Origin of the sequence: Dokdonia sp. LLG6352-1 (genome assembly GCF_045055815.1) — a bacterium.
In the GTDB taxonomy this organism is placed as follows: Bacteria; Bacteroidota; Bacteroidia; order Flavobacteriales; family Flavobacteriaceae; genus Dokdonia; species Dokdonia donghaensis.
Genome location: NZ_CP159329.1, coordinates 1132057 through 1362742, shown reverse-complemented (window position 1 = coordinate 1362742; position 230686 = coordinate 1132057). Strand labels below are relative to the sequence as shown.

Genomic DNA, 230686 nt, shown 5'->3' with positions numbered 1-230686 from the left:
ATTTGGAAAGACAAGTGAACAGATTAAATAGTACAGCTACTTTTTCAAGAGCAACAGGCAGATGGATTTTTATTTTGGCCCTATTATGTAGCACCTTAGTAAATGCACAAAGAGACACCCCGCTAGATCCAAATATCAAGTATGAAATTGCAGATATTAAGGTTACTGGAACTTCTACATACAATGAGAATACTGTAATTGTATTTACAGGGTTAAGAGTAGGAGAACGTATATCTCTACCCGGCACAAAGGTTTCTAACGTAATTAAGAAATTGTGGTCATTAGAGCTGTTTTCTGATATTAATCTTTATGTGACAGCAATAGATGGTGATAAAGTAGATCTCCAGCTAGATATTAAAGAAGTGCCAGAACTTAATGAAGTGCGCTTTAAAGGTATTAAGCAAAAGAAAGGTTCTACCTTCATCAAAGACAATGGCCTTAACAAAGGAGCAAAAGTCACAGAAAACCTTGAGACCACCACTACAAACTATATTGAGAACTCATATAAGAAAAAAGGATTTTTAAACTCAAAAGTATTTGTAAATACAGTACCTGCATCAGACACGTTAGGTAAAAACAAAGTCAATATGATTGTAAATATTGACAAAGGAGAGCGTGTAAAAATTAAAGACATCAACTTTAATGGCCGCGAAAAATTACAAGAAGCAAAGCTCCTTGGGTCAATGAAAAACACAAAGGAGAAAAAAATCTGGCGTCTTTGGAAAAGGTCAAAATTTATTAAGGCAGACTATGAAGACGACAAAGTAGCCATTATAAATAAGTACAAAGAAAAGGGATATCGTGATGCTAGAATTGTATCAGATTCTATCATTAAGAATAATGACAAAACTATAACTGTAGAAATAAATGTTGAAGAAGGTCGTAGATATTATATAGGTGACATAGACTTCATAGGAAACTCAGTTTATACAGATGAGCAACTAAGTAGACAGTTAGGTCTTAAAAGAGGTGATGTCTACAATGGTGTTTTACTTCAAGAACGTATAAAAGATGATACAGACCCTGATGCAGATAATATCGCAAATCTTTATCAAAACAGTGGTTACTTATTCTCAAATGTAAACCCAGTAGAGACTAGTGTAGAAAATGACACCATAAACTTCGAGGTGCGCATTACCGAAGGTAAACTCGCTTACTTTAATAAAGTAACTGTAAAAGGTAATGACAAGACTAAAGATAAAGTTATTTACAGAGAGCTACTTACCAAGCCTGGACAGCGTTACAGTAAGAAAGCAGTAGTAGGTACAATACGTGAGCTTGGTCAATTAGGTTTCTTTGACGCACAGCAGCTTACTCCTAATTTTAATAATTTTGACCCCGTAGGTGGAACTGTAGATCTAGAGTATAACGTAGTAGAGCAAGGAGCAAGCCAGATAGAACTTCAAGGAGGTTTTGGTGGTGGAGGTTTTGTGGGAACTCTAGGACTCTCATTTAACAACTTCTCTATACAGAACATATTTAATAAAGATGCCTACAACCCATTACCTATGGGTGATGGCCAGAAGTTTTCTTTGAGAGCACAAGCAAGTCAGTTTTTCCAGACGTATAGCGCCTCTCTTACAGATCCTTGGTTTGGAGGGAAACAACCAGTACAATTTTCTACATCATTCTCGCACACTATACAATACCTGTTTACAGGTATTACAACAGGTAGCGCAAGTGATCGTGTAGATAGAAACAGTAAATTCTTAATTACGGGAGGTTCTGTAGGATTATCTAAGCGTCTTAAATGGCCAGATAGAAACTTTAGCTTATCACACGCTATAAGTTTCCAGCACTTTGATTTACAAAACTACAACACAGGTCTATTTACCTTTGGAGATGGAGCTTCAGAAAACTTAGCCTATACTATAGGTTTAAGTAGACGTGAGCTTTATGGAGGATTAATTTTCCCTACAAGTGGATCTGACATAAGTCTTACTGCAAAGTTAACGTTACCATACTCAGCGTGGAACGGGGTTGATTATGAAGGTCTCGCTATAGAACGTGATGAGGCTATCGCAGATGGCCTTAGCAGCACAGGTAAAACTGTAGGAGAGATAGATCAAGAACGTTTTAACTGGCTAGAATACTATAAAGTAAAGTTTACTGGTAAGTGGTATACACCACTTGTAGGTAAGTTTGTACTACAATCTGGAGTAGAATTTGGATGGCTAGGTGCTTATAATCAAGATAGAGGCGTACCACCTTTTGAACGTTTCTTCTTAGGAGGTGATGGTCTAGGAGGTTTCTCTCTTGATGGTAGAGAGATTGTAAGACTTAGAGGATACCCTAACCAGTCTGTAACTCCTATAGATAGAGGCGCTATTTTACAAAGCACAGGGCAGGCTAATGATGGTGCTACCATTTACAATAAATTTAGTCTTGAACTGCGTTACCCTATCACATTTAGCCCTCAGGCGAGCATCTATGCATTAACTTTTGCAGAAGCAGGATCATCTTATGACAATTTTAGAGATTATAACCCGTTTCAATTGAGTAGATCTGCTGGGGCAGGAATTCGTATATTTATGCCGGCCTTTGGATTATTAGGTCTGGATTTTGGATATGGATTTGACCCAATTCCTGGTACAACAGGAGCAAATGGATGGGAAACTCACTTCATTATCGGACAGCAGTTTTAATTTTTGGCACGATTATTTCTAATGCAACTCTGAAATTATGAAGACAAACGTTTTTATCTTATTAATAGCAACTTTCCTTATAAGCCTTAGCGTTCAAGGTCAACGAGCAAGTGGTGTACGTATAGGTTATATTGATATGGAATACATTCTCGAGAATGTACCAGAATATCAAGAAGCTTCCTCACAACTTGATGAAAAAGTTGCAAGATGGAAAGGAGAGATAGAAACAAAGCTCGAAGAGGTATCTGCAATGAAAAAACAGCTAGATAATGAGCGAGCACTATTAACGAAAGAACTTATAGAAGAGCGTGATGAAGAGATTGCTTTTGAGAGAGATCAAATCTTAGAGTATCAACAAAAACGCTTTGGACCTGGAGGAGATCTCGCTATACAGAGAAGACAACTCGTAGAACCCGTACAAGATCAAGTTTTTAATGCGGTGCAAGAGATATCTGCAGCCAAAAAATTTGACTTAGTTTTTGATAAATCTTCAGATCTTATGATGCTTTATACTGCAGACCGTCTTAACATAAGCGATCAAGTATTAAGAAGTATCACTCGTGCTGCAAAGCGCAACCAGATAAACAATAAGAAAGAAGAAAGAGACTTTGATATAGACGAAGCAAAAACTGTAGAGCAAGATAAGGCTACCCAAGAAAGACAACGTGCTATAGAGGCAAAAAAATCTGAGCGTGAGGCAGCACTAGAAGCACGTAATAAAGAACGTAATGCACAAAAGGCAGAGCGTCAAGCAGCTTTTGAAGAAAGAAGAAAGAAACTTCTTGAAGAGCGTAAACGTAAAAAAGACTCTATTACAGCTGTGCGTGAGGCAAAAGCAGCAAGTAGAAATTCTGGAACTCCTACTTTAGATAAAAAAACAGGTGATGCGCTCTCTGCAAAAGAAGCAGCGCTAGAGGCAAGAAAAAGAAGAAAAGATTCTATAATTGCTGTACGTAAAGCAAAAAGAGATTCTATTATAGAAGCTAGAAAAAGAAAAGCAAACCCTTCACAAGCAGATGGCGAAGATGGAGGAGGTATATAACCCTTATTAAATTTTACACTTAACTCAAATTAGATTACAATGAAACAGTTTACAAAAGTATTAGCAGCAATTGCACTTATCGTAGGAATGAGCAGCGCTATGCAAGCACAAAGCAAAGTTGCACACATTAACTCGCAGTCTCTTGTAGAAGCTATGCCTTCATATAAGACAGCTATGGCAGAGCTAGAAAAACTACAGAAATCATATGATGCCGACATCTCAGGAATGGGTAATGAACTTCAAAAAACACTTGAGCGTTACAACCGTGAGGCAGAAACGCAAACAGATGAAGAGAACCAAAGACGTATGAACGAGGTACAAGAAACTCGTACTAACATTGTGAAGTACCAACAGTCTGCAATGCAAAAACTTGAAGTAAAACAACAAGAGCTTATCAAACCTATCTTAGAAGAAGCTAGACTTGCTATCCAGAAAGTAGCACGAGCAAAAGGTTATGAGTTTGTACTTGACTCAACTCCAGGAGCAGGAGGCGTTCTTATGGCAGATGGTTATGATCTAATGGCAGACGCAAAAGCGGCTCTAGGGATATAAATCTAAAGCTTGATAACCACTCACTGAGTACATTATCAATAAGTATATAAAAACTGCCCTTTCTAGGGCAGTTTTTTTTATTTTAGAACTATGAGCAATAAGGATGTTATAGGAGTTTTTGACAGTGGTATAGGAGGCACCTCCATCTGGAAAGAAATAGTGACTAGACTACCTGGCGAAGACACCATCTACCTTGCAGACAGTATAAACGCACCATATGGCGCAAAGTCTAAAGAAGATATCATTGCACTCTCTGTAAAAAACACAGAAAAACTCATTAATCTAGGCGCCAAAATTATTGTAATAGCTTGCAACACCGCAACTACAAATGCCATAAACTATCTTAGAGAAAACTATAAAATTCCATTTATAGGTATAGAACCTGCTATCAAACCTGCAGCTATACAATCACAAAGTAAGGCAATAGGCATACTCGCTACAAAGGGCACGCTTAACAGCGCGCTTTTTCAAACTACCTCAGAGCGATGGACACAAGGCGTAGACGTTATTGAGGTAATAGGAGAAGGTCTTGTACCTCTTATAGAGCAAGGAGATCTCGAGAATCTTGAGCTATACAACTTACTAGAATCCTATATACAGCCTATGGTAGAAAAAAACATAGACTACCTCGTACTAGGTTGCAGCCATTACCCCTACCTCATCCCATTATTAAAAAAGATGCTGCCTCCTCACGTAGCAATTATAGACTCTGGGCTAGCTGTAGCTAGACAAACAGAGGCAGTTTTAAAAGGTTTAAACAATCTTTCGGGGGATGTGTCAAGTGAACACTACCTGTATACTAATGGAGATGTGAAGGTGCTTAAAAAGGTCTTATTACGCTTTCGCGAAAGCGTAAAACCCACCACTACAATTACTATATCACATAAAGATTTTTAGAAACGTTTATTGAAAGTAAGCAAGCAGGTTAGACTTCTGACTAGCCGAAACAAGCACTTCTTTACCCGTACTCATAACTACGCTCCCACCCTTTCCTTTTTTGTAACCAGTGATCTCATTTACATTTACAAGAAAAGACTTGTGCACGCGAGCAAAACCGAAATCTGTAAGAGCCACTTCAAAAAACTTAAGGGTTTTACTTACTAGCTTCTTATCGCCAGATTTCATAAAAATCTGAGTATAATTATCATCTGCCTGGCAGTATAAAATATCTTTTGCCGGGAGCACCTCAAAACCATCTTGTACAGGTATAGTTATCTTACCCTGCTTATCCATATTGTGTGTGGTAAGCACCTTGTTTTCTAGTGCGTTTTCTTTAGATTTTATCTCTGCCACATAGTCTACTGCTTTGATAAGCTCATCTATAGAAACGGGTTTAAGTAAATAATATGAGGCGTGTGTATTAAGCGCATCCATCGCATACTGATTATATGCCGTGACAAAAACCGTCTCAAAAGTACGATTGCCCACTTGCTCAAGCAGGTCAAAGGCATTACCCTTAGGCATCTCCACATCTAAGAAAACAAGATCTAGTTTATGATTGCGTATTAACACAAGTGCTTCGTCTACATTTTCGGCCTCGCCTACTATAGTTACTTTTGGGCAGTATTTTGTAAGGTAGTTGCGCAGTATCTCTCTACTTGTCTCTTCGTCTTCTACTATGATTGTTTTGAGCTCCATAATTATGCTTTTTTAATAAAGAGTTGTACTTGTGTTCCCTCTCCGTTTTCAAAAATATCTGATACCGCAACACTTATTCTATCGCCATACATCTCGTTAAGGATTGCAATACGCTTTTTGATATTACCCATTCCTTTAGATTTCTGTTTCTTTTGATTTTCGGTTTTTAACTCCTTGCTTCGCTTGCGCCCCACTCCATCATCAGACACGGTTATTACCGCAGTTTCTTCATCTTTTTGAGCAAAGGTTATTTGTAGTTTTCCTTTTTCTTCTTTGTACCTCATACCGTGCCATACCGCGTTTTCTACATAAGGCTGGAGCAACATAGGGGGTATCATAAATGCGTCTACATCGAGCTCTTCATCTACTTCTATCTCGTAGTCAAATCTATTTTTAAACCTAAAATGTTCTAGCATTGTATAGCGTTTTATGAGATCTATCTCGCTAGAGAGTGGTATAAAATCCTCCTCACTATTTTCTAAAACGGCACGCATTAGTATAGAGAAGTCAGACAAGTATCTATTTGCAGTGCGCTCATCATTAGTAGCTATAAAGCTATTAACAGAATTAAGGGCATTAAAGATAAAATGTGGATTCATCTGTGAGCGTAGACTTTTAAGAGCAAGTACATTATTTGCATACTGCTGCTTTTTACTACTACGGTACATTGCAAAAGCTGTAAGCATAAGCAAGGCTGTCACTAGAATTAATGACCCTATAATCACCTTTTGTCTAGTATCACGTGCCTTTACAAGCTCTTGCTCTTGAAAAGCTAGCTGATATCTACTCTCATTGAGTTGTCTATCTTTTTCTAGGCTTATGATTCGGTTTTGTTGTTCTGTAATATCTTTTGCAAATCTTGTAGCTTGTGAGATCTCTTGCTCCTTACGATTGTAACTAAGATCTACCACCTCTTTATAAGCCTCGTAAGCTTCTTTAAACTTATCTATGTCACCTTTATCTCTATATACCTCAGAGAGTCTTCTACGTGCATTAGTTTCTACCGTGAGGTCTTCCTTGCGTTTTGCTTCTTCAATGCTTTTGTTAAGAAATGTTATAGACTCGTCGTATTTATTTTGAGCAGCCAGTGCAAACCCTATCTTATAATTTTGCTTTTGAGTGGTAATCACATCATCATTAGAAATAGAGTCTGGTGCAACCACACTCAAGTCTTCTATAGCAGATTTACGTAACTCGATCTCTGCGTCATAAGACTTGTTTCTACTATAATAATCTGCAATGTTTGTTTTTGCTCTTACAGAAGATTCTGTTTTTTCAAGACTAGATAACTGCGCAGCTTTATTATAGTTTGATGCTGCTTCTTGTTGCGCTCCTTGCTGGTCATAAGCATCACCTATTTTTGTGCGCACACGTGCAGCTTCTGAGACTTTATTAAGCTCTGAAACTGTACGCTCTACAGCTTCATAATTTGTAATAGAGGTCACATAGTCACCAGTCGCAACATAGGCATCTCCCAGGCCTTCTTTTACTGTAACAAGCTGTTGGGGTGTGAGCTTTTTGTTTTCTAACCTTTTGTAAAGACGTATACTCTCTTGATAACTTTTGTTATTGTAGTATGCCTTTGCAAGAGCAATCTCTACCGCAGTGCTGGGGGTATTCTTTATACTAAGCTTATAGTTTGTAATGGCAAGGTCATACTGTTTCCAGAAACTATAAATATCACCTAGTAACTTAAAACTCTCTGCTCGCTCTTGTGATGATAAGCCCTCTATGGCAAGTGCTTTTGCAACTTGATCTACGCCAGCAGCGGCATCTCTCCTATATACAGATTGTGCCTCGCTGAGATATGTTTTGTAGCTTACTAACTCCTCTTCTACATCTTGCATTTGCTCGAGTGCTATAGCCTCTTCAAGCGGCCTTACCTCTACCCTAATGCGCTGCTTGTCTTTTACTGTATAATAAACGGTTTCAAAATCTTCACTTTTAACCACAAGTTCATCACCAACTTTTGCCTCTATACGAAACTCCCCATCGCGGCCGGTCTTTGTGTAAGCGCCTCCAGTAACCTCTACATTTACCTTGTTTACAGGCTTCATAGTTTCAGTATCTAGCACACTACCTCTTAAAATGAAGATCTCGTTTGTGCTACGACTTACGGCTCTATTTTTTTGCTGCGCTTGCATTGCTGGTGACAGCAAGGCAATACAGAGTATGCATAATATGTAAATTCTAGTTCTCATTGGTATCAAACATACACTATAAATCTAGCATCCTAAAATCACAAGGCCTCGCAACTTGCTTATAAATGGCATTTTACAGCCATATTTTACCACTTTACTCAAATCACTGGCGCGTTCCCTCACCCGTAGTGCTAGTTTACTCAATAACGATAATTTCTAGACAAAGTCCTAGCTACTTTTGACTTGTAACTAATTCAAAAAGAGACATTAGACATAACTCTCGACATTTTTATTCATCTCAAAAAACAAACTTATGAAAACGCTATTGCTACTTGCTGCTACCCTGGGAACACTCACAAACAGTATCGCAGGAGAACTTAAAGTGGAGAATTACGCTTTCGCGAAAGCGGAAACCTCATCACTACACATCTCTACACCAAAACCTGACGCAAATACCATAAAAGTCGCTTTACTGCTGGACACCTCAAATAGTATGGATGGTCTTATAGACCAGGCAAGGGCTCAACTCTGGGAACTTGTAAACGAGCTTGCACTTGCAAAATGCGGCAATGACTCACAACCAGATCTTAAAATTGCCCTTTATGAATACGGTAATGATCGCCTTAATGCAAGAGAGGGATACATTAGGATGGTGAGCGCCTTTAGCACAGATCTAGATGAGATTTCTAAAAACCTTTTCTCACTCACAACAAATGGTGGTAACGAGTATTGTGGTAATGTGATACAAACCTCTCTCAACCAACTAGACTGGGGTAAAAATGCAAACGACCTTAATTTAATATTTATAGCCGGCAATGAACCCTTTGACCAAGGCCCTATTACTTATGAAAGTGCTGCCAGCAATGCTTGCGGTAAGGATGTAACTATAAACACTATCTTTTGTGGTGATTATAATCAAGGTGTTAAAACACATTGGAAAGATGGTGCTGCGCTTACAAAGGGCGACTACATCGCAATAAATAGCGACCGTACAACGGTACATATCCCGTCTCCTTATGATGATGAGATTTTACATAAAAATGCAGCACTTAACAAAACCTATGTAGGGTATGGAAATCTTGCCTCGAGTAAGATGGCACTACAAAGCAGTCAAGATAGTAATGCAGAGGCATATGGTAGTGCAAATGCCGTAAAAAGAGCCGTAAGCAAGAGCTCAAGGTTATATAAAAATAGTAGCTGGGATCTTGTAGATGCACTAGATGATAATGAGGAAATTGTAGAAGAGCTTGAAGTATCAGAACTTCCCAAGGAATTAAAAGGAAAGAACGAAAAAGAAATAAAAGCGTACATCGCTCAAAAAAAGAAAGAACGTAAAAAAATACAAGAGGAGATTGCCACTCTTAATAAGAAGCGTCAATCGTACGTAGCCGCAAAGACAAATAAGAAAGATAACGAGCTGCGCAACGCCCTTATTGAAGCAATAAAAAAGCAGGGTAAAGTAAAAGATTACCACTGGGAAGAATAAGTTTGATACATCTATATTTCAATTGCCTCTAGCGACAACTAGAGGCAATTATTGTTTTTATGATTCTCTTAACGTCTATACAAATCACTCTAGCCGTATAAGATAGAAGTAAACACTAAACTAAAGATTTATGAGTATTTCAAGAATATCAAAAAACACCCTACTTATTGCACTTACTGCAGGAATGATAACCTCTTGCGTTTCAAAGAAAAAATATACCCAACTACAATCTGAGTATGATACTACAAAGGTGACACTCACCAAAACTAAAGTAGAGAAAGAGGAAATAGAGGCAAAGTATGCTGCTATAGAGCAACGTGTAGATGATTATAATAATAAAATTAACGCTCTTAAAGACACCAACACAGATTTACAGGCCTCAAATGATTCAAAATTTGAGATTACTACAAATGGTACGGTAATGTCTGAAAACACAAAAAAGAAACTTAGAGCAGCACTTGCAAATGTAGACCCAAGTGAGCTTGCACAAGCACAAACACTTGAAGACTCTATGAATCTTGCCGTATCGCACAAGCTCAAACGCAATTTAGATCGTGATGTGTATGGAAACAACGCTAGCCAAGATATTAACATCGACATAGATGATACGGTTGTGCAAATCTCTATCTCAGATAAGATGTTATTTCGCTCAGGAAGCTATAAAGTTAGCAAAGAGGCCGATGATCTTTTAAGACGTATTGCTGCAGTAGTAAATTCTGAGCCAGCAGTAGAAGTTATGGTAGAAGGACACACAGATAGCCGCACCGTTAAGAAGGGTTCTTACCTTAAAGATAACTGGGATTTAAGTGTACAGCGAGCTACAGCAATAGTACGCGAATTACAAAATAAACATAACGTAGATCCTGCAAAGCTTATAGCGTCTGGGAGAAGTAGCTATGTCCCACTTGTAGAAAACAACAGCAAAGAGAATATGTCTAGAAATAGAAGAACACGTATTCTTATTTTACCCAACTTAGATAAGTTTTTAGCACTTATGGCTTCTAATGAGTAAGTCTAGACAAAGTCTTAAAAACGAGAAAGCCTCATCAATTTGATGAGGCTTTTTTATTGTGATTACGCTTTCGCGAAAGCTAGATAACAGTTAATTTATTGCAGGGCAATTACAGTCATAAGGATCTTTATTTACTCCTAAATTAAGACCTAATGTAATCTGGTGGAAACCACCATTAGTGAGCACTACAGAGTTGCTCTGGTAAGAGTATGTGTAACCAAAAATAAAGCGATCATACATTCCTCCTATAAAAGGTGTAACGTATTGTAATTTTTGTACATCTACAGTTTCACCGTTGGTTGTAAACTCTGCTCCGTCAAAACTTCTTCTATATGATAAACCTCCCCAGAGACGTCCCCAGTCAAGTTTATAATATGCTTTTGCATTTACATCTAGTGTAGCTTCACCCGTTTGCTCTGTTGCTTGAAACATTACAGATGGCTCAAAACTCCAGTCTGTATAATTAGGTGTTACCGCATATGCCATTGAGACTATATAGCGACGCTGGTTGTTAGGCTCAAAATTTTCACTGAAAATATCACGCTTTGCAGGTATTGCATTCTTAACTGTAAAATGTGCAGAGAAGTCTAAAAAGTTATAAGACATTCCAAAATCTACATTTAAGTAAGAATCGCTTTGCTCTATTCCGGAAATTACTGGATCAAAATCTGTGAGGTCAAAATTAGTCTCGTCTAGTTTACCCTGTATTATACCAGCGCTTATACCAAAAGAAAGCTGGTTAAGATCTGCAAAGCTACGACCTAACATTAAGTGATAAGCAAATGTTGCATAAGCACCTTGCTGAGAAAAGTATCCATTTCTATCATTAAAAAGGATACCTCCTACACCTATTTTCTCACCTACTCGACCATTCATACTAACCGTTTGTAATGCTGGTGCATCATCTACTCCTGCCCACTGGCCACGAGCAGTTCCTCTTAACTTTGTGGTTTGAGAAGCTCCTGCCATAGATGGGTGTAATAAATACAGGTTATCTTGTAAGTAATCAAGGTATACAGGTATTCCCTCTTGTGCAATAGCATATTGCGCAAAAAACAAGGCTATTAGAAAGTAGGATTTCTTCAAACTCATAGGTTTTTCGTTTTCTATACAACAGTAAATCGCATTGGATATTGCCCCTTGCGACTGCAGTCTATTATTTTTTAAGTAAGGCCTACAAAAGATTTTACTTCCGTAGCTCTCAAATATATGACTTTTTACAATACATATCCTTAAATATGAAGTGAACTCATATCGGGAGATACTATTACAACAGCATATTTACCAAAATATAATACTAGTACAATTAAAACTAATAACATCGTCCCTAGTACTCATTCATATACTATTCTATAACATTTTAAGGCTCATCTTCCCTACCTTTGCAAAAAAAGATCACCTATGGCAACATATAATATATCTGTAGAGGGAACATCAAATCCTGCAATCAAAAAATTTCAAGCAGATCAATTTCTTGTTAATCACAATAGCTACGAATTTAAAAATATAGATGAGGCTGCAAACTCTCCACTTGCACAGCAACTGTTTTACTTACCTTTTGTAAAAACTGTTTACATCGCACAAAACTTTGTCGCGATAGAAAAATATAATATCGTAGAGTGGATAGATGTGCAGCAAGAAGTTGCAAACCAAGTAGAAGATTATCTTAATGATAACGGGCTTGTAATTATAGAAGATGTTGCTGCCAAAAAAATACCAGTAACAGTATATGCAGAGTCTACGCCTAACCCGTCTACTATTAAGTTTGTAGCAAATAAAAAGCTGGTAACAACCTCTTTTGAGTTTAAAAGCATTGATGATACTGCAAATGCACCTATGGCTAAGGCGCTTTTTCACTTTCCATTTGTAAAAGAAGTGTTTTTTGATGAAAATTATATCTCAGTCCAGAAGTATGATATGGCAGAGTGGGATGAGGTTGTAACAGAGACACGTGAATTTATACGTGACTACATTCAAGATGGAAAAGAGATTGTAACTGCTGAGCAGCTCAAAACTCCTCAACAAGTAGACGCCATCGCCGAGGAAAAGTTTGAAACTCTAGATGACGTTTCAAAAGAGATTGTAAATATTATAGAAGAATATGTAAAACCTGCCGTTGCTAGTGATGGAGGTAATATTGTTTTTAAACACTATGATGAGAAGACTCAAAACGTCTCGGTAATTTTACAAGGTGCTTGTAGTGGTTGTCCCTCTAGTACGTTTACACTTAAAAACGGAATAGAAAATATGCTTAAGCAAATGTTACCAGGTAAGATTAATATGGTAGAAGCTATTAATGGCTAGAAAACACTCCTTCTAAATATAATGACCCTAATACTTCACTAAGAAGTGTTAGGGTTTTTTCTTATAATTTTTCTAAAATTATTGGACTCTATTTAAATAACTAGTACTTTGCTAGACAATCATTTAAAAATTAAATTCATCAATCATTATGAAAAAAACATTAGCCTTATCATTAGGCCTTTTGTTAAGTGCTGGCGCGTTGCTAGCTCAAAACAACGGAGACTTAACAACATCTCAATCCATCCCTACATCAAAAATCCCTGTAGATCCTAAGGTAAAAGTAGGAACGCTCTCAAATGGACTTACCTATTACATACGTGATAACGGGAAGCCAGAAGATAAAGTAGAACTTCGTCTGGCAGTAAATGCTGGTTCTATTATGGAAACAGAAAGACAACTGGGACTTGCTCACTTTATGGAGCATATGAACTTCAATGGAACAAAAAATTTCAAAAAAAATGATCTTGTAGATTACCTTCAGAGTATAGGAGTAAAATTTGGTGCAGATCTTAATGCTTACACAAGTTTTGACGAGACTGTTTACATCTTACCTATCCCTAGTGATGATCCAGAAAAGTTAGAAAAAGGCTTTCAGATTATTGAGGATTGGGCACATAACACTACACTATCTGAGGAGGCAATAGATGGAGAACGTGGTGTTGTACTTGAGGAGTTGCGCTTACGTCTAGGTGCAGATGAGCGTATGCAACGTGAGACGCTACCAAAACTTATGTACGGCTCAAAATATGCTGAGCGTCTTCCTATAGGCACAAAAGAAAATCTTGAAAATTTTACATATGACGATGTCCGGGATTATTACAAGACCTGGTACCGTCCAGAACTAATGGCCGTAATTGCTGTGGGCGACCTGGATGTGGCTACAATGGAGCAAAAAATTAAAGAGCATTTTGGTAAAATACCAACTTCAGAAAATGGGCAAGAACGTAAAAGCTATCAACTCCCTAACCATAAAGAAACACTAATAGCAATTGCTTCAGATAAGGAAGCGGCTTTTAGCCGTGTGAATGTGATGTATAAAGATCGTAAAAATGCAGAGCCTTCTTTAACTATATCAGACTTTAGGGAAGGTCTAGTGCGCAATCTTTTTTCTCAGTTAATTAATAATCGTTTAAATGAACTAAGAAACAGCGCTCAACCTCCTTTTGTTTTTGGATTTTCTTATTACGGCGGCACTTATGCACGCACAAAAAATGCATATCAATCTATAGCACAAACCAGTGCAGAAGGACAGCTTAGGGGACTTAGAGCTCTATTACTGGAAAATGAGCGTGTAAAGCGTTATGGCTTTCAGCAAAGCGAGCTTGACCGTGCAAAAAAGAGCATTATTGCTCGTTTAGAAAAATCGTATAACGATAGAGACAAGCTAGAAAGTGGTCGTATAGTAGGGCAATACGTAAGCAATTACCTTAATAATCAACCTATCCCGGGTATCAAGTGGCAATATGAAAACACTAAAGAATTATTAAAAGGAATTACTATTAAAGAAGTGAGTGAGCTTATTACTTACTTTTTACACGATGATAACCGTGTAATCACCCTCACTGGGCCAGAAAAAGAAGGTCTAACTCAAGTAACAGAAGCACAAGTACTCGCCCTTATTAAAGAGGTAGAAAATGCAGAAATCACAGCCTATGAAGATGAGGAGATACGAAGCTCACTTATTGAGAAATTGCCAGCTCCTGGAACAATAGTTTCTACTATAGAAGATAAAGATCTAGGAACTAAGACTATGACACTTTCAAACGGTGCAAAAGTAACGATCAAAAAGACAGACTTTAAGAATGATGAAATTCTATTTTCTGCTTATAGCCCTGGAGGAACAAGCTTATATTCTGATGAAGAAATGATAGCTACAGCCTTTGCAAACCAAGGACTTTCACAAGCTGGAATAGGTGGACTATCACTTACCGATATGAGTAAATTTATGAGTGGCAAAATTGTTAATGTGTCACCTTTCTTAACAAAGGGAGCCGAAAACTTTAGAGGATCTGCTGCACCAAAGGATCTGGAAGTACTTTTCCAGATGGTACATTTATACTTCACAGACCTCAATAAAGATGAGGAAGCATTCAACTCTTTTATTTCAAAACAAAAAAGCTTTTTAGGTAACCTAATGGCAAATCCCAATTTCTATTTCCAGAGTGAAGTAGCAGACAGACGTCAAGAAGGAAATCCGCGTTATTCCGGTTTCCCAACCCCAGAAAAGTATGATGCAGCAGACTATAATCTCGCTTATAAAAAATACCAAGAACGCTATGCAGATGCTGGTGATTTTCACTTCTTCTTTGTGGGTAATGTAGATGAGGAGAAGGTTTCCGCTTTCGCGAAAGCGTACTTAGCACCTCTACCAGGTTTAGGAAGTAACGAAGATTATATTCCAACAAAATTTAGAGAGAAAGATGCTTATGACAAATTTGTTGTAAACCGCGGTAAAGATCCAAAAAGCTCGGTATCTATAGCTTGGAGAGAAGAAATGGACTATGACCCAGATACAGAGATGGCTGTTAAAGCATTAGGAGAGGTTCTCACAATTAAGCTAGTTGAAAAACTACGTGAGGAAGAAGGTGGTGTTTACGGTGTAGGTGCTAGAGGGTCGTTAAGTAAGATTACTTTTTCTGATATGGATTTTAGTATTTCTTTCCCTTGTGGCCCAGAAAATGTAGAAAAACTAACGGCTGCCGCTCTCGCCGAAGTTGAAAAAATTAAAAAAGACGGCGTGACTCCAGAAGATCTTGCAAAGGTAAAAGAGACCTACTTAGTACAGCATAAAGAGCAAGTAAAAACTAATAATTTCTGGCTCACCAGTCTTGTAAAGAAGTATCAAGAAGATCGTGATGACAACTTTATTCTTGGCTTTGAAAATGCGGTAGCAAAACTAACGGCAAAAGATATTCAAGGCGCTGCACAGCGTTTTCTAGATGACAAGTATTTTATATCTATCCTTATGCCTGAGGAAAACTAAGCTCACTAGTTTTAAACTTAAAAACCCAATCGTTTTACACCGATTGGGTTTTTTTATGCTTCTGTTAAAGAGTTTTAAAAGTTACTCTATAGAGTAATACTATTTAAAAGCATTCTCTCCTGTAATATCAAGCCCTGTTATAAGCAAGTGTATGTCGTGCGTACCTTCATACGTGATTACACTTTCTAGGTTCATCATATGGCGCATAATACTATACTCTCCTGTAATACCCATACCACCTAGCATCTGGCGTGCCTCACGAGCAATTTTTATAGCCATCTCGACATTATTACGTTTTGCCATAGATATTTGTGCAGACGTAGCTCTATCTTCATTTTTGAGCTGTCCTAGTCTAAAAGCTAGTAATTGTGCCTTTGTAATCTCTGTAATCATTTCTGCAAGCTTCTTTTGCTGCAATTGGAAAGCGGCAATAGGCTTCCCAAACTGGATACGCTCTTTTGCATAACGCAATGCAGTATCATAACAGTCCATTGCAGCCCCTATCGCTCCCCAAGCAATACCATAACGTGCCGAATCAAGACAACCTAATGGCGCTCCTAATCCAGATTTGTTTGGCAATAAATTTTCTTTAGGCACTTTTACATCTTGAAAGATAAGCTCACCAGTTGCACTTGCTCTAAGTGACCATTTATTGTGAGTCTCTGGAGTAGAAAATCCTTCCATTCCTCTTTCTACTATAAGACCGTGTATACGTCCTTCTTCATTTTTTGCCCACACTACAGCCACATCACAAAAAGGGCTGTTTGAGATCCAAAGTTTTGCCCCGTTTAAAAGATAATGGTCTCCCATATCTTTAAAGCTTGTGACCATTCCACTAGGGTTAGATCCGTGATCTGGTTCTGTAAGTCCAAAAGATCCCATAAACTCACCAGAGGCTAGTTTCGGTAAAAACTTGTTGCGCTGCTCTTCAGAGCCATATTTCCATATAGGATACATCACTAGTGAAGATTGTACAGAGGCAGTAGATCGCACACCAGAGTCACCACGCTCTATCTCTTGCATAATAAGACCATAAGAAATTTGATCTAAGCCAGCTCCGCCATATTGCTCAGGAATATATGGTCCAAAAGCACCTATCTCTGCTAGGCCTGGAATGATCGATTTTGGAAACTTTGCATCTTGCGCTGCTTGTTCTATTATAGGTGATACGTCACGCTTTACCCAAGCGCGGGCAGCATCACGTATTAATTTATGTTCTTCGGTAAGAAGATCGTCTAGATTATAATAATCTGGAGCCTCAAAAAGATCTGGTTTCATAGCTTAGTTTTTTGCATCGTAAAAGTAGCGAAAACGTTTTCAATGCCCAAAACCTAGCTTACATTTTGATATAGAAGTCTTTAACTAGTGAGACATATGCGTCAGTATAATCGTGACGTGACTTTTCGATAATAAGCGTTGTTATCTCTGCGGGACTTTGCTGGGTTACGCTTTCGCGAAAGCGGTCTTCACCATCTACCACTTCTTTATCTTGAAAAGCAAATGAGAAAGACATAAGACTGCGCTTTACGGGTGCGTCTGGGGTTCCTTTTACTCTGGTAATTCTTGTAGGCACAAGTTGCGCTCTTGAACATAGCAAAATGAAATCTTCCTCACGCTCATAAGGGATTATCACGTTAAATGCACCTTCTGGCAAAAGCAGCTTTGCCACCGCTCCCACAAGTAATTCAAAAGGCATCGCAGACTCAAACCTTGCTTGCTCTCTTGCATCTTGGGCTGCACCATCATTTTGCGACTTTTCTTTTAATGCGTCTTGTGAGGCCTGTGTGAGATCTTCTGTATAAAATGGCGGGTTACAAACTATAAGGTCATACTCATCATCTACCTCTGCCGCAAACTCGTATAAATGTGCGTGGTAACAAAATAGACGATCGCCCCAGTCACTGTTTTCAAAATTTTCGGTAGCCTGCTCATAGGCATTATCATCTAGCTCTACAGCATCTATAGTTTGTGCATCGCAGCGCTGTGCAAGCATAAGTGCAATCACACCTGTGCCTGTCCCAATATCGAGTATGCTATCTGGATATGCCTCTGTAGACGTCCAAGCACCTAGCAAGACACCATCTGTGCCTATTTTCATCGCACAGCGATCTTGAGCGATGGTAAACTGTTTGAATTTAAAGGGTTTTGATGACATTATATGTATAAATCTATCAAGCCTTCAGGTAATTCAAAATGCATTTGCTTGTTCTCGCGGTCTACCTTTTTAATAAAATCATCTACCATAGGGATGAGTACTTGAGAGCCATCACGGTCTATTTCAAAAATAGCCTGTGTATTACTGTCATTTACATAAGTGATGGTACCTATCTCACCAAAAGCTTTGTCTACGGCAGTAAAGCCTACTACCTCGTGGAAGTAAAATTGATCTCCGGTTAACTCTGGCAATAGGTCTAGTGGAAGGTATAAACCAGCTCCTATCATATCATCTGCATCTTCTTCTGTATCTATATCCTCAAATTTTACACGGAGCAGTGTAGACTTGTGTAGTTGTGAAGACTCGATAAAATAAGGCACAAGACTAGGCCCAAAATCGATAAAGACAGAGTCCATATCTACATACTGTTCTGGCTCGTCTGTATCTAGTTTTGCGAGTAGTTCTCCTTTAAAACTGTACTTACGTACTATTTTACCTAGGTAAAAACATTCTTCCTTTTTCATAGGTTGTAAAAATACAATGATATCTTATAAAATAAGAAAACGTCCTAATAATTACATTAGGACGTTTCTGTTACATTTATAAAGCCCGTGGGCTTATAATGCTGTTTACTCTTCAGAGTCTGAAGCTGCTGCTTCTCCCTCTGCACCAGGAGCATCCTCAGCATCTGCAACCACTTCTGGTTGTGCTGCTGCGATACGAGCCTCGTTTACAGCTTTCTCAGCTGCAAGAGCGTCTGCTTTTGCTTTTTCTTCTGCTTTAGAAAGGTCACCTTTCTTAGCTGCTACTTTAGAAGCTTTTTCTTCTAACCAAGCGTTGAATTTTTCTTCTGCTTGCTCTTCAGTAAGCGCTCCTTTACGTACACCACCTGCAAGGTGATTTTTGAGCATTGCTCCTTTGTACGATAAAAGACGTTTTGCCGTCTCAGTAGGCTGCGCTCCGTTTTGTAACCACGTTACAGCTCCATCTACATCTAGATCAATCTGTGCTGGGTTAGTGTTTGGATTGTAAGTACCTATTTTTTCTAAGTATTTACCATCTCTCTTTGCGCGTGCATCTGCTGCTACGATCCAGTAAAAAGGTTTTCCTTTTTTACCGTGTCTTTGTAATCTAATTTTAACTGACATAAAAGTTAATTTGTGGGGTACCCGACCCCTGTTTTTATTTAAGTCTGCAAATATACTACAATTTTTAATCCTTTCGACACGTTATGTCTTTAATATAGAGTACTTTTGCAAAATATTTAAGACACCCCTCAATGAAAGTATTATTTCTTACATTTTTGAGTGTAATGCTCTTTACTTCTTGTAGTACCATAGAAGACAATAGTCCAGCTTTACAAGGAATTAAAGATAGCTTACTCTTTAGAGCAAACGACTCAAGAGCCATTTTTAACGTAGATGGCAGTCTAGTAGTCGCTGGAGAACGCGGCCTTGAAGCTGTAAACATTCTCGTTAATAATCAAAGCCAGAGTCCTGTAACCCTAGGAGGCGCAAATAACACAAACATCGCAACCTATACAGATGAGAACGGCATAGAGTACAGCACTCTTAACGCGCTATCTACCGGAAATTTCACCTATACTCTTAACGGAGACAACAGCCTCTCTGGAGAGTTTAACTTTACGGCATATACAGAATCACTGCAAGACTCTGTTTTCTTTTATAGAGGTATTGCATATCAAGTCCCTATTCTCAGTCCTTTAATGAATGAACCAGAAGTAATTGTACTTCAAAACAACTTTACTGCAAAGGTAAATACGATAACGTTTACTCCTACTATCATAAATAGTTCGGTATCTGGTAATCTTATAACCGTAGTGGGACAAACTTCTACGACATCTCTTGCGTTAAACTTTCCGCTCAACACAATGCCAGGCGACTATTTATTAGGTACAAATCCAGACCTTTCGGCTGGTTATACGGTTCCCAATGGAGTGTCTAATGCTACATCTGGAGAGCTTACCATCATTACAAATGACGCAGCAAATGAGCTTATTGTAGGTACTTTTTCTTTTCAAACAGATGATGGGTTTGACGTAACAGAAGGTGCATTTACTATAAATTACTAAATTTTATTACGCTTTCGCGAAAGCGGAACCACGCACAATACGAGCACTCCACAAGGGGTGCTTTTTCTTTTATGTTAAGTATTTTAAGACACTTAACACAGATTTACGTTAATATGCGCCAAAACTAGCGCTATGAGGTTAAAGGTGGTTAAACCTCTATCCCAAAGCCCTGTCTGCCTGTACCTTTACATCATTACTAACAACAAAAAACATATTATGAGCTATACAGAAGAAGTAGGAAATAAGTTAAACAATTTATTAACCAAGTCATATGATGCAGAAGCTGGCTACAAGAAAGCAGCAGAAAAAGTAAGCAACACAGGACTAAAAAACTTTTTTAATAACCGTGCTCAAGATCGATATAACTTTGGACACGAAATTAAGGAAGAGTTACGCAGTTTTGGCCAAGAAGTAGACAAAGGAACAAGCTTTACAGCAGATGCGCACAGAGCGTGGATGGATGTAAAAGCAGCTTTTACAACAGATAATGACGAAGCGGTTTTAGAAGAAGCAATACGAGGAGAAAAGGCCTCTGTAGAAACATATAACGAAGTACTCGCAGAGACTTCATTACCAAACTCAACAAGAACAATACTAGAAAAACAACGTAATAGCATACAGAATGCTCTTAACGAAGTAAAAACTCTTGAAGAGTGGGCATAATTGCGACATTTTAAAAAATTGGATTTGAAAAAGGAGAAAAATCCCAACCAGTAGGTTGGGATTTTTTTTTGCATCAATTTCTCATCATCAGCCACTTATAACGAGTAATATTATTGTGCATAAATCATTAAAATTTGACATCAATTAAGGGTATATTAAAGAGTAAAATTCTGTACATTTCTTATCCACATTTTTTACGCCTATGTACCTCATTTTTGACACCGAAACTACAGGACTTCCAAAAAACTGGAACGCTCCTATTACAGACTCAGACAACTGGCCACGCTGTATACAGATAGCCTGGCAGCTGCACGATGAGATGGGACAAGTCATAGAGCACCAAGATTATCTAGTAAAGCCAGATGGTTTTGACATTCCCTATGATGCAGAGCGTATACACGGAATATCAACAGCGCTGGCAGAAAAAGATGGAGTCGCACTATCTGAGGTTCTTGAGAAGTTTAATATTGCATTATCTCAAGCGAAATATGTGGTGGGTCAAAACGTAGGTTTTGATACAAATATTATGGGGGCAGAGTTTCACAGGCTCAACATTGGTAACGACCTGCAAGAGCTACCCGTACTAGATACGTGTACAGAAAAAACAGCAACACTCTGCCAGTTACCAGGAGGGCGAGGTGGAAAATTTAAACTACCTACACTTACAGAATTACACAAACATCTTTTTGGTGAAGGTTTTGGAGAAGCCCACAATGCTACGGCAGATGTTGAGGCGACTACGCGTTGCTTTTTAGAACTTATACGCCAGCGTGTTTATACAAAAGAGGAGCTAGATGTACAGCCAGACTATTTCGACAGGTTCTCTCAAGCAAACCCGCAGCCCATTGAGTTTATAGGGCTCAAGCACATCAATCTCAAAAAAGCTTCTGAGCGTATTGCCAAAAAACTAGCTGCGCAAAATGAAGCTCCAGAAATATCACAAACAGAACTAGAAGATAATGCTGCAAAGCTCTCTGAGGTTAAGTTTGCTCATCTACATAATCACTCACAGTTTTCTATACTACAGTCTACCGCTAGCGTGCAAGACATTGTAAAAGCCGCTGCGGCTCAAAAAATGCCTGCAGTCGCTATGACAGATATGGGTAATATGATGGGTGCATTTCACTTTACAAAAGCCGTAAAGTCTCATAACGCAGGTGTCAAAAAAGCAAATGCCGCAGCCGTAGAGGCTGGCGAAGAGCCAGAAGAAGTACCTCTTAAAGCCATTATAGGTTGTGAGTTTAACGTCTGTGTAGACCACAAAAACAAAAGCCAGAAGGATAATGGGTATCAAATAGTGATTCTCGCCAAAAATAAAAATGGGTATCAAAACCTCTGTAAAATGGCTTCTATCGCCTACACAGATGGTTTTTATTATGTACCTCGTATAGATCGTAATGTGATAATGCAATATCGCGATGATCTTATTGTACTCACAGGTAACTTATATGGAGAGGTACCTAGCAAAATACTTAACGTAGGTGAAAATCAAGCCGAGGAAGCCCTCATTTGGTGGAAAGAGCAGTTTGGAGATGACTTATATATAGAGTTAATGCGTCACGGGCAAGAAGATGAGGATAGAGTGATGCCTGTTTTAATTGCGCTTTCGCGAAAGCATAATATTAAAACCGTCGCATCAAATAACACGTTTTACATAGATAAATCTGATGCAGATGCGCACGATGTATTGCTTTGTGTAAAAGATGGAGAAAAAGTAGCTACTCCAAAGGGGCGTGGTCGCGGCTATCGTTATGGCCTTCCTAATGATGAGTACTACTTTAAAAGTGGAGAGGAAATGAAAATCCTCTTTGCAGATGTGCCAGAAGCTATTTTAAATGTACAAGAGGTTGTTGATAAAATTGAACCTTATGAACTTGCGAGAGATGTACTGCTTCCAGCTTTTGACATACCTCAAGAATTTGTATCTCCAGAAGATGCAATAGATGGTGGAAAACGTGGTGAAAATGCTTTTTTAAGACATCTGGTTTATGAAGGTGCAAAAAAACGCTATGGTGAAGAACTCTCAGAAGAAGTTACAGAACGTTTAGATTTTGAGCTTGACGTTATAGAAAAAACAGGATACCCGGGTTACTTCTTGATTGTAGAAGATTTTATACGCGAGGCTCGTAATATGGATGTATCTGTTGGACCTGGTCGTGGATCTGCCGCAGGATCTGTTGCAGCATACTGTTTGTGGATTACAAACATAGACCCGATGAAGTACGACCTACTTTTTGAGCGTTTCTTAAATCCGGATCGTGTGAGTATGCCCGATATTGATATTGACTTTGATGATGAAGGACGTGGGCGTGTAATGCAGTATGTAATAGATAAGTATGGAGCAAATCAAGTTGCACAAATTATTACATACGGTACAATGGCTGCAAAGTCTTCTATACGTGATACCTCTAGAGCACTAGATCTATCACTAGGAGATGCAGATCGTATTGCAAAGCTTATACCTACTATGAGTAAGCTGCGCAAGATATTTGGCAAGACAGATGCAGAGTTGCGTAGTTCTTTTAGATCTGATGATTTACCTAAGGTACAAGAACTTATAAATATAGAGACTCAAGACAATCTAGAAGGGCAAATGTTAAGGCAAGCACGCCAGCTAGAAGGGTCTGTACGTAACACGGGGATTCACGCCTGTGGAGTGATTATCACGCCAGATGATATTACAAATTTTGTACCTGTTGCACTAGCAAAGGACTCAGATCTCTATGTAACACAGTTTGACAACTCTGTAGTAGAAGAAGCTGGATTGCTTAAGATGGACTTCTTGGGTCTGAAGACCCTTACTCTTATAAAGGACACTGTTAAGCTTGTAAAGTATCGCCACAATGTTGATCTGGATCCAGAGAACTTCCCTCTGGATGATGAAAAAACATACGAACTTTTCCAGCGTGGAGATACCGTAGGGATTTTTCAATATGAATCACCTGGTATGCAAAAGCATATGCAATCTCTAAAACCTACCGTTTTTGAAGATCTTATTGCGATGAATGCCCTTTATCGTCCAGGTCCTATGGAATATATTCCCTCTTTTGTAAGGAGGAAGCACGGAGAAGAAGAAATTGAGTATGATCTCCCAGCGATGGAAGAGTACTTAAAAGAGACTTACGGTATTACTGTATATCAAGAGCAAGTGATGCTTCTATCTCAAAAACTTGCCGACTTTACAAAGGGTGAGGCAGATGTACTGCGTAAGGCAATGGGTAAAAAGCAAATTGCAGTTCTTGATAAAATGAAGCCTAAGTTTATAGAACAGGCATCTGCAAAAGGACACGATCCAGAAAAGCTGGAAAAAATATGGAAAGACTGGGAGGCTTTTGCCGCGTATGCCTTTAACAAGTCTCACTCTACCTGTTATGCTTGGATTGCTTATCAAACAGCATATCTAAAAGCGCACTACCCAGCAGAGTATCTTGCCGCTGTACTTTCTAACAATATGAATGACATAAAGCAAGTAACATTCTTTATGGAAGAGGCAAAACGTATGGGACTAGAAGTACTAGGCCCAGATGTAAATGAATCTTTTAGAAAATTTACAGTAAATGATAATGGCGCTGTACGTTTTGGTATGGGTGCGGTAAAAGGCGTAGGTACAGGAGCTGTTGCCACTATTGTAGAAAATAGAAAAGATGGTAAGTACAAATCTGTTTTTGACTTTGCACGTCGCGTAGATTTACGTGCAGCAAATAAGAAAGCCTTTGAGAGCCTTGCTCTAGCCGGTGGTTTTGATGAACTAGACGGCGACACCCACCGAGCGCAGTTCTTTAATGATAATGGTGATGGGATTACCTTTTTAGAAAAAGCTGTAAAGTATGGTGCTCGTTATCAAGAAAATGAAAATAGCTCGCAGGTAAGCCTTTTTGGCGAGTCAAGTGAGGTACAGATTCCTGAACCAGAAGTTCCTCCGTGTGAAGAATGGGGTACAATGGAGAAGCTCAAACGTGAGAAAGAAGTGGTAGGTATATATATATCTGGTCACCCACTAGATGATTTTAAAACCGAGATGGAAACCTTTTGTAACGCAACAGTTAGCCACTTTAATCAGATGGAAGCTTTTGTAAATAGGGAGCTCACCTTTGGCGGGGTGATTACAGATGTTCAACATCGCGTATCAAAAAATGGTAAAGGCTGGGCCGCCTTTACAGTAGAGGATTTTACAGATAGTTTTGAGTTTAGAATGTTTGGAGAAGAGTACCTCAAGATGAGGCACTTCTTAATACCTAATAGTTTTATACACGCAAAGGTCTTTATAAAAGACGGCTTTACTAATAGGGAAACTGGTCGAAAAGGAGATCCTCGCACACAGTTTAATAGTATACAGCAACTTCAAGATGTAATGGAGAATAATGCAAAAAAACTCACCATAAATATTGACATTAATGAAGTAGCTGAAGCTCGTGTAGCCGAAATTAAAGAAATATTAGACCAACATATGGGTAGTGCAAAACTGCACTTTCAAGTCTTTGAACCTAAAGAAAAAATCTACGTAAAAATGCCTAGCAAAAAGACCAAGGTCAAAATTTGCCAAGAACTACTAGATTCTCTAGATCAAAATAAAATACACTATAAGTTAAACTAAGCAACATTACGAGAAGGCACTAGCTCTCTACGTACAAGTATTGTAACTTCTTCTTTATAATTCTCCGTCTGTAGCGTATAAGTAAATGCCTGCGGATTTTTGCTACTCTTAACACCCTGCATACTAGCTTGGTGTAAAAGATAAGTGGCATAATTAGGATACCCTAGATACTTACAAAGCATCTCTATCATCTTTGCGTTAGGGCATAGCTCATCTTCATCAACCCCATCTACATAACTATTGTAATAATTGAGAAGCGTTCTTCTTGAAATTTGATACTTACACTCGCACCATAAACTATTTGCTAGGTGATCTGCCCATTGTGTTTTCGTGTTTCCGGGGGTTTCTGTTTCCGCTTTCGCGAAAGCGGACAAAACAATTTTTCTAAACATCATAATGGTATTTTTTTTCTAATTCATTCTTACATACAAGACTATTAAGAACAGGAAAGGATTTTCCATCGGTTTTCCATCTAGCACTCTTGATAAGCTAGATATTTACGTATCTAAAAGATAATCAGTACACAAAGAACGATAATTGGCAATAGGTTTCATAAAGGAAATCCGTAAAATGCAGCATATTTTTTCTTTATGTAGGTTTATTCTTTCAAAAAAATTATAACCCTGAAACATTAAAATTATGAAAACGACAATTTACATCTTAGCATTTTTATTTATGGGAGTAACTTTTACTGCTTGTACTCCAGATACCGTGGTCGAAGAAAGTGATCGCATAGAAAGCACCTGGGGAGAGGATGATAATGGTGGACAAGATGAGAAAGAAGATGAAGAGGATAATTAGACCTTTTGCATCTTAATATTTTTTACTAATTCGTATATTAGAGGGATGAAACAGTTTATTCTGTCATCCCTTTTTTTACTGTATAGTTTTACGGTTTACAGCACCCTCGCACCTCAGAAATATAATGCTGAGGATAGTTTACTGTACTACAAAAAGTTAAGCCGTAAAAAAAAAGAATCCTACAAAGATAGACTGGCAGCAAATGATAAAGCAATTTACTGGTCAAGACAAGTGTCTGACTCTGTATACCTTGAACAACTAATCTATAGGTGTGATTTGTATTATTATGATAAGCAATACGATCAAGCAATTGCCCAGACTAAAACAGTATTAGACGAAGCAACTAGACTAAAAAGCAAGCGATTTATCGCTCAATCTTATGATAATCAAGGAGATATTTATAAGAAAAAGCAGAATACCTCTGAGGCCTTTACAAACTATGTACACGCCATAGAACTCTTTACTGAGTTAAAGGATAGTATACAGATTATAAAAATTTCAAAAAAAGCGAGCTACATACAAACCAGTCTTGGCGATATGGATGGAGCAGAATATACTATTGTAAATGCTCTTGACTATAGTAACACATTAAAGGAACCTTCAGAAATCTCTTGGTTTTACGACATTCTGGGAAGGGTTTATAGAGAGCGTGGCTTGTGGCAAGAGGCAATACGCTACCATCGTAAAGCATTACAACTTGAGAACAACAAGGGAAGTAAGGCCTCTCTAATTAATAATTATGCCATTACACTATTAAAATCTGGTGATAATGATGGAGCTATACAACAACTAGAGGTAGGGCTTGCTTATAAAGATAGCTTATCACTCAATACATTATACCGACTCAAGGATAACTATGCATTTGCAAAATCACGTGCTGGACACAAAGACGCCATACCCTTACTAGAAGAAGCTTTAAACCTACGAACTAGCATAGATGACATACCAGGAAAGTATGCCAGTCATATACACCTTGCAGAGGCTTATATGACATTAGGAAATACTAAAAAGACTGCATATCACGCACAACAAGCTTATAATATATCTTCTAATGCTAAGAATACTGAAGCTGTTGTAAAAGCTCTCGATTACTTGATCCCCGTAACCAAAGAATCTAATGTTCTTTTTAAAGAATATACAAGCTTATCAGATTCTCTAACTAAAGCGCAAAACAAAGCTAAGTTTGAGTTTGCAAAACTGCGGTATGATGTAGAAAAGGCCGAAGAGCGGGAAAACATAGCCTTACAAAAAATTACGGCCTCACAGTTACGAGAAGAAATTGCTATAAGAAAGAGAAACTGGGCACTAGTAGGCATAGGAGGTCTTTTAATCACAGGTTTAATATTTATACTATACCAAAGAGAACGCTCAAAAAAACAGCGAATACTAGATCGCTATGAAACAGAAAAACGCCTTGCCAAAAAACTACACGATGAGCTTGCAAACGAGATTTACTTAGTTATGAATGAGGTAGAAAACGAAATAAGCTCACCTGCAGTAGCAGATAGACTTGAAGACATTTATAAGTTAAGTAGAGACCTCTCTAGAGAGACTAAGCCTATACAAACAGATGAGAACTTCCCGACAGAGCTTGCAATGAACTTACAAACATATACCTCATCAGAAAGAAAACTAATACTAAGAGGTCTGGAGTCTATAAACTGGAATGTAATTAATCCCGAAGTAAAAATCGAGATTTACAGAGTATTACAAGAGTTAATGACTAATATGAGAAAGCATAGTAAAGCTTCTCTTGTAGCACTAGTTTTTAAGAGTGTAGATAAACTTTTAGAAATTAATTACAGTGACAATGGTAAAGGAGTATCACTATCAAGAGATAATCGCGGGAGCGGTTTGTTAAATACGCAAACCCGTCTCAAATCTCTAGGAGGAGAAATAAAATTTGACTCTGCGGTAGATGAAGGTTTTAGAGCAGAATTATCAATCCCTATTTAATTTACAGTACAATGTTTAAAAAAATACTAGCGGCCGAAGACATAGATAACATAAAACTGGGTGTCTCCTCTATTCTTAAACAGCTCAAAATACCAGAAGTTGTACACGTCGAGTACTGTGATGAAGCCTTTTTAGAATTTAAAATGGCCATTCAAGATAACGCTCCTTTTGACCTTTTAATCACAGATCTCTCCTTTAAAGAGTCTCATCGCAAAGAACGCCTTACCTCTGGAGAGCATCTTTTTAAAGCTTTAAAAGAAGTAGACCCATCCATTAAAGTAATCGTTTACTCTATGGAAGATCACCCACAACGTTTTGACAGCCTCTGGAAGTCGGGCTTGCTAGATGGTTATGTTTGTAAAGATAGACGAGGATTAGAAAATCTTAAGGAAGCCATAGAGCAAGTCGCAAAAGGTGAGAAATACATCTCTCAACACCTTGCAGATAATGTAAAACAAAAAAATCTGGTAGAACTTAATAACTACGACATCGAGCTATTAAGTCTTCTCGCAGATGGGGCTACACAAGATGAAATACAGCATTATTTTAAATCCAAAAATATGAAGCCTTACAGTCGCAGTAGTATTGAGAAGCGACTGCGTGAGTTGCGCACTGAGTTTGGTGCAAAAACTACCATACACCTCATACGCTTACTAGCCGACTTGCGCCTGATTTAAAAAAAGTCAAAAAAAATTAAAAAAAACGCCCAAATAAAGGAAATCCGTAAAATTTTACCTCCATACCATCATATCTTTGTGACTCCCCCGTAGCTTTTTTCATAAGAGGGTTATTATTCAAGATTTTGATGATATTTGAAAAAAGCTATTATAAAACTCTCATTTCTTATAATGGGAGTTTTTATTTTTATGATTACGCAAACCTAAGCTTTCCCCCAACTGAAAAGCACTCATTAAATTTTTTTAATGAGTGTTTTTTTTTTACACAACTCTAAAAACTTATATCAAACAACTTAGTTGCTTTGATTATTAACACTATGGAGACCGCTTTCGCGAAAGCGTAAAAAAGAAAAGCCAACTTATTACAAGTTGGCTTTCATATATTATTATATCCTAATGATTTACATCTCTAGGGCTTTCTTGATATCTCCATCCATAAGAATGTTAATAGGATCTTCTAGTGCTTCTTTTACAGCGACTAAGAATCCTACAGACTCTTTACCATCGATAATTCTGTGATCATAAGATAATGCTACAAACATTATAGGTGCGATTACAATCTCGCCATCTTTTACGATAGGGCGCTCTACGATATTGTGCATTCCTAAGATACCAGATTGTGGTGGGTTTATGATAGGTGTAGATAACATAGATCCAAATACACCTCCATTTGAGATTGTAAAGGTTCCTCCTGTCATCTCGTCTACAGTAATTTTACCATCTCTGGCTCTTATTGCAAGACGTTTTACCTCACTCTCAACCCCTCTAAAAGAAAGGTTTTCTGCATTTCTAATAACTGGCACCATAAGTCCTTTAGGACCTGATACGGCAATTGAGATGTCTTTATAATCAAAAGTGAGCATCTCTTTACCATCTATCATACTGTTTACAGCAGGATACATTTCAAGAGCTCTTACCACTGCTAGTGTAAAGAATGACATAAACCCTAAACCTACACCGTGCTTTGCCTTGAAGTCCTCTTTGTATTGCTTACGCAGGTCAAATATAGGCTGCATATTTACCTCGTTAAAGGTAGTAAGCATTGCTGTTGTATTTTTTGCTTCTACGAGACGCTCTGCAACTTTACGACGTAGCATAGATAACTTAGTACGTGAGTCACCTCTAGAACCTGGTCCTGGAGTTCCCATAGAAGGTGTTGCTTTTACAGCATCTTCTTTAGTCACACGGCCAGCTCTACCTGTACCCGTAACCTGGCTAGCGGTCATTCCTTTTTCATCAAGAATTTTTCTTGCTGCTGGGCTTGGAGTTCCAGATGCGTATGTCTTTTCAGTTTCGGCTGGAGCTTTTTCTCCTGTGTTAGGAGTTGCTGCCTGTTCTTTTTTAAGTTTTTCTTCTACTTTACCATCTCCACCACCTTCGTCACCACCTTCATAGGTGTCTGTTGCCGGCGCCTCTGCAGCAGTATCAATAAGGCACACAACTGCACCTACCTCAACAGCATCACCTTCTTCTGCTTTAAGTGTAATGACTCCACTCATCTCTGCTGGAAGCTCGAGCGTTGCTTTATCACTGTCTACCTCGGCAATGGCCTGGTCTTTTTCTACATAATCGCCGTCTTCAACGAGCCATTGTGCGATTTCAACTTCTGTGATGGATTCTCCCGGTGAAGGGACTTTCATTTCTAAAACCATAATGTTTCTGGTTACGCCATTGTTACTCAACTTACTTAGATGAAGGACGCTGGCGGCTATTAATTGTTACTATTTTAAAGGCGCTTCAAAAACGCTATCTATTACTTTTTTGTGTCTTGCTTTTGATCTTGTACTACTTCCCGCAGCTGGAGATGCATATACACGTCGCGATGCTACTCTAAGTTTTACTTGATCAAAATTCATAAGCATATAACCCCAAGCTCCCATATTTCTAGGCTCTTCTTGTGCCCAGACATAATCTATTACATTAGGATAACTTGCAATAATATCTTCTAACTGCTTTTGTGGCAGCGGGAATAATTGCTCTATACGTACAAGGGCTACATCATCACGTCCATTTTCCTTACGACGCTCTAAGAGGTCATAATAAAACTTACCTGTACAGAATACAAGTGATGTAACCTTCTTCTTATCTACCTCAGTATCATCAAGAACTTCTTGAAAAGAGCCTGTGGTAAGCTCCTCTTTAGTACTCACTACAAGAGGGTGTCTTAATAATGATTTAGGTGTAAAAACTACAAGTGGCTTTCTAAAATTCCACTTCATCTGGCGACGTAGTAGGTGAAAGAAGTTTGCTGGCGTTGTTACATCTGCCATTATGAGGTTATCTGTAGCACAAAGCTGTAGGTAACGTTCCATACGTGCACTAGAGTGCTCAGAACCTTGACCTTCATACCCGTGAGGTAATAACATCACGAGTCCATTTTGTGTTTTCCATTTAGACTCTGCAGCACTTATATATTGATCTAGCATTATCTGTGCACCATTTGAAAAATCTCCAAATTGAGCCTCCCAGATAGTAAGTGTTTTAGGAGCAGCCATCGCATACCCGTAGTCAAAACCTACCACTCCATACTCAGAAAGTAGTGAGTTATAGATATCCATCTTACCAGCTACATCTAGACGGTTGTGTAGATTAATCTCTTCTACATCATCTTCTGTTTTGATAATGGCGTGACGGTGAGAGAATGTTCCTCTCTCTACATCTTGTCCAGATATACGTACATTAAATCCTTCTTCCATAAGAGAACCGTAAGCTAGAAGCTCACCCATTCCCCAGTCTAATTGATTCTTTTCTGTATACTGCTTATTTCTATCTGCAACAATACGCTGTATCTTGCGTATGAATTTTTTATCTTCTGGTAACTTAGTAATACCATCTGCTATAACATCTAGCTTACTTATATCATAGGTAGTATCTACAGGAGTAAGAATATCTTCTCTACTTCCTATCTCATACCCTTCCCAGTCATCTGCAAGAATCTCAGTGATTACTGTTTTATCTCTCTTACGAGATTCTTCAAGATCTTCTTCAAGATCATCTTTATATTCTTTTTCGAGCTGCTTTACATATCCCTTTTCTATAACCCCCTCTTTAAGAAGTCTTTCTGCATAGATATCACGAGGATTTGAGTGTTTTGAGATTGCCTTATATAATAAAGGCTGTGTAAATCTAGGCTCATCACCTTCATTATGCCCATACTTTCTATAACCCAGTATGTCTATAAATACATCACGGCCAAATTGCATTCTAAAATCAAGCGCAAAGGCAAATGCGTGACATACAGACTCTACATCATCTGCATTTACATGTAGTACTGGAGACAAGGTAACCTTACCCACATCTGTACTATAGGTAGATGATCTCGCATCGAGATAGTTTGTAGTAAAACCTACTTGGTTATTTGCTACGATATGTATCGTACCACCCGTGCGATATCCTTCTAACTGTGCCATTTGCACAATTTCATATACAATACCTTGACCAGCTACGGCAGCATCTCCGTGTATAGCAATAGGAAGGATTTTCTTCTCATCTCCTCCTAATTGATTATCTATTTTTGCACGAGACATTCCCTCTATCACTGCTCCTACAGTCTCGAGGTGCGATGGGTTAGGTGCTAGGTCCATACGTATTTTGTGTCCTTTATCGCTTTCGCGAAAGCTAGTCCACCCCATATGGTATTTTACATCTCCATCAAAAAGTTCATCCTCATCATACTCTTTTCCGTCAAACTCAGAAAAGATTGCCTCTGGTGATTTTCCGAAGATATTTGCCAGTACATTAAGACGACCGCGGTGTGCCATCCCTACTACAAATTGCTCAACACCCTTATCAGATCCTCTCTCGATAAGTGTATCCAGACCAGGTATCATAGCGTCAAGTCCTTCTACAGAAAAACGTTTTTGCCCTACATACTTAGAGTGCAAGAAACCTTCAAAAGAAGCTGTTTGATTTAATTTTTTGAGAATATGCCTTTTTTCCTCTTTTGAGAAAGAAGGATGGTTATCATTTTTATTGAGCCAGTTCTGTATCCAAGTAATCTCTTTTGGATTACGAATGTACATATACTCAATACCTATGTGGTCACAGTATATGGCCTCAAGGTGGTTTACAATCTCTTGTAACGTCTTCTTCCCAATACCTAAAATTGAACCAGCTTCAAACTCTGTACTAAGATCAGACTTAGAGAGTCCAAAGTTTTCTATCTCTAGTGTAGGTGCATATTTACGACGTGCACGTACAGGGTTAGTCTTTGTAAAGAGGTGACCTCTGTTACGGTATCCGTCTATTAATTTTACTATTTGAAATTCTTTTTGAATTCCTTCAGGAATAACCACAGTCTCTCCTCCTACATCACCAGTAACCTCTTCTGCACTTTCTAGCCCAAAGTCAAAACCTTGAAAAAAAGCGCGCCAGCTAGCTTCTACACTATCTGGGTTAAGTAAATATTGATCGTAAAGCTCAGCAAAGTAAGCGGTATGTGCGGCATTCAGAAATGAAAATCTATCCATTTGATATTTAAGTTCTGCGTCTTGCGACTTTAGAAAAGCAAAAATACGATAATTAACATTTTTGGACATATAATACCTATATTTATAACAGAGAATTAAGACACTACAGCTATGAAATGCAATTTTTTAGGGATTATACTACTTACGGGCCTCTTTTTTACAATGACAACAACAACCCAAGCGCAAGAGATTACTACAAAACCTAAAAGTGAATTTTGGAGCAAGGTGCGTTTTGGCGGTGGATTAGGCTTAAATTTTGGCCGAAACAATACTAACATTACAGTTGCACCAAGTGCATTGTATCAACCCAATCAATATGTCGCATTTGGACCAGGACTTAATTACACCTATCAAAAATTTGGAGATTTTAAAACAACCCTTGTAGGGGCAAGTGCTATTGTCATTTCAAATCCGCTTGATTTCTTACAGCTTTCTGGAGAGTTTGAGCAACTTCGCGTTTTTCAATCTGTTTCTGGACTACCAGACATTCCAAACTCTTGGAATACTGCACTCTTTCTGGGCGCGGGATACCGTCTCAACGTAGGAGGAAATAGTCTAGGCGCAATCGGGATACGTTACAATGTACTCTTTGACGATAATGATTCTGTTTATGCAGATGCGTGGCAGCCTTTTGTACGTGTCTATTTTTAATACACGTTTACTACTATTATAACTTTGAACCTAGCACAACATTCCACTCTTTGATATCGTAAGAAATAACAATACCATTTTTCACATAAGGGTCTTGTGCCGCGAATGTCTCAACTTGTGATTTGTCTTTTACTTGAAAGATTAGCACACCTGTTTCACCAGGACCTTCTGTAGCTCCACCTAGTAGAAGACTGCCCGCAGCTACAGCTGCTTTTGCAACCTCAAAATGATCTTTGCGATAAGGTGTTCTTTTCTCCAAATAATTTTCTACAAAAGTATATGTAAGGATGTAATATTTCATCTAGTCCATCATAATCTCTAGAAGACCTATCGCCGCCTCACTTATTTTTGTTCCAGGCCCAAAAACTGCTGCGGCTCCAGCCTCAAATAAAAATTCATAATCTTGCTGCGGAATCACCCCACCTACAATCACCATAATATCTGGTCTTCCTAGCGCCTTTAGCTCTTCAATTACTTGAGGCACTAATGTTTTGTGACCAGCAGCAAGTGATGAGACTCCTAGTATGTGCACATCATTTTCTACTGCTTGTTTTGCTGCCTCTTTAGGTGTTTGAAATAGCGGCCCTATGTCCACATCAAAACCTATATCTGCATATCCTGTTGCTACTACTTTTGCTCCACGGTCGTGACCGTCTTGTCCCATTTTGGCAATCATAATTCTAGGACGACGCCCGTCTTGCGTTGCAAATTGGTTTGCGAGTTGTTGCGCTTTCGCGAAAGCGGAATCTTCTTTCATCTCTTTGCTATATACACCACTAAAGGATTGTATCTGCGCTTTGTGACGCCCATAAACCTCCTCTAGTGCATCTGAAATTTCTCCTAGGGTTGCTCTTTCTCTAGCTGCCGTAACCGCAAGTGATAATAAATTGCCATTGCCCTCTCTAGCTGCGTTTGTAAGCGCCTCTAAAGCTTGAGAAACTTTAGCTGAGTCTCTGTCATTTTTAATTTGCTCCAGACGCTTAAGCTGGCCATCACGCACCTTTGTATTATCTACATCAAGTATATCTAGGTGCTCATCTTCTGTAGGTCTGTATTTATTAACTCCTACTATAATATCTTGACCACTATCTATGCGGGCTTGCTTTCTAGCAGCTGCCTCTTCAATACGTAGTTTGGGAATACCAGCTTCTATAGCTTTAGTCATTCCTCCTAGCTCCTCTACTTCTTGAATAAGCTCCCAGGCTTTATGAGCAATATCATTTGTGAGAGACTCTACATAATAACTACCCGCCCACGGGTCTACGGTTTTTGTAATATGTGTTTCTTCTTGTAAGAAAATTTGTGTGTTACGAGCGATACGAGCAGAAAAATCTGTAGGCAAGGCAATGGCCTCATCTAGTGCGTTAGTGTGCAAACTCTGCGTCCCTCCAAAAGCCGCTGCAGCAGCCTCAATAGTTGTGCGCGCAACATTATTAAATGGATCTTGCTCTGTAAGACTCCAGCCACTAGTCTGGCAGTGCGTTCTCAAGGCAAGAGACTTAGGATTTTTAGGATTAAATTGTTTTACAATTTTTGCCCATAACATTCTGGCGGCACGCATCTTTGCAATTTCCATAAAGTGGTTCATCCCTATTGCCCAGAAAAACGAAAGCCTTGGCGCAAAGCTGTCTATATCCATCCCGGCAGCAAGCCCAGTTTTTATATACTCCAGTCCATCTGCTAGGGTGTATGCGAGTTCTATATCACAAGTTGCTCCTGCTTCTTGCATATGGTATCCAGAGATCGAGATACTATTAAATTTAGGCATCTCCTTTGCTGTATATTCAAAGATATCTGAGATAATTCTCATAGATGGTGTAGGAGGATATATGTACGTGTTACGTACCATAAATTCCTTAAGAATATCATTTTGGATTGTACCCGAAAGTAGCGCCGTATCTACTCCTTGCTCTTGTGCTGCAACTATATAAAATGCCATAATAGGCAATACAGCACCATTCATAGTCATAGAGACAGACATCTTATCTAGCGGTATCTGGTCAAAAAGGATTTTCATATCCTCTACCGAGTCTATCGCCACACCTGCCTTACCTACGTCTCCTACTACGCGCTCGTGATCACTATCATAACCACGGTGTGTTGCGAGATCAAAAGCTACCGAGAGTCCTTTTTGGCCTGCGGCAAGGTTTCTACGATAGAATGCGTTACTATCCTCTGCAGTAGAAAAACCCGCATACTGGCGTATCGTCCAAGGTCTTCTTACATACATTGTACTATAAGGCCCGCGTAAGTTAGGCGCCATACCGGCCACAAAATCTAAGTGCTCTAGATCTTGAACATCTTCAGGAGTATAGGTAGATTTTACATCTATCTTTTCGGCAGTGGTTTTTAAAACCACATCTTGTTGAGAACTACTTTTTACTTGAGCCCCAAGGGTGATATGTTGTACGTCTCTTCTACTCATTACTTTCTTGCGCTACTTGCGCTACTGGCGCAAGATGTTGATAAAATGCATCTAGTGCCACATAGAGCGCAGTGACTCTTTGGTCTTTTGCTTGTCTCCCAAAATTACGCATACGTGAGTTGAACAACTTTGGGCTCATAGTATTAGTCTCTACAAGGGCATTTATAGTGGTAGACAGATCTTTATCTTCCATATTATCTATAACACACTGCACTGCAGGATGCTTATAGTTGAGATTACTAGCACCTCCATCTTCAAGCAAAATATTGCGAGCCCGTAATTCTTTATAAATAGCAATCGAGTGACTTGTTGCAACTCTATCAAACTCTGCTGTACCCGTAAAACCTACATATAAGTAGCGGCCGTAAGCACTTACAAGACGTTTTGCCTCTGGATCATATGCCTCTGTAATATCTTGCTCAAATTGATATAGTGCCTCGTTGAGCAACGCACTATCTTCACCACCACAGGTAGTTATACTTTCTTTTTCTGAATGTTGTAGTGCAAGTTCTTTCTTGTTGTCACAAGATATTAGGCTTACAGACAAAAGGAGAACCACTACTACTAGTTGATTAATTTTTATCATATCTACTCAGTTTTAAGACGCTCTTTTTCGACAGCTTCTGCGAGACGTCTCATTATTATAGGTGCGATTATTGTTTTGCGTGGATTTATTTTTACAAAAGGATATAACTCAAGATTGTCCTTCATCTTATCATCTTGATTAGGATGCTTGTTAGTTCCTAATAAAGTAATGACTCCCTCATCAAAAAGCTGCTGCTCTCTAGTAGCGCTTTCTTTAATCTTGCGTTGTACGGTTCCATCTTTGAGTTGTTTTAATAGACCCCCATTGCGCTCTATATCCTTAAACAGCGTAAGTGCTTTTTCCGCTAGCTGATGGGTGAGTTCCTCAACATAGTAAGATCCATCTGAAGGATTTTGTACAGCATCAAAATAGCTTTCTTCTTTAAGCACTATTAATTGATTACGAGATATGCGCTGTCCAAAATCATTTGTTTTATGATATAATGCATCGTAAGGCATATTTACCACCCAGTCTGCTCCTCCTAAAACTGCGCTCATACACTCTGTAGTGGTACGCAACATATTAGTATTATAGTCGTAAATAGTTTTATTTCTACGGCTTGGGTGTGCTACGATTTTAATAGCTGTGTCTTGATAAGAAAAAGCACTTAAAACAGTTTGTGCTAATTCTCTTAATGCTCTAAGCTTTGCAATTTCAAAAAAGTAATTTGCACCCACACTTACCTCTACAACTACTTCTTCTAGTTTAAGATTTTCTTGCTCACAAAAGTTTAAATACTCAGCTAGTTGTGCCATACCGTATGCCAGTTGCTGCACCATAGTTGCTCCAGCGTTCTGATAAAGTGTAGTGTCTATTGTAAAGGATGACGCTGCTTCTTGTATAACTTCTTTAAAATCTTGATGATCCTTATTGAGGTTTGTAAACCAGTTACCATCTAAAGCAAGATGGTTAATAATATCTAGCTTTACTACGAGCTCATACTTATCACTATATCGATATAGCTCATTATAAAATTGAGCGTCTAAAAATGATAGATCAAAATACAGTGGCACCGAAGTATCACTAAGCGTTGTAAATAACGCAGCTATATCAAAAGGTTTATTGGCTTGAAAATAAACAGCCTCTACACCATTTGCTATAGCATTATTTGCCGTCTCTGCAGACTGTACTGCTTGATTTATAAAAATTTTCTCTCCTATAAACCAATGCTTAGGTAGTATGATGTTTGCCGTTTTTTTTACCTCATCTTTATGGTAAAAAGGACGTACGTGTATACCCTCTAAGCTCTGCCAGACAAGTGTATCGTTATAATCTGCACCCTTAAGATCAAACTGTATTTTCTGTTTGTATGCTTTTGCAGATACTGGATCAAATTCTGAAAATAAACTAGTCTTCATTTTCCTGTTTTAAACTATCTTGATATTCAATAATGTAAATCTCTTCGTTATCCTTTTTCATAAGATATTCTTCACGAGCAAACCGCTCTAAACCTGCGCTATCTTTGAGCTGTAGTATTTGAGCATTATCCTTTGAAATTTCGTTTTTAAAATAATCACGGTTACCCTTTAACTTATCTCGCTCTTGGTTAAGCTCTCTATGTAATAGGTATGAACTCCCGTCAAAAAACAGCATCCAGATTAAGAAAATGATGGTAATGAGTAAATATTTATTACTCAATACTCTAAACCATTTTTTTTGCCTCAGCTCTTTGACACCCATTGTAGTAAATATAGTAAAACCTTAATTTAAACGTTCGTTTATAATACTTCGTACAATATCTACAGCAACAGTATTATACCTATTGTTTGGTATAATAATATCTGCAAATTCTTTAGTAGGCTCAATAAATTGCTGGTGCATAGGCTTAAGCGTGGTTTGATACCTATTAAGCACTTCATCTAGATCTCTACCGCGCTCTGCAATATCCCTCTTGAGACGACGTATTAATCGCTCATCACTATCTGCGTGTACAAAAACTTTGATATCAAAAAGATTTCTAATAGCAGGATCTGTAAGTATAAGAATACCCTCTACCACCATCACATTAGTAGGCGTGGTAAGCACCGTCTCTTCTGTACGGTTATGTGCAACAAATGAATATACTGGTTGTAATATGTTCCTTCCTTCTTTAAGTTCTTTGAGATGTTGACACAGCAATGGAAAATCTATCGCATTAGGGTGATCAAAGTTTACTTTCTTTCTTTCCTCCATAGAGAGGCTAGAAAGATCTTTATAATATGAGTCTTGGGAGATAACCGTTACCTGTCCTTCTGGAAGGTCTGAAACTATCTGATCTACTACGGTAGTTTTTCCACTACCGGTACCTCCACCTATACCTATTATGAGCATAATTGTAATTGTGTTGTTTTAAGTACGCTTTCGCGAAAGCGTTATTCTTTTTATTCCTCTTCTTGTCCGTATTGATCTATATACTCCGGGTATAAAAACTCATTATATGGAAAACGTGTTACGTGTATCTCTCTCACGCGCTCGTACACTTTCTTTCTAAAGGAATCAAAGTTGTTTTTATTAAGCGCCGAAATGAATATCGCATCACCATTAGTGCGTGACATCCAGGTCTCCTTCCACTCATCTAGTGAGTAGTGAGCACCGGTGCGCTCTACCATAAGGTCATCATCATCATAAGCCTCTGCCTTATATGCATCAATTTTATTAAAGACCATAAGCGTGGGTTTATCCATACTTTTTATCTCATCAAGAATCTTATTCACGGCATTAATATGATCTTCAAACTGTGGGTGTGAGATATCTACCACGTGCAATAATAAATCTGCCTCGCGCACCTCATCTAGTGTACTCTTAAAAGAATCTACGAGTTGTGTAGGTAACTTTCTTATAAACCCAACGGTGTCTGAAAGTAAGAATGGTAAATTACCTATTACCACCTTACGCACAGTAGTATCAAGAGTTGCAAAAAGTTTATTTTCGGCAAACACCTTACTCTTGCTTATCACATTCATAAGGGTACTTTTACCCACATTTGTATATCCTACAAGAGCAACTCTTACCAGTGCACCACGATTACCACGTTGTGTAGACATTTGCTTGTCTATGGTTTTCATCTTCTTTTTGAGCAGGGTGATGCGGTCACGTACGATACGTCTATCTGTCTCAATTTCTGTCTCTCCAGGACCACGCATACCTATACCCCCACGCTGGCGCTCAAGGTGTGTCCATAAACCTACTAGACGAGGTAAGAGATACTCATACTGCGCAAGCTCTACCTGCGTACGCGCATAACTAGTTTGTGCTCGTTGTGCAAAAATATCTAGTATAAGATATGTACGATCTACAATTTTACATTTAAGTAGTGCCTCAATGTTACGCTGCTGTCCCGGTGTAAGCTCGTCGTCAAAAATGACTGTACCTACATCGTGCTGCTCTACATAAGCAGCTACATCTTCCATCTTACCAGTCCCTATAAAAGTTTTAGGGTTAGGACGTTCTAATTTTTGACTAAAACGCTTAAGAACCTCTGCTCCTGCCGTGTAGGCCAGAAACTCGAGTTCATCAAGGTATTCTGTCATTTTTTCGTGCGTTTGTTTTTGGGTTACAAGCCCTACAAGAATGCACTTTTCATATTCTATTTTTTCAACTTCCAGCATAAATACAAAGGTAGCAAATGGATTGCAGTCTTTTTGACTAAATTGTGGGTCTCATAGATACTGTTTAATATGGAGGATACATCCGCTTTCGCGAAAGCGCAAACCAAAAAAATAAAATGTGCTATAGGTTTTTATAATCTTGAAAACCTTTTTGACACAAAAAATGACCCCGCAACACTAGATGACGACTTTACACCAGGTGGTTTTAAGGAGTGGAACTCTTATAAGTTTGACAAAAAAGTTAAAAAACTGGCTAAGGTTATTTCTAAAATAGGAAAAAAAGAGACTACGACATCACCAAGCTTACTAGGCGTGGCAGAGGTAGAAAACAAGGCTGTACTAGAAGCACTAATAAAAACCAGTAAGCTTGATGACGAAAGGTATAGCATTGTGCACTATGACTCTCCAGATGAGCGTGGTATAGATGTAGCACTTCTATACAAGAAGAAAGATTTTACAGTACATAAGAGTGAGGCCGTCACATTATATCTAGAGACAGAAGATGGAGATCGTGATTATACCAGAGATATTTTATATGTGCAAGGTAACTTACTCGGTACAGAGGTACACATACTTGTAAACCACTGGCCATCTCGACGTAAAGGAGCAAATGAAACTTCTCACAAACGAATAAAAGCCGCTCAAAAAAATCGAGAGCTTATAGACAATCTTGTCGCACAAAATCCAGAAGCAAGGGTGATTATAATGGGTGACTTTAATGATGGACCACATAGTGAGAGCATAAAAAAACACCTGGTTAAAACTGACTTTTACAACCCGATGCTTTATCTCGGGACGAGATATGAGGGTAGTCTTAATTATAATTATGAGTGGTTCATCTTTGATCAAATTATCTTTTCAAACAACTTTGTGCGCATTTATAACAATGACCTTCTTTATGAGAAGTCTGACATTTATAATGATTTTTATCTCACAGAGTACGATGGGAAGTTTAAAGGTAATCCCTTTAGAACATATGCTGGCAAAAACTACCTGGGTGGCTATAGTGACCACTTCCCTGTCTATACAATTTTAACGGCAATTGTTAAAAACTAGAATTTACCAAGTAGGAAAGAAGTCGGTTGTCGGGTTTATAAAGTATTATATCCAATATTTTTGTTAATTGTTTGAAGATTGCTTTATTTGTTACACTTTAGCAGTGTATATAATTTAGCTTTATAGCGTATTCATTACATAATTTGCATCGTAATTGTGCAGTTATATGTGATTTAAGAATATTTCTTTATTCAACTATAAGGCTATAACTCACGACAAACCCAATCAAATGAAGAGACTTTTACTTTCCCTACTTTGGCTTATCCCTTCGGCATTATTTTCACAAATTACTGTAGACGAATCACTAACAACACAACAACTCGTAGAAGACATTCTCATAAACGCCTCTTGTGCAGGAACTGAGAACTTTGTACAAAGTACAGGTACAGATTTTGCATCTGTAAATGGCGTGGGTGCTTTTAATGCAAATGGCAGTAACTTCCCCTTTCAAGCGGGAGTAGTACTAAGTTCTGGTAGCGTATCTACAGCACCGGGCCCTAACCTTACTACACAAAGCAACGGTGGGGCAGCCTGGCCAGGAGATACAGACTTAGAAAATTTTACTGGTGCAACGGCAACAAATAACGCTTCATTTATACAGTTTGATTTTACTCCCTTTACTGAGCAATTGAGCTTTGATTTCTTAATGGCATCAGAGGAGTACAATCAAAATTTTGAGTGCACATTTACAGATGCCTTTGCTTTTATACTTACAGATAATGACACAGGAACCTCTGTAAACCTTGCTGTACTACCTGGCACAAACACTCCAATAGAAGTGACAAACATAAGACCTGAAGTACCTAATAATTGTGCTGCAGTAAATGAAGAGTTTTTTGGTCAGTACAACTTCCTCCCTTTTAATGATGAAAACACAGCTGCAACAAACTTTAATGGTCAAACTGTCGAGCTTACCGCATCTACCACAGTAGTACCGGGAAATTCATATACGATTAAACTTGTGGTAGCAGACCAAACAGATAGTCTTTTTGATATTGCAGTATTTATTGAGGCTGGTAGTTTTAACGTTACAAATACAGATCTAGGTGAAGATTTACTCGTTGAAAATGGCCTTGCATCTTGTGAAGGAGACCCTGTTACTCTAGATGCTACAGATCCAGATGCAGAAACTTATACCTGGTTGCTTAACGACGTAGTTATAACTGGAGAAACAGCATCAACACTAGTTGTTACTGAGCCTGGTGAATATAGCGTAGTAGTAACTCTTACAGATTTGCCAGATTGTGAAGTACGAGACGATATAACAGTCGAGTTTATTTCTGAACCTGCAGTAAATATTGATGATGTAGTTTCTTGTATGGGAGAAACCGAAACTTTAGACACAGGCCTACCCGCAAGTACAACAACATTTGTTTGGAGTCTAGATGGAACTGTTATAACAGGGGAAACAGGACCATCTATAAGCGCAACAGCATCAGGAACATATACAGTACAAGCTATTTTTGATGCTGGATGTACCTATACAGATGATGCTATTGCTACTTTTAACGTAGCGCCTATTGTAGACCTTGGGGAAGACATCAATAGTTGTCTTGAAGATGCTGTCACTCTAGATGGATCTCCATCTAATGTAGACCCTGACGGATCAACTTATGAATGGTTTTTAAACGGGACTCTTATAACGGGAGAGACCTCTGCCACACTAGAAGCGACTTCCCCAGGAGTGTATGAAGTTTTTGCAACCTTTGAAGGGTGTGTTGGGACCGATACATTAACAATTAATCAAGCTAACGACGATGGCTCTAGTTGTAATATAAATGATTTATGTCCTGATGCCCTACCACTAGTATGTGGAGACACTATAACAGGAACAACTGTAGGATCTACCTCAACTGGTGAGCCTGGAACTTGTGGAACAGGTCCTGGAGCTCCAGGAAACTACTATACATTTACTGGAACAGGAGAGCTTATACAACTAGCAATGTGTAACTCTACATATGATACAAAACTTCAAGTATTCACAGGTACCTGTGACGCTTTAACTTGTGTAGATGGAAACGATGATTCTTGCGGACTACAATCTGAAGTGGACTTTCTATCTGAAGAAGGTGTAGAATATACAATTTATGTATTTGGCTTTGGAACAAGTGTAGGTGATTATGGGCTTACTGTCACCTGTATTGAAGCTCCTCAAGGTTGCCTTGATGCAGAAGAACTACTTTGTGGTGATACCGCTACTGGAACTATAGTTGGAGCGCCAGCAACAGATGTTCCATTAGAAGATTGTGGAAATATAGGTACAGGAGACTCTCCAGGAGTCTGGTTTACATTTACTGGTACGGGTGATAGCACTGAATTTAGTTTACTTGACTCAACATTTGATACTGGCTTACAGATTTATTCTGGCTCTTGTGAAGAGCTCGTATGTGTAGAGGGTAATGACGATTTTGGTGGCACAGAGCAATCTAAAGTTGAGTTTGTTACAACTGTAGGTACAGAATATTTAATCTATGTGTATGGAGAAAATGGCGCTACTGGTGGTTTTGAATTGTCTATAGAATGTACTCCACCAGCCACTTGTGATGATATTGAACCACTATGTAGTCAAGAGGGCCTCATTTTTGAAAATACTTCTGATGGATCTTCGGCTCAAGATGGCATTGATTATGAGTGTTTATTTTCTCAACCTAACCCTAACTGGTTTTACCTTGAAATAGGTCAAGAAGGTGATATAGACTTAGAAATTGTTCAAAACACAGCTTTTGACGCAGATGGCAACCCTACAGGCACTGAACTAGATGTAGATTTTATAGCTTGGGGACCATTTGACAGTCCAGATAACGCCTGTGAGAACTTAAATCCAAGTACAAGTGTAGATTGTAGCTTCTCTGCAGCCGCTGTTGAGACATTTACAATTCCTGACGCTCAAGTTGGTGAGGTTTACATACTTCTCATTACGAATTTTAATGGATCAAGCGGATTTATAAGTGTAGGTCAAACCGGTGGTGATGGAAATACCAACTGTAGTATTGTATGTCCAGATTTTGATATAGACCTAGGTGATGACCAATCTGTTTGTGACGTAAGTTCTATAGAGCTCACTGCAACGCTTTCTGGAAGCAATACAGCAAACCCTTCTTATGAGTGGAGCACTGGAGAAACGACACCTTCTATTACTGTTACAGAAACTGGTGTTTATGAAGTCATTGTTACTGTAGATGGTTGTTCTGAAAGTCAAATTGTAAATATTGAGTTTGGATCAACACCTGTTATAGAATTAGGAAACGATTTTGACACTTGTTTTGAAGATGCTATTTTCTTAGATGCAAGCCCTTCTAATATAGATCCATCACAAGTAACTTATCAATGGTTTCAAGACGGTATAGAATTACCAGATACCTCCTCATCAATAGAGGTTGTAGAGCTTGGCAATTATGAAGTTGTTGTTTCAGATAATGGTTGTGTTGCTACAGATAGCATACTTATTACAGGTAGCATTCTTGATGTACAGCTTATGGACAACTTCCAAACTTGTCCTAATGAATTACAAACTCTGACTGCCACAACAGATGCGGCTGGAGTTAGTTTCCAGTGGTTTGTAAATGGAACTGTAATAGATGGCGCTACAAGTGCTACCTATGACGTTATATTACCATCTACTACTGTGGGTACTCAAACCTTTACTGTAGAAATAACTAGAGGGGTTTGCTCTGGCACTGCACAGGTAGATGTGACTCTATATGAGGTAGGAAATTGTGTTATTTCCGAAGGTCTTTCTCCATCTGGATCACCTGGCTTCAATGATACACTTGACTTACGCTTCCTTTCTGACAGATCTGGAATAACCAATCTACAAATATATAACCGTCTAGGGACTCTAGTATTTGAACAAGACTCATATACAAATGAGTGGAGAGGACAAACTGATGCAGGTGATGACTTGCCTACAGGAACTTATTTTTATGTAATCTCTCTTGAACGAGAAGACCCAACATATGGAACTCAAGCTACGGGGTGGATTTACTTAAATCAAGAATAATCAAAAATCTAATTGTACCTACGATATAGTTGAATTAACAACGAGACAACAATGAAGAAACTACTATTACTAACGCTAATTTTAAGTCTATTTTACGTAGACGAGTCTGTTGCTCAACAAGACCCACAGTATACACAGTATATGTATAATATGAATGTGGTAAATCCAGCATATGCTGGCCTTAAAGAGGGTCTTGCAATAAACCTATTATATAGAAACCAATGGTCAAGCTTAGATGGGTCTCCAGAGACCTTTACATTTACTGCACACTCACCTGTTTCAGAAAAAGTGGGGCTAGGAATATCACTTATAAGAGATGAGCTAGGCCCAGTAAGAGAGACTAACGCTTATGCAGATTTTTCATACACCATAGATGTAAGTGACGACTTTAAGCTTGCTTTAGGTGTTAAAGCTGGAGCAACTTTTCACGAGGTAGGCCTTGTAGACCTCGAACTTCAAGATCCCGGCGATGCATTTTTCTCGCAAAACATTAATCAAACGTATCCCAACGTAGGGACCGGTGCTTTCTTATACAGCGATAAGTTTTATGTAGGACTCTCTGTACCTAATTTACTTAACTCTGTTCATCTAGATACTAATGAACTAAAAATAGGCTCTGAGACTAATCACTACTTTATAACTTCGGGTTATGTTTTTCAAGTTTCAGATAATGTAAAACTTAAGCCTTCAGTAATGGTAAAATCTGCGTTTGATGCGCCAGTTTCTTTTGATGCAAATGTTAATGCCCTCTTTCTAGAAAAATTTGAACTAGGCGTTTCTTATAGATATGATGATTCTTTTAGTGGAATAGTAGGTTTTCAAGCAACACCAGAGTTTAGAATAGGGTATGCTTATGATGCAGTAACTTCTGAGATAAATAACATAGCCCCATCCTCACACGAGATTATTATAACCTACAACATTCTGCGTAATAAAAAAGCATTACGCTCACCTAGATACTTCTAAACCTAACCATAGCACACTAATATGAAGAAGTTTTACTTATATATATTGCTCCTAATTTTTACAGCAACAGGAGCCGTAGCACAAAACAAAGACACAAAAAAAGCAGATGGTCTGTTTGAGAGACTTGCTTATACCGAAGCTATAACTGAATACACCAAACTTATAGAAAAGGGAAAAGCAGACAAGTATGTATATGCACAACTCGCCGAAAGCTATGCAATACTAGGCGATACAAAAAAAGCAGTTTCTTTTTACAAAAGAGCTACTAAAGGAAAAAGCGCAAAGCTCACACCAGATCTTATGTATAAATATGCACAAGCTCTTAAGGCAGAGGGTAACGCAGCAGACTATAAAACTTGGATGCAAAAATTTACTCAGGCAAAACCCAATGATTCTAGATCTGCTAGTTTTTTAAAGAATTCTAATTATCTAAGCCAGCTTTTAAGTCAAGAGCCTGCTTATACCGTAACAAATGCCGGAGCTTTAAATACAAGTTATGCAGACTATGGGAGTGCGGTAAGTAACAACACACTTTACTTTGCTAGTGCTAGAAATACAAATCGCAAAAAACATAATCTAAATGACGAACCCTTTTTAGATATATATACAGCGACACTAGACGGATCAAAATTAGGAACAGCCTCTTTACTAACAGGTGACGTAAATACAAAGTATCACGAGGCCAAAGTAGCGATCTCTCCAGATGGAAAACGTATGTATTTTGACCGCAATGACTATTATAAAGGAGATCTAGATAAGGACGAGGCTGGCGTAAACCAAATTAATCTTTATACTGCAGAAAAGGTAGGAGGAGAATGGGTAAATGTACAATCTGCTCCATTTAATAGTGATGAGTTCTCAACCGGTCATCCCGCAATTAGTCCTGATGGTAACACGCTCTATTTTTCTAGTGATAGACCTGGAGGAAAAGGAGGGTCAGATTTATATATGGTTGCTGTAAATAAGGATGGAACATTTGGCACACCTACGGCACTTAAAAATCAAATCAATACAGAGGGTACAGAAGTATTCCCTTTTATAGCTCAAGATGGCACTTTATATTTCTCAAGTGATGGTCATATGGGTATGGGAGGCCTTGACGTATTTATGTCAGAGAGTAAGGGGGCAAACACGTATGCTATTCCTCAAAATGCAGGTCCAGGGATAAATAGCCCTGCAGACGACTTTTCAATATATATAAACCAAGATACAGATGCAGGTTTTATCTCTTCAAACCGTGCCGGTGGTAAAGGAGGAGATGACATTTATATATTAGGACAACTGCCTCCTTGTGATGTAGATGTTGCTCTCACGGTAGTAAATCCAGCTGGGGAGGGTATAGATAAAGCTCTTGTGATTGTAAATAATACTACAGATAACACAAGTGAGTCCGACACTGCCACAACAACGGGTAAATATCTCTACCAGTCTAAATGTAATCGCACATACACAATAACTGCGAGTGCAGATGGCTATAAAGAAGCAACTCAAAACATTACAGTAGGTAAATCTGGTATAAACCAGACTATAACGCTAGAACCTATTATAGATCAAGTAGTTGTTACAGAAACAGAGGTTGTTTTAAATCCTATTTACTTTGATTTTGATAAGTCTAACATACGTCCATCTGCGGCAGCAGAGCTAGATAGACTTGTGAACGTTATGAAGCAATACCCTACTATGGTAATAAGTGCAGAGTCGCACACAGATATACGTGGGTCTGAATCTTATAACAAGAACCTATCGCAACGTCGTGCAGACTCTATGCGAGATTATGTAGTAAGCAAAGGTATAAATGCTAGCCGCATCTCAAGTATAGGAAAAGGAGAGTCTGAACCTGCTATAGCTTGCGGTACAAACTGTACAGAAGATGAACATCAACTTAACAGACGCTCTGTCTTTAAGATAGTCACTAGATAAACTGGATAATTATTAACTAACCAACCATCCAGGAAGCCGCAATGCGTAATTGTTGCGGTTTTTTTATACCGTAATATCAAATTAGTATAAAGCACTAGTGGTAACCTGACATTACAAACTAGCCTATGGCCCTCAAGGAAATCGTACAGTTATATACAGCCAATTTTTTTGGCCTCTTGTGTTGCCAACTATCGAGAAGCACATTTATTTCAGAAGTCTAATTAGATTATCTTGATGCTTTAATAAAAAACCCACTGCTAGTAATACTAACAGTGGGTTTTTAAAATGTATTATTCCGCTTTCGCGAAAGCGTATATATAACTACGTTACTTAGTTTGCATTAATCTGTATCTCGTCAAGCTCAAAAGTACCATCAAAATCTGCATCACCAGACCCGCTGTATCTAAAAGCAACATAACCGTTAGACTCAATACAAGAAAGATCTACAATACCAGAGTCTATCCAGTCTCCAAAGAAATCTCCATCATCTACAATCACTCCTGCAGGTAAAACATCCCAAGTGGCTGTTGCAATAGTAGCCTCAGTACCATCCCAATCACTAGAAAAAAGAAGGTCAAGCGTACTACCGTCTGAAAAACTGTTTGAAGTCATAAACTGAAGTGTCTCACCAGTATTAGCTTGAAGGTCTAGCATAGGTGTGATTAACCAAGCGATAGTAGCATCATCTCCAGACTGGAAAGATCCTACTCTTGCAGAAATACCTAAAGAGGCGTTTTGACCTCCACTAGAGTATGCCTCCCAAGTTTCTGACCCTTCTTGCTGGTAGTTAGTCCATCCATTTCCTGATATTGGGCTATTTGTAGCTTGTGTCTCAAAGAAATCTTCAAATAGAATTGTACTTCCTGCCGCATCTGCCACACCACAATCTATCTCAACCGGATCACAACGCTCTGCTTGATCAAAAACTACGTCATTTCTGTCGTTTATAGCAAGATTAAAGTCTTCTCCAAAGAAATTACGAGTAAGTACTCCAGAAATACTTCCGCGTCCCGTAGGAAGCGCTATAGACTTGAAATTTGCAAAGGTACTTGTGCTTAAAATAAGTGTTTGCTCTGTCGCACAACTAAAGATAGTGCGCTCTCCATCAAACTCATCTAGTGGCTCACCCGCATAAGTAAGGCTTTCATCAATTACTTCTTCTTTTGCAAATTGAACATCTGTAAGTTTTATAAATATGTTTTCTAAATCTTCACTTAGGTTTGAGATGGTTGTCTCTACAGGAACAATAGTCTCTACCGTTGCAGATCGCTGTATGTAATCAAATTGTAGTGGAGCTGGTATCTTCTCAAGGTTGTTTGTAACTCCCAGGGTTAACACACCGTTACTTTCACCTAAGTGAAGACCTCCTAATTTTACAAATATCTTACGCCCTATCTCATAATATGTAAATAGAGGGCTCTCGTCTATTAAGATACGTACTCCTGCAGTAGGCGCTGTAGCGTTGTCTTGTATAATGATTTCTTCAAACCAGTTACCAGACTCATCACTACTTATCACAAATCCTTCTACATACTGTGTAGACTCTGTAAGGTCTACCGTTTCTCCTTCTTGAAGAAATAAGTTTCTAAGTGCAGAAACAGAGATTACTTCACCATCAAGAACAGGATCTGTTGCGGTAAGATCTGGTGTGCTAAAATCATCATCTTGCACACAACTAGTTATAGTAAGCAACGCAATAATGGCTGCAAATACGTGGGTTAATTTTATTGTTTTCATATTAAATATATTTCTTAATTGTTTTATTAAAAGCGCACGTATGCGTTTACATAGTATGTTGTTCCTCTACCGAAGAAGAGACGATCACCAAAAACTGGGGTGTCTCTTTGTGCCTCTTCTAGGCTTGACCTATAATTTGCACGTCTACTATCTTCAAAACCTCCTGTAATGTAGGTCTCATCTAGTACATTATTTACAGTTGCAAAAAAGCCTACAAAGTAGTCTCCTACCCTCCAAGATTTACCTCCTATAATATTGACCAAAAAGTAATCATCTATTTCTGTCTGTCTTAGTAAGTCTCTCGCTACATCTGTATCATAATCATTAAATGGCTGCCCATCTATGTCTTGATTAAAGTTTGCTGTTCTAGCTAGGTTACTAAAGTCTAAGTATGAATTTGAGAAGTAGTTTACTGTAAGTCCAAAGTTCCAGAATTCTGGGTCTCTATACTCAAAACCTAGTTGATAGGCTCTTTCTGGTCCTCCTGCAACGTGCAAATCTTTAATAGCAGTTGTCCCATCACCAAAGGTTTGAGGCCCCTCAAAATCGTCTGATGTATAGTATATATTAGGATTATTTGCATACGTATATTGCCCTACAGATGCCGCAGCCTTAAGTTTAAGAGTAGGTAATACCTGCGCTTCTATACCTAGTTCTGCTCCTATATTTCTACGTTCTACATTAGTGAGTACCTCTTGAACAAAAGAAGCTTCTGTACCAGCTATACTATTTTGTGTAAAGAAGAAACCTATGTCTGTTCCTTTTTGAAAACCAGTATAAAACCCAGTAAGACGTCCCTTTACTATAGGTGATCTAAAAATATAACTTGCATCTACACTCTGTATTTGCTCTGACTCTAAGCCTATCACTACGTCATTGTTTTGACGCGCATTACTAAAACTATTTCGTATACCTGGAGCTACAGAATAATATCCTGCATTTACATCTATAAGGTGACGCCCAGATAATTTATAGGTTGCGCCCGCTTTAATTCCTCCGTTTGTAAACGAAAGTTTCTCACTAGGTCCAAAAGAGCGACTACCTGTAAAGTTTCCGTTCTCATAGAGTCCAGTGCGCTGGTATGAAGTATTACTTGCTGTACCAGACACATAAAAATCTACTTTATTATAAGTAAACTGTGCTTGTGCAAAGCCAGAAACTACGGTCGCATCCATATCATAATTATACTTATAGCGATCACCCTCTACTACTACTCTATTAGGGTTACGTACATCACTCTGTGCAAGATCTCCATCTTGCCCATCTTGACTCTCACTTACAGAAAAGTTATCTATATCTAGAAAACCATCTCCCCCTAGTAGGTCGCTTACTTGTGCATAATTTTCGCTCTTTAACCCTCTATAACTCACATTACCATCTATAGTGATAGCGTCTGTTACTTGAGAGTTAATAATCACATTTGCACTAAGCTGGCTATCATCTATCACATCGTCTTGAAGTATGATATTAGAATTGCCTCCATTAGCATTTGCTTGATATAAAGAGTTCCAATCAAATTGACCATCATTTATAAAATCTTGTTCTAGTAGGTATGCATTCTGAAAATCATAAGCCGTAGGATTAGGATCTTGTAAAGCATAACTAGGCAAAAGTTGATAATAGTTTGGCGCTGGATTTCTCAAGCTACCATTATCTACTCTACCACTTTTTATAGAACCAAACTGGTAGCCCAGGTTTGAGTTGATTGTTGTTTTATCGCTTAATGTCCAGTAATGGTTAAGCATTAAAACAGGCTCTTCTATCTCTCGCTCTCTTGTATTACGCTTCTCACCATCTTGATAACCCCAAAAAGGATTATACGTTCTTCCTTTTAGGTCAAACTGCTCTTCTGTAATAGCTGTCGCTCTACCACGTCTGTTAGGCGTATAGAATCCCGTAAAGTTTAAACTATGAGCATCATTTATTTTTTTCTCAACAGAGAGATACATAGAGTTTGCATCATATAATGTTCCATCTTGAAAACCTTCTTCTCCAAAACGTCTTGCTAGTAGCACACTATATGCCCACCCGTTTGCGTTAAGACCAGAATTATAACTTGCCATCACTCTACCTTGATATGAGGCATTTGCAGCAGCATAAGATATTCTACCTCCTTCTCGTTCTTGTGAAGCTCGCATTACGATATTTGTAACCCCTGCGAGACCTCCAAAGCTATATTCACTAGGAGTAAGCCCTTGAGAAAATTCGCGATTGCGCTGTGCGTCATTTAGTCCTCCCCAGTTACCCCATTGTGGTCTACCGTTAAACTGTTTATTCATCTCAATCCCGTTAATGAGCACTTTGCCATTTGCATTATCGAGACCTCTAGGTCTAAAAAAAGTTGCACTCCAGTCAAAAGCGGCTGCGCTTAAAAAAGCATCGCGACCGGCAGATAGAAGTCCTGATACATTAAAGTTACCTAGATCATCATCACCACTGTTAAGATCATTATCAGAAAGTGAGATTAACCCTATTTGCTGCTGCTCTGCAGAGATGTCTACATCTAGTGTAATCACATCAAGATTGAGCGTTTGCCCAGTCGTAAGAATAATAGGAAGCCTCTTGGTGATAAAACCATTTTTTAAAACTAAAAGAATCTGATCTCCTTCCTGGGCCAAGTTGTTAAGTACAAATACTCCCATAGCATTTGTCATTGTTTCTGCAGCGCTCTTTTCGAGACGTAAAGTAACGTCTGGAAGCGGCTCAGAGGTGATGGCATCCATCACCGTTCCTTTTATTTGTGTTTGCGACCACGCTGTGGCTGCTAGAAACACACATAAAAGTGATAAAGTAAATTGCTTCATAAATGATTAATATTTGGTGGGTTTATTAAGAAACCGTTACGATTATCGGCCAAAAGTAGGCAAAATAGAACGTTTCAGTACCTTTGGCACGCTCTCTGCAAAAGAGTTTACAAAAAGATAACACACGACTAATTTATGAAACTAAAAGTACTCGCCTTATTTGGTTTATTGACCGTCACCGCTTTCGCGAAAGCGCAACAAGACAAAACCTATCGTGCACATACCATTGCTTTTTACAATGTAGAAAACCTCTTTGATACAGAAAACGACCCCATCACCTATGATGATGATCGCACACCAGATGGTAAAGACCACTGGACCGAAGAAATCTATCAAGATAAAGTAAGCAAGATGGCGCGCGTCATTTCAGAAATAGGAGCAGATGTAACAAATAATGCTCCAGCACTCATAGGCCTTGCAGAAATTGAAAATAGAAAAACAGTAGAAGCACTAGCAAATGATCCAAAACTACTTGCTAAGGATTACGGCATTGCGCATTTTGACTCGCCAGATAGACGAGGGATTGATGTAGCACTTATGTATCAAAAAGCGCTTTTTAAACCGACTAACATTAGCAAGCACGAGCTCCTTATTTATGATAACGTTGACACAAGTAAAAGGGTGTACACGCGTGACCAGCTCTTGGTTTCTGGGCTGCTGGATGGTGATATGATACACGTGATTGTAAATCACTGGCCATCTCGCTCAGGTGGAGAAGCACGAAGTCGTAAAAAACGTATCGCCGCTGCTGCACTTAATATGAAAATTATAGATAGCCTGCAGAGCAATGATCCTTATGCAAAGATTATTACAATGGGAGATCTCAACGACGACCCTACAAGCCCTAGTGTAAAGAAAACAATGAAAGCGTCTGGAAAGAAAGAAAAAGTCAAAGATGATATGCTTTACAACCCTATGGAGCCTATGTTTAAAAAAGGGATTGGTACACTCGCCTATCGTGATGGATGGAATCTTTTTGACCAGATTATTATAAGTGCACCTTTGCTTGATAAAGATTTTAGCACATACCGCTATTATAAAGCAGGTATTTACAATAAGAACTACTTAAGCAACCCTAAAGGGCGTTATAAAGGATACCCTTACAGAAGCTTTGCAAATGGAGGCTACACAGGAGGATACAGTGACCATTTCCCAGTGTATGTATACCTTATTAAAGAAGACCAATAAAACAACTTATAATAGTTAATAAAATGTCCGCAATCTAATTATTAGATTGCGGACATTTTTTGTTTTAATCACGCTTTCGCGAAAGCGTAACACTACCCATAAAAGGTATAGTCTAAAGGGCTATATTAAAACCACTGCGACCAAGGTATAATAGCAAGTACTGCAATTAAAGCAAGTGTATAAAATATTGCTATCTTCTTGAACTTAGGCGTAGAAAGGCGCTGTTTTTTATGTTTTGAATACCCCACAGTAACAAGTACTACAGCAATAATCATAAGGAAAGGATGCTCTACGGCTAGCTGTCTAGCCTGACTAGATAAACCGCCCATTCCGTTTGCTTTTATGGCTTGTAAGCCATTAGGAGACACAAACCATAACACAAGCCCTATAAGTAACTGTATGTGCATAGTTATAAGTGTAAACAGTGCTAGACTCATATCCTTACCGCCATACTCCTTTTTACCAAAGAATTTAGAAAGGGCATTTACTGTTGCAATAACAAGAACGATAAGAACTAAATACGCCCAATAAGAGTGGACAAACTGAACAACTGAGTACATATGATGTATATTTATTATGGTTGAGTGTCAAAGATAATTCATAAATATAAAAGCCGCTACTGTTTCCAGTAGCGGCTTTTTAAATTGCCTAAGCAAACAATTTATAATAGCTCTTAGTTAAAGATATAACGAAGACCTACTTGCATTTGCCATCTTGATGATTGTAATCCTGAATCATCAATACGATCTACGTTTTTACCTATTACGTTTCCTGCATCATCAAACTCAAGTAAGCTCTCTACAAAGCTAAATACTGGTTGCTCGTCAGATGTTGAAACTGTTTGTAATGGTGATACGTTAGATCCTACAAATTTACGTACTCCCCAATCTTTGTTGATAAGGTTTGTAAAGTTGAAGATATCTAAAGAGATCTGGAATGTGTTTTTCTTGTCTCCAGTTTTTACATATATATCTTGTAAGAACTTAAGATCAACGATGTGGTTCCAAGGTCCTCTTGAACCGTTACGCTCAGCATACTGTCCTCTACGAGTACTTAAGTAATCGTCAGACTCGATAAACTGGTCAAGTAACATCCACTGTCTAGCTTGCTCTGCTGCGTCACCAGAGAAAGTAATTTCTGACTGGTTTGCTGGAACATAAATAAGTGCGTTATCACGTGAATCATCATTTAATAAATCACGACCTTCTCTGTATGTAAAGCTATATGGTGAAGATTGTGACCCTTCATAGAAAAGACCAATTGTAGTTTTACCTCCAAAGTCTCCACCGTACTCAATCTCGTAAGATGCGTTTGCAGAGATACGACTACCTAAAGAGAAGTCAGAACGAGAAACTGGAATATCAGAGTTCTTACCATTTACAGTTTGAATTCCTCTCCACTGTGAGCTGTTTTGAGAAGATGTACCATCAAAGATTTTTTCAGACTCTCCATAAGAGTAAGATACTTGTCCTTGGAAACCGTTCTGGATAGGCTTTCTAAGTGTAAACGTAGCGTTGTAAGAAGATCCTTCGTTTGTGTTAGAAGCAAGGATAATTCTACCATAAGTATCATCTATCTCATCACTACGGTTGTAGAATGGACGGTTATCTGCTCCATCATAGTTTCCTACTGGATCACCTAAGTTAAGGTTCTCATAGTAAACATCTGTAAGTACATCATTATATAAGAAGTCTGCAGATGCGATTAATCCCCATATAGGTAATTTTTGATCGATAGCGATGTTGTATTTACCTACTTGTGGAAGTTTAAAGTTCTTAGCAAAAAGATCGATGTTTCCACCTACTCCTCCAGAACCTGCAGCAACAACTTGTGTTTGCTGGTTTACATCTGCTTGGAAAGGCTCTCCGAAGATAAAGCTAAATCCACCAGTTACACCATTGTTGTTATAAGTACCACCTGGCCATACTAAAGGAAGTCTTGAAGTAAATACTCCTAATCCTCCACGTACTTGTGTTGTATTATTTCCAAAAACATCCCAGTTAAATCCTAAACGTGGTGCGATGTGAGCAGAAGCATCAACTCCTTGACCTACACGTGCTCCTTGTAAATCTTTACCTGCAGCAGTAAGAAGAGATACTGTTCTTGTGTTAAAGTCATCATTTACAGTTCCATCTTCCCAGTAAGGAATATCAACACGGATACCTCCTGTTACTTTGAAGTTTTCTGTTACTTGTACTTCATCTTGCACATAGAAACCTAATTGAGAAGTTCCAAAATCTGCAGATCCAGCAGACTCATCACCTACAGCACCATTACCTACTAAAGAGTAACCGTGTTGAAAAACGTCTGCATCTTGACCAGTTAAGAACTGGTTAAGTCCAGAAGAAACTAAGTTTCCATCATCATCAAATTGATCTTCGAAAGTATAATCTCCGTAGTTAAAAGCAAAGAATAAGTTCTTTGCAGATGCGATCTCAAGGTTTGCACCAAGTGTTACAGCGTGACGACCAGAAAAGATCTGGAAGTTGTTGTTTATTGTAAAGATATCCTGCTCTAGTAAGTTTGCAGTAGAGAATGGCTCAGATCCAAAAGAGATTGTACCTCCTCCATCTTGAATATCTACAGTAGGGAATGGGTTACCAAAAGGATCTCTATCATCATTTACTGAAGTATATCCTATCTTAAGGTTGTTTGCAAACTTAGAACCAAACGTAGAGTTTAACTCAAATGCAGTAGAATATGTCTTTGTTTCAAAAAACTCAGATCCGTTTATGAAACCAATTCCTCTTTCTCCAGAGTTACGAGCTTCAAGGTTAGTCGCCTCAACGATACCTTGACGTATAGATACTTTGTGGTTTTCGTTAATGTTCCAGTCTAAACGTAAGTTTATCTTGTCACTTTCTAAAGTTCTAGTATTGTTATCAAAAATACCAGGATTATAACCGTACTCAGACTGTAAGAAGCTAGCAAGGTTTGCAAGATCTGCCTCAGAAGATCTTCCTTGGTAGTTTGAAAAAGTAAATGGTTGAGGTGTCTCGTCATCCTGACGCTCGTAGTTTGCAAAGAAGAATAATTTATCTTCGATAATTGGACCTCCTATACGGATACCATAAGTCTTAGCAGAAAATTCTGCAAGTTTCTCACGATCGTCACCTTCATTTGTTAAATCTACAGGAGTTTTACCTGCAAGGCTCTCATTTCTTAAGAAACCGTATACACTTCCTTCCCAGTTGTTAGATCCAGAACGTGTAACTGCGTTTACAGAACCTCCAGAGAATCCAGACTGACGTACATCAAAAGGAGCAAGGTTAATTTGGAAAGACTCAATAGCATCTACAGAGAACGGGTTTACACCTGTCTGACCTCCGTTAGTACCTGAACCTGCAAGACCAAAAACGTCATTGTTTACAGCACCATCAATATAGATAGCGTTGTAACGGTTGTTTTGACCACCTAGAGAGATAGAAAAACCATCGTTCCCCTCAGTAATCTGAGCTTGTGGAGTAACACGTGCAAAATCTGCTATACCTCTAGATACAGAAGGAATTGTAGCGATGTCACGCTCTGTAATTGTAGTTTCTGTACCAGTTTTATTTGTGTTAAACACACTGTTATTAGATCCAGTAATTACAATCTCGTCAAGTGCATTTGCATTTTCTTGCATTGTTACACTTACTCTCTTAGTCTCTCCGAGACCTAAGTTAAAACCGTTAAGTGCATAATCTTCAAAACCTACATACGTAATTGTAAGGTTGTAAGGACCACCTGATTTAAGGTTTGGTAAACGGTAAAAACCGTCAAAATCTGTTACTGCTCCATAAACAGAACCTGTAGGTACGTGTGTAGCTACAATGTTTGCCCCAGGTAATGGTCCTTCAGTGTTGTCTAGCACACGTCCAGCAATGGAACTTGTTGTTACCCCTTGCGCAAGTGACGAAGCTGTCACAAGAAACAAAGCGATCAATGATAAAAATGTAATTTTCTTCATGATATTTATTAAATAATTAGCAGTGCAAAATTACTTCAAATTCACAAGTAACAATATTAACTTAAGGTTAACTTATTCTCTTAAAAATTTGAAAAATAGAACAGAACGTAAAACCCCCTGAGATTAAGCTCTCAGGGGGTTTTAGTGCATCATATGTTTTATAAGAAAATTACTACAATTTATAACGTTCTAGCAATGTTCTAGTTGAGCTATCGTGAGACGTCATCTTATCGTTATCTATATCAGATAAAACTTGTTTGGCAAGTTGTTTTCCTAACTCTACACCCCATTGATCAAAAGAGTAGATGTTCCATATAACGCCTTGCACAAAAATTTTATGCTCATACATTGCTACTAATGCTCCAAGACTCTCAGGTGTTAATGCCTCACCAAGTATAGTTGTAGTAGGTTTATTTCCTTCAAAAACTTTAAAAGAAGCTAGCTCTTCTATTGCTTCTGGACTTAAACCTCCGGCTTGCAACTCAGTAATTACTTGATCTTTTGTTTTACCATTCATTAAAGCTTCTGTTTGTGCAAAAAAGTTTGCCATAAGCTTGTCGTGATGACTCTTCTCTCCGTGCAATGATTTTTTAAAACCTATAAAATCTGCCGGTATTAATTTTGTGCCCTGATGAATAAGTTGAAAAAAGGCGTGCTGGCTATTTGTACCCGGCTCTCCCCATATAATATTACCTGTTTCATAAGAAACACGCTCTCCATTGCGATCTACACTTTTACCATTACTCTCCATAATAGCTTGCTGCAAATATGCGGGAAGTCTATGCAAATATTGAGAATAAGGAATTACAGCCTCTGTCTCAACTTTAAAGAAGTTATTATACCACACACTAAGCAGTGCTGTTATTACAGGTAAATTCTTATCAAAAGAGGTGTTTTTAAAATGCTCATCCATTTTAAACGCCCCGTGAAGCAAGCCTTTAAAATTATCATACCCTACAGCAAGTGCAATAGAAAGACCTACAGAGCTCCATAGTGAAAATCTACCTCCTACCCAGTTCCACATAGGGAATACATTATCTGGAGAGATTCCAAAGTTTGCAATAGCTTCTGCATTTGTAGAGACTGCGACAAAATGATTTTTTACAGCATCTTCCCCTACTTTATCCACAAACCATTTACGCACGGTAGTAGCATTGCTAAGTGTCTCTTGTGTAGTAAACGTTTTTGAAACTATGACAAATAATGTGGTCTCTGGATCAAGATCTTTAATGGTTTCCATCACGTGGTCACCATCTACATTTGATATAAAGTGTGTGTTGAGACGTGTCTTATAATATTGTAAAGCCTCTACCACCATTACTGGCCCTAGATCAGAACCTCCTATACCTATATTTACAACATCTGTAATTTCCTTTCCTGTAGCTCCTTTATGCGCTCCAGAAATCACCTTTTCGGTAAAGGTCTGTATTGATTTTTTTACGGCATCTACTTCCGCTTTCGCGAAAGCGTTTTCACTCTCATCACGTAGTGCGGTGTGCATTACAGCACGCCCTTCGGTGGCGTTAATTTTTTTACCCCCAAAAAAACTATCTATAGCCTCTTGTAAACCTACCTCCTGAGCTAGCTTGAGTAGAAGAGTCATTGTCTCTTCTGTAATTCTGTTTTTACTATAATCTACATAAAATATATCCCAAAGAATTGAAAAATCTTCTGCGCGCTTATCATTTTTAAAAAGATCTGTAAGATGTGTATCTTTTATCTCTTCATAATGCGCTTGCAATTCTTTCCAAGCTGCGGTAGTAGTTGGGTTTATATTTTTCATTTTGTTGTATCTAGGTGATTATTGTAAAGCCTCTGTAGCTTCTTGCTCTTCTGTAATATCATCTTCTGCTTCTGTCATAAAAGGAAGATTGTCTAGCTGTAATTGTAATGGTCTCTTTACACTGTCAAAAACTGGTAGCAGCTCCTCTGCCATAGGCTCTGAGGCTGGAAGGTCTTCTGCAAATGGATCTACTTGTCTACCATTTTTCCAGAATCTATAACATACGTGAGGCCCTCCTGAGTTACCAGTCATCCCTATAGTACCTATTACATCGCCCTGTCTTACACTCTGGCCTACTTTTGCTAGACGTTTTTTCATATGCAAGTACTGCGTGTCATACGTACCATTGTGACGTATTTTTACATAGTTACCATTACCGCCACGTCTTTCTGACTTGGTAACCACACCATCTGCCGTAGCTAGAATAGGGGTACCTATGGGAGCGGCAAAGTCTGTTCCTTTGTGAGGTCTTACTCTGTAACCGTAATATTTTATCCTTCTCTTCAAATTATATCTAGATGATAATCTCCCATACTTGAGCGGACTTTTAAGAAAGGCTCTTCTTAAGTTTTCGGCATTTTGATCAAAATAGTCATAACCTCCAGGCAGTGAGTCGTTTTCAAATCTATAAGCATAAATCTCTCTCCCTCTATGTTCAAACACGCAAGCCTTTATATTTCCGACTCCTGCAGGTACGGTGTCATTTACATATCGCTCATCATAAATCACTTTAAAACGGTCACCTACATCTAGTTTATTAAAGTCTATAGTCCACGCATAAATATCTGCCATTTTAATACTTACTAAAACACTAGCTCCTAGATCGTCAAAAGTAGATGAGAGGTTGCTACTTATTACTCCAGAAACTTCGCGCTCTACGATAGTAACCGGGTGCTTTTTTGCAGCAGCAGTAACATCATCTTCAAAATCTACAACCACATAATCCTCTTTATTTTGCTCATAAATAAAGACCTGAGCTGCCTCTAGAGTATCTTTAGATTTAAGCAGCATATACGGCTTTCCTACGCGTATTCGACGTGTGTCAAACACATTTTTTACACTATCAGATATTTCTTGAATAGTGGCATAATCTACATTTGAGTCAAAGAGTATTTTACCAAAACTATCACCAGACTGCACAGTATCTCTCTCTACCACATAATCATCAAGTACGTAACCGTACTCTTTGATCACTTCTGGTTCGGTTTCTAGCGTTTGATCTATAGGTGTTGAAGTAGCATCTTGCTTTTCTCCACAAGAGAATAGGGCAAGGCTTAAAAATAGTGTAATGTAGAGGCGATAATAATTCACTAAAAGTATGTTGTTTTAAACGTCCTTTCCCCAGTTTGCAAGCTCTTCTTCACTCCAGACATCTGGAAAGAAAATGCGACGCTGGTACTTAGGGTGCATATATTTGGTCCATTCACTGCCGCCTGTTGCTTCTACAACTTTTTTACCATTATTGAGGTAATGATTTGCTGCGTGATAGTGTGACATCACCCAGGTTACATTTACTGTATAATCATAATGGCGCATTGCATCCAGCAGCTTCTTATCTTCACGAGCTTCCTTAGGCAAGCTTTTAAAGCGAGCGTACAAATTTATGGTATTATATTCTTTTGTAAAGGCGACAAAGTCATTTTTATATTTTGCCTCAAAGGCAGATAGTAAATATGACTTTTTACCCGTATTGTAATCTTTACCAGCTGCTTGCCAGTACAAGTGTTCTAACGCGTGCTCATAAGGAGTATTGCGATCTATGTTTTCGCGAAAGCGGGCATCTATAAGGTTTATTAAATCTGTACTTGCAAACTCAATCTTTCTGTACTGCGCGCTTTGAAAACCACTTGCTGGTGTAAGTGTTTTTCTAAACTTCATATACTGCTCTATTTCCATTCCTTCTTGCATTATGCTAAAAGAACTGGTGAGCATATCAAAATAACGACTTATACGATCTAAACGAGAGCTAAAAAAATCTACCGTAAGATCTGGATGATGAGCGACCTGCTCTATCTCCCATAGTATCATTTTAAATAAAAGCTCATTAACCTGGTGGTACATCACAAATACATTCTCATCTGGAAAGTTTGTGCGCGGTATCTGTAAACTTAAGAGTGCATCTGTATGGATATAATCCCAGTAAGTAATGGGTTTACTTTGCAACAAGCCCTCAAGATGATCGTCTAGATCTTGATCTATTTTTTCATACTTATCATCAAGCTGATTGATGATTTTTTCAATATCTGGCTGTATGGTTTTCTTCATTTATAATTGCGACTATAGAAGCTTAAGTTCTAACTCAAAAAAAGATTAAAAAGTGTGTAGCTATAGTCTCTATCTTATTAAATGGCAATTTACAAAAATCCCTAGTCAAAGACCATCTCAAAAGGATACTTAAGCCCCTTGTAAGCATCAAGATCTGCCTTAAGAGACCCTACAGATAAGCTTGCCTTAATGCGCAAGGGTATTTTATTATCATCATCACTCACCCATATGGTAAGACTTTCTTGCTCTTTAAAAACTCTACCAGACTGTACCAGTGGTCTAAACACGAGTGTTTTTACTTTTCCGAATTTTGTTCTAATAGTCTCACGCTCTAAAAAACGCATCTTAAAAGGATAATTTTCTCCATCAAAGAACATTGTGAGGTTAATCTCATCATCAGCTTTTAACTCTTCTGTTTCTAGATTATTGCGCAGGTAATACATTGCAGATACCATATCTTGTATACCTGGCTCCGTATCTATAGTGGTCTTTTTGTTATGCTTTAGGTCGTTTATGTGTGCTTTATTTGCTTGCTGGTCAAACTCAATCACCTTATTTTTAGTATGGCCACCTTCATCTATTTTGCGCAAGAATTTATAAGGTAAATCTGTCTTTTTATCTACCCAGCTTTCATAATAATCTTCTACCCCAAAGGCAAGACCCACAATACCCGTAGTCTCTCCAAAACCTTTAATGTGATACACAGGCTTGCCATTAAACATCTCATCCTTGATATCTATAGTTGCATACCCACCCGTGAGCAATCCATAATGCACTCTAAATTTGAGCCACTCACCAGCTTGATACGAGTCATTGTGCGCTTTAGTTACAGGAGGATCTGGCATTTGCACAAAAGCCGTAGTTAAAGCAAAGACTGCCAGCAGGGTACCTATTATTATATGTTTATTTTTTGATTTCATTTTCTGGGGTTATTTGGTGGTTATACCCTTAGAATACAATTGTTATTCCAAAAATAGGATAACAAAAAAACTTCGCCTTATTTCTAAGACGAAGTTTTCGTTAAAATATTGTGATTCTGAGTAATAAAAGGAATTACGCTTTCGCGAAAGCGCACTCAAAACTACAACGTACCACGCTGTGCTTGCTCCCTCTCTATAGACTCAAAAAGCGCTTTAAAGTTACCTGCCCCAAAGCCTTTTGCTCCCATACGCTGTATGATTTCAAAAAACAAGGTAGGTCTATCTTGTAGTGGTTTTGTAAATATTTGTAGTAAATACCCATCCTCATCTGCATCTACAAGAATTGATAATTCTTGTAAACGCTCGATATCTTCTTTCATCACCTTCATATGCTCACCCAGACGCTGTGGGATGTCATCATAATAAGTTTGTGGTGGTGGTGGCAAGAACTCAATACCGCGAGCCTTAAGCTGTGCAACCGTTTTTATAATATCATCTGTTGCTAGTGCGAGGTGTTGCACCCCAGCACCTTCATAAAAATCTAGATATTCTTCTATCTGTGATTTTTTGGCAGCCTCTGCAGGTTCGTTTATTGGGAACTTAATGCGACCATTACCGTTACTCATTACCTTACTCATTAAGGCAGAGTACTCGGTGTGGATTTGCTTATCATCAAAAGTTAAGAAGTTTACAAAGCCCATTACGTCTTCATAAAATTTTACCCATTTATTCATCTGGTTCCACCCTACGTTACCTACCATATGGTCTACATATTTAAGACCTGTAGGTGTCGGGTTGTAATCTGACTCCCACACGCGATAGCCTGGTAAAAAGACACCTTCATAATTTTTGCGTTCTACAAACATATGAACGGTTTCCCCATAGGTATAAATACCTGCTCTTACCGTTTCTCCTTGATCATCCTTTTCTACAAAAGGTTCACAATATGACTTTGCGCCACGCTTTGTTGTTTCTTCATAAGCGCTTCTAGCATCGTCTACCCATAAGGCAACCACCTTAACACCATCTCCGTGTTTTACTATGTGGTCATTTATAGGTGACTTACTGTTAAGTGGCGATGTAAATACAAGACGTATTTTATCTTGCTTTACTACATAACTCACCTCATCTCTAGAGCCTGTCTCTAGACCTTTATAAGCATATGATTGAAATCCAAAAGCGGTTTTATAAAAATGGGCAGCCTGCTTTGCATTGCCCACATAAAACTCTACATAATCTGTACCCAGTAGCGGAAGAAAATCTTGCGCTCCTTCAAAAATTTTTTCCAGTCCGTAGTCTACGGATTTTAAGTCTTTTGCCATATTATATATTTATTTACAAGTCTGTAGCACTAGCTCTTAACTTGTCTTTGTTTTATTAATTTGTTGTTTTTTAATTTTTCGCGAAAGCGTAACCACCCTAGTGATCTAACCACGACTGGTAGTAACTCTCATCTGCAATGCTCATTGCATCTTTACATACTTTAAGAGGCTTAAAAGTATCTACCATAACGGCAAGCTCTTCTGTACCCTCTTTACCTATACTCTTTTCGGCAGTGCCGGGGTGTGGACCGTGAGGGATACCTGCTGGATGTAGTGAGATGTGACCTGCTTCTACATCTGCCCTACTCATAAAATCGCCATCTACATAATACAACACCTCATCACTATCTATATTACTATGATTGTACGGTGCTGGGATACTTAATGGATGGTAGTCATACTTTCTAGGCACAAAACTGCACACTACAAAGGCATCTGTCTCAAAGGTTTGATGAACTGGTGGTGGCTGGTGTATGCGCCCCGTTATGGGCTCAAAATCGTGTATAGAAAATGCATATGGATAGTTGTAACCGTCGTAACCCACCACGTCAAAAGGGTGAGAAGCATATACCATCTCAAAGATATCATCTTGCTTTTTTACTTTAATTACAAAGTCACCTTTCTCATCATTAGTTTCTAGCTCGTAAGGCTGGCGAAGGTCCCGCTCACAAAAAGGAGAGTGCTCCAGCAGCTGGCCAAACCAGTTGCGATAACGCTTAGGCGTATATATAGGCCTGCGTGATTCTACAATAAATAGTCGATTATCTTCTGTATCAAAATCTATTTTATAAATAACACCACGTGGTATTAAAAGATAGTCTCCGTATTTAAAATCAAGATTGCCCAAGTGAGTTCTAAGTTTACCTGTTCCTTTATGAACAAAGATAAGCTCGTCTGCATCTGTGTTCTTATAGAAGTACTCCTGCGTGCGTTCTTGAGGAGCAGCAAGTATAATGGTACAATCACTGTTAGTCAGAACGGGTTTTCTACTCTCCAGATAATCTTTTTCTGGTTTGATTTGAAACCCCTTAAAACGGTATGACTGCATATTATTCTCACGAGCAATTTCTGGTTTTACAGAGTATTGCTTGCGTATCTCCTTAACCTGTGTAGGTCTGTGTACGTGATAACTATTTGTACTCATCCCGTCAAAACCTATCGTGCCAAAGAGTTGCTCTGAGTATAGGGTACCATCTGGTTTACGAAACTGTGTGTGACGTTTATGTGGGATCTCTCCCAGCTTATGATAAAAAGGCATTTTTATAAAATTTAGATTGTCTTAAAGTTACTCAAAATTCAAGTAAGACATCTATTCAGGGTCCCTCTTTATGAGGAAATTAAGAAGTAGTGGTAAGTATATCCAGCCCTGTGCATTCATATGGTGTAAATATATGGGTTTTTTTACGCTTTCGCGAAAGCGTACTCAAAACTACTACAAAGCCTACTACACAAGCGCCTCCAAAACACCTTGAGCAAACTGCCTTGCGCTTGCTGGGTCATTACGTATCCATAATTCTGGCTCCACGATTTCTAGCTCGCCTAAAAGAATGTCTCCGTTCTTACCCCAGAGTATATCTGCTCTTCCATATGCTGGCATTGTACTGCAAGCTTTAAAACAATTTTCGGCAAAGGTGATTTCTTCTTGTGTAGGTGAGTAGGGATGTACCGTACCTCCCCAATCGTCTTGCACACGATAGTCACCTTGCTTAGGTTTTTTAAGAATGGCGTGGGTAAACTTCCCATTAAAAACCATAAGTGAGGCCTCGCCACGAGAGGAAATGGTGGGTACAAATGGCTGGATGAGCATATCTCGCTCTGCTACTAGGTTTTCAAAAACCTCTTCATAGTCTGCTCGCTCAAACTCTAGTACCTTATGCGTGTGAAAGGCGCCGCCAGCAATAGCAGGTTTTATAACCACATCTTGCCAGTCACGTTCTAAACAAACCTCAGCAATTGATCTGTAAGAACCTGTATCTACATACTCAGTAGGCACTATAGCGATACCTTTATTTTGTAAATCTTCAAGGTAGTGCTTATCAATATTCCACTGTATGAGGTCATAGGAGTTAACAAGTTGTGTCTTTGTTTTTACAATCTCTAACCAAGCTGAAAACTCGTCGTAGCGCTCAAAATAATCCCAAATGGTTCTAAAAACCACGGCTCTAGTTTGTGACCAGTCATACTCTGTATCATCCCAAGCAACACAATGTACCTTTAGACCTAAATCCTCTAGTGCTTGAGTAATAAGCTTTCTTTCGTCAAGAATATTTTGCTCATAGGTGGTTATAACTTTTGGGTTAAGGTATTTCTGGCAAGTAAGGATGGTTACATCTATAGTGTGAGCGCTCATCTTGGTCTATTATTGATATATTATTCTTAAAACTTTCTGTCTGGATGGAGCATATCTAAGGCAACACTAGATGTTTTATTATCTATAATTTCTTGTACTAACTTACCTGTACTAGGTCCTAGTGTCCAACCCATCATAGCGTGACCAGTTGCGATTGTAAGGTTATCACACTTAGCACTTTTACCTAGGTACGGCATCCCATCTGCAGATACAGGTCTAAGCCCGCACGCAGCGGCTTCCTTTTCTTGCTCTGTAATGCGTACCTCTGGGAAGTACTTTTTTACTCCCTGGGCTATTGCCTCTACTCGTGTTTTATTAATAGTGTGATTAATACCAGCAATCTCCATTGTTCCGGCAAATCTAGTAAAACCATTCATAGGTGTGATGGCTACTTTTGCTTCGGCAAGTATGGCTGGATAGGTAATTCCGGTGGGAGTTTTAGTCTGTATGCGATACCCTTTTCCGGCTTGTAGCAGGAGGTTAATATTAAGCTTTCGCGAAAGCGTACTCGTCCAGCTACCAGCAGCTAGCACAAACTCATCTGCCGTGAGTACTTCTTTATCTGTATGCAAGCTGGTTATTTTACTGCCAGCAGTTGTCATATCAAGTACTTTTTCTTCTTGCCTAATAACGACTCCCTCACGTAACAAGTATGATTTTATCTCCTTCATAAACTCACCGGGTGTACTATGATGGTCACACTCAAAGTAGGAAGCTCCTACGATATCTAGCGCAGTTTCTGGCATCATTTTCTGTACCTCTTGAGCTGTTATTGTTTTTGCTTTAAGGCCTTCTTTACTTGCGATTTGCACCAACTCATCTTCGTGATGTAGGGCTTTTTCTGTCTGGCAGAGCATTAACAATCCTTTTTTCTCAATATGAAATGAGAAGCGCTCTTCTTTTTTTATCTGGTGATAGAGATCTCTGCCCATAACCGCCATTTCTCTCATTACCGGTATGGAGCGATGTACGTGATTTTGATTACAAGACTTATTAAAAGCAAGAGACCATTTTAAGAAGTCTGCATTAAGTCGTGGCTTTATATACAGCGGACTCTTTTTATTAAACATCCACTTTACTCCTTGCTTCATAACCCCTGGAGCTGCGAGCGGAATTAAGTGACTGGGTGACATATAACCGGCGTTTACATAACTGGCTCCATCACTCATTTTAGATTGATCTATAATAGTAACCTGATGTCCAGCCTTGTGTAGAAAATAAGCACAGCTCACTCCTACAATGCCTCCTCCTATTATGATAATATGCTTTGCCATAGTCAAGACCTTTTGCGTTTTCTAAATTACTGAAAATCCGAAAGCATATGGATCTTCTTCATCTATTGTGATTGTATTATGACCATAAATGCGTGCCCAGCCTTGTATACTAGGGATGATTGCTTTATACCCTCCCACTACTGTCTCTTGCTCGACACGACCTATAAAGGTAGAGCCTATAAAACTCTCGTGCGTGTATGCCTGACCGACCTCTAGCTTTCCTTTTGCATACAGTTGTGCAAGCCTCGCAGAAGTACCAGTACCACACGGACTGCGATCTATAGCTTTATCTCCATAAAAAACAGCGTTACGCCCATCTGAAGCGGGGTTAATAGTATCACCCGTCCATAACATATGAGTGACATCTCTTATGGTGTCATTTTCTGGATGTATAAATGCATTAGAATATTTCTTATTAATACGCTCTCGCACCACCTGGCTCATCTGGATAATCTGGCTAGCTGTAAAATCTTGTACTCCTGTAAAGTTTTTTTGAGGGTCAACAATGGCATAATAATTACCTCCATAGGCTACATCAAAATGTATTATACCCAGCTCTGGACAATCTATCTCAAGATCTGTAGCAGCGAGATATGATGCTACATTAGTAAGACGTACCCAATCTACTTTATTCTTAGTTTTTTGGTAAGCGATTTCTACTAGGCCCGCGGGGGCTTCCATTTTTACTACACCTTCTTTTTTAGGTATAATGAGCCCTTCTTCTATGGCAATTGTTATTGTACCTATCGTACCGTGACCGCACATAGGTAAGCATCCAGATGTCTCAATAAACAAGATAGCAACATCGTTTACAGGGTCGTGAGGAGGGAATAATATACTACCACTCATCATATCGTGTCCTCTAGGCTCAAACATCAAGCCCTTGCGTATCCAGTCATATTCTTTTAAAAAATGCTGGCGTTTCTCGCTCATCGTTTTGCCCGCAAGTTCTGGACCTCCCTGAGCAACGAGTCGCACTGGATTACCACACGTATGTGCATCAATACATTTAAAAATATGTTTCATCACTTATGATTCTGCAATGTTTTGACTCCTGTGAGGTTAACTATTAATTAAATTACATAGGAGTAAAAGACATAAATACTAGCTTAATCTTACACTATCAATTACTTTTTTGTATCCAATCTTTTACTCTTCGGTCTAAAATAGCCAGAGTTACTGTACCCTGTTCTAAAATAACCTCGTGAAAATCTCTTATATCAAAACGACTGCCCAGCTCTTTTTCTGCAAGTGTTCTTAGCTCTCTTATTTTGAGTTCACCCATTTTATAAGCCAGTGCTTGCCCTGGCCAGGATATATATCTATCTGTTTCTGTTTGTATCTCGTGTAGTGACAATGCTGTATTTTGTGACATAAAGGCTACTACCTCTTCACGAGTCCAACCTTTTGCGTGTATACCAGTATCTACAACTAACCTGCACGCACGCCACATCTCATAGGTAAGTTGACCAAAACGCTCATACGGTGTTGTATACATACCCATCTCTGCTGCCAGATACTCACAGTATAAGCCCCAGCCCTCGCCATAGGCATTTACATACATATTACGTCTAAACTGAGGAATACTATCACCCAACTCTTGATTGAGCGCCCCCTGTAAGTGATGGCCGGGCACAGCCTCGTGCACAGTAAGAGATGGCAGTGTGTAAAGGGTCCTACTAGGTAAGTCGTAGGTGTTTACCCAGTAATAACCTGGGCTTGTGCTTCCCTTTGGACTACCTACATATCGTCCTCCAGTATACTTAGGTGCAATTGCATCTGGTACTGGTGCTACACCATAAGGCTTGCGTGGTAATGTTTTAAAAAAACGAGGCAGTTGCGCATCTGCCCGCTTTGCCATATCACGTGCAATCATTAAAAGTTGCTCAGGAGTTTTGGCATAAAACTGCTCATCTTCACGCAGGAATTTTAAAAAATCTGCAAAGCTTCCTCTAAAAGCTACCTCTTTTATAATCTTTTCCATCTCGCTTTTTATGCGAGCAACCTCTTCAAGTCCTTTGTTATGGACAGCATCTGCCGTGATATCTAATGTAGTATAATAACGTATACGGTTTTGATAATAAGCCTCTCCATTAGGGGTTTCAGACACTCCTATGGTAGTACGTGTGTTAGGAAAATACTCATTTTCAAAAAAAGCCTTTACACTTTTAAATGCTGGAACCACACTGTTTTCTATAGCTAGCTTTGCTGCGGTTTCTAAAGAATCCTTCTGCTCCATTGTGATTGACTCTGGAAGATTTAAAAAAGGTGTGTAGTAAAAACTGTCTTTATAATCTGCTACAATTTGCGAGTTATAAGTACTCTCATATCCCTCAAAAATAACCGGCGGCTGCGACACGCCTTTTTTTATTCCTTCTCTTAGTAATGGCACATATTGATTTACCACCTCTGGCAAAGCATTTAACTTGTCAAGATACTTTACAGCTTGCTTGTATGAGGTGATGGGCCGCACCATATAGTTCCAACTGCTATGAAAACCTGAGTCAGACAGTAGCGGATTTAAAAAGCGTTCATACTCATAGTAGTCTACGGTTTCTTGCAGCTTAAATTTTAATAGCTCGAGAGATATCCTTTCGGTTTCTGACAAGGTTTTTGGCGAGATGGTGTTAAGTTTTTTGAGTTGCGCTTTCGCGAAAGCGGACTCCTTCTCAAATCGCTCTTTTGAAAACACCCCCAGTGGATGCACTTCCTTGCTACCCTCGTTCCATTTAAAACTTTGTGACGCCTCAATACATTGCTTGAGCTGCTCTGTGGCAGTTTGTGCAATAGTCGTTGTAGACATAAAAAAGGCTATCACCCACACTAAATATCTCATATTATTTTAAATAATCTGGCAATAAAGCCGTTGGAAAATCTTGAAAACTAAAAGGTCTCACCCATCTCATAATGCTATGGTTACCCACTGCCGTAAATCTACTATCTGTACTTGCAGGATAAGGGCCTCCGTGTGTCATCCCATCTACCACAGCAACACCCGTAGGCACACCGTTATATATAATGCGACCCACTTTATTTTGTAATGCTAGTGTAATGTCTTGTAGGGCTGTAGTCTCATTATCTTCTGCAATAATCGTGGCGGTAAGTTGTCCCTCAAGGCTGTTTATTATTTTAAGAAGCTCATTTTCATCTTCTGCAAGTACAACCATAGAAAATGGTCCAAATACCTCTTTATGTAATGTCTTATTTGCGATAAAAGAAGTTCCATCTACTACGGCTAGTGCTGCTGTGGTATGGTTAGGTTTTGATGAAGACCCTACTACTTTAAGAGATACACTCTCTTGTTCTTTTATCTCATTTTTACTTTTCTCATATCCTTCTTGTATGCGAGTATGAAGCATACAGCCATCGGGAGTGGCCTCGAGATGTTTTGCTAGAATTTCTATAAAATGTGTTGTCTCCTCGCTCTTTACTGTTATAATAAGCCCTGGATTTGTACAAAACTGTCCTACCCCTTGCGTGATAGAAGCGGCATAGGTTTCGGCTATTTGAGCTGCTCTTTTTGAGATTGCCTGTTGTGTTATTACAACTGGATTAATACTTCCCATCTCTGCAAAAACCGGAATAGGTGTCTCTCTAGCTGCAGCAATATTGTATAATGCTCTCCCTGCGCGGTGACTGCCTGTAAAACCTACTGCCGCTATATCCTTGTGTTTTACAAGTTGCTCTCCTACCTCTTTACCACTACTATTAAGGTTAGAAAAAACACCTTCTGGCATTCCCGTCTTTTGTGCTGCTTTTGTAATTGCTGTCGCCACCATCTCACCTGTGCCGGCGTGCATAGGGTGCGATTTTACAATTACTGGGCATCCTGCTGCAAGTGCACTTGCCGTATCTCCCCCAGCGGTAGAAAATGCTAGTGGAAAATTACTAGCACCAAAAACCACTACTGGCCCCAGCGGTATGTATGTCTTTTTTAAATTACCACCTTCATCTTGTAATAGCGGTAGCCTCCAAGTGTCTTTTTTTACAAGCTCTGCAAACATTCTTAGTTGGCCTAGCGTTCTACCCTTTTCGCCTTGAGCGCGCCCTTCTGGAAGACCACTTTCTTGCATATACATAGTTATTAGGTCTGAGCCTAATGCCGCAATCTCATCTGCAATGGCGTTTAAAAAGCTTGCGCGTTTTACACCAGAGAGTTTACTATATGTGCTAAAGGCGCGAGCTGCTAGATTACAAGCCTCATCTATTTCTAACTGGGTGGCTTCATAAAAAACTGTTGGGTTATCGCTATTGGTCACGGGGTTTGCCGTCTTGTAGGTTTTTGCTCCCTCTGCAGATTGTTTATACCCTATTTGATTTTTACCTGTAATCATTATGCTTTTATAGTTTTAAGGTGCGCTACAATAGCTACTGGTTTATGAACCACGGTTGTAGATGCTGGATATTTTATTAATAACTCTTTAGGCCTAACGGGACGTTTTTCAAACCCTCCTCCACAATTAGGACATACTTCTTTTAATAGCTCTGTGACACAAGTGACACAAAAAGTACACTCAAAGCTACAAATCATTGCCTCACCAGATTCTGGCGGTAAGAGCACATTACAATGTTCACAAGAAGGTCTTAGCGCAAGCATTAAAGATTTTTATAGTTAGGTAACGTAGGCCTTGTGGCTATTCCTTCTGTTATAATCCTGAGCACGTGCTCTCTTTCTTCCCCAAAAAGCGGTAACCTAGGGGCTCGCACATTTTCTGTACCTATACCTGTATGTACCTCGGCGAGTTTTATGTTTTGTACTAATTTAGGATTTATATCTAACTCTAGTAAGGGCAAAAACCACCTATAGATAGCAAGTGCTTCTTGTATCATTCCTGCTTTTTGTAACTCGTAAATAGCGACCGTTTCTTCTGGAAAAGCACATACAAGTCCTGCTACCCAACCATCTGCACCCATAAGCAATGACTCTAGAGCAAGTGTGTCTACACCTGTCATTATTTTAAGCCTATCGCCAAAGTTATTTTTAATGCGCGTCACGTTTGATATATCTCTTGTGCTCTCCTTAACTGCTTGTATGTTATCGTGTTTTAGTAACACCTCAAACATCGCTAAGGAAACCTCAATTTTATAGTCTACAGGGTTGTTATAAATCATAATGGGCAGTTTTGTACTACTAGCCACATCACTAAAGTACTGTATCACCTCTTGATCTCCCGCTTTATATCGCATAGGTGGCAACATCATAAGGCCGCTTGCACCGTCATCTTCTGCCTTTTGAGCTGCGGCAATAGCGCCCTTTGTAGACTGCTCTGCTATATTTATCATCACAGGTACTTTACCATCTACATAAGCCACGGTCTCTTTTGTAAGTGTGCGCTTCTCGTGATCTTCTAGCGTACTTGCTTCTCCTAGTGTACCTCCTAGTACTATGCCGTGTACTCCAGCATCAAGTTGTGCTTTTATATTTTTTTTAAATACTGGTATATCCAGCTCATCAGTATCAGTAAACTTGGTTGTAACAGCCGGCATTACACCTTTCCACTCTATCGCCATATTTTAAATTTTTTATCAAAGATAGCCGTACGACTACCTCTAGATTAAATACTGTTTTATCCATTGCTGACTGTATATTATCCAAATATTAAGTTATGATGTCATTATCAAGCAAAAAAGTATCTTAGCTCTATGAAAGTGCTGCCTTTTAAAATACCCAAGCCTACTAATGCTGCTATACTTTTTCAAGTTGATGAAGGTGTGTTATATAACTCGCTTCATAATCACGAAGAGGTGCAAATAAGTTTTATAAAAGAGGGATCTGGGACACTCTTTGCAGGAGATGCGGTCCATTCTTTTGTTAAGGGAGATGTTATTGTTTTGGGTAGTCACCAGCCGCACGTTTTTAACAGCGATGGTAAGCAGGCGTTAATGCATACGGTTTTTTTTAGTCTCGCCTCCTTTGGAAATACATTTCTGGCACTAGATGAGGGCAAAGGGATTGTAGATTTTTACGCTTTCGCGAAAGCGGGATTTAAAACCTCCATAACATCAGATATCGCTGCGCTTTTTAATTACATCGCTACAGCAAAAGGCATCTATAAGCTGGGCTATTTTATTGATATGATAACCGCGCTCAAAGTCGCAAAACACACTCCCCTATCTGAATTTATATACGAACGCGATATCTCTGAAAAAGATGGAAAACGTATGAGCGCCATCTTTGACTACACCTTAAGCAACTACCACCAAGACATCACTCTAGCACAACTTGCCGCTCTTACAGCACTCACGCCACACGGGTTTTGTAAATATTTTAAACAACGCACAAATAAGACGTATTTTACATTTCTTACAGAAGTACGTATCTCAAAAGCCTGTACTTATCTTGCTACAGATAGCGATCTCACCATAGGTACCATAGCAGACCTATGCGGCTATAAAACCCTATCTCATTTTAATAAAAGCTTCAAATCTATAAAAGGAATCACTCCCACAGTTTTTAGAAAAGGAAAATGACAAAACCTCAAACTCGCTAGTTATATTTTTTATAATTATCTTAAGACGATAAAGTGTTAAATACACATATCTTTACCTTAACAACCAAGACCACATACAGATGATAGATACTCCTCTGCGTATACTTATTGTAGAAGACTTAGTGTCTGACGCATTTTTAGTCCAGAAGCAAATAAAGAAGTTTTGCACAAATGTAGAAATAAGTATTTCTGATAAGGAACTCTCGCTTGCGGTGGCTCTTAAGCAGTTTTTACCAGACATCGTGATAAGTGATTTTAACCTCGAGGGTTTTACGGGCTTTGACGTTATAAAACAGGTAAAAGAATTTAATAAAGAGATTCCAGTCATTATCATCACTGGAAATCTTAATAATGAAGAAAAAGCCGCCGAACTTATTATGAGTGGCGCTTCTGGTTTTTTCTTAAAAGAAAATCTCCAGAATTTACAGCAAAAGTTGCGCCCTCTTTTTGAAAAATTTATTTCAGAAAAGCAAGATCTCATTAAACGCCTAGAGAGACAACGCGAGAAAGATGCAAGAGAAAAAGAGCTTACAGATTATCTACGCCACCACGATTTTGAAGCCTATGAGCACAAGGAAGCCATTCTATCACTTAAAGAAAAAGTACTTAAGTTTTTATCCCTAGACTAATGGATAGCTCTCAGTCTAAAAATATCGTAAGGTCCCTATACCTTAGTTTTTTTTCTACCCTAGCAGTCATCTTGCTTATAGGGGCACTTTATCTAGCGTCACAATATTCTCAGAAGTGGATAGTACATACTAATGAAGTTAAGGCGCAAATACACAGCGTATCAGAAACCATACTCAAAGCCGAAACAAAATTGAGAGGCTATCTCATAAGTAAAGACCCAGATTACCGTATAGATTACAAAGTAGAAGTTGCAAAACTTGATGATCGCCTAGAAGTTCTAGAACAAAAAATAGAAGGCGACCCCATACAGGTCAAAAACCTTAAAAAAATGCGCTCTCTACTCAACCAGCGCGTCGAGGGGATGAATGACAACCTAGACAACTACGTCTTACGCACGCCAGATGAAAATAGAAAAAAATCGGGTAGGGCAGAAACACTTCAACTCATAGAAGATATAGAGAGTATGAAGAATGTTATGCTCGTAGAAGAAAATGAAATTTTAAAAGAACGTAAGTCTACTTATGATAATATCTATGTTTTGAGCCTTATCGCTCTGGTAATTGCGCTATTGCTTATGCTTTATAATGTATATGCGGTAAAAAAACGCCTTATGCCACTCTTCTCAAGACTCGCAGAAAATAATGAAAAGTTAATCGAGCTAGTGCACTCTAGAGATGATGAGATTGCCCTTAAGGAAGCACAAATGGCAATGAATGAGGATCTCATACACGAGATGGAAAATAAAAACAAACAACTTAACCAGTTTGCATACATTGCCTCTCACGATTTACAAGAACCACTACGTACAGTAGATAATTTTATAGACCTCTTTGAAGAAGATTATGCAGAGAAGCTAGACGGTGAGGCCGCTACTTATTTTGGGTTTATAAAAGGAGCTACTTCTCGTATGAAAACCCTTATTACTGGTCTCCTTAATTATAGTAGGTTAGGGCGATCTGGATCACGATCTAAAGTAGAGCTCTCTCAACTTATAGAAGAGATTAAGATAGACCTAGGCCCAAAAATAGAAGAAACACAAACTGTAATTACTCACGACACCTTACCCATTGTACCTGGTTACCCTGTAGAACTAAGGCAGCTATTTACAAACCTTATTACTAACGCAATTAAATTTACACCTCCAGAGCGTACCCCAAAAATTCATATAGGACTTAGCGAGACTAAGCTATATTATAGATTTGAAGTTATAGATAATGGTCTAGGTATTAAAAAGGAACACCTTGAAAAGGTGTTTAATATGTTTACCAGACTACACAGTGCAAAAGATTATGAAGGTACTGGTATAGGTCTCGCTTTCTGTCAAAAAATTGTAGAACTCCATAAAGGTAAAATAAGCGTATCATCGACTATAGGTGAAGGGAGTACTTTTACCTTTACATTAAAAAAATAACCATATGCAACCACTAAGAGAGATATTACTTATAGATGACTCTGAGTCTGATAACTTTGTACACTCTAGAGTCATAAAAAAAGCAAAAGTTACCGCAAAAGTGACAATAAAATACTCTGGTGAAGAAGGTCTCGATTACCTTAAAACGTTAATAGATGAGGACTACCCAAAACCTGACCTCATCTTTTTAGACATTAATATGCCGGGTATGGATGGATTTGAGTTTTTAGAACATTATGAAAATCTAGAAATTAACCAGAAAGCAGGTGTTGTTATAGCAATGCTCACGACCTCAACATCACCAGTAGATAAGCAAAAGGCTGAGAAGTATCCTTTACTATGTCATTTTGATAACAAACCACTCACAAAAGAAAGTCTTATGAAGATATTGCGTGAGCAATTTCCAGGCAGATTTGATGATTAATTGCCTTTAAGTCGTTGCCATAAATCTATGAGTAGCTTCTTTCCATTTTCTGGAGTAGGTCGGTCTTCGGTGGCGGTTATGGTACCATCATTTTCTGTAAGAAGGTATCTAAACACAAACTGACTATCATTTTCATCATTTGAAATGAGGCCAAAACGGAGGTCATTATATACCCAGTTCTCTTCCTCTTTTTCTAAGATGTACCATCCTTCAGAAATGGTAATAAGGCGTTGTACCTCATCTGTCTCAATCCACTTTTGGGCTTGCGCTCTTTTTTTAGGAAACGTTTTATAAACTATAGGTTGAGAATCAAAAAACGAGTAATCGCCTATAAGGTAAGTATCCTGGATATCGACATTAATATTCCATAAAACCGTGTTGAGCGGCGCAGGCCTGGTCGAGATTTTAGTATACGTAATTCCTTGCTCTTGCAATGACGCTTCTACTTTATGGTGCACCACAAATTTTATGAGAACCGTAAGTAATAAATAAGCCGTACTAAGATAAATACCTAGGTTGTTAGTACGCTTTCGCGAAAGCGTACCTCTACCCCTTGTAGCCGCCGCAATGACACATATGAGAAATGGCAGTGTGTATAAAGGGTCCACCACAAAGATGCTATTAAAAGCAACTCTCCAGTGAAAGGGCCAAAATATTTGTGTGCCCCAAGTTGTAAAGGCATCTAAAAGCGGATGTGTAAACAGACCCCAAAAGAAAAGTTTTGACCAGCCCATCCAGCCTACGTCTGGTCGCTTTTTTATCTGATGGACAAGCCACCCAAAAAACGGTGCGGCTATGAGTGCAAAAATGATGCTGTGGCTAAAACCTCTGTGCATCTCTGTTGCTGTAATAGTATCTGTAAGATATCTCCACACCACATCTAGATCTGGTATGGTGCCAGCTATGGCTCCCCAGAGCATTGCTCTATTACCCACTTTTTTACCTAAAACAGCTTCTCCTACGGCTGCACCTAGTACTATTTGAGTTAGACTATCCAATATTATATGTGCTGATCTATTAATATCATATTACCGTCTGGATCTTTAAACAACATACTCCCAGGGCCGCTTGTAGAGGTATCTACTTCAGTAATGGGTGTCACATTATGTGCTTTGAGATGTTCTTGTATTACTCGTACATCATCATATTCATCTTGAGGCTGGGCATTTTCATCCCAACCTGGATTAAATGTAAGGATGTTACCCTCAAACATTCCTTGAAAAAGACCTATGAGCGCATTTTGATTTTTCATAATCAAATAGTTTTGCTCCATCGAACCTGCAAAAACGTTAAACCCAAGCGTCTCATAAAAAGTTCTGCTTTCTTTAAGGTTTTTTACATTTAGACTCGTAGAAAAGGCACCAAGTATCATAATAGAAGTTTTAAGTTACTATCGTAAAGTTAGTAATTCATATTAAGTGAAGGCATTAATCTACTATACCCATCTTTTTAAGAAGAAAGCTTGCATTCATATTTTGACAAATGCCTTCCTTAAAGGTGTAATCAAAAAATAGCTCATCATCAATAATCTGTGCATCAAAGTAGTAGTTCTTTACCTCTGCAAGATCGTTTGCAGCCTCACAAAGACTTAAGTCGTGTGTTGCTATAATGCCGGTTGCTCCATTACCTACCAGCTTGTCTATAAACTTACGGGAGCCAGCAGCTTTATCTGTACTATTTGTTCCTTTTAGAATTTCATCTAGTATGATAAAATAGCGCTCATTTACAATCTCATCTACTATAAACTTAAGGCGCTTGAGCTCACTAAAGAAGTAACTCTCATCATCTGTAAGGCTATCTGTAGTGCGCATACTAGTGATGAGTTTTATGGGTTTATAAACTGCCTCACTGGCACAAACAGGCAAGCCTATATTGCTCATTACAATTTGTAAAGCGACGGTGCGTAAAAAAGTACTTTTACCAGCCATATTTGCTCCTGTAACTATAAAAAACTCATCATCTTTTATAGTAATGTCATTAGTCACAGCAATGGCAGGATCTAGCAGCGGGTGTGCCGCTCCTTTTACACGTAAGGTTTCTCCAACTACTACAATTTCTGGAAAGACGTGATGACTATGATTAAAGGTATAATTACCCAAGCTATTATAAGCATCAAAAAATGATATCACCTCAAACCAGTCATTTACCGCCTCGCGGTTTGTAGTAATCCAGTCTTCTATCTTGTACACAACACCTATATCACGCAGAAAAAACCCGTTAGTTATAAGTCCTACTAATATGTTATTACGTTGATCTAGGGCATCAAGGTGTCTTGAGAATTTTTTCAAAATACCAGAACTTGCTTGTGCTTCTGTAATGACTTTTTCTCTTTTATTTTTAAGAAGTGTACTGGTAAACTCTTGAGCTTCTATCTCTGCAAGTAAACTTGCATATTGAGTAAATGTAGTCTGTATAGCACTTGTATGCGCCGATAGTAACCCTATGTTTTTTACATATCGCCCACTTATTAATAAACCTATACCAAAAATGACAAACACCCACCAGCCGGCAATAAACCCTAAGAAATAAGCTCCAACTACTGCCAGTGAAATTACAGAAAAGACCTTTGTAAAAACTTTCATCATACTTGGTACAAAAGTGGTATACTCTTGTAACCAGCTTACAACAGCCTGCGCAGAGACATCAGTTTTTACGAGCGATGCAATAGCTCCATATCTAAGTCTCCAGCTGGCAAGTGTACTAAGCTCCTTTACGGCTTCTTGCTTCTTTTTAATCTCTAGTGTATCATTAGAGAGCATCATCTCTGCAAGTCTTGCAGCCCCGCTCTGTAGCGCTGTACGATTAAAGTATTGATAAAAAGAACCACGGCCAAAAAGATCTATATCTTGACTATATAAATGCTCCGGATTATGAAACTCACTCCCATCTGGTAAATCTGTAAAATCTCGCTCTAGTACTTTAAGTTCTACTTCACTACGCGCTATGAGTGCTTTAAGTAGATCTCGCTCGTGCTGTAACTTACTATGACGCCCCACTAGTATTACAAAAGCAACAATACCCAATAGTATACAACCTATAAGCAATTGTGTATTACCTAGACTTAAGTATATACCAGCTCCAGTGGCTATAAAAACGGCAAGACGCACAGTACTTGACACATTGAGTTTTGTCTTGACTTTAGATAATTCTTGACTGTGTTGTGTTATTTGATCCTTATAAAAGGTAGTAGGTGTATTCATATTATAGCGCCTTTAACTCGGCTTGAAGTTTTTTTGTCATTTTTGAAACCACTAGGTTATATGAGTGGTCTGTAAGCTCAATAAGTAACGAGACGGGTAGCGATTCTAGTACGCAGGTGTTCCAGTGTGTTTTGTTCATATGCCAGCCAGGAGTAATGGCGCCGTCGTGCATCTCACGCAGTTCTACAGAGCGATCTGGGTCGCATTTAAGGTTTACAGCTAGAGGCACGCGCTCTAGTCCACACACGGCAAACATCTTACCCATTACCTTAAAAACGAGCGTATCTGCATCAAAGGGAAACGCTTCTGTTACGCCTTTTTTACTCATACAATATTCTCTAAAGGCCTCTATATTCATCCCTTTTTGATATATGCGATTTTACGCTCTGCACTTGTGAGCGGTTCAAACCAAGTTTCCATAAATTCAAAATCGGCTGGTGAGACGTCAAATTGATATGTCATCCCTTTTTCTAGATTGCGATGCGTCACGCGCTGCTGTCTAACTTCTTTATCTATGTCTAAAAAGTGTAACTGGAAAGGGATTTGTTGCGCTTTCGCGAAAGCGTAAAAACGTGCTCTCCTATCTGCTTTTGCAAATCCTAAATCTAGTATAGCTGGCGTACCTGCCTCGTGTAACTGGATGATAAGTGACTGTATCATCTCATCGCTGCGGTTAATACGTTCTAAAAACCAGTCTACACCATCTGTCTCTTTCTTGTCATCTAGAAAGAGCGTCTTGTTCCAATAATCTATAGAGAATATGACACCTTTTACCTCTTTTTTAAGAGCGAGGGCATAGGTGGTTTTACCCGCGCCAGTGTTACCTGTAATGAGATGTATCACTAGGCTTCTATTTTAGGTTTACTCGTTGTAGTGTCTGATATTTCTAGTGATGAGTAGTCTAGTTTCCAGCCTATGGTTTCTACCAGTTTTTGCATTAATTGCACCGTCTCAAGTGCTTGAGATTTTGCCTCTTCATACAAGCCGCTTTGTGGTATTTTATCGCGTATGTGCTGCTTTGCTTCTCTATTAATCTCGGTAAGATCTGTACTAGTAAAAGGGTTTGCCCAGCCTTCTTTCTTGTCATAATACTTAAAATCTGTCTCTACAGATAGTAACTCAGGATCTGGAAAGCCAAAGAGTTTTATGGTTCTATTCTTATCATCTGCCTCCATCTTTATTTTAGTAAGATCAAAACCTATGTGCGCCTTTGCATCTATGAGTACAATAGCTTTTTTTGAACCTAATAAGAGGTTCATCCATTTATTTTTGAGGCCTTCATAGTGATATATTTCGGCAAAATCGCCTTCTACGGTTATGAACTTACATACCGTGCGTATGCGCTCCATAAGTACTACAGATTGTGCGTGGGCATCTGGTGTTTTTGATTTGCCAGAAAACCAGTTGTATATAAAATATGAGAGTACCGCTCCTATTGCGAGCCCTATAAATACTAATTCCATAAAGTAAAGATACTAAAAGCCCTCTTAGACCTGTATACATAAAAATGCCAGCTACTCTCGATAGTATGCTGGCATTATCTTAATTATGATATGGGAGGTGAATTGTTACTTGCTTTCTGACTTAAAGCTCTGTATGGCCGCATTAGGCTCCATAATAGTGTACCCTTTCCAGAAATTAGGATCATAGTTAGGTAAGTAGGTCGCTTCTAGCTCTTCACTCTCTGTTACATTTTTATAAGCTGGCTCGTCTATTACGACAGAGTTAAACACGACAAGCTCTTTTTTTGAGTAACTCGTAGTTGCAAACTCTATCTCCATCGCTACTTCATTTTGTTTTCTTCGGCCTGCTACGTTTTTATTTTTTTCGATGATTTTAAGTGGTCTATCTATGCCTACTTTATCACCATCTTCTAGCTCCATATATCGCAGTGAGTAGCCTCCATTTTTATCTTTTGCATAGATGCTCTTGCCTCTATACAAGTACTTTTTATAGCTTATCCCGAACATCCCAAAGCTAGAAAGCTTACGCACATTCTCATACTCTAGGCGCATTACCGCATAGTCTTCTGTATTAATGTACAGCGTGCCTTTAAAATCTTTTCTACCCTTAGGTTCAAAATCTACCACATAAACAATAGCATCTCCTATAGATGTAAATTCCTTTTTTGTAAAACGGTAACGGTTGGACTTTGTTAAAAAATCTAGCTTTGTATCTTCTTTATAAAACATCTCCTCAAAAAGATCAGAAAGATCAGACTTTATACTCGCTGTGATGGCCTGTTCTTTATCATTTTCTTCTTGATCTGTATCTACCTCAATTTTGAGTCCGCCGTTTGAGCTCCCCATCTTAGTAGAGTCGTCTACCTCTATGGTTGTACCTATAATTCCAGATTTTATTTTAAAATATGAATCTGCTTTTACATTCTTCTCAACAATCTCTTCCAGTCTTTTACCAAAACTCTCTACACCTACATCCTTCTTACTTTTATCATAGAGCTTTGCCGCTTTATCAATAACAAGTTTTTGTTTATTGTAGTTGCCAGCAAGCGTACCTACAGACTCGCTGTAATAATCACTTTTCTTTTCGACCGCTCCCACCAGGCTGTCCATAAATGCTTGATTAAACTCTGGGATGGTTGTCTTTTCTACCTCAACATCCATTTTATCCATAGTATTAGACGCAGATTGTCTAAAAAATATTTTTTTCTCGGTAAGTGTGTTGGGATAATTTGTGGCAATATTTTCTTTTACACGCGCTATAATATCTTCTACCTCTAGCGGATTATTGGTAAGAAAAACGTTGTCTAGCTCGTTAGTCTTTACCTTTAATTTTATAATTGTATCTCCTACTTTTTTAGGTAAAATAGCTATCTCCTCATATCCCATAGAAGAGATATATACAGAGTCTTTAAGGCTTGCTAGTTTACGTTCTCCTATAGTAAAGATGCCTTCCTCATTTGTAATGGTACCAGTGTTTCTAGACAGCTTTACAGTGGCAAACGGGATAGGTTCATTAGTACGCGCGTCGTGTACTGTTGCGTTAAAAGATTGAGCAACTGCTGTAGCTGCATATGTACCTATAAGGAGTGTTAAGATAAATTTTATAAGTGCCGTCATAAGATTGCTGTTTTATATATAGACGCAACAAAAATTAAAATGGTTGCCTAGGTTTTTACAAAGACGCTGTAAAAGCCTAATTGTTACCTAAACAATTAACTATCAACAAAAAAAACATCCCGTAGGATGTTTTTTATTCTTCTTCATTCTCTTTAAGAGCTTTCATTTTTTCTTTGGCAACTTTAAGTCGCTCTTGGCTCGCTTCTCTTTTTTCGCGCTCTTTCTTTTTCTTGCGATCCATAAGTTTAGAATGCTTTGCCTTATTCTTTGTGTTTTTTGGTGTTCCTCTTTTTGCCATACTGTAAATATACTATAGGTTATGTATTTGCCTCTTTAAAAGCTTCTTGCATTTCTACAAATGCAGCCACAGGGTTTTGTGCATTCCATATACCTCCCAGAGTGCCTACTCCTTTAAAGCCAAGTGCCACTGCCTCTGGCGTGGTTACAGCATTAATACCTCCCATCCCTACAATAAACTTATCGCTTGCTCGCACATCAAACCCACGACCTTGCATATCATTTTTTGAAATAGCGGCAAAAACGGGACTTAGAATTGTGTAATCAAAAGTTACAGACTGAGCTTCTAAATCTTCTAACTCGTGGTATGATGATGATACTTTTTTATTCGCTTTCGCGAAAGCGGAAACATACCCTTCTAACCGAGTTTCTTGAGCTCTCCACTTTGCTTCTTCAAAATGCACACCACGCAAGTCAAACTTCTTACAAAGCTCCTCGTGATAGTTATGAGTCATTATAAGGTTGTGATACTGAGTGTCTACTCGATTGAGGTATGTAATATGTTCATCAAGGCTTGCTTCAGGTTTTCTAAAATGATAATGTGCTAAACCTGCTTCAAATAAATGGTGAAGTGTCTCTATCTCATCTGGGGTAGTTTGCTCTGGAGAAATTAATAAAATCATATTACGATTTTTTAATGATATCAACCAGTGTCGTCTTGTCTAGTACACCAGACTGTCTCCAGACCTGTTTTCCATTTTTGTACAATATCATTGTAGGCACCCCGCGCACTTGATACTTTGCTGCCAGCGGTTGGTTTTTATCTACATCAATCTTTACAATTTTTACACCATCTCCTAGGGTGTCTTTTACTTGTTCTAAAATAGGTCCAAGCGTTTTACACGGCCCACACCAAGTAGCAAAAAAGTCTACTAGCACAGGAGTGTCAGAATTTATGATATCGGAAAATGAAGATTTCATAGCAAATGTTTTTAGTAGTACAAAGTTAATCTAAGTTATTACAACCACACTCACTCACCTACTTTTACACTTATTAACAAGTAGAGGTTAAAGAGTTTTAAAAGTATGGCATACACTATTTTATGAATGTATCTTGAGGTAAACAAAAAAAATAAGAATTATGAGCAAGACAACACCTAACCCCGAGAAAACTAGTAAAAAAGAACAAGCTATTAATCTAGAAGCTACTCACGGTAAAGAAATAAATCACCAAGTAAAAGATAAAAAAGAGTACGTACAACCTAGAGATAACCTTAATGATAACAACTAGAATTTATAAAAAGTCCTAAGTACCACTACTTAGGACTTTTTTTTATAGTAATGCATTATCCTTTATAGTCGCTACAACTTCTGGATTAAGCAGCGTGCTTATATCTCCTAGCTGCTCGCTCTCGCCACTAGCAATCTTACGGAGTATTCTTCTCATAATTTTACCAGACCTTGTTTTTGGCAATCCTGGTGTAAATTGAATTTTATCCAGTTTTGCAATAGGGCCTATACGTTCTGTTATAAGCTGGTTAATCTCCTTACGCACGTTATCTTGATCCCTACTCTCTCCTGTTTCTTTAAGAATCACATACCCGTATAAAGCATTACCCTTTACATCGTGAGGAAAACTTACGATGGCACTCTCTGCAACGGCTGGGTGCTCATTTACGGCATCTTCTATAGGTGCGGTTCCTAGGTTATGTCCAGAGACAATAATAACATCATCTACACGACCAGTTATTCTATAATAACCTGTTGCATCTCTTAAGGCGCCATCACCCGTAAAATACCTGTTCTCATAGGCGGTAAAATAAGTTTCTTGATATCGCTGGTGATTACCCCATATAGTGCGCGCCATCCCTGGCCAAGGAAACTTAATAGTAAGACGGCCGTCTACTTGATTACCTTTGATTTCGGTGCCATTTTCATCCATAAGTGATGGTTGTATCCCTGGTAATGGTAATGTTGCAAAGGTGGGTATAGTAGGTGTAGCATATGGAATAGGACTTATCATAATGCCTCCAGTTTCGGTTTGCCACCAGGTGTCTGCTATTGGGATTCCTTTTTTACCTATATTTTCATCATACCAGTGCCACGCCTCTTCATTAATAGGCTCTCCTACGGTTCCTAAAATTTTAATACTTGATAAGTCATACTTAGTAACATTATCAAGACTCTCTTTGGCCAGCGCACGTATGGCCGTAGGTGCTGTATAAAATTGTGTGACTTTATGTTTTTCTACAATTTGCCAGAATCTACCCCAGTCTGGATAGGTGGGTACACCCTCAAACATTACTGTGGTTGCCCCATTTGCCAGTGGCCCATAAATGATATAGCTATGACCCGTAATCCAACCTATATCTGCCGTACACCAGTATACATCTCCTTGTCTATATTGAAAAACGTTCTTAAACGTATATGCGCTATATACCATATATCCCGCTGTGGTGTGCACCATACCCTTAGGCTTACCAGTAGATCCAGATGTATAAAGTATAAAGAGAGGATCTTCGGCATTCATAAAGACTGCCTCACAGGTTGCACTTGCTTTTTCTAGTAAGGGCTGTAACCAGTGATCACGGCCTTCTTTCATTGCGACTTCTGTATCTATTCTTTTTACAACGAGCACACTGTCTACACAAGGTGTTTCTGCAAGTGCTTCATCTACGATACCTTTTAAATCTATGGTTTTCTTACCTCGATAAGAGCCATCACTCGTGATTACTAGCTTGCAAGAAGCATCATTTATGCGTGTACTAAGTGCTGTACTAGAAAAACCAGCAAACACTACAGAGTGTACCGCACCTATACGAGCACAGGCGAGTACGGCTATAGAGAGTTCTGGTATCATAGGTAGATATATACATACACGATCACCTTTCTCAATGCCCTGATCTTTTAACACGTTTGCAAATTTGCACACGCGCTCGTGCAGTTGTTTATAAGTAATGTGCTGTGCTTGCTCATTTACATCATTAGGCTCAAAAATGATAGCCGTTTGATCTGCCTTAGTATACAGGTGCCTATCTATACAGTTTTCTGTGATGTTGAGCTGCGCCCCTTCAAACCACTTTACCTCTGGCTTTGTAAAATCCCACTGCAGTACAGTATCCCACTTTTTTCTCCAGACAAAGTTCTCTTCGGCTATTTCTTCCCAAAATTTTTCTGGGGTATTTACAGACTTTCGGTATACCTGAAAATACTCCTCTAGGCCTTTTATGTGGTAGTTACTCATAAGCTTTCTAATTACAGATAAAAGATAGGAAGGAATTATTTAATAGAAAAAGATATAAGTACGCTTTCGCGAAAGCGTAATCTCTATACACACAACACTATAAAGGAACAGGATTTACATCTCAATACTCTAAAGCACCCTCCAATAAATAAGTTATTGGTATTGAAATACTTACTAAAAATTACAAAAAAATAAAAAATCCCAAGTTTTATCGATAAAATGTATTATTTTCAAGATATAAATCACAAAATCAATTAATTACGTCTATTTTGGGTATAAAAAATTGATAAGAGCTACTTTAATGTTCCCAAATCATATACTATGGTAAGACAAAGCGTTTTATTTTTACTCTTTTTTTTATTCCTACAGCCAGCCGTTTCTTATAGCCAAGAAAAATTTTCTCAAGAGGATATTTTAATGCTTCAAGAAAAAGAGCTTACAAAAGATGAAATTAACTCATATCTACCTCTCATATTAGAACTATTTAATGAATCTAGTTATGAAAAAATCATTGAGGTTTCTCCCTATCTTATTGAAAACGCACAGCGTCTCGAAGAGCAAGCTCTTGCGGCTAGACTACGAAGCGCTTTAGGTAACGCCTTTATACAAGTTGATAATATACACGGAGCAGAAGAGTTATTTACAAAGAGTCTTGAGGAGCGCAGGCAAGCTAGTGACACCTTTGGTATGGTGAGTGCTTATATCAATCTGGGTAATACTTTTTTTGAGCAAGAACCGCAAAAGGCTATTGAGTATTTTGAAAAGTCACTAGAACTTAGTCAAGAGGTTGCAGACAATACGGTAGCATATTTTGTAGCCTATAATAACCTAGCCGAACTATATGTTACTATAAACAAGCCAGATAGAGCGCAACCGTATCTAAATAAGGCAAAAGACCTGCTCAAGCTTCACGATTTTAATGGCAGAAAACAAAATTTTGAGAGTACCGTTTACTATGTACAAGGTGCCATACACCTATTACAAGATAAACCACGAGAAGCTATTACTGCGATAAAAAAATCTATGGAAATAGGTGGTGAGAAGCAAGATGATAATTATAAGATTAATAACTATAAAAATTTAATGCAGGCTTATGAATCTTTAGGGATGTACAGAGAGATTAATGAGGTGCGTAAAGTTTATGATGCTCTTGTTGAAAAACGATATGAGTCCAATAAAATTAAACAAGAAAAAAATGCTACTTCGCGTTTTAATCTCAACAAATACAAACAAGAACTTAGAGCATCTAAGTTAGAAAATGATCTAGCGGCACAAACGGCTCAAAAAAACAATTTGCTCCTTAAAACCACACTAGCTATAGGGGCTATTCTACTCATACTAATAGCCTCCCTTTTATATGGAAGATCAAAAAGAAATAAGCTTTTACAAAATTTGAGAGCAAAAAACAGACAGTATCTTGAAGCAAAAAAGAGATCACAAAAGCTAGCAAGTAGCAATACTAAATTTCTATCTACAATAAGCCACGAGTTAAGAACACCCCTGTATGGAATCATAGGTCTATCCTCTGTTTTTTTAGAAGATCCTGCGCTTAAATCGCATAATGACGACCTCAAATCATTAAAATTTTCGGCAGATTATTTACTGGCTTTGGTAAATGACATACTGAGTTTAAATAAATATGGCTCTAAGGAAGGGGAGCGCCTACAGATGTCAAATTTTAGCCTAGATAGATTAATACATCACATAGGGCAAAACCTAGAATTTATTAATAAGAAGAATAACAATAGTTTTCATAGCATTATCGATCCAAAGATTCCTAACACATTGTATGGTGATAAAACCAAGATATCACAAGTGCTTATGAACTTAATGAGTAATGCTAGTAAATTTACAGAAGATGGCAGCATTACCATAAAGGCAAGTCTTAAAAAACAAGTAGGCAAAGTAAACAGCATACTGTTTGAAGTAAAAGATACCGGTCAAGGTATACCAGAAGAAGAACAGGCAAATATCTTTAATGAATTTGCCCAAGCAGAAAACTTAACTACTCAAGACGGAACAGGCTTAGGGTTACCCATTGTAAATAAGATTTTAAAAATACTGGGAAGTAAACTCTCATTAGAAAGTAGCCCTAACAAGGGTTCAAACTTTTACTTTGAAATAGATCTCGAAACCGGGAGTGAAGAACACGTAGAAGCTCCATTTGAAATCTCTGGTTATGATAAGCTTAAGGGTAAAAAAATACTGATCGTAGATGATAATAAAATCAATCAAGTAGTTACCAAAAAAGTTCTCGAGCAATATGGTATTGAAAACAATACCGCTAGTAACGGCCTAGAAGCTGTATCTATGGTACAAGAAAACACGTATGACTTTATCCTTATGGATATTAATATGCCCGTGATGAATGGAATAGATGCGAGCGTCGCCATAAGAAAATTTAATACTACAACTCCTATTATAGCATTAACTGCGACAAACTATAATAATGAAAGCAATGAGCTAGGCAAACACGGTATAGATGATAGTATTTTAAAACCTTATAAGACAGAAAGGCTTCTTGCTTTATTATTGCATCACCTATCATAGCATACGCTCTAATTCTACAAAACAGACCTATAATTCACCTAAACAATTGACTATAAGTTATTTGTATTAAAATTTCATAAATAATTTATTCATTTACAAATGCTTACAATCATTTACAAACGACTATAAACGTAAGTAAGCGTTTACCTTATGTATGGAGATTGTTTTATGCTTCATATTTGCACTGTTCACAAGAACGATGATTTTCTTGGGAGTGACTCAAGAAAGAACTGAAACTAATTTGGCAGGCTTAACCTGCTCAAGAAAACAATTTTATTATGAATGCATTACGCAACAAAGTACAACTTATTGGACGTTTAGGTCAAGATCCACAAATCACAACTTTTCCAGACGGAAACAAAATTGCCAACTTCTCTATGGCTACAGATGATTCTTATAAAGACAAGAATGGACAAAAAATAGAGCGCGCTTACTGGCACAACATCGTAGTGCGTGGTGGCCTTGTAAAAGTAGTAGAGAGCTATGTACAAAAAGGGCAAGAAATTGCTATAGAAGGAAAACTTACTAACCGCTCTTGGGAAGATAAAGATGGTGTAAAAAGGTACACTACAGAGATTGTGTGCAATGAGTTATTAATGCTTAGCAAGAATAACTAGTAGCTTATCACTTAGTGTACAGTCAGATATATGCGTCTTCAATTTTATTTATATGTCTGGCTGTAACTTAAGTCTCCATTATAAAATAGAGGTATTAAAATCATACATTGAGTACCTTTGTCCCAATGACAAATTCTGCACTACCCACACAACAAGATTTACATAAATTACTCAAAACTCACTTTGGTTATGATGGCTTTAGACCTAACCAGCAAGAGATTATTGAGTCCATTTGTAATGGGCAAGATGCACTAGTCATAATGCCTACGGGTGGTGGTAAATCTATGTGTTTTCAACTGCCAGCCCTGGCGCTTGACGGGGTTGCCCTCGTGATCTCACCGCTTATTGCTTTAATGAAAGATCAAGTAGATGCTTTGCGAGCAAATGGTATTAAGGCAGCCTATTATAACAGTACTCAACCACCAGAAGAGACGCAAAAGGTACTGTCAGACCTACAGCACAATGCGCTAGATCTTATTTATGTGGCTCCAGAGAGTTTACAACTATTAGACCCCGTACTTTCTACAATAAAGATATCACTCATTGCCATAGATGAGGCGCACTGTATCTCATCTTGGGGACACGATTTTAGACCCGCATACACACAACTAGGCTATTTAAAAAGACGTTACCCAGAAACACCACTTGTAGCACTCACGGCAACTGCAGATAGGTCTACTCAAGATGACATTGCACAACAACTTAGTATCCCACAAGCAAAAAAATACATCTCCTCTTTTGATAGACCTAACCTCTATCTGGACGTGCGACCAGGTCAAAAAAGAAACGAGCAAATTCTTGACTTTCTAGAAGATCACCCTTTTGAGAGTGGTATCATTTACTGTCTATCAAGAAAAAGCACAGAAAATCTCGCGGCCAAACTTAAGAGCAACGGGCACAACGCTGCCGCCTACCACGCAGGTATGAGTGCAGAGCAACGCTCAAAAGTGCAAGAAGATTTTATAAACGACACCACACCTATAATTTGTGCCACAATTGCCTTTGGGATGGGTATTGACAAGAGTAACGTGCGCTGGGTCATACACTATAATATGCCTAAAAATCTTGAAGGATATTATCAAGAAATAGGTAGAGCAGGTCGTGATGGCTTACCCTCACACACCGTGCTTTTTTATAGCTATGCAGACACGATGCAGCTACGCCAGTTTATAGATGGAGCAAAAAATGCCGACTACCAGATGGCTAAGCTTGACCGTATGCAGCAATATGCAGAGGCTCTAAGCTGTAGGCGTAAGGTTCTCATAAATTATTTTGGCGAGTTTTTATCGCAAGACTGTGGCAACTGTGATATTTGTAAAAATGCACCCGCATATTTTGATGGTACCGTACTTACTCAAAAAGTACTTTCCGGGGTGGCGCGTATGCAACAAAAGGAAGCAATGGGTACCGTGATAGACGTTTTACGAGGTTCTCAAAACGCACAGGTTTATGACAAAGGGTACCAAAATATAAAAACTTACGGCGCTGCAAAAGATGTCTCTTGGCGAGATCTTCAGCAGTATGTGATACAAATGATTAATCAAGGATTGTTAGAAATACGCTTTCGCGAAAGCGGAAGACTTCTCCTCACACCGCTTTCTAAAGAAGTTTTATACGACGGTAAAAAGATACAACTTGCAAAACCTAGTAAGGAGAAAGCCAAACCGATTACTAAAGAACGTAAGCCTAAAAAACCAAAAGGTTCTCTTTTTGACAAACTACGAGAGCTAAGAGCCGAACTTGCTAGAGAGGCAAATGTTGCGGCTTATATTGTATTCTCAGATGCGTCTCTTAAAGATATGGAAGACCAAGAGCCTGTGACTCAAAAACAGTTTTTAGACATACAAGGTGTAGGGCAAGCCAAAATGGAAAAATATGGCGCCGACTTTTTAAAACTCATCAAAGAACACCTCAAAAAACCAAAACCTAAAACCGGTAGCAAAACGTATCTTGAGACTAAAAACCTCATCCAGCAAGGCCTCTCACTTGAAGAAATTGCAGAGACTCGCAAGCTCACCATAGGCTCTGTTTACAATCACCTCATAAAGCTGCACGAAGAGGGTATGGAGATAGATTTTTACCAGTTCATACAGCCTGTAGAGGTCAAGCAAGTACACGACGCTATCTTAAAAGTGGCAGATCCAGACAAGCTCAAATCTTTTTATGAATACTTCAAAGAGGAGATGCCGTACTGGAAAATAAGACTTGCGCTATTTTTAAAGGGTAGGTAGTTTTCTTTTTTACCTATTTTTAGGGCTATGAAAGAATTTACGCTTTCGCGAAAAATAGGTTTTATCACAGGCCCGTTACTTTGCATTCTCATACTGGCATTGCCTTTTGATATTATCAACCCAGCGATAGATAAAGTGGTTGCCATTGCCGTATGGATGATTATCTGGTGGATTACAGAAGCTGTTTCTATTTCTGTGACGGCGTTAATCCCGTTAGCACTATTTCCACTACTTGGTATAGGTACTATAAAAGAAGTTGCAAGCAATTATGCAAACCCTATTGTGTATCTATTTTTTGGAGGATTTGTAATCGCCCTAGCGCTAGAAAAAGTACAACTGCACAAGCGTATTGCGTTGTCAATTCTCAAAATCACAGGGACTAAAGCAAACGGTATCATCTTAGGTTTTATGATTGCCACTGGCCTTATGAGTATGTGGATTTCAAACACAGCAAGTACGGTCGTAATGCTCCCCATAGCTGTATCTGTTATACAGCTTCTCATAGATGACGAAGATGGATTTACTAAAAACGACCGCAACTTTGCACTTAGTATTATGCTAGGCATCGCCTTTGGCGCAAATATAGGTGGGATGGCAACCTTGATAGGCACACCGCCTAACTCTGTAATGCTTGCCTTTTTAAACGAAAGTTATAATGTAGATATAGGCTTTTTTCAATGGATGAAAATGGGCGTTCCCTTTTCTATCTTATTGATGACTATCACCTACTTTATGATTACCCGCGTCTTTTATCGCAACGGCTTAGGCACCATAGGGAAGTCTGCAAATATTATACAAACCGAACTCGATAAACTAGGTCCTATCTCAAAGGGTGAGAAAGTGGTTTTAGCCATTTTCCTCATTACCGCAATCTCGTGGATGTTGCGCTCGTATTTAAACAACCTGCTGCCAGATATTACCCTTACAGATACGACCATTTCTGTCATTGCCGCGCTTCTTATGTTTATAGTACCTATTAATTATAAGAAAGGTTCTTTTCCGCTCAGTTGGGAAGATACTTCGCGATTACCTTGGGGGATACTCATTCTCTTTGGTGGTGGTCTTGCACTCGCTTCTGGACTAGCGCAATCTGGCTTTATAGATATGATAGGAGATTACATCTCACAGCAAGAAGACTGGAGTATGTGGGTAGTAACTGCCGTGCTTATTTTCTTAATGCTCTTTATGACCGAGTTAATGAGTAATGTAGCCCTCGTGACCATACTCGTACCTCTTGTGGTAGGTATTGCCATCGGGATGGATGTGCCTATGCTACAGATGGTCATTCCCGTAACCCTTGCTTCTAGTTGTGCTTTTATGCTCCCTATGGCTACACCGCCTAATGCGATTGTTTTTGCAAGTGGTCACGTGCGCGTAGACCAGATGGCACGTGTGGGCGTGGTTTTAAATTTAATTTCGGTGGGCTTACTCTTTGCGCTGGCGTATTATGTGATACCGGTATTGTTTTAAAATCACGCTTTCGCGAAAGCGTACTCACATTACAACTCCGTAGGTTGAATACCACTTACACGTATGCCGAGGTCTGTGAGTGTTTTGGTTTTCTTTTCATTACCAGTAATCATCGTGATGGAATTTACCTCTAGATGTTTCAAAATCTTTGCTGCTGCCGAAAAGTCTCTATTGTCTTTATGAAAACCTACGGCCTCGTACGCATCTGCCTGCGGCATACCTTGTTTTTTAAGGGGTAAGGTATTGAGGAGTGCATAGTGACCATTTCCTTTTCCTTCTTGTTCTAGCCAGATTACAATGCCCTTTCCTGCTCGTTCTATAAGTTGCTGTGATATTTCCATTTGCTCACGGCAATCACACTCTATACTATTAAAATGGTGAGCAAAAATGCACGAGGAATGTACCCTACAAAGCACATCTTCTGCTCCGCTCACATCTCCCATCACTAGCGCGTGAGATTCCTTGATACCGTCATAAAAGAGTATCTCTTTATAAGTGCCATATTTGGTTTTAATAGTTCCTTCGGCGAGTTGTACGATCATTGTTTTGTGGTATTTACTAGTTTACTTTTTTACCATTTTGATAAATAACTCCTTACCTGCACGAGCAGCTACTGAGTTATAAGCAGTCTCCATTTTATGAATGTCAAAGTATTCTGAAAACAAGTTTTCATATGCTGTAGTGCTTCCTCCGTATGGTGGTCCTTTCTCAGTAAGAGGAAAGTTAAAAAGTAAGCCTACAAGCTTTCCTTTAGCCTTAAGCAATGTATGCATATGTGCAACATAAGCAGGTCTCAAATCTGGCTGCAATGCGCAGAAAAACGTTTGCTCTATAATGACATCAAACTGACCGTGATATGTAAAGAAATCTTCTTGTATGAGTTGCAAACTAGGAAAATCTGGCACTCGCTGTTTCAAATTTTCTAATGCAAGTTGAGAAAAGTCTACTACAGACACATTCTTAAACCCCTGCTCCCAGCAGTACTGGGCCTCATAGCTATAACCGCCACCAGGGATTAAAATTTTAAGCTCCTTATTTTCTAATTGATCGAGGTAGGCTTTGATAGGTGGAGAGACCTCTTTTAAATCCCAGCCTGTACTTCCCTCAGCATAGCGATTATTCCAATAGGTTGACGTGAGTTCCATCATTTAGGCTTTAGTTTTAAAACAACATCTAGTGCATAGCAATTTAAGTAAATTACTGGTAGCAGGTTTTAAATGTAGTTTGTGTTGCTTGTGGTTACGCTTTCGCGAAAGCGTAATACAACCCTAATTATATACCGTAGGGTATTGTGAAGTAAAAGGTGGTGCCTTTACCAAGCTCTGAGTCTAGCCAAATGCTTCCCTTATGGATACTTACAATCTTTTTACAGTGTGCAAGACCAATACCGGTTCCCTCATACTCATCATTAGTATGTAGTCGCTGAAAGATGGAGAAAATGCGATCTTGATGTGCTTGATGTATACCTATACCATTATCTGCAAAGGCAAACTGCCACATACCTTGCGATGGGTTATCAACACTACTCACTTTTGTTGTGGTTATATTGAGAACGGGACGTTTATTTTCTGGGCAAAACTTGAGTGCATTTGTGATTAAGTTTTGGAACAATAAGCGCAGCTCCACTTCAGAGCCAGACACCACTGGCAGTTGTGTATAATTTATGGTGGCACCTGTGCGTGATACAAGTGATGTAATGTCTTTCTCTAAATCTTGCAGTACTTTATGAGTGTCAACCTGAGTAAAAACTCTTGTTTTACCTATTCTAGAATACTCAAGAAGCATATTTATAAGCTTAGCCATACGATCGCTTGCTTCTTCTATAAATTCTAGACTTTGCATTCCCACCTCATCAAACTGTTCTCCATAATCTCCTCTTATGAGGCCTATAAAGCTAGAAATAGTATTAAGTGGCTCTTGTAAGTCGTGACTAGCGATATATGCAAACTGTTCCAGGTCTTCATTTTTTTGACTCAATTCTTCTTTTTGCTCAAGTATGGTTGCATTTTGAATAGTGAGTTGCTCTATAAGTTTCTTTTTTGTGCGATAATTCTTGTATAGTACAAAACCAGCAATAAGAAATAATAGCGCTATACCTGTAAGTAACCAGTTTACAGTAGCTCTTAGGTCTAACTCTGAAGACTGCTCGAGCAGCACCTTTTTTTGATCACTTATACTTACTTTTTGTACCTCAATACTGTCTTGCCTAAGCTTGATTTCTCTCTTGCTATTTTGTAAAACAACTTCTTGCTTATCTAGTTCTCTTAATTGATTTTTGATTTTGATCTCAAGCTGCTGTGCAATCTCCCTTTTGTCTTCTATAGTTTTCTTTTGTAGTTTATCTACTTCTCTCAACTCTTGTATAGAGTTGTCTTTATACTTTACAATTTCTTGTATGGTATCTATAATTTCGTTTTGACTTAATAACTCACGTTCTTGACGATTAATTACCTCATCCTTTTCTTTTGCATTTGCAAGAACTGTCTGGAGAGAATCTTGCGCCTCTTCAAAAAGTGCTTGCCATTTTTCTGAATTTGCAATTGCATATGACTGTAGTGACGGGGCTACCTTAAAGCTATTTTGGCTTAATAAGCCTTGATTAATCTGGTGTCTAAAAGTTTCTCCTACCCGCACTATGTTAACCATAGAGGAATTAAATAGGTAGTCTTCTGCAATAACTAGCACTCCCTTATTCTCTAGGGATTGTAAGACATACGGCATCTGGTAATTGTACTTTCTATTTACATAAAGTACATCTACATCTTGAATATCTTTTATGGATAAAAAGTTTACTACAGCAACCTGTCTGTCTTGTACTCTTCTTTGTTGAGCCATTGCTCTGAGGTCAATAAGCGTTCTATCTGGGCCCAGCACGCCTATTACAAACTGCTCTTCTAGCTGTTCTGGCCAGCTTACTTGCTGCGCTATATTAAAGATATAAATAGCTCTTTGTACTCTCGAGACTTGGCTGGGTTGTTGCTGTGCATTTAGAATAATAGATACCCCTATAAAGAGGTAGGTAATAACTATTTTAAAAAATGAAACCGACCTCATCATATACCTATTACAGCTTCACAGCGACTTTAATAAAATAATTTGCTCCCTGTACACCAAACTGACCTACCCTCCTACTATAAATAAAGTTGCCATTACTTGTATTTGAAGAATGGGTATGCTTATCTGGATACACATTTAAGATGTTATTTCCTCCTATCGCTGCTCTTACTCTAGAGCTGAACTGATAATCTATAGAAAGGTCTGTAATGATCTTTGGCGAGAATTTTTGATCTCTTGACTCTATATTGCCAGTAAACTCATTGAGAACCCAATTATTTGAGCTGCCATCTTCTGGATGGAAATACGTTACTGGCCCAAACAATGTGTTATTAAGTTGAACACGGAGTTTTTGAACGTCATAAAAATTTCTAAAACTAAGTTTATAACCCGGTTGTCCTTTTTCAAGGCGTCCTATTTCTTCTCTATTAAAAATAACCTCTTCTGCCCCCTCAAAAGCTTCTGGAACTCTAATATCGCTTCCCACCTTAGTTTTATTAATATTAAAACCTAAGTAGCTTTCTATATTTCCATTTCCCAATGATTTTTTAAATACTACAGAAGCATCAAATCCTGAAGTCTTTGTGTCTATAGCATTTGTAAAGAACTGCGCCGCTCCCACTCCAAAAGGGTCTAATATACTTTCATACCCATCTGCAATTCTACCAGAGAGAACAATTCTATCTTGTATAGAAATATAATAGTAGTCTAGCGAGACAGATAAGTAATCATTAATCTTACTACTTAAGCCTGCGCTATAGTGGTTAGAGAGCTCGGGCCTTAACTTATCTACATTAAAAGCTTGTGCGGTAAGGGCACTCTCATTATTAAATGTACCCACTTGTACAATATCTCCATCTATAAATTGTGTGCTTATATTCTGAAAAAAAACTTGATGTAATGAGGGTGCTCTAAAGCCTGTTGCGATGCCTCCTCTTATACTGGTATTTTCATATATCTTGTAACGTGAGGCGAGTTTCCAGATAATTTGATTCCCGAAGTTATTATAATTTTCATTTCTCGCTGCTCCTTGTACTAGCCATTGGTCTGTAACATTTGCCTCTACATCTACATAAAAAGAGCTATTTGTTCTAAACTTATTAAGCTCATTGTCTGGCTGTATACCAGGAAAAACTTGAGCTCCAGCAATTCTAGGTACTTCTTCTCCATTTTCATTTATAAAGACACTTCCTCCATCTATATATGAGGCTTCTTCTCCCGCTCCTATCTGGTAATTTTCTACTCTAAGCTCACCTCCAAAAGAAAAATTAAGCCCAGAACGCCATTCAAAAGACTTAGATAGATCTAGATTTGATGTGTTCTGACTATATAAAAACCCTCCGGCATAAAAGGTTGTAGGTGAAGCCACACCCATAGATGCATTGTTAGAATTATTAACCGTATAATCGAGAGAATTTGTACCTATAGAATGGCTAAAGTCTATAGTCCACTCACGTTTTACCCCTTTTATGCCTAGCGTAACCGCATCATCTTGAATATCTGTAAGAATTTGAGGCGAAAATCCATTAGGAAATAAATCTGTTATCACACGGTCCTGATCTTTTGGAAATCTATAAAAACCAGCACTCTTTCCTTCTCTATAATTTCTACCACCATTAAGATAAACCTTCGCACTATCTGAGACTTTAATCTCGCCGTTAAAATGAATTGCGAGATTTTGAGTCTCAGCATTTCCTATTTGCATAACCTGTCTGTCTGAGTAACCTGTTTGAGTATAAAAATCATTTTCCTCAATGAGACTAGCGTCTTCTTCTGCGTTATCTACATAAACACTGCCTGTATAATTACCAGCTCGGTTTGTTGCCTCTCTCTTTCTATACTCTCCAGTTAGATTTAAAAATCCTTCTTTACCTATTTTCATCCCAAAATTTGCTCCTGCAAACTGAGTAAGACCATCACCCTCTTGATTAATTTTTACTAAATTATCAAGTGTGATTGCATTGGTCTGTTTCTTTAATACGATATTGATTACACCAGCAATAGCATCAGATCCATACTGAGAAGTTGCCCCATCTCTTAAAATCTCTATTCTTTCAATAGCGCTTACTGGTATCGCATTAAAATCTGTTCCTACAGCTCCTCTACCTATTGTGCCATTTACATTAAGTAATGAGCTATTATGCCTTCTCTTACCATTAATTAATACAAGTACTTGATCTGTACCTAAACCACGAAGTGTTGCAGGGTCTATATGATCTGTACCATCTGCTATGGTTTGATGTGTTGAATAAAATGAAGGAGCGAGATAATGAAGGATCTGGCTAAGCTCTATTTGTGGAGAATTAGAAATTTGCTGTGGCGAAATAATATCTACAGAGGCTGTGTTTTGAAACGAAGAGACCGGGTCTGATCTAGTACCAAGAGAAATAGGCTCATCTGCCGAAAAACCAGTTTCTAGTTTAAAATTAATCTCCTTAATATCCCCCGCTTTTAAAACGACGGTGTTGTACTGTACATTATACATTACAAAACTTGCAGATAAGACATACTCTCCCTCATCTACTTCAAAACTAAAGGCTCCATCTATATCTGTTTGTGTTGATTTATTATAGCCCTCTATTGAGACTAATGCTCCAGGAAGCACGCCATAATTATCTGTAACTACACCAACAATTTTTGCTCTAGTTTGACTATAACTTACTGTTGAAATTATAAAGAAAAGAAATAGTAAGGACTTAGTATACTTAGGCATTATAGCTATAACATTACACATTATTTAAACTAAGATCATTTGATCGATCACCTCTTCAAGCATCTCTGGTGAAAGCATTTTTTTCTTTACCCCTTTTACAAATGGGTAAGTCGCTAGTTTATCTTGTTCTGCCTGTCTGGGCATCGTTGCAAGAAGCAATATAATAGGGATATTATGATTTTCTCGCTGCTGGTAGTGTTCTAAAAATTCCCAGCCATTCATTACTGGCATATTGATATCCAAAAAAATAATATCGGCTAGATAACCAGCATCTAAAGCTTCAATAGCTTCAAGCCCATTGCTCGCTACTTCAATAGAAGAAAATTTACCAGATCTTTCTAATACAACTTTGTTAAAATAGGATACAGGTTTACTGTCATCAATCAATAAGGCTTTATACTCCAAGTTGTGTTATTTATTATTTGCGAGCCTTAGGGAAGCGTCATTTACGGTTTCTAAAACGTCATCTAGTATGCTGAATGAAAGGGGCTTATTTATAAAGTCGAGAACCTCATAATTTACTATAGATTTTTTTACGTGTTCTGGGTTTGAAGAGCTAGAAAGGATAATCACTTGTATGTCACTTCTAAAATCTTCATTAAAAAGTTCATAGTGATCTAAAAACTCCCAGCCATTCATAGCTGGCATATTAATATCTAGAAAAATGATGTCTGGTTTTATCTCATTGCCAGATAGCACTTGTTCTAAAAATAACAGCCCGTCTTTTCCGCTTTGCACTGTTTTAATGTGCTCAAATCCTGAGTGGCCTACGACTACTCGCTTATTAAAGAAATTTACAGCCTTATCGTCATCTATCAAGAGGACTCTCTTCATTATTGAATATTCTAGGGGTTGGGTATAAAGCAAATATCAAAAAAACATTACTCCTAATACAACATAACTGTTAAAAATGAAAAATTATCGATATAACAGCTTTTATGATAGACAAACAACACACTCAATGCTAAGTCATTGTATTGTGTTAGTGATATTTTAAGATTTAGTATACAATACCAAAGAATAAGTCAAGAAGCCCTACTATTTTGAAACGCTCATTGCACGCTCATTTTTTTCGTCTATCCAAGCCTGTCCTTTTCGGCGTCTCATAAAGTTATCATAGTGACGCATATAGAACACATTATACAACGCTTTCCTGAGGTTAGACATTTTTCGCGGAAGCGCACGTAAACTCATACTAAATCCAGGAGTTTCATATTTCATATAGTGCCAGTATCCTTCTGGCATATACAGTGTCTCGCCGTGATTAAGGTGGCAAATAAAACCTTTAGCTTTTTTGAGATTCGGAAACTTGTCATAATCTGGATCATCAAAGTTGATATCCTCGCGGGTAATGAGGGAGTAAGGTACTTTGTAAAGGTGTGGCGTCTCACTAGGAGGAAATAACACACATTGCTTTTTACCCTCAAAGTGAAAGTGTAAGATATTTGCCCAGTCTATATCGTGATGCATAAAGACTTTGCTCCCCTCTCCACCAAAAAACAGCATAGGTATTTGCTTGAGCAATCTTAAACCTATTTTTGGAAACTTAAAATCTTCTTTTAATGAAGGAACTTCTTTCATTAAGTTATACAGAAAAATGCGATAGTTAGTAGGCTGCTTTTTGAGTAAGTCTACATATGCACGCATACTCATTGTAGCGTGCGCCTGGTTAAAACCTTCGTCGTGCTTTACGGGTCTATCATCATAAAGTGGCACCTCCTTATCTCCAGCTATATCTTTTATATAGGCGAGGTTCCATTTATCATAAGCCTTCCAGTCATCTATAAGGTGCTCTATAACCACGGGTTTCTGCAGCTTTACGTAATCACGTAAAAATTCCTTTTTGGTTATAGTATGTACTCTTGTGATTTCTTGTAACTGCATATAAGATGACCTTAAATTATGTAAAGCTATAGTATCACAAAACACTAACTCCCAGAAGGGAGTTAGTGTTTTGTGGTATACTCTCGCGTATATCTACGATATTACTTCAAATATGGTTCTGCCTACTTAAGCGCTTTTCCGGCAAGTTTTGCCTCTTCGTTGCGCTCTATTTTGTGTCCTGGGCGTGACCATTTTGGTTTTTCTCCAAGTGATTCAAACTTAGAATCTACTGCTTCTACAGATTCTGGTTGCGCTTTTTTAACAAAAGGCTTTTGAGGAGTAAGACCTAATAGATCAAACATTTTCATATCCTCATTTACATCTGGATTAGGTGTAGTAAGTAGTTTATCACCAGCAAAGATGGAGTTTGCTCCTGCAAAGAAGCACATAGCCTGTCCTTCTCTACTCATCTCTGTTCTTCCTGCAGATAGTCTCACCTGCGTTTGTGGTAATACTATTCTTGTAGTTGCAACCATACGTATCATCTCCCAGATAGATATAGGATCTATATCTTCCATAGGTGTACCTGGTACTGCCACTAGTGCATTAATAGGTGTAGACTCTGGCTGTGGGTCAAGCTTTGCAAGTGCTGCAAGCATTCCTGCTCTATCTTCTACAGCTTCTCCCATACCTATGATTCCTCCAGAACATACGGTCACATTAGTCTTACGCACGTTAGAAATCGTATCTAGACGATCTTCAAAAGCTCTCGTAGAAATGACATCTTTATAATAATCTTCTGAGGTGTCAAGGTTGTGATTGTATGCATATAATCCAGCCTCTGCTAGACGCTCTGCTTGATTTTCTGTCACCATACCTAGGGTACAGCACACTTCCATATCTAGCTTGTTTATGGTACGCACCATCTCTAGTACGTTATCAAATTCTGGTCCGTCTTTTACATTACGCCAGGCTGCTCCCATACATACTCTTGAACTTCCAGACGCCTTTGCACGTAAAGCCTGTGCTTTTACTTGTTGTACAGACATAAGGTCATTACCTTCTATATCCGTATGGTATCTTGCCGCTTGCGGGCAGTACCCACAGTCTTCTGGACATCCACCAGTTTTTATAGATAAAAGGGTAGAAACTTGTACCGTATTTGGATCGTGATGCTCGCGATGGGTAGTTGCCGCTTCATACAAAAGCGTCATCATAGGTTTATTATAAATAGCGAGTATTTCCTCTTTGGTCCAGTTGTGTCTTATTTCTGTCATAACGTAAAAATATGAAATAGTCTTAAGCAAGTAAATGGCTATTACTAAGTTTTTAAAAAAATGTAGCCAGTACTGGTATAATTTTATGTGTTAAAAGTTCTTTTGGTACGCTTTCGCGAAAGCGTAATACAACCCTAAGCTTTCTCTACTATAATACTCACGGCATTACCTCCAAAACCTACAGCGTTTACAAGAATCTTGTTAAGAGCTTGATCTTTTGTTTTGTCCTTGAGGTATGGTACACCTATAAAACGTTGCTCTTGCAACATATTTATAGCGAGCTCTAAACTTAACAAACCACTTGCGCCAAAGGTGTGGCCTATTTTCCACTTGTTTGTAGTGAGCATAGGTAGCTCTTCACCAAAAACGGCTTTTACAGCCCCCATCTCAGAGGTATCGCCCTTAATTGTACCTGGTGCGTGCATTACAATAGCATCTATCTCAGAAAGGTCTGTTTTGCCCAGTGCCATTTTCATAGATTTCTGGAAGCAAAGACCCTCGTCAGATATAGATACTGCGTGATCTAGCATCTCTGTAGCATACCCTACTGCAGTTACATATGCAAGTGCATTTTTCTTTTTTCCTAACTCAAGACAAGCTACTGCTGCAGCTTCTCCTAGCACCATTGTGTTTTTCTTTTTAAAGAGGTTAAGCGCCATATTAGGATATGCACTCGTACCCTCTTCTGTAGGTGTGAGTTTCATTGCTCTTATTTGTGCAATGGTAAACGGTGTAAGTGCCGCCTCAGAACCACCTACTAAGAATTTTTTTGCCATTCCAGATTGTAACCACGCCACGCCATTTAATAAAGCGTGCAAAGCAGTACTGCACGTTATAGAGTGCGATATGTCTGGTCCAGTAGATTTTAAATCGTTTGCTAGCCAAGATGAAATATTACCTAGCGTAGTAGATGGTGATGCCTGTGTAGGAACGATGTTTCGTTCTTTATACGTTTCAAAAAACTTTTCAAAAAGTTGTGTTGCACCTCTTGAAGAACCTACGTTTATACCAAAATCTCCATCTTTCCACCCTGCTTGCGCTACAGCAATTCTACCCGCATAAAGAGCATATAGTACAGATGGATCTATTCTTAAATAGTTTTTATCTTCTCGACGTATAGCCTGAATAGCTTTTTGGCCCTCTGGTGTTAACCTTGCAGTAAATGCTTCTAGCTCTTCTTCCCAAGCAATTTTTGTAGTTGTTTCTTGGTATGCGTTCCACTGCTCTTCAGCATTTGAACCTAATGGAGAGATAGAACCTAGACCGGTTATAGCTATAGGAGTTTTCAAAGTATAAGTTTGTTTAAAATTGGATTTACAAAAGTACAATTTCGCGAAAGCGTACCCCATCTATTTTTGAGTTTTCTTAAAAAGAAGTGTAACTTTTACCTCATAACTGTTACCTATCTAAAAATCAATCACAATGGATAATCAAAATGAACTTATAGAGAAGCCTAGCTGGTGGAAACGCAACTGGAAATGGGCTGTACCCGTAGGAGGATGCCTCTCTATAGTCGTAATAGGAGTCATATTAATAGTAGGTGGCGTATTTGCTTTTGCAAATAAAATCAAAACAGCTTCTGGAAGTGATGAGGCGCTGGCTCAAGTACAATCTAACCAAGAAGTGATTGCTGTACTAGGAGAACCTATAGAAAGTGACGGTTTTGGGAGTTTTAATATCTCTTTTAATAATGGAGAAAAAAGAACTAATGCGACAACTCCCATAAAAGGCCCTAACGGAACTGGCGTCATACATATCATCACTAGTGGTGAGGATGATGAGAAAGTGTATGAGGTTTATAATGTCACTATAGATGACAGTGACCAAGTAATTGACCTGGCGCCACTACTGCTAGAAGACAACTAGAAATGATCTAGCGCTTCTTGTATTGCGGTATACACTTTGGCCAGCTCTTCGTCTGTAATTACATAAGGCGGTAGCACATAAATGGTATTACCTAGCGGCCTAAGTGCTACGCCTCGTTGCATAAAAAACTGGTAGAGCTCGTCACGCAGATTGCCATAGCGCGCCATCTCTATAGTAAGATCTATGGCGATTACAACACCTTTTACTCGCACATTATTCACTTTATGATGTGCTTTTACAGTTTCTGCAAATGCCATATGAGCAGCGTTAATACGCTCTCTACTTTGTGTGATTTCTTCGGTTTGCAACACTTCAATTCCTGCAATAGCCGCAGCGCAACCTACGGGATGCGCACTAAAGGTATGTGCGTGAAAAAACCCTTTATGTACTTCCTCACTTAAAAAGCCTTCAAAGATTTCTTGAGTACAACTTGTGATACTAAGCGGAAACATTCCCGCAGTAAGTGCCTTACTGAGGCACATTATATCTGGCTTATTATCTAACTGGTCACAGGCAAAGACGGTTCCCGTCTTTCCAAAACCGGTCATAATCTCATCTGCAATGGTGAGTACATTTGCCTCTCGGCATTTTTTTACAAGCGCATCAAGACCCGCGACCGAGTGGAACTTCATCCCAGCAGCACCTTGTACTAATGGCTCAAAAATAAAAGCCGCACATTTATTTGATGCAAGTATCCCCTCTAGCATAGCCATTACTTCGTCAAGGTTATCATCTTGCGGAGTTGGGATACGTTCTACTTTAAGTAAAAAATCTTCAAAAGGACCGTTATACGAACTCAAACCCGAGGCGCTCATCGCCCCAAAGGTATCGCCGTGAAAACCGTCTTCTAAAGCGATAAGCGTATCTCTCTTATCTCCTTTGTTGTGATAATACTGCAGTGACATTTTGATAGCCGCCTCTACTGCTGTCGAGCCGTTATCATTAAAAAAAACCTTCTCTTGGTTACCCGGTAAAATTTCTACCAACTTTTCGGCAAGGGTAACTGCTGGCGGATGCGTAAACCCGCTGAACATTACAAAATCCAACTGCTGCATTTGTTTATGCATCGCGCTAGTGATGTACTCATTACCGTGACCATACATTGCGGTATACCAAGATGCAATACCATCTATATACTCATTACCAGCATCATCATACATCACGGCTCCTTTTGCGCGTGTAATCACAATAGGATTTCTAGCTGTTTGATGCTGCGTGAGTGGGTGCCAGAGGTGCTTGCTGTCTTTTTCTAGTATAGTCACAATTATAAGTTTAGTGCAAAGTTAGTTAAGGCAATAGCCTTCTTAGTTAGAAAGAATTTAAAAATAGTCTAGAGATTTATTACACTTTCGCGAAAGCGCTCTGCATACTCTGCAATAACATTTTCATCAAAGTAGGGTTCTTCATCAATACGACCTATTACGGTTGCACCACTCATTTTCTTAATTATAGCCTCTGTGGTAGGATGCTCATCTCCAGAAAATATAATACCACCTATCTCAAGATTACGTGCCTTGAGTAATTCAATAGTCATCAATGTGTGATTAATACTCCCTAGGTAATGACGCGATACTACAATCACTTTATCTGTAGGGTTTATTACATCTGCAATGGTTTCGGTTTGATTTATAGGGACTAGTAAGCCGCCTGCACCCTCGATTACAAGTGAGTTTGTGGTTTCTGGTCTTTTGATTTTATCTACGGTAACGGTTACATTATCTATAGCAGCAGCCGCGTGTGGACTCATAGGTGTCTGTAAAGCAAAACTGTTATCGTGATATTGCGATATTTCATTTTTAACTAATCGCTTGACTTTGTGAGTATCACTATTATCAAGATCTCCAGCTTGCACAGGCTTCCAGTAATCTGCTTGCAAAGCCTCTGTAACAATGGCTGCAGCAACTGTCTTTCCTACATCTGTAGAAGTCCCTGTAATGAAATATGTAGCTTGTTTATCTTTCATCCTATATTCTTTTGTAGTTCAACAAAGCTCTTTAATGACTGAGCTTGTTTCTCGCTATAATTGGCTTTTTATTAATTCTAGAAGTTCAGTAACTTCATCTTTACTGTTATATGCGTGCAAACAAATACGCAGGCGCTCTTGACCTTGAGGCACTGTGGGCGATAAAATAGGCTTGACGTTAAAGTTGTTTTCTTTTAGCTTTCGCGAAAGCGTCTTTACCGCATCATTACCACGTATCACACCACAATGTATGGCAGAGTCACTATCTATAAAGAGCTCACCTAAAGCTAATCTTTGTACTTCGGCCTTAAAATGATTTATAAGTTTGCGCAAGTTCACAACCTCTGGCGCATCCTCATTTGTACGTTCTAACAATTGCTCATAAGCACTTAAAATAACGGCAAGTGAATGTGGAGGCAGCCCAGTGGTATAAATAAAAGACCGTGCAAAATTTACCAGATAGCTCCTTAAAGCCTCACTACCTAAAATCGCGGCTCCGTGTGCACCCATCCCTTTACCAAAGGTGATAATGCGTGCAAAAACTTTATCTTCTAGATGTAGTTCTTGTACGAGTCCTGCGCCTTGAGGTCCCAACACAGCGGTTGCGTGCGCTTCATCTATAATGAGGTGTATGCCATTTTTTTTACAGATGTCTGCAATAGCAAGAAGGTCTGGCGTATCACCATCCATAGAAAAAACAGACTCGGTCACAAGGTATAGCTCGATGGCACCTTCTTGATCATCTAGGTGATGCATCTCTCGCAACCTAGAGACCAGCTCTTTTATACTGGCGATATCGTTATGCTTAAACTTATAGCCTCTAGCTGAGCTCATCTGTATACCATCTCGTATACTAGCGTGTATATACTCATCATAGAGTATAAGATCCCCGCGCTGCGGCACACTCTGAAAGAAGCCCACGTTTGCATCATACCCACTATTAAAAACAAGTGCGCTCTCTGCTTTGTGAAAATCTGCTAGCATCTCCTCTGTGCGAGCGTATAGCTTGTGATTACCAGATAGTAATCTACTCCCTGTGGCTCCATTTGCACTGAGCTGCTCTTCTTGCAATATAGCCTGAGCGCGTCCTGTAATTTTCTGGGCGATGCTACTATTACTAGAAAACCCTAAATAATCGTTTGACGAGAAGTCAACGAGATTTGCTGAAGGCGTGAGCACTCGTAGTGCTTGCGTAGCTTTTCGAGTATCTAGTTTTTTCTGTAATTTTTTTGGTAACATATGGTAAAGATACTTCACCAATGTGACATTTTGTAGGGATAGAAGTGCCGTTAGTTTCTTACTTTTAAAATCTAAACTTTCCTTTATGAGATTACTTCATATTGCATTACTCTTAAGCTCCTTTTGTATCGCTCAAACTAATGAGTATAGCATCTCCTTTGAGAATGCCGTACATCACGAGGCTAGCATTGCTGTCACCTTCCCAGAACTTAAACAGAAGACCGTTACCGTACGTATGAGTAGATCATCACCGGGACGTTATGCTATACACGAGTTTGCAAAAAATGTATTTGACTTTAAGGCAACAAACAGTAAAGGAGAAACACTAGAGACAACCAGACCAGATCCATACTCTTGGGAAATTAAAAATCACGATGGAGAAATAAACGTATCCTACACACTCTTTGCAAATAGGGCAGATGGTACGTACTCACAAATAGATGAGTCACACGCACACCTCAATATGCCTGCTACATTTATGTTTATGGAGGGAGAAGAGCATCGCCCTATCAAGATAGACTTTAATGTAAGAAGAGACTTAAACTGGAAAGTTGCTAGCCAACTCAAAAATGTCTCACAAACAACATTTACAGCACCAGATTTACAATTTTTTTTTGACAGCCCTACAGAGGTAAGTGATTACCAGTTGCGAGAGTTTATGGTAGATGGTAAAAACATACGCTTTGCATTGCATAGTGATGACAGTGCAGAAGATTTTGACACCTACTGGAAAAAGGTAAAAGCCATTGTTCTTGCTCAAAAAGAAGTGTTTGGAGAGTTGCCTGCCTATGATTTTGGCGAGTACACCTTTCTTGCTTGTTACGCTCCTCACGTATCTGGTGATGGAATGGAACACCGCAATAGTACCATACTTACCGACAGAGAATCACTAGCAGCTGGTGGTATGGAAGGCAATATAGGAACGGTTTCTCACGAGTTTTTTCACTCGTGGAATGTAGAGCGCATACGCCCAGCAGATCTCGAGTCCTTTGACTTTACAGCGGCAAATATGAGTGGATCCCTATGGTTTGCCGAAGGTTTTACAAGCTACTACACTAACTTAATTCTTGCCCGCGCAGGCGTTATCACCAGTGAAGATTATGTAAAAGGACTCAACCGAACATTCAACTATGTATGGAACTCGCCTGCCCGCGATTATTTTAACCCGATTGAGATGAGCTACCAGGCACCTTTTGTAGATGCCGCGACCTCTGTAGATCCTGTAAATAGAAACAACACCTTTATCTCATACTATTCTTATGGAAGTGTGCTGGGTCTAGCGCTTGACCTCTCACTCCGCCAGCAAGGGCTTAATCTAGATGACTATTTTAAAGCGGTGTGGAATCAGTTTGGAAAAAAGGAGGTTTCATACAGTATTCAAGATCTTGAAAATGTACTCTCTGGGTATGCGGGTGACGCTTTCGCGAAAGCGTTCTTCTCTCAATATATCTATGATAGTAAGATGCCAGATTATCAAAACCTACTATCAAATGCGGGACTTACAATCACACAAGATAAAAACAAGCCTTATCTAGGACTACGTGTAAACGCGTCTGAAAGCGGATTACGAATTGCTAGCCCAACTTCAAAAGGCTCGCCTGCATATGTTGCAAAGCTTAATAAAGGGGATTTTATAACTGCAATAGATGATGCAGCGATAACTACTGTAGATGCCTATAATGCGCTAGTTAAAAAGCTCACTGTAGGTCAAACGATTGCAGTGACTTATAAACGTTTTGGTAGCGAGGCAACCACAAACCTAACAGTAAGCGCAGACCCTACCTACACCATCGCCACCGATGAAAATGCAGGTAAAAAAGCTCGTAAGCTCAAAAAATACTGGCTACAAGAAAAGTAAAGGCCCATCCTTAAAGGTTATATCCCCAGCACTAAAAATAGTGCTGGGGATTTTTTATGTGTGATTTTTAAATAAAATTATTGTTTTTCAATAATTTTTATATATTTGTTATTGTAAAACGATAATAAAATGAAAAATTTAGCAATTCTTAGAAAACTAATTTCCCTTTACTACTACCTAATGGTAATACTATTTGCGATAGGGCTTATTACCATCCCATTTCTTCTATATCTAGGAAAGAAAACTGAGGTTTCATTTTTTGGTGATCAAATAAACATAAACTCGCTTTCCTCCACAAAAACTGCTATCGTTCTCTTTCTAATAGGCTCGCTATACTTGCTATACTTTCTATCCATTAGGTTGATTAAAAACACAGTGGATATCCTAGCTACTGGTGTATATTTTACACAAAAGGTTATCTGTAATTTTAAAAAAGCAGGCAACTACTTTATAGCGATTGGAATTGGAGCAACTATTGTCAAGATTATCGTAGACCTCCTTGTCCTGAGTGAATTAAAAATAAACATTGATGGTGGGATGCTTGTATTTATTCTCTTTGGGCTTTTCTTTATGTTTTTGAGTGAAGCATTTGCAAAAGCACAGACTATCAATGAAGAAAATAATCTAACCATATAATTTTCTATTATGAAAAACATAAAACTACTTCTGGGCGTGATTGTAGGTTTACTTATTTTAAATCTAGCTAAGGTCATCTTCAATATCACTTTTTTAAACTACTTAGATGATCTTCTCAATGCAGATGGTGAGGGTCATTTACTCATCACAACTTATGTAGCAACTATCATTATATTATGCGCAGCTCACTTACTTGTCGCTAAGGGACTATGGTTTATGATACAATATGGATACTTTAATTTGAGAAGTATAAAGGTGCTCAATTTTGGAGCTGTAGCCTTTATCGCATACGGTATTATTTCTCTTTGCTGGAGATTATACCTAATGAGCTATTTTAATCAAGCTGAAACTAACCAAGCTCCTCAAATGGTTATTAATGCCTTTGAGAATAGCTACACTGTCATATTGGGACTAGCCATCATAACAATTACTACGGTTTTAAAAGATGCACACATCCTCAAATCTGAAAACGATCTAACCATATAACCTATGCCTATAACGATAAACTTAGACAAGGTGCTTGCAGATCGTGAGATGAAGAGCAAAGAGCTTGCTGAAATCATAGGCATCACCACAGCAAACCTTTCTATACTAAAATCTGGTAAGGCAAAGGCAGTGCGTTTCTCTACGCTTGAGGCTATCTGTAAGGCCTTAGATTGCCAACCCGGCGATATACTGGAGTATTCTACATAAAAACTCTAATATTTATTTCCAAAAGAATAAAAAAGCCCAAATTCTCATAAGAATTTGGGCTTTTAATAATGTATGTTAATGCGCTTTAATCTGCTAGCACAATCACTTTATTGTTGTTCATCTCTACAGTACCACTAGCAATTACAAGTGACCACTTACCGTCTGGTGTTTTGGTAAATTTACCTTCTTGACCATCGGCTATAGTAGGATTTCCTTCAAACTTTACAGTACCTGCTCCTAGTAAAGAAACAGTTGCTGCGTGATTATCTAACATTTGGTATTCACCATTAACACCCGGTACGGTAACCGATGATACTTCACCGCTTACTAGAGATGCCTCTGGAGTTACAATTTCTAAATGCATAGTTTATAATTTATAGTACGCTTTCGCGAAAGCGTAATTAAAAATCTCTTAAGCCTCTTGAAGCATTTTTTCTCCTGCTTCGATCGCCTCTTCGATAGTTCCTTTAAGGTTAAATGCTGCTTCTGGAAGGTGATCTAACTCTCCGTCCATAATCATATTAAATCCTTTGATAGTTTCTTTAATATCTACCAGTACTCCTGGGATACCTGTAAACTGCTCTGCTACGTGGAAAGGCTGAGAAAGGAAACGTTGTACACGACGTGCACGTCCTACGGCCATTTTATCTTCTTCAGATAATTCTTCCATACCTAAGATGGCAATAATATCTTGAAGTTCTTTATAACGCTGTAAAAGCTCTTTTACGTTTTGTGCACACTCATAGTGCTCATTACCTAAGATATCTGCAGTAAGGATACGTGATGTAGAGTCTAGTGGATCTACCGCTGGGTAAATACCAAGCTCTGCAATCTTACGTGAAAGTACTGTAGTTGCATCAAGGTGAGCAAAGGTTGTTGCTGGTGCTGGATCGGTAAGGTCATCTGCAGGTACGTAAACCGCTTGTACAGATGTAATAGATCCTCTCTTTGTAGAAGTAATACGCTCTTGCATCGCACCCATCTCTGTTGCTAGTGTAGGCTGGTATCCTACGGCAGATGGCATACGTCCAAGAAGTGCAGATACTTCTGATCCTGCTTGAGTAAAACGGAAGATGTTATCTACGAAGAAAAGTACATCTTTTCCTTGTCCTTCTCCTGCTCCATCACGGAAGTACTCAGCTATAGTAAGTCCAGAAAGTGCCACACGTGCACGTGCTCCTGGTGGTTCGTTCATTTGTCCGAATACGAAAGTTGCTTTTGAGTCTCTCATCGCAGTTTTATCTACTTTAGAAAGATCCCATCCACCTTCTTCCATAGAGTGCATAAAGTCATCTCCGTATTTGATAATACCAGACTCAAGCATCTCTCTTAAAAGGTCATTTCCTTCACGCGTACGCTCTCCTACTCCTGCAAATACAGAAAGACCACCGTGACCTTTTGCAATATTGTTAATCAACTCCTGTATAAGTACTGTTTTACCTACTCCTGCTCCTCCAAATAATCCAATCTTTCCTCCTTTTGCATAAGGCTCAATAAGGTCGATTACTTTAATACCTGTAAAAAGTACTTCTGTAGATGTTGATAGGTCTTCAAATTTTGGTGCGCTACGGTGTATAGGTAAACCTGCATCTCCAGTTTTAGGAAGATCATCCATACCATCAATAGCATCACCTATTACATTAAATAGACGACCATAAATATCTGCCCCAATAGGCATTTGTATAGCAGATCCTGTTGCAACAGCATCCACTCCACGGCTTAATCCGTCTGTAGAGTCCATTGAGATTGTACGTACTGTATTCTCTCCAATGTGTGACTGTACTTCAAGAACTAATTTTGTTCCGTTTGAGTTTGTAACTTCTAGTGAATCGTAAATTTTAGGTAATTCAGTTCCGCTCTCAAAAGCGACATCTACTACTGGGCCTATAATTTGTGCAACTTTACCTGTAACTTGTGACATTAGTCTCTATATTAATGTTTAGCAAAATAATAGCGAAAAACTTGTTGTTTTTCGTCGTGCAAAGATACTGTTTAATTTTTTATGCAAAAGTGTAAAGTGTAAGTTTTTGAAGTGCTTTTTTTAGTGATCATTACGCTTTCGCGAAAGCGTACTAAAAACTAGGGGTTACGGTTATTACCCGTGATAATTTCTATGCCAAAAACTTTTTAGCTCGGCCAAAAAGTAACACATAAAAAAAGGATATTTTAAACTTGAGTTTAAAATATCCTTCTAAAAAATTCTAATTATTTACTACCTACTCTACCGTAACGGACTTTGCAAGATTACGTGGCTGATCTACGTTTTTATCAAGCATCAAAGCGATGTGATAAGACAGTAATTGCAGCGGTATGGTTGCAAGTATAGGTGTGAGTGGCTCAAGTGTTTCTGGTATTTCGATAATGTGATCTGCAAGGCGTTTTACCTCTGTATCACCTTCTGTAACAATACCTATTATTTTACCACTACGTGCTTTAATCTCTTCAATATTACTTACCACTTTCTCATAATGGCCTTTTCTCATAGCGATTACAAAAACTGGCATCATCTCGTCAATAAGAGCTATAGGCCCGTGCTTCATCTCTGCAGCTGGGTATCCCTCTGCGTGTATGTATGAGATTTCTTTGAGCTTTAATGCTCCCTCTAGCGCTACTGGGAAGTTGTACCCACGACCTAGGTAAAGTGCATTAGGCGCATCTTTATATTGTGCTGCTACGAGCTCTGCTTGATCATTACACTTAAGAGCTTTCTCTACCTTTCCAGGTATTCTCTCTAGTTCTTGAAGGTAACTTCTAAACTCTGAGTCTGCCATTTTACCTGTAGCTTGCGCTAGCCTAAGTGCGATAAGCGTAAGTATGGTAATCTGTGTTGTAAACGCCTTTGTAGATGCAACCCCAATTTCTGGACCTGCGTGTGTGTATGCTCCAGCATCTGTAATTCTAGATATAGATGAACCTACTACATTACAAATTCCAAATACAAATGCTCCTTGTTTTTTGGCAAGTTTAATAGCCGCCATCGTATCTGCTGTTTCACCACTTTGTGAGATAGCAATTACCACATCATCTTTAAAGACAACCGGGTTACGATATCTAAACTCTGATGCATACTCAACCTCTACAGGAACGCGAGCAAATTCTTCAAAAATATACTCTGCCACAAGACCTGCGTGCCAAGAAGTACCACAGGCAATAATGATAATACGGCGAGCGTTTTTAAACTTCTCGATATTATCATCAATACCTGCCATTTTAATTATACCTTCTTTCACAAGCATACGCCCACGGAAGGTATCTTTAATAGCTTGAGGCTGCTCATAAATTTCCTTAAGCATAAAGTGATCATAACCACCTTTCTCTATTTGCTCAAGATTAAGCTGAAGCTCCTCTATATACGGATCAACTAAAGAGTCATCTTTAATCTTACGTACTTTTAATTTTTTATGATTGCGTATTACCGCCATCTCACCATCTTTAAGATAGATGGTTTTCTTTGTGTACTCAATAAAAGGAGTCGCATCTGATGCAATGAAGAACTCATCTTCTCCCACACCAATTGCAAGCGGACTTCCTAATCTTGCCACAACAATCTCGTCTGGCTTCGTTTTATCAAACACAGCGATTGCATAGGCACCTATAGTTTGATTAAGCGCTATCTGCACAGCTTTACCAAGCTTTACACCTTCGTTTTTCTTGACATCCTCTATTAAGTTAACGAGAACCTCTGTATCTGTATCAGACTCAAAAGTATAGCCACGCTTAATAAGCTCTTGACGTAGTGGATCGTAATTTTCAATAATACCATTATGTATTATTACTAAATCTCCAGAATTTGAAAAGTGAGGGTGAGAGTTAACGTCGTTAGGCACTCCGTGAGTGGCCCATCTTGTATGACCTATCCCTATACCACCAGTTGTAGTGATATCTGACTCGAGCTTAGCTCGTAAATCTGCGACTTTTCCTTTTGTTTTAGAAAACTTAACGTCCGTTCCATCATATAGTGCTATACCTGCACTATCATAACCTCTGTACTCAAGCCTTTCTAGACCTTGAACAACTACAGGATAAGCATCTCTATGACCTATGTAACCTACAATTCCGCACATATGTATTATTTTTTAAAGTCCTAATGCTATACCGCAAGGGCTAGTAGGATCTATTTCTTCTGTTAGTGTGTAAAAAATTCTTAACCTCAAACGCTTTTCTTCGTTTGGACTCGCACTACCGTGCAATATCGTTCCTTCTGGAGAGATAACAGAAGACAATGGAATTCTTTGTCCATCTTCTGAATCACCCGTACCTCCAATAAGCGCAGTGTTCTCAACAGTTACATTTTGAGAAACCGCTAGCGCGAGACGTACATTTGTAGAATCATTTTGGATAATATTATTGATATGCTGAGTCACTCTAACTTTATAACTTACACCATCACTATCTAAATCATCTTCAACTTCTCTAGTAAGTCTTCCCAAATGATTTATGCGCGTATCAACTGGGCCATTTGTTCCTGTAGTTACATCTATGGCAGCATCTAAAAGCGTACTATTATTATCATAGTCATAAATAAAAACACGTTCTGGCTCTAACTGACCTGCTCCTGCATCATTAAGATCTTCTTGATCTACATAAAAAGTTAAGTTTGCCTCATTTATTAGGATATTACAAGAACGCAAAGCTTCGAGTTGGTCTGCAACACCATCTGCATCTGCATCTGCTCCAAATAAATCTATAAGCGCGATAGAACCATCACCACCTTTAAGGTATAGATTTTCTTCTCCATCTACCGTATTCTGGCTATCATTAAAGGTTGTTGTGCCTATTGGGCTAATTCCAAAATCGTTTGTATACCCTATAGCACGTACACCACTTAAAGAGAGCGATATATCTCCTACACCATCATCTGTAGATTCTCCTGGTTCGCCTGAGTCATCATCTCCTTCAAAGCTATAATATATGGTTACATCTACCCCTGTTAGGTTAAATAGAATAGTACTTCCCTTATCATCTATAGGCTCTGCTTTAAAATAAAGACCTCTAAAATAATCGTTGAATGTATTGCTATTAAGTAGAACTCCTGTGTCTTCTTGATTAATAATAGCTTCTTGCCAGTAAGCAATAACCTCTGCACCTGTTGTTGTGGTATTATCATAAGCCATTCTAATTCTTGGGCTCAACCTGTCAGAAACTTCAAACTCTGGATCTTCTGGTATGTTTCCATCATCGTCAAGAACTGGCTCTGTAAGAACAAGCTCCTCTGCACTTGGCACAAAACCTTCTTCCAGCTCCCCAGCACTGTTAATATCTCTTACTTCAAATAGCAAATCTCCCTCTACACCAGCAAAATCTCCAATCTCATTAGAAAAATATAATGCGGCATCTTCAAAATCTGAATTTGGATCTAAGCTATTTAAAAAGAAGTTAGACCTATAAACAGATAATTTCATCTGTCCTGGTGTATTTCCAAAAATAGAATCTAGTGTATATGTAGAAGCTCCATCATCATCCGTACCTTCATTAGTCGCAAAATATGCTAGTGAAAAGACAACAGAGTCGATAACTGTAGGGTTATCTTCTGTATTATCTCCAAAGTCAGGATTGGTTCTTGACAAAGCCACTTGTGAAAGAAAATTACTCGTAGTAGATCCATAAGTAGGGTCATTGTAATAACCTACAACACCAATTTGAGAACCATTAGTCTGCACTCCATTAAAACCAGAAGCATCTGCATAATTGCGGCTATATGCTGCAACCTCAAAATCTTGAGCTACCTCTGTTTCAAAATTTACTTGCCCTACAATGTCTGTCCCTATAGAACCAAACTCATCCTCACAAGATATAATCAATAACGCAAGGCCCACTACTGCAAGTGCTTGCTTAAATAATTTGTTCAACTTCATAGCAACTATCTATTCTTCTAAAACTTGGGTAGTGTAAAAATCTTCGTATGCCTGAGGAAACTCCTCTTTCTTCTTATACGGCAGAACAGGGATTTTGGTCGTATTTAAAATTTTAAGCAAGTTTTCGTTTAAGTCTTGAGAGCCCACAATGGCTGCATCACTATTTCTAATGGTCACCTTCATTAAGTTTTCATAAGTTGGATCTTCAAGCTCTTTTATAGTCTCTGGATCAACTCCATCAAAAGCAACTTTGTTGAGCAACTCACTATTTAATGAACCTTCAAAACCTTGATTATACACAGATGTAACAATCTTACTTTGTGTAAAAAGTGGCTCGCTGGCATAATATTGCTTTAAGTATAAAGGCAAAAGTGATGCTAGCCACCCTTGAACGTGTATAATATCTGGCGCCCAGTTTAATTTCTTAACCGTCTCCACCACTCCTTTTGCAAAGAAAATAGCACGCTCGTCATTATCAGGAAAAAGATTTCCATCCTCGTCTGTAAAGGTCGCTTTGCGCTTAAAATATTCTTCGTTATCTATAAAATAAACCTGAATACGTTCTTTAGGTATAGATGCAACTTTGATGATAAGTGGCATATCAAAATCATTGATCACAAGATTCATTCCTGATAGCCTAATCACTTCGTGTAGTTGGTGCCTGCGCTCATTAATATTGCCGTAGCGAGGCATAAATATGCGTATTTGCCCTCCCTTGGAATTAACCATTTGAGGAGCTTCAAACGACATAGAGGCAATCTCGGTCTCTGGTAGATAAGGAATCACTTCAGATGACACGTACAATATCCTCTTATCTTTCATATATGTAAAATTAGGTTGTTATTCTATTCAAAAAACACGCAAAAGTACGAATTTTTACGCACTTAGGGTTAATATTAGTAAGTTTGCACCCCGTTAAATTTTTGGTAAAGTGCAAGCAATCACAGCTCATAATCAGATTTCTAAAATCGTCAGTCAAGCAAAAGCGCAAGGTAAAACCGTAGGTTTTGTACCCACAATGGGTGCATTGCACAAGGGTCACGCCTCACTAATAGACTATGCACTCAAAGACTGTGCCCTTATTGTGGTAAGTATTTTTGTAAACCCTACGCAGTTTAATAACGCTACAGATTTAGAAAAGTATCCTAGAACCATAGAAAAGGATCTCGCTTTTTTATCTCACTATGGGTCTAAGGTCACTGTTTACAACCCGTCTCCAGAAGAAATCTATGGGAATAATGTGTCTTCAAAAGGCTATGATTTTGGCCATTTAGAAACCGTAATGGAAGGAGAGCATCGCCCAGGACATTTTGATGGTGTAGGTACCGTTTTAAATATTCTTTTTAGACAAGTTAATCCTCATAAGGCATATTTTGGCGAAAAAGATTTCCAGCAACTCACTATTGTGCGCAAGCTCGTTGATATAGAAAATCTTGATTTAGAAATTATAGGTTGCCCTATACATCGCCAAGAGAATGGTCTCGCGATGAGTAGCCGCAATGCGAGACTTACAGCACATCAACTTGATATCGCTCCTTTCATATACGAGTCGCTATTGTATGTAAAAGATAATTTTGACACACTTTCGGCACGAGAATTGAAAGCATATATCGAGTCTATCTACAAAGAAAAAGATGGACTAGAGCTGGAGTATTTTGAGATTGTAAATATCAAAAATCTTCGTACGCTTTCGCGAAAGCGTAAAAATCAACAATATCGCGCTTTCCTTGCCGTTTATGCTGGCGAGGTGAGACTTATAGATAACATCGCCTTAAATTAAACACCTTATTATTACCTTTGCACTATGCTAGTAAATGTTGTAAAATCAAAAATACACCGCGTTAAAGTAACGGGTGCAGAACTACACTATATAGGAAGTATCACTATAGATGAAGATCTTATGGATGCCTCAAAAATTATAGAAGGAGAACGAGTTCAAATCGTAAATGTAACTAACGGTGAACGCCTTGAAACGTATGCAATACCGGGACCACGTAACAGCGGTGAGATCACTCTTAATGGCGCAGCTGCTCGTAAAGTGGCAAAGGGAGACATCCTTATCCTTATTACATACGCCTTTATGGAGCTAGACGAAGCTAAGGAGTTTAAACCTACGCTTTGTTTTCCTAACGAAGAGACTAACTTACTTAAGTAAGCTTGTTTACAAAAAAACATACAAGCCTTGCGCTTAAAATTATACTCCCACTCGTGGGAGTTTTTTTGGTTTGGTATCAACTCAACGAAATGACTGTGACAGAGCGCAGTGATATGTGGGAAGCTATCAAAACGGTAGACCCTATATGGATAATTATCTCTTTACTTTTTGGGTTGTTTAGTCATTTTTCAAGGGCTTATCGCTGGAAATTTTTGCTAGAACCTCTGGGCTACAAACCTAGATTTCGCTCGAGCTTTATGGCAATTCTCATAGGCTACTTTGCAAATACATTTATTATACGATCTGGAGAAGTACTACGAGGAGTGTCACTGTCACGCACAGATAATATACCCTTTGAAAAAGCTTTTGGAACTATTGTAGCAGAGCGCATTGCAGACTTAATTGTACTCCTCTTGGTTATGGCTACAGCAATCGCATTACAGTCTACTGCTCTTGTTTCTTATTTTAGAGATAATGCAAATCCTATGGGTTTTATTATACTTCTCATTGTCGGGATTGCGACGGGTATCGTAGGGTTAAGATTACTTAAAACTTCCTCTCACTCATTTATTAAAAAGATAAGAGATTTTGGTCTTGGGCTTTTAGATGGCATCAAAAGCATACTTAAGATGAAGCATAATGGTGCTTTTATTTTTCACACGCTCTTCATATGGTTTATGTATATAGGAATGTTTTGGGTAATGAAATTTACAGTACCCGGCATTGCAAGCGCACCACTAGGAGTAATTCTTGCATCTTTTGTAATAGGAGCTTTTGCTATGAGCGCGACTAATGCTGGTATGGGTGTTTACCCTATAGCAATGGGTGCAATTTTTAGCTTCTTTGGTTATGAAGGAGGTATCATTTTTGGATGGTTACTCTGGGGTACTCAAACTATTTTTAACGTGGTAGTAGGAGGTATTTGTGCCTTAATAGTACTCATATTTAATAAAGGCTGATTTTTTTACTACTTTAGGGCTTAGTAATCTAAAACAAGCCCCAAATGAAATTACGTTTTTTCACACTCATTATCAGTTTTTTAAGCCTACCGCTATTTGCACAAATAGACTATAAAGAGCTTTCCTCAGATATTCTAGGAGAGACGAGGCAGCTTAAAATACAACTACCTCGTAATTATGAGGGTAATGTAGATAAAACCTACCCTATTATTATTGTTATGGATGGTGATTACCTTTTTGAGCCTGTCGCTGGTAATGTAGATTACTATAGCTACTGGGAAGAAATGCCTCAAGTAATAGTTGTGGGCATTAATCAAGTAGAAAGTCGCAATGATGACACCTATTATGACGAGGTAAGCAACTTACCATCAGACACAGGTGCTTCGTTTTTTGAATTTATAGGGCTAGAGTTAATGCCTTACCTAGATAAAAATTATAGAACAAGTACTTTTAGAATTGCAGTAGGCCACGATCTCACAGCAAATTTTATGAACTATTACCTTATGAAAGACCCTGCACTCTTTCAAGGATATATATCTCTTAGCCCAGACATTGCTCCTCAAATGGAAGAACGACTTACTGCTAGATTAGGAGCCATCGATCAAAAACTCTTTTATTACCTCGCTACTGGAACCGAAGATATAGGAGCCCTACGCAACTCTATTATCCAGCTAGACAGCCAGATTAAACAAGTTAAGAATGAAAGCTTGCAATACAATTTTGATAATTTTGAAGGAGCAACTCACTACTCACTCGTGGGAAGAGCTATACCAAAGGCATTAGAGCAAATGTTTTCTGTATATAGACCTATAAGCAAGACAGAATACAAAGAACACTTGCTCAAAAGTGACGCTCCGTATGACTATTTAATAGATAAATACGCTACTGTAAAAGACCTCTTTGGCCTAGATGACCCTATACGAATCAATGATTATGTTGCGACTGCAACAGCCTTAGAAAAGAAAGGAGACTGGACGGGGCTTGCAAACCTGGGGCAACTAGCTAGAAAACAATATCCAGAGACTATGCTAGGTAATTACTACCTAGCTTTATCTCTTGAAAAGGCTGGGGAACCTAAGAAAGCGATGCGCACTTATCAAAATGCTTTTCTACTAGAAGAAGTTTCTTTTCTTACTAAAGATCTTATGCTCGATAGAGCAGATAAAATAAAAGAGGATTTTGGCTACTAACCTTGTGTAAAAAACAATAACGCTTACGCGAAAAAATAAAAAGCTACCCACTATTAATGAATAGCTTTTTTTTACACATACATTTCAGTCCCTCAAATGAAATGTATACCACAAAAATCTCAAAAGATTGATGGTTTTGACCTATACCCTAGGTATAGTTTTCACCTAAACCACCGTATTTATTACCAAAAGCACCATTATTCTAAAAAAACTTCATCTTTAACAACCCATTTAGATTTGACAATCCTACTACGCTACATATTACTATTAACCCTTCTCTTGACCACTAGCTTCACTACTCACAGTCAAAAAGTAGCAGATGCTCTAGAGGTAACTTCTTTTGAGTACATAAGAGATGTAAATAATAGTATCACAAAGTCCACCCTTCTAACAGAAAACTTCAAACCAATAGATCAAAAAGATTTAAACTGGGGAAGCCAGAATGGATGGTACTGGTTTAAAATCACGCTAGATCTTAAAAAAAGTAAAGAAGGCGTTTACCACTTTAAAGTTCCCTCCATTCACATTAAGAATTTCTCTCTTTATCAAGTATCAAATGACACTTTAAAACACCTAGGCACCTCTGGAAATAATATTGACATTAAAAAAAAGCCAGAGCTTGAGAGACTCACAAGTGTACCTGCAACAATGCAGCAAGGAAAAAACACATTTTATATACAGACTTTTTTCTGGCACGAGGCTTACTTTCCACTTACCATTGTAGATAATATTACTTACCAGCGCAATAACTTTACATCGCTTGCATTTTTTGGCAGCTATTTTGGTTTTGCCTTATTAGTAATCATCCTTAACTTATTTATGTATTTCACCTTTAATGAAAAGGTGTATTTATACTACGTATACTTCCTGTTTGCCACCTCTGTAAGTATCTTTTATGATGATGGCTTTTTCTCATACTTCTTTCCAAGTCTCATAGATTACTATGATTTCCTAGAGATGTTATTACACTGGATTTGTGGGCTTACAGCACTATTATTCTGCTTTACATTCTTGAGAATCGAAAAGGTGCTTCCTGGCATTAAAAAATGGTTTTATATAGCCCTATTCATATCTGCTGGATTTTATGCTGGGAGTTTGCTGCTAGATAACTTCTATCTATTTAGATACGCAGGGTATATGATGTCTTCATTACTTGTTGGTTGCTGGCTACTTTGCTGGTATATAGCTAGAAGATATAATTATGCATACATACTCGTAGTCGCATACCTCATATTGCTCTTTTCTTCTATAGGTCACTTTGCTGTGCGAGTAACTGGTTACCAATTTATTGAGATTACTTCAAATCAAGTAAAATTTGGTGGTATTATAGAAATGCTCATTCTAGGCACAGCACTACTATATCGCTTTAAATTTATAAAAAGAGAAAACCACGACATACGTAACCAGTTAGAACACTATGTAAAAGAGTTACAAAACGTAGCAAACACAAAAGAGCAAACACTCCAAGAGAGTGTAGATCAAATCAGTATAAGTCACAATCTTTCTAAGCGCGAGACCGAAGTACTCTTAGAGCTCTCTAAAGGTTTCACAAATAAACAAATAGGAGAGGCCTTACACATCTCTATAGCTACGGTAAAATTTCACACTAGTAATATTTATGCAAAACTAGATGTGTCTAATAGGTCAGAAGTAATAAAGAAGGTAACCTAATATGCTTACGCTTTCGCGAAAGCGTACTCATACCCCCTACAACCTTACTCACCATCTTGTGCATATCTTACTGCCGTATCACCAGTATTACATCATATGATTTCCTAATTTAGCCAAAAGCTTTTCTCTCAATGGCCAAAATTAAAACCACCTTTTTCTGTCAAAACTGCGGGACCCAGTATGCCAAATGGCAGGGGCAATGCAACGCCTGTAAACAATGGAACACCATCGTAGAGGAAGTAGTACAAAAAGCCGATAAGAAAGATTGGAAAAGCAGCACTACCAAAGTTTCAGGACTCACAAGAACAAGCAAGCCACTTAAAGTAGCAGACATCTCTACCGCCTCTGAGGCGCGTATGAATACAAAAAATGGCGAGCTTAACCGTGTGCTGGGTGGTGGGCTTGTACCAGGATCACTTACACTCTTAGGTGGAGAACCAGGTATAGGGAAAAGTACACTGCTGTTACAAATAAGTCTTGCTCTACCTTATAAAACACTATATGTTTCTGGTGAAGAAAGCCAGCAACAAATAAAAATGCGAGCAGAGCGCATACATCCAGAAAGCGACCAGTGCTACATTCTCACTGAGACAAAAACCCAAAACATCTTTAGACACGTAGAGGAGGTACAGCCAGATATCGTGATTATAGACTCTATACAAACACTACACTCAGATCATATAGAGAGTACAGCAGGCAGTATTTCTCAAATACGAGAAACCACATCAGAGCTTATACGCTTTGCAAAGGAGACAGCAACGCCAGTGATTCTTATAGGTCACATCACAAAAGATGGTAATATAGCTGGCCCTAAGATACTGGAGCATATGGTAGATACCGTACTACAGTTTGAAGGAGATCGCAACCACGTATATCGCATACTTAGGGCACACAAAAATAGATTTGGGAGTACCAGCGAGCTTGGTATTTATGAGATGCAAGGCTCCGGTCTGAGGGAGGTAAGTAACCCTAGCGAGATACTCATATCAAAAAATGATGAGGAATTAAGCGGTACAGCCATTGCCACTACAATGGAAGGAATGCGACCACTAATGATAGAGATACAAGCACTTGTGAGCACCGCAGTATATGGAACACCACAACGTAGCTCTACGGGTTATAATGTAAAGAGGCTCAATATGCTTCTAGCCGTGCTTGAAAAACGAGCTGGATTTAAACTAGGTGCAAAAGATGTGTTTCTTAACGTGACAGGAGGTATCTCTGTAGATGACCCTGCGATAGATCTTGCCGTGGTAGCAGCCGTATTATCAAGTAATGTAGATATCCCTGTAGATAAAGCAATGTGCTTTGCTGCAGAGATTGGGCTTGCAGGAGAGGTAAGACCCGTAAACCGCATAGAACAACGCATTCTGGAAGCAGAGAAGCTAGGTTTTACCAGTATTATTATTTCAAAATACTGTAAAATACCAGATAACACCTATCATATAAATGTGATAAAAGTGGCCAAGGTGCACGATGTCGTGAGACACTTATTTGGGTAATTACGCTTTCGCGAAGGCGTAAAAAAAACGCCACCCTAGGGTAGCGCTTCTTAATAAGATGTACAGTATATTTATGGTGCAGGGTTTGGTATCGCCTCGTGTACCTCATCTATAGCCTTAAGAACCTCTTCAGAAAGGGAAACAGATGCACTGCCTATGTTTTCTTTAAGCTGTTTCATACTGGTAGCTCCTATAATATTTGCCGTAACAAATGGCCTATCATTTACAAAGGCAAGCGCCATTTGTGTAAGGATTAAACCGTGACTATCTGCAATTACTTTATAACGTCTTGTAGCCTCAAATGAGTTATCACTATGATAGCGACTGTAGTTAGGAAACAAAGTAACACGCGCATCTTCTGGATAACCATCAAGGTATTTACCTGTAAGTTGCCCAAAACCAAGAGGTGAGTATGGCAGTAAGCCTAACCCTTCTCTATGTAACACCTCTGTAAGACCTACCTCGTCTGTGCGATTAAGTAAGCTATATGGGTTTTGTACCGTTACGGCTCTAGGAGCTCCTTTACGAGCTTCTTCCATAAATCGCATTGTCCCAAAAGGTCCTTCGTTTGATAAACCTATATGCCTAATTTTACCCTGCTTTACATAGGTGTCGAGACTTTCTAAAATGGTTGCAATATTATCTTCCCACTGCTCGCTACTGTCGTGCTTGTAACCTCGTTGCCCAAAGTAGTTTGTATTGCGCTCTGGCCAGTGTAGTTGATAAATATCTAGGTAATCTGTTTGTAGTCTTTTTAAACTCTTGTGTAAAGCATCTTCTAGTGCTTCTTTTGAAAAACCTAGGTTATCTCTTATAGGTTTAAAAGTAGGACTAGGACCCGTAATTTTTGACGCCAGCACAATCTTATCACGATTCTTATTTTTTGCAAGCCAAGTCCCAATAATAGCCTCTGTAGATCCTTGATTTTCGGGTTTAAAAGGGACACTATACATCTCTGCAGTATCAATGAAGTTTACTCCATTATCAAGCGCATAGCTCATTTGCTCGTGTCCTTCTGCCTCAGTATTTTGACGTCCCCACGTCATAGAGCCTAGACATATTTTTGATACTTCTATATCTGTATGCGGTATTTTATTGTATTGCATTTGTTGTGTCTTAAAACTAGCTTACTATTAATCTATCTCTTGTAACAAAGCCTTTACCTCATCAAGTTTTGGTGTAAGGATTACTTCTATTCTTCTGTTTTTGGCTTTATTTTCTGGCGTGTCATTTTCGGCTACGGGAGCATATTCTCCTCTACCTGCTGCTGTAAGATTTTTGGGATCTATTCCTTTATTCTGGCGCAGTATGTTTACAATAGATGTTGCTCTCTTTGCACTAAGGTCCCAGTTACCTTGTAGGTTACCACTTCCTCCATAAGGCACATTATCTGTGTGTCCTTCTATAAGTACGGCAATCTCTGGGTTATCTGCAAGCACACTACCTAGTTGCTTTACTGCCTTGGTTCCATTTGTACCCACGGTCCAGCTACCAGAATCAAAAAGAAGCTTGTTTTCAAGTGAGACATATACCTTTCCATCTCGTTGCTCTACAGTAAGGCCTTTACCTTCAAAATCTGTGAGCGCTTTAGATATCGCATCTTTAAGACCTCTCATTTTTGCATCTTTTGCCGCAATAAGACCTTCTAGCTCATCTACTCTGGCAGACCTATCTGCTAGATCTTTTTGTAATCGCTCTAGTCGCTTACGCTCTGCTTCAAGCGCTGCTGTTTTTTCGGCAAGGTCATTTTGTTTTGATTCTAGCTCTGCAAGCAGTTGTCTGTTCTTCTTTGAGTTTTCTGCTATTGAGGCACTGCTGTTAGTCTCTAGTGCATTATAGCTGTCTTGTAATTGTGCAAGATTTGCCTTTGCAGCATCATACTCTCCACTTACTTCATTGTATTTATTAGATAATGCATCAAGATCTACTAGAGCAAGATCACGCTCTTCTTTAGTTTTTTCTAGAGCAGCTTTTGCTTCGGCAAGCTCATTAGACATATTGCGGTTATCTTTTCTAAGGCGGCTATATTTTGCCTCAAGATCTTTAAACTTTTTTGCAGGTACACAAGATGCTAGCGCACTCACAGCCAGAAGGCATATCAGTATTTTTTTCATTTTATAACTTTATTTTATGTGTAAAATTTAGTGATCTTTATGATAAGTCAAGCTCTACCATATGAGGGCAGTGATCACTATGCTTTGCATCAGAGAGTATAATTGCTCGTGATATTTTATCTTTAAGAGGTTCACTCACCATATTATAATCTATACGCCAGCCCTTATTGTTTGCTCTAGCATTTGCTCTATAACTCCACCAGGTATAGTTATCTGGTTCTTTATTAAGATGGCGAAAAGAATCTATAAAGCCGCTCTCCATAAAATTACCTATCCACTCGCGCTCTACAGGTAAAAAGCCACTTACCTTTTTATTACGCACAGGGTCGTGTATATCTATAGCCTCGTGACATATATTATAATCTCCACCTATCACAAGATTAGGTTTATCTTGCTTGAGCTCATTTACGTAATCTTGTAATAAATCCATATACTCCAGCTTGTGCTCAAGGCGGGCACTATTAGTACCAGAAGGTAGATACATACTCATCACAGACACGTCATCAAAATCTACACGTATGTTGCGCCCCTCAAAATCCATAGAGGCGATACCAGTACCATAGTCTATGTGCTTTGGTGTCTTTTTAGTAAGTACGGCTACTCCACTATATCCTTTCTTTTGTGCACTAAACCAGTAGTGCTCGTATCCCAGTTCTTCAAAAACGGCAACATCTACCTGGTCTGGTGTAGCTTTAGTTTCTTGTAACAAGACCACATCTGGATCTGTTTGCTTAAGCCAGAGTGCAAAATCTTTGCGCAATGCAGCACGAATTCCGTTTACATTATAAGATACTATTTTCATACGTTGCTTTATTAAAGTGCTAAGTTATAAATTAGGTTTTTTCACTCCTCTTAAAAACCTTATAAAGTTTACCTTTACGAGTAGGTACTATTAAGCCTAGTATGGAGTTTTACTATAAATGCGGTTATTTTACGTCATCATATGTTTTCTATTTACCAGCACGCTACTGGCTCAACAAACTCGTACAGTAAAGGTTGCGACTAGAGATACTATTGTGATAGACTCTGTAAGTATTAATCCATCCCTTTTTAGTATAAAATCACTCACGGGTAAGACAGTAGACAGTTCTTCTTACAGTGTAGATTATGCAAAGAGTATTCTTTCGCTTAAAGCGAAAAAAACCACACTCCCAGACAGTCTAGAGATTACATACAAACTGTATCCAGATTTTCTCACTCGCAGCTACTCAAAATTTGATAAAAGTCAAATCGTAGAAAGCACTGGCGCTCTAGATAAACTTGTAAGCCTTGGTGTTGATAAAAGAAAAAATAGCGCCCAGCCCTTTTCTGGTCTTAACGTGAGCGGTAGCATTTTAAGAGGAGTCGCCGTGGGTAATAGTCAAAACAGCACGCTCAACTCCGAACTAGATTTACAAATAAGTGGTAAGCTTAGTGAGAAAGTCACCTTACGGGCTTCTTTACAAGATGCTAACATCCCAAGCCAGCAAGGAGGGTACTCTCAAAATCTGGACGAATTTGATCAAATATTTATAGAACTCTTTTCAGACAACTGGAATATAAGAGCAGGAGATATAAATCTTCAAAACACAGATTCCTACTTTGGCCAGTTTACAAAAAAGATTCAAGGGCTTTCATTATCAGGCACTATTAATCACTCAGACACAAAAAGCACAGACCTCTTTGGCTCCGGGGCGCTCGTGCGTGGGGTATTTACACAAAGTACATTTACAGGTCAAGAAGGTAATCAAGGACCTTATAAACTCACAGGACCTAATGGCGAACTTTTTGTGCTTGTGGTCTCTGGTAGCGAGACAGTATACGTAAATGGCATCCCGCTGCAACGAGGAGAAAATGAAGATTATGTAATAGATTACAATGCTGGAGAAATACGTTTTAACGCTACATATCCCATCACAAGCGAGATGCGTATTAATGTAGAGTATCAATTTTCTGAGCGAAGATATACTCGCGTGCTGGCCTATGCGGGGGGAAGCTTTCGCGAAAGCGATAACCTAAAAATTGCTGCTCACGTATATTCTGAAAGTGACGTAAAGAACCAACCTTTACAACAAAACCTAACCACCGAACAAGTTGCCATTCTAGAAGCCGCAGGAGATAACACTGCCGAAATGGTAGCACCCAGTGCCGTACCCGATACCTTTGACACTAATAAAATACTATACCGGCAGATTATAGTAAATGGTGTAGAGGTCTTTGAGTTTAGCACAGACCCAGATGAGTCTCTGTTTCAAGTGCGATTTACTAATGTAGGTGTTAACCAGGGTGACTATGTTTTGAGTACAACAAACACATTACAACGCACTTTTGAGTACGTAGCTCCAGTAAATGGTGTGCCACAGGGGTCTTTTGCGCCAGAGGTACAATTGTTTTCACCCACGTTACTGCAACTAGGTGTTGTGAATGGTAGTTATACACCATCTGAGAAGACCTCTATAAATTTTGAAGCTGCAGGGAGTAAAAATGACACTAACACATTTTCTACTCAAGATGATGGTGATAATAACGGTTATGCTTTACACCTTGATGTAAATCAACACCTTATCAAGAAAGATAGCACCAAGCTTCTCAAAGCATTTGTAAATTGGGATTATATCCAAGAAGACTTTGTAAATGTAGAGGGGCTTTATAATGTGGAGTTCAATCGTGATTGGAATTTGGAAAATTCGCTGGCAAACGCAAATGGACTCTTGCTAGGTACACAAAATTACAGCACGCTAGGCCTTGACTATACAGATCTGCAAAATGGCGCACTTACGTATACTTTTCAAAATCTACATTTTGATGGATACTATAACGGTTTGCGACATCGTCTTTTAGGTAGATGGCAATTAGGAAATCTAAAAACTATCGCAAACGCAAGTATACTGTCTACAGATGATTTACTGCTCAGTACGAACTTTACACGAGTAAATGCACGAGCGATTTATGACTTAAAAAATGCGTGGGTGGGCAGCTCTCTGCAACTAGAAGATAACTTACGTATTGCAAAAAGTAATGACTCTATCACACCAGATAGCCAGCGCTTTAATGAGTATGCCCTTTACACAGGGATAGGTGACAGCACAAATATTTATGTAGAAGCAGGTTTTAAATACCGTACTAATGACAGCTTACGACTTAACACAATAGAGCGGGTTAATACTTCAAATACGTATTACCTAAAGTCACAGCTTCTTAAAAATGAAAAGACAAACTTGTCCATCTTTGTAAACTACAGAAACCTGGTATACACAGACCAGCGAGAGAGTGAGAACTCACTTAACTCACGATTACTTTATGACCAGCGGTTTGCAAATGATATTGTTAGGTTAAATACTGTTTATGAAACAAATAGTGGCACACAACCTCAACAAGAATTTACCTATATACAGGTAGATGAGGGGCAAGGAACACACACCTGGAATGATTATAATGGCGATGGTGTGCAAGAGCTAGATGAATTTGAGATTGCACAGTTTCAAGATGAGGCAGATTATGTACGAGTTTTGTTACCCAATCAAGTTTTTGTACGGACGCATCAAAACAGATTAAGCCAGCAACTCACCTTGCAGCCGGGCCAGTGGTCTGGACAGAAGGGTATTAAAAAATTCTTGTCACATTTTTATAACCAGACGAGTTATATACTTGACAAAAAGGTGTTGCGTCTTTCTAACGATTTTAGTCTGAACCCATTTAACGAAGATGAAAACGAAATAGGTGCCACCATAAACTTGAGGAACACACTATTCTTTAACAGAGGTAAACAGCGGTATACCACCTCATATAGTTTTTTATCTAACACCTCAAAAACATTACTTTCTACCGGGTTGCAAGAAGGAAAATTACTCACACATCAACTTAACTTTTTACATAAGACTAAGGAGAGCTGGCTTTTTAATTTTAAAACTAGCGTGGGAAGTACACAGAGTATCGCCGAAAATTTTGTCTCTCGTAACTTTGATATTGATAATAGTGGCTTTAATCCTAAGGTGTCATACCTTTTTGGAAAGCAATCTAGGGTATCATTGTTTTATGAATTTCAAAACAAAGAAAACCAGAGCGAGGGACAAGAAAGATTAGATCAACAAAATCTTGGCATCTCCTTTGCACTAGCAGATTTTGAAAAGATATCTGTTTCGGGTGAGATGAAGTTTATAAATAATGATTTTCGCGGAAGCGCATTCAGCCCAGTCGCTTATCAAATCTTAGAAGGACTACAGCCAGGATCAAATTTTACGTGGAATGTAATCGCACAAAAAAGAATTACAAAGTTCTTAGATCTTAATGTCTCCTACTTTGGAAGAAAGAGCGAAGAAACTAGAACAATTCATACTGGTAACATACAGATTAAAGCGTTCTTCTAATTTTTTACGATATTTAAAGCACTAAAAATAACCTATTTATGAAAACAAAGCTATTTATTACCGGTATCACCTTAGTGACAGGGCTTGTGCTCGCAAGCTGCGGTCAAAAAGCTACTACTGAGGAAAAAGCAAAAGAAGAAACTACTATGTCATTTGATACTACGGGATACACATCTGGAACAATTGTACAATCTAAGGCAGAAGGTGATTGTGAGTGGACGATAAAGCTTAAAGACGGTCGTTTTTTAGACCCTATGATTATAGATAAAGATTTTATGAAAGACGGTGCTACCGTATGGATCAAGTTTTTACCACAAAGACGTATGCAACGTTGTGACAAGGCAAATCCTGTTGACCTTACAGAAATTAAAATGGCTGAGTAATAGTATCACCTATGTAAAATAAAAGAGCCGTTGCAAATGCAACGGCTCTTTATCTTTATAATAAGATGTTGTTTTTATTTTACAACTAATTTTTGAGTTCTCATAGATGTTCCATCTAGCGTTCCTACTTGCACGATATAAACACCTTTTGAAACATAGTTCATATCAAGACTGTAAGTGTAGCGATCACCCTCCTTCGTCATATTATAGTAAAGAACTTCCTGTCCTAACATATTATAAACTCTAAGGCCAGTTAAATCTTCATAGCTCGTTATAAAATTGATATCAAAATTATTTTTTGATGATTCAACGATTGAAAAATCTGCTTCGGCAAATTCTTCATCTTGGAGACCTAACAGCATACCAGTGATATTTGCCGTAAAGTCATTAGTTCTTCCAAAGGCTAAATCCCCACAAGGGTCCAAAACATCACCAGCAGTACTCTCATCTTCTCCGCGTAAACGCATTCTATGCATTCCAGTAGTTAGGCCTGGAAAGTCGTTAAAATCAATTGTAAATTCAAAATCTGAATTTGCACTTGCAACTTGCTCACTCGAAACAAGCTCATCATCTTCAAAAGCATTATTATCATTAAAGTCTATCCAAAGCGCATAAATAGAATCATCAAATCCCATCTGTAAAGTACCTACAAATGGATTTTCTTCTAAAATAAAATTGAAAACAACATCAGAATTATCGCTATACCCCTCTGACGTAGTACTACACGATACAGAAATATCTTGATCTGCTAACTGAAACTCTGTTACTCCATCATCAAACCCAGCACAATTTGATACTGGCTGGCATATGAAATTACTTACTTCAAATGTAAAATCATCATTACTCTCATCTGCATCACCAGTAATCTCGGTTCCCGCAACTATCGTGTAATCTCCAAGTTCTGAAAGGTCTATGGTAGCAGTAAAAGTATATGTCGCTGTTTCTCCACTAGCAATAGATCCTGTAAAGGCCTCTTGTACAGGAGCTCCACCATCTAAGGTATAGAATACAGGTATTGACGTTTGTGTCTCTCCGCCAAAGTTTTGAATAGTTACGGTTACAACTTCTGCATCAGATAATCCTGAACCTGACTCTGGCGTTGTAATAGTCACAACTCCAGTGTCTATAGGGTTTAGATGAGTTACTTCCTTAGTAGTAGAATCATTTGAGTTATCTTCATCTTCTGCAAATGATGTAGAAGCTACGATAGAATACGTTTGACCTACTGCAGATAAATCTGCTTGGGTTGCAAAAGTAAATGTAGCAGAAGTAGCAGATGGAATTGTTCCGATAAATGCTTCCGTCACTAAAGCTCCTCCATCTATTTGATAAGTTACATCAAACCCTGATTTATCATTTTCGCCAAAGTTAAAAATAGTTACAGTTACATCTTCAGTTGCTGTTAGTGTACCCGTTACCGGTGTATCAATACTAGTTACACCTAGATCATTTGGAAAGTTAGGTGCAATTTGAAAAACACCCAATACATTAGCACGACCACTCGCTCCTACATATTCATTTAAGAACCAAAATTCTTTACCGTTTACTGGATCTACATCCATCTTTCCGTAATCTCCATAACGTTCAGATCCAGGTATATTTCCTGATCCTTTTGCTATTAGTGTTTCTTCAACACTCATTGTACCTGGAGCATCTGCAGCATACCTTCCTGTATAATATGAACTTAATACTAAGTCCACACTTCCATCTGTAGGTGTGTCTGGCCCTGCCATAGCTGTATACCCTAAGCCTATATTTCCTTGAGAGTCCATAGCCATACTACCGTGCCAAGCGTGTTTTCCGTCTGGAGCTGTATATGTTCCTTCTTGGAATAAAGACCAAGCACCTCCATCACTATCTTGTCTAAGCTCGACCCATCTTATTCCTGCTAGCTCTGCAGCACTACCGTCTGTATCTACAACAAAGTTAAATACCGCTGAATTGTGGTCTCCAAATTTTCTAAATTGCGCTTGATTCATAATTGTAGCTTGTAAAGCATCAATATCTTGACCTCCAGGCTGTGTTAGGTTTGCAAATGACCCATTATCAAATACAGATACAAAAGGTGCTGTTGATATTTCTAATGGAGCAGAAACTGTAGAATTTGCTGGCGTATCCCAATCCATTGTTGCTTCCCATAATTTAATATGGTCTGCTGTTACACCTCCCCAAGCATCGTCTTGAAGATAGACAATAGGACATCCTCCTGTTGTTGGGTGATTATCGTCTGTAATATTTAAAGCTTGTGGACTGTGGAAACCACTAGTTACAATACCTGGTAATTCAAAACCTGCCATTTGTGCTGCTGGATCTGGAGTTCCATCTCCAAGAAATGCTCTTTCAAGAACCCATAACTTAGTAGAACCTCCAGTATTTTCAGTCACATAGTACCCATCTCTCCAAACTGACAGTTTATTGTAGTCAGATATACTTGGGAAATTATATACTGTCCACTCAGAGGTTACAGGGTCTGGGCCATTAGATATTGCCACTTGTACGCCTCCCCCTAAGAATGAAACCACCCATCGGTCGGCAAGGTTATCATATGATACGGTAAGATCACAACATCCAGACGCAGGAAAAATATTTCCAGTTCCTAATTGGGCTGTTAACGGGGTACCATCTTTATCAAAAATTCTAAATCCTGTATTAAATACAGCAAAATAGTGGTTTGGACCAACTGCTCCAGAAGGGTCTGTAGGTTGTGAGTTAGAAAGTGCTGTTTCTAAAACAAGACTAGGCGTTCTTCCTTGTATGGTATTAGTACTTCTATGCTGGCTATGAGCAAGAATATCATCTCCAGTTGATCCCTTTCCAGGTACAATCTCATACTTAGAGGCACGACCATCTTGCATAGGCACTGGCTTATCTACAGAAGGGATAAGTTCTGAGCGTGAAGCTATAGATGGCATTTGTGTTACTGTAGCTGCTGTTGTTACAGTAAAGGGACCCACTGGCTCCACTTGCTGTGCAGAAACTCCAAAGCCAAAGGCTAAGAGTGCAATGCACAACAGAAGGTTAATTTTTTTCATTTTGTAGTTTTTGGTTATATAAATAATTTGTTAAAAAGTTCCTAAAAATAACAAAAACACACCTTAAAGCATAAAAAAACGCCCACTAAATGGGCGTTTTAACAGTGTATGCATAATAAATACTATGCTATCCAGTGCTTAAAATTTACTTCCTTATCAATTATTGCTGCGAGGTCTGTGATAAGAACACGCTTTTGTTCCATCGTATCTCTGTGGCGTATGGTCACCATTTTATCTTCTAGCGTATCGTGGTCTACAGTAATACAAAAAGGAGTTCCGTTTGCGTCTTGTCTTCTGTAACGCTTACCTACAGCATCTTTTTCGTCATAAAACACATTAAAGTCATACTTAAGATCATCTATAATTTGCTTTGCTACCTCTGGTAAGCCATCTTTCTTTACAAGCGGAAAAACAGCTGCTTTTACAGGCGCAAGTACAGCAGGTAATTTAAGTACTGTTCTTGTTGTGTTGTTTTCTAACTCTTCTTCAACCAGCGAATTAGAAAATACTGCAAGAAACATACGATCAAGACCTATTGATGTTTCTAGAACATAAGGTGTATAACTCGCATTATCTTCGTGATCAAAATATTGTAGCTTTTTACCAGAGTGCTCTTCGTGTGCCTTAAGGTCAAAATCTGTGCGAGAGTGTATACCCTCTAGCTCTTTAAACCCAAAAGGGAATTTAAACTCAATATCTGCCGCAGCATCTGCATAGTGAGCAAGCTTCTCGTGATCGTGAAAACGGTAATTATCCTCTCCCATACCTAGAGATAAGTGCCACTTCATTCTGGCTTCTTTCCAGTGTTTGTACCACTCCCCTTGTGTTCCAGGTTTTATAAAAAATTGCATCTCCATTTGCTCAAACTCACGCATTCTAAAGATAAACTGTCTTGCAACAATCTCATTTCTAAAAGCCTTACCCGTTTGTGCAATTCCAAAAGGAATCTTCATACGTCCCGTTTTCTGAACGTTTAAGAAGTTTACAAAAATACCTTGAGCAGTTTCAGGTCGCAAGTAAAGATCCATAGCACTCTCTGCACTAGCACCTAGCTTAGTTCCAAACATAAGGTTAAACTGTTTTACATCAGTCCAGTTCTTACTACCGCTTAGTGGGCAACCTATGCCTAACTCTTCTATGAGTAGTTTTACATCTGCCAGGTCTTCTTTTTCTAGTGACTTACCTAGGCGAGATAAAATGGTATCTATCTTTTCTTGATATCCAAGTACACGTGGGTTTGTGCTTAAAAACTCTTCTTTATTAAACGCATCCCCAAAACGCTTTTGAGCCTTCTTTACTTCCTTTTCGATTTTTGTTTCAATTTTAAGGCAGTAATCTTCTACTAGCACATCTGCTCTGTAACGTTTTTTTGAATCCTTATTATCTATTAACGGATCACTAAAAGCATCTACGTGACCAGAGGCCTTCCAGGTAGTAGGATGCATAAAGATTGCCGCGTCAAGACCCACTATATTATCGTGCATTTGCACCATAGATTTCCACCAGTAATCACGTATATTTTTCTTTAACTCTACACCGTTTTGACCGTAATCATACACAGCGCTTAGTCCGTCATATATTTCGCTACTTTGAAAAACGTAGCCATATTCCTTTGCGTGGGAGATTACTTTTTTAAATTGATCGTCTTGTTGAGCCATAGTATGTAGATGGTTATAATACTGATGATTTATGTGGAGCTGTTTCCGCTTTCGCGAAAGCGTAATAAAAACCCCTTTAAACCTCAATAATTGAGAGTAATATTTACTTATTTAACTAGGGGTAAAAATAGTAATCCATCTGTAGTTATGGAAATTGCAAGCAACCTATTTTAAGGTAAGGGTTGTAGAGAGCAACATTGCTTGATCGTGGAAAACGCGCACAGTATATGCACCTCTATCTATTTGCTGTACGGGAAGCACTAGCTCACATATGGTATAGGCCTTATTTGAGTACGGGATTTTAGTTTTTGTATTGTACACAATCTCTTCTCCACTAGGCCACTTTTCTGATCGCTCTACACCTAGCATTTTACCCTGCTCGTTAAGAACTTGCACATAAAAGATTTTATCACCTGCTACTGCCAGTTGATTATCATTTACCGTAAAACATACTTGTATCATCTCTACTCGACTGGCACGAGAGGTGATCACAAATTTGCCACTGTTGCGTTGTATAACGCCGCGTGCAGCGAGGTTACTCACGGTGAGCTTTGCTCCTTGTGTGAGCCTGTTTGCAAGCTCTCTATTAGATTTTTGAATACTGTCTTGAGACTTCTTTGCATCATCTAGTGCTTTTTGTGTCTCTTGCTGGAGTGTTGCCAGCCTTTTAGTTTCTAGCGTAAGGCTGTCATTTTCGGTAATAAAATACTCACGCTCCCTACGTAGTTTTTGTATCTCGAGCTGAAATTGTCGCATCTTTGACCTAGTAACATCTTCTCCTTGAAGTGTCTTTTTGAGCTCTATAAGTCTTACTTGTGCTTGTTTAAGGTTTGTTTTTAACGCATCACGTTCTTCTAGCAGTGTGCTATATTTTGATATTTCTTGCTCAAGTTGCGTAGCTATTTGTGCTTTCTCTGTGAGTAATTGTGCTTCTCTCTTTTGCACCTCACTTTGAAAATCGTACGTATAATACCCTAACCCAGCGACAACTAGACATAGCAGTATAACAAGAATTAGTAAAGTATTATTGGTACTTTTAGTACGCATAGATGGTCTATTATTCGCTCAAAGGCGTTAAATTAGAAAAAAAAAGTAAAACCTTGCTACAATCTTTACGATCTCTGTTTTTTCCTGAAAGTTGTAAATCTTGCGACAATGAGCTTCTTGAGGCAGAAATCATGATTTGCACACAGTGTAGACATACACTCCCTCTTACAGATTTTCATAGGTACAACGACCCTGCAATAAAAAAAGTATTTTACGGGCGTCTCAATCTTGAAGAAGCGACAGCCTTATTTTATTTTGAGAAAAAAGGTCCCGTACAAGAACTCTTACATAACTTAAAGTATAGAGGTCACAAAAACATAAGCGACTTTTTAGGCAACTGGCTAGGTGCAGACCTTGCTACTCTTGATAACTATAAAGAAATAGATTGTATTGTGCCCGTACCCATACACCCTAAAAAGAAGAAAACAAGAGGTTACAATCAAGTATCCGGTTTTGGTAAAGCGCTTGCAAAGTCACTTAATGCAACATATAGAGATGATGTGCTTATAAAGTCTAAGAATACGAAGACTCAAGTTTTTAAAGGCCGTTTTACTCGTAGTGACGAGGTGCTCGATGCTTTTACCGTAGCGGTAGACAACTCGCTAGAAGGAAAGCATATTTTATTATGTGATGACATACTCACTACGGGAGCCACGCTGGAGGCCTGCGCATTGCAGCTGCTTAAAATCCCTAATATTAAGTTAAGTATTGCTGTTATGGCAATAGCGCAATAGGTATTTCGTTTTGGGTAAATTAATTGTTTCTTTGCAAATAGATGAGAGATAACCCTTGGTACTTTATGAACTTAAAAAGAGCAACCGTTTTTGCTCTTGTAATCGTGGGTATGGCACTCACTCTGGTAAATTGTGCAAAACGCGGCTCACCAGATGGAGGGCCTATGGATAGTCTACCTCCCGTGTTTGTAAAAGCGACACCGCCTAACTTTACAACCAACTTTGATGGAGATGAGATACGCATTTACTTTGATGAATATGTAAAGCTCAAAGACTTGCGCAAGCAGCTTATCATCTCGCCTCCTATTGTAAACAGAGTCATCTCTCCACAGGGATCTGCTTCAAAATATATCAAAATTGACATTCAAGATACGCTAGCTCCTAACACTACTTATGTATTTAACTTTGGACTAAGTATTGTGGATAATAATGAAGGAAACCCTTTCCCATCATTTAAATATGTGATGTCTACTGGAGACTACATAGATAGCCTTAAAGTATCTGGAAAAATTATAGATGCTGTGGCAGAAAAGCCAGACAACTTTGTTACTGTAATGCTTTACGAAGCAGATAGTACTTATACAGACTCAACGGTTTATAACAAACCTCCTCTATATGTTACTAATACGCTAGATAGTTTAGACACTTTTACACTAGACTACCTCAAGCCTGGAAAGTATGCGCTTATAGGCCTCAAAGATGAGGATGCAAACTATACCTTCCAGCCTAAAAAGGATAAAATTGCCTTTGTAGAAGAGTTTATTAACGTTCCTACAGACTCTTCTTATACTTTAAAGTTATTTACAGAGGCTCCTGCTTATAAAGCCTCAAGACCTAAGCACGCAGCAGAAGGCAGAATAGCCTTTGGAACCACGGGATATAGAGATAGTATTGTTATTAACCTTCTAACAGATGCAGGAGACAAGCACACCTCAACAATTACTAAAAAAGGTGAAGACACCCTTTACTACTGGTACAAGCCTAAGCTGGCAATAGACTCTCTTATATTTAACGCTACTGCTCCCGGATACTCAGACACCTTACAAGCACGTATAAGAAAACCAAGATTAGACTCGCTCTCATTTTCATCTAAGTACCGAAATGTAGTTTTATTTAATAAGGCTTATCGTATACAGAGTAATATCCCCATAGATAGTATAAACAAAGAGCTTATTACTGTAATAAAAGACTCTACAGAAATAGAGTTTGACTACGCCCTTGTAGAGAATAGTACAGCTATTGATTTTGACTTCAAGAAGGAAGAAAAAACGAGATATAGTATTACGGTCTTACCAAATGCGATTACAGATTACTTTGGACAAAAGAATGACACCTTGCGCTACAAAGCCCAAACTAAGGAAATAGGTGATTACGGTGATATAGAGCTCACACTAGTAAATGCACAAGCATTCCCATATATCGTACAGTTGCTCGATAGTCAAGAAAAGGTGGTAGAAGAGCGCTTTAGTTCAAAAGAAACGGTATTTGAGTTTAAGCTTCTCAAGCCTGGTAAGTATAAAGTGCGCCTTGTAGAAGATGCAAATAAGAATAAAGTCTTTGACTCTGGTAACTTCTTACTAAAGAGACAGCCAGAAATTATAATAAACTACCCTGGTGAGATAGAAGTGCGACCTAGCTGGTTTGCAAAGGAGCGATTTGAGCTACTCCCTAAAGAACAGCCACAGGAAGCTCCTACCCCAGAGTAAATACATCTTTGTCTTGAAGAAACGGCAACTTTGCTCTTGTTTCTTTAATGTGGTTTTTTGAAAGTGTAGCAAGCACTACCTTTTCTTCAACTCTTGCAATAGCCATAGTTTTACCCAGCACATCATATGCAGCGGTATGACCTACATAATTAAGGTTATTTGCATCTGTACCTACTCGATTTACACCTATGGCATAGGCCATATTTTCTATAGCGCGCGCTTGTAATAAAGTATCCCACGCTCCTACTCTTGCCTCTGGCCAGTTTGCCACATATAAGACCACATCATAGCCTGATGTATTTCTTGCAAAAACAGGAAATCTCAAATCGTAACAAACTTGCAATAGTATTTCCCACCCTAGGTAGGTGACAGTGATGGGCGCATCACCAGCTTGATATTTTTTACCCTCACCGGCCATATTAAAGGTGTGCCTTTTATTGTAATAATCTACCGTACCCTCTGGAGTTACAAATACAAAACGATTATAGTACAAATCATTTTCCTCTATAATGAGACTACCACAAATAGCCGTTTTATATTTTTTTGCCTGTGCTTTCATCCACTGCACTGTGATGCCATCCATAGTCTCTGCTAGAGGTTCTGGATTCATAGAGAAACCGGTTGTAAACATTTCTGGCAAGATGGCGAGATCACAGTTTTCTGGTAATTGTGTAAAGTGCTTTTCAAAGGCTAAGCGATTTTGGGCGGGTTGCTCCCAGATTAAATCGCTTTGTATCATTGCTACATTAAGTTGATCTCTTTCCATAGCCTAAAGATAAAACGTATGCCTATATAAAACCACTGTACTATTATAAAAGCTAGCAACTCATTATTATCTTTACGTACCGTCGCACTGTCTATGCAAAACACAATCGCAACACGTATATATGATTTTTTAAAACAATTCCCGCCCTTTCAGTTTATGGCGAGTGACGATCTCTTTAATATATCTACACTTGCAAATGTGCTCTATCTAGATAAAGATCAGATTCTTTTCTCTCGAGACGAGCTTTATAGTGATCGCTTTTATATCGTTCAGCAAGGAGCCATAAAACTCACCAGACCTTCTGGTAATAAGACAAAGGTGGTAGACATTTGTGATGAGGGCGATTTATTTGGCCTTAAAGTAACAAGTGAGAACACCTACCGTACCACAGCAACGGCAAATGAGGAAACTATTATCTACACGATACCGGTAGAAGCGTTTTCCGCTTTCGCGAAAGCGAACAAAGCCATCTCAAATTACCTCATCGCCAGCTTTGCTTCAAACATAAAGGATCCTTACACCTTACAACAAAACGGATCTTTACTCAACATCTATGAGCCCGATCGCAATCAAGACTTGCTAGGCTTGCAGCAAGCAAACTATAGTAAGAATGTAGTAAGTTGTGTCCCAAGTGCTACTGTGCAAGAGGCAGCACAACTTATGCAATCTAGCAGGATAGGTAGCCTGGTTGTAACTAGCAACGAGCTTCCTGTTGGGATTTTGACTAATAGAGAACTGCGCAACGCCATTGCAAGTGGTACAGACACTAAAAGCACACTTACAAAGGATATAATGATTCATCCCGTGGTGTGCGCTCCTGGAGATATAACAGTGGGCCAGGCGCAGCTTATGCTTATAAAGTACGGAGTAAACCATCTCGTAATTACAAAAGATGGAACAGATAGAAGCGCTATAATAGGGATACTAAGCAAGCACGACATTGTAGTCTCATTTGGTAATAGTCCCGCAGAGCTTATTAAAGAAATCAAAAGAGCAGAAAAGACTAAACTCCTACGTATGTCTTGGGAGAAAGCAACAGTGATACTTACCAACTACCTTGACCAAGGCTTACCACTATCGCACATACTCAATATCTTCTCTGAGCTTAAAGGTGCTCTCATATATCGCACGATGGAACTCTCACTAGCCAAAATGAGCGAACCCCCTCCAGTGCCTTTTACTTGGCTAGCTTTAGGGAGTCAAGGCAGGGAAGAGCAGCTGTTATATACAGATCAAGATAATGCCCTTGTTTATGAAAATGTCCCCGCAGAAAAAGAAGAAGCCACAAAAACTTATTTCTTAAGACTGGCAAACCGTATGAACAAACGCCTGCATAAAATAGGCTATGATTATTGTCCTGCAGATATGATGGGGAGCAACCCTTTGTATTGTTTACCCATAAGTGAGTGGAAAGAAAAATTTAAAGGCTGGATATATGACCCCTCACCAGAGAGTATGCTACTCTCGGGTATCTTTTTTGATTACAGGCGTACCTTTGGAAGCCAGCAACTCGTTGACGAGCTCACTACTCATATTTACAGTTTACTAGGCGATAGCTCCATTTTTTATCGATTTATGGCAAAAGATGCGCTTAAAAATCCGCCGCCGGTGAGTTTTTTCAGAAACTTTCTGGTAGAAAGTGATGGGGCTCATAAAGATGAATTTGATATAAAAAACAGAGCAATGGCACCTCTTATAGGTGCAGCAAGAGTGCTTTCTCTATATCACGGTCTCAAAAATGTAAATAGAACTTCTACTAGATACGAGCAACTTGCAATGCTAGAATCAGAAAACCGAGAGTTATATGAAAGTTGTGCTTATGCATTTAAAGCACTACTTAAATTTAGAGTACAACAAGGTTTAAAAAACGGAGATAGCGGCCGCTTTATACAACTAGAGTCATTATCAAAATCTGATAAACTTAAACTCAAGAGATGTTTTAAACCCTTACGGGATGTGCAAGAAGTACTACGTGTGCGATTTCAAACTCAAAACTTAAGCTAAATGTCCTTATTCTTAAAAAATAATGACTCACAACCAGAGTTTTGGATAAAGTATCTTGACGCTTTCGCGAAAGAAAAAAAGGAAAAAAGCTTCTTTAAAAAAACCGCAGATAGCAAGGGTTTACAAAACACAAGATTTGTAGTTTTTGATACAGAGACCACGGGTCTAGATTATAAAAAAGATCGCATTCTTTCCCTAGGTGGTGTTGCCGTGGTAGGTAATCAAGTTATTGCGGCAGACACGCTCGAGCTGTTTTTAAAACAAGACTTTTACAATCCAGCCAGCGCACAAATACACGGAATCTTAAAACAAGGCAATTACCTCAAGGTAAATGAAAAAGAAGCCATTGCCCAGTGTCTAGATTTTATAGGCACAGATATTCTGGTAGGGCATCACGTAGGCTTTGACGTAGCAGTGGTAAATCAATCACTTAAAAGAGCTGGGCTAGGCAGGCTAAAAAATAGACAACTCGACACAGAGATTTTATACAAGAGACTAGTACACCCAGTAAATAGACCTCTACAAGACAAGCGCTACACCCTAGATGAGCTTGCCGAAGCTCTTAAAATACCACTACACGACAGGCATACCGCAGTAGGAGACTCTTTAATCACGGCGCTTGCTTTTATAAAAATTGTTCATAAGCTCAACAGCGATGGCGAGATGAAATTAAAACACCTTTTTAGATGATTAATCAAGACACACTTATTGTATTTGACATAGACGGTACACTTACAGACAGCATACCCACCTATTTACCTGTAATAACCAAAGTACTTGCAGATATAGGTCTTAAAGATATAGATACAGACTATGACAACTACCTGCATCATACAGACCGCTATGCACTAGAGTATAATTATGAGCGTAATTTTGGCAAGAAAGCACCACAAGATTTACGGTACACACTAGACACACTCTTGGGAGAAGAGCTCATAAAACACCCTTCTGTGCCAGAGATAAAAGGTGCTACAACATTACTTGAGGTTCTCATAAACGAAAAGATTCCTTTTGCATATGGTACGGGAGCTTTCCCAAAAGCAACAGTGGTAAAGATGGAAGGGTCTGGTGTGCCATTTATACCAGAAGTACTCGCTACCTCACTAGAAAATGTATCTCGAGTAGGTTTTGTAAAAGAAGCCATATAGAAGTCTAAGGCACATTATGGTCACTCTAGTTTTGAGCGCATCATTGCTGTGGGCGATGGTCTTTGGGATCTCAAAGCTGCACAAGATCTTGAGATAGACTTTTTAGGAATAGGCACAAAAAACAAAGACGCAATGTTTAAAAATGGATGCACGCATTGGGTAAAAGACTATGCAAATTTTGACCTCTCGCAATTTGGATAGATTAAAAATGAGTGCGTAAAGATGGAGAATTACGCTTTCGCGAAAGCGTAAATTTACTACTTACTTTCTAAAATAGCCATTAGCTTTTCTGCTCCTTGCATTTTTGCGTGATCGTAAGCGGTGTTTCCTTTCTCGTCTACGTGGCTTGTGTCTGCACCATTATCTATAAGTAGCTGTGCAATTTCTGACTGTGCAAAAGTTGCTGCATAAATCAAAGCGGTTGCACTATTTAAATTTCTAGCATTTACATCTGCTCCGTGATCTATAAGGAGCTTTGCGATGGCCGCATAACCCTTAAAACAAACACCCATAAGGGCCGTGTTACCAGAAGCATCTTTTGCATTAAGATCTGGTTTGTGCTTAAGCATAGCCTCTGCCATATCTTGATTACCGTAATAAGTCGCAAGTAAGAGTGGCGTTGAACCACGTTGATCTTTTATATTAATAAGCTCTGGGTGTGCCGTTATAATTGCTTTTACCATCTCTACATCTCCGTTGCGTATGGCATCAAAAAGTTTGTCATTCATAATATGTTGTGCTATCGGTCTCGTATGACCGTCAGTTACGGGTTAATATACGTTAATTTTCGGTTTAGAACTGGCGTGAACAATTCCAAGTGGATTCGGACGTAGTCGAATCCGCCGTAATTGCGGTTATACATTGTTGCCTGCAGTATTTTTTTCATTCTGAGTATAATATTTTTACTGCTTCATCGAATTTTATTGGAAAATTATATTTCGAAGCAATTTTTATTCGTTCAGGACCTAATTCAGCCGGACTCCATTCGTTTGGGATTAATTCAGCCAATCTTAGAGCTTCCGAGTTTAATTTTTCATTTTCACTTTTCATTATTTTCGGTTTCTCAAGATTTCCGATACTATCTATTTTAATTGAAATCCAAACTGTTCCTTTTTCGTCAGTCAGATTCATATTCGAGTATATTATTTTCGGAATACTGTCAAGTCCGTATTTAAACTTCGCAGGGTATTCAATCGGGTCGATAATTACGTCCGTCTGATTTTCAATTGAAAGATTATTCAATTCCGTTTTTTGTTTTTCAGTTTTACAACTAAAAATCAGAATCGAAATTATTATGAATAGTAGTTTTTTCATATTGCAGGCAACTAACTTAATGTATAAATATAATCACAAAACAAATATCGCGCTCACAAGCAATCATAATATTTGCCTATAATATGATTTAAGTAATCATTGTAAAAACCTTTGTTCATCTAGTAGCCTCGCTAAAATCTTGTTAATTACAATTCTCTTAAGACGCTAAGCTCAAGTTCTAAACTATATTTAAAAACACGAACCAAAACTATATTACAATGAGTAACTCTGCATTATCAAACTGGCTAGAAAAAGATACAATGGCATCTACCGCTTCGAGAGGAGTTATCTCTGGTGTACTAGGTGGACTTGCAGGTACTATTGTAAAATCTGCAATCGAACGTTTTTTACCAGTAAGACAGCCTAACACAGAAAGCGCGCAACTTAAACTAGTAGATAATATTTCTGAAAAACTCACGGGTGAACCCGTAAGCGCTTCAAACCGGGATCTAGCAGAACAACTGGTAAACATCCCAATAGGAGTAACACTAGGCGCGAGTCTAGGTTATGCAAAACGTGACAGGCCAGAGACTAATGTGGTGGAGGGCGCCCTCTTTGGAACGACAGCATATCTTGCTACACACGAGACATCATTACCACTTATGGGTCTAGAAGAAGCTCCAGAAGACATCCCAGTAAAGTTACAAGCAAATGAGTTTCTGGCTCACGTAGCCTTTGGTATAACTGCAGAGCTTGTGAGAGGCTGGGTGGCTAGAAGACTAGATGATTAAATCTCACATAAAATAGTTGCTGCTTTTTTAAGGGTCTCATTATCTTTTGCAAAGCAAAAACGAAGCATTTTAAAATCTTCTTGATGAAGATTAAAGACTGAGGTTGGTATTGATGCTACTTTATGGTCTTTTGTGAGCCTCTTTGCAAATTCTACATCTTCCTCCTGCGTTATCTCGCTATAATCTAGCATTTGAAAATAAGTTCCAGCAGCGGGTGTTACTTTAAAACGTGAGTCTTTAATTAGGTCTAAAAATAAATCCCTCTTTTGCTGAAAGAAATCATTGAGTCTCAAGTAATGTTCTGGTTCTTTAAGATATGTCGCAAAGGCTTTTTGTGATGGGTGATGTACAGAAAAAACATTAAACTGGTGTACTTTCTGAAACTCCTCCATTAATGCCTTAGGTGCTACTGTATATCCCATTTTCCACCCTGTATTGTGAAAGGTTTTTCCAAAAGATGCAGTAATAAAGCTACGTGCTCGTAGCTCTGGATACCTAGCTACACTCTCGTGTTTTTTACCATCAAAAACAATATGCTCATACACCTCATCACTAAGCAAGATAATATCTGTGCCTTTTAGTATTCTAGACAACTCCATCATATCCTCCTTATCAAGTATAGTACCAGTAGGGTTATGCGGCGTGTTTATAAAAAGCATCTTAGTCTTAGGCGTTATAGCACGCTCTACCGCACTCCAGTTTACTTTATACAACGGCGCCTTGAGTTGTATAGGGACTATAGTTCCTCCATTTACCGTTACTGCTGGCTCATAACAATCATATGCTGGTTTAAGAACAATTACCTCATCTCCTGGTCTTATAAAAGCAGATACAATGGTATAAATAGCTTGTGTGGCCCCAGCGGTCACAGTCACCTCACTTTCTGGGTGATAATAACTATCGTATAATGTATTTATCTTATTTGCTATTTGCTCGCGTAGGCCATATACTCCAGGCATAGGTGCATACTGGTTATACCCATCACTCATAGCCTTAGTTACCAGTTGTTGTAACTTGGGATCACTATTAAATCCAGGAAAGCCTTGAGCAAGATTAATAGCTCCTTCTTGATGAGCAAGCTTACTCATCACTGTAAAAATGGTGGTACCTACATCTGGTAGTTTTGAAGTAAAGTACATCGCAGTTTCTTTTTCTTATGATGACTAAAGATAAGACAACTATACTACAGATAAGACTACAGTAACCTTACTCTTATTTACCCATTTCTGCAGCAGTAGTTTCTAGCTCTGCATACCATTCTTCACCAAATTTACGGACGAGCGCATCCTTAGTAAACTTGTAAACGGGTACTTTAAGTTCTTGCCCCAGTGTACAGGCGTCGTCACAAATAGGCCAGCGGTGATAATTTACTGCCGAAAATGAGCTATACTTTTGTACCCTCACAGGGTATAAATGACAAGAAATAGGTTTTTTCCAGTCTACTTTACCAGCGTTATATGCATCTTCTATACCGCAACTTGCCCAGCCTTTATCATTAAAAGTCACATATACACACTCTGCACCATTTACAAGTGGGGTCTCAAGCTCACCATCACGCACGATTGATGTACCCTGTGCTTCAATAGCGGCGATACCTTCTGGGCGTAAAAATGGTTTTACCTCCTCATAGATGTCTGCCATAATCTTCACCTCATCTTCCTCCAGTGGTGCGCCAGCCTCTCCAGCTATACAGCACTCACCCTTGCAGGCATTAAGATTACAGACAAAATCTTTTTCGATGATGTCTTCAGATACGATGGTTTTTTTGAGTTGAAACATAGATGGCAAAGATACTGCCTTGTGCTTAAAACTATAAGACATTTTTCAACCCACCTTTGGCATTTGTCATAAGGTTTAATTTGCACTTAGTTTTAGAAACCACACTTTTTACACATAGTCCTATTGTGTATCTTTCTAGAGTGATAAGTACGCTTTCGCGAAAGCGTAAACCTAATGTCAACATATAATTTAAGCCTATGAAAAAGCTCTTGTACATATTATGTCTAACCCCACTTTTTGCACTATCCCAAAGTAATTATGATGCGGTTATAGATGAACGTCTTAAAGCAACCTTATTACAGCACAAAGATTTTGTGAGCATTCCTAATCTCCCAGAAAGTCCAGAGCTTATGCTCGAAAACATTGCTTGGGTAGAAAAAAAATATGAGGCACTAGGCTTTACAACTACGCGTCTTAAAAGCGAGACATTGCCTATACTACTTGCAGAAAAAGTATATGACCCTGCGCTTAAAACAATTCTTTTTTATGTACACATAGATGGGCAACCGGTAAATCCCGCAGTCTGGGATCAAGAAGATCCTTTTACCCCTGTGTTAAAAAAACAAGACCCATCTGGAACTTGGACATCAATGGGCTGGGATGCATTAAGCCAAAAAATAAATGATGAATGGCGCATATATGGAAGAGCCGCAGCAGATGATAAAGCACCTATCCTTATGTTCATAACCGCATTAAAAATATTACAGGAGCAAGGCAAAACACCAAATTTTAATATCAAAGTAATTTTTGACCCTCAAGAAGAGTATGGCTCTACTGCTCTACTAGGCACTCTTGACACCTATAAAAGCCGCTATACTGCAGACTATTTTATAGTGATGGATGGCCCTGCGCATAGTTCTAATAAGCCTACACTTACCTTTGGGTGTCGTGGTATAGCCACTTGTGAGATTACAACCTATGGCGCAGCTTTACCACAGCATAGTGGTCACTATGGTAATTATGTACCTAACCCAGCTTTTAGACTATCCCATTTACTCTCAAGTATGAAAGATGATGAAGGCAAGGTACTTATAGATGGTTATTATGATGGTATTACTATAAGCCCAGAAGAAGCAATTGTTATGCAGTCTGTGCCATTTACCGCTGCTAGCTTTAATAAAAAACTAGGCTTACACAGCGCCGAAAGTGTGGGTAAAAATTATCAAGAAGCGCTACAATATCCTACACTTAATGTGAGACAGCTCAACACCTCTTGGACAGGTAAAGGGCTCAAGACCGTAGTGCCTAGCACCGCAACTGCACACCTTGATGTGCGCCTTGTACCAGAAATAAGTGGAGATGACCAGCTAGATAAAATTAAAAAGCACATAAGCAATGAGGGGTATTTTGTACTAGACAGACTCCCTACTGCGCAAGAACGCCTTGCTTACAAGCGCATAGCAACTGTTAAGACTAAAACCCTTGTAAATGCTTTTAGAACAAGTCCGCAGGGAGATTTTGGTGTAAAAATGAGGCAGCGATTAACACAAGTTTTTAATGAAGAGCCCGTAACGATACGTATGATGGGTGGCACGGTGCCTATTGTACCGCTTATTAATACCTTAAATCTTCCTACCGTTATCTTGCCTCTTGTTAATATGGACAACAACCAGCATAATCCTAATGAGAATATACGCATAGGTAATATGAGACAAGGTATTAAAGTGTGTCTTGGACTTTTTGAAACCAATTTCTAGCTTGTAAAAAATTCAATAAAAAAGCCGACTTATGATAAGTCGGCTTTTGTTTTTTGTTTCGCTTTCGCGAAAGCGTAATTATATTACTTCACGTCAAAACGATCTGCATCCATCACTTTTACAAATGCTTTTACAAAGTCATTTACAAAACGATCTTCGCCGTCGCTTGCTCCATAAACCTCTGCAACAGCTCTTAACTCGGTATTTGATCCAAAAATAAGATCTGCACGTGAGCCTGTAAATTTCATCTCACCAGTACGTCTATCAGTACCAGAAAACAACGTATCGTCTGATGATAATGCCTTCCAAGTGTATGTAAAATCAAGAAGGTTTACAAAGAAGTCATTTGTAAGTTCTCCAGGTCTATCTGTAAAAACTCCTACTTTTGACCCATCATAGTTTGCACCTAGAACTCTTAATCCACCCACAAGTACTGTCATCTCTGGAATTGAAAGTCCTAACAATTGTGCTCTATCTACAAGCATAGTCTCGGCAGCTTGTGCTTTCTGAGAGCTTTGTACATAGTTTCTAAAACCATCTGCTTTTGGCTCTAGATATCCAAAACTATCTATATCTGTATCTTCTTGAGTAGCATCTACTCTTCCAGGAGTAAAAGGCACCGTAATCTCTCTTCCAGCTTTCATTGCTGCAAGCTCTATACCTACACTACCTGCAAGTACAATTAAATCTGCTAGAGAAACCTCTCCATCAAAAGTGTTTTGTATATCCTTAAGAAAGATAAGTACTTTGTTGAGCTGCTCTGGATTATTTACTTCCCAGTGGCTCTGTGGTGCTAGTGCAATACGTGCGCCATTTGCTCCTCCTCTTTTATCTGAATCTCTATATGTAGAGGCACTTGCCCAAGCTGTTGTTACCATTTCTGCTATGGTAAGGTCACTATCTGCAATAGCGCTCTTAAGGATCTCAACTTGTGCATCACTTAATGTATAACCATTTGCTTCTGGAAGTGGATCTTGCCATAATAACTTCTCCCCAGGCATTTCTGGACCTAAGTATCTAGATAATGGTCCCATATCACGGTGTGTAAGTTTATACCAAGCACGTGCAAAAGCATCTTCAAAAGCTTTATGATCTTCGTGAAACTTTTTAGAAATTTTAAGGTATTCTGGATCTACTTTAAGTGCAATATCTGCCGTGGTCATCATAAGGCGTTGCTTTTTTGAAGCATCTCCTGCTGTAGGAGCCATTCTAGCGTTGCTTTCTTCTGTAGGAGTCCACTGGTATGCTCCTGCAGGACTTTTTGTAAGTTCCCAGTCATAGTTAAGCAGTACGTCAAAATAATCTGCATCCCACTGTGTTGGATTAGGAGTCCAAGCACCTTCAATACCTGAGGTAATTGTGTCATCTAGCACTCCACTTTTGTAACTGTTTTTCCATCCAGTACTCATTTCTTCTATAGAAGCTCCGTGAGGCTCTGTACCTACGTACTTATCTGGATCTGCCGCACCGTGTGCTTTACCAAAAGTGTGTCCTCCAGCAACAAGTGCTACTGTTTCCTCATCATTCATCGCCATACGGCCAAAGGTCTCTCTCACATTTGCCGCAGAACCCATAGGGTCTGGATTTCCGTTAGGGCCTTCTGGGTTTACGTAAATCCACCCCATCATTACTGCTGCAAGTGGTGCTTCTAGATCACCATCTTTATAACGGGCATCGTTTGCTCCCCACTCTACTTCACTACCCCAGTAAATATCTTGCTCTGGCTCCCAGACATCTTCACGTCCTCCTGAGAAACCAAATGTTGGGAATCCCATAGACTCTAGCGCACAGTTACCTGCTAAAATCATAAGGTCTGCCCAAGATATTTTGTTTCCATATTTCTTTTTAATAGGCCATAAAAGTAAACGAGCCTTATCTAGGTTACCATTATCTGGCCAGCTATTAAGCGGAGCAAAACGCTGCGATCCAGAACCTGATCCACCGCGACCATCACCTATACGATATGTACCGGCACTGTGCCAAGCCATACGTATCATAAATCCTCCGTAGTGACCATAATCTGCAGGCCACCAGTCTTGAGAGTCTGTCATTAGATCTATAACATCTTTTTTAAGGGATGTAAAATCTAAACTTTTAAAAGCAGCTGCATAGTCAAAATCTTCACCCATAGGGTCAGATTTTGTAGCATTCTGGCGTAGCACATTAAGTCTAAGCTCATTAGGCCACCAGTCTCTATTTGTTGTTCCTCCTCCAGCAAATTGTTTATGGGCTCCTCCTAAAAAAGGACATTTTGCTATAGCAGATGGGTCGTTAAGGTCAAAGGTCTCTGTGTTTTTCATTTTTTTTATTTTCTAGGTGAATTATAAAAGTATTTTAAAAGGCGCTCTCTAACTATAGTTTATCATTTAAATAATTTTGATTCAAATAGATTTTATCTATATCCATAGAGGAGCGACCTGCTATTCTAACACTAAGGTGATTAAGATTCTCACATAAGTTAACATTTAAGATACTCATTTTAAATATCTTGTATAAAGATAATTAAGAATTACGCTTTCGCGAAAGCGTTAATAAAACTTTACAATTTATTCACACCAAAAGTGAAAGATGTAGCGTGTAATATGAGGTATCTTTGCGCCGTCTTAAAAAAAGCACTAATGAAAATAGATATAAAGGAGATTCTAACCGCTACAATGGTTCTTTTTGCAGTTATCGACATTGTAGGAAGTATCCCTATTGTTTTAAAACTACGTAAGAAAGCAGGTCACATACAGAGTGAGAAAGCGGCGCTAGTTGCTCTTATTGTGATGACCTTATTTGTTTTTGTAGGTGAGAGTATACTAGGTGTTATAGGTATTAATGTATTTGAGTTTGCTGTTGCGGGTTCATTTATTCTCTTTTTTATTGCACTAGAGATGATACTAGGTGTGAGCCTTTTTAAAGATGACGATACGCTTAGTAAAAAGACGGTTTCTGTTTTTCCGCTAGCATTCCCGCTTATTGCTGGTCCTGGTACTCTTACTTCTCTTCTAGCACTAAGAGCAGAGTATGACCTTATGAATATTCTCATAGCTGTCGTTCTTAACATCTTGCTTGTTTATCTAGTACTTAAAACGTCAAGACACATTGAACGATTTTTAGGAAAGAACGGTATTGCTATCATACATAAAGTTTTTGGTGTAATTTTGTTAGCCATTGCTGTAAAGTTATTTACTGCAAACATTCAAGAACTTTTCAAATAGACGTATGAAATTTATTATCCCTATAGGTATTTTACTAGCACTAGGTCTTCTTATTTACAATCTCACTTTGCTTGATTTTTCTAACCCTTTACAGGGAGATAGTAGCATTGCACTTATAGGTATCATAGCCTGTGCTTGTGCAATTTTATTACTCTTAATATTACGTACTTCTCGTAAGATAGCCGAAAAGCACGGTAAGTAATTACATTAGGTAAATGATGTATGGGTTATATATCTCATATATAATGCCAACTATTAAAGTTAATATAGCTAAGACCGTAAAAGCTATGTGCAACTTTTGATACCATAAGTTACGATGTAATTTACGTATGAGTTTTTTATCTTCTAGCTGCTCTATTTGCTCTAAGATGACTGGTGGTTTTAAATAAAAAGGACTTACAGATATGCCGTGACGTATGAGTAGCCCAGCACTATTATCCATCAACCTAAAGATGATGGCAATTATATATACAAAAACGGCTACTACCATTAACATAGTTTATTCTTCTTTTGAAAGAGCAATGACCTTTTTGATCACATCGTCTTCTTGATTAACCATCATCTCAAAAGCATTGTTACCAAAGAGTTGTCCAGCCATAGTAGCTTTGAGATATCTTCTATACAATTCTTTATAATTACTAGCCTTTAACGTAATTTTTCTAAAACGAGCGAAAGATATAAAATCTTCTATTACAGCATCTGTAATGGTAACTTCATTTTTAAACTGCTCCATAGATAGTGAGTTATAGTAAGGCCTATCTTTTTCTAATTGTTCAAAAATAAAGAGGCGCATATAACCAGACCTCAGTACGTAGTTAAGATGTTCAACTTCATAGTCTGTGTTTTTAGGCACAAATACATCTGGAATAATACCACCGCCACCATAAACTATCTTACCCTTTGGGGTTCTAAATTTTAATGAGTCTGCCACTTTAATACTATCTGCACTGCGCAACTCTCCGTTTTCATACCTGTTAAGATAATCTTCATAATAATCTTTATCTCCTAGCTCATACGGTTTTTGTATTGATCTACCTGTAGGTGTATAATAACGAGCTATTGTAAGCCTTACCGCACTTCCATCACCCAAATCCATCTCACGCTGCACAAGGCCTTTTCCAAAGGACCTGCGCCCCACTATAATGCCTTTGTCATTATCTTGAAGTGCTCCCGCAACGATTTCACTCGCACTTGCCGAATTTTCATTAATAAGTACGAAAACTTCACCGTCTTCAAAAAGACCACCGTTATCTGTATAACTATTAGATATCTTACCCGATTTATTTTTAGTAAATAATATGAGCTTATCTTCTTCTAAAAATTCATCTACTACCCCCTCTGCGCTCGAGATATAGCCTCCTGGATTATCTCTTAAATCTAGAGCAATACTAGTTGCACCTTGATTTTTTAAAACCGTAAGTGCATCTACAAACTCTTTATGAGTAGACTCTGCAAAGCGATTAATTTTTACATATCCTAAATCATCAGTAAGCATATAACTACCTATAACGCTAGAGATAGGTACACGGTCTCTGTTAAAATTAAAGGTAAGCAAGTCTTCTTCTCCTGGTCTTTTTATCTTAATCTCAATAGGTGTGCGTACTTTTCCTTTAAGAATACGAGATAATGAATCATCTGTAATAGTGTTTTGAGATAAATCTATTCCATCTGCATATACAATGCGATCACCTCCTTTTACTCCAGCTCTAGCACTTGGACCTCCTTTTATAGCTTGTATGACCGCAATAGAGTCATTATATGGATAAAAACTAACCCCTATACCCACAAAATCGCCTTTCATATTTTCTTCTACAGCCCGGTACTCATCTGGTGGTATATAACTTGAGTGAGGATCTAGATTATCTAAAATACCGTTTACTGTAACATCTACTATACTATCTGTATTTATGGCATCTACATACTCATAGTCTATGTAATCAATAAGTTTATTGAGTTTTTCCTTTTTTGAGTTTGATGCAAAGAGCGCAGTATCGTTATAACCAAAGTCTAACATACTCCCTAGTAAAATCCCTAGGGCGATGCCTAAACCAAATAGTATGGGTATGTACTTGCGCTTTATTTTCATTATGAGTCTATATCTTGAAGGTGCACTATCTCAACGCCAGCTTTTTCTAAAAATTTTACTCCTGTAAGATCTTTATAAGCGCTATGGTAAACCACACGTTTTATACCTGCTTGATGGACTAATTTACTACAATCTTTACAAGGGCTCAGTGTGATATATAAAGTTGCACCGTGGCAAGATTGAGTTGAGCTTGCAACCTTTAGTATAGCATTTGCCTCAGCGTGTAAAACGTACCATTTTGTATTATTTTCTTCATCTTCACATACATTTTCAAACCCTGTGGGTGTGCCATTATAACCGTCTGAGATAATCATCTTATCCTTAACGATTATTGCCCCCACCTGCTTGCGATTACAATACGATAGTTTTCCCCACTCCCGAGCCATTCTTAGGTATGCTATATCGTATTTATGCTGTTTTGACCCCATTGTGTATTTTGTAATTATGAGTGCGCTTTCGCGAAAGCGTACTAAAAACCCTTTACGCTCCTAAAGTACTATTTTTACTAGAAATTAATACTTGATAATGCATTTTGAAATACCGGTATGGCAACCCCTATTACAATAGAAGATATAACCATCACCCAGTCACGTAGTGAAAACCTAAAAATAGATTGTCCTATAAAACTTACTATTAATACAACGAGTACTATAATAATCTGAGCACTCTCTATACCCAAAGTGTACTCTAGTAACGGAAGTAACTTGCTATCTGAACTTGCGGTCATCATCTTAAAATAGGTAGAAAACCCGAGGCCGTGTATAAGCCCAAAGAATAACGCTGCAAAGAGATGTATCCCTAATTTTAGATTTCTATTTTTCTTACCAGCTGTAAAAATATTATATAACGCAGTAATGAGTATAGTTACGGGTATGAGAACCTCTACCAGAGAGCTATTTACACGTATAATCCCATAGGCAGACATTGCTAGTGTGAGCGTATGCCCTATAGTAAATATGGTGACTAGGGTAAAGAGTTTTTTCCAGTTTGAAATGAGGTAGGGTACAGTGAGTACAATTAAAAAGAGAATGTGGTCGTAAGCTTTCCAATCTAATACGTGGAAGAGGCCTTCTTTAAAATAAAACAAGAATGAATCCATCTAAAAAAATTAGGGGGTTTTTATCAAATGTACAAATTATAAATCTTGATTAAATAGCTATCTTTGAGTCTTACTTTTAATACATAAGAAATATGTCTTTTGCAGATTTATATGATAGCGGTTTCCGCCAAAGAAATGAGGATCACTTTGCAGCTATAGTGCGTGTCGCTATGGATGACGGTGTGATCTCCGATAAAGAAAAAGCGTTTTTAGATAGACTTGCTCGTAACCTCTCTATTTCTGCAGAGGATTATGAAATTATTCTTAAAGATTATATGTCTCACCCTATCAATCCCCCTACAACTTATGATAGAAGATTAGAGCGCTTATATGATCTTACTCGTATGGTACATATAGATCACGAGTTTGAAGAAGAAGAGCCTTTACTGGAGCGTCTTGCTATAGGTTTAGGATTTTCTACAAATAATGCTAGCTACGTTGTACATAAAGCACTTACTCTTGTTAAGGAACAAGCAGATCTTGAAACTTTTCAAGAAGAGATTAAAAATATGAATCGCTAACACTAGCTTTTCCAAATTAAAAAAGGTCAAGATGTAAATTATCTTGACCTTTTTTAATTTATTGCTTACTGTAATTCTACTCCTCTTCTTCAGAGAGTTCTAGTACTTTATCCTTACGCTTGTACCTACTCAAAAGTCGTTCTATCGTAGAGAATAGTAAATCTGCATCTATAGGCTTAGTGAGATAGGCATTCATACCAGCTTCTTTTGCCGCGTCTTGCTCTTCTTGAGATGTTCTCGCTGTGAGCGCTATAATAGGTAGTTTACTTATTTTTTTATTACTACTACTTCTTATTTGTACTGCTGCATCAAGACCATCCATAATAGGCATAGTTAAATCCAATATGACTAAATCATATGGAAATCTGTCTAGATACTCTATTACTCTTTCTCCATTTTTTGCAATATCTAAACTGTAGGCACCATAATCTGAGAAAAGCCTCATCATAAGGAGTTGATTTACCTCAACATCTTCACCTAGCAGGATACGTGGTCTTTTAGCCCCTTTAAGATCTTTCTTTACTCTTTTTTTCTTTGCGCCTTTATCCTTTTTCTGATTATGAGAAACTCCCATATATACAGTAAAGCTAAAGGTTGACCCTTCTCCTTCTACACTCTTAACTTCTAGATCACTCTCTAACAAGTCTGTGAGTTGTTTTACAATACTCAGACCCAAACCAGACCCTCCAAAAAGACCTCGCTTTTCTAACTGCGTAAAGCTGTCAAAAATACTATCTAGCTTTTCTTTGGGTATACCTATACCTGTATCTGTAACCTCAAATGTCACTGGAATACGGCGTGCATTTAATGATGACGTAGTAACCCTAAACTTAATTCCACCTTGATGCGTGTATTTTAACGCATTCTCTAAAAGGTTTACAATAACTTGGTTTATACGTAAATGATCTCCCACTAAGAAACGTGGTATCTTAGAACTCAATTCAAAATCAAATGACAGTCTTTTATCATCTGTACGTATTTGATACGTTTTTGCTAGCTTTTCTACAAACTCTCTAAAATCAAAACGTCGCTTTTTAATATCTAACTTTCCAGCTTCAATTTTTGAGATATCCATTAGGTCATCTAGTATAGTCACAAGATTTTTTGAACTATCTTTTATAATATGTAATACATCAAGTTGCTCTCTTGTGATCTCGGTATTTTCTAATACAGATATAAAGCCCACAATACTATTAAGAGGCGTACGTATCTCGTGGCTTACATTTGCCAAGAATTTATTTTTAAAACTGCGCTGTATCTCTAGTTGCTGGTTAAGTTCTTGAGATATATTAAAGTTTATGATAGACTCATTGCGCACCTGCTTTATTTGATGCACCGTCTTATAATGATCTGTAAGATCGTTTAAGATGAGAACAAGACTCTCATCATCTTCTTGTAGATAGGTTTTTATATCTATAAAGTAATGGCGACTTAACACTTCCATCTGTACACAGAAGAAAGTTTCTTCTTGAAGGTTTTCTTCAAAAACAGTACTTAATGCATAAAAGAACGGATGGAAATCCGTGATATTAGAATTTTTTTTTAAGTCAAAAAGATTATTGTCAGAGTCTATAACCTCTAGTTCCTTATTGACTACGACTACTTGCGTAGTTCTATTTATAAAATCTTGTCTGAGGTTATCAAGCATTTTCTAACAATTGGGCTGCCACGTCCTTAAACAGCTGTTCAACATTTTCGCCAGTTTTGGCACTTGAAAGATAACTATGTTGAACTTCTTGCTCCTTTAGAGCTTGCTTTATTTCTTCAGCATCGACTAAATCCACTTTATTCCCGATTATGTGCACAGGAACATTAGGGTGCTTTTCTTTTAGGTGGCCTAGATTATATTTTAAGTCACTGTAAGTAACTGGCCTTGACGCATCAAAAACATATACAAAGCTAGAAGCTCCCATAAGGTATGATGGCCTGTACTTAGTAAAATCATCTGTACCCTCAACATCCCATATAATAAGGGTAACCTTATTACTTGTATCAACAACTACTTCCTTTTTCATTATGTGAACACCTATAGTCACGACATAATTATCTGAGAAAGTATTTTCTACAAACCTGCGAAGAAGTGACGATTTACCCACACCAAAATGGCCTAACAATACAATTTTTTTAGATACGCTCATCAGTAAAAAATTCTTTTATTTTTTTTGCAAATATAATATTATCATCAAGGTCTTCCTTATTTACTACGTATTGAGCAAAGTCTAGCAAGACATCTTCCAGTTTATCTTTAAACTTATCATCATATATACCACTTATAATCACGGCAATATAATAGTTTGAAAAATTTTGAAGGTGTATAGTAAATAGTTGGTAATCTATACGCTCTAGCTCCATCTCACCTTTTTCAAAAGCATCTTCTGCAAAGCTTTTTATTGCTGTGAGCATACCAGCCATCATATCTTCATCCATAGTCTGGCTCTTAGCATAATTTGCTTTGAGTATTCCAGAACCTTTTTCAACTACAAGTACCTGTTCAATATACGCTTTATATTCTTCTTTAAGCATCATTGCAGCCGTTGGCCTTTCTTTTGACTTAGACTTAAAAATATTTTTGAAAGAAAATGTTGCGTTTATTTTTTCATTTATGGAGTCACTTAATTTTGCGACCTCAGCTTGAACGTACTTCTTAATCATTTTTCCCATAATAGGAAAAAGAGCCTCAGCCACGGCGTCTTGAGATTTTTTAATCTCAGTCTTTAAGGTTTCAGTAATTACAGGCCCGAGAGTCTCTGGCATTGTGGTAACAAATTGCTGCAAACGTTCATCCAGTAAAGGATCTATACGGTCAGATAAGTTTTTCTGACTATTTTCTAATGCTTTAATCTTCTTATAAACGTCTTTTTCAGGCTCTTTCTCATTTGTGAGTAAAAGTTCCTTTAAAATTTCGAGACGTTCATCTGTTGTCATTTAAAGATGTTACCTATTCTATTACTCTTTAATATTTTCGCCTAAGCGAATAAGAAGATCTCCTAGACTAGCACGGCTCACCTTTTTATTATCTAGATCTTCTGTTTTATCATTAAGTGACTGTTCAAGATCAGATATGCGTATGTTAACATCAGTACTGAGGTTATCTACAGCTGTCATAATCTCCTTACGAGCCTCATCTACATATGCAAGCATCTCTTCTCGCTTTTGTGCGATATCAGATTTTAATGCTTCAAACTCGTGATTATACTCTTGTATATTCTCTCCAAAAATAAGGTTCTTAATTGCCTCAATTTTTGAGTTTGCTACATCTTCTGTTTGCTGGTTTTCTGCTTTTGTATTTTTAGCCATAATAGGGTTAAGCCTTATTGTTGTATATCAAATATAAAAAAAATACACTTTGATTAACCCTTTATAATGCCTTATGTTAAATTTTAGTCGTTATTCATAAAACTTTCGGCTTTTTCAACCATTAATCTGCTCCCACAAAAGAAGGGAACACGCTCGTGTAGCTCTGTAGGTTTTAAGTCTAAAATACGTGTGTAACCATCACTGGCTTTACCTCCTGCCTGCTCTGCTATAAAAGCCATAGGATTGCACTCATAAAGAAGGCGCAATTTTCCATTTGTAGCTTTTGAACTTTTTGGGTACATATATATACCACCTTTTATCATATTTCTATGTATATCAGACACTAACGACCCTATATATCGTGATGTATAGGGGCGTCCCTCGGCTTCTTCTTGACAGTATTTTATATACTTCTTCACACCATCCGGAAAGTGTACATAGTTACCCTCATTTACAGAATAGATATTACCCATCTCTGGAAACTGCATATTAGGGTGTGATAAGTAAAAAGTACCTATTGCAGGGTTGAGAGTAAATCCATTTACTCCGTGACCTGTTGTGTAGACAATCATAGTAGAGGTACCATATACAATATAACCAGCAGCTACTTGCTCTCTCCCTGGTTGTAAAAAATCTTCTATAGTCACAGGAGTACCTGGTGGCGTCACCCTTCTATATATTGAAAAAATAGTTCCTACAGACACATTTACATCTATGTTTGAAGATCCGTCTAGGGGATCCATAAGTAAGATATATTTATTGTTATTGTCACCATTTTGACCTTCTAGGGAGATAAAATCATCATTTTCTTCGCTGGCGATACCACATAAAATATTACGATTAGTAAGCGTTCTTATGAAGGTGTCATTTGCCATTACATCCAGCTTTTGCTGGTCTTCACCCTGTATGTTAGTCTCTCCAGCGGCACCTACTATATCTACTAGTCCTGCCTTATTCACCTCGTGGTTTACAACCTTTGCTGCCAGCCTTATAGAGTTTATTAAGCGAGATAGCTCTCCAGATGAGTACTGGAATTCTGCTTGGTTTTCAATTATAAATTCGCCTAGCGTTTGATTTTTACGTGACACTTTAGTGTTTTTAAAATTTATGTAAATGTAATTCTAAAATGCACTTACGACAACGTTTTCGCACAAGAATAGTTACGGTAATTATATACCTTAGCTTTTTAAGAATAACAAGAAGCTTATGAACCTCGCTATCAAAAAGGCAACTCCAGAAGATATGCCAGCTGTATTATCTCTCATTAACGAACTGGCAGTTTTTGAGAAAGAACCAGATGCTGTAAAAATTAACGAAGACATTTTAATAGAAAATGGATTTGGTGACAACCCCCTTTTTTATTGTTTTGTAGCCAAAGAAAATGACACCGTTATCGGTATGGCGCTATGTTATTATCGCTTTTCTACCTGGGACGGAAAATCACTACACCTAGAAGATCTTGTGGTAAGAGAGGAATATCGAGGCAAAGGAGTAGGTAAAAAATTATATGACCAAGTAATGACTTTTGGTAAAGAAAATAGAGTTAAAAGAGTTGAATGGGTCGTACTAGACTGGAATAAAAACGCTATTGACTTTTATGAAAAAAGTGGTGCTCAATTCCTCAAAGACTGGTATCTAGTACAGATGGACGAAGGGCGTTTACATAAATATATTAAAACCATAACGCCATCTTAGTAATGTAATGTGGTAATCACGCTTTCGCGAAAGCGCACTTAAACACAACACAACACTTTTTAATATGCAGGTATTTAAATTTGGGGGAGCCTCTGTAAAGGATGCAGCTGGCATAAAGAATATTGCCACCGTTCTTAATGAAACTGGAGTGACAGAAAAACTTGTGGTCATCTCTGCAATGGGGAAAACCACAAATGCGATGGAGGCAATTGTAAATGCCTATTTTAACGATAAAACATTACTGCCAGAACATCTCAAAGCCACAGTAGACTATCACACGCAGATAGCCAGCGACCTATTTACACCTGGGCATACTATTTTTACATCTATAAAAGCATTATTTGAAGAGTTAAAAGGCTTTCTCGCGTGGAACAAATCTCCAAAATATGATTTTGTATACGACCAGATTGTTCCTTATGGTGAATTACTGTCTACCACAATTGTAAGTGCATATCTCACAGATCAAGGAGTAAGAAACACTTGGCTAGATGCTAGAACTATTTTAAAAACAGATAATAGTTACCGAGACGGGCGCATAGACTGGGACAAAACGCAACTTGCCATAAAAGAATCTGTAGACCCCACAGCGCTATCCATCACTCAGGGGTTTATAGCCTCAGACAGTAATAACTTCACCACCACTTTAGGCAGGGAAGGGTCTGACTACACGGGAGGTATTTTTGCCTACTGCCTCAATGCTCGTAGTCTTACCATTTGGAAAGATGTCCCTGGAGTTTTAAATGGTGATCCTCGTGTGTTTAACAATACAGAGCTTTTGCACCAGATACCTTATGAAGAAGCGATAGAGCTTGCTTTTTATGGCGCATCAGTTATTCACCCTAAAACCCTACAACCACTACAGCGCAAAGAGATACCATTATATGTGAAGTCTTTTTTAAATCCAAAAAACCCAGGCACAATGGTAAGCGCAGTCGCATCGCTAGTGCCAGAAGTACCCTGCTATATTGTAAAGAAAAGCCAGGTATTAATATCATTATCATCTCTTGACTTTTCATTTATGGTAGAAGATAATATTGCAGAGATATTTCAACTATTAGCATTATACAAGCTTAAAGTAGATCTTATACAGAACTCTGCCATAAGCTTCTCTCTTTGTGTGGATAATAAGTTTAACGGCTTAGAAAAGCTTGTAAATCAACTCAAAGGAAAATTTAAAGTAACCGTTACGCGTAACGTTCATCTTTACACTATTAGACATTTTAACCAGAACGCTTTAGATAACTTTCAAGAAGGTAAAGAGGTACTTCTCAAGCAAGTGACACAAAATACAGTGCAACTTGTGACACAAAACTAATGTGGTCTTGTTCATTGGTTAAACAAAATTTAATTACAGCACCCCTATTTGTTATATTTGCCTTCTTAATAAACTACCAATAATTGTATGGGTCTAGTCACCGCAAAAGAAGTTGCTCGCGCTATCAATGTCGATAAATTCGGTTTTGTAGGCACTTTTATTGGGTGGTCATTAATGAAGATTTTAAAAATCTCTACGGCAAATAAAATCTATGATCGCAATAAGCACCTAGGCGATCTCGAGTTTCTCAATGCACTACTAGACGAGTTTAAGATCAAATTTGAAATCCCAGAAGAAGACCTCAAGAGACTCCCAAAGAGTGGCGCTTACATTACGATATCAAATCACCCACTAGGAGGCATAGACGGAATATTACTGCTCAAACTTATGCTCGAGCAGCGTCCAGATTTTAAAATCATAGCAAATTTTTTATTACACCGTATTGAGCCACTTAAGCCTTATGTGATGCCTGTAAATCCTTTTGAAAATAAAAAGGACGTTAAATCTAGTATTGCAGGTTTTAAAAGCGCCATCTCACACCTGCGAGACGGTCACCCTCTAGGTGTATTTCCTGCTGGAGAGGTATCTACCTATAAAGATGACAAGCTCATTATAGATAAGCCGTGGGAAGAAGCAGCAATGAAGCTTATTAAAAAAGCAGAGGTTCCTGTTGTCCCTATCTATTTTCACGCAAAAAATAGCAGGCTTTTTTATCAACTATCACGACTAAGCGACACGCTACGTACCGCAAAGTTGCCTAGCGAACTTCTAACTCAAAAGCATAGAGTCATAAAGGTACGTATAGGTAATCCTATTAAAGTTGCTGCACAAAAGGAGCACGAGTCACTTGCAGATTTTACAGAGTTCTTACGCAAGAAAACATATATGCTTGCAAACTCTTTTGAAAAAAACAGCTTACTTAAAGATATCCCGCAAAAGCTTAAGGTCACAAAAGAACCTAAAAAGATCGTAACCGAAATAAGTAGTGATCTCATAGAAAATGAAATTTTACGCTTGCGCGAAAAAGACCGTCGTTTACTACAAAGTAAAAACTACGAAGTCTACCTAGCACCTGCTCAAGAAATGCCTAACATCTTACGAGAGATAGGCCGCTTAAGAGAGATCACATTTAGAGCCATTGGGGAAGGAACAAATGAAGCCATAGACCTTGATAAATTTGACAGGTATTATTACCATATGTTTTTATGGGATAATAAAGAAAACACCCTTGCCGGAGCATACAGAATGGGGTTAGGGTCAAAAATTTATAAGGAATATGGAATTGACGGTTTTTACCTTCAAGATCTTTTTCGTTTTGAACCAGAGCTTCACAAAATGATGAGCGAGAGTATAGAGATGGGACGCGCTTTTATCACAAAAGAGTATCAACAAAAGCCTATGCCACTTTTTCTATTGTGGAAAGGTATTGTACATACCACACTTCGCTTTCCAGAACACAAATATCTCATAGGTGGTGTAAGTATCTCAAACCAGTTTTCTAACTTCTCAAAATCTCTTATGATAGAGTTTATGAAGTCCCATTATTATGATCCGTACGTGGCACAGTATATACGCCCAAAAAAGGAGTGGAAGGTAAAACTTAAAGATGCAGACAAAGAATTTGTTTTTGATGAAAGTAAAGCAGATCTCAACAAGTTTGACAAGCTTATAGAGGAGGTAGAACCAGGTTCTTTACGTCTCCCTGTACTGATAAAAAAGTACATAAAACAAAATGCAAAGGTTATAGCCTTTAATGTAGACCCCCTCTTTAACAATGCTATAGATGGCTTGATGTATATACGCATATCAGATCTTCCAGAAAGCACTGTAAAACCTGTTATGGAAGAGTTTCAAGCAGAGCTAGAAAAAAAGTACGGGCAACGCACCCCAGAAGAGGAGTAGGCCCGTACAAGAGTCTCTATCTATATTCTGGATTTTCAAAATTCCATCTTGTCCCATCATCCCAATCACCTCTAGAATTACCATAAGCAGGGTACCCACCCTGATCCTTTAGCATTTTTGCAAGATGCAGTAAGTTATACGTCATAAAGGTGGTATTACGATTTGTAAAGTCATTATTCTTTGCACCACTTTCCTCATCATTATAGCTAGCACCTGGTCCTGCCTCACCTATCCACCCACAATCTGCTTGAGGAGGAATACTGTAACCTATATGTTGCAAAGCATAGAGTGTTCCCATAGCAACGTGCTTTATACCATCCTCATTACCAGTAATAATACAACCACCTACTTTACCGTAAAAATAGTATTGCCCTTTTTCATTACGGTTACCACTCTCTCCATACAAGCGTTCAATCAGTTTTGTCGCTACAGAAGATTTTTCTCCCAGCCATATAGGGCTACCTATTACAAGAATATCTGCTTCTTCTATTTTTTTAAAAATAGCTGGCCACTCATCTTTATGCTCACCGTGTTCTGTCATATCGTGATATACACCATAAGCAACGTCGTGATCTACAAAGCGTAGATGCTCTACCGCGACCCCTTCAGATTTCATAATATCCATTGATACCTCCATAAGAGCTCGAGTATGGCTCATACGTGGTGTCTTTTTAAGAGTACAGTTAATGTACAAAGCTTTTAATGCCGAGAGGTCGTTTGTATTTTTCATATGGTAGATTTTGCCCTATAAGTTACTCATTACTTACAAATCCATTGATAATGAATTCTTAACCCCTAACTAAAATACCATTCTAGAGAGTCTCCTATTCCCTTATACTACCTAAAACAGCTCACTCCTCTTCTCAAGAAGCACATTGTCGTGCCATGTACCATCTCTCATCCCTAACTTCTCACGTAGACCCACTATTCTAAAACCACATTTTTGAAATAAAGCGATACTAGCTTCATTTTGAGCAAAAATTTTGGCTTGTAAAGTCCAGAATCCCACTCGCTCACTTTCCTTTATTACGGCCATAAGTAATGCTCGTCCTATTCCTTTGCCTCTGGCGGTTTTAGAAATATATAAGGTAACCTCTGCTACACCTTTATAAACTTTACGGGTAGAAAATGGAGTGAGTGCTACCCAACCAAGTATAACCTCTTCTTTAATTGCAACAAATCTACACTGCTTTAAAAACTTAGCATCCCAACTCATCCAGTCTGGGACTATTGTCTCAAAAGTTGCCATACCTGTATCTAACCCATTTTGATAAATCTGAGCGCAATGGGTGTAATCCTCTTTTAATAATGGTCTAATGATCACTGTATAAAACTTTTCAACACCTCAATCTCTTATAAAGATGCTCTTAAAAACTGGCACCTGCAATAGTTGGTATTTTTCTAATAATCAGGCACGTATGCGCTTTTGTACTGGAAGGATTCATAAATGTAGTGCTTTCCACTTAGCGTGGTTACAAAAAATAGAAAGTATATAATCTTTGATATCGGCTCTAAAACAATTTGAAAATATTGCTAAACTACAATTAGGTCGCTAGCTTTCGCGAAAGCATAAAATCTAGTCCGGCATTTGTGACATCAAGTCGTTGAGCTTATCTTGAGTAATAGGTTTAACAATAAAGTTTTTTACATTACTGTAGGTTTCGGCTTTTTCTTTATCTCTAGGATCTATTGAGCTTGTTACAATAAAAATAGTAATCTCCTTGACAACCTCTATTGTAATTATACCATCAAGAAATTGCCACCCATCTAAAATAGGCATATTTATGTCTAACAATATTACATCTGGAATTGCAGATTTTACTGTTCCTCGAAGTACAGGTACAAGATGATTAAGCGCCTGTTCACCGTCGTGAAAAATTAAAAACCCTTTACAAAAATTACTCATTTTCATTAAACGCTGCGCTCCAAAAACAAAAATCGGATCATCATCTATTATACAAGCTATATCTATTTGCTTCATTTTTTTAAATAAATTTTAAATGTCGATCCTTGACCTACTTTACTTTCTACTTGAACACAACCTCCTAATGCTTCTACTTGACTTTTTACAATATACAAGCCAAGACCTCTCGAGTTATCCTTACGATGGAAAGTCTTATATAAACCAAAAATTTTACTACCGTGTAAATCTAAATCTATACCTAGACCATTATCTACAAAATGAATGATTAAATAATCATCATCTTGTGTAATGTTAATTATGACTTTAAGTAACTCGTTGTCTCGTCTATATGATATGGTATTAGACAAAATATTTAGAAAAATACTTCTTAAATATTCTGGGACGGCCATAACACTAAGGTCTTTAGGCACATTTACTACTACTTCACCTCCCACTTCATCAAATAATGTATTTAAACCTACAAGTGTTTTGTTTATAATTTCAAGAAGGTTAATCTCTACAAAATCATCTTCAGTAACGTTTTCAAACGAAGATACTTCGCTTAAATTATCAATTGTTTCCTCAAGATTACTAAATGCATCTTCAAGCATTTTAAACACAGAGAGCTCCTTTATACTAGGTATATCCTGTTTTAAAAATTTTAATAACATTTCTAAATTACTGGTGTGTGATCTCAAATTATGTGAGACAATATGCTTGAAGTTTAATAATTTCTCGTTTTGACCCTCTGTCTTATTTAAAAGATCTTCTATTCTTTGGTTTGCATTTTTTTGAGACGTTATGTCTGTAATCTGACATATGAAATACCCTGGAGTGGATAGCTCAGATTTTACTAATGATACAGAAAGATCTACCCATATAGTTTTACCTGTTTTATGAATAAAACGTCTTTCTGCTTGATAGTTTTCAATGTCTCTTGATAATAATTTTTCTATAAGGGTAAATTCAATTGGGTTTTCTGCAGGGTGACATAAATCACTAAGACTTGTTGTTTTTATTTCATCCTCTGAATAACCAAATATTTTAGAAACCTGATGATTAACTTGTATCCAGTTTCCTTCAAGAGAAATAAGACCCATACCATTAGGAGCGTTTGTAAACGTCTTCCTAAATTTTTGCTCTTTTTGCTTAAGCTCTATCTGCGCCTTTTTTTGAAAGTCAATATCTTGAAAGACCCCATATATCTTAACACATTTTCCACTTTTAACAACAGGTACACCTACAGACCTAAACCACTTTTCTTCGCCAGATGCAGTGATAATAACATAATGTCCATCAAATTTCTTTAAGTTAGAAATAGCATTATTAAAGTCTCTCTCTATATTTTCTCTATGATAACCCTCTTTATAAAAGAGTATCCCCTCTGTAACAGTGGGCTCATAATCTTCCGGTACGCCGTGTAGTCTTTTTGTACCGACACTCCAATACACCTTATCTTCACTTACACTATACTCCCATATACCTATTGATGCCGCTTCTTGTAATAATAAAGATGCGTTTTCATCAAATGATGGAAATAACGACGTTGGGGAACTAAAAAATTTCATTTACACAGTTAACATAATACTCTAAGAAACATTGTATTATGAGACTAAAGTAAGAAATTTTATTTTAAACCTAAGACCAACTTAATCCTTAACCTTTTGGTAACAAGATTTCACCTATTAGTCTATTAAATAAGAGCGCACGGAAGACAGGTAATTATACTTGATACAATCACAAGGATGTTATTTATTTGTAAGTACTATATTTTTAACGATGTATAGCTGCTACTTTTCTTATAATAGTTATCAAGCGTTCAGTATGTTTTTGTGTAGTAAAAGGATTCATAAACGTAGTGCGTAAGTAATACTCACCGGCCAGTGTGGTAGCTACTATATAAAACTCTCCATCTTCTAGAAGAACTCTTCTTATACGCTTATTTACTTCATTTACATCCTCTTGATTAGAAGGTTTATATCTAAAGCATACTATATTTGACACCGGCTCAAGAGCAATTTCAAAATCTGGCTGAGCAGCTATGAGATTGCTAAATTGCTGTGCAGCATCATAAAGTGTCGTTACAAAATCGTCAAAAAACTGTAAACCATATGCATTTATAATAGCATAAAAGCGCACACTCATCATACTCTTTGTGCACTCAAAGGTTCTCTTTGCCATATTAAACCAGTCTGCATCGTCATTTTTCTCCCATAGATATTGTGCTTTTTGCTCAAAGGTAGCATAGCTATCTGTGCTATTTTTAAAAATAACGGCTGTAGTGATGGCGCTAGTTCCCATCATTTTGTGACCATCTATAATTATAGAATCTGCATTATGGGCTCCATTAAGAAGGTGCTTATACTTTTTAGAAAATATGGCTGCACCGCCGTGTGCAGCATCTATATGAAACCATATTTTTTTTGCTTTCGCGAAAGCGTAAACCTCCTCCAAATCATCATAAACTCCCGTACTCGTACTTGGCGCACTGCCTATAATTGCAATTACCTCAAAACCATTTTTTATCGCCGAAGTATAATGCAACTCTAAAGCATCTGTTTGCATCTGGTAATTATCGCCTGCTGGTACTTTTATGATTCCGTCACTTCCTAGTCCCATTATACGAGCGGCTCTATCTACACAATAATGTGCCTCTTCTGAAACCATAATGGCTAGTTTATTACTGTGACCTTCATTCCACACATCATCTGTAGCCTTAGCCCTGCGTGCTGCAAGAAGCGCTGTGAGGTTTGCAAGGGTACCTCCAGAGGTGAGAAATCCATCTCCGTTTGTGTACCCTATAGCCTTACAAAAGGTGTTTATAACAAGGCGCTCTATTGCCGTGGCAGCAGCTCCCATCTCATACACTGCCATCCCATTATTAAGTTGTGCGCTCAATAATGTTGCAAGAGCAGACACTGGTACAGTGGGTGCAACTTGATGGCCAATATATTTAGGGTGATGGGTGTGTATAGATCGCTCTAGTACTTCTTTAAAAAAGTCTGAAGTACTATGTGATGTTGAGAGGTACTGTTGCCAAAATGTGTACTCATCTTCTGGCTCAGTCCATCTAAGCACTTTATCTGAACCACCCGTTGTTGTAGTATGTAGATAGTTTGCCAGCAAACTAACAAGTTGCTCTCCTTCACTTTTAAAAAGCGCACTATCATAAGCTTTATGCAATAGTGAAGTGCTCATTACTTATCTGCCATTTTTGATTTTGTAAGCTCAAAAAAGTCATTAAACAAGGTCTGTAGTTGTCCCCATTTACGAGCATCTATACTGTAGTATTGCGCCTTCCCTTTAAACTGACTCTTTAAAACTCCGGTTCTCTTTATAACCTGCAGGTGTTGAGAGGTTGTAGGCTGTGATAATCGTATCTTATCTGATATATCTTGACACAAACAGCCATCACAATCTCCTATGTATTCTATAATAGCCACTCTAGCAGGATTAGAAAGAATCTTTGCAACATCTGCAATTTGATTTGCTCTCATAGAGTGTATATGTCTCTTTGTAACTCCCATAATACGTTTTATTTGAATATGTAATATCGCAATATTACATTAAAATAGAAAATAAAAAAAGCTCAGTTTTAAACTGAGCTTTTAAATTATACTAGAACCAAGGTTTTCTACCCGCTTGGTAAGTGTTATAAAATTCTTCGTCAGATTTTGTGAGATAAATAATCCCCTCTATAAGTCCTACTAGGCCTACAGCCCAAACTAAAAGCACACCTATACCTACACAAGAAAGTACTATTCCCACAACACTTAGTACAAGCATTATGATACCCTCTTTCTGGTATCCTAAGATAAATTTATGTACTCCAAATGCTCCAAGAAAAATTGCTAAAATTCCTGCAAGTATTTTTTTACTTTCTGTACTTCCTGTCACTTTATCCCACTCTTCTTTTGCGCTTTGGCCAAATTCTTTTGCAGTCTCCTTAGCATCTTCTGCAAAGTCATTTACAGCATCTTTTGCATCGTCTGCCATTCGTTTGCCATCATTTTCGGGCTTGTCGCCTGGTATTTTGTTGTCTTCTGTACTCATATTATTGGTTGTTAGTTTGTTGTCCTTAAAACTACAAAAAAGATGTACGTGATTATCGTGCTAATTATCTTTTTCAAAAACGCTGTCTATAGGCTCCCAGAGTTCGATTTTATTTCCTTCTGGATCTAGTATCCAGCCAAATTTACCGTAGCTATACTCCTCTACCTCTCCTACTATAGTGACACCTTCTTCCTTAAGTACTTTAAGTAACTCTATGAGATTATCTACCCTAAAATTAAACATAAACTGTTTCTTGCTGGGAGAGAAGTATTTTGTATCCGCATTCATAGGGCTCCATTGAGTAGAGCACTTATTACCATTTTCATCACGCCACCAGAATGTCCAGCCGTATTGATCTGTAGGAATCCCTAAATGCTTTTTATACCAACTCTTTTGAGCATCTGGATCTTCACTCTTAAAAAACATCCCGCCTATGCCTGTTACTCTTTTCATAATTAAAGTATTATCGTATGATGAACTATTTTTTCTTTAAAATCACAGCGGCAAGTAAACTCACCACAAAACCTAGCATAAACGTCATTACAAACATCATTAATCCAGCTATAAATGACATTTGAGTATCACTATAATCCTCATACATCTCTCGCTGGCGAGCAAGTTGATCTATCGCAGCTTGATTATTAGACTGCTCTGCTAGATCTCTAGCATAATCATTGTATTCAAGAAAAAAAGATGGATTTACAAATAAGGTATACACTATATCTGCAAGTGCTACACCTAAAGCGCCTAAAGCAGCAATAATAATTCCCGTTTTTAAAGCGCTACCAAAAGAGATTTTACCCGCATTAACCGTGTCACGCTGGTAAGCCACCCCAAAGTACACCATCGCTGCCGTCATACCCATAACTCCCCAACCTACGAGTTCTTGCGTACCGTAATCTAGGCTCTTACCCAAATAAAGCGCGAGTGTAAACCCTAGAAGACCTAAAAAGAATGCAATCGCACCAAATTTCTTTATCACTAAACTCATATACTTATCTTTTAAAACATCAATTTAAGAAAAACGCTGCAGTATCTTATCCACTATGGTTTGCGCTAGCTTTATTTTACTCTCAACCGTCCACCCCGCAATGTGTGGCGTGAGGAGTACATTATCTTGCTCTATAAGATATTGTAAGGGTTCTGGTAGGTTTGAATTTCCGTCTGTGGTAAATAAATTCTCAAAAGAAAGCTTTTCATACTCAAGTACATCCAGTCCAGCTCCTAGTACTTTTTTTGCTTTCATAGCTGCTACAAGATCTTTTGTCACAACAGATTTCCCTCTTGCGGTATTTATGAGATAAAATGGTTTTGTAAAAGCATTTATAAAAGCAGCATCTAACATTTTATCTGTTTGTGGAGTCCAAGGCGTGTGTAAACTCACAACATCAACCTCTTTTTGAAATTGGCTCAGTGACACCTGCGTAGCATTACTATCACCCACCTTTTCTTTTATATCATAACAAAGCACTTTACAGTCAAAACCCTGTAATTTTCTAGCAAAGGCTTTCCCCATATTACCATAGCCTATGATCCCCACGGTTTTTCCTTCTAGCTCAACACCGCGATTAGGCTCCCGGTTCCAGTGACCAGCTTTTACCTGTGCATCTGCTCTATTTAAATTGTTAAAAAGACTAAGCAGCATCCCTAGTGATTGCTCGCCTACGGCATTGCGGTTACCCTCTGGCGCACTGATGAGATAAATGCCCTTACTCTCAGCATAAGGGATATCTATACTCTCTAGGCCTGCGCCTACTCGAGCAATAAATTTAAGGTGAGGAGCAGCATCTATAAACTGCTTATCTATTTTAAAACGACTGCGTATTACAATACCCTCATAATCTGCTATGATCGCCTCTGTCTCTTCTTTTGAGATAGTAACATTTTCAACATTAGTATGGCCTGCTTCTTCAAGTTGCTTTACCAGTAGCGGGTGGTTATTATCTAGATGGAGTATTTTCATTACTTAGTTTTATTTTTTCTCACAGGAATCCAACCTAAAAAGAGACCTAATCCTATTGCCATCATTGCACCAGTTACAAAGCCTATGCCTCCAGATGTGTTATCAAATGCGTATAATAATATCCCCGCAATGGCCATAACAATAATTCCTGCTATCTTGTTCTTATTCATATTTCTCTTTTAAATTTTAGGATAATCTGTTTGAGTTTTGGCGTCTATTACTTCTCCTGTGTGAGCCGTACTTAATTTTTCAAAAAGCAGTAGGTGTACTTCTTCTCCATCTTTGGTAGTTGGGCAATGTTCTACGCCTTTAGGCACAACAATGATTCCACCTTGATGTACAATTTCAGACCACTCTTTTTCTGGGTTTCCACTTTCGCGAAAGCGCATTTCTAATACTCCTTTTTGCACAAAAAACAACTCGTCTTCATCCTTATGACTGTGCCATACAAACTCACCCGAAACCTTTGCTAGAAGTACTTGCATATCATCTACCGTAGCAATCTGATGTGGATGCCATTGCTTATCAAATTTGGTGAATTTCTCGTGGATGTTAATGGGTTTCATATGCGTTTCTTATGATATAAAGATACACATAAGGTCCTCTTTATACTACGCAAATAATTGGGCTACCTCCACCGGTACTCGCATAGGTCGTCCTTGGGGCATTTTGAGCAAGCACCAGTTTGTAACTGCACTCACCAGTACTTTTTCTTCTCCCTTACGTTTTATAGTGGTATGTCTCTGCGAGGTTGCGCCAGAGATTTGAACCACCGTAGTTGTTACGACAATCTCGTCATCTTTAAATGCCTGGCCGTGATACTTTATATGGTGATCCATCACCACCCAAGCCATTTTATTGATGCCTAGTCGCTCTTCGGCTGGGTCTTCGTCTTTAAAATAGTCTCTCGTTACGTGGTTCCAATGTTTTGATGCAGCAATTTGCACCCAGTCTAAGTACACTACATTGTTTACGTGGTTGAGCACATCTATAGCAGATGCTGGTACGGTGAGGTGATATTCATAGCTTTTCTGGCTCAAATACCTAGTATAAGTTTTGCGATATAGAGGTAAATAAGTATTCCAAATATATCATTACTTGTAGTAATAAACGGCCCAGTTGCAATCGCAGGATCAATACCTCTTTTATGTAAAAACAACGGAATAAACGTACCTATAATCCCGGCAACAATGATTACAACAAATAGCGAAATTGAGATAGACGTCGCATAGTCTACCGCACTTTCTGATATCCATACGTAAAAGAACAATACAATGGCGAGCGCAGCACCGTTAAGCATTGCGAGCAGCATTTCCTTAATTAATCTGTTACCTATGCTTCCTTTTACATCATCATTTGCAAGACCTTGTACAATAATCGCACTAGATTGCACACCTACATTTCCAGCCATTGCAGCAATAAGCGGTGTAAATAGTAAAAGAATCACGTGATCATTTAACACCTCTTCAAAACCGCCCATAATAGCCGCAGCTCCTACACCACCTAGTAATCCTAAAAATAGCCAAGGTAATCTCGCACGAGTGAGTTGTAGTATACTATCATCTGCCTCGACATCTTGAGAGATACCTGCTGCCATCTGGTAATCTTTTTCGGCCTCTTCTTTTATAAAATCTACAATATCATCTATTGTAATGCGGCCTTGCAGCACACGCTTATCATCTACAACGGGTATAGCCTCTAGGTCATACTTTTGCATCACCTTTGCAACATCTTCTGCCGGGTCATTTACATTTACAGAGTCTACTTTAGGTATATAGATTTCAGATATTTTTGTTCTCGTATCTGAGGTGAGAAGGTCTTTGAGCGACAGTCTCCCTATGAGTTCATTTTCTTTTGTAACTACGTAAATAGAGTGCACTCGAGTCACCTCTTCTGCCTGGCGGCGCATCTCACGCACACACCCTGCCACTGTCCAGGTTTCTTTTACCTTGATAAGCTCCTTTGCCATAAGACCACCAGCACTATTCTCATCATATTGCAGCATCTCACGTATGTCTGCCTTATGCTCTTCGTCTTCTATCTGGTTTATTACAGCTAGCTGTATATCATCATCTAGCTCACCTATCATATCTACCGCATCATCGGTATCCATTTCTTCTACCTCATCTGCAATTTCGGCAGGAGTTAGGTTTTCTAGAAGTTTTTCTCGCACATCTTCATCTAGCTCCATAAGAGCTTCAGAAGTTTGCTCACTATCTAAGAGAAGTACTAGGTAGGCAGCCTCATCTGCATCTACCTCATCAAGAATCTCTGCAATATCTGCGTGGTGAAGATCTGTAAGCAATTCTTTGAGGGCTACCTCATCTTGAACAGCTACGTGTGCTTGTATCTGGTCTATGAGATTGCTTGTGAGTTGAAATTGCATAGGTTTGTTTTTACTAGTAGTACAAATATAGGAAAACCCCTTGCGCAGAGTAATTACAATGCCTAGAGATTTTACTGCTCTTGTATATCTTTTGTGATTGCTGCTGTAAGTTCTATAAAGCCTTGTACAGAGATTTGCTCTGGACGTTTATTGAGAATTTCGCTTTCGCGAAAGCGGTCACTTAACCCCATACCCTTAAGACTGTTTCTCAACGTCTTTCGGCGCTGCTGAAATGCCATTTTCACAACCTTAAATAACATCTCTTCTGTGCAACCTATGTCTTTAAAGTTTTCTTTTCGCTTTAAGCGTAAAACTCCACTATCTACTTTAGGTGGCGGAATAAAAACAGTGGGAGGTACCGTAAATAAGTATTCTGCATCATAAAATGCTTGTGCTAGCACAGATAAAATGCCGTAGGTCTTGCTCCCGTGATCTGCACAAATGCGTGCGGCAACCTCTTTTTGAAACATTCCCGTAAACTCAGGGATGCGCTCTTTATGCTCAATAGTTTTAAAAACTATTTGTGTACTAATGTTATATGGAAAGTTTCCCGTAATTGCCAATGGCTCTCCAGGGTAAATAGTGTCTAGGTCGTACTTTAAAAAATCGGCTTCTAGTACGGTAAATTTCTCATCATTGAGCTTATGCTCTAGTGTGAAGGAGCTTCTTAAATACTCAATAGACTCGGTATCTAGATCCATCACCGTGAGTTGTGCTGGTTTTGCTAGAATATACTTGGTGAGTACTCCTGTCCCAGGCCCTATCTCTAAGATGTGTTTATACCCTTCTAATGTGAGCGTGTCCCCAATATCTCTTGCCACAGACTCGTCACCTAAGAAGTGTTGCCCCAAGTGCTTTTTTGCCTTCACCCCTTGATCGCGATGACCACGGTTTGCGTGCGGCTTTTCAAATTTTCTCTTCTTTTGTTGTTTTGACATCGTAGTGGGGCTAGTGAGTAAGCGTTACTTGTATTTCCTTGCCTGAGAACTAGTGCTGTGAGATTACCTCAAGCTCTGTTCTAAAAGCGACAAATTTACCCGCAAACTTGTTAATAGACGCTTGCATTCTTTCTTGATCTTCGGCATAGTAGGCATCAAGGTGCTGCTGGCTAGGGCAACCATATTGTACAGAGTAGGTTACTCCGCCCATCTCTTCTTCGGCGCGCACTTTTGTCATAAGTGCTTTTTCAAACTTTCCGGTTGCAATCACTTCTGGTATGTGTACTTCTTGCATCCAGGTAAGCCATTCTTTCTCAACAGACTCTTCTATGTTTATGGTAACGTTATATATAAGCATTAGTTCTTTTTATATTTTTCTAAAAATTCTTGAATTACATTATCAAGATCCTCTTGTTTTTTAATTCGTTCTCTTAAAGCGTATCCATATGAAGCTAGAATATTCTTAAACTTCTGAGTCTCATAAGGAGCTGGGTTTTCCAGTGTATCCGAAGTCATATTTGAATAATCTATCAGATAAGGATAATAATATTCTGTCATTGTACTCCGGCTCTGTTCATCTACTCCCTCTGCCCAGCCATAATATTCATAAATGCCTACAATATCATTTTGAAGTACTGGATTTTCTATAAATCTAACGTCGCCAGTAGCCATAAGTGTATTGTAAGCATTCTTTTTAATATAAAGATAATCTGCCGCAAGTAACTTAAAACTTAGCCAGTACTCACCTTTAAGACGTTCTTTATCATTTACAACTACAGCTAGAGTATCTACTAGCGCTAGCATATCATTAGAAGACTTTAAACTCCTCTTTACGTTATTCTGATTGTAAACAGTTTCATCGATTATACTCTCAATGTGTCTATCAACAAGTTCCCCCTCTTTCCTTGCTTGAGAACACGTATTGAGTTGAAAAGCAAGTAAAATACCAATGACAACCACAATAAATTCCAGAAAGTGGTTGAGCCAGTCTATTTTTTTCTTCTTTGCCATGTCAATTAATTGCGTCTCCTCTCAAATTCCTAAATCGTTTCTGCGCCTCTACATAATAGATGCTGTCTGCAAGGTCAAAAATGATGCGCTCGTAATTATTTTTTGCCTTTTCTGGCTGATTAAGCGGTCCTTCGTATAATCTTGCTAGGCGATAATAAGCATCATCTGCCAGTACGCCATCGCTATAATATTCTATGATTGTGAGGTAATTTTTTTCGGCTTTTTTGAAGTCTTTTTTAGCTTCAAGAAGTTTTGCTTGAGATAGTAGTGCCTCATCTTCTATCTTTTCTCCCTTATGAACCTCTAGTATATCATCATATAGCGTGATTGCCTCTTCGGTCTTGTTCTGATAAGCTCTTAAGCTTGCCGTAGCATACTTTTTGAGCGCCGTTTGCAAGCTATCATCCATAGAGTTATCGCGTATCACGAGTAGCAACTCTAGGGCATCATTTGCAATGAGTTGTGTGGCTCCCGCTTTAAGCACATTGAGCTGCGCCTCTGCCCAGTCAAAATCTGCCTTGTAGTAACTCGTCTGTGCCACTTTAAATCGTGCCTCTTGTGAGATGACATTATTTTTAATCTTGTTCTGGATCTGTGAGTAATAGATAAGTGCCTGGTTAAACTTTTCTTTAAGCACGAGTACGTCTGCAAGCTCCATCTTGAGTCGCGCTTCGTCAAATCTTCTCAACGGTGACTTAAGTGATTTTTTAAGATACGTAATCGAGGCATCTGGCTGCTCCATATTAAAAGCTAAATAATGCGCATAATCTATCTGTAGTGGTATGGTAAATGGTGTTTGACCATACTCATCAAGAATTGCTTCATACCTGTTTTTTATAGCCTCTTGCGCATCTACAGTGCTAGCACTAGCAATGTCTATCTTTATAAGTTTCTGTTCGGCTTCTAGCTTTACATCTTCATTTGCGATGTTTTCTTTTAAAAATAGTAAGATCTCTCTAGCATCTTCTAGCTCGCCTTCTTCTATCGCAATATCTGCAAGGTTTTCTAAACCTTCATACCTACCGTCTGTACGGCGGTAAATAGCTTTTTCTTGGGCAAAGGCTTTGTTATACTGTTTTTGCTGGATAAATAGCCAACTAAGCAAATCATTATAAAGTACGTTTTGCTCAGACTGTAATCGCTTGAGTAATGTTTTTCTAAAAATGATATTTGCATCATTAAGCGGGTCATCATTTATATAAATTGAGAAATTGCGTTGTGCCACCTGCACATACTTCCCGCTTCTATTTATAAGATCTAGATACGCATCAAACATCTTTTGCACTTCGCCTAGCTCCCCATATAGTTTTGCTAGCTGTATATTAAAATTTGCACTAGGGTTACTCTCCATACCCACCTCATAAGTACGCACGGCTTCTTCTAGCAAGCTATGCTGTTGCAAGGTGCGAGCGGCGCGATAAGGATTCATTGTACCTTGTGCCACACCTTCAATTACCTGATCATAATAACTTCTGGCTATAGAGTCTTGCTCTTGCAGCTGGTGGTTATACCCTAACTCTACAAGCAAAAACCCTTTATCTCTCGTGGTTTTAAGATTTTGACTTATCACCTCTTCAGCTTTATTATACTGCTCTAGTTGCTGGTAACTTTTTATAAGCCCAGCGAGTAGTACGCTGTTTCCGCGTTGTTTTACTAGGGCTTTTTTATAAGAGATAATGGCTTTTTGATACTCTCCTTGGTCTGCATAATTGCGCGCTAGCTGTTCTGATTGCGCTTTCGCGAAAGCGGAAACCAGCAACACCATAACAACTTGTAGTAACAAACTCTTCTTCATAGCCTAAAGATAACGAAAAACGTGCCATAGCATTGCTGCAGCACGTTTCTATATTATAATAGTGTTCCATTACAAAGGGTACACTCCTTCTCAATAAGGAAATGGCTTTGCGTGGGAAGTGATTTTTTTAATCTATCATATCAAAACCACAGTACGGCACAAGTGCCTTAGGGATTTTTATCCCTTCTGGAGTTTGGCAATTTTCTAAAATCCCTGCGAGTACACGTGGCAATGCAAGCGCACTACCGTTAAGTGTGTGTGCAAGCTTGTTTTGTCCATCTTGGTCTTTAAAACGAAGTTTTAAACGATTTGCCTGAAAGGTCAAAAAGTTAGACACAGAGCTTATCTCTAGCCAGCGATCTTGTGCTGTACTAAAGAGTTCAAAATCATACGTAAGGTGACTGGTAAACCCAAGATCACCACCACAGAGACGCAAGATTCTGTATGGCAATTCTAGTTCTTGCAAGATTGTCTTTACGTGATCTACCATCCCGTCTAGCGCAGCAGCACTCTTATCTGGGTGCTCGATACGCACAATCTCTACTTTATCAAACTGGTGCAACCTGTTAAGCCCACGTACGTGCGCTCCATAAGATCCTGCCTCTCTTCTAAAACAAGGTGTATATCCCGTACAAGTAATAGGCAACTCACTATGACTGCGCAAATCACCGCGGAACATATTAGTCACCGGCACCTCTGCCGTAGGGATTAAATATAAGTCGTCTTCTGTCACGTGATACATTTGCCCTTCCTTATCTGGAAGTTGCCCTGTACCAAAACCAGAAGTCTCATTTACAAGGTGTGGCACCTGGTACTCTGTATAGCCTGCGGCTGTATTTTTATCTAAAAAATAAGAGATAAGCGCGCGCTGTAAGCGAGCTCCTTTACCCTTATATACCGGAAAACCTGCTCCCGTAATTTTTGTACCTAGCTCAAAGTCTATAATGTCATACTTTTTTGCAAGCTCCCAGTGTGGTAGTGCCGCATCGTGTAGTACTGGGATGTCTCCTTCTCTAAAGATCTCCTCATTATCCTCATCACTATTACCTTCTGGTACGCTATCGTGAGGCACGTTAGGTAGTTGATATAGTAAATTTTGAAGCTCTTCTGTAGCCGCATTAAGCTGCTCCTGTAGGGTTTTAGACTGCTCTTTGAGACCGGCTGTTTTCTCCTTTAAGAGATTTGCCTTTTGAGCTTCTCCGCTTTTAAAAAGCATCCCGATTTCCTTAGAAAACTTATTACTATCTGCAAGTACTTCATCTAACTGTGACTGGGAATTACGACGTAACTCATCTGCAGCAATTACTTGATCTAGCAAGGTTGCGGCGTCTATGTTTCTTTTAGATAACGCTTTCGCGAAAGCTTCTTTGTTTTCTCTAATGTGTGCTACTTCTAGCATAGTAAATGGGTTTTAAAAACGAAAGGGTAAATTTAAGGAAATGCCCGCAAGTAAAAGGAAAGCCACCACCTAGTTTTTACAAGCAGCTAGAGAAATTTTAAAAAATATCGCCCGTTTTACGGAAATCCGTAAAATTGTAACCGCGAGTGGTTGTAATTTTACAGTCATTCATCAATCAAAAAACTAATCTTATGGATTTAAAAAAAATTCACTTAGCTGAAAACTATGTGTCTATGGCACTAGCGTTCCTTATACTCATCTTATTTTTTTCTTGCCAAGAAGATGATGGTTTTAATAGCACACCTGCTACTATTGTAGCAACTGCAAGCAGCACGGTAACCACAGTAATCTCTGCAGACATCCCTGATATTATGGGATATGTAAATAGCCTACCAAAAAGCCGTGATGGGAGGTTTTCTATTCTTAAGGAAGATGGAGCTACGAGGTCTAGTGAGCCAGATTTGGTGCTTGGAGAGTTGCAGACAAATGAGATAAAAGTTGCTACAAACTCCTATGGCAGAAGTAATTATACGTTTCTTTTGCGGACTTTAGAATCTCAAGCTATTGATAGCATTTCTATTTTCAATCTTGTACTAAAGGACACACGTACTGGTTTACATTCATATATTGTTGAATACAGGATAGCCTCAGATAATAATAATCTGACGAATGGTATTGAATCTTCTAGCTATTCTGGCAAAATTATTTATTACAATATAGATGGTTATCACGCTGTAAGCTTAAATTTACAAAATGGATTATTAATAAACTCCTTTACTAGAAATCCCTGTCCTGTTGGTGAAGATGGTGGATCTGGTGGGCCTGGTGGACCTGGACCTGGCGGAAATGGACCTGGTGGCGATGATGGGCCTGGAGGAGGCGGTAATTGTGAGCTTATACCTTATCCTTGTGCTTGTGTGGGTCATTGGCCTTGGGAAATATGTCCAGATTGTGACGCGCCAGGGGGATGGATTACGGCATGTGGTGGAGATAAAATAATGGAAAATGGTGTGTTAAAGCTTGATTTTATTAAAAACACAAGGAGATGCCCAAACGAAACCCAAAATTGTAATCTAGATTGTATATATGATATCAATTATGATGATTGCAGTTGTGCAGATGAACCTAGTGATGATCCAGAAGAAGATGAGAATACGGATGTGGTAATCTTACTTGATGTTGAATTTCTATCAGATTGTAATTTGTTAGGCAACCTAAGCGATAGTCCCAGTTATCAACAAAGAATACAAGAGCTAATAGACAACAACACGGGTAATACTGAAATTGCCTATTGGGGTAATAATGATAACAATGGCGTAACTAATTTTTCAGATGATGACAGATTTGAAAGTATTGAGGGACAAAACGGAATTCAAAACCCTCCAATACCGCAAGATCCTATTGAATCTTTTATTCATAATCATTTCAATAACGGCACTAATGGAGTTATACCGGTATTCTCTCCTGCGGACTTAGGAACCTTATATAATCTAATGATTAACGGAAGGATCTCAGACACAGACGACTTTACGATGGTGATGACATCCCCAGGGCAAAGTATAAGTGATCCTAGTGATGATACTTTATATGCTATTACTATTACAAACTCAGAAGATTTTTTGAATTTTGGAGCCTCAGTTTTTTCTAATATTGACTTTACAGATGCCTATTTTTATGGTAAGGGCTTAAGACAAAATGCTGATACTGCAGCGATAGAAAGACAGATGCTCGAAATATTTAAAGAAAATGATATTGGACTAAGAATGCATCGAGGAGATACCAACGACTTATCCTCTTGGACCAGACTTAAAATAAAAAATAACGGCGATCTAAGCGAAAGAGATTGTAACTAAATCATACATAATGAAAAAACTTTTATACATTATCGCATTAGGTTGCACAATATCGGCCTGTAAAGCTCAAGAAATATTCCCATTAGGAACTAGTGTTCTTGATTGGCCTGACAACAATTACTACGTAAAAGATATTAGTAATGAACTAACTCAACTCGAAGGAGAATGGCTATGGACTGATGGATCAAGCTCATTTGAAGTAACTTTGGAGAAATTTGAAATGGTTGTAGATCCTATTCATAATGATGTTTTTCACGATGCATTAAATGGAAAATATAAGTATACTGTAAATGGAGTTACTATTTCAGAGAAAACAACAATTTTACCTGGATTAGGCAATGGTTTTAGTTTGCATTATACCAATCCCACTACTTACGAAGTTGTTATAAAAGACGTCGCTAGTAACAGAAGTAGGATAGGTAAGTTTATACTAACATCCCCTACAGAAGCAGAGGTATCTTTTTATACTAGTGAAGGTGTCAAAATTTATACAAATTACACAGGTGAGTGGTCATTACCAACAGAGATGACATTGACTAAGCAGTAAAAAATAATTTAAAATGTATTTTTCATCTAGCGACCACCACAGAGATAGAATAAATCACTATTAATGAGAGTGCTAATAACAGAAAATGGACTGGGTAAAGGCTGCTAAAGTAATTATTCTATTTTCAATTAGTAGTTCAAGAATTTTTACACAGACGGAGAGTAATTAATTAATAGATTTAAAATGACATTCTATTCTATAAGGAGTTCTGGAAATAAGAAAATTATTGGTCACTACCCGCAGATAGAAAAGGTAACTCATAATTGTCACGTTTGGGATGACCCAAAATTTATTGATCGCATTCAATTTGAGAAAGCAGATTTCGATCCCATTGTATCCATACCCTCATTATTTAAATCATCAAAAACTACAGATTTAATTCATACCGTAGGGATTGGTTTTGTTGGAAAGTTGCTGGTAAGCGGTAAACTGAAAAAACTATTTGAAAATCATAGAAAAACTGGATTTCAATTTTTTAAATGCCCTGTAATTCATCGCGACAAACAATTTGACGACTATTGGTGCTTAAACATATTTGAATTTGATATGGATTTTATAGACTTCCGCAAATCTCAGTTTTTGGGAAAAATGAATAAAGCAAAAGGAGGAAACTATGTTCAAAATCTATCCTTCAAATCGAATGAAATTTTCAAAGAAAATTTGAAAAAAAAAAGAGAGTTAGGTTTTAGCCAGTTATTTATATCAAAAGTAAAATTAAACCCTTCAATCTCTGAAGATTTTTTTGCCCTACAACACGTCGAGGGAACTGTAAAGTATATTGTTTCCGAAAAACTCACAAAGCTTATAGAAGAAACTTGTACAGGAATTGAATTTATGCCATTAGAAATGACCTTGTCCCAATGGCTACAAGGAGGTGAAAGGAAAAAAGTTTACGGTTAACTATTCTAATTATTGCGTATTTTCTTCTTCTAAAAACATCTTGTAGATGATAACGGATAAATCTCCAATATTAGCAATGCTATAAACAACAGGTCAAATTGGAATATTGTTCAAGAAGTATTAGAAGGAATGACAACCTTAAAAGAATTATTCTAAGGTTACTTTTCACAATAACTATCATAATTCTAGTTTTTCTCTATTGGAAATATAAAAGTTAAACAACTGATAATCAAAACCGTTCCCCCAGAGCGGTTTTGATTATTTTTATAAAAAAGACTCAAATGAAATTAATACTAGCACTACTCCTCCTTACCACTACGTTTACAACGGCTCAAAACCAACCTGTAAAAATAGAAGCAACAGAGCAGGATCAAAAGCTAGTGTTTATTTGCACCAATAACTCTGCTATAACACAAGAGGTAACACTTACACTCACGCAGCGAAAAGGGTTGCGTGGCTATACCAGACCAATCACAAAAAAGGTTGCTCCTAGCAGTACAACTACACTTGCATCATTTACCATCGCAGGCGCTTACAATTATAAATATAGCACGAGCTGGAAGGAAGTGCCTAACATCAAAGAACAACAGGTAAGAAAAGAGGTCATTGCTGCCAGAACTAAAGGCAAAGTATTAAGAGATCTCTCAAAGATTAATACAGGTATTGTCATTTTTGATAATACAGATTGCCCTCGCTGCCAGCGATCTACCGCATATTTGCTAGATAATAATGTGCCATTTAAGCTTCTCAATATAACAGATAATAAAAAGAACCATAAATTAATGTGGGACCTACTAGAGGCACAAGGTGTAACTGGTACGATTAATACTCCTGTTATCTTAGTGGAGGGCGAACTCTCGTGGAGTCACGAAGATCTTCCTGCTTTTCTAAAGAGCCTACATTAGGAAAAAATGGTTTGTCGTTGAGATAATCCTCACTTTCTAGTACCCAACTATTATGCTCAAACCATTGCCAGCTCACGCTCGCAATATCTACCTTAGGGTCAATCAATAATTTAGAACGGCGCCCATTAATGCGTACTCTACAGCGCACATAGATAGCCACATCTTCTCCTTGAGCAGCCTTAAGACGTTTTATATGCTGTGCAAATTGCCAAATCACATCTGGCTTAGAGCGTATGTTGCGCTGTTGGTTTTTAGTAAGATATTCTTTGTGGTCTAGCGGAGTACGTTTTCCTGTTGCCTTATCTTCTATCGTAAACTTTACGGTACCGCTTTTAGAACGCAACATCATACGCCAGCTCAAGCGATGTCCTTCTTCACTCCACAACACATTATCTGGTATAAAATGCTGGCGTAGTGGCAAACCTATTTGAAAGATGAAATACACGGCAAACATCGCTAGAAGAGCTCCTTTATATTTAGGTAGTATGACCTCGTCACTTGTGCTTTCATAATAGGGTTTCCACCTTTTTAAGAAAATACGGTGTATGGTTTTTGGCTCAAAAAAGAACACGGTAAACGCCAATGACATATAAGGAAAAATCCCAATTTGAAACACAAACGAATTAAAGAGATGAAAGAAAATAGAGATAAAAAATGCCCACTTGCGCGTCTTTTTCCAAAGCAATGCTGGGATGATTAATCCGTCAAAAAGGATTCCTACGTAGGCAATCACCCAGTGTGTCCACTTTTGTTGCAATACACCACCCACGAGCCAGTAATCTTTCTTACCGCGCATTAATATTTCTGGCACCGTAGCATCTAGCCAGTCTGGATATATTTTTGCAATAGAGGCGTAAGTATACACAATCCACAACTGTAATATTATAAATAGTGTGACCCATCGTGGCATAGAGAGGTCTCTTACGCTTTCGCGAAAGCGTGCATCTAGTGAGAAAGATCTGTGCGAAGGCAGTATTGCCATAATCCAGAGCAATAACATCAAGAGATAATAGTGATTATTATATGCGGTTTTTTGCATAAAATATACCGTACTCCACATAATCGCATAGCCTACAATCGCCACACGATACTTAAAGCCTAGCATTACCATCACCCCAAAAACACCCATTAACCCAAACCAAGCATACATTTGTGGTCCAGGGCCAGGGAAGGTTTGTAAAAAGTCAAAGCCTATGAAGTTAAAGGTAAAATCTGGCGTAACAAGTATGCGACGTACCCATCCCGTAATGAGTGCTCCCCAAGCCTCACACGTAATAAGAAAACCAAAAAACACTCTAAAAACGATGAGTGCGCTGTTATCTATCCTTGTAAAGAGTAGCTTGTTAATTCCCATTTGTTAAGCGTTTTGAGAATTTGATTTTTCTAGGTTTGCTATGTAGTTACGAGAAAACGCTTCGTCAGTTTTCATCGCTGCGACAAGTTCATCTATGGTATCAAAAGTTTTTTCTTCTCTTATACGTTCTAGTAGTTGTATCTCCAGCTGTTGCCCATAAAGATCTTCATCAAAATCAAAGAAGTAGGTCTCTATAGTTTGCTTCTCTCCTCCTACCGTAGGGTTTGTACCTATATTCATCATCCCGAATACTGGCTTACCGTTTATGATTGCTTTTGCTACGTAAACGCCTTGTGCAGGGATGAGTTTATAATCTTCGGCTATTTCTAGGTTTGCAGTGGGGTAGCCTATGGTTCTACCTAGGCTTTTACCTTTTACCACAACTCCATTAAGCATAAAAGGCGCACTGAGGTAACTATTTGCTAGTGCCACATTACCACTTACTAGTGCCTTGCGCACTTTGGTAGAGCTTATGGCTACATCTTCTAGTTCTTGTTTTGAGATTTCCTCTACTTCAAAGCCCAGCGTTTTTCCAAAACGCTTTAGATCTTCAATATTTGCATCACGATTACGGCCAAAACGGTGGTCATACCCTATAATCACTTTTTTTGCATTAAGGCTGTTTACCAGTATTTCTTCTACAAAAGTCTCTGCGTGATAACGAGAGAAATCTAGTGTAAAAGGGTGTATTACCAGGTGATCAAGGTCTAAACTCTCAAGCAGTTGCTCGCGCTCCGCAATGGTATTTATAAGCTTGAGCGAGGTGTCTTTTTGTAACACCATACGCGGGTGCGGAAAAAAAGTAAGTACGCACGACTCCCAGCCATTTGCGCGGGCGCTCTCATTTATTCTGTTTATAATCTTTCTGTGACCTAGATGCAAGCCATCAAAGGTGCCTATGGTCACCACGGTTCCTTTTTGAGAGGTAAATGTATGTGCGCTGTTATGAGTTTTCACTACTATTTTCCGTTGTAGGCGTTCATTGTATTATTTATCCCAGCTTTTACAAACGAGGCTATTACCTCGCTGGCTTTATCTAGTCGTTCTGGTAGTGCTGCGTTCTCATCTGCCGTCCACTCACCTAGCACATAATCTACCTGCCTCCCTTTTGAAAACTGATCACTTATCCCAAAACGGAATCTGTTATACTTAGTGGTATTGAGCTGTGCTTGAGTATCCTTAAGGCCGTTGTGTCCTCCGTCTGAGCCTTTGGTTTTTACACGTATGGTCCCAAACTCTAGGTTAAGATCATCTGTGATAACTAGTAGGTTTTCTACAGGGACTTTTTCTTGTTGTAGCCAGTATCGTATGGCTTTACCGCTTAGGTTCATAAAGGTATTAGGCTTCAGCAGTATTACTGTTTTACCTTTTACTCTAGTGCGTGCGATGTCACCTAGCTTTTCGGTTTCAAAGGTGGTTTCTTGCGCTTTCGCGAAAGCGTCTACTACTTTAAAACCTATATTGTGACGTGTGTTTTCATATTTGGGACCAATGTTACCCAAACCAACGATGAGAAATTTTTTCATAGGGTCTACTGCTGCTTCATCTTCTTTAGATTTATTAAAAAGTCTACCAAAAAAAGCGAGCATAGTTAGGAGTTTTAATGGGTGTATCGTAGAGATTGTTACACAAAGTACCACTCATTTTAATACTGTATAAAAATAAAAAAAGCATCTCGAAGAACGAGATGCTTTTGTATTTATAATTTATGAGATAAATTAATCTTCCTTAACAGCAGCTACATCGCTAGTCTCTGTTGCAGGAACATCATCCTCATCCTCATCCTCATCGTCAACAACGGCAGTACGTGAAGTTCTCACTTGACATACAACTGTGTTGTCTGGGTGCATTATTGTAATGTTTTCTTGTGGAAGCTCTCCTATGTAAAGCTTATTTCCAATCTTAAGGTTTGTAATATCTGCCTCAAGAAAATCTGGAAGATCTTTAGGAAGTGCTTTCACACGTAGTACACGGTTTGTTTTACGTAAAACACCACCATTACGAACACCTTTAGAGTTACCTGTAAAGTGTACTGGGATGTTCATAGTTACTTCTTTACCTTCAAAAATCTGGTAGAAGTCTATGTGTAAGATACGATCAGTTACCGGGTGAAACTGTATGTCTTGTAAGATAGCTTGTACGGTTACACCGTCTAGCTCTATCTCTACAGTGTGCGCGTCTGGAGTGTAAACCAAATTTTTAAACGCTAGTTCTGGTGCGCTGAAATGTATTGGCTCGTCCCCTCCGTATACTACGCAAGGTACCAGTCCAGCATTACGTAAGGCTTTTGTAGCTTTCTTGCCTACGCTTTCTCTTTTAGATCCTTGGATCGAAACTGATTTCATTGTTAAATAATTATAGTTAAAAAAAAATATTACATAATAAACTTAGATGCGATACTTGTGTTACTGTTAACACGGTGCATTACATCTGCAAAAAGTGGGGCGCAAGTTAATACCTTTACCTTATCACTTTTATGGTCTCTAGGGATTGAATCTGTAACGATCAATTCTGCCAGTTGACTATTTTCTATTTTATCATAAGCGTTACCACTTAAAATGGCGTGTGTACATATTGCACGTACGCTTAATGCTCCTTTTTCCATCATTAGGTCTGCAGCTTTTGTAAGTGTTCCGGCAGTATCTACCATATCATCTACAAGTACTACGTGCTGTCCTTCTACACTACCTATGAGCTCCATATGTGAGATAACATTTGCCTTTGCACGTTGCTTGTAACAAATAACTACGTCACTTTCCATTGCTTTACTATATGCATAAGCTCTCTTACTACCTCCCATATCTGGAGATGCGATGGTAAGATTTTCTAATCCTAATCCCTTTAAATAAGGAAGGAAAATTGTACTTGCAAATAGATGATCTACTGGCTTCTCAAAAAATCCTTGTATTTGATCTGCGTGTAAATCCATTGTGATAATACGAGTAGCACCTGCTGTCTCTAGTAGGCTTGCCATAAGCTTTGCAGCAATAGGCACACGTGGCTTATCCTTACGATCTTGTCGCGCCCACCCAAAATAAGGTATCACGGCAGTAATGTGTCTTGCACTTGCACGCTTTGCAGCATCTAGCATCAATAACATTTCCATCATATTATCTGATGATGGCATCGTACTCCCTATAATAAAAACACGTGATCCACGTACAGACTCTTCAAAAGAAGGCTGAAACTCACCGTCGCTATATGTTGATGTGATTACGTTTCCTAATGGTTGCCCAAAAGCTTTTGCAATCTTTTCAGCCAGTGGCTTGCTTTGTTGACAAGCAAAAATCTTCGGTTGCGGTGCGGTAGCAGTCATTTATAATGAGTTACGGTTGTTATGTTTCCTCTAAGGAGGTGCAAAAATAGTAATTAAAAATGAGTGCAGCAGTACAAAAAGCGTGCTTTTGTGGTGGGTAGATAAAAATATTCTTTAATTTTGTGCTCTCTAAACAACTCAAGCGGTTGTTTCCACTAGCCGAAATGGCGGAATTGGTAGACGCGCGCGACTCAAACTCGCGTTCCTTTGGAGTGTGGGTTCGATTCCCACTTTCGGTACAAGAAAGCCTTTATCTCACAGATAAGGGCTTTTTTATTGCTCCATATCTTTAAGTTGTATACTCAACGCCTTTGTAGACAACTGCACCTCTACAAGTGACAAAATAAGGGAGGTCATAAGAGCAACCAGACTTACAGCAAACACTAAGTTTGCCCAGAAGGTGATATCTATATAAATAAGAAACATCGTTATCACTGCTAGTAAAAAGCTTACAATCGCCACCGCCTGCATATTTTTAATGATAGATAGACGCTTTCTTAGCTTAGTTACTTGAAGCCGCACATCTTCAGAGCCTGTCTCTTGAAATGAGGCGTGCAAGTTTCTAATAAGTGCAGCAATAGCGAGATAGCGAGCGTTATATGCAAGCATTGTTAAAGAGATTGCAGGAAACAAAAGAGCCGGTATACTTAAGGTAAGATTCATATAGTAGTTGCTTATCGTAAAGCTACGAGATTGCACTACAACATAAAAACCCTAGACTTCTTAAAATCTAGGGCTTTTAAAGCTAATTCAAATAATATATATCTAGTGACGGTCTGCAAATGTGAAAGCAGGATTTCTGAACTTTTTCATATGCAGTAATCTACCGTATCTTTCAAGATTGCGTTTTATATTTTCGGTTGCCTGGTCATAATTAGACGGGCGATTTTTTACTGATGTGTTCATACTGTTTTGCTTTTTGATTTACATAAGAGACACGTTCTTTTTTTGAATGTTACAAATCTGATGCCAAAAGTTATTTATGTAATTAAAAAGAAGCATATACAGTCACTTGCCTTTCACAAACCATTAACTAGCAGTCACAAAACCAGGTTAATAAATAAAATAAAAGCCACGCACCTCCCTATCTTTATGATAGAAGAAGAGCAACTTCTTCAAAACAATTGATAAAGAAAAGCTTATAACATAACACTACTATTATGAAAACCATCATATTATTACTTACGACAGTCATCTCTTTTACAATGCTCTCACCAGAGATTAGTTCGACCAAAAAAGAAGTACTTACAGAAACGCTCACTTTTGATGCTTATGAGGGAGGTTACTTCTTTTTTACAAACGAGCAACAAGAACCTCTCATTCTTGTGAGCGATTCACAAGCAAGCATCTCACTTAAGAAGTTGCAAGCAAATGAAGTAACAGGCGAGAAGTTTAAAGTTAAGTACAAGAGCACTGCGACAGAAGGTGAGACCTCAAACCAAGGACTGCTTCTACACGTGATACTTGACTAATACATCATCTCCCTTATCTTTACTAAAAACCCAACAAACTGTTGAAAAAGCCACTTCTAGAATTTACAGATAAGGGCATCTATTGCCCGCCCGCAAAGGTCTATCTCGACCCGTGGAAACCTGTAGATAAAGCCCTCATCACGCACGGCCACGCAGACCATAGTCGGTGGGGACATAAGCAGTACATCACACACGAGAGTAATGTGCCTATCATTTCTCATAGATTGGGAGATATCAATGTTTCTGGGGTACGCTTTCGCGAAAGCGTAAACATCAACAATGTAAAATTTACCTTTCATCCCGCTGGTCACATTCCTGGGTCTAGTCAGATACGTGTAGAACACAAGGGCGAAGTGTGGGTATTTACAGGTGATTATAAGACTGAAGTAGATGGTATCTCTCAACCGTACGAACCCGTAAAATGCAACACTTTTATTACAGAATGCACCTTTGGACTCCCAGCATTCAAGTGGACTCCACAAGCCGAAGTAATGCACGACATAAATACTTGGTGGGCGCAAAACAAAGCCGAAGGGAAGTGCTCTGTCCTTTTTGCTTACAGTTTAGGTAAAGCACAACGATTATTGAAACACCTTGACCCGAGTATAGGCAAGATACTCACACACGGCGCTATCGAAAAAATGACCGAAGTATTGCGCCCTATGATCGATATGCCGGCAACAGAATTAATCACTAGAGATACAAAAAAAGAGGATTTTAAAGGAAGTATCGTCCTAGCACCACCAGCCACTCACGGCAGTACGTGGATACGCAAGATGGTGCCATATGTAACTGCAAGCGCTAGCGGCTGGATGGCTTTTAGAGGAGCAAGAAGACGCAGAGCGATTGATAAAGGCTTTGTGCTAAGCGATCACTGTGACTGGCCTAGTTTACTACAAAGTATAGAAGCTACAGGTGCAGAAAGAATTATCTGCACACACGGCTATACAGATATATTCTCGCGCTATTTACGGGGTCTGGGTTATGATGCTCGTACAGAAGAAACGCAATATGAAGGCGAACTAGCAGAAGGAGATGCAAAAAAAGAGGAGGAAGAAACTAGCGTATGAAACTATTTGCAGCACTCATAAAGACCCTAGATTCGACAAACAAGACTAACGAAAGGGTCAAGGCACTTGCGCATTATTTTAAAGAAGCGCCAGATAAAGACAAGGTCTGGACGATTGCCATCTTATCGCACCGTCGCCCTCCAAGACCCGTAAACACAACCTTACTTAGAGAGTGGGCGAGCGAACTATCAAATATTCCCCTATGGCTATTTGAAGAGAGCTATCACATTGTGGGCGACCTTGCAGAAACGATAGCACTTGTGGTTCCCGCAGCAACAGCATCTTCTGAGAAGTCGCTTACTCAGTTTCTGGAAGAGATGATTTCGCTTAAGCGAAAAACGGATGAAGAGAAAAAGGAATACCTTTTTGATAACTGGGCAAATCTCAACTATTATGAACGTTTTGTATTTACAAAGCTTATTACCGGAGGCTTTAGAATAGGCGTGAGTCAAAAGTTAATGACACGTGCATTATCACAAGCAACAGATATAGAAGAAGACGTGCTTGCTTATAAATTAATGGGCGACTGGAAACCGCAGACGGTCACCTTTCACGATCTGGTTATCGAGGAAGATGCAAGCCAAGAGTTTTCAAGACCGTATCCATTTTACCTTGCCTATGCAGTTGAAGATGAACCTTCGGCGCTGGGTGATGTGACAGACTTTCTTACCGAACATAAGTGGGATGGTATACGCTCACAAACCATCTTTCGTAATGGAGAGATTTATATCTGGAGTCGCGGTGAAGAACTAGTTACAGATAAGTACCCAGAACTACAGATTCTCAAAGAACACATACCAGACGGAACGGTCATAGATGGTGAGTTACTGCCTTTTTATGATGGGCAGATTGGCACATTTAACGACTTACAAGCGCGTATAGGACGTAAGACGGTGAGCAAGAAAATGCTCAAAGAAGTGCCTGTAATTATCAAGGCTTATGACATTTTAGAATGGGAAGGAAAAGACTTGCGTGAGATCGCTTTCGCGAAAAGAAGAAAAATCCTCGAATCGTTATATTGCAATATCGCAGATAAGGGTCTGCCTATAGGTATTTCTAAAACAATGGAGTTTGATAGTTGGGAAGCAATGGCGCAAGAAAGAGACCGCAGTAGAGAGATGCGCTCTGAAGGATTAATGATTAAGCGTAAAGACAGCCCCTATCGCGTAGGTAGAAAAAAAGGTGACTGGTGGAAATGGAAAGTAGATCCGCTCACCATTGATGCTGTGCTCACCTATGCAATGCGTGGTCACGGTAGACGAAGTAATTTATTTACAGATTACACCTTTGGCTTATGGAATGAAGATAAAACCGAGCTCGTTACTTTTGCAAAAGCCTACTCGGGTCTCACAGATGCCGAGTTTAGAAAAGTAGATAACTGGATTAAAAAAAACACGTTAGAACGTTTTGGCCCAGTGAGATCTGTAACGCCTCATCACGTGTTTGAGATTGCCTTTGAAGGCATAGCGTTATCCAAAAGACATAAGAGTGGAATAGCCACGCGTTTTCCAAGGATGCTACGCTGGCGACACGATAAGAAGATAGAAGATGCAAATACACTGGAGGATTTGAAAGGGATGATTCCGAGCAACGAGGCCGAAGGGCAAGTTGTGAAGGAATCTCTCCCGCCCACAAAATAATGGTGCAAGAAAGCAATGTCCGAATCTCCACAGATTATGAATGGAAAGCTTCTAAAGATTAAAGAGTTAAACAAAAGCTCCTTCCCCAGAAAGGGGAAGGTGACCTAGAATATCTAGGTCGGATGGGGTAAAAGCCATAATAAAAATGAAAAAGCAAAAGCTTCACAATCCAGAAGAAACTTTGAAATTCAGAAAAGAATTGAGAAGCAATTTGACTCCTGCAGAGGCATTTTTGTGGTCACACTTAAAACGCAAACAGCTTTATGGTAAAAAATTTAGAAGACAACACGGCATAGGTCCCTTCATTGTGGATTTTTACTGTGCATCAGAGCAGTTAATTATTGAGCTAGATGGTCAAGTACATATGAATGAGCTGGCGCAACAGTACGATGAAATGAGAACAAAATACTTGAAAAATCAAGGACTAAGAGTAATTCGTTTTGAAAACAAAATGGTTTTCGATCTTTTACCAAGTGTTTTAAAAGATATTAGTGATAATTTTAAGTAATACCCACCCCGTCCACGCTTAAGGCGTGGCCACCCCTCCCTTTCAAGGAGGGGAACTTTATGAATATGACCCAAAAAGAACTACTCGATATCGCAAATAACTGGTTCCAGTTACAAGACTGGAAACCTTTTCCGTTTCAAAAACAAACGTGGAAGGCATTTCTTGCGGGTAAAAATGGATTGCTTAATGCGCCTACGGGGAGTGGTAAGACGTATGCACTTTGGTTTCCGGTAGTTCTTAATTACATCAAGAAAAATCCTGATTACAAAACCAAACATAAAAAAGGACTAAAGGCCATTTGGATCACTCCGCTGCGCTCGCTTTCTAATGAGATTGAGCTTTCGGCTTCTCGTATCACACAAGATCTCGGCACACAGATGACGGTAGGAATACGCAATGGAGATACTTCTCAGTCTGAACGTGCCAAGCAGAAACGTTCTATGCCAGACTTGCTCATCACCACGCCCGAGAGCTTGATGCTTTTGATTGCTTCCAAAGGATATCAAAAGGTTTTTAAAAATTGCTCGGCTATAATTATTGATGAGTGGCACGAATTACTAGGCACAAAAAGAGGCGTCCAGATGGAACTCGCCTTGAGCCGATTGAAAACTGTCGCTTCAGATATGCGTATCTGGGGAATTTCGGCAACGATTGGGAATCTAGAGCAAGCCCGAGAAGTATTGCTGGGTTATGAGAGTGACGCTTTTCGCGAAAGCGTAATTATCAAAGCAAACATCAACAAAAAAATTACTGTCAAGTCTATCATTCCAGACGAGATGGAAACCTTTCCTTGGCGTGGTCATTTGGGATTGCACTTGCTAGAGTACGTCGTGCCCATTATCAACAACAGCAAGACAACTTTACTGTTTACGAACACGCGCAGCCAGTGTGAAATCTGGTTTCAGCGTATTCTTGCGGCACATCCTGAGTATGCTGGAGAGATTGCAATGCACCACGGGAGTATCAATAAAGAGACGCGTACGTGGGTTGAGGGCGCCATTCGGAATGGCTCTCTCAAGGCGGTAGTTTGTACTTCTAGCCTTGATCTCGGAGTAGACTTTGCGCCTGTTGAAACCATTATCCAAATAGGCGGCCCAAAGGGCGTCGCTCGCTTTTTACAACGTGCTGGGCGATCTGGTCACAGCCCTGGCAAGGAGAGTGTGATTTACTTTTTGCCTACACACGCCATTGAGCTGGTAGAAGCCTCTGCGTTGCAGCGCGCCGTTAAAGAAAACACTGTAGAAGATAGAATTCCGTATCTCAATAGTTTTGACGTACTGATTCAATATCTCGTGACGCTAGCCGTGTCTGACGGATTTTTACCCGAAGATATATGGCCCGAGATACAGACTACGTTTTGCTTTCAAGCAATGACAAAAGAGCAATGGGAATGGTGCCTTAATTTTATGACGATGGGTGCGCAATCCCTGCAAGCTTATGATGAGTATAAGAAGGTGGAGATTCTTGAGGACGGCAGATTTAAAGTGAATTCTCGTATGGTGGCAATGCGCCATCGCCTGCAAATAGGGACGATTGTGAGCGATGCAAATCTTGTAGTAAAATATCAAAAAGGTGGTTACATAGGCACTATTGAGGAGTTTTTCATCAGTAAGTTAACGCGTGGTGATGTGTTTACTTTTGCAGGTCGCAACCTAGAATTTATCCGTATTAAAAATATGGAAGTGCACGTACGCAACAGCTCAAAGAAAACTAACAAAGTCCCCTCGTGGATGGGCGGTAGGCTCACTTTAAGCAGCCAGATGTCGCAGCTGCTACGAGAGGAACTTTATACTGGGAATTCGCTTTCGCGAAAGCGGTCTCTAGAGATTAATGCGCTAGAGCACATTTTTAGACAGCAAAAGGTAGAGAGCATCATTCCGAGTGATGAGCAACTGCTCATTGAGACATTTAAAACGCGCGATGGTTATCATCACGTTTTTTACCCTTTTGAAGGTCGTTTTGTACACGAGGCTATGGGAAGTTTACTTGGGTATCGCCTTAGCCTGCTAGACCCTATCACCTTCTCTCTCGCCTTTAACGACTACGGTTTTGAGCTACTTTCAGACCAACCTATAGACATACAGCAGCTACTAGATAACGACCTATTTACGACGGCATATATGCACGACGACTTGCAGAATAGTCTTAATGCTACGGAGATGGCCAGGCGAAAATTTAGAGATATTGCCGTGATTTCTGGGCTTGTTTTTACTGGCTTCCCAAACAAACAGATTAAACAAAAACACCTGCAAAGTAGTAGTCAGCTGTTTTTTGATGTGTTCCGTGATTATGAGGCAGATAATTTATTATTTCAACAAGCATTTACAGAGACTTTTGAGCATCAACTAGAAGAAGGTCGATTGCAACAAGCACTTGAGCGTATAGAGACGCAAGAAATTGTATGGATGGATTGCGAGCAACCTACCCCTTTATCTTTTCCAATAATTACAGACCGCTTACGCGAAAAATTGAGCAGCGAAAAACTAGCCGATAGAATCAAGAAAATGACTGCGAAGTTGATGCGAAAAAAGAAATAATAGCCTTACGAAAGATTGAACTAAAAGTAAATATCTTGTGCCGTTCTAAAGGTATTTGCGTGTGCGTCAATTATCACTTTTATATCTGGAGAATAGCCACCGCCCATACTACATTGTACAGGGATTTTTAAATCGTAACAGATTTGTAACACAAACCGATCGCGCTCTTTACAACCTTCTATGCTACACCCCAATTTACCCAATTTGTCACTCGCTAAAATATCAACTCCGCATAGGTAGAAGATGAAATCTGGTTGTTGTTCTTTAATGAGATTTGGCAATGTTTTTTTAAGAATAGTCAGGTACTCCGCATCGCCTGTATCGGTCTCTAATGCAATATCAAGATCTGAGATTTCTTTTCTAAAAGGATAGTTTGCCTTACCGTGCATTGAAAACGTAAATACCGAATCATCACCCGTAAAAATCTCTGCCGTTCCATTACCTTGATGAACATCGAGGTCTACAATGAGAATTTTTTTTGCAAGCTCGCTTGCTTGTAAATATCGCGCAGCAATCGCTTGGTCGTTGAGCAGACAAAACGCCTCTCCGTGATCTGTATAAGCGTGGTGTGTGCCGCCAGCAATATTCATTGCAATACCATTTTCTAGCGCGTAGTGACACCCATCAATGGTGCCTTGAGTGATGATTAATTCGCGATCAACAAGTTCTTGTGAGAGTGGAAAACCCGTTTTTCGCTGTGCTCTTGGGTCAATAGTAAGTGCTTTTAGATTATCTACATACTCTGTAGTATGACATCTCAAAATATGCTCGTGAGCTACCTGTACCGGCTCAAAAAAGTTATCCTCTGTACACGTACCTTCATATACTAACTGCTTAGGAAGCAAATCATACTTCTCCATAGGGAAGCGATGCCCCTCTGGAAGTGGGTGTTTATAAATGGGGTGGAATGCGATTTTGAGCAAGACTAGAATTTTCTAATTACATACATATCTGCCTCTTTATAATACATTCCCAAAAAATAGTCGTCTTCTATATTGAAAAATGTCTCTGCTACATTTTTTATATCAGGACTAAGGAAGTCTCTTCTCTTCAACATAAGTGAAGAAGCTTCTACATCTGGCAAATGATTAAATGACTTATCAAACACACACTCTACACTAGTGTAATGTGTTACAGAATTTGTATCCATCATCAAGAAAGAAGGATTAAATGCAAAAGTAAATGCTCCTACTGAGGCAATTGGTATTCCTGCCGCAGGGTTCATCATTGCTACTCCTCCGCCGCCGTTCATAAGCTGTTTTCCTCCTAAGGTGATTTGGTAATTTCCATTTACAGATGAGACAGCAATACCATTACGATCACTACTTATTTTTCTAAGAAATTGAGATGTTTTTTCAATTAATTTATCATCTTCTGTTTTTGCTAATATAATTGAGGAATTAGTAAAATCCATTTTATTATCTTTTTCCACACCAAATTGTTTAACTAGCGTGCTATCCCTTCTATTTGTAACAGTCACAATCATTTCCTTTTTAGAAGAAACAATTTGAAACAAATAATGATCTTTTAAAAATGAATTTGCCTTCCATCCATATTCTTGAATTTTTGGCCTTGGCCTAAAAAAGGTTTGTTCCCTTACTTCAAAAGTCTTCAAAGAGATGTCAAAAATATTGACTACAGTATTACTATAGTCCACGGTAAATACAAGATGATTATCATTAATTAAATAAAATTTAAGCAGTTCTGCCGCTTGCTTCATTGTCGTTTTATCATCGGGCAAAACTTTTGAAGTATACTTATTTCTAAGGATCTTCTTTAAATTCATCTCAAAACCCTTAGAGCTATAAAAAGTATTTTCTATTACAATCTCATTACGTGTCACCACACCTTGATCATCAACACTGTAGTGTATTAAATTAGAAGAATCCCTATCTATGGTTAACAAGTACATTTTATCCCCTAAATTAAAAAACTCTATAAATGTTTGTTTCTTGAGATTTAGGTCTAAGGTTTTTGTTGTCACTTTATGATTTTCAAAATCAAAAACCGTACTTGTGAGTGAACCCGTATCAAACCCTTTAGAAATTAGTTGATACTGGTTATTGCTTATCGTATAACCCATTACTGCAACATCCTTTTTCAGGACTTTATCTCCTTTTATGGTAGAAACTTTCTTATAATCCTTATCATATAAAATTGCTTCAGTAGACCTTGACCCTAAAAGAAAAAGGACAAAAGAACCATCTTCCTTATTGACTACTGTCATTGATTCTTTTAATTTACCTTTTCCATCGCCTATTACATCTTTAATTTGCACAACGGCCTTCTGTGCTGAAACTAGTGAAACAATTAGTACAAATAGAATGGTGAAAAATGATTTCATAAATGATTTGATTGATTGATGTCTTAAAACTCAAATATAAACTGCAAAGGAGATATTTCACAACCTAAATCTAAAAACATCGTTTCTATAAGGTCAGATAAAATATTATTACAAAATTTGGTATGCCATCAACTATTGTTTGGTAAGTTTCAAAATGGATCTTACATTTTACTTCTCCAACTTCAATTGTATCCTCTTTCTTGCGATATCTACTTCTAGTACTTTTACAATAACTTGCTGCTGTAAACTTACGTGAGCACTTACATCACTCACGAAACCATCTGCAAGGTTTGAAATATGTATGAGACCGCTTTCTTTAATACCTATGTCTACAAAGGCTCCAAAAGCGGTTACATTATTTACAATCCCTGGTAGCAATTGGCCTGACTGGACATCTTCTATAGTGCGTATGTTTTGATTAAAAGTAAAAACCTTTGCTTTTTCTCTAATGTCTAGCCCGGGCTTTTCTAGTTCGCTTATAATATCGGTGAGTGTAGGAAGTCCCACCTCATCCGTTACATACTTTTGAAGGTCTATTGATTTAAGAAGGCTTGTGTTTCCTATCATTTCGGCAACAGATACTTTTTGATCTTTGGCTATGCTTGCAACCAACTTATATCTTTCTGGATGTACCGACGAGTTATCTAACGGATTTTCGGCACCCGTGATTCTTAAAAAGCCTGCGGCTTGTACGAATGCTTTTCCTCCCAGACGTGGTACCTTTTTAATCTCTTGACGTGTTTTAAAGGGTCCTTCGCTTTCGCGAAAGCGTACTACACCTTCAGCCAGTTTTGGTCCAATACCTGACACATAACTCAACAGCGGAGCACTTGCTGTATTTATATTTACACCCACGGCATTTACACAGTTTTCTACCGTTTGATCTAGTGATTTTTGAAGTGCGGTCTGATCTACATCGTGCTGATATTGCCCTACGCCAATTGACTTTGCATCTATCTTCACCAGCTCTGCCAGCGGGTCTTGCAACCTACGACCTATAGAAACTGCACCACGAACTGTCACATCATAATTAGGGAACTCATCACGTGCAATCTTGCTTGCACTGTAAATAGAAGCCCCTGCCTCACTCACTACAAAAACCTCCATCGCATTCTTAAAATGGATGCGCTTTACGAGTCTTTCGGTCTCGCGGGAAGCCGTACCATTACCAATGGCGATTGCTTCAATTTTATAAGCATCTGTAAGACTTGAGATCTTTTTTATCGCGCCTTTGTCATCGTTTTTTGGTGCGTGTGGGTAGATGGTTTCATTATGTAACAACTGTCCCTGTGCATCTAGGCACACCAGTTTACAACCTGTTCTAAAACCTGGGTCTAGCGCAAGAATACGCTTCTCACCTAGCGGCGAACCAAGGAGTAATTGTTTTAAATTTTTTGCAAAAACCTGAATAGCAGTTTCATCTGCTGTTTTCTTTGCTTCTGAGAGACGCTCATTGCTCAATGCAGGAAATAATAGTCGCTTGTAAGCATCTTTTATGGCAAGTTCAATCTGTGTGGCGCTGTCGCCACGAGAGCGTATGAGTTTGCGCTCTATTTTGTCAAGCGCTCGCTCATCATCAATGACAACTTTGACACGGATGTAACCTTCATTTTCGGCTCTTAAAATGGCAAGTAGTCTGTGTGACGGACAGCGGCTTAGTGACTCAGACCAGTCAAAATAATCACGGAATTTCTGCGCTTTTTCCTCATCTGCCATTTTCTTAACCACCTTCGTCTCTATGGTGGCAAAACGTTTTAACTGCTCACGTATATTGTTACGTATATCTGCACGCTCGTTAATCCACTCGGCTATAATGTGACGTGCTCCTTCTAGTGCACTTTGTGCATCTAGTACTTCGCTATTGGTATATCGATGCGCTAGTCCTTCTGGGTCTTGCGCATTTTGAGACATAATGATTTTGGCTAGTGGTTCTAGTCCGTTTACACGTGCTGTCTCGGCCTTCGTTTTACGCTTTTTCTTGTAAGGCAAATACAAGTCTTCTAGGGTAGCAAGATCTTGCGTTTTTTCAATCTTATCTTGGAGTTCGCTGCTAAGGACGTCTTGCTCTTCTAGTGATTTAAGAATTGATTTTTTACGTTTTTCTAAAGTCTCAAACTGCTCTTTAAGCTCGATAATTTTTCCAATCTCCACCTCATCTAGTCCACCTGTGGCTTCCTTGCGGTAGCGCGCTATAAATGGGAGTGTGCAGTCTTCGTTGAGGAGATCTAGTGTGTTTTTTACACCTTTTTCTGATAAGCCTGAGCTTTTGATTACGTATTGTAAAACCTCCACACGCTTAACTTATCATATTCCCATTCCCCACACCATCAGTATCAGGATTCACAAAAACCAACTTACCGCTAGCATCCTCTGTCATTAAGATCATTCCTTCACTCTCTACACCACGTAGTGCTCTAGGAGCCAGGTTTACAAGTACCGTTACTTGTTTCCCTATTACTTCTTCTGGAGTAAAGCTCTCTGCTATACCAGAAACGATGGTACGCACATCAATACCTGTATCTACTTTTAAGATGAGGAGTTTCTTTGTTTTCTTCATCTTTTCTGCTTCGATAATCGTACCTACTCGCATATCGAGTTTTGTAAAATCGTCAAAGGTAATTGTGTTCTTTTGTGGCTCTACAACTGCATTTTCGGCAGCGGCTTCTGCTTCATTTGCAGCTTTGCTTGCTTCTAGCTTATCTAGCTGCACTTGTATCTGACTGTCTTCTATTTTTGAGAAGAGTAATTGAGATTTATTAATGGTATGACCAGCTGGAACTAAGACCTCCTTAGATGATATATCACTCCATTGTAAAGCGTTCTCATCTGCACTTAAACTTACATTAAGAATATCTTTCAGTTTTCCGCTTGTATGCGGTAATAACGGCTCGCTTAAAACAGAAAGTGCAGCTGCAATTTGTAAGGCTACATACATTACTGTTTTAGTGCGTTCTTCATCTGTTTTGATCGTCTTCCACGGCTCTTCGTCTGCTAGGTATTTGTTTCCTAGACGAGCGAGGTTCATAAATTCTGTTTGGCTTTCGCGAAAGCGGTATTTTTCTATACTGCTACCTATCACTGCGGGGTATGCTTTTATAGCATCTAGCACCTCTGTATCTAAACCATTAAACGCACCCGGCTCTGGTATCGTACCATCATAATACTTATGTGTAAGCACGGTAACTCTGTTAATGAAGTTTCCGAAAATGGCTACGAGTTCGCTATTATTTCTAGTTTGGAAATCCTTCCAAGTAAAATCATTATCCTTAGATTCTGGTGCGTTTGCAGTAAGCACATAACGCAACACATCCTGCTGATCTGGAAATTCTTCAAGGTACTCGTGTAACCATACCGCCCAGTTTTTTGAAGTAGAAAGCTTGCGCCCTTCAAGATTTAAAAACTCGTTTGCAGGCACGTTATCTGGTAAAATATACTCACCGTGACCTTTGAGCATCGCAGGGAAAATTAAACAGTGAAAAACGATATTATCCTTCCCAATAAAGTGAAGTAGCTTTGTGTTTTCATCTTTCCAGTACGGCTCCCAGTCTTTGCCTTCACGTGCTGCCCACTCCTTTGTAGAAGAGATGTAACCTATAGGCGCGTCAAACCAAACGTACAGCACTTTTCCATCTGCTCCCTCTACCGGTACTGGGATTCCCCAGTCTAGATCACGAGTTACGGCACGAGGTCGCAGTCCATCATCTATCCAAGATTTGCACTGCCCGTACACATTAGTTTTCCAGTCTTTTTTATGCCCTTTTATGATCCACTCTTTAAAGAAGTCATTGTATTGATCTAGTGGCAAAAACCAGTGTTTTGTTTCCTTAAGTGTAGGTACAGCTCCTGTTATGGCACTCTTTGGGTTGATAAGGTCTGTTGCGTTGTGCGAAGTACCACAGTTTTCACACTGGTCTCCATAAGCCTCCTCATAACCACACTTAGGGCACGTTCCCGTCACAAAACGGTCTGCAAGAAACTGATTTGCCTCGGCATCATACAGCTGCTCGTTAGTTTCTTCTATAAACTTACCTTGGTCGTACATATTCTTAAAAAACTCAGACGCTGTATCGTGGTGAATTTTTGCAGAGGTACGTGAGTAGTTATCAAAAGTGATCCCAAAATCTTCAAAAGATTTTTTGATTATCGCATTGTACTTATCTACCACATCTTGAGGGGTAACGCCCTCTTTTTTTGCTTTGATTGTGATGGGCACACCGTGCTCATCACTTCCACATATAAAAGCAACATCTGCTCCTTGCATACGCTGGTAACGCGCATAAATATCTGCCGGAACATACACTCCTGCAAGGTGGCCTATGTGTATAGGTCCGTTAGTATACGGCAGTGCCGCTGTAATTGTATATCGTTGTGGATTCTGAGACATATTGTGTTCTTTAAGAAGCGACAAAAATAAAGAAAAACAAGCTAGTACCTACAGCTTTTACAAGCCAGGTCACAATAGCTGCAACTTGAGATGATGCAAAGTAAGGAGGGATTTATTACGCTTTCGCGAAAGCGGACTCACAACTACATAAAACTGCTTATTTTACAAGAATACTCTTACTGTATTTTTTACCCGAAAACTGAATCTGATAGATGTATTGTCCCGTAAACAATCGCTTATTAATGCGTTCTTTAACATTAAACTTTTGTGGTCCTTCGTACATAAAGTCATTTACCACTGTACCCACTTCTTGCCCTAATAGATTGTATAAGGTAACGGTCACCTTTGCCGTGCTATTCATCGTAAACTCTATAAAAGTGTCATTACCCTGAACACTGCTCCAGTGCTGAAAAGTATCTGCTCTATCAAAACTTCCAGAAGAGAGAGACTCACAGTCAAAACCTAGGTCTACACTCTCAAAAGATTGCCCGAGCAACACCTCATCTACCAGCCCGCTATCTATACATAGCCATTGCTTAAGCATTGTAGCATACACTTGTCTAAAATCTGTACCGTACTTTAAATTTCCTACTTGATCTGGATCTTGTAAATCTGGATGCGTACCCACAAAACCGTTGCCCTGCATCGCTGGGCCAAAAACCATAACAGGCGATGCCGCCCCGTGGTCTGTTCCATTTGATCCATTTTCTTCTATACGACGCCCAAATTCTGAAAAAGTCATTGCCATCACATTAGTATGCATACCGCTTGCCTCAAGATCTGTAAAAAAGTCTTTCATACCACGAGCTACTTGCTCCATTCTATTATCGTGCGTTTCTTGCTGGTTTGCGTGCGTATCAAAACCGCCTAGCGTCACTAGATATACCTTTGTACCTAGACCTCCCTTGATCATTCTTGAGATAATAGCGAGTTGTCTCCCTAAGCTTTGCGTATCATACTCAACGGCATTTGTAGCATTTTCATAAGCTTCGTTTATGGTATTCGCGTAGGTAAATGTGGTGTTAGTCATACCACGCATAAATTCTAACTGCTCACCAAAGGTGCATCCCGGTACATCTAGCACATCGTGTAGCAGCCCATTTTCGGCAATGCTAGAAAGTTGCGCAGGATTTGCTACAGAAAATGCATAGCTATTATCTACCCCATCAAAAATGAGATTACCTTGACTCCCTATCTGTATAGCCGCAGGAATCTCTGGCGGATTAATAAGAAAATCTGGATATAAATTTTCAAAATAACGCCCCAGCACGCCCGTCTCCTCATAATTTACAGCATCTCCAGATGCCCAGATATCTGAACTTCTAAAGTGTGACAGATTTTGATCTGGATAGCCTACACCGTGTACCACACGCATTGCACCATCTCCCCATAATGACTGTAAGTCTGCCATAGATTGTGGTATCCCAAAATCTGCATTGAGGTTGTACAAACTGTTTTCTGTATGTCTTATAGATGGTCTATTATTGGCATAAAAATCATAATCATAAACCGGCACAATTGTATTGAGACCATCATTACCTCCTTTAAGACGTACTAGAACGAGTACGCGGTCTTCATTTTCGGCAGTGGTGAGGGCTGTTGTTAATCTTGAGGGTGCAGATGCTGTAAGATTTGTACCTCCTAGCATAATGCTTCCACCACCTACTAAACCCAGAGCCTGCATAAAACTTCTTCTATTCCAAGTGCTGTGCTCATCATCGTGATGTGCGTCTTTAAGACTTGCTGTAGGTCCCGTTGCTGTTCTTTTTTTTGCTTTCGCGAAAGCGTGATTCTTATCGTGAGTACACATAGGGCAGGGTTATTTGAGTTGAAATTCCGGCATTCTAAAAATATGGTGAATAAGCAAGATGGTTTGATATGCCGCCGAATCAAAATTCCAGTTCCATATACCATCTTCCCAGTAATTTTCTGGTGTTTCCCATTTAAAAATAGCCTCTGCTATCTCATAATCTGCCTCTGTGTACAGTGGTCGTGATAAAAAGTAGTCTACTATTGTTTTTGTAATTACTACTGGGTCTGTGCTTGAGTTTGTAAGGGCTTGCGCAAAATCTCGATATTGATACCCGGTCTCTAGCCAGAAATTCCAACTTAGGTTCTCAAGGCTTAGCCATCTCCCGGTAAGAGTGCTAGAGTTTATCCAGTCGTGGTTGCGCTGCCAGCCAGCTACATCTATAGGTTGAAATAAATTTTGACCCAGCATATCTGAGATATAATTTGCATAACTCGCAAAACCATCATCTGTATCATTATAGGTAAAATCTAGCTCGTTATAAAAGGTCATTATGAGATCATACGGACTTTTTACAATCATCCCTATCGCATTTTGATCAAAAAAATGCTCGCTCTTAAAAAGCATCTCTAGTACTGGCTCAATCTCCCAGTTTTGGTCCATAAATAGCGTTGCCATTTCTGCTACGATAGTATCATTTATGTCTGGACTTACAAAGTATGTATATAGTTTAGTACAAATTGTAGTGGCTATAATGCTCGCTTTTTGCTCAAAGAGAATATCTATCACATCATCATATCCCCAGGGTCCTGTCTGTCCAAAAATTGTTTTTTCTGAACTATCAAAGGTGCTCTCATCAAATGTAATGGCGGCCCCGTACTCTACCCAGTGGTTATACCCCGTGAGCGCTCTGGAGGTCTCTTCTATATCTTGCTGTGTGTAGCCATTACCTTCACCTAATGTAAACAGCTCATAAAGTTCACGCGCATAATTTTCGTTTGGGTTTTGGCTAGAGTTTTCAAAACCGTTGAGAAAAAGAAGCATCGCAGGGTTGAGCCCCATCTCTCTTACGAAGGTTTTAAAATTACCTAAGCAATGCGTTTGCAGTATATCCCAGTATTGAAAAGTATAAGGTGCGTAGAAGTAGGTTTCTATTTGCGTCACAAAATGATTGAGCCAGAAAAATGTGAGACGCCCTTTTAAGTTTTTATCTCTTATATCTTTTGCCGCTTGTCTATACCACTCGCTTATAAACTCATTATTTTCTGTATCATAATCATTAAAGTCACTCAAATCCCAATAAGCCCAAGCAGGTGCAGGGGTGTTGGGTGTGGTTTGAGCTTCTAGTAACAGTGTGTCTACAACTTCTTGAGGCGTTTGTGACAAGGCCGCATCTAGCACTGTAGTCGTGGCACCATATGCGAGTCTTTTATACAAGTGTTTTACCTTCATAACATCCCAAGGGTTACCTGTGCTAGGTACATATGGGGTTATGGAAGCTGTGTTGCAAGAGGAGATAATTTCCATAAGGGGTTGATTTAGAGCACCTCAATATAACTAAAAGTGGGGACTTAGGTAAATGATCATTATAAACCCAAAAAGTTTAAATGTTAGTATATTGAGGTGTGAAAAATAAATCAATGGTTACACCTCCATATCTTAGATACGGCGATAAAGTCGGAATAGTTGCCACGGCACGTAAAATTTCTAAAAAAGAACTTGAAGAGGGCATCGCGCTTCTTGAAAGTTGGGGCTTAGTTCCCGTGTTGGGTAACACCATAGGCCTAGAAGACAATCAGTATGCTGGGACAGATTTTCAGAGAGCACAAGACTTTCAGCAAATGATGGATAACACGGAGATTAAAGCCATCTGGTGCGCTCGCGGCGGCTACGGGACAGTGCGCATAGTAGATGATCTAGATTTTTACAAGTTTGTCAAATACCCAAAGTGGATAGTGGGCTACTCAGATGTGACGGTTTTACACAGTCACATTCATAAAATAGGCTTCAAAACGATACACGCCACAATGCCGGTTTCTCTTGAAGATAATACCGCTTTCGCGAAAGCGTCATTAAAACAATCCCTTTTTGGCGAGCAACCTAACTTTAGTTACAACACCACAAATAAACTTAATAGACTAGGCACTGCAAAAGGCACGCTCGTAGGCGGAAACCTCTCTATACTTTACAGTCTATGTGGTAGTTGCTCCGATTTAGATACAGCGGGTAAAATCTTATTTATAGAAGACCTAGATGAGTACCTCTATCACATAGATAGAATGGTAGTCAATCTAAAACGCAACGGGATGCTGGATCACTGTGCGGGTATGGTTGTGGGTGGTATGACGAAGATGCACGATAACAGAATCCCTTTTGGAAAAACGGCTCAAGAGATTGTACTAGATGCAGTAAAAGAATGTGACTTCCCAGTATCGTTTGACTTCCCAGCAGGTCACGTAGATAATAATAATGCGTTGAAGTTGGGGAGTGAGATTGAACTTGTTGTTACTCAAAATAACACTAAAATAACTTACCTCTAAACAACTGATGACCCCAAAAGAACTAGGCGAATACGGCGAAGAACTAGCAACCCTGCATTTAATAAAGCAGGGTTACACGATTCTTGAACGTAATTGGTTTTTTGGAAAAAATGAAGTCGACATTATCTGCCAGAAGGAAGAAGGCGTCCTCGTTGTGGTAGAAGTAAAGGCGCGTAACTCAGATTTCTTTGGCGATCCGCAAAGTTTTGTGAGTACTGGTAAGCAAAAGTCTATCGTAAAAGTGTCAAATGAATACGTACTAGAAAATGACCTAGATGTAAAAGTACGATTTGACATTATCGCAGTACTCAAAAACTCAAAGCAAGAATGCCTTGAGCATTTTGAGGATGCGTTTTATTTCTTTTAAAATGATAGTTCTTATTAGCCTAATTGTTTTTTGATCATATCAATCGCTTTTAAAATAATAAGGATATTAAATACCTGTGCCACGATACTTAATGGCAGCGCTACAATGGCCAAAATTATGGTGCAAAAGAAAACACCTAGTACAATATACCCGATACCGGTGCCTTGAGATAAGGCCCCTAACCCTTTGAGCTTATACAACGCATATCCAAAAACGAGAAAAGCTACACCATACAAAACTGAGGTTATAATACCATAAGCGATATCTGAGATATACGTGCCGTGCACATCTATAATGGTAATTAAGTTTGCAATAATCTCTACCGTGATAAAAACTAGTGCAGCCGCTTTTAATATACTCGCCTTAAAGAGGTTTCCTATTAAAATGAAAGCCCTCATATGAAATATAAAAAATACGATTGCAAAAAGAGCTAGCAGTCTAAAACCTATATCTCCAGCAAAATATACATTTTCAGTCTCGTAGTGATAAGTGTCAAAAATCTGAAGTATAAACACAATCATACTCAAAATAGCAGCAATCCAGCCTATGTGAAGTTGTTTAAATAGATATGATACATCCTTACTTTCATCTATTTCAAAAAGCATTGCTTTTTTTACTTTAGCCTCAAAAATGGTGTCTTCTTGCAAGTCATCTAGATCTCTATCTAGCGCAGAGAGTATGGTTTTAATCGTGTAAACACGTGGCATTGTTTCTCCAGCTTCTATGCGCTGTATTGTGCGCACAGAGATATTACATTGCGCTACAAGTTCTTCCTGCGTTAATCCCTTTTGCTGGCGCAGTTCTAAAATCTTTTGTCCTAATTCTGGTTGTTTCATCATAAATGTTTTGCCTTGTAATGATGCGCATCAAATGTACAAGAAGTTCTACACTGCAATAGTATGGCTCATTTATGATTTGTTTCGTTTTTTGAACAGTATTTAACCCGACATTTGCACGTCACTTCAGTAAAGACAACGTTTTGCACGTATTACGCTTTCGCGAAAGCGTACCCTTTAATATGTATCTAACCACCCAAAATGCTTCTCATTAAGCGCTGTTTTATGCTCCTCGAGGTAACTCACAAAGGCTTGTGCGGTGGGAGAAAGCTGCTTGCTTTTTTGCCAGATGAGATTCCAGTGTGTGGTGATAGGCAATCCTTTGCTCGGGATGATTTGAGCATCACCGCTCGTAAGTGCATTTTTAAGCCCCACTAACGGAAGTATAGAAATACCTATTCCAGAAATCACTGCTTGCTTTACCGCCTCGTTTGAGGTAAGCTCTATTTTTTTACGAGTAGGAAGTTGTCTGTCTGCAATATAATTTTCCATAGCTGCCCGTGTTGCAGATCCTTTTTCTCTATACACCACGGGTAGCTTATCAAAATCCTTTTTTGAAATGGTTTTACCTGAGTACGTGTGCTGCCTACCTCCTACTAAAAATAGTTTGTTAGGGATGAGTCTCACTTTATCTATCGCGATATGATCTGGAACTACAGATACTAGGGCAAAATCTGTTTCGTTTTTTTCAAGATGACGTACCACTCTGGTCTTGTTTGTCACATCCATCTCTAGATCGACACCAGGATGCATATTCATAAAATCTGTGATGTAATAGGGCATCAAATATTTACCCGTGGAGACGATTGATATCTTTAATTTACCCGAGAGCTGACCTTGATAAGCCATCGTTTTGTAATTAATTGCATCTACTTCGGCAATTATTTTACGTGCTGCAGCTGCAATTTCTTCACCAAAATCTGTTACAAATAATTGTCTCCCCACAACTTCCGTAAGCGGAATAGGAAACTGATTTTGAAAATTTTTAATCTGTATCGAGACCGCTGGCTGCGTGAGATGTAGCTCATCTGCAGCTTTTGTAATGCTCTTAAATTCTGTAACCTTCAAGAAGACTTGAAGCTGGTGCAATGTATAATGCATTAAAATTATTTATGTAATTCATTATAAATATAAATAAAAATATATGAACTCTAGCCCACATCTTTGCACCATCAAAACAATGAGAACCTATGTTACAAAAATTAAAAATTGACTCGTTTAGAAATGACAGGTACACACCTCAAGAGATCAAGACCAGTATAACCATAAACTGGACGGCTCTATTTTTTGTCTTAAAAAATTTGATGCTACTTGCTATCCCTATGGTAGCCATTACACTCTCCATTTTTTCAGACTACCTGTTCCTTAAAGAAATTCTATCTGCTAGTTTTTTAATAACCCTTCTAGTGTTTATAAACATTGCTAGTAGAGCATCTTAATCTCTTATTCATTTAAAAAAATCATTTACTATGAAAACATTACAAACAGAAACTGCAACAATGACAGATCAAAAAATCAACCTCATAGATGGAGTATTTACAGCAACCGAAGCTGGAGATATCTTACACGCAATGCTTGATAAGAAGATCAACTTTCACAAATTACAACGCTTAAGCCGCACCGAAGGTAACATAGATGATGCCTGTGAGTATGATAGTGGACGTATTATAGAGCTACTAGATGAGAAAGGAAAATTAAAAAGCTTTTTAAGTGACGTGCGTGCAGATGGAGGTAAACTAGAAATAAAAAGCACTGTAGAGATACGCATCAAAAAGTAATTACCACACTAAGACACCTAATCCTCTTTTATGGACTTACATCTACTGGTTGATAACTTGACCAACCCTGCACTCTTATTTTTCTTTTTAGGATTACTAGCGGTACAACTCAAAAGTGACTTAGCCATACCGCCTAGTTCTTCAAAGTTTATTTCTCTTTACCTCCTACTTTCTATAGGATTTAAGGGAGGACAAGAGCTCGCTCACTCAGCGTTTAATATGGAGATTGTCTGGTCATTAATTTTTGGAGTAGTCCTTGCTCTTTCAGTTCCCCTGTATGCATTTTTTACACTTAAAAAGCGCGTCGGAGTTCAAAATGCCGCGGCTATCGCCGCGGCATATGGCTCTGTAAGTGCTGTAACCTTTGTTACTACAGTCGCTTATCTAGATATGGAGCAAATTGCATATAGCGGGTATATGGTTGCGGTTATGGCCATTATGGAAGCGCCGTCTATTATAATAGGAGTGCTTCTTATGATGCTATTTACGGCAAACAGAGACAAGACTATCTCTATGGGTAGTATTATCAAGCACTCTGTGACTAATGGGAGTGTACTATTAATTATAGGAAGTCTCGTCATAGGTTTTATGGCAAGCGATGCACAAGCACAAGGCATTGCTCCTTTTACCACAGATATTTTTAAAGGTTTTCTAGCTGTCTTTTTACTAGATATGGGAATCTCAAGTGGTAAAAAGATAGGAAGCCTCAAAGAGTATGGCGTTTTTCCTTATGTATTTGCAATTGCCGTCCCTATTGTAAATGGTATTATCGTGAGTTTACTAAGTGGTTTTATAACAGAATCTGTAGGTAACAGATTACTCTTTGCCATACTTGCAGCAAGTGCCTCTTATATTGCAGTCCCTGCCGCTATGAAACTCGCTGCGCCTAAAGCAAACGAAGGCCTATACTTACCTATGGCACTTGCTATTACCTTTCCCTTTAATATCACACTGGGAATGCCGCTTTACCTCTGCATTATAAACTGGAGCTAATATATTTTTAATCACGCTTTCGCGAAAGCGTACTCAAAACCTTACTTTATGATTCTCTCACAAAGCAATACCCTAACAGAAGATATAACAGCAGCGAGAGTAGCAGGTTTTACCTCAGATTTTATGTATAGAGAGGGGCGTTTATTGTGTAGAACTAATAATCGCTGGTATCAAATAGAAGACCTCACACTTATAGAATATTGCAGGCACGAGGGAATGAATGACCCAGGGGATAGTTCGATTTTATTTTTGATAGAGACTAATGATTCTATAAAAGGTTGCCTTACGAGTGCCTATGGTAAAGATGCAGATACAGACCTCATAAGTTTTGTAATGAGCTTAGAAAAGAAAGAGAAATAACTATCTTAACATAAAACCAAAAGGTATGGCAAAGATATTAAAATCACTTTCTGAGTATGTACAAATTGCTATAGGTATTGCCCTCTCGAGTATAGGCCTCAAGGCCTTCTTACTACCTAATGGGTTTCTGGATGGTGGAGCAACGGGTATCGCTATTTTATTAAGTAAAAAGTTAGATCTAGACATCTCCTTACTGCTTTTTATTGTGAGTATTCCGTTTCTAGTGTTGGGATTTTATAAGCTTTCGCGAAATATTCTTTTAAAAAGTACAATGTCCATCTTGATACTAGCAGTCCTTATAGGTGTTGAATCATTTCCTATTATCACTGAAGATAAGTTACTCATTGCGATTTTTGGTGGTATGTTTTTAGGAGCTGGTATTGGCATCAGTATACGCAACGGTGCGGTACTTGACGGATCTGAAATTCTAGGAATTTATGTCTTTGACCTTTTTGGTATAAGCATAGGTAAGACCATTCTGGCATTCAATATTGTTCTATTTATTATCACTGCATTAGTACTTAGTGTAGAGGTTGCTCTGTATTCCATACTTACCTACATCGTGACCGCAAAGTTTATCGATTTTTTTATAGAAGGGTTTGAAGATTTTATCGGCATTACTATCATATCACCGTCATCTGAAGAAATAGAACAAAAGATTCTTAAAGAACTAGGCACTGGTATCACCGTCTATAAAGCGGCGGCAGGTTACGGCAGTACGGGTCAAAATAGTGAACGCCGTGTGATACAAACCGTGATAAACCGTATACACCTGCGCAAAATACACAAGCTCATAGACTCCTGCGATCCCGATGCTTTTATTGTAGAGTTTGACGTGAATAACGTAAAAGGAGGAGTTTTAAAAAGGTATCTGAATCCTCAAAGTTCAAAAAAGCTGGCTAGTCTTTAGCGCTATTTAATAAATCACTACTTACGCTTTCGCGAAAGCGCAACCCTACAAACTCAAGTAGTATCCCAGATTTATCCAGAATCGATGATTTGCAGTAGCTTTAAGAAATGAATCCATACGGTAGTCTATGCCAATCTCTAGTTTATTTGCATCGTTTACATAATACCCCAAAGTAGGCACAAACCTGACCTCGAGATCTGTTGCATCTCCTTGAATTGAATATACATACTCGTTCCCTAGTTTTAAATACACTTCTCCCGGGTCTATAAACTCACCATTGAGCGATATATCTGAAGATAGTCTGTATCGCACTCTAAACTCAACTTTTTGCCTAGCATTAAATGTTTGATCTGTACGGAAGCGATGCCCCAAGCGAAAACCAAAATAAGGTACGGTAAATGAGTACTGTTGTATCGCACGGTGTATAAGGTCCTTATCACGAAAACGAGCTAAATATCCTATTCCCACTTTTGCATCTACTCCCACAGTGCGCGTGGCAACGGTGGTGACATCTAGCAAGGAGTAAAATACATCTGTATCATTAGTACCCTTAAAATCGCCTTCACTTACTTCAAAACGTGGCGCAAATTCTACATTGATGTTCCACAGCGCATTGATTTTTGTGCCAATATTTACTTCTGGAAGTATACCCACTTCATAAAGCGATTGACCGTAAAGCAAAGCGCTCGTAAAAAATATGAGTATAAAGGATGAGAATTTAAACATACTCAAAAGCGTAGAATATTATCACGTCGTATGCTTACCTGAGACCTACTTATGAAGGTTCCTTTCTCGTTAAAAAGAACTTCATAACGCTTTGATTTTTTACCAGAATTACGTGTTTTTACAACGACCTCATAATGCGGAATGAGTGATGAAGCTACGAGCTTTTTTGCAGTCCTATTTATTATTTCTTTTACCGTATTATTATACTGCGCTTGTATTTTTTCTACCTTAAAATAATCAAATTCTTGCGCAAAATAGCTGGTTATCTCTTGTTTAGTATCTTCTGGTAAATCTCCTAAGCCAATGACAATTTCTACATCTTGTAGCACACCATCTTTTGTAAACTCTACACTGTGACGTTGTCCTTTGTATTTAAACTTTGCTTCAATACTAGCGCCATCATCACCTACTTCTTGTAGCCATTTTACTGAACGATTTATATTGAAAGTTGCTATGAAATCTTTTGCTTTTTGCGGTACAAGCTCGGGTTTAATTCGGTATTCTCTTTCCGTTTTTACGGCATCTTGTGCTTGTGCACGACTCACTGATGTCAGTAGCAAGACACAGATACACATTGAGAAAAAAGAATACTTAGTCCACCCGGTCTTCCTTTTTTGAGTTAAATAGCCATCCCAAGGGTAACCAAATCACAAAGAACAGAAACTTCCCAGTTACTAAACCTATAATGGTAATAATTGCAGCGATTACCGCAAGCGAAGTTTTCCAAGATTTACTCATCACCTACTGAGGTCTTTTCGGTTACTTTTTGAGTACTCGCTGGCATTAATGGTCTTAATAATGCAACTACGTCATTTACAGTTTTTGCATCGTCAGATTTTAAGAGAAGTCTAAGCCCTTTCGACAGTTTCTTTTCTTTGATGCTCACGCGGTATGCATTTTCTTGTACAAACTTAAGCACACGACCAAAGGTAGGACTCTGGTAAAAAGAGCTTTGCTGGTCTGCTATAAAGAAGCCTGTGAGTTTGCCGTTTTTCATTACTACCTTCTCTAGACCTATCTTAGTTGCTACCCACTTAATGCGCACAGAGTCTAGCAAGTCTTCGGCCTCATCTGGTAAGGGGCCAAAACGATCTACAAGTTTTGCCTCAAAGGCATCTAGCTGTTCTTCGGTTTTTACATTATTCAGGTCAGTGTATAGACTAAGGCGCTCTGTAATGCTATTTACATAATCATCTGGGAAGAGAAGACTAAAGTCGGTATCAAGTACGGTGTCTTTTACGTATTCTCTTTCTTCTTTCGCGAAAGCGGGATCATCTTTATAAAGCTCTGCAAACTCATCTTCTTTGAGTTCATCTATGGCCTCGTTAAGGATTTTTTGATAGGTGTCAAAACCTATTTCATTAATAAAGCCACTCTGTTCTCCTCCTAATAAATCTCCTGCCCCACGTATCTCAAGATCTTTCATCGCGATATTAAAACCGCTTCCTAGTACAGAAAACTGCTCTAGCGCCTGGATACGTTTTCTAGCATCCTCGGTCATTACAGAGTATGGCGGTGTGATAAAATAACAGAAGGCCTTTTTATTACTTCGTCCCACACGACCACGCATCTGGTGTAGGTCTGAGAGTCCAAAGTTATTTGCATTGTTTATAAAAATGGTATTTGCATTAGGTACATCAAGACCACTCTCAATTATAGTGGTTGAGACCAGTACATCAAACTCCCCATTCATAAACGAGAGCATTTTTGCCTCTAGGGCTTTACCTTCCATCTGGCCGTGACCTACGCCTACTTTTGCATCTGGCACAAGGCGCTGTATGAGGCCAGCGACTTCCTTTATATTCTCTATACGATTATGAATAAAAAATACCTGACCACCACGTTGTATCTCATACGAAACGGCATCTCGTATCACCTCTTCTGAGAAGCGCACAACATTACTTTCTATAGGGTAACGGTTAGGTGGTGGCGTGGTGATGGTACTAAGATCACGAGCCGCCATAAGTGAGAATTGTAAGGTACGAGGTATAGGTGTTGCTGTGAGTGTGAGCGTGTCTACCGTTTCTGAGATAGTCTTGAGTTTATCTTTTACGGCTACACCAAACTTCTGCTCTTCGTCAATTACTAGGAGACCTAGGTCTTTAAAAATGACATTTTTACTTGTGAGCTGGTGCGTACCTATCACAATATCTACCGCACCACTCTCGAGGCCAGCGAGCACTTCTCTTTTTTCTTTGGCTGTACGGAAACGGTTGAGATACTCTACGGTCACTGGGAAACCTTTAAGGCGTTCTTTAAACGTACGCGCGTGTTGGTAGGCAAGTATTGTGGTAGGAACTAGTATTGCTACCTGCTTACCGTTATCTACCGCCTTAAACGCGGCACGTATGGCAACCTCTGTTTTACCAAAACCTACATCACCACACACGAGTCTATCCATAGGGCGATCACTCTCCATATCGCGTTTTACATCTTCTGTAACGCTGCTTTGATCTGGAGTGTCTTCATATATAAAACTCGCTTCTAGCTCGTGCTGCATATGGGTGTCTGGCCCAAAGGCATATCCCTTTTGCAAGCGGCGTTTTGCATAGAGTTTTATAAGGTTAAAGGCTATGTGTTTTACCTTAGATTTTGTTTTTGCTTTAAGCTTTTTCCAGGCTTGGCTTCCTAGTTTATATACTTGTGGCGGCTTACCATCCTTACCGTTGTACTTGGTGATTTTATGTAATGAGTGTATACTCAGGTATAAGATGTCACGCTCACCATAAATGAGCTTGATGGCTTCTTGCATTTTACCCTCAACGTCTATCTTTTTGAGTCCGCCAAATTTTCCTATACCGTGATCTATGTGCGTGACATAATCACCCACACTTAGGTTAGTAAGCTCCTTGAGCGTGATGGCTTGCTTTTTTGCATAGCCATTTTTGATATTAAACTTATGGTAGCGTTCAAAGATCTGGTGATCTGTATACACCACCATTTTTGTGTCATTATCTACAAAACCTTGATAAAGTGATAGCACAATGGTCTCATAGGACGATACAATAGCATCTGCATCATCAAAAATGTCTTGAAAACGCTTTGCTTGTTGCTCACTACTACAGGTGATTATATTCTTATAACCACGAGCGTGGTTATCATTTAAGTTTTCTATAAGAAGGTTAAACTGCTTATTAAAAGATGGCTGTGGCGCCACATCAAAGGTGATGCTATGTTCTATCTCACCTACCTCTGCACTACTGCCTAAATCTATAGTGATAAATGAATCTAGTTGCTCTTTTAGATTTTTACCGTGACAAAAAAGCTCTTCTGGCGAGTTGCGTTTTACCTCTTGTGAGAGGTTTTCAAAAGCTTCTTCGGCTTTAGAAAAGTTCTGATCTGTACGATCATATAGTAAGGACCTGTTTTTAATAAAAACAACTGTCTTTGCAGAGATATATTTTAAGAAACTAGCTCTTGTTTCTTCTAATGCCTTGTTCTCCACATTAGGCATTATTGATATTTTCTTTACTTGGTCTAAAGACAGCTGACTCTCAACATCAAAGGTTCTAATACTATCTACCTCATCGCCAAAAAATTCTATACGGTACGGCCTGTCGTGCGAAAATGAAAATACATCTACAATACCTCCACGCACCGAAAATTCACCCGGCTCTGTTACAAAATCTACTCTTTTAAAACGATACTCAAAGAGCATCTCATTTATAAAATCTAGCGATAACTTATCATTTACAGTCACCTTGAGCGTTTGTCTATCTAGCTCCTTACGTGTCACTACTTTTTCAAATAACGCATCTGGATACGTCACGATAAGAGCTGGCTTTTTACGTGAGTTTACACGATTAAGCACCTCTGCACGCAACAAGATATTTGCATTATCTGTCTCCTCAATTTGGTAAGGACGCCTATAACTGCCAGGGTAAAACAGTACGTTTTCTTCCTTGCGCAAGGCTTCAAGATCATTGAGATAGTAAGCCGCTTCTTCCTTATCATTAAGGATTAATAATACGGGGCGCTCTTGGCCTTCAAAAAGCTGACTTACAGCAAAAGATAAGGACGATCCCGTGAGACCTTTTGCTTGTATACGTTGAGAATGGGCAATAGCTTCCCCTAGTTTCTGCAGTGGCAGAGACTGTGCAAAGTGCTGTGAGAGTTCTGATTTACTCAAGAAATAAGATTTTTTACAAAGATAGTCTTGAGTACGCTTTCGCGAAAGCGCTATTTACTTTTTACCATTTTCATAACATTACACCTCTTTTCTATTTTCTACTTTTAAAGTATGAAACATTGGACAGATCATCAGCTAGCATTTATAATTGCACGTATTACCATAGGTATCAACTTCTTATTGCACGGGGTAGTGCGACTTCCTAAAATGGAAGGCTTTGCTAGCGGACTATCAAAAGGTTTTGAGGGAACAATGTTACCACCCGCTCTGGTAGAGCCTATCGCTTTTGGACTACCTATTGTTGAGCTTGTACTTGGCATCTTATTAATTATAGGATTTAAAACACGTCTTGCCGCAGCATTAAGTTTTGTATTAATCACATTATTAATGGCGGGAACTTCTTTTAAGGAAGACTGGGATCTGGTAGGTTCGCAAATGATTTATGTGATTTTCTTCTTCATTTTTATTAAAAATTTACGTCACAATACGTTTGCCATAGACGGCACTTCTAAAACGGTAGTAGACGGGTTTTCAAACCAGCAGTAATATTATTTTTTACAGATTTTATAAGAGTTGTGAGTACGCTTTCGCGAAAGCGTGATTAAGATTTTACAATTTTCATAACACCCAAATGCAGATTACCGTACTACCTTTATAAAAAAAAGAAGGTATGGGATTTGAACATTATGATGTTTTTGTAATAGGATCGGGCAGCGCAGGTAGACAGGTGGCAACACGTTGTGCCAAAGAAGGAATGAAAGTAGCCATTGCAGATAATCGTGAGTATGGTGGCACCTGCGCAAATAGAGGTTGTGACCCAAAAAAAGTACTCCTTAACGCCAGTGAAATCATTGCTAGAACGAGCGATATGGCAGCGGTAGGCGTGACCGAAATTCCAAAAATAAACTGGCAAGCGCTTCAAAAATTTAAAGAAAAGTTTGTCTCTGCAATGCCCATAAAAACGGAAGAATCACTAGATAAACTAGGGATTACAATGTACCACCAGTCGCCTCAATTTATAGAGGAAGGTCTTCTAAGCGTGGAGGGTAAAAAAGTAACGGTAGACAAGGTGGTTATTGCCTCTGGTCTTATCCCTAGACCGCTACACTTTGAAGGTGCTGAGTTGTTTAAAACCTCAGACGATTTTCTTGAATTACCAGCCCTGCCAGAGAGCATTATCTTTGTAGGTGGAGGTTATATCGCTATGGAATTTGCTCATATCGCGGCACGCTGCGGTGTAGATGTAACAATTATAGAACGTGGGGAGCGTGTTTTAAAAATGTTTGATGCTAGTATCACGGGGCTCTTAGAAGAAGAGTCAAAAAAAATAGGAATCAACTTTATTTTTAATGCAGATGTTATCCGCGCCGAAATGCTTCAAAAAAATACACGCGTTTTTTACACACGTGATGGCAAAGAGCAGAGCGTAAAAGCCGAAATGGTTTTTAACACCTCTGGACGTGTGCCCTCTGTAGATATGCTTGCGCTTGATAAAGGAAATGTAGCAACTACACCTAGAGGCATTAAGGTAAATGAGTATTTACAAAGCACTACTAACTCTAATGTATATGCCTGTGGCGATGTAGCAGACTCTGGTTCTCTGCCACTCACACCACTGTCTAGTAAGGAAGGTAGACACGTAGGTGTACAACTGGCTACTGGAACACATACCAAATATGATTTTCCGGCAATACCTACAGCAGTCTATACCACACCACAGCTAGCAATGGTAGGCCTCACAGAAGACGAAGCAAAAGAGCAAGGCATTTCTTATAAAGTACTAAGTGAGCACGTGCCAGACTGGTTTAGTGTAAAGAGATTAAACTCAAAGAACTATTGCTACAAAACGCTTAAAGGTGAAAATGATGAGATACTTGGCGCTGAGATTCTTGCGCCAGAGGCTAGTGAGATGATTAACTTATTTGCAATGGCAATACAGCAGAAGTTAACCTGTACACAGTTTAGAGAAACGATTTTTGCATATCCTACATTTGCAAGTGATATGCAGAGTATGGTTTAATTATCAAGAAACCGTTCCTTGAATTTTAAATGAGGAGCGGTTTCCTTATTCTTAAAAGCGTGTAGCATTGTAATTATTACTAATATTACTGCTCCTAGTAAAGCGTAGTAAGCGATGCTCTCATATTGATCTTTATGTCTTATAAATATTGCAACAAGTGCCCACACAGCAACCAGCGCAAATTCTCGCATATTACGCATCCACACCATAAGTACATTTATAAGTACGACCACAGTAATCATTACCATAGTCCACACAATCTCGTTAAGCTCTGTACCCTTTAGATCTATACTAGAAAAGAAGGCAGAGAAGTTTGCAATAGTAGCAACGGCTATCCACCCAGCGTAAATACAAATAGGCCACCAAACAAAGGCAATCACCTCAATAGGAGCATCCCAACGTTCCATATTAGTACGCCAGATTACGAGTAATAAGCTCGACAAAATTCCTAGCATAATGAGAACGGATAATCCTATGTAGTCATACGTAAATGCTACTACCCAAGCTGCGTTAAGCACATTTGCAATGGCAAACCACCAGCCGGTCTGTGTAATAAACGATGATTCTTTCTTGCTAAAAAAGGCACGACGTATTTGAAAAAGCGAATATCCAATGAGCATTAGGAAAATCACACCCCAGATAGAAAATGCATATCCTGCTGGAGTAAACAAATTCTCATACTTATCTGAAGCTTCACCTATAGTCGTATCGTTCCAGCGCTGGGCTTGTGAGAGTCCGTTTACTGCGAGTACAAGCAATACAGATAGTGTATTTACAATTGCGTATATTTTCTTCATAGCCATTATTTTAAGTAAAGTTACAGCCGTGCAAAGACTTGCTGTATTAACATAATCACAAATCTACTCCACAAGGATTACCTCTTCTGGAGTTACAACAAACACCTCATCACCAGCTTCTGGCTCAAGTATGTAGTTACCTGTAAACTCTCCAAAGGCAGGTAAAATAAGTTGGTTCTCCTTTTTAAAGAAACAAGGCAACTTCATTACTTGCCTTCCTAAACCCTTAAGTCTAACCCCAGGGTGTATGTGGCCACAAAAATTAAAATAGCCATCACGCTCCTCAGGGATGTGCGTGAGCAAAAATGTATCTATCACTCGCTCATCAAACATTTTTATACCTAATTGCTCAAAGCGCTCAGGATTTATGATGTCGTGATTACCGGTAACGAGTGTAATCTGAGCTGCTTGAGCATTGACCCATTTTTCAAAATAAAGCCATTCTATATTTAATGCAGAATGAAAAAGATCTCCCAAAAAACAAACCTCCTTAGGGTCACAACAAGAAATAGCCTCGTCTAGTAATTCAAAATTCTTGAGTATTGCCTCTTGTGGTACCGCGCTACCGTGTTTTCTAAAATGAGCCACCTTGCCTAAGTGTACATCTGCAATAAAAAGAATCTCTCGCTCCTCCCAGAACATTGTGCCCGTAGGTAAGAGTGTAAATGTGTTGTTATGAATGCTCGTTTTTGTCACCTTACAAAGATACAGCACTCCATCTTTTACACGTATCTTTATCACGTGCAAACTCACTACGATTATATCATTCTGGGCGCTGGTCTTTCTGGACTTACTACTGCCTTGCGTATGGCAAGAGATCCCTTTTTTGCAAAAAAAAGTATTGCCATCATAGACCAAGACCTTAATAAAAGCAATGACCGCACTTGGTGCTTCTGGGAGATAAAACCTTCTATGTATGAAGCGATTGTTTCATATACCTGGCCTTCAGTTTTAATAAAAGGTGAGGGAGTGCATAGTCATATCGACATTGCGCCTTACACGTATAAAAAGATAGAAAGTGCTGGTTTGTACGCTTTCGCGAAAGCGGAATTATCGCAACATAGCAATATCACGTTTATAGAAGCATCTGTTAGCACTACAACCACACTAGATGGGAAAGCAACAGTAACTACGGACATAGGTATATTTGAGAGTCCTGCGGTACTTAATAGCATTTATAAACCCAGCCTGCTCAAGGAGCAAACGCAAGCTGTTGTGCTACAACAACATTTTATAGGATGGTTTGTGAAGGCCGAAAAACCTGTTTTTGACCCAAAACAGGCTACATATATGGATTTTAGCATTCCGCAGAAGGGAAATTGTAGGTTTATGTACGTCTTACCTACATCTAACACAGAGGCGCTTTTAGAGTACACCCTGTTTTCTGAAAAACTCCTCTCTAAAGCCGAATATGAATATGCTATCAAAACATATCTCAAAAATCTAGGTGTAGACAACTATGAGATTATAGATCGTGAGCAAGGAAGCATCCCTATGACTACCTATGATTTTACACAGTACAACACACCACACGTACTACATATAGGAACTGCAGGAGGCTGGACTAAAGCAAGTACTGGTTATACATTTACGCATACACTTAAGAAGTCTAAAGATCTCATCGATTTTTTAAAATCTGACACTCCATTTACATCCTACAATATTAAAAACAGGTGGACTTTTTATGATGCGGTATTACTAGAGGTGCTTACAAAGCATAACGAGCAAGGCGCCTCAATTTTTACCAGAATGTTTAAAAAGGGAAAAGCTTCTCATATTTTTAGATTTCTGGATGAAGAGTCGTCCCTCGCAGATGAATTAAAAGTGGTGTTAAGCGCACCAAAAATTCCCTTTCTCAAAGCCGCCTTGAAAGTTATTTTTAAATAGCGAGTTACTTGAGTACACTTGCTAGTTGGCTCAAATCATCTACCACATAATCTGCCTCTGGCACAAGTGGGTATTGCTGCTTACCAGGTCTATTAATAAAAGCTGTTTGCATACCTACGCTTTGCGCTCCGGCAATATCCCATCCGTGTGCAGCAATCATCATTGCATTTTCGGGTAGTACACCCATAGTAGTCATTGCCCAATTATATACTTCTGGGGCCGGTTTGAATTTTTGAACAGGCTCACAACTAAGCAAGGTGTCAAAACAATCTGCAATACCCGCAAATTCTAGTTTTTCTTCAAGGCCTTTTTGTGAAGAGTTAGTGAGCGCTACAAGTCTAAAACCTTGTTCTCTTAATGCTAGCAGCGATGTTCTTACCTCGCTATAAGGCTTTAGGGTTTTAAAGGGTTTTATTACAGCAGCTTCTGCTTGCTGTTTTGTGAGTGTGATATCATTACCTGCAGCTACCATCTGTAGTGCAGCTACGCCTATCTCGCCAAAATCTTTATAAGCCTCAATCGTATTTGCCACGAGTGAGTAATGCAATAAGGTGCTAAACCATAGCGAGACGAGCTCTCCTCTATCATCTAGTGCAGTGGTGATTTTTTCTTTTAAGAAACTAAGATCAAGAAGCGTCTCATTTACATCAAAAAATAGGGTAGATGGCTTTTTCATTATGTCTTTTTAAACAAAGTTAAGCAGCCACAACGCAAAGAACTCTTAAAGAAATAGTAAGATTACATACCGCGTTCCTTCTGGATTTGCTCGTAAGCCTCTTGTACATTACGGAATTTCTCTTCGGCGCCGGCTCTGTAGGCTTCGTCCATATCCATAAGTTTATCTGGATGGTACTTTTTAACCATTGTTCTAAAGGCTTTCTTTACCTCATCATTACTAGCAGATTTATCTATCTCTAAGATTTTATAGGCACTGTCTGCTTTCTTAACAAACATATTTTTTATACTCTCAAAATCTTGATGATTTATTCTAAAATATCCTGCTATAGTACCTAGCACATTTACCTCTGGCTGGCTCACTTGACCATCTGCCTGTGCAATGCCAAATAAAAAGTGTAAAATTTGTAATCGCACCTCATAACGAGTACGACTATTGAGGTAGGTACATATACGTGTGGCAGAAATCTCTCTATCTTTAATTACAGTATTAAAGGTTCTAAAAGTCGCATTTGCACGCTCTTTACCATAAGCTCTCACAAAATACTGTCTGGCATAGTCTAGCTCGTTCTGACTTACCTTCCCATCTGCCTTAATGACTATAGAAGCAAGTGATAGCAAGTTGAGCTCAAAATCTCCTGGAGAAACACTTTGCTGTGTAGCTTGTTCAAAAACGGTTTTAAAACGCTGGCCTGTACTACCGCCTTGACCCGTTTTTTTACCCTGGTCCATAAACATATCTACAGCACTACCTAGAAAGTATCCTATTACAGCTCCAAAAAATCCACGTCCCAAAAAGTAACCTACTACAGCACCTATATATTTAATCATACTTACATTCTATTCTTATCCCGCAAATTTACGGGTTCTAACCATTAGACGTGAGGACTTTTTAATTGTTACGCCATCCCGCCATACTTACCGCCTCCCTCATAGAAATACGATTTGTTTGTATAATAATCTGCCATTTTTTCCGTCTTAGTATCAAGGTATGCTTTTTGTATATTTGTACTCAAAATAAATTGATTATGTATCCACCAGATTTAGTAAAACCAATGCGTGAAGACCTTACCAGAAATGGCTTCACAGAATTACATACAAAAGAAGACGTAGAAGCTGCAATGAAAAAAGAAGGTACAACCCTTATGGTTGTAAACTCTGTTTGTGGTTGTGCTGCTCGTAACGCGCGTCCAGCTGCTGTACACGCAGTTGTTAACGGTAAGAAGCCAGATAACATCTATACTGTATTTGCAGGAGTAGATGGAGAGGCTACAGATCTTGCTCGTTCTTATATGGTACCATTTCCTCCATCTAGCCCATCTATGGCACTTTTTAAAGACGGAGAGCTAGTACATATGATAGAGCGTCACCACATTGAAGGAAGACCTGCAGAGATGATTGCAGAAAACCTTATGGATGCTTTTAAAGAGCACGCAAGCTAGGACAACACTTCTTGTAACAATATGAAGACCGCTTTTATAGAGCGGTCTTTTTTATACACGCTTTCGCGAAAGCGTACTTGTTACTCTCCATAAATCTCACGAACTTTAATCCATCTTTATAGCATTATTAAATTATAGTATGAGCCAACAGCAAACTCTTATAGAAAACACCATCATCTTTGTAAAAGCAACCCTAGCAAATGCCGAAGGTGGTCACGACTGGTTTCATATAGAACGTGTTTATAACAATGCAATGCACATTGCAAAAGGTGAGCCGGTAGATGAGCTCGTAGTTGCATTAGGAGCCTTGCTACACGATATTGCAGATTCAAAATTTTTTAACGGAGATGAAACCGTTGCGCCAAAAATGGCAACCGAGTTTCTCATAAGTCAAAACTGTGACAGCGCCGTTATAGAGCACGTGGTACAGATTATAAAAAATATTTCTTTTAAGGGCGGTAATAAGGCCCAAGAGTTTACCTCGCCAGAGCTAGATGTTGTACAAGATGCAGACAGGCTAGACGCTATAGGTGCCATAGGCATTGCTCGTACGTTTAACTATGGCGGTTTTAAAAACCGCAAACTGTATGACCCAGAGGTCAAACCACAGTTAGATATGACTGTGGATGAGTATAAAAAGAGTACCGCTCCTACTATCAATCATTTTTATGAGAAACTACTCTTACTTAAAGACCGTATGAACACAAAGACCGGAAAAAAAATTGCCGAAAAACGTCACACTTATATGGAAGGTTTTCTGGAGCAATTCTACCGTGAGTGGGAAGGCTCAAAATAAACCTAGCAATCATTTAATAAAAAAGCCCTAAGCATTATAAGTGCTTAGGGCTTTTTAACTCTTACTAAAATATTTATTTAAGATGCGTTGCAAAGAAGCCCATCATCGCTTTATACAGCTCTAGGGTATTTTCTTCTTTACCAAAGCCGTGGCCTTCATCATACTTTACCATATACGGCACCTCAACCCCTCGTGCTCGTAGCTGTGCTACTATTTGATCTGCCTCATCTATATTAACCCTAGGGTCATTTGCTCCCTGTACCACAAAAAGAGGTTTTACAATTTTATCTACGTGTAGTGCAGGAGATACCTCATCCATTATTTTTTTCTCTTCTGGCTTGTTGGGGTTATACCAGATGGTATGTAGCATATCACGATACTTCTCCCAGTAAGCCGGTATCGTACCCATAAAGGTGTGCAAATTACTCACCCCTACATAGTCTACACCGCAGGCATATTTTTCGGGTGTTTTTGTCATACCACGCAGCACGGCATAGCCACCGTGACTTGCGCCATAAATGGCTACTTTATCTTTATCTATTGCTCCTAGGCTTACCACATAATCTACACCATCTTCTACATCATCCATCGCTTTGCGGCCTATCTGGCCAAAACCAGAGGTATAAAACTCCTTACCATATCCTCCAGAAATTCTAAAGTTTACGTGCAACGTCGCATAGCCACGACTAGCAAAAAGTTGTGCCTCTGCATTAAAACCCCAACTATCACGTATACCCTGAGGCCCACCGTGGGGATTTACGATCATAGGCACTTTTTCTCCCTTTGCGATATCATTTGGCAAGGTGAGATACCCGTGTAAGGTCACACCATCTCTACTGGTAAAAGTGATAGGCTCCATAGCAGCCATATCTTCCTCCTCCAGTTGTGGGAGTATTTTATAAAGCAAGGTAACTGTATCCTTTTCTACATCATATAAATGGTACTCACCTATAATGCGGTCACTAGTTACTACGACCATCATTTTATGCTCATCGTCTGTTCTTCCTACTACATAAAAATCTTTGTCGCCAAAATCTTTTTGTAACCGTGCCTGCACTTTTTTATAAGTTTCACTTACGGGTACAATGACTGCCTTCTCACCGTTATGCGAGTAGTAATCAATCTCGTAATTGCGCTTTCGCGAAAGCGTAATCCCGCTCACATCATACGTATCATCTCTATATATTGTCTCGAGCACCTTATTTGCCTTTAAGTCGTAACGTTGTATTTCTATCTTATCTGTCTCGAGATTTGAGATTACATATGCCGCATCTGGATTATCTGAAGCATAATCAAACCGAATAATACCAAAGGACTCTCCAAAGGGAACTTCCATTATTTTTTTGAACTCGCCATCTACATTATAGAAGAGCTCCATATCGACACCGTTTATGATTTTTGAGATAGCTCTTAGGTTTCCGTCTTTGTCAAAATCGTATCCAGCCACAGGGTTGTCTCCTTCCTTTACGGTATACAGCTTCTCTATAGCGCCCGTTTTAATGTTGAGTTTATAAGGCTCTTCTTGCGCAGGGTTGTCCTTATTCATTTGTACGATTACGTGGTTTTCGTCTTCTTTGAGCGTGGCAAGTACACCTACGCGCACATTATCAAAAGGCGTGAGCTCCTCATTACCACTACCATCTAAGTTTACGCCAAAGAGGTGGTAATTTTCATCACCGCCCTTATCTTGGGAGTAGACTATTCTATCTGGGCTCGCCCAGAAGTAGCTACGTATTAGATCTTTTTGCTGCTCTACAAGCAATAGCTCCTCTTGAGTGGTTGTATTTTTTAAAAACAAATCACGTTTACCGCCCTCACGACGCTTCATATACGAGAGAAAATTTCCGTCTGGAGAGAGTTTAAAAGCGTACGCCTCTGGTGTCTGAAAGTAATCTTCTACTTTGTATTTAAAATCACCATCTTCCTGAGCGATAAGTTTTGCAAGATTTGCTGCGGTAGATGGGAGTGCTGTATTACCTGGTAGTGTTTTTTCTGTCTTCATTAAATCTGTTTGGTACAAGGTGTCAAGATATGTAGACACCTAAGATTTGTTCTTCTTTAAGAACAACAAGATACTAGATTTTAAAATGCTTAGCTGTTATAGAAATCTTATTTTCTAGAATTGAAAGGTGTGCTGTTATAAGCACACAAAAAGCCCTCAAAAGAGGGCTTTACAATATAAAATTATGACTTAGAGTCTACATCGTCACTTTACCAAGTGTTACTTTATCCACCTGCTTAAATAGTTTTATAACACGTACCTCCTTTGTTTCTTTTGGAGTCCCATAATTGCGGTATACGGTGTATTTTAAAAATGGAGGCAATACATAATCACCCTCATTGCCTAGATACTGTACATTAATTAACCACTCTCCAGCAGGAGCATCATCTATAATAAACTCCTCGGTCTGAAAACCTTCCTTTTGTTCGGCTTTAAGGCGGTCTCTGGTTTCTTCTAGCGTGTGTGTCCACTTAAAGAACTTCTTTTGTGGGTTTACAAACTGAAATTCAAAAGGAACCGACTTATCAGACCAATCTATGGTCATACGCATATCTACCTTAAAGTCTGTGCGTAGCCACTCATTAGGCAATCTACTATAGTCTATTTTATCTTTATATAATGCAACTAGACGGCTCAACTCACTGCGCAGTGGCTTCTCTAAGCCATTAAAGTTTACACCCATTATTTGCTCTCCCAGCATATTTATGTACAACTCAAGTGCCTTATCATACTGCGCATCATTTTGATAAGCCAGTGCTAGATCTCGGTATGACTGTGACTCACTAGGAGCAATTTTTGCAATGCGCTCGTTTACAAGCACGATATTTCCCGTATCATTTACTAGTTCATATAGATATGACAGTGTGCGTAGTGCCTTTGTATTATTACGAGCGATGTAGGCTAGGTCTGAGCGCACCTCATCTGCAAGTTTTGGTTCTATGGTTTGAAAATACTGTGCGGCATCTACATAATACTCCAGTGGTGACTCTTGGGTACGAGACAACTTCTTGTAAAGTGCAAATTGCTGTTGCGGGGTTCCGCTTTCGCGAAAGCGTAAAATATACGAAGGCAATGCGGTGTCTATACTACCAGTAACATCACCCGTATACTCGTTACCAGAAACTAGAGCGCTCTGTTTATTTTGGGCAGCCTTTGCTTCAAAATTTGCTTCTTTAGTTTTTATAAGAAAAGCCCCTCCTGCTGCAAGCGACCCATAACGAGAGGTTGCGACCACAGATTTAAGTACCGAGATATTGTCTATCTGGTTTACATCCAAAAATGATGGAGGATCTTGATATGGAGTTCCATTTACAATCCATATAGGAGGTACATCGTTTGCAATAGATTGTGAGCCGCCACGTATTTTATAAGTAGTTGCTTGACCTGTGAGTAAACCACTGTTTACCGTCACACCACTTACCTTACCCTTTATGAGCTGGTCTAGACTGGTGTACCCAGCACTATAATCTCTTGTACTAATCTCTCCCGTGGCATAACCTATTTTATCACCACTGGTTTTACCATAAGCTGTCTCTACCGTGTTATCTACACGCTCACGCCCTTCAAGCACGACCTCATCTAGATCATTGCTTTTTGAAGTTAAGGTAATAGCACCCATATCTTGAGTTTCTATCAACACCTCTTTTGTAAACATAGTCGGTGCACTCACTACAAGGACATCATCTATAGCTGCGGTGATGGTAAAACGGCCATTTACATCTGTATATACCTCGTTAAAGGTGCCTTTTTTTGTGATTGCAGCTCCCTTTAAAGGTTTTGCTCCTGAGGTTATTACTCCCGTCACTTGTGCCGTAGTAACAGAGCGGTCCTCTACCTCTTCTGTATAATCGTTACCGGTTATAAGGGCAGATTTAGGTTTTTTATCTCTATTCTTAAAATCTGCTAAGCTCTGAGTTGTAACATCTATTAATCCGTTAGGAGTTGTTATGCCATACTTTGTTCCAGCGGCTACTGATTTTGTTATCTGTATCATTGCTATACTAGAGGGAGGTATCTCTTCTAAAATAGTAGGCTCCCGTTGAACACCATCAATGATAACAGCGTATGCTCGTCCACCTCGTGTATTATCAAAATATCGCCCAGGATATCTCCCTCTCAATACCATTCCAGCAAACTTTCCATTCATCACATCTATAAGATTTGAATACCCTTTATTTTCAAACTCCTCTTTAAATAATACATTAGACGCAAAACTACTATTGTTCCTTATCGCATCCTTTTTCTTGAAGAGTTTCTCCCTTGCGGTTTTAGCTCCATTTAAGACTACCTCGTCTAGTAAATCACTATTAGGTAACAACGCTACAGCATACTCCTTCTCATCTGTAACCGCAATCTCCTTTGTAAACATCCCTAGGCTTGAGATAATGAGGTCATCTCCTTTTTTTGCTGCGAGATTAAAGGTTCCATCTGCCTTGGTGTAAGCAATTTCTAGTGAACCCTTACGTACAACCTCTGCTCCCTGTAATGGCCCTTTGGGACTTGTAACCACTCCCGTCACTTGTGCTGCAGTAGTAGAGCGGTCTTCTACCTCTTCTGTATAATCATTACCGGTTACAAGGGCTGTGTTTTTAATGGCATCTTTTCTATAACTCTTTGTAGTTACCAGTACTTGTAAGCCTCGGTCTCCTTCTCCACCATATTTAATATTTGTAGAAAGTGGGTTGTCTTTTATAATTACAGAGAGAATCTCATTATCTGGAATATATAATGGTATAGGTTGTCCTTGTCTCACCATTACCCCATTTACAATCCAATTAGGTCTCTTACCAAAAATGGTGACTACCTCACCCTTTTCTGTATAACTAACCTGTACACCTTTAAAATTCTTTCTTAATACACGTTCTAAACTTTGTCCATCTGGTGTGATGTCTTTATCTGTAATATAAAAATCCCCTAAGCTCGTTATGCCTCCTGGCATATTAGGCTCATTTGTACCTTCTATAATTTTATCACCTGCAAAAATTTTCTCACGCCTTGCAGTAAGCACCACCTCCTCTAGTTGATCACTACTAGGTAGCATTTTTATATCATAATTATTTTGCTCTTGTACCGCTACTGCCTTAGGAAACATCCCTAGCGCTTGTACAAGTAGTATATCTCCAGCTGCTGCTTCTACTTGAAAAGCACCATTTGCATCTGTAGTATATTCTTTTAAATCTCCTTTTACAACAATGGTTGCTCCTTGTAATGGTTTCCCCAGGCTTTTTACGGTTCCAGATATTTTTTGAGTAAGTGACGTTATCTCACCAGAGTATATGCGTTTTTTGCGATTCACAGTTGGGGTTACATTCTCAACAACTGGTGCCTGAGCAACTGTATATTTTACAGTGCCAGAAGTATACCTAGCCAAGGCATCGAGGTATTGCTGGCCTTCGGTAGTTTGTACTGTGGTAAATGGTACAACTGGAATATCTTGATCTGCATTAAGTTTACCATAGTTAGGCACTCCATTTGAGAGTAATAAAACGGCATCTGCACCTCCTAGACTGAGTACACTATAATTAGACGGGGCATTATAGGTTTGCTGGGTTACGCTTTCGCGAAAGCGGTCCATATCTCCATCCCACTTTTTCCAAACCTCCGTTCTTATGATATCCTTATTAAACACCTCAAGGGTAACCTTAGGCTCATTAAGAGCTGCCAAATATTGTTTTACAAAGGCAAGTTCTTTATTGAGGTTGCGATCTTGCATACCCTCAGAGATATCCCAAAATATCTTGAGATGTGTGATTGCTGGGGTTTCTTGTGGTGAACCCTTTTCTAGAACAATAGCGCTAGATCTATTGAGCAAGGCTCTCACATCTGTCGCGTTTAATTGTATGGTTTCAAAACCTGGTGCAGATACGATGAGCTGGTCTGTGTCTGACAAGGTCTCGTGGTATTTCTTATAAGAAAATGCTCCTTGAGCATTGCTCGTGACCCCCACGCCTTGATTTGTGACACCTATTTTTGCATTTGCAATAGGCGTTTTTGACCCCGCGGCGACCACGGTTCCTCTAAAAATGGTTTGTGCATTGAGCGATAAGCTTGCCAGCAATAGGCAGACAATGATGTATACATTAGTTCTCATAGTTTGATGAATTGATGATGAAATTATCTATAGTTACTTTGCTAGTGATTTGTGCTAGCGGGATGATTTTTACTTTTTTCTTTTCTGTGTCTGTCGCATAGTCCTCATAGCTGGTGTAGGTAAGGAAAGGTGTGGTCTTAGTAATCGCTGAGTCTGCCACGTAATTAAGGTTAATTATCCAATTGCCTTGTGATAGATCATCTAGCTCAAACTCTTTTACAAGAGTTCCCGTCTTGAGTTGTGAAGCCATTACTTCTTGATTTTTATACATTGTATGATCCCAAGTAAAAAATTTACCTTCTGGATTTACAAATTGTATTTCAAACTGAGCAGATGGATCTGACCACTCAAACACGAGACGTCTCTTTTTTGTAAAAGACACATCAAGAAGTGACTGTGGCAAATCTGTAAATGACACCTTAGACTTATGCATTTTTACAAGTCTTCTTAGTTCATTTTCGGCAGTTTCTTGAATGCTTTCAAAGTTGACTCCATCAAGTTGATTTGCTAGAATAGTTTTATACTCTTCAAAAGCAGCTTGATAATCACCGTTACTATCATATGCTTGTGCAAGATCAAGATATGACTGCACATCACGAGGTGCTGTGCTTTTTATATGCTTTACTACAGACACTACTTTATCATCTAGTCCTAACTCTTGAAGTGCAAAAGTAGCCGTACGTAATGCTTGTTTATTTTC

The 230686-nt window shown here is 38.7% G+C and carries 205 protein-coding genes and 1 tRNA gene (3 of these 206 only partly in view); 79 read left to right on the top strand and 127 right to left on the bottom strand.

Going from position 1 to position 230686, the window contains the following annotated elements:
* Positions 1-31, top strand: partial view of an isoprenyl transferase gene (locus ABVM49_RS06190; protein WP_035325783.1) — the end only. 710 nt of this gene lie to the left of the window's left edge; 31 of the gene's 741 nt are visible here — the last part of the coding sequence; its start codon lies beyond the left edge, outside the window; its stop codon occupies positions 29-31.
* A protein-coding gene (locus tag ABVM49_RS06185) for an outer membrane protein assembly factor (protein ID WP_405203483.1) crosses the window boundary here: on the top strand, positions 1-2645 show its 3' portion. The gene continues 37 nt to the left of window position 1, outside the view; only the last 2645 of its 2682 coding nucleotides appear in the window; its start codon lies beyond the left edge, outside the window; its stop codon occupies positions 2643-2645. Before ABVM49_RS06190 ends, ABVM49_RS06185 begins: the two co-directional genes overlap by 68 nt.
* Positions 2646-2682: 37 nt before the next feature.
* Positions 2683-3687, top strand: coding sequence for an OmpH family outer membrane protein (locus ABVM49_RS06180; RefSeq protein ID WP_405203482.1), 1005 nt, complete (start codon positions 2683-2685; stop codon positions 3685-3687).
* A 39-nt stretch (positions 3688-3726) separates the two neighbouring features.
* Positions 3727-4239, top strand: coding sequence for an OmpH family outer membrane protein (locus ABVM49_RS06175; RefSeq protein WP_380032134.1), 513 nt, complete (start codon positions 3727-3729; stop codon positions 4237-4239).
* Positions 4240-4329: 90 nt separating this feature from the next.
* Positions 4330-5136, top strand: a complete 807-nt coding sequence (murI, locus tag ABVM49_RS06170) for a glutamate racemase (RefSeq protein ID WP_405203481.1) — start codon at positions 4330-4332, stop codon at positions 5134-5136.
* A gap of 6 nt (positions 5137-5142) precedes the next feature.
* Here murI and ABVM49_RS06165 read toward each other — a convergent pair whose 3' ends face one another.
* Together ABVM49_RS06165 and ABVM49_RS06160 are read right to left on the bottom strand one after the other, a co-directional pair.
* The gene (locus ABVM49_RS06165; RefSeq protein WP_405203480.1) at positions 5143-5877 is read right to left on the bottom strand and encodes a LytR/AlgR family response regulator transcription factor; all 735 of its coding nucleotides are present in this window, start codon (positions 5875-5877) and stop codon (positions 5143-5145) included.
* 2 nt (positions 5878-5879) lie between these two features.
* Positions 5880-8078 (bottom strand): histidine kinase, encoded by a 2199-nt coding sequence (locus tag ABVM49_RS06160; RefSeq protein WP_405203478.1) that lies wholly within the window; start codon positions 8076-8078, stop codon positions 5880-5882.
* Positions 8079-8331: 253 nt separating this feature from the next.
* Here ABVM49_RS06160 and ABVM49_RS06155 point away from each other — a divergent pair, with 253 nt between their 5' ends.
* Both ABVM49_RS06155 and ABVM49_RS06150 read left to right on the top strand, forming a co-directional pair.
* Positions 8332-9504, top strand: coding sequence for a hypothetical protein (locus tag ABVM49_RS06155; protein WP_405203477.1), 1173 nt, complete (start codon positions 8332-8334; stop codon positions 9502-9504).
* 130 nt (positions 9505-9634) lie between these two features.
* Positions 9635-10516, top strand: coding sequence for a flagellar motor protein MotB (locus tag ABVM49_RS06150; protein ID WP_405203476.1), 882 nt, complete (start codon positions 9635-9637; stop codon positions 10514-10516).
* Between the two features lie 90 nt (positions 10517-10606).
* Here ABVM49_RS06150 and ABVM49_RS06145 read toward each other — a convergent pair whose 3' ends face one another.
* Positions 10607-11608, bottom strand: coding sequence for a type IX secretion system membrane protein PorP/SprF (locus tag ABVM49_RS06145; protein WP_035325795.1), 1002 nt, complete (start codon positions 11606-11608; stop codon positions 10607-10609).
* 309 nt (positions 11609-11917) lie between these two features.
* On the opposite strand from ABVM49_RS06145, the gene ABVM49_RS06140 reads away from it, so the two are divergent.
* Both ABVM49_RS06140 and ABVM49_RS06135 read left to right on the top strand, forming a co-directional pair.
* Positions 11918-12820, top strand: coding sequence for an iron-sulfur cluster biogenesis protein NfuA (locus ABVM49_RS06140; RefSeq protein ID WP_038597548.1), 903 nt, complete (start codon positions 11918-11920; stop codon positions 12818-12820).
* A gap of 148 nt (positions 12821-12968) precedes the next feature.
* Positions 12969-15803, top strand: coding sequence for a M16 family metallopeptidase (locus ABVM49_RS06135; RefSeq protein WP_405203475.1), 2835 nt, complete (start codon positions 12969-12971; stop codon positions 15801-15803).
* 99 nt (positions 15804-15902) lie between these two features.
* Here the strand turns inward: ABVM49_RS06135 and ABVM49_RS06130 are convergent, their stop codons facing one another.
* From ABVM49_RS06130 to ABVM49_RS06115, 4 genes are all read right to left on the bottom strand, one after another.
* Complete coding sequence (locus ABVM49_RS06130; RefSeq protein WP_405203474.1) at positions 15903-17081, bottom strand: acyl-CoA dehydrogenase family protein; 1179 nt, start codon at positions 17079-17081, stop codon at positions 15903-15905.
* Between the two features lie 58 nt (positions 17082-17139).
* On the bottom strand, positions 17140-17958 hold the full coding sequence (locus ABVM49_RS06125) for a tRNA1(Val) (adenine(37)-N6)-methyltransferase (RefSeq protein WP_405203473.1): 819 nt from the start codon (positions 17956-17958) through the stop codon (positions 17140-17142).
* Positions 17958-18482 (bottom strand): ribosome maturation factor RimM, encoded by a 525-nt coding sequence (gene rimM / locus ABVM49_RS06120; protein WP_038597557.1) that lies wholly within the window; start codon positions 18480-18482, stop codon positions 17958-17960. The genes ABVM49_RS06125 and rimM overlap by 1 nt, the downstream gene beginning before the upstream one ends.
* A 105-nt stretch (positions 18483-18587) precedes the next feature.
* Positions 18588-19106 carry a 30S ribosomal protein S16 gene (locus ABVM49_RS06115; protein WP_035325802.1) on the bottom strand — a complete coding sequence of 173 codons (519 nt, stop codon included), beginning with the start codon at positions 19104-19106 and terminating at the stop codon, positions 18588-18590.
* A gap of 131 nt (positions 19107-19237) precedes the next feature.
* On the opposite strand from ABVM49_RS06115, the gene ABVM49_RS06110 reads away from it, so the two are divergent.
* From ABVM49_RS06110 to dnaE, 3 genes are all read left to right on the top strand, one after another.
* Positions 19238-20050 carry a DUF6252 family protein gene (locus ABVM49_RS06110; RefSeq protein WP_405203471.1) on the top strand — a complete coding sequence of 271 codons (813 nt, stop codon included), beginning with the start codon at positions 19238-19240 and terminating at the stop codon, positions 20048-20050.
* A 216-nt stretch (positions 20051-20266) separates the two neighbouring features.
* Positions 20267-20713, top strand: a complete 447-nt coding sequence (locus ABVM49_RS06105; protein ID WP_405203470.1) for a PA2169 family four-helix-bundle protein — start codon at positions 20267-20269, stop codon at positions 20711-20713.
* A gap of 202 nt (positions 20714-20915) precedes the next feature.
* A complete protein-coding gene (dnaE, locus tag ABVM49_RS06100) occupies positions 20916-25307 on the top strand; it encodes a DNA polymerase III subunit alpha (protein ID WP_405203469.1) in 4392 nt (1463 codons plus the stop codon).
* Here dnaE and ABVM49_RS06095 read toward each other — a convergent pair.
* The gene (locus tag ABVM49_RS06095; RefSeq protein WP_035325807.1) at positions 25304-25702 is read right to left on the bottom strand and encodes a hypothetical protein; all 399 of its coding nucleotides are present in this window, start codon (positions 25700-25702) and stop codon (positions 25304-25306) included. The genes dnaE and ABVM49_RS06095 overlap by 4 nt on opposite strands.
* 244 nt (positions 25703-25946) lie before the next feature.
* Between ABVM49_RS06095 and ABVM49_RS06090 the strand changes: the two genes are divergently transcribed.
* The 3 genes from ABVM49_RS06090 to ABVM49_RS06080 are packed head-to-tail and all read left to right on the top strand — an operon-like array spanning position 25947 to position 28741.
* Positions 25947-26108 (top strand): hypothetical protein, encoded by a 162-nt coding sequence (locus ABVM49_RS06090; protein ID WP_375252135.1) that lies wholly within the window; start codon positions 25947-25949, stop codon positions 26106-26108.
* A 45-nt stretch (positions 26109-26153) separates the two neighbouring features.
* Positions 26154-28064, top strand: a complete 1911-nt coding sequence (locus ABVM49_RS06085; protein ID WP_405203468.1) for an ATP-binding protein — start codon at positions 26154-26156, stop codon at positions 28062-28064.
* An 11-nt stretch (positions 28065-28075) separates the two neighbouring features.
* Positions 28076-28741 (top strand): response regulator transcription factor, encoded by a 666-nt coding sequence (locus ABVM49_RS06080; protein WP_035325810.1) that lies wholly within the window; start codon positions 28076-28078, stop codon positions 28739-28741.
* A 401-nt stretch (positions 28742-29142) separates the two neighbouring features.
* Here ABVM49_RS06080 and odhB read toward each other — a convergent pair whose 3' ends face one another.
* Positions 29143-30393, bottom strand: coding sequence for a 2-oxoglutarate dehydrogenase complex dihydrolipoyllysine-residue succinyltransferase (gene odhB / locus ABVM49_RS06075; protein WP_405203466.1), 1251 nt, complete (start codon positions 30391-30393; stop codon positions 29143-29145).
* A 69-nt stretch (positions 30394-30462) separates the two neighbouring features.
* Complete coding sequence (locus ABVM49_RS06070; RefSeq protein WP_405203465.1) at positions 30463-33210, bottom strand: 2-oxoglutarate dehydrogenase E1 component; 2748 nt, start codon at positions 33208-33210, stop codon at positions 30463-30465.
* Between the two features lie 111 nt (positions 33211-33321).
* Between ABVM49_RS06070 and ABVM49_RS06065 the strand changes: the two genes are divergently transcribed.
* Positions 33322-33861, top strand: a complete 540-nt coding sequence (locus tag ABVM49_RS06065; RefSeq protein WP_035325813.1) for a hypothetical protein — start codon at positions 33322-33324, stop codon at positions 33859-33861.
* 16 nt (positions 33862-33877) lie between these two features.
* Here ABVM49_RS06065 and ABVM49_RS06060 read toward each other — a convergent pair whose 3' ends face one another.
* From ABVM49_RS06060 to hflX, 7 genes are all read right to left on the bottom strand, one after another.
* Positions 33878-34162, bottom strand: coding sequence for a YciI family protein (locus ABVM49_RS06060; RefSeq protein WP_405203464.1), 285 nt, complete (start codon positions 34160-34162; stop codon positions 33878-33880).
* On the bottom strand, positions 34163-36286 hold the full coding sequence (gene scpA, locus ABVM49_RS06055; protein WP_405203463.1) for a methylmalonyl-CoA mutase: 2124 nt from the start codon (positions 36284-36286) through the stop codon (positions 34163-34165). It abuts the gene before it with no gap.
* Entirely contained in the window at positions 36279-36872 is a 594-nt protein-coding gene (locus ABVM49_RS06050; RefSeq protein ID WP_405203462.1) for a hypothetical protein, read from the bottom strand. The genes scpA and ABVM49_RS06050 overlap by 8 nt, the downstream gene beginning before the upstream one ends.
* 2 nt (positions 36873-36874) lie before the next feature.
* On the bottom strand, positions 36875-38230 hold the full coding sequence (locus tag ABVM49_RS06045; protein WP_405203461.1) for a methylmalonyl-CoA mutase subunit beta: 1356 nt from the start codon (positions 38228-38230) through the stop codon (positions 36875-36877).
* Positions 38220-38510, bottom strand: a complete 291-nt coding sequence (locus tag ABVM49_RS06040) for a septum formation initiator family protein (RefSeq protein WP_316930951.1) — start codon at positions 38508-38510, stop codon at positions 38220-38222. Before ABVM49_RS06040 ends, ABVM49_RS06045 begins: the two co-directional genes overlap by 11 nt.
* Positions 38511-38573: 63 nt before the next feature.
* Positions 38574-39182: a uridine kinase gene (gene udk, locus ABVM49_RS06035; RefSeq protein ID WP_035325822.1), complete on the bottom strand. Its 609-nt coding sequence runs from the start codon at positions 39180-39182 to the stop codon at positions 38574-38576.
* Between the two features lie 50 nt (positions 39183-39232).
* Positions 39233-40459 carry a GTPase HflX gene (gene hflX, locus ABVM49_RS06030; protein WP_035325824.1) on the bottom strand — a complete coding sequence of 409 codons (1227 nt, stop codon included), beginning with the start codon at positions 40457-40459 and terminating at the stop codon, positions 39233-39235.
* A 69-nt stretch (positions 40460-40528) separates the two neighbouring features.
* Here hflX and ABVM49_RS06025 point away from each other — a divergent pair, with 69 nt between their 5' ends.
* From ABVM49_RS06025 to ABVM49_RS06010, 4 genes are all read left to right on the top strand, one after another.
* Positions 40529-41515, top strand: a complete 987-nt coding sequence (locus ABVM49_RS06025) for an endonuclease (protein ID WP_405203459.1) — start codon at positions 40529-40531, stop codon at positions 41513-41515.
* A gap of 229 nt (positions 41516-41744) precedes the next feature.
* Positions 41745-45515 carry a choice-of-anchor L domain-containing protein gene (locus ABVM49_RS06020; protein WP_405203458.1) on the top strand — a complete coding sequence of 1257 codons (3771 nt, stop codon included), beginning with the start codon at positions 41745-41747 and terminating at the stop codon, positions 45513-45515.
* A 51-nt stretch (positions 45516-45566) separates the two neighbouring features.
* Positions 45567-46481, top strand: coding sequence for a type IX secretion system membrane protein PorP/SprF (locus tag ABVM49_RS06015; RefSeq protein ID WP_405203457.1), 915 nt, complete (start codon positions 45567-45569; stop codon positions 46479-46481).
* 21 nt (positions 46482-46502) lie between these two features.
* On the top strand, positions 46503-48401 hold the full coding sequence (locus ABVM49_RS06010) for an OmpA family protein (RefSeq protein WP_405203456.1): 1899 nt from the start codon (positions 46503-46505) through the stop codon (positions 48399-48401).
* 330 nt (positions 48402-48731) lie between these two features.
* Here ABVM49_RS06010 and ABVM49_RS06005 read toward each other — a convergent pair whose 3' ends face one another.
* Both ABVM49_RS06005 and ABVM49_RS06000 read right to left on the bottom strand, forming a co-directional pair.
* Positions 48732-50138: a DUF5689 domain-containing protein gene (locus tag ABVM49_RS06005; RefSeq protein WP_405203455.1), complete on the bottom strand. Its 1407-nt coding sequence runs from the start codon at positions 50136-50138 to the stop codon at positions 48732-48734.
* 26 nt (positions 50139-50164) lie between these two features.
* On the bottom strand, positions 50165-52942 hold the full coding sequence (locus ABVM49_RS06000; protein ID WP_405203454.1) for a carboxypeptidase regulatory-like domain-containing protein: 2778 nt from the start codon (positions 52940-52942) through the stop codon (positions 50165-50167).
* A gap of 135 nt (positions 52943-53077) precedes the next feature.
* On the opposite strand from ABVM49_RS06000, the gene ABVM49_RS05995 reads away from it, so the two are divergent.
* Entirely contained in the window at positions 53078-54130 is a 1053-nt protein-coding gene (locus ABVM49_RS05995) for an endonuclease/exonuclease/phosphatase family protein (RefSeq protein ID WP_405203453.1), read from the top strand.
* Between the two features lie 125 nt (positions 54131-54255).
* On the opposite strand, the gene ABVM49_RS05990 is transcribed toward ABVM49_RS05995, so the two are convergent.
* From ABVM49_RS05990 to ABVM49_RS05920, 15 genes are all read right to left on the bottom strand, one after another.
* A complete protein-coding gene (locus ABVM49_RS05990) occupies positions 54256-54690 on the bottom strand; it encodes a hypothetical protein (protein ID WP_035325832.1) in 435 nt (144 codons plus the stop codon).
* A gap of 113 nt (positions 54691-54803) precedes the next feature.
* A complete protein-coding gene (locus ABVM49_RS05985; protein ID WP_405203452.1) occupies positions 54804-58079 on the bottom strand; it encodes a carboxypeptidase regulatory-like domain-containing protein in 3276 nt (1091 codons plus the stop codon).
* Positions 58080-58251: 172 nt separating this feature from the next.
* The gene (gene pgi, locus ABVM49_RS05980) at positions 58252-59862 is read right to left on the bottom strand and encodes a glucose-6-phosphate isomerase (RefSeq protein ID WP_405203450.1); all 1611 of its coding nucleotides are present in this window, start codon (positions 59860-59862) and stop codon (positions 58252-58254) included.
* A gap of 18 nt (positions 59863-59880) precedes the next feature.
* On the bottom strand, positions 59881-61173 hold the full coding sequence (locus tag ABVM49_RS05975) for a peptidoglycan DD-metalloendopeptidase family protein (RefSeq protein WP_405203449.1): 1293 nt from the start codon (positions 61171-61173) through the stop codon (positions 59881-59883).
* 15 nt (positions 61174-61188) lie between these two features.
* Complete coding sequence (locus ABVM49_RS05970) at positions 61189-62127, bottom strand: tryptophan 2,3-dioxygenase family protein (RefSeq protein ID WP_405203448.1); 939 nt, start codon at positions 62125-62127, stop codon at positions 61189-61191.
* A gap of 101 nt (positions 62128-62228) precedes the next feature.
* Entirely contained in the window at positions 62229-63047 is an 819-nt protein-coding gene (locus ABVM49_RS05965; protein WP_405203447.1) for a DUF3108 domain-containing protein, read from the bottom strand.
* Positions 63048-63208: 161 nt separating this feature from the next.
* Complete coding sequence (gene hppD, locus ABVM49_RS05960) at positions 63209-64369, bottom strand: 4-hydroxyphenylpyruvate dioxygenase (RefSeq protein ID WP_405203446.1); 1161 nt, start codon at positions 64367-64369, stop codon at positions 63209-63211.
* A gap of 97 nt (positions 64370-64466) precedes the next feature.
* Positions 64467-65627: a homogentisate 1,2-dioxygenase gene (locus ABVM49_RS05955; RefSeq protein WP_038597624.1), complete on the bottom strand. Its 1161-nt coding sequence runs from the start codon at positions 65625-65627 to the stop codon at positions 64467-64469.
* Positions 65628-65813: 186 nt separating this feature from the next.
* On the bottom strand, positions 65814-66719 hold the full coding sequence (locus tag ABVM49_RS05950) for a RimK family alpha-L-glutamate ligase (RefSeq protein ID WP_405203445.1): 906 nt from the start codon (positions 66717-66719) through the stop codon (positions 65814-65816).
* A 26-nt stretch (positions 66720-66745) separates the two neighbouring features.
* Positions 66746-67993, bottom strand: a complete 1248-nt coding sequence (locus tag ABVM49_RS05945; protein WP_405203444.1) for an NAD(P)/FAD-dependent oxidoreductase — start codon at positions 67991-67993, stop codon at positions 66746-66748.
* Positions 67994-68014: 21 nt separating this feature from the next.
* A complete protein-coding gene (locus ABVM49_RS05940) occupies positions 68015-69019 on the bottom strand; it encodes a 4-hydroxyproline epimerase (RefSeq protein WP_405203443.1) in 1005 nt (334 codons plus the stop codon).
* 97 nt (positions 69020-69116) lie between these two features.
* Positions 69117-70829: a DUF885 domain-containing protein gene (locus tag ABVM49_RS05935; protein ID WP_405203442.1), complete on the bottom strand. Its 1713-nt coding sequence runs from the start codon at positions 70827-70829 to the stop codon at positions 69117-69119.
* A gap of 1 nt (position 70830) precedes the next feature.
* Positions 70831-72327 (bottom strand): aldehyde dehydrogenase (NADP(+)), encoded by a 1497-nt coding sequence (locus tag ABVM49_RS05930; RefSeq protein ID WP_405203441.1) that lies wholly within the window; start codon positions 72325-72327, stop codon positions 70831-70833.
* A complete protein-coding gene (locus ABVM49_RS05925; protein WP_405203439.1) occupies positions 72327-72590 on the bottom strand; it encodes a DUF1272 domain-containing protein in 264 nt (87 codons plus the stop codon). Before ABVM49_RS05925 ends, ABVM49_RS05930 begins: the two co-directional genes overlap by 1 nt.
* The gene (locus ABVM49_RS05920; RefSeq protein ID WP_405203438.1) at positions 72590-73504 is read right to left on the bottom strand and encodes a dihydrodipicolinate synthase family protein; all 915 of its coding nucleotides are present in this window, start codon (positions 73502-73504) and stop codon (positions 72590-72592) included. The genes ABVM49_RS05925 and ABVM49_RS05920 overlap by 1 nt, the downstream gene beginning before the upstream one ends.
* 132 nt (positions 73505-73636) lie before the next feature.
* Here ABVM49_RS05920 and ABVM49_RS05915 point away from each other — a divergent pair, with 132 nt between their 5' ends.
* The 4 genes from ABVM49_RS05915 to ABVM49_RS05900 all read left to right on the top strand — a co-directional run bounded on the left by ABVM49_RS05915 (position 73637) and on the right by ABVM49_RS05900 (position 76949).
* Positions 73637-74464 (top strand): AraC family transcriptional regulator, encoded by an 828-nt coding sequence (locus tag ABVM49_RS05915; protein WP_405203437.1) that lies wholly within the window; start codon positions 73637-73639, stop codon positions 74462-74464.
* A gap of 100 nt (positions 74465-74564) precedes the next feature.
* Positions 74565-75113: a response regulator gene (locus tag ABVM49_RS05910; RefSeq protein WP_405203436.1), complete on the top strand. Its 549-nt coding sequence runs from the start codon at positions 74565-74567 to the stop codon at positions 75111-75113.
* Positions 75113-76525: an ATP-binding protein gene (locus tag ABVM49_RS05905; protein WP_405203434.1), complete on the top strand. Its 1413-nt coding sequence runs from the start codon at positions 75113-75115 to the stop codon at positions 76523-76525. Before ABVM49_RS05910 ends, ABVM49_RS05905 begins: the two co-directional genes overlap by 1 nt.
* A gap of 4 nt (positions 76526-76529) precedes the next feature.
* Entirely contained in the window at positions 76530-76949 is a 420-nt protein-coding gene (locus ABVM49_RS05900) for a response regulator (protein ID WP_375252761.1), read from the top strand.
* On the opposite strand, the gene ABVM49_RS05895 is transcribed toward ABVM49_RS05900, so the two are convergent.
* The 10 genes from ABVM49_RS05895 to trxA all read right to left on the bottom strand — a co-directional run bounded on the left by ABVM49_RS05895 (position 76946) and on the right by trxA (position 84447).
* Entirely contained in the window at positions 76946-77947 is a 1002-nt protein-coding gene (locus ABVM49_RS05895) for a metal-dependent hydrolase (protein WP_405203432.1), read from the bottom strand. The two genes, ABVM49_RS05900 and ABVM49_RS05895, sit on opposite strands and share 4 nt — an antisense overlap.
* Positions 77948-77949: 2 nt before the next feature.
* A complete protein-coding gene (locus ABVM49_RS05890; RefSeq protein WP_405203431.1) occupies positions 77950-78321 on the bottom strand; it encodes a VOC family protein in 372 nt (123 codons plus the stop codon).
* A gap of 55 nt (positions 78322-78376) precedes the next feature.
* Entirely contained in the window at positions 78377-80149 is a 1773-nt protein-coding gene (locus tag ABVM49_RS05885; protein ID WP_405203430.1) for a MutS-related protein, read from the bottom strand.
* A gap of 1 nt (position 80150) precedes the next feature.
* Positions 80151-80507, bottom strand: coding sequence for an MmcQ/YjbR family DNA-binding protein (locus tag ABVM49_RS05880; RefSeq protein ID WP_380032031.1), 357 nt, complete (start codon positions 80505-80507; stop codon positions 80151-80153).
* Positions 80504-80992, bottom strand: a complete 489-nt coding sequence (locus tag ABVM49_RS05875; RefSeq protein WP_405203428.1) for an AAA family ATPase — start codon at positions 80990-80992, stop codon at positions 80504-80506. The genes ABVM49_RS05880 and ABVM49_RS05875 overlap by 4 nt, the downstream gene beginning before the upstream one ends.
* A complete protein-coding gene (locus tag ABVM49_RS05870) occupies positions 80992-81612 on the bottom strand; it encodes a DUF4230 domain-containing protein (protein WP_038597668.1) in 621 nt (206 codons plus the stop codon). Before ABVM49_RS05870 ends, ABVM49_RS05875 begins: the two co-directional genes overlap by 1 nt.
* A 105-nt stretch (positions 81613-81717) precedes the next feature.
* Positions 81718-83229 carry a carboxypeptidase-like regulatory domain-containing protein gene (locus tag ABVM49_RS05865; protein ID WP_405203427.1) on the bottom strand — a complete coding sequence of 504 codons (1512 nt, stop codon included), beginning with the start codon at positions 83227-83229 and terminating at the stop codon, positions 81718-81720.
* A gap of 133 nt (positions 83230-83362) precedes the next feature.
* On the bottom strand, positions 83363-83527 hold the full coding sequence (locus tag ABVM49_RS05860; RefSeq protein ID WP_375252756.1) for a hypothetical protein: 165 nt from the start codon (positions 83525-83527) through the stop codon (positions 83363-83365).
* A gap of 19 nt (positions 83528-83546) precedes the next feature.
* On the bottom strand, positions 83547-84149 hold the full coding sequence (locus ABVM49_RS05855; protein WP_405203426.1) for a thiamine phosphate synthase: 603 nt from the start codon (positions 84147-84149) through the stop codon (positions 83547-83549).
* 1 nt (position 84150) lies between these two features.
* Positions 84151-84447 carry a thioredoxin gene (gene trxA / locus ABVM49_RS05850; RefSeq protein WP_405203425.1) on the bottom strand — a complete coding sequence of 99 codons (297 nt, stop codon included), beginning with the start codon at positions 84445-84447 and terminating at the stop codon, positions 84151-84153.
* 160 nt (positions 84448-84607) lie between these two features.
* Here trxA and ABVM49_RS05845 point away from each other — a divergent pair, with 160 nt between their 5' ends.
* The gene (locus ABVM49_RS05845) at positions 84608-84757 is read left to right on the top strand and encodes a hypothetical protein (protein ID WP_375252753.1); all 150 of its coding nucleotides are present in this window, start codon (positions 84608-84610) and stop codon (positions 84755-84757) included.
* A 42-nt stretch (positions 84758-84799) separates the two neighbouring features.
* Here ABVM49_RS05845 and acs read toward each other — a convergent pair whose 3' ends face one another.
* On the bottom strand, positions 84800-86710 hold the full coding sequence (gene acs, locus ABVM49_RS05840) for an acetate--CoA ligase (protein WP_405203423.1): 1911 nt from the start codon (positions 86708-86710) through the stop codon (positions 84800-84802).
* A gap of 321 nt (positions 86711-87031) precedes the next feature.
* Between acs and ABVM49_RS05835 the strand changes: the two genes are divergently transcribed.
* The 4 genes from ABVM49_RS05835 to ABVM49_RS05820 all read left to right on the top strand — a co-directional run bounded on the left by ABVM49_RS05835 (position 87032) and on the right by ABVM49_RS05820 (position 93578).
* Positions 87032-89260 (top strand): response regulator, encoded by a 2229-nt coding sequence (locus ABVM49_RS05835; protein WP_405203422.1) that lies wholly within the window; start codon positions 87032-87034, stop codon positions 89258-89260.
* Positions 89261-89538: 278 nt separating this feature from the next.
* Positions 89539-89877, top strand: coding sequence for a single-stranded DNA-binding protein (locus ABVM49_RS05830; protein WP_405203421.1), 339 nt, complete (start codon positions 89539-89541; stop codon positions 89875-89877).
* A gap of 125 nt (positions 89878-90002) precedes the next feature.
* Entirely contained in the window at positions 90003-92108 is a 2106-nt protein-coding gene (recQ, locus tag ABVM49_RS05825) for a DNA helicase RecQ (protein ID WP_405203420.1), read from the top strand.
* 27 nt (positions 92109-92135) lie between these two features.
* Positions 92136-93578, top strand: a complete 1443-nt coding sequence (locus ABVM49_RS05820) for an SLC13 family permease (RefSeq protein ID WP_405203419.1) — start codon at positions 92136-92138, stop codon at positions 93576-93578.
* A 29-nt stretch (positions 93579-93607) separates the two neighbouring features.
* Here ABVM49_RS05820 and ABVM49_RS05815 read toward each other — a convergent pair whose 3' ends face one another.
* The 9 genes from ABVM49_RS05815 to ABVM49_RS05775 form a co-directional block, all read right to left on the bottom strand.
* Positions 93608-94120: a GTP cyclohydrolase gene (locus ABVM49_RS05815; protein WP_035334799.1), complete on the bottom strand. Its 513-nt coding sequence runs from the start codon at positions 94118-94120 to the stop codon at positions 93608-93610.
* 21 nt (positions 94121-94141) lie between these two features.
* Positions 94142-94723 (bottom strand): methyltransferase domain-containing protein, encoded by a 582-nt coding sequence (locus tag ABVM49_RS05810; RefSeq protein ID WP_405203659.1) that lies wholly within the window; start codon positions 94721-94723, stop codon positions 94142-94144.
* A 127-nt stretch (positions 94724-94850) separates the two neighbouring features.
* Positions 94851-96635 (bottom strand): YfiR/HmsC family protein, encoded by a 1785-nt coding sequence (locus tag ABVM49_RS05805; protein WP_405203417.1) that lies wholly within the window; start codon positions 96633-96635, stop codon positions 94851-94853.
* A gap of 7 nt (positions 96636-96642) precedes the next feature.
* Positions 96643-99366, bottom strand: a complete 2724-nt coding sequence (locus ABVM49_RS05800; RefSeq protein ID WP_405203416.1) for a TonB-dependent receptor domain-containing protein — start codon at positions 99364-99366, stop codon at positions 96643-96645.
* A 3-nt stretch (positions 99367-99369) separates the two neighbouring features.
* A complete protein-coding gene (locus tag ABVM49_RS05795; protein WP_405203415.1) occupies positions 99370-99750 on the bottom strand; it encodes a response regulator in 381 nt (126 codons plus the stop codon).
* Between the two features lie 6 nt (positions 99751-99756).
* Positions 99757-100179: a response regulator gene (locus tag ABVM49_RS05790; protein WP_405203414.1), complete on the bottom strand. Its 423-nt coding sequence runs from the start codon at positions 100177-100179 to the stop codon at positions 99757-99759.
* A gap of 204 nt (positions 100180-100383) precedes the next feature.
* On the bottom strand, positions 100384-101229 hold the full coding sequence (locus tag ABVM49_RS05785; protein ID WP_405203413.1) for a cupin-like domain-containing protein: 846 nt from the start codon (positions 101227-101229) through the stop codon (positions 100384-100386).
* A 122-nt stretch (positions 101230-101351) separates the two neighbouring features.
* A complete protein-coding gene (gene bioB, locus ABVM49_RS05780; protein ID WP_035334803.1) occupies positions 101352-102446 on the bottom strand; it encodes a biotin synthase BioB in 1095 nt (364 codons plus the stop codon).
* 134 nt (positions 102447-102580) lie between these two features.
* Positions 102581-103735, bottom strand: coding sequence for a beta-ketoacyl synthase N-terminal-like domain-containing protein (locus ABVM49_RS05775; RefSeq protein WP_405203412.1), 1155 nt, complete (start codon positions 103733-103735; stop codon positions 102581-102583).
* Positions 103736-103868: 133 nt separating this feature from the next.
* Between ABVM49_RS05775 and ABVM49_RS05770 the strand changes: the two genes are divergently transcribed.
* The gene (locus tag ABVM49_RS05770; RefSeq protein WP_035334805.1) at positions 103869-104312 is read left to right on the top strand and encodes a cytochrome c oxidase assembly factor Coa1 family protein; all 444 of its coding nucleotides are present in this window, start codon (positions 103869-103871) and stop codon (positions 104310-104312) included.
* On the opposite strand, the gene bioA is transcribed toward ABVM49_RS05770, so the two are convergent.
* The 3 genes from bioA to ABVM49_RS05755 all read right to left on the bottom strand — a co-directional run bounded on the left by bioA (position 104309) and on the right by ABVM49_RS05755 (position 107454).
* The gene (bioA, locus tag ABVM49_RS05765; protein ID WP_405203411.1) at positions 104309-105574 is read right to left on the bottom strand and encodes an adenosylmethionine--8-amino-7-oxononanoate transaminase; all 1266 of its coding nucleotides are present in this window, start codon (positions 105572-105574) and stop codon (positions 104309-104311) included. The genes ABVM49_RS05770 and bioA overlap by 4 nt on opposite strands.
* 68 nt (positions 105575-105642) lie before the next feature.
* Entirely contained in the window at positions 105643-106275 is a 633-nt protein-coding gene (gene bioD / locus ABVM49_RS05760; protein ID WP_405203410.1) for a dethiobiotin synthase, read from the bottom strand.
* A 54-nt stretch (positions 106276-106329) separates the two neighbouring features.
* Entirely contained in the window at positions 106330-107454 is a 1125-nt protein-coding gene (locus ABVM49_RS05755) for an aminotransferase class I/II-fold pyridoxal phosphate-dependent enzyme (protein ID WP_405203409.1), read from the bottom strand.
* 145 nt (positions 107455-107599) lie between these two features.
* Here ABVM49_RS05755 and ABVM49_RS05750 point away from each other — a divergent pair, with 145 nt between their 5' ends.
* The 4 genes from ABVM49_RS05750 to ABVM49_RS05735 all read left to right on the top strand — a co-directional run bounded on the left by ABVM49_RS05750 (position 107600) and on the right by ABVM49_RS05735 (position 110701).
* Positions 107600-109372 carry a M61 family metallopeptidase gene (locus ABVM49_RS05750; RefSeq protein ID WP_405203408.1) on the top strand — a complete coding sequence of 591 codons (1773 nt, stop codon included), beginning with the start codon at positions 107600-107602 and terminating at the stop codon, positions 109370-109372.
* Between the two features lie 129 nt (positions 109373-109501).
* Complete coding sequence (locus tag ABVM49_RS05745; protein ID WP_405203407.1) at positions 109502-110008, top strand: hypothetical protein; 507 nt, start codon at positions 109502-109504, stop codon at positions 110006-110008.
* A 9-nt stretch (positions 110009-110017) separates the two neighbouring features.
* A complete protein-coding gene (locus ABVM49_RS05740) occupies positions 110018-110494 on the top strand; it encodes a hypothetical protein (protein WP_405203406.1) in 477 nt (158 codons plus the stop codon).
* A gap of 3 nt (positions 110495-110497) precedes the next feature.
* Positions 110498-110701: a helix-turn-helix transcriptional regulator gene (locus ABVM49_RS05735; protein WP_035334814.1), complete on the top strand. Its 204-nt coding sequence runs from the start codon at positions 110498-110500 to the stop codon at positions 110699-110701.
* An 85-nt stretch (positions 110702-110786) separates the two neighbouring features.
* Here the strand turns inward: ABVM49_RS05735 and ABVM49_RS05730 are convergent, their stop codons facing one another.
* From ABVM49_RS05730 to ABVM49_RS05710, 5 genes are all read right to left on the bottom strand, one after another.
* A complete protein-coding gene (locus ABVM49_RS05730) occupies positions 110787-111065 on the bottom strand; it encodes a F0F1 ATP synthase subunit epsilon (RefSeq protein ID WP_405203405.1) in 279 nt (92 codons plus the stop codon).
* Positions 111066-111113: 48 nt separating this feature from the next.
* Positions 111114-112622: a F0F1 ATP synthase subunit beta gene (gene atpD / locus ABVM49_RS05725; RefSeq protein WP_035334816.1), complete on the bottom strand. Its 1509-nt coding sequence runs from the start codon at positions 112620-112622 to the stop codon at positions 111114-111116.
* A 295-nt stretch (positions 112623-112917) separates the two neighbouring features.
* The gene (gene glmS, locus ABVM49_RS05720) at positions 112918-114765 is read right to left on the bottom strand and encodes a glutamine--fructose-6-phosphate transaminase (isomerizing) (RefSeq protein WP_405203404.1); all 1848 of its coding nucleotides are present in this window, start codon (positions 114763-114765) and stop codon (positions 112918-112920) included.
* A 12-nt stretch (positions 114766-114777) separates the two neighbouring features.
* A complete protein-coding gene (locus tag ABVM49_RS05715) occupies positions 114778-116556 on the bottom strand; it encodes a DUF4270 domain-containing protein (RefSeq protein ID WP_038597730.1) in 1779 nt (592 codons plus the stop codon).
* Positions 116557-116565: 9 nt separating this feature from the next.
* Positions 116566-117378, bottom strand: coding sequence for a glycogen/starch synthase (locus ABVM49_RS05710; protein ID WP_035325905.1), 813 nt, complete (start codon positions 117376-117378; stop codon positions 116566-116568).
* A 109-nt stretch (positions 117379-117487) separates the two neighbouring features.
* On the opposite strand from ABVM49_RS05710, the gene panC reads away from it, so the two are divergent.
* The 6 genes from panC (at position 117488) to radA (ending at position 124033) form a co-directional block, all read left to right on the top strand.
* The gene (gene panC, locus ABVM49_RS05705) at positions 117488-118336 is read left to right on the top strand and encodes a pantoate--beta-alanine ligase (protein ID WP_405203403.1); all 849 of its coding nucleotides are present in this window, start codon (positions 117488-117490) and stop codon (positions 118334-118336) included.
* A gap of 24 nt (positions 118337-118360) precedes the next feature.
* Complete coding sequence (gene panD, locus ABVM49_RS05700; RefSeq protein WP_035325908.1) at positions 118361-118711, top strand: aspartate 1-decarboxylase; 351 nt, start codon at positions 118361-118363, stop codon at positions 118709-118711.
* 53 nt (positions 118712-118764) lie between these two features.
* Positions 118765-119670: a YbhN family protein gene (locus ABVM49_RS05695; RefSeq protein WP_405203402.1), complete on the top strand. Its 906-nt coding sequence runs from the start codon at positions 118765-118767 to the stop codon at positions 119668-119670.
* A 44-nt stretch (positions 119671-119714) separates the two neighbouring features.
* Entirely contained in the window at positions 119715-120860 is a 1146-nt protein-coding gene (locus tag ABVM49_RS05690; RefSeq protein ID WP_375252574.1) for an alpha/beta hydrolase, read from the top strand.
* A 237-nt stretch (positions 120861-121097) separates the two neighbouring features.
* Complete coding sequence (locus tag ABVM49_RS05685) at positions 121098-122531, top strand: LuxR C-terminal-related transcriptional regulator (RefSeq protein WP_405203400.1); 1434 nt, start codon at positions 121098-121100, stop codon at positions 122529-122531.
* Between the two features lie 131 nt (positions 122532-122662).
* A complete protein-coding gene (gene radA, locus ABVM49_RS05680; RefSeq protein WP_298349204.1) occupies positions 122663-124033 on the top strand; it encodes a DNA repair protein RadA in 1371 nt (456 codons plus the stop codon).
* 71 nt (positions 124034-124104) lie between these two features.
* Here the strand turns inward: radA and ABVM49_RS05675 are convergent, their stop codons facing one another.
* Genes ABVM49_RS05675 through ABVM49_RS05665 form a run of 3 tightly spaced genes read right to left on the bottom strand, consistent with a single transcriptional unit; the run spans position 124105 to position 126949 of the window.
* On the bottom strand, positions 124105-125139 hold the full coding sequence (locus ABVM49_RS05675) for an aldo/keto reductase (protein ID WP_405203399.1): 1035 nt from the start codon (positions 125137-125139) through the stop codon (positions 124105-124107).
* 27 nt (positions 125140-125166) lie between these two features.
* Positions 125167-126147 carry an OmpA family protein gene (locus ABVM49_RS05670; protein WP_405203398.1) on the bottom strand — a complete coding sequence of 327 codons (981 nt, stop codon included), beginning with the start codon at positions 126145-126147 and terminating at the stop codon, positions 125167-125169.
* A 37-nt stretch (positions 126148-126184) separates the two neighbouring features.
* Entirely contained in the window at positions 126185-126949 is a 765-nt protein-coding gene (locus tag ABVM49_RS05665; protein WP_375252570.1) for an exodeoxyribonuclease III, read from the bottom strand.
* Positions 126950-127067: 118 nt separating this feature from the next.
* Between ABVM49_RS05665 and ABVM49_RS05660 the strand changes: the two genes are divergently transcribed.
* A complete protein-coding gene (locus ABVM49_RS05660) occupies positions 127068-130493 on the top strand; it encodes a hypothetical protein (RefSeq protein WP_405203397.1) in 3426 nt (1141 codons plus the stop codon).
* A gap of 38 nt (positions 130494-130531) precedes the next feature.
* Positions 130532-130876, top strand: a complete 345-nt coding sequence (locus ABVM49_RS05655) for a hypothetical protein (protein ID WP_405203396.1) — start codon at positions 130532-130534, stop codon at positions 130874-130876.
* Between the two features lie 74 nt (positions 130877-130950).
* Here ABVM49_RS05655 and ABVM49_RS05650 read toward each other — a convergent pair whose 3' ends face one another.
* The 3 genes from ABVM49_RS05650 to ABVM49_RS05640 all read right to left on the bottom strand — a co-directional run bounded on the left by ABVM49_RS05650 (position 130951) and on the right by ABVM49_RS05640 (position 136613).
* Entirely contained in the window at positions 130951-133908 is a 2958-nt protein-coding gene (locus ABVM49_RS05650) for a GEVED domain-containing protein (RefSeq protein WP_405203395.1), read from the bottom strand.
* Positions 133909-134030: 122 nt separating this feature from the next.
* Positions 134031-135566, bottom strand: coding sequence for a glycine--tRNA ligase (locus ABVM49_RS05645; protein WP_380031956.1), 1536 nt, complete (start codon positions 135564-135566; stop codon positions 134031-134033).
* 165 nt (positions 135567-135731) lie between these two features.
* The gene (locus ABVM49_RS05640; protein WP_405203393.1) at positions 135732-136613 is read right to left on the bottom strand and encodes a hypothetical protein; all 882 of its coding nucleotides are present in this window, start codon (positions 136611-136613) and stop codon (positions 135732-135734) included.
* Between the two features lie 131 nt (positions 136614-136744).
* Here ABVM49_RS05640 and ABVM49_RS05635 point away from each other — a divergent pair, with 131 nt between their 5' ends.
* Both ABVM49_RS05635 and ABVM49_RS05630 read left to right on the top strand, forming a co-directional pair.
* The gene (locus tag ABVM49_RS05635; RefSeq protein ID WP_405203392.1) at positions 136745-137347 is read left to right on the top strand and encodes a ComF family protein; all 603 of its coding nucleotides are present in this window, start codon (positions 136745-136747) and stop codon (positions 137345-137347) included.
* 65 nt (positions 137348-137412) lie between these two features.
* Entirely contained in the window at positions 137413-139053 is a 1641-nt protein-coding gene (locus tag ABVM49_RS05630; protein WP_405203391.1) for an Ig-like domain-containing protein, read from the top strand.
* Here ABVM49_RS05630 and ABVM49_RS05625 read toward each other — a convergent pair.
* Positions 139040-139819 (bottom strand): nitrilase family protein, encoded by a 780-nt coding sequence (locus ABVM49_RS05625; RefSeq protein WP_405203390.1) that lies wholly within the window; start codon positions 139817-139819, stop codon positions 139040-139042. The two genes, ABVM49_RS05630 and ABVM49_RS05625, sit on opposite strands and share 14 nt — an antisense overlap.
* Before the next feature lie 93 nt (positions 139820-139912).
* Here ABVM49_RS05625 and ABVM49_RS05620 point away from each other — a divergent pair, with 93 nt between their 5' ends.
* The 4 genes from ABVM49_RS05620 to ABVM49_RS05605 are packed head-to-tail and all read left to right on the top strand — an operon-like array spanning position 139913 to position 143172.
* Complete coding sequence (locus ABVM49_RS05620; protein WP_405203389.1) at positions 139913-141823, top strand: DUF294 nucleotidyltransferase-like domain-containing protein; 1911 nt, start codon at positions 139913-139915, stop codon at positions 141821-141823.
* Positions 141824-142513: a PolC-type DNA polymerase III gene (locus tag ABVM49_RS05615; protein ID WP_405203388.1), complete on the top strand. Its 690-nt coding sequence runs from the start codon at positions 141824-141826 to the stop codon at positions 142511-142513. It abuts the gene before it with no gap.
* Positions 142510-142971, top strand: coding sequence for an HAD family hydrolase (locus tag ABVM49_RS05610; protein WP_405203387.1), 462 nt, complete (start codon positions 142510-142512; stop codon positions 142969-142971). The genes ABVM49_RS05615 and ABVM49_RS05610 overlap by 4 nt, the downstream gene beginning before the upstream one ends.
* A gap of 48 nt (positions 142972-143019) precedes the next feature.
* On the top strand, positions 143020-143172 hold the full coding sequence (locus ABVM49_RS05605; RefSeq protein WP_405203386.1) for a hypothetical protein: 153 nt from the start codon (positions 143020-143022) through the stop codon (positions 143170-143172).
* 56 nt (positions 143173-143228) lie between these two features.
* Here ABVM49_RS05605 and ABVM49_RS05600 read toward each other — a convergent pair whose 3' ends face one another.
* Positions 143229-143699 (bottom strand): ankyrin repeat domain-containing protein, encoded by a 471-nt coding sequence (locus ABVM49_RS05600; protein ID WP_405203385.1) that lies wholly within the window; start codon positions 143697-143699, stop codon positions 143229-143231.
* 154 nt (positions 143700-143853) lie between these two features.
* Positions 143854-144285 (bottom strand): energy transducer TonB, encoded by a 432-nt coding sequence (locus ABVM49_RS05595; RefSeq protein WP_380031938.1) that lies wholly within the window; start codon positions 144283-144285, stop codon positions 143854-143856.
* 218 nt (positions 144286-144503) lie between these two features.
* Between ABVM49_RS05595 and ABVM49_RS05590 the strand changes: the two genes are divergently transcribed.
* Complete coding sequence (locus ABVM49_RS05590) at positions 144504-145016, top strand: DUF1440 domain-containing protein (RefSeq protein ID WP_405203384.1); 513 nt, start codon at positions 144504-144506, stop codon at positions 145014-145016.
* Here the strand turns inward: ABVM49_RS05590 and ABVM49_RS05585 are convergent.
* Together ABVM49_RS05585 and ABVM49_RS05580 are read right to left on the bottom strand one after the other, a co-directional pair.
* Positions 145013-146155 carry a methionine aminotransferase gene (locus ABVM49_RS05585; protein WP_405203383.1) on the bottom strand — a complete coding sequence of 381 codons (1143 nt, stop codon included), beginning with the start codon at positions 146153-146155 and terminating at the stop codon, positions 145013-145015. The genes ABVM49_RS05590 and ABVM49_RS05585 overlap by 4 nt on opposite strands.
* A gap of 73 nt (positions 146156-146228) precedes the next feature.
* Positions 146229-146795: a DUF3109 family protein gene (locus ABVM49_RS05580; protein WP_405203658.1), complete on the bottom strand. Its 567-nt coding sequence runs from the start codon at positions 146793-146795 to the stop codon at positions 146229-146231.
* A gap of 197 nt (positions 146796-146992) precedes the next feature.
* On the opposite strand from ABVM49_RS05580, the gene ABVM49_RS05575 reads away from it, so the two are divergent.
* Positions 146993-148492, top strand: a complete 1500-nt coding sequence (locus ABVM49_RS05575) for a M20/M25/M40 family metallo-hydrolase (protein ID WP_405203382.1) — start codon at positions 146993-146995, stop codon at positions 148490-148492.
* Between the two features lie 83 nt (positions 148493-148575).
* Here the strand turns inward: ABVM49_RS05575 and katG are convergent, their stop codons facing one another.
* Positions 148576-150792, bottom strand: a complete 2217-nt coding sequence (gene katG / locus ABVM49_RS05570; RefSeq protein WP_405203381.1) for a catalase/peroxidase HPI — start codon at positions 150790-150792, stop codon at positions 148576-148578.
* Between the two features lie 318 nt (positions 150793-151110).
* On the opposite strand from katG, the gene ABVM49_RS05565 reads away from it, so the two are divergent.
* Together ABVM49_RS05565 and ABVM49_RS05560 are read left to right on the top strand one after the other, a co-directional pair.
* Positions 151111-151695: a MarC family protein gene (locus ABVM49_RS05565; RefSeq protein ID WP_405203380.1), complete on the top strand. Its 585-nt coding sequence runs from the start codon at positions 151111-151113 to the stop codon at positions 151693-151695.
* A 4-nt stretch (positions 151696-151699) separates the two neighbouring features.
* Positions 151700-151897, top strand: coding sequence for a hypothetical protein (locus tag ABVM49_RS05560; protein ID WP_375252737.1), 198 nt, complete (start codon positions 151700-151702; stop codon positions 151895-151897).
* Here the strand turns inward: ABVM49_RS05560 and ABVM49_RS05555 are convergent, their stop codons facing one another.
* The 4 genes from ABVM49_RS05555 to ABVM49_RS05540 all read right to left on the bottom strand — a co-directional run bounded on the left by ABVM49_RS05555 (position 151898) and on the right by ABVM49_RS05540 (position 154880).
* On the bottom strand, positions 151898-152185 hold the full coding sequence (locus ABVM49_RS05555) for a hypothetical protein (protein ID WP_237747094.1): 288 nt from the start codon (positions 152183-152185) through the stop codon (positions 151898-151900).
* A gap of 9 nt (positions 152186-152194) precedes the next feature.
* Positions 152195-153781: a S41 family peptidase gene (locus ABVM49_RS05550; protein ID WP_405203379.1), complete on the bottom strand. Its 1587-nt coding sequence runs from the start codon at positions 153779-153781 to the stop codon at positions 152195-152197.
* Positions 153781-154209, bottom strand: a complete 429-nt coding sequence (locus tag ABVM49_RS05545; protein ID WP_035325946.1) for a dCMP deaminase family protein — start codon at positions 154207-154209, stop codon at positions 153781-153783. The genes ABVM49_RS05550 and ABVM49_RS05545 overlap by 1 nt, the downstream gene beginning before the upstream one ends.
* Before the next feature lie 77 nt (positions 154210-154286).
* Positions 154287-154880 carry a HupE/UreJ family protein gene (locus tag ABVM49_RS05540; RefSeq protein ID WP_038597804.1) on the bottom strand — a complete coding sequence of 198 codons (594 nt, stop codon included), beginning with the start codon at positions 154878-154880 and terminating at the stop codon, positions 154287-154289.
* 92 nt (positions 154881-154972) lie between these two features.
* Here ABVM49_RS05540 and ABVM49_RS05535 point away from each other — a divergent pair, with 92 nt between their 5' ends.
* A complete protein-coding gene (locus ABVM49_RS05535) occupies positions 154973-155401 on the top strand; it encodes a TerB family tellurite resistance protein (RefSeq protein WP_375252739.1) in 429 nt (142 codons plus the stop codon).
* 76 nt (positions 155402-155477) lie between these two features.
* Here the strand turns inward: ABVM49_RS05535 and ABVM49_RS05530 are convergent, their stop codons facing one another.
* The 5 genes from ABVM49_RS05530 to fbp form a co-directional block, all read right to left on the bottom strand.
* Positions 155478-157049, bottom strand: a complete 1572-nt coding sequence (locus ABVM49_RS05530) for an ATP-binding protein (RefSeq protein ID WP_405203378.1) — start codon at positions 157047-157049, stop codon at positions 155478-155480.
* Positions 157042-157539 (bottom strand): Rab family GTPase, encoded by a 498-nt coding sequence (locus ABVM49_RS05525; protein WP_405203377.1) that lies wholly within the window; start codon positions 157537-157539, stop codon positions 157042-157044. The genes ABVM49_RS05530 and ABVM49_RS05525 overlap by 8 nt, the downstream gene beginning before the upstream one ends.
* The gene (locus ABVM49_RS05520; protein WP_405203376.1) at positions 157526-158326 is read right to left on the bottom strand and encodes a cell envelope biogenesis protein OmpA; all 801 of its coding nucleotides are present in this window, start codon (positions 158324-158326) and stop codon (positions 157526-157528) included. The genes ABVM49_RS05525 and ABVM49_RS05520 overlap by 14 nt, the downstream gene beginning before the upstream one ends.
* Positions 158327-158347: 21 nt before the next feature.
* The gene (locus ABVM49_RS05515) at positions 158348-158698 is read right to left on the bottom strand and encodes a fructose 1,6-bisphosphatase (RefSeq protein ID WP_375252743.1); all 351 of its coding nucleotides are present in this window, start codon (positions 158696-158698) and stop codon (positions 158348-158350) included.
* Between the two features lie 83 nt (positions 158699-158781).
* Complete coding sequence (fbp, locus tag ABVM49_RS05510; RefSeq protein WP_038597816.1) at positions 158782-159786, bottom strand: class 1 fructose-bisphosphatase; 1005 nt, start codon at positions 159784-159786, stop codon at positions 158782-158784.
* Between the two features lie 118 nt (positions 159787-159904).
* Between fbp and ABVM49_RS05505 the strand changes: the two genes are divergently transcribed.
* The 3 genes from ABVM49_RS05505 (at position 159905) to ABVM49_RS05495 (ending at position 163610) form a co-directional block, all read left to right on the top strand.
* Positions 159905-160393, top strand: a complete 489-nt coding sequence (locus tag ABVM49_RS05505; protein WP_405203375.1) for a GNAT family N-acetyltransferase — start codon at positions 159905-159907, stop codon at positions 160391-160393.
* A 64-nt stretch (positions 160394-160457) separates the two neighbouring features.
* Complete coding sequence (locus tag ABVM49_RS05500; protein ID WP_405203374.1) at positions 160458-161708, top strand: aspartate kinase; 1251 nt, start codon at positions 160458-160460, stop codon at positions 161706-161708.
* 87 nt (positions 161709-161795) lie between these two features.
* Positions 161796-163610 (top strand): GNAT family N-acyltransferase, encoded by a 1815-nt coding sequence (locus ABVM49_RS05495; protein WP_405203373.1) that lies wholly within the window; start codon positions 161796-161798, stop codon positions 163608-163610.
* 16 nt (positions 163611-163626) lie between these two features.
* Here the strand turns inward: ABVM49_RS05495 and ABVM49_RS05490 are convergent, their stop codons facing one another.
* The 19 genes from ABVM49_RS05490 to serS all read right to left on the bottom strand — a co-directional run bounded on the left by ABVM49_RS05490 (position 163627) and on the right by serS (position 179058).
* Positions 163627-164340, bottom strand: a complete 714-nt coding sequence (locus ABVM49_RS05490) for a flavodoxin family protein (protein ID WP_405203372.1) — start codon at positions 164338-164340, stop codon at positions 163627-163629.
* 111 nt (positions 164341-164451) lie between these two features.
* A complete protein-coding gene (locus ABVM49_RS05485) occupies positions 164452-164934 on the bottom strand; it encodes a GNAT family N-acetyltransferase (RefSeq protein ID WP_405203371.1) in 483 nt (160 codons plus the stop codon).
* A gap of 252 nt (positions 164935-165186) precedes the next feature.
* Positions 165187-165591, bottom strand: coding sequence for a response regulator (locus ABVM49_RS05480; RefSeq protein ID WP_405203370.1), 405 nt, complete (start codon positions 165589-165591; stop codon positions 165187-165189).
* Positions 165588-167081 carry a PAS domain S-box protein gene (locus tag ABVM49_RS05475; RefSeq protein WP_405203369.1) on the bottom strand — a complete coding sequence of 498 codons (1494 nt, stop codon included), beginning with the start codon at positions 167079-167081 and terminating at the stop codon, positions 165588-165590. Before ABVM49_RS05475 ends, ABVM49_RS05480 begins: the two co-directional genes overlap by 4 nt.
* 205 nt (positions 167082-167286) lie before the next feature.
* On the bottom strand, positions 167287-168711 hold the full coding sequence (locus ABVM49_RS05470) for a pyridoxal phosphate-dependent decarboxylase family protein (protein ID WP_405203368.1): 1425 nt from the start codon (positions 168709-168711) through the stop codon (positions 167287-167289).
* Positions 168711-169040 (bottom strand): helix-turn-helix transcriptional regulator, encoded by a 330-nt coding sequence (locus ABVM49_RS05465; RefSeq protein ID WP_035325968.1) that lies wholly within the window; start codon positions 169038-169040, stop codon positions 168711-168713. Before ABVM49_RS05465 ends, ABVM49_RS05470 begins: the two co-directional genes overlap by 1 nt.
* Before the next feature lie 91 nt (positions 169041-169131).
* Positions 169132-169566: a TM2 domain-containing protein gene (locus ABVM49_RS05460; protein ID WP_038597833.1), complete on the bottom strand. Its 435-nt coding sequence runs from the start codon at positions 169564-169566 to the stop codon at positions 169132-169134.
* Between the two features lie 60 nt (positions 169567-169626).
* Positions 169627-170022: a VOC family protein gene (locus tag ABVM49_RS05455; protein WP_038597835.1), complete on the bottom strand. Its 396-nt coding sequence runs from the start codon at positions 170020-170022 to the stop codon at positions 169627-169629.
* Between the two features lie 22 nt (positions 170023-170044).
* A complete protein-coding gene (locus ABVM49_RS05450; RefSeq protein ID WP_405203367.1) occupies positions 170045-170557 on the bottom strand; it encodes a DUF4199 domain-containing protein in 513 nt (170 codons plus the stop codon).
* Positions 170558-170581: 24 nt separating this feature from the next.
* Positions 170582-171529 carry a 2-hydroxyacid dehydrogenase gene (locus tag ABVM49_RS05445; protein ID WP_405203366.1) on the bottom strand — a complete coding sequence of 316 codons (948 nt, stop codon included), beginning with the start codon at positions 171527-171529 and terminating at the stop codon, positions 170582-170584.
* The gene (locus tag ABVM49_RS05440) at positions 171529-171699 is read right to left on the bottom strand and encodes a hypothetical protein (protein WP_405203365.1); all 171 of its coding nucleotides are present in this window, start codon (positions 171697-171699) and stop codon (positions 171529-171531) included. The genes ABVM49_RS05445 and ABVM49_RS05440 overlap by 1 nt, the downstream gene beginning before the upstream one ends.
* Before the next feature lie 9 nt (positions 171700-171708).
* Positions 171709-172095: a cupin domain-containing protein gene (locus ABVM49_RS05435; protein WP_405203364.1), complete on the bottom strand. Its 387-nt coding sequence runs from the start codon at positions 172093-172095 to the stop codon at positions 171709-171711.
* 45 nt (positions 172096-172140) lie between these two features.
* Complete coding sequence (locus ABVM49_RS05430) at positions 172141-172569, bottom strand: acyl-CoA thioesterase (protein ID WP_405203363.1); 429 nt, start codon at positions 172567-172569, stop codon at positions 172141-172143.
* Entirely contained in the window at positions 172566-173915 is a 1350-nt protein-coding gene (gene mgtE / locus ABVM49_RS05425; protein ID WP_035334905.1) for a magnesium transporter, read from the bottom strand. Before mgtE ends, ABVM49_RS05430 begins: the two co-directional genes overlap by 4 nt.
* 71 nt (positions 173916-173986) lie before the next feature.
* Positions 173987-174853: a 16S rRNA (adenine(1518)-N(6)/adenine(1519)-N(6))-dimethyltransferase RsmA gene (gene rsmA / locus ABVM49_RS05420; protein ID WP_298349329.1), complete on the bottom strand. Its 867-nt coding sequence runs from the start codon at positions 174851-174853 to the stop codon at positions 173987-173989.
* A 49-nt stretch (positions 174854-174902) separates the two neighbouring features.
* Positions 174903-175211, bottom strand: a complete 309-nt coding sequence (locus tag ABVM49_RS05415; RefSeq protein WP_298349332.1) for a DUF4286 family protein — start codon at positions 175209-175211, stop codon at positions 174903-174905.
* The gene (locus tag ABVM49_RS05410) at positions 175211-175864 is read right to left on the bottom strand and encodes a hypothetical protein (protein ID WP_405203362.1); all 654 of its coding nucleotides are present in this window, start codon (positions 175862-175864) and stop codon (positions 175211-175213) included. Before ABVM49_RS05410 ends, ABVM49_RS05415 begins: the two co-directional genes overlap by 1 nt.
* 1 nt (position 175865) lies before the next feature.
* The gene (locus ABVM49_RS05405) at positions 175866-177659 is read right to left on the bottom strand and encodes a tetratricopeptide repeat protein (RefSeq protein ID WP_405203361.1); all 1794 of its coding nucleotides are present in this window, start codon (positions 177657-177659) and stop codon (positions 175866-175868) included.
* A gap of 127 nt (positions 177660-177786) precedes the next feature.
* On the bottom strand, positions 177787-179058 hold the full coding sequence (serS, locus tag ABVM49_RS05400; RefSeq protein WP_405203360.1) for a serine--tRNA ligase: 1272 nt from the start codon (positions 179056-179058) through the stop codon (positions 177787-177789).
* Positions 179059-179291: 233 nt separating this feature from the next.
* On the opposite strand from serS, the gene ABVM49_RS05395 reads away from it, so the two are divergent.
* The 4 genes from ABVM49_RS05395 to ABVM49_RS05380 all read left to right on the top strand — a co-directional run bounded on the left by ABVM49_RS05395 (position 179292) and on the right by ABVM49_RS05380 (position 183263).
* Positions 179292-180911, top strand: a complete 1620-nt coding sequence (locus tag ABVM49_RS05395) for a hypothetical protein (protein WP_405203359.1) — start codon at positions 179292-179294, stop codon at positions 180909-180911.
* Between the two features lie 10 nt (positions 180912-180921).
* A complete protein-coding gene (locus ABVM49_RS05390) occupies positions 180922-181458 on the top strand; it encodes a DUF6705 family protein (RefSeq protein WP_405203358.1) in 537 nt (178 codons plus the stop codon).
* Between the two features lie 183 nt (positions 181459-181641).
* Positions 181642-182358 (top strand): imm11 family protein, encoded by a 717-nt coding sequence (locus tag ABVM49_RS05385; RefSeq protein WP_405203357.1) that lies wholly within the window; start codon positions 181642-181644, stop codon positions 182356-182358.
* Positions 182359-182639: 281 nt separating this feature from the next.
* Positions 182640-183263: a glutaredoxin family protein gene (locus ABVM49_RS05380; RefSeq protein WP_375252618.1), complete on the top strand. Its 624-nt coding sequence runs from the start codon at positions 182640-182642 to the stop codon at positions 183261-183263.
* Here the strand turns inward: ABVM49_RS05380 and ABVM49_RS05375 are convergent.
* From ABVM49_RS05375 to ABVM49_RS05355, 5 genes are all read right to left on the bottom strand, one after another.
* Entirely contained in the window at positions 183193-184617 is a 1425-nt protein-coding gene (locus ABVM49_RS05375) for an HTTM domain-containing protein (RefSeq protein ID WP_405203356.1), read from the bottom strand. The two genes, ABVM49_RS05380 and ABVM49_RS05375, sit on opposite strands and share 71 nt — an antisense overlap.
* Positions 184618-184620: 3 nt before the next feature.
* On the bottom strand, positions 184621-185574 hold the full coding sequence (locus ABVM49_RS05370) for a bifunctional riboflavin kinase/FAD synthetase (protein WP_405203355.1): 954 nt from the start codon (positions 185572-185574) through the stop codon (positions 184621-184623).
* Between the two features lie 2 nt (positions 185575-185576).
* Entirely contained in the window at positions 185577-186206 is a 630-nt protein-coding gene (gene pth, locus ABVM49_RS05365; RefSeq protein ID WP_298349358.1) for an aminoacyl-tRNA hydrolase, read from the bottom strand.
* A 129-nt stretch (positions 186207-186335) separates the two neighbouring features.
* A complete protein-coding gene (locus tag ABVM49_RS05360; RefSeq protein ID WP_038597859.1) occupies positions 186336-186962 on the bottom strand; it encodes a 50S ribosomal protein L25/general stress protein Ctc in 627 nt (208 codons plus the stop codon).
* 29 nt (positions 186963-186991) lie between these two features.
* Positions 186992-187933 carry a ribose-phosphate pyrophosphokinase gene (locus ABVM49_RS05355; protein ID WP_038597861.1) on the bottom strand — a complete coding sequence of 314 codons (942 nt, stop codon included), beginning with the start codon at positions 187931-187933 and terminating at the stop codon, positions 186992-186994.
* A gap of 158 nt (positions 187934-188091) precedes the next feature.
* On the opposite strand from ABVM49_RS05355, the gene ABVM49_RS05350 reads away from it, so the two are divergent.
* Positions 188092-188172 (top strand) — tRNA-Leu (locus ABVM49_RS05350).
* A 34-nt stretch (positions 188173-188206) separates the two neighbouring features.
* Here the strand turns inward: ABVM49_RS05350 and ABVM49_RS05345 are convergent.
* Entirely contained in the window at positions 188207-188596 is a 390-nt protein-coding gene (locus ABVM49_RS05345) for a DUF2721 domain-containing protein (RefSeq protein WP_405203354.1), read from the bottom strand.
* Between the two features lie 102 nt (positions 188597-188698).
* Entirely contained in the window at positions 188699-188839 is a 141-nt protein-coding gene (locus ABVM49_RS05340) for a hypothetical protein (RefSeq protein WP_157496174.1), read from the bottom strand.
* 254 nt (positions 188840-189093) lie between these two features.
* Between ABVM49_RS05340 and ABVM49_RS05335 the strand changes: the two genes are divergently transcribed.
* From ABVM49_RS05335 to ABVM49_RS05315, 5 genes are all read left to right on the top strand, one after another.
* Positions 189094-189405, top strand: coding sequence for a hypothetical protein (locus ABVM49_RS05335; protein WP_405203353.1), 312 nt, complete (start codon positions 189094-189096; stop codon positions 189403-189405).
* A 41-nt stretch (positions 189406-189446) separates the two neighbouring features.
* Complete coding sequence (locus tag ABVM49_RS05330; RefSeq protein ID WP_405203352.1) at positions 189447-190475, top strand: ligase-associated DNA damage response exonuclease; 1029 nt, start codon at positions 189447-189449, stop codon at positions 190473-190475.
* Positions 190472-192115, top strand: a complete 1644-nt coding sequence (locus ABVM49_RS05325; protein WP_405203351.1) for an ATP-dependent DNA ligase — start codon at positions 190472-190474, stop codon at positions 192113-192115. Before ABVM49_RS05330 ends, ABVM49_RS05325 begins: the two co-directional genes overlap by 4 nt.
* A 145-nt stretch (positions 192116-192260) precedes the next feature.
* Positions 192261-192623, top strand: a complete 363-nt coding sequence (locus ABVM49_RS05320; RefSeq protein ID WP_405203350.1) for an endonuclease domain-containing protein — start codon at positions 192261-192263, stop codon at positions 192621-192623.
* 65 nt (positions 192624-192688) lie between these two features.
* The gene (locus ABVM49_RS05315) at positions 192689-195160 is read left to right on the top strand and encodes a ligase-associated DNA damage response DEXH box helicase (RefSeq protein ID WP_405203349.1); all 2472 of its coding nucleotides are present in this window, start codon (positions 192689-192691) and stop codon (positions 195158-195160) included.
* A gap of 20 nt (positions 195161-195180) precedes the next feature.
* Here ABVM49_RS05315 and ABVM49_RS05310 read toward each other — a convergent pair whose 3' ends face one another.
* From ABVM49_RS05310 to ABVM49_RS05285, 6 genes are all read right to left on the bottom strand, one after another.
* The gene (locus ABVM49_RS05310; RefSeq protein WP_405203348.1) at positions 195181-196083 is read right to left on the bottom strand and encodes a histone deacetylase; all 903 of its coding nucleotides are present in this window, start codon (positions 196081-196083) and stop codon (positions 195181-195183) included.
* 2 nt (positions 196084-196085) lie between these two features.
* Positions 196086-197504 (bottom strand): hypothetical protein, encoded by a 1419-nt coding sequence (locus tag ABVM49_RS05305; RefSeq protein ID WP_405203347.1) that lies wholly within the window; start codon positions 197502-197504, stop codon positions 196086-196088.
* Positions 197505-197672: 168 nt separating this feature from the next.
* Positions 197673-199796 (bottom strand): Tex family protein, encoded by a 2124-nt coding sequence (locus ABVM49_RS05300; RefSeq protein WP_405203346.1) that lies wholly within the window; start codon positions 199794-199796, stop codon positions 197673-197675.
* A 4-nt stretch (positions 199797-199800) separates the two neighbouring features.
* Positions 199801-201888, bottom strand: a complete 2088-nt coding sequence (gene metG, locus ABVM49_RS05295; RefSeq protein WP_405203345.1) for a methionine--tRNA ligase — start codon at positions 201886-201888, stop codon at positions 199801-199803.
* Positions 201889-202045: 157 nt separating this feature from the next.
* Positions 202046-203698 carry a DUF1501 domain-containing protein gene (locus ABVM49_RS05290; protein WP_405203344.1) on the bottom strand — a complete coding sequence of 551 codons (1653 nt, stop codon included), beginning with the start codon at positions 203696-203698 and terminating at the stop codon, positions 202046-202048.
* 9 nt (positions 203699-203707) lie between these two features.
* Positions 203708-205165: a DUF1800 family protein gene (locus ABVM49_RS05285; RefSeq protein ID WP_405203343.1), complete on the bottom strand. Its 1458-nt coding sequence runs from the start codon at positions 205163-205165 to the stop codon at positions 203708-203710.
* Between the two features lie 113 nt (positions 205166-205278).
* On the opposite strand from ABVM49_RS05285, the gene ABVM49_RS05280 reads away from it, so the two are divergent.
* Both ABVM49_RS05280 and ABVM49_RS05275 read left to right on the top strand, forming a co-directional pair.
* On the top strand, positions 205279-206178 hold the full coding sequence (locus tag ABVM49_RS05280) for an LD-carboxypeptidase (protein WP_405203657.1): 900 nt from the start codon (positions 205279-205281) through the stop codon (positions 206176-206178).
* A 7-nt stretch (positions 206179-206185) separates the two neighbouring features.
* On the top strand, positions 206186-206545 hold the full coding sequence (locus tag ABVM49_RS05275) for a YraN family protein (RefSeq protein WP_405203342.1): 360 nt from the start codon (positions 206186-206188) through the stop codon (positions 206543-206545).
* Positions 206546-206559: 14 nt separating this feature from the next.
* Here the strand turns inward: ABVM49_RS05275 and ABVM49_RS05270 are convergent, their stop codons facing one another.
* Positions 206560-207384: a helix-turn-helix domain-containing protein gene (locus ABVM49_RS05270; RefSeq protein WP_405203341.1), complete on the bottom strand. Its 825-nt coding sequence runs from the start codon at positions 207382-207384 to the stop codon at positions 206560-206562.
* A 174-nt stretch (positions 207385-207558) separates the two neighbouring features.
* Positions 207559-208482 carry a LysR family transcriptional regulator gene (locus tag ABVM49_RS05265; protein WP_405203340.1) on the bottom strand — a complete coding sequence of 308 codons (924 nt, stop codon included), beginning with the start codon at positions 208480-208482 and terminating at the stop codon, positions 207559-207561.
* 89 nt (positions 208483-208571) lie between these two features.
* On the opposite strand from ABVM49_RS05265, the gene ABVM49_RS05260 reads away from it, so the two are divergent.
* From ABVM49_RS05260 to ABVM49_RS05240, 5 genes are read left to right on the top strand one after another with little or no spacing between them, the layout of a single operon-like run.
* Positions 208572-208820 carry a hypothetical protein gene (locus tag ABVM49_RS05260; protein WP_380031843.1) on the top strand — a complete coding sequence of 83 codons (249 nt, stop codon included), beginning with the start codon at positions 208572-208574 and terminating at the stop codon, positions 208818-208820.
* Between the two features lie 30 nt (positions 208821-208850).
* A complete protein-coding gene (locus ABVM49_RS05255) occupies positions 208851-209159 on the top strand; it encodes a hypothetical protein (protein ID WP_013750507.1) in 309 nt (102 codons plus the stop codon).
* A gap of 30 nt (positions 209160-209189) precedes the next feature.
* Positions 209190-210152, top strand: a complete 963-nt coding sequence (locus tag ABVM49_RS05250; protein WP_405203339.1) for a sodium-dependent bicarbonate transport family permease — start codon at positions 209190-209192, stop codon at positions 210150-210152.
* A 48-nt stretch (positions 210153-210200) separates the two neighbouring features.
* Positions 210201-210512, top strand: coding sequence for a hypothetical protein (locus ABVM49_RS05245; protein WP_405203338.1), 312 nt, complete (start codon positions 210201-210203; stop codon positions 210510-210512).
* Between the two features lie 25 nt (positions 210513-210537).
* A complete protein-coding gene (locus ABVM49_RS05240) occupies positions 210538-211422 on the top strand; it encodes a YitT family protein (protein WP_405203336.1) in 885 nt (294 codons plus the stop codon).
* 45 nt (positions 211423-211467) lie between these two features.
* Here ABVM49_RS05240 and ABVM49_RS05235 read toward each other — a convergent pair whose 3' ends face one another.
* The 3 genes from ABVM49_RS05235 to mfd form a co-directional block, all read right to left on the bottom strand.
* Positions 211468-212148: a DUF2490 domain-containing protein gene (locus ABVM49_RS05235; RefSeq protein WP_405203335.1), complete on the bottom strand. Its 681-nt coding sequence runs from the start codon at positions 212146-212148 to the stop codon at positions 211468-211470.
* 2 nt (positions 212149-212150) lie between these two features.
* Positions 212151-212693 carry a hypothetical protein gene (locus ABVM49_RS05230; RefSeq protein WP_405203334.1) on the bottom strand — a complete coding sequence of 181 codons (543 nt, stop codon included), beginning with the start codon at positions 212691-212693 and terminating at the stop codon, positions 212151-212153.
* Between the two features lie 185 nt (positions 212694-212878).
* The gene (gene mfd / locus ABVM49_RS05225; protein ID WP_405203333.1) at positions 212879-216277 is read right to left on the bottom strand and encodes a transcription-repair coupling factor; all 3399 of its coding nucleotides are present in this window, start codon (positions 216275-216277) and stop codon (positions 212879-212881) included.
* 111 nt (positions 216278-216388) lie between these two features.
* On the opposite strand from mfd, the gene ABVM49_RS05220 reads away from it, so the two are divergent.
* Both ABVM49_RS05220 and ABVM49_RS05215 read left to right on the top strand, forming a co-directional pair.
* Entirely contained in the window at positions 216389-216823 is a 435-nt protein-coding gene (locus ABVM49_RS05220; RefSeq protein WP_405203332.1) for a DoxX family protein, read from the top strand.
* Positions 216824-216947: 124 nt separating this feature from the next.
* Positions 216948-218297 carry a dihydrolipoyl dehydrogenase family protein gene (locus ABVM49_RS05215; protein WP_405203331.1) on the top strand — a complete coding sequence of 450 codons (1350 nt, stop codon included), beginning with the start codon at positions 216948-216950 and terminating at the stop codon, positions 218295-218297.
* Here the strand turns inward: ABVM49_RS05215 and ABVM49_RS05210 are convergent.
* Together ABVM49_RS05210 and pdeM are read right to left on the bottom strand one after the other, a co-directional pair.
* Positions 218294-219094, bottom strand: coding sequence for a TspO/MBR family protein (locus ABVM49_RS05210; RefSeq protein WP_405203329.1), 801 nt, complete (start codon positions 219092-219094; stop codon positions 218294-218296). The two genes, ABVM49_RS05215 and ABVM49_RS05210, sit on opposite strands and share 4 nt — an antisense overlap.
* 63 nt (positions 219095-219157) lie before the next feature.
* Positions 219158-219790 (bottom strand): ligase-associated DNA damage response endonuclease PdeM, encoded by a 633-nt coding sequence (gene pdeM, locus ABVM49_RS05205; RefSeq protein ID WP_405203328.1) that lies wholly within the window; start codon positions 219788-219790, stop codon positions 219158-219160.
* On the opposite strand from pdeM, the gene ABVM49_RS05200 reads away from it, so the two are divergent.
* Positions 219770-220981, top strand: coding sequence for a lycopene cyclase family protein (locus tag ABVM49_RS05200; protein WP_405203327.1), 1212 nt, complete (start codon positions 219770-219772; stop codon positions 220979-220981). The genes pdeM and ABVM49_RS05200 overlap by 21 nt on opposite strands.
* Before the next feature lie 4 nt (positions 220982-220985).
* On the opposite strand, the gene ABVM49_RS05195 is transcribed toward ABVM49_RS05200, so the two are convergent.
* Positions 220986-221657 (bottom strand): haloacid dehalogenase type II, encoded by a 672-nt coding sequence (locus ABVM49_RS05195; protein WP_405203326.1) that lies wholly within the window; start codon positions 221655-221657, stop codon positions 220986-220988.
* Between the two features lie 62 nt (positions 221658-221719).
* A complete protein-coding gene (locus ABVM49_RS05190; protein WP_375252977.1) occupies positions 221720-222487 on the bottom strand; it encodes a TerB family tellurite resistance protein in 768 nt (255 codons plus the stop codon).
* A 197-nt stretch (positions 222488-222684) separates the two neighbouring features.
* Here ABVM49_RS05190 and ABVM49_RS05185 point away from each other — a divergent pair, with 197 nt between their 5' ends.
* Positions 222685-223098, top strand: a complete 414-nt coding sequence (locus ABVM49_RS05185) for a BrxA/BrxB family bacilliredoxin (protein ID WP_405203325.1) — start codon at positions 222685-222687, stop codon at positions 223096-223098.
* A 139-nt stretch (positions 223099-223237) separates the two neighbouring features.
* Complete coding sequence (locus ABVM49_RS05180) at positions 223238-223894, top strand: HD domain-containing protein (RefSeq protein WP_405203324.1); 657 nt, start codon at positions 223238-223240, stop codon at positions 223892-223894.
* Between the two features lie 73 nt (positions 223895-223967).
* Here ABVM49_RS05180 and ABVM49_RS05175 read toward each other — a convergent pair whose 3' ends face one another.
* From ABVM49_RS05175 to ABVM49_RS05165, 3 genes are all read right to left on the bottom strand, one after another.
* A complete protein-coding gene (locus ABVM49_RS05175; RefSeq protein ID WP_405203322.1) occupies positions 223968-225896 on the bottom strand; it encodes a prolyl oligopeptidase family serine peptidase in 1929 nt (642 codons plus the stop codon).
* Positions 225897-226092: 196 nt separating this feature from the next.
* Positions 226093-229986 carry a carboxypeptidase-like regulatory domain-containing protein gene (locus ABVM49_RS05170; protein ID WP_405203321.1) on the bottom strand — a complete coding sequence of 1298 codons (3894 nt, stop codon included), beginning with the start codon at positions 229984-229986 and terminating at the stop codon, positions 226093-226095.
* Positions 229976-230686: the 3' portion of a carboxypeptidase-like regulatory domain-containing protein gene (locus ABVM49_RS05165; RefSeq protein WP_405203319.1), read on the bottom strand. Its footprint extends 2343 nt past the window's final position; 711 of the gene's 3054 nt are visible here — the last part of the coding sequence; its start codon lies beyond the right edge, outside the window; the stop codon is at positions 229976-229978. Before ABVM49_RS05165 ends, ABVM49_RS05170 begins: the two co-directional genes overlap by 11 nt.

Bases quoted from the DNA above. Each gene is read 5' to 3' on its own strand.
- ABVM49_RS06180 (WP_405203482.1), top strand. From the start codon at position 2,683: ATGAAGACAAACGTTTTTATCTTATTAATAGCAACTTTCCTTATAAGC.
- ABVM49_RS06175 (WP_380032134.1), top strand. From the start codon at position 3,727: ATGAAACAGTTTACAAAAGTATTAGCAGCAATTGCACTTATCGTAGGA.
- murI (WP_405203481.1), top strand. From the start codon at position 4,330: ATGAGCAATAAGGATGTTATAGGAGTTTTTGACAGTGGTATAGGAGGC.
- ABVM49_RS06165 (WP_405203480.1), bottom strand. From the start codon at position 5,877: ATGGAGCTCAAAACAATCATAGTAGAAGACGAAGAGACAAGTAGAGAG.
- ABVM49_RS06160 (WP_405203478.1), bottom strand. From the start codon at position 8,078: ATGAGAACTAGAATTTACATATTATGCATACTCTGTATTGCCTTGCTG.
- ABVM49_RS06155 (WP_405203477.1), top strand. From the start codon at position 8,332: ATGAAAACGCTATTGCTACTTGCTGCTACCCTGGGAACACTCACAAAC.
- ABVM49_RS06150 (WP_405203476.1), top strand. From the start codon at position 9,635: ATGAGTATTTCAAGAATATCAAAAAACACCCTACTTATTGCACTTACT.
- ABVM49_RS06145 (WP_035325795.1), bottom strand. From the start codon at position 11,608: ATGAGTTTGAAGAAATCCTACTTTCTAATAGCCTTGTTTTTTGCGCAA.
- ABVM49_RS06140 (WP_038597548.1), top strand. From the start codon at position 11,918: ATGGCAACATATAATATATCTGTAGAGGGAACATCAAATCCTGCAATC.
- ABVM49_RS06135 (WP_405203475.1), top strand. From the start codon at position 12,969: ATGAAAAAAACATTAGCCTTATCATTAGGCCTTTTGTTAAGTGCTGGC.
- ABVM49_RS06130 (WP_405203474.1), bottom strand. From the start codon at position 17,081: ATGAAACCAGATCTTTTTGAGGCTCCAGATTATTATAATCTAGACGAT.
- ABVM49_RS06125 (WP_405203473.1), bottom strand. From the start codon at position 17,958: ATGTCATCAAAACCCTTTAAATTCAAACAGTTTACCATCGCTCAAGAT.
- rimM (WP_038597557.1), bottom strand. From the start codon at position 18,482: ATGAAAAAGGAAGAATGTTTTTACCTAGGTAAAATAGTACGTAAGTAC.
- ABVM49_RS06115 (WP_035325802.1), bottom strand. From the start codon at position 19,106: ATGTCAGTTAAAATTAGATTACAAAGACACGGTAAAAAAGGAAAACCT.
- ABVM49_RS06110 (WP_405203471.1), top strand. From the start codon at position 19,238: ATGAAAGTATTATTTCTTACATTTTTGAGTGTAATGCTCTTTACTTCT.
- ABVM49_RS06105 (WP_405203470.1), top strand. From the start codon at position 20,267: ATGAGCTATACAGAAGAAGTAGGAAATAAGTTAAACAATTTATTAACC.
- dnaE (WP_405203469.1), top strand. From the start codon at position 20,916: ATGTACCTCATTTTTGACACCGAAACTACAGGACTTCCAAAAAACTGG.
- ABVM49_RS06095 (WP_035325807.1), bottom strand. From the start codon at position 25,702: ATGATGTTTAGAAAAATTGTTTTGTCCGCTTTCGCGAAAGCGGAAACA.
- ABVM49_RS06090 (WP_375252135.1), top strand. From the start codon at position 25,947: ATGAAAACGACAATTTACATCTTAGCATTTTTATTTATGGGAGTAACT.
- ABVM49_RS06085 (WP_405203468.1), top strand. From the start codon at position 26,154: ATGAAACAGTTTATTCTGTCATCCCTTTTTTTACTGTATAGTTTTACG.
- ABVM49_RS06080 (WP_035325810.1), top strand. From the start codon at position 28,076: ATGTTTAAAAAAATACTAGCGGCCGAAGACATAGATAACATAAAACTG.
- odhB (WP_405203466.1), bottom strand. From the start codon at position 30,393: ATGGTTTTAGAAATGAAAGTCCCTTCACCGGGAGAATCCATCACAGAA.
- ABVM49_RS06070 (WP_405203465.1), bottom strand. From the start codon at position 33,210: ATGGATAGATTTTCATTTCTGAATGCCGCACATACCGCTTACTTTGCT.
- ABVM49_RS06065 (WP_035325813.1), top strand. From the start codon at position 33,322: ATGAAATGCAATTTTTTAGGGATTATACTACTTACGGGCCTCTTTTTT.
- ABVM49_RS06060 (WP_405203464.1), bottom strand. From the start codon at position 34,162: ATGAAATATTACATCCTTACATATACTTTTGTAGAAAATTATTTGGAG.
- scpA (WP_405203463.1), bottom strand. From the start codon at position 36,286: ATGAGTAGAAGAGACGTACAACATATCACCCTTGGGGCTCAAGTAAAA.
- ABVM49_RS06050 (WP_405203462.1), bottom strand. From the start codon at position 36,872: ATGATAAAAATTAATCAACTAGTAGTAGTGGTTCTCCTTTTGTCTGTA.
- ABVM49_RS06045 (WP_405203461.1), bottom strand. From the start codon at position 38,230: ATGAAGACTAGTTTATTTTCAGAATTTGATCCAGTATCTGCAAAAGCA.
- udk (WP_035325822.1), bottom strand. From the start codon at position 39,182: ATGCTCATAATAGGTATAGGTGGAGGTACCGGTAGTGGAAAAACTACC.
- hflX (WP_035325824.1), bottom strand. From the start codon at position 40,459: ATGCTGGAAGTTGAAAAAATAGAATATGAAAAGTGCATTCTTGTAGGG.
- ABVM49_RS06025 (WP_405203459.1), top strand. From the start codon at position 40,529: ATGGAGGATACATCCGCTTTCGCGAAAGCGCAAACCAAAAAAATAAAA.
- ABVM49_RS06020 (WP_405203458.1), top strand. From the start codon at position 41,745: ATGAAGAGACTTTTACTTTCCCTACTTTGGCTTATCCCTTCGGCATTA.
- ABVM49_RS06015 (WP_405203457.1), top strand. From the start codon at position 45,567: ATGAAGAAACTACTATTACTAACGCTAATTTTAAGTCTATTTTACGTA.
- ABVM49_RS06010 (WP_405203456.1), top strand. From the start codon at position 46,503: ATGAAGAAGTTTTACTTATATATATTGCTCCTAATTTTTACAGCAACA.
- ABVM49_RS06005 (WP_405203455.1), bottom strand. From the start codon at position 50,138: ATGAAAACAATAAAATTAACCCACGTATTTGCAGCCATTATTGCGTTG.
- ABVM49_RS06000 (WP_405203454.1), bottom strand. From the start codon at position 52,942: ATGAAGCAATTTACTTTATCACTTTTATGTGTGTTTCTAGCAGCCACA.
- ABVM49_RS05995 (WP_405203453.1), top strand. From the start codon at position 53,078: ATGAAACTAAAAGTACTCGCCTTATTTGGTTTATTGACCGTCACCGCT.
- ABVM49_RS05990 (WP_035325832.1), bottom strand. From the start codon at position 54,690: ATGTACTCAGTTGTTCAGTTTGTCCACTCTTATTGGGCGTATTTAGTT.
- ABVM49_RS05985 (WP_405203452.1), bottom strand. From the start codon at position 58,079: ATGAAGAAAATTACATTTTTATCATTGATCGCTTTGTTTCTTGTGACA.
- pgi (WP_405203450.1), bottom strand. From the start codon at position 59,862: ATGAAAAATATAAACCCAACTACTACCGCAGCTTGGAAAGAATTGCAA.
- ABVM49_RS05970 (WP_405203448.1), bottom strand. From the start codon at position 62,127: ATGAAGAAAACCATACAGCCAGATATTGAAAAAATCATCAATCAGCTT.
- ABVM49_RS05965 (WP_405203447.1), bottom strand. From the start codon at position 63,047: ATGAAATCAAAAAATAAACATATAATAATAGGTACCCTGCTGGCAGTC.
- hppD (WP_405203446.1), bottom strand. From the start codon at position 64,369: ATGGCAAAAGACTTAAAATCCGTAGACTACGGACTGGAAAAAATTTTT.
- ABVM49_RS05955 (WP_038597624.1), bottom strand. From the start codon at position 65,627: ATGCCTTTTTATCATAAGCTGGGAGAGATCCCACATAAACGTCACACA.
- ABVM49_RS05950 (WP_405203445.1), bottom strand. From the start codon at position 66,719: ATGAGCGCTCACACTATAGATGTAACCATCCTTACTTGCCAGAAATAC.
- ABVM49_RS05945 (WP_405203444.1), bottom strand. From the start codon at position 67,993: ATGGCAAAGCATATTATCATAATAGGAGGAGGCATTGTAGGAGTGAGC.
- ABVM49_RS05940 (WP_405203443.1), bottom strand. From the start codon at position 69,019: ATGAAACATATTTTTAAATGTATTGATGCACATACGTGTGGTAATCCA.
- ABVM49_RS05935 (WP_405203442.1), bottom strand. From the start codon at position 70,829: ATGAGATATTTAGTGTGGGTGATAGCCTTTTTTATGTCTACAACGACT.
- ABVM49_RS05930 (WP_405203441.1), bottom strand. From the start codon at position 72,327: ATGATTACAGGTAAAAATCAAATAGGGTATAAACAATCTGCAGAGGGA.
- ABVM49_RS05925 (WP_405203439.1), bottom strand. From the start codon at position 72,590: ATGCTTGCGCTAAGACCTTCTTGTGAACATTGTAATGTGCTCTTACCG.
- ABVM49_RS05920 (WP_405203438.1), bottom strand. From the start codon at position 73,504: ATGGCGATAGAGTGGAAAGGTGTAATGCCGGCTGTTACAACCAAGTTT.
- ABVM49_RS05915 (WP_405203437.1), top strand. From the start codon at position 73,637: ATGAAAGTGCTGCCTTTTAAAATACCCAAGCCTACTAATGCTGCTATA.
- ABVM49_RS05910 (WP_405203436.1), top strand. From the start codon at position 74,565: ATGATAGATACTCCTCTGCGTATACTTATTGTAGAAGACTTAGTGTCT.
- ABVM49_RS05905 (WP_405203434.1), top strand. From the start codon at position 75,113: ATGGATAGCTCTCAGTCTAAAAATATCGTAAGGTCCCTATACCTTAGT.
- ABVM49_RS05900 (WP_375252761.1), top strand. From the start codon at position 76,530: ATGCAACCACTAAGAGAGATATTACTTATAGATGACTCTGAGTCTGAT.
- ABVM49_RS05890 (WP_405203431.1), bottom strand. From the start codon at position 78,321: ATGATACTTGGTGCCTTTTCTACGAGTCTAAATGTAAAAAACCTTAAA.
- ABVM49_RS05885 (WP_405203430.1), bottom strand. From the start codon at position 80,149: ATGAATACACCTACTACCTTTTATAAGGATCAAATAACACAACACAGT.
- ABVM49_RS05880 (WP_380032031.1), bottom strand. From the start codon at position 80,507: ATGAATATAGAGGCCTTTAGAGAATATTGTATGAGTAAAAAAGGCGTA.
- ABVM49_RS05870 (WP_038597668.1), bottom strand. From the start codon at position 81,612: ATGGAATTAGTATTTATAGGGCTCGCAATAGGAGCGGTACTCTCATAT.
- ABVM49_RS05865 (WP_405203427.1), bottom strand. From the start codon at position 83,229: ATGACGGCACTTATAAAATTTATCTTAACACTCCTTATAGGTACATAT.
- ABVM49_RS05860 (WP_375252756.1), bottom strand. From the start codon at position 83,527: ATGGCAAAAAGAGGAACACCAAAAAACACAAAGAATAAGGCAAAGCAT.
- ABVM49_RS05855 (WP_405203426.1), bottom strand. From the start codon at position 84,149: ATGATTTTATTAATTTCTCCAGAGCAAACTACCCCAGATGAGATAGAG.
- trxA (WP_405203425.1), bottom strand. From the start codon at position 84,447: ATGAAATCTTCATTTTCCGATATCATAAATTCTGACACTCCTGTGCTA.
- ABVM49_RS05845 (WP_375252753.1), top strand. From the start codon at position 84,608: ATGAGCAAGACAACACCTAACCCCGAGAAAACTAGTAAAAAAGAACAA.
- acs (WP_405203423.1), bottom strand. From the start codon at position 86,710: ATGAGTAACTACCACATAAAAGGCCTAGAGGAGTATTTTCAGGTATAC.
- ABVM49_RS05835 (WP_405203422.1), top strand. From the start codon at position 87,032: ATGGTAAGACAAAGCGTTTTATTTTTACTCTTTTTTTTATTCCTACAG.
- ABVM49_RS05830 (WP_405203421.1), top strand. From the start codon at position 89,539: ATGAATGCATTACGCAACAAAGTACAACTTATTGGACGTTTAGGTCAA.
- recQ (WP_405203420.1), top strand. From the start codon at position 90,003: ATGACAAATTCTGCACTACCCACACAACAAGATTTACATAAATTACTC.
- ABVM49_RS05820 (WP_405203419.1), top strand. From the start codon at position 92,136: ATGAAAGAATTTACGCTTTCGCGAAAAATAGGTTTTATCACAGGCCCG.
- ABVM49_RS05815 (WP_035334799.1), bottom strand. From the start codon at position 94,120: ATGATCGTACAACTCGCCGAAGGAACTATTAAAACCAAATATGGCACT.
- ABVM49_RS05810 (WP_405203659.1), bottom strand. From the start codon at position 94,723: ATGGAACTCACGTCAACCTATTGGAATAATCGCTATGCTGAGGGAAGT.
- ABVM49_RS05805 (WP_405203417.1), bottom strand. From the start codon at position 96,635: ATGATGAGGTCGGTTTCATTTTTTAAAATAGTTATTACCTACCTCTTT.
- ABVM49_RS05800 (WP_405203416.1), bottom strand. From the start codon at position 99,366: ATGTGTAATGTTATAGCTATAATGCCTAAGTATACTAAGTCCTTACTA.
- ABVM49_RS05790 (WP_405203414.1), bottom strand. From the start codon at position 100,179: ATGAAGAGAGTCCTCTTGATAGATGACGATAAGGCTGTAAATTTCTTT.
- ABVM49_RS05785 (WP_405203413.1), bottom strand. From the start codon at position 101,229: ATGCAGTTACAAGAAATCACAAGAGTACATACTATAACCAAAAAGGAA.
- bioB (WP_035334803.1), bottom strand. From the start codon at position 102,446: ATGACAGAAATAAGACACAACTGGACCAAAGAGGAAATACTCGCTATT.
- ABVM49_RS05770 (WP_035334805.1), top strand. From the start codon at position 103,869: ATGGATAATCAAAATGAACTTATAGAGAAGCCTAGCTGGTGGAAACGC.
- bioD (WP_405203410.1), bottom strand. From the start codon at position 106,275: ATGAAAGATAAACAAGCTACATATTTCATTACAGGGACTTCTACAGAT.
- ABVM49_RS05750 (WP_405203408.1), top strand. From the start codon at position 107,600: ATGAGATTACTTCATATTGCATTACTCTTAAGCTCCTTTTGTATCGCT.
- ABVM49_RS05745 (WP_405203407.1), top strand. From the start codon at position 109,502: ATGAAAAATTTAGCAATTCTTAGAAAACTAATTTCCCTTTACTACTAC.
- ABVM49_RS05740 (WP_405203406.1), top strand. From the start codon at position 110,018: ATGAAAAACATAAAACTACTTCTGGGCGTGATTGTAGGTTTACTTATT.
- ABVM49_RS05735 (WP_035334814.1), top strand. From the start codon at position 110,498: ATGCCTATAACGATAAACTTAGACAAGGTGCTTGCAGATCGTGAGATG.
- ABVM49_RS05730 (WP_405203405.1), bottom strand. From the start codon at position 111,065: ATGCATTTAGAAATTGTAACTCCAGAGGCATCTCTAGTAAGCGGTGAA.
- atpD (WP_035334816.1), bottom strand. From the start codon at position 112,622: ATGTCACAAGTTACAGGTAAAGTTGCACAAATTATAGGCCCAGTAGTA.
- glmS (WP_405203404.1), bottom strand. From the start codon at position 114,765: ATGTGCGGAATTGTAGGTTACATAGGTCATAGAGATGCTTATCCTGTA.
- ABVM49_RS05715 (WP_038597730.1), bottom strand. From the start codon at position 116,556: ATGAAGTTGAACAAATTATTTAAGCAAGCACTTGCAGTAGTGGGCCTT.
- ABVM49_RS05710 (WP_035325905.1), bottom strand. From the start codon at position 117,378: ATGAAAGATAAGAGGATATTGTACGTGTCATCTGAAGTGATTCCTTAT.
- panD (WP_035325908.1), top strand. From the start codon at position 118,361: ATGCTAGTAAATGTTGTAAAATCAAAAATACACCGCGTTAAAGTAACG.
- ABVM49_RS05690 (WP_375252574.1), top strand. From the start codon at position 119,715: ATGAAATTACGTTTTTTCACACTCATTATCAGTTTTTTAAGCCTACCG.
- radA (WP_298349204.1), top strand. From the start codon at position 122,663: ATGGCCAAAATTAAAACCACCTTTTTCTGTCAAAACTGCGGGACCCAG.
- ABVM49_RS05675 (WP_405203399.1), bottom strand. From the start codon at position 125,139: ATGCAATACAATAAAATACCGCATACAGATATAGAAGTATCAAAAATA.
- ABVM49_RS05670 (WP_405203398.1), bottom strand. From the start codon at position 126,147: ATGAAAAAAATACTGATATGCCTTCTGGCTGTGAGTGCGCTAGCATCT.
- ABVM49_RS05665 (WP_375252570.1), bottom strand. From the start codon at position 126,949: ATGAAAATAGTATCTTATAATGTAAACGGAATTCGTGCTGCATTGCGC.
- ABVM49_RS05660 (WP_405203397.1), top strand. From the start codon at position 127,068: ATGCGGTTATTTTACGTCATCATATGTTTTCTATTTACCAGCACGCTA.
- ABVM49_RS05655 (WP_405203396.1), top strand. From the start codon at position 130,532: ATGAAAACAAAGCTATTTATTACCGGTATCACCTTAGTGACAGGGCTT.
- ABVM49_RS05650 (WP_405203395.1), bottom strand. From the start codon at position 133,908: ATGAAAAAAATTAACCTTCTGTTGTGCATTGCACTCTTAGCCTTTGGC.
- ABVM49_RS05645 (WP_380031956.1), bottom strand. From the start codon at position 135,566: ATGGCTCAACAAGACGATCAATTTAAAAAAGTAATCTCCCACGCAAAG.
- ABVM49_RS05640 (WP_405203393.1), bottom strand. From the start codon at position 136,613: ATGCGTACTAAAAGTACCAATAATACTTTACTAATTCTTGTTATACTG.
- ABVM49_RS05635 (WP_405203392.1), top strand. From the start codon at position 136,745: ATGATTTGCACACAGTGTAGACATACACTCCCTCTTACAGATTTTCAT.
- ABVM49_RS05630 (WP_405203391.1), top strand. From the start codon at position 137,413: ATGAACTTAAAAAGAGCAACCGTTTTTGCTCTTGTAATCGTGGGTATG.
- ABVM49_RS05625 (WP_405203390.1), bottom strand. From the start codon at position 139,819: ATGGAAAGAGATCAACTTAATGTAGCAATGATACAAAGCGATTTAATC.
- ABVM49_RS05620 (WP_405203389.1), top strand. From the start codon at position 139,913: ATGCAAAACACAATCGCAACACGTATATATGATTTTTTAAAACAATTC.
- ABVM49_RS05615 (WP_405203388.1), top strand. From the start codon at position 141,824: ATGTCCTTATTCTTAAAAAATAATGACTCACAACCAGAGTTTTGGATA.
- ABVM49_RS05610 (WP_405203387.1), top strand. From the start codon at position 142,510: ATGATTAATCAAGACACACTTATTGTATTTGACATAGACGGTACACTT.
- ABVM49_RS05600 (WP_405203385.1), bottom strand. From the start codon at position 143,699: ATGAATGACAAACTTTTTGATGCCATACGCAACGGAGATGTAGAGATG.
- ABVM49_RS05595 (WP_380031938.1), bottom strand. From the start codon at position 144,285: ATGAAAAAACTACTATTCATAATAATTTCGATTCTGATTTTTAGTTGT.
- ABVM49_RS05590 (WP_405203384.1), top strand. From the start codon at position 144,504: ATGAGTAACTCTGCATTATCAAACTGGCTAGAAAAAGATACAATGGCA.
- ABVM49_RS05585 (WP_405203383.1), bottom strand. From the start codon at position 146,155: ATGTACTTTACTTCAAAACTACCAGATGTAGGTACCACCATTTTTACA.
- ABVM49_RS05580 (WP_405203658.1), bottom strand. From the start codon at position 146,795: ATGTTTCAACTCAAAAAAACCATCGTATCTGAAGACATCATCGAAAAA.
- ABVM49_RS05575 (WP_405203382.1), top strand. From the start codon at position 146,993: ATGAAAAAGCTCTTGTACATATTATGTCTAACCCCACTTTTTGCACTA.
- katG (WP_405203381.1), bottom strand. From the start codon at position 150,792: ATGAAAAACACAGAGACCTTTGACCTTAACGACCCATCTGCTATAGCA.
- ABVM49_RS05565 (WP_405203380.1), top strand. From the start codon at position 151,111: ATGAAAATAGATATAAAGGAGATTCTAACCGCTACAATGGTTCTTTTT.
- ABVM49_RS05560 (WP_375252737.1), top strand. From the start codon at position 151,700: ATGAAATTTATTATCCCTATAGGTATTTTACTAGCACTAGGTCTTCTT.
- ABVM49_RS05555 (WP_237747094.1), bottom strand. From the start codon at position 152,185: ATGGTAGTAGCCGTTTTTGTATATATAATTGCCATCATCTTTAGGTTG.
- ABVM49_RS05550 (WP_405203379.1), bottom strand. From the start codon at position 153,781: ATGAAAATAAAGCGCAAGTACATACCCATACTATTTGGTTTAGGCATC.
- ABVM49_RS05545 (WP_035325946.1), bottom strand. From the start codon at position 154,209: ATGGGGTCAAAACAGCATAAATACGATATAGCATACCTAAGAATGGCT.
- ABVM49_RS05540 (WP_038597804.1), bottom strand. From the start codon at position 154,880: ATGGATTCATTCTTGTTTTATTTTAAAGAAGGCCTCTTCCACGTATTA.
- ABVM49_RS05535 (WP_375252739.1), top strand. From the start codon at position 154,973: ATGTCTTTTGCAGATTTATATGATAGCGGTTTCCGCCAAAGAAATGAG.
- ABVM49_RS05530 (WP_405203378.1), bottom strand. From the start codon at position 157,049: ATGCTTGATAACCTCAGACAAGATTTTATAAATAGAACTACGCAAGTA.
- ABVM49_RS05525 (WP_405203377.1), bottom strand. From the start codon at position 157,539: ATGAGCGTATCTAAAAAAATTGTATTGTTAGGCCATTTTGGTGTGGGT.
- ABVM49_RS05520 (WP_405203376.1), bottom strand. From the start codon at position 158,326: ATGACAACAGATGAACGTCTCGAAATTTTAAAGGAACTTTTACTCACA.
- ABVM49_RS05515 (WP_375252743.1), bottom strand. From the start codon at position 158,698: ATGGCTAAAAATACAAAAGCAGAAAACCAGCAAACAGAAGATGTAGCA.
- ABVM49_RS05505 (WP_405203375.1), top strand. From the start codon at position 159,905: ATGAACCTCGCTATCAAAAAGGCAACTCCAGAAGATATGCCAGCTGTA.
- ABVM49_RS05500 (WP_405203374.1), top strand. From the start codon at position 160,458: ATGCAGGTATTTAAATTTGGGGGAGCCTCTGTAAAGGATGCAGCTGGC.
- ABVM49_RS05495 (WP_405203373.1), top strand. From the start codon at position 161,796: ATGGGTCTAGTCACCGCAAAAGAAGTTGCTCGCGCTATCAATGTCGAT.
- ABVM49_RS05490 (WP_405203372.1), bottom strand. From the start codon at position 164,340: ATGAAAAATACAAACGACCTCTCGGCATTAAAAGCTTTGTACATTAAC.
- ABVM49_RS05480 (WP_405203370.1), bottom strand. From the start codon at position 165,591: ATGAAGCAAATAGATATAGCTTGTATAATAGATGATGATCCGATTTTT.
- ABVM49_RS05475 (WP_405203369.1), bottom strand. From the start codon at position 167,081: ATGAAATTTTTTAGTTCCCCAACGTCGTTATTTCCATCATTTGATGAA.
- ABVM49_RS05470 (WP_405203368.1), bottom strand. From the start codon at position 168,711: ATGAGCACTTCACTATTGCATAAAGCTTATGATAGTGCGCTTTTTAAA.
- ABVM49_RS05465 (WP_035325968.1), bottom strand. From the start codon at position 169,040: ATGGGAGTTACAAAGAGACATATACACTCTATGAGAGCAAATCAAATT.
- ABVM49_RS05460 (WP_038597833.1), bottom strand. From the start codon at position 169,566: ATGAGTACAGAAGACAACAAAATACCAGGCGACAAGCCCGAAAATGAT.
- ABVM49_RS05450 (WP_405203367.1), bottom strand. From the start codon at position 170,557: ATGAGTTTAGTGATAAAGAAATTTGGTGCGATTGCATTCTTTTTAGGT.
- ABVM49_RS05445 (WP_405203366.1), bottom strand. From the start codon at position 171,529: ATGAAAATACTCCATCTAGATAATAACCACCCGCTACTGGTAAAGCAA.
- ABVM49_RS05440 (WP_405203365.1), bottom strand. From the start codon at position 171,699: ATGAATAAGAACAAGATAGCAGGAATTATTGTTATGGCCATTGCGGGG.
- ABVM49_RS05435 (WP_405203364.1), bottom strand. From the start codon at position 172,095: ATGAAACCCATTAACATCCACGAGAAATTCACCAAATTTGATAAGCAA.
- mgtE (WP_035334905.1), bottom strand. From the start codon at position 173,915: ATGCAATTTCAACTCACAAGCAATCTCATAGACCAGATACAAGCACAC.
- rsmA (WP_298349329.1), bottom strand. From the start codon at position 174,853: ATGTCAAAACAACAAAAGAAGAGAAAATTTGAAAAGCCGCACGCAAAC.
- ABVM49_RS05415 (WP_298349332.1), bottom strand. From the start codon at position 175,211: ATGCTTATATATAACGTTACCATAAACATAGAAGAGTCTGTTGAGAAA.
- ABVM49_RS05410 (WP_405203362.1), bottom strand. From the start codon at position 175,864: ATGGCAAAGAAGAAAAAAATAGACTGGCTCAACCACTTTCTGGAATTT.
- ABVM49_RS05405 (WP_405203361.1), bottom strand. From the start codon at position 177,659: ATGAAGAAGAGTTTGTTACTACAAGTTGTTATGGTGTTGCTGGTTTCC.
- serS (WP_405203360.1), bottom strand. From the start codon at position 179,058: ATGCTAGAAGTAGCACACATTAGAGAAAACAAAGAAGCTTTCGCGAAA.
- ABVM49_RS05395 (WP_405203359.1), top strand. From the start codon at position 179,292: ATGGCACTAGCGTTCCTTATACTCATCTTATTTTTTTCTTGCCAAGAA.
- ABVM49_RS05390 (WP_405203358.1), top strand. From the start codon at position 180,922: ATGAAAAAACTTTTATACATTATCGCATTAGGTTGCACAATATCGGCC.
- ABVM49_RS05385 (WP_405203357.1), top strand. From the start codon at position 181,642: ATGACATTCTATTCTATAAGGAGTTCTGGAAATAAGAAAATTATTGGT.
- ABVM49_RS05380 (WP_375252618.1), top strand. From the start codon at position 182,640: ATGAAATTAATACTAGCACTACTCCTCCTTACCACTACGTTTACAACG.
- ABVM49_RS05375 (WP_405203356.1), bottom strand. From the start codon at position 184,617: ATGGGAATTAACAAGCTACTCTTTACAAGGATAGATAACAGCGCACTC.
- pth (WP_298349358.1), bottom strand. From the start codon at position 186,206: ATGCTCGCTTTTTTTGGTAGACTTTTTAATAAATCTAAAGAAGATGAA.
- ABVM49_RS05360 (WP_038597859.1), bottom strand. From the start codon at position 186,962: ATGAAATCAGTTTCGATCCAAGGATCTAAAAGAGAAAGCGTAGGCAAG.
- ABVM49_RS05355 (WP_038597861.1), bottom strand. From the start codon at position 187,933: ATGACTGCTACCGCACCGCAACCGAAGATTTTTGCTTGTCAACAAAGC.
- ABVM49_RS05345 (WP_405203354.1), bottom strand. From the start codon at position 188,596: ATGAATCTTACCTTAAGTATACCGGCTCTTTTGTTTCCTGCAATCTCT.
- ABVM49_RS05340 (WP_157496174.1), bottom strand. From the start codon at position 188,839: ATGAACACATCAGTAAAAAATCGCCCGTCTAATTATGACCAGGCAACC.
- ABVM49_RS05335 (WP_405203353.1), top strand. From the start codon at position 189,094: ATGAAAACCATCATATTATTACTTACGACAGTCATCTCTTTTACAATG.
- ABVM49_RS05325 (WP_405203351.1), top strand. From the start codon at position 190,472: ATGAAACTATTTGCAGCACTCATAAAGACCCTAGATTCGACAAACAAG.
- ABVM49_RS05320 (WP_405203350.1), top strand. From the start codon at position 192,261: ATGAAAAAGCAAAAGCTTCACAATCCAGAAGAAACTTTGAAATTCAGA.
- ABVM49_RS05315 (WP_405203349.1), top strand. From the start codon at position 192,689: ATGACCCAAAAAGAACTACTCGATATCGCAAATAACTGGTTCCAGTTA.
- ABVM49_RS05305 (WP_405203347.1), bottom strand. From the start codon at position 197,504: ATGAAATCATTTTTCACCATTCTATTTGTACTAATTGTTTCACTAGTT.
- metG (WP_405203345.1), bottom strand. From the start codon at position 201,888: ATGTCTCAGAATCCACAACGATATACAATTACAGCGGCACTGCCGTAT.
- ABVM49_RS05290 (WP_405203344.1), bottom strand. From the start codon at position 203,698: ATGTGTACTCACGATAAGAATCACGCTTTCGCGAAAGCAAAAAAAAGA.
- ABVM49_RS05285 (WP_405203343.1), bottom strand. From the start codon at position 205,165: ATGGAAATTATCTCCTCTTGCAACACAGCTTCCATAACCCCATATGTA.
- ABVM49_RS05280 (WP_405203657.1), top strand. From the start codon at position 205,279: ATGGTTACACCTCCATATCTTAGATACGGCGATAAAGTCGGAATAGTT.
- ABVM49_RS05275 (WP_405203342.1), top strand. From the start codon at position 206,186: ATGACCCCAAAAGAACTAGGCGAATACGGCGAAGAACTAGCAACCCTG.
- ABVM49_RS05270 (WP_405203341.1), bottom strand. From the start codon at position 207,384: ATGATGAAACAACCAGAATTAGGACAAAAGATTTTAGAACTGCGCCAG.
- ABVM49_RS05265 (WP_405203340.1), bottom strand. From the start codon at position 208,482: ATGCATTATACATTGCACCAGCTTCAAGTCTTCTTGAAGGTTACAGAA.
- ABVM49_RS05260 (WP_380031843.1), top strand. From the start codon at position 208,572: ATGTTACAAAAATTAAAAATTGACTCGTTTAGAAATGACAGGTACACA.
- ABVM49_RS05255 (WP_013750507.1), top strand. From the start codon at position 208,851: ATGAAAACATTACAAACAGAAACTGCAACAATGACAGATCAAAAAATC.
- ABVM49_RS05250 (WP_405203339.1), top strand. From the start codon at position 209,190: ATGGACTTACATCTACTGGTTGATAACTTGACCAACCCTGCACTCTTA.
- ABVM49_RS05245 (WP_405203338.1), top strand. From the start codon at position 210,201: ATGATTCTCTCACAAAGCAATACCCTAACAGAAGATATAACAGCAGCG.
- ABVM49_RS05240 (WP_405203336.1), top strand. From the start codon at position 210,538: ATGGCAAAGATATTAAAATCACTTTCTGAGTATGTACAAATTGCTATA.
- ABVM49_RS05235 (WP_405203335.1), bottom strand. From the start codon at position 212,148: ATGTTTAAATTCTCATCCTTTATACTCATATTTTTTACGAGCGCTTTG.
- ABVM49_RS05220 (WP_405203332.1), top strand. From the start codon at position 216,389: ATGAAACATTGGACAGATCATCAGCTAGCATTTATAATTGCACGTATT.
- ABVM49_RS05215 (WP_405203331.1), top strand. From the start codon at position 216,948: ATGGGATTTGAACATTATGATGTTTTTGTAATAGGATCGGGCAGCGCA.
- ABVM49_RS05210 (WP_405203329.1), bottom strand. From the start codon at position 219,094: ATGAAGAAAATATACGCAATTGTAAATACACTATCTGTATTGCTTGTA.
- ABVM49_RS05200 (WP_405203327.1), top strand. From the start codon at position 219,770: ATGAATGCTCGTTTTTGTCACCTTACAAAGATACAGCACTCCATCTTT.
- ABVM49_RS05195 (WP_405203326.1), bottom strand. From the start codon at position 221,657: ATGAAAAAGCCATCTACCCTATTTTTTGATGTAAATGAGACGCTTCTT.
- ABVM49_RS05190 (WP_375252977.1), bottom strand. From the start codon at position 222,487: ATGATTAAATATATAGGTGCTGTAGTAGGTTACTTTTTGGGACGTGGA.
- ABVM49_RS05185 (WP_405203325.1), top strand. From the start codon at position 222,685: ATGTATCCACCAGATTTAGTAAAACCAATGCGTGAAGACCTTACCAGA.
- ABVM49_RS05180 (WP_405203324.1), top strand. From the start codon at position 223,238: ATGAGCCAACAGCAAACTCTTATAGAAAACACCATCATCTTTGTAAAA.
- ABVM49_RS05175 (WP_405203322.1), bottom strand. From the start codon at position 225,896: ATGAAGACAGAAAAAACACTACCAGGTAATACAGCACTCCCATCTACC.
- ABVM49_RS05170 (WP_405203321.1), bottom strand. From the start codon at position 229,986: ATGAGAACTAATGTATACATCATTGTCTGCCTATTGCTGGCAAGCTTA.